The organism is Streptomyces sp. NPDC002784 (assembly GCF_053592135.1).
In genome coordinates this window covers 39,822-248,984 of record NZ_JBSFVD010000001.1, presented here as the reverse complement: position 1 = coordinate 248,984, position 209,163 = coordinate 39,822, and the positions used below count along the sequence as shown (strand labels likewise).

General features: G+C 71.3%; 189 protein-coding genes, 3 tRNA genes, 4 pseudogenes and 1 riboswitch. Of the genes and pseudogenes, 113 read left to right on the top strand and 83 right to left on the bottom strand.

Going from position 1 to position 209,163, the window contains the following annotated elements; translation table 11 throughout:
* The first annotated feature begins 2 nt into the window (after positions 1-2).
* The 4 genes from ACWD1Z_RS01145 (at position 3) to moeZ (ending at position 4,375) form a co-directional block, all read left to right on the top strand.
* Positions 3-1,307 (top strand): hypothetical protein, encoded by a 1,305-nt coding sequence (locus ACWD1Z_RS01145; protein ID WP_451114479.1) that lies wholly within the window; start codon positions 3-5, stop codon positions 1,305-1,307.
* Between the two features lie 129 nt (positions 1,308-1,436).
* A complete protein-coding gene (locus ACWD1Z_RS01140; RefSeq protein ID WP_451114477.1) occupies positions 1,437-2,396 on the top strand; it encodes an NAD-dependent epimerase/dehydratase family protein in 960 nt (319 codons plus the stop codon).
* Positions 2,384-3,133: a spherulation-specific family 4 protein gene (locus tag ACWD1Z_RS01135; protein ID WP_451114476.1), complete on the top strand. Its 750-nt coding sequence runs from the start codon at positions 2,384-2,386 to the stop codon at positions 3,131-3,133. Before ACWD1Z_RS01140 ends, ACWD1Z_RS01135 begins: the two co-directional genes overlap by 13 nt.
* Before the next feature lie 63 nt (positions 3,134-3,196).
* Positions 3,197-4,375 carry an adenylyltransferase/sulfurtransferase MoeZ gene (gene moeZ / locus ACWD1Z_RS01130; protein ID WP_451114474.1) on the top strand — a complete coding sequence of 393 codons (1,179 nt, stop codon included), beginning with the start codon at positions 3,197-3,199 and terminating at the stop codon, positions 4,373-4,375.
* Positions 4,376-4,437: 62 nt separating this feature from the next.
* On the opposite strand, the gene ACWD1Z_RS01125 is transcribed toward moeZ, so the two are convergent.
* The 3 genes from ACWD1Z_RS01125 to ACWD1Z_RS01115 all read right to left on the bottom strand — a co-directional run bounded on the left by ACWD1Z_RS01125 (position 4,438) and on the right by ACWD1Z_RS01115 (position 10,474).
* Positions 4,438-5,988, bottom strand: a complete 1,551-nt coding sequence (locus ACWD1Z_RS01125; protein ID WP_451114472.1) for an alpha/beta hydrolase — start codon at positions 5,986-5,988, stop codon at positions 4,438-4,440.
* 137 nt (positions 5,989-6,125) lie between these two features.
* Complete coding sequence (locus ACWD1Z_RS01120) at positions 6,126-7,670, bottom strand: alpha/beta fold hydrolase (RefSeq protein ID WP_451114470.1); 1,545 nt, start codon at positions 7,668-7,670, stop codon at positions 6,126-6,128.
* Between the two features lie 74 nt (positions 7,671-7,744).
* Positions 7,745-10,474: a lysylphosphatidylglycerol synthase transmembrane domain-containing protein gene (locus ACWD1Z_RS01115; protein WP_451114468.1), complete on the bottom strand. Its 2,730-nt coding sequence runs from the start codon at positions 10,472-10,474 to the stop codon at positions 7,745-7,747.
* Positions 10,475-10,660: 186 nt separating this feature from the next.
* Here ACWD1Z_RS01115 and ACWD1Z_RS01110 point away from each other — a divergent pair, with 186 nt between their 5' ends.
* The 5 genes from ACWD1Z_RS01110 to nudC all read left to right on the top strand — a co-directional run bounded on the left by ACWD1Z_RS01110 (position 10,661) and on the right by nudC (position 20,735).
* Positions 10,661-11,047: an MGMT family protein gene (locus ACWD1Z_RS01110; RefSeq protein WP_451114466.1), complete on the top strand. Its 387-nt coding sequence runs from the start codon at positions 10,661-10,663 to the stop codon at positions 11,045-11,047.
* 257 nt (positions 11,048-11,304) lie between these two features.
* Positions 11,305-14,634: an ATP-dependent helicase gene (locus ACWD1Z_RS01105; RefSeq protein WP_451114465.1), complete on the top strand. Its 3,330-nt coding sequence runs from the start codon at positions 11,305-11,307 to the stop codon at positions 14,632-14,634.
* 91 nt (positions 14,635-14,725) lie between these two features.
* Positions 14,726-18,211, top strand: a complete 3,486-nt coding sequence (locus ACWD1Z_RS01100) for a UvrD-helicase domain-containing protein (protein ID WP_451114463.1) — start codon at positions 14,726-14,728, stop codon at positions 18,209-18,211.
* Positions 18,212-18,221: 10 nt separating this feature from the next.
* Entirely contained in the window at positions 18,222-19,634 is a 1,413-nt protein-coding gene (locus ACWD1Z_RS01095) for a dipeptidase (protein WP_451114461.1), read from the top strand.
* A 156-nt stretch (positions 19,635-19,790) separates the two neighbouring features.
* On the top strand, positions 19,791-20,735 hold the full coding sequence (gene nudC / locus ACWD1Z_RS01090; RefSeq protein ID WP_389415049.1) for an NAD(+) diphosphatase: 945 nt from the start codon (positions 19,791-19,793) through the stop codon (positions 20,733-20,735).
* A gap of 64 nt (positions 20,736-20,799) precedes the next feature.
* Here nudC and ACWD1Z_RS01085 read toward each other — a convergent pair whose 3' ends face one another.
* Entirely contained in the window at positions 20,800-21,042 is a 243-nt protein-coding gene (locus tag ACWD1Z_RS01085; protein WP_351979992.1) for a mycoredoxin, read from the bottom strand.
* A 185-nt stretch (positions 21,043-21,227) separates the two neighbouring features.
* On the opposite strand from ACWD1Z_RS01085, the gene ACWD1Z_RS01080 reads away from it, so the two are divergent.
* The 5 genes from ACWD1Z_RS01080 (at position 21,228) to ACWD1Z_RS01060 (ending at position 25,124) form a co-directional block, all read left to right on the top strand.
* Entirely contained in the window at positions 21,228-23,423 is a 2,196-nt protein-coding gene (locus ACWD1Z_RS01080; RefSeq protein WP_451114459.1) for an ATP-dependent DNA helicase UvrD2, read from the top strand.
* A gap of 164 nt (positions 23,424-23,587) precedes the next feature.
* A complete protein-coding gene (locus tag ACWD1Z_RS01075) occupies positions 23,588-23,917 on the top strand; it encodes a hypothetical protein (protein ID WP_451114457.1) in 330 nt (109 codons plus the stop codon).
* Positions 23,918-24,090: 173 nt separating this feature from the next.
* Positions 24,091-24,459, top strand: a complete 369-nt coding sequence (locus tag ACWD1Z_RS01070; RefSeq protein ID WP_389415046.1) for a WhiB family transcriptional regulator — start codon at positions 24,091-24,093, stop codon at positions 24,457-24,459.
* A complete protein-coding gene (locus ACWD1Z_RS01065; protein ID WP_451114455.1) occupies positions 24,456-24,779 on the top strand; it encodes a hypothetical protein in 324 nt (107 codons plus the stop codon). The genes ACWD1Z_RS01070 and ACWD1Z_RS01065 overlap by 4 nt, the downstream gene beginning before the upstream one ends.
* A 135-nt stretch (positions 24,780-24,914) precedes the next feature.
* Positions 24,915-25,124 (top strand): hypothetical protein, encoded by a 210-nt coding sequence (locus tag ACWD1Z_RS01060; protein WP_451114453.1) that lies wholly within the window; start codon positions 24,915-24,917, stop codon positions 25,122-25,124.
* Positions 25,125-25,128: 4 nt separating this feature from the next.
* On the opposite strand, the gene ACWD1Z_RS01055 is transcribed toward ACWD1Z_RS01060, so the two are convergent.
* Both ACWD1Z_RS01055 and ACWD1Z_RS01050 read right to left on the bottom strand, forming a co-directional pair.
* A complete protein-coding gene (locus ACWD1Z_RS01055; RefSeq protein ID WP_451114451.1) occupies positions 25,129-26,496 on the bottom strand; it encodes an ABC1 kinase family protein in 1,368 nt (455 codons plus the stop codon).
* Positions 26,489-27,706, bottom strand: coding sequence for a TOMM precursor leader peptide-binding protein (locus ACWD1Z_RS01050; protein ID WP_451114449.1), 1,218 nt, complete (start codon positions 27,704-27,706; stop codon positions 26,489-26,491). Before ACWD1Z_RS01050 ends, ACWD1Z_RS01055 begins: the two co-directional genes overlap by 8 nt.
* 237 nt (positions 27,707-27,943) lie before the next feature.
* Between ACWD1Z_RS01050 and ACWD1Z_RS01045 the strand changes: the two genes are divergently transcribed.
* The 4 genes from ACWD1Z_RS01045 to ACWD1Z_RS01030 all read left to right on the top strand — a co-directional run bounded on the left by ACWD1Z_RS01045 (position 27,944) and on the right by ACWD1Z_RS01030 (position 31,949).
* Entirely contained in the window at positions 27,944-28,540 is a 597-nt protein-coding gene (locus ACWD1Z_RS01045; RefSeq protein WP_451114448.1) for a M48 metallopeptidase family protein, read from the top strand.
* 131 nt (positions 28,541-28,671) lie between these two features.
* On the top strand, positions 28,672-30,483 hold the full coding sequence (locus ACWD1Z_RS01040; RefSeq protein WP_451114446.1) for a TerD family protein: 1,812 nt from the start codon (positions 28,672-28,674) through the stop codon (positions 30,481-30,483).
* A 13-nt stretch (positions 30,484-30,496) separates the two neighbouring features.
* Positions 30,497-31,177: an AIM24 family protein gene (locus tag ACWD1Z_RS01035; protein ID WP_451114444.1), complete on the top strand. Its 681-nt coding sequence runs from the start codon at positions 30,497-30,499 to the stop codon at positions 31,175-31,177.
* Positions 31,178-31,193: 16 nt separating this feature from the next.
* Positions 31,194-31,949 carry an AIM24 family protein gene (locus tag ACWD1Z_RS01030; RefSeq protein ID WP_451114442.1) on the top strand — a complete coding sequence of 252 codons (756 nt, stop codon included), beginning with the start codon at positions 31,194-31,196 and terminating at the stop codon, positions 31,947-31,949.
* Between the two features lie 44 nt (positions 31,950-31,993).
* Here ACWD1Z_RS01030 and ACWD1Z_RS01025 read toward each other — a convergent pair whose 3' ends face one another.
* Together ACWD1Z_RS01025 and ACWD1Z_RS01020 are read right to left on the bottom strand one after the other, a co-directional pair.
* Positions 31,994-32,509 (bottom strand): NUDIX hydrolase, encoded by a 516-nt coding sequence (locus tag ACWD1Z_RS01025; RefSeq protein WP_451114441.1) that lies wholly within the window; start codon positions 32,507-32,509, stop codon positions 31,994-31,996.
* Positions 32,506-33,933: a zinc-dependent metalloprotease gene (locus tag ACWD1Z_RS01020; RefSeq protein WP_451114439.1), complete on the bottom strand. Its 1,428-nt coding sequence runs from the start codon at positions 33,931-33,933 to the stop codon at positions 32,506-32,508. Before ACWD1Z_RS01020 ends, ACWD1Z_RS01025 begins: the two co-directional genes overlap by 4 nt.
* A gap of 193 nt (positions 33,934-34,126) precedes the next feature.
* On the opposite strand from ACWD1Z_RS01020, the gene ACWD1Z_RS01015 reads away from it, so the two are divergent.
* From ACWD1Z_RS01015 to ACWD1Z_RS01005, 3 genes are all read left to right on the top strand, one after another.
* Positions 34,127-35,239, top strand: a complete 1,113-nt coding sequence (locus ACWD1Z_RS01015) for an SDR family oxidoreductase (RefSeq protein WP_451114437.1) — start codon at positions 34,127-34,129, stop codon at positions 35,237-35,239.
* A 132-nt stretch (positions 35,240-35,371) separates the two neighbouring features.
* Positions 35,372-35,833, top strand: a complete 462-nt coding sequence (locus tag ACWD1Z_RS01010) for a molybdenum cofactor biosynthesis protein MoaE (RefSeq protein WP_451114435.1) — start codon at positions 35,372-35,374, stop codon at positions 35,831-35,833.
* 315 nt (positions 35,834-36,148) lie between these two features.
* Positions 36,149-37,243, top strand: a complete 1,095-nt coding sequence (locus ACWD1Z_RS01005) for a YlbL family protein (protein ID WP_451114433.1) — start codon at positions 36,149-36,151, stop codon at positions 37,241-37,243.
* A 12-nt stretch (positions 37,244-37,255) separates the two neighbouring features.
* On the opposite strand, the gene ACWD1Z_RS01000 is transcribed toward ACWD1Z_RS01005, so the two are convergent.
* Positions 37,256-37,798, bottom strand: coding sequence for a PPA1309 family protein (locus tag ACWD1Z_RS01000; RefSeq protein WP_451114431.1), 543 nt, complete (start codon positions 37,796-37,798; stop codon positions 37,256-37,258).
* A 143-nt stretch (positions 37,799-37,941) separates the two neighbouring features.
* Here ACWD1Z_RS01000 and ACWD1Z_RS00995 point away from each other — a divergent pair, with 143 nt between their 5' ends.
* The 4 genes from ACWD1Z_RS00995 (at position 37,942) to ACWD1Z_RS00980 (ending at position 43,199) form a co-directional block, all read left to right on the top strand.
* Positions 37,942-40,893, top strand: coding sequence for a UPF0182 family membrane protein (locus tag ACWD1Z_RS00995; protein WP_451114429.1), 2,952 nt, complete (start codon positions 37,942-37,944; stop codon positions 40,891-40,893).
* A gap of 41 nt (positions 40,894-40,934) precedes the next feature.
* Positions 40,935-41,008: transfer RNA gene (locus ACWD1Z_RS00990), tRNA-Met, on the top strand.
* 207 nt (positions 41,009-41,215) lie between these two features.
* On the top strand, positions 41,216-43,039 hold the full coding sequence (locus tag ACWD1Z_RS00985) for a sel1 repeat family protein (RefSeq protein WP_451114428.1): 1,824 nt from the start codon (positions 41,216-41,218) through the stop codon (positions 43,037-43,039).
* 86 nt (positions 43,040-43,125) lie between these two features.
* Positions 43,126-43,199, top strand: a tRNA-Met gene (locus ACWD1Z_RS00980).
* Positions 43,200-43,327: 128 nt separating this feature from the next.
* Here ACWD1Z_RS00980 and ACWD1Z_RS00975 read toward each other — a convergent pair.
* On the bottom strand, positions 43,328-43,747 hold the full coding sequence (locus ACWD1Z_RS00975) for a Fur family transcriptional regulator (protein WP_451114426.1): 420 nt from the start codon (positions 43,745-43,747) through the stop codon (positions 43,328-43,330).
* Positions 43,748-43,891: 144 nt separating this feature from the next.
* Between ACWD1Z_RS00975 and ACWD1Z_RS00970 the strand changes: the two genes are divergently transcribed.
* The gene (locus tag ACWD1Z_RS00970) at positions 43,892-45,346 is read left to right on the top strand and encodes a catalase (protein WP_451114425.1); all 1,455 of its coding nucleotides are present in this window, start codon (positions 43,892-43,894) and stop codon (positions 45,344-45,346) included.
* Between the two features lie 79 nt (positions 45,347-45,425).
* Here the strand turns inward: ACWD1Z_RS00970 and ACWD1Z_RS00965 are convergent, their stop codons facing one another.
* Positions 45,426-45,818, bottom strand: coding sequence for a CBS domain-containing protein (locus ACWD1Z_RS00965; RefSeq protein WP_451114423.1), 393 nt, complete (start codon positions 45,816-45,818; stop codon positions 45,426-45,428).
* 125 nt (positions 45,819-45,943) lie between these two features.
* Positions 45,944-46,744: a histidinol-phosphatase gene (gene hisN / locus ACWD1Z_RS00960; RefSeq protein ID WP_451114422.1), complete on the bottom strand. Its 801-nt coding sequence runs from the start codon at positions 46,742-46,744 to the stop codon at positions 45,944-45,946.
* Positions 46,745-46,899: 155 nt separating this feature from the next.
* Here hisN and ACWD1Z_RS00955 point away from each other — a divergent pair, with 155 nt between their 5' ends.
* Positions 46,900-47,508 carry a TetR/AcrR family transcriptional regulator gene (locus ACWD1Z_RS00955; protein WP_451114421.1) on the top strand — a complete coding sequence of 203 codons (609 nt, stop codon included), beginning with the start codon at positions 46,900-46,902 and terminating at the stop codon, positions 47,506-47,508.
* Positions 47,509-47,518: 10 nt separating this feature from the next.
* Here ACWD1Z_RS00955 and ACWD1Z_RS00950 read toward each other — a convergent pair whose 3' ends face one another.
* The 4 genes from ACWD1Z_RS00950 to ACWD1Z_RS00935 all read right to left on the bottom strand — a co-directional run bounded on the left by ACWD1Z_RS00950 (position 47,519) and on the right by ACWD1Z_RS00935 (position 51,132).
* A complete protein-coding gene (locus ACWD1Z_RS00950) occupies positions 47,519-47,842 on the bottom strand; it encodes a DMT family transporter (protein ID WP_250075801.1) in 324 nt (107 codons plus the stop codon).
* Between the two features lie 122 nt (positions 47,843-47,964).
* The gene (rsgA, locus tag ACWD1Z_RS00945) at positions 47,965-48,975 is read right to left on the bottom strand and encodes a ribosome small subunit-dependent GTPase A (protein WP_451114419.1); all 1,011 of its coding nucleotides are present in this window, start codon (positions 48,973-48,975) and stop codon (positions 47,965-47,967) included.
* 16 nt (positions 48,976-48,991) lie between these two features.
* Entirely contained in the window at positions 48,992-50,308 is a 1,317-nt protein-coding gene (gene aroA, locus ACWD1Z_RS00940) for a 3-phosphoshikimate 1-carboxyvinyltransferase (protein WP_451114417.1), read from the bottom strand.
* A 110-nt stretch (positions 50,309-50,418) separates the two neighbouring features.
* Positions 50,419-51,132 carry a M50 family metallopeptidase gene (locus tag ACWD1Z_RS00935; RefSeq protein WP_451114415.1) on the bottom strand — a complete coding sequence of 238 codons (714 nt, stop codon included), beginning with the start codon at positions 51,130-51,132 and terminating at the stop codon, positions 50,419-50,421.
* Positions 51,133-51,182: 50 nt separating this feature from the next.
* Between ACWD1Z_RS00935 and ACWD1Z_RS00930 the strand changes: the two genes are divergently transcribed.
* The 10 genes from ACWD1Z_RS00930 to ACWD1Z_RS00885 all read left to right on the top strand — a co-directional run bounded on the left by ACWD1Z_RS00930 (position 51,183) and on the right by ACWD1Z_RS00885 (position 61,102).
* Positions 51,183-51,998, top strand: a complete 816-nt coding sequence (locus ACWD1Z_RS00930) for an SOS response-associated peptidase (protein WP_451114414.1) — start codon at positions 51,183-51,185, stop codon at positions 51,996-51,998.
* 1 nt (position 51,999) lies between these two features.
* Positions 52,000-52,629 carry an alpha/beta hydrolase family protein gene (locus ACWD1Z_RS00925; protein ID WP_451114412.1) on the top strand — a complete coding sequence of 210 codons (630 nt, stop codon included), beginning with the start codon at positions 52,000-52,002 and terminating at the stop codon, positions 52,627-52,629.
* Positions 52,630-52,886: 257 nt separating this feature from the next.
* Positions 52,887-53,582, top strand: a complete 696-nt coding sequence (locus tag ACWD1Z_RS00920) for a sigma-70 family RNA polymerase sigma factor (RefSeq protein WP_451114410.1) — start codon at positions 52,887-52,889, stop codon at positions 53,580-53,582.
* Positions 53,579-53,881, top strand: coding sequence for a mycothiol system anti-sigma-R factor (gene rsrA, locus ACWD1Z_RS00915; protein ID WP_451114408.1), 303 nt, complete (start codon positions 53,579-53,581; stop codon positions 53,879-53,881). The genes ACWD1Z_RS00920 and rsrA overlap by 4 nt, the downstream gene beginning before the upstream one ends.
* Before the next feature lie 124 nt (positions 53,882-54,005).
* Positions 54,006-55,298: an HD-GYP domain-containing protein gene (locus tag ACWD1Z_RS00910; RefSeq protein ID WP_451114407.1), complete on the top strand. Its 1,293-nt coding sequence runs from the start codon at positions 54,006-54,008 to the stop codon at positions 55,296-55,298.
* Positions 55,214-56,542, top strand: a complete 1,329-nt coding sequence (locus ACWD1Z_RS00905) for an HD-GYP domain-containing protein (protein WP_451114405.1) — start codon at positions 55,214-55,216, stop codon at positions 56,540-56,542. The genes ACWD1Z_RS00910 and ACWD1Z_RS00905 overlap by 85 nt, the downstream gene beginning before the upstream one ends.
* Before the next feature lie 118 nt (positions 56,543-56,660).
* Positions 56,661-57,641, top strand: coding sequence for a tetratricopeptide repeat protein (locus ACWD1Z_RS00900; protein WP_451114403.1), 981 nt, complete (start codon positions 56,661-56,663; stop codon positions 57,639-57,641).
* 61 nt (positions 57,642-57,702) lie between these two features.
* A complete protein-coding gene (gene def / locus ACWD1Z_RS00895) occupies positions 57,703-58,353 on the top strand; it encodes a peptide deformylase (protein ID WP_451114401.1) in 651 nt (216 codons plus the stop codon).
* A gap of 290 nt (positions 58,354-58,643) precedes the next feature.
* On the top strand, positions 58,644-59,729 hold the full coding sequence (gene cyc1 / locus ACWD1Z_RS00890) for an epi-isozizaene synthase (protein ID WP_451114399.1): 1,086 nt from the start codon (positions 58,644-58,646) through the stop codon (positions 59,727-59,729).
* Complete coding sequence (locus ACWD1Z_RS00885; RefSeq protein WP_451114397.1) at positions 59,726-61,102, top strand: bifunctional albaflavenone monooxygenase/terpene synthase; 1,377 nt, start codon at positions 59,726-59,728, stop codon at positions 61,100-61,102. Before cyc1 ends, ACWD1Z_RS00885 begins: the two co-directional genes overlap by 4 nt.
* Positions 61,103-61,106: 4 nt before the next feature.
* On the opposite strand, the gene ACWD1Z_RS00880 is transcribed toward ACWD1Z_RS00885, so the two are convergent.
* From ACWD1Z_RS00880 to ACWD1Z_RS00840, 9 genes are all read right to left on the bottom strand, one after another.
* Positions 61,107-62,072, bottom strand: a complete 966-nt coding sequence (locus ACWD1Z_RS00880; RefSeq protein WP_451114395.1) for a GlxA family transcriptional regulator — start codon at positions 62,070-62,072, stop codon at positions 61,107-61,109.
* A gap of 226 nt (positions 62,073-62,298) precedes the next feature.
* Positions 62,299-63,312 carry a ribonucleotide-diphosphate reductase subunit beta gene (locus ACWD1Z_RS00875; protein WP_451114394.1) on the bottom strand — a complete coding sequence of 338 codons (1,014 nt, stop codon included), beginning with the start codon at positions 63,310-63,312 and terminating at the stop codon, positions 62,299-62,301.
* Positions 63,312-65,669, bottom strand: a complete 2,358-nt coding sequence (locus tag ACWD1Z_RS00870; protein WP_451114393.1) for a ribonucleoside-diphosphate reductase subunit alpha — start codon at positions 65,667-65,669, stop codon at positions 63,312-63,314. Before ACWD1Z_RS00870 ends, ACWD1Z_RS00875 begins: the two co-directional genes overlap by 1 nt.
* A gap of 122 nt (positions 65,670-65,791) precedes the next feature.
* Positions 65,792-65,916: riboswitch (cobalamin riboswitch) on the bottom strand.
* Between the two features lie 52 nt (positions 65,917-65,968).
* A complete protein-coding gene (locus ACWD1Z_RS00865; RefSeq protein WP_451114391.1) occupies positions 65,969-66,475 on the bottom strand; it encodes a GNAT family N-acetyltransferase in 507 nt (168 codons plus the stop codon).
* A gap of 71 nt (positions 66,476-66,546) precedes the next feature.
* Complete coding sequence (gene mctP, locus ACWD1Z_RS00860) at positions 66,547-68,142, bottom strand: monocarboxylate uptake permease MctP (RefSeq protein ID WP_451114389.1); 1,596 nt, start codon at positions 68,140-68,142, stop codon at positions 66,547-66,549.
* The gene (locus ACWD1Z_RS00855) at positions 68,139-68,393 is read right to left on the bottom strand and encodes a DUF3311 domain-containing protein (RefSeq protein WP_451114387.1); all 255 of its coding nucleotides are present in this window, start codon (positions 68,391-68,393) and stop codon (positions 68,139-68,141) included. The genes mctP and ACWD1Z_RS00855 overlap by 4 nt, the downstream gene beginning before the upstream one ends.
* A gap of 109 nt (positions 68,394-68,502) precedes the next feature.
* Positions 68,503-68,700 carry a YbdD/YjiX family protein gene (locus ACWD1Z_RS00850; protein ID WP_451114385.1) on the bottom strand — a complete coding sequence of 66 codons (198 nt, stop codon included), beginning with the start codon at positions 68,698-68,700 and terminating at the stop codon, positions 68,503-68,505.
* Positions 68,675-70,810: a carbon starvation CstA family protein gene (locus ACWD1Z_RS00845; protein ID WP_451114383.1), complete on the bottom strand. Its 2,136-nt coding sequence runs from the start codon at positions 70,808-70,810 to the stop codon at positions 68,675-68,677. The genes ACWD1Z_RS00850 and ACWD1Z_RS00845 overlap by 26 nt, the downstream gene beginning before the upstream one ends.
* A gap of 231 nt (positions 70,811-71,041) precedes the next feature.
* Positions 71,042-71,806, bottom strand: coding sequence for a GntR family transcriptional regulator (locus tag ACWD1Z_RS00840; RefSeq protein ID WP_451114381.1), 765 nt, complete (start codon positions 71,804-71,806; stop codon positions 71,042-71,044).
* 308 nt (positions 71,807-72,114) lie between these two features.
* Here ACWD1Z_RS00840 and ACWD1Z_RS00835 point away from each other — a divergent pair, with 308 nt between their 5' ends.
* From ACWD1Z_RS00835 to ACWD1Z_RS00820, 4 genes are all read left to right on the top strand, one after another.
* Complete coding sequence (locus ACWD1Z_RS00835) at positions 72,115-73,392, top strand: extracellular solute-binding protein (RefSeq protein WP_451114379.1); 1,278 nt, start codon at positions 72,115-72,117, stop codon at positions 73,390-73,392.
* Between the two features lie 76 nt (positions 73,393-73,468).
* A complete protein-coding gene (locus ACWD1Z_RS00830; protein WP_451114377.1) occupies positions 73,469-74,461 on the top strand; it encodes a carbohydrate ABC transporter permease in 993 nt (330 codons plus the stop codon).
* Positions 74,458-75,288, top strand: coding sequence for a carbohydrate ABC transporter permease (locus ACWD1Z_RS00825; protein WP_451114375.1), 831 nt, complete (start codon positions 74,458-74,460; stop codon positions 75,286-75,288). Before ACWD1Z_RS00830 ends, ACWD1Z_RS00825 begins: the two co-directional genes overlap by 4 nt.
* A gap of 9 nt (positions 75,289-75,297) precedes the next feature.
* The gene (locus ACWD1Z_RS00820) at positions 75,298-76,773 is read left to right on the top strand and encodes a glycoside hydrolase family 3 protein (protein WP_451114373.1); all 1,476 of its coding nucleotides are present in this window, start codon (positions 75,298-75,300) and stop codon (positions 76,771-76,773) included.
* Between the two features lie 202 nt (positions 76,774-76,975).
* Here ACWD1Z_RS00820 and nagB read toward each other — a convergent pair whose 3' ends face one another.
* Positions 76,976-77,761, bottom strand: coding sequence for a glucosamine-6-phosphate deaminase (gene nagB / locus ACWD1Z_RS00815; protein WP_451114371.1), 786 nt, complete (start codon positions 77,759-77,761; stop codon positions 76,976-76,978).
* Positions 77,762-77,912: 151 nt separating this feature from the next.
* Between nagB and ACWD1Z_RS00810 the strand changes: the two genes are divergently transcribed.
* Positions 77,913-78,986 carry an SIS domain-containing protein gene (locus ACWD1Z_RS00810; protein WP_451114369.1) on the top strand — a complete coding sequence of 358 codons (1,074 nt, stop codon included), beginning with the start codon at positions 77,913-77,915 and terminating at the stop codon, positions 78,984-78,986.
* Positions 78,987-79,082: 96 nt separating this feature from the next.
* Here the strand turns inward: ACWD1Z_RS00810 and ACWD1Z_RS00805 are convergent.
* Positions 79,083-79,836 (bottom strand): annotated as a pseudogene (locus ACWD1Z_RS00805) (SDR family oxidoreductase).
* Positions 79,837-79,932: 96 nt separating this feature from the next.
* Between ACWD1Z_RS00805 and ACWD1Z_RS00800 the strand changes: the two are divergent.
* Entirely contained in the window at positions 79,933-80,562 is a 630-nt protein-coding gene (locus tag ACWD1Z_RS00800; RefSeq protein WP_451114367.1) for a TetR/AcrR family transcriptional regulator, read from the top strand.
* A 409-nt stretch (positions 80,563-80,971) separates the two neighbouring features.
* Positions 80,972-82,438, top strand: coding sequence for a sensor histidine kinase (locus ACWD1Z_RS00795; protein ID WP_451115422.1), 1,467 nt, complete (start codon positions 80,972-80,974; stop codon positions 82,436-82,438).
* A 140-nt stretch (positions 82,439-82,578) separates the two neighbouring features.
* Here the strand turns inward: ACWD1Z_RS00795 and ACWD1Z_RS00790 are convergent, their stop codons facing one another.
* Positions 82,579-82,836, bottom strand: a complete 258-nt coding sequence (locus tag ACWD1Z_RS00790) for a WhiB family transcriptional regulator (RefSeq protein WP_003992873.1) — start codon at positions 82,834-82,836, stop codon at positions 82,579-82,581.
* Positions 82,837-83,155: 319 nt separating this feature from the next.
* A complete protein-coding gene (locus tag ACWD1Z_RS00785) occupies positions 83,156-84,124 on the bottom strand; it encodes a diacylglycerol/lipid kinase family protein (RefSeq protein WP_451114365.1) in 969 nt (322 codons plus the stop codon).
* 146 nt (positions 84,125-84,270) lie between these two features.
* On the opposite strand from ACWD1Z_RS00785, the gene ACWD1Z_RS00780 reads away from it, so the two are divergent.
* Positions 84,271-84,711, top strand: a complete 441-nt coding sequence (locus ACWD1Z_RS00780; protein ID WP_451114363.1) for a hypothetical protein — start codon at positions 84,271-84,273, stop codon at positions 84,709-84,711.
* Positions 84,712-84,713: 2 nt separating this feature from the next.
* Here ACWD1Z_RS00780 and ACWD1Z_RS00775 read toward each other — a convergent pair whose 3' ends face one another.
* The 3 genes from ACWD1Z_RS00775 to ACWD1Z_RS00765 form a co-directional block, all read right to left on the bottom strand.
* Positions 84,714-85,799: an RNA polymerase sigma factor SigF gene (locus ACWD1Z_RS00775; RefSeq protein ID WP_451114361.1), complete on the bottom strand. Its 1,086-nt coding sequence runs from the start codon at positions 85,797-85,799 to the stop codon at positions 84,714-84,716.
* 17 nt (positions 85,800-85,816) lie between these two features.
* Complete coding sequence (locus ACWD1Z_RS00770; RefSeq protein ID WP_004925829.1) at positions 85,817-86,230, bottom strand: ATP-binding protein; 414 nt, start codon at positions 86,228-86,230, stop codon at positions 85,817-85,819.
* Positions 86,231-86,488: 258 nt separating this feature from the next.
* On the bottom strand, positions 86,489-86,749 hold the full coding sequence (locus ACWD1Z_RS00765; protein ID WP_451114359.1) for a UBP-type zinc finger domain-containing protein: 261 nt from the start codon (positions 86,747-86,749) through the stop codon (positions 86,489-86,491).
* An 86-nt stretch (positions 86,750-86,835) separates the two neighbouring features.
* Between ACWD1Z_RS00765 and ACWD1Z_RS00760 the strand changes: the two genes are divergently transcribed.
* Positions 86,836-88,431, top strand: coding sequence for a Na+/H+ antiporter (locus ACWD1Z_RS00760; RefSeq protein WP_451114357.1), 1,596 nt, complete (start codon positions 86,836-86,838; stop codon positions 88,429-88,431).
* Between the two features lie 6 nt (positions 88,432-88,437).
* Here the strand turns inward: ACWD1Z_RS00760 and ACWD1Z_RS00755 are convergent, their stop codons facing one another.
* Positions 88,438-89,331 carry a 1-aminocyclopropane-1-carboxylate deaminase/D-cysteine desulfhydrase gene (locus tag ACWD1Z_RS00755; protein ID WP_451114355.1) on the bottom strand — a complete coding sequence of 298 codons (894 nt, stop codon included), beginning with the start codon at positions 89,329-89,331 and terminating at the stop codon, positions 88,438-88,440.
* A gap of 239 nt (positions 89,332-89,570) precedes the next feature.
* Here ACWD1Z_RS00755 and ACWD1Z_RS00750 point away from each other — a divergent pair, with 239 nt between their 5' ends.
* The 3 genes from ACWD1Z_RS00750 (at position 89,571) to ACWD1Z_RS00740 (ending at position 93,515) form a co-directional block, all read left to right on the top strand.
* Positions 89,571-90,977 (top strand): family 2B encapsulin nanocompartment shell protein, encoded by a 1,407-nt coding sequence (locus ACWD1Z_RS00750; protein WP_451114353.1) that lies wholly within the window; start codon positions 89,571-89,573, stop codon positions 90,975-90,977.
* Between the two features lie 117 nt (positions 90,978-91,094).
* The gene (locus ACWD1Z_RS00745; protein ID WP_451114351.1) at positions 91,095-92,240 is read left to right on the top strand and encodes a family 2 encapsulin nanocompartment cargo protein polyprenyl transferase; all 1,146 of its coding nucleotides are present in this window, start codon (positions 91,095-91,097) and stop codon (positions 92,238-92,240) included.
* Between the two features lie 684 nt (positions 92,241-92,924).
* Positions 92,925-93,515, top strand: coding sequence for a GNAT family N-acetyltransferase (locus ACWD1Z_RS00740; protein WP_451114349.1), 591 nt, complete (start codon positions 92,925-92,927; stop codon positions 93,513-93,515).
* 6 nt (positions 93,516-93,521) lie between these two features.
* On the opposite strand, the gene ACWD1Z_RS00735 is transcribed toward ACWD1Z_RS00740, so the two are convergent.
* Positions 93,522-94,136, bottom strand: a complete 615-nt coding sequence (locus ACWD1Z_RS00735; protein ID WP_451114347.1) for a TetR/AcrR family transcriptional regulator — start codon at positions 94,134-94,136, stop codon at positions 93,522-93,524.
* Between the two features lie 113 nt (positions 94,137-94,249).
* Here ACWD1Z_RS00735 and ACWD1Z_RS00730 point away from each other — a divergent pair, with 113 nt between their 5' ends.
* The 4 genes from ACWD1Z_RS00730 to ACWD1Z_RS00715 all read left to right on the top strand — a co-directional run bounded on the left by ACWD1Z_RS00730 (position 94,250) and on the right by ACWD1Z_RS00715 (position 96,056).
* Positions 94,250-94,837, top strand: coding sequence for a dihydrofolate reductase family protein (locus ACWD1Z_RS00730; RefSeq protein ID WP_451114345.1), 588 nt, complete (start codon positions 94,250-94,252; stop codon positions 94,835-94,837).
* Between the two features lie 18 nt (positions 94,838-94,855).
* Complete coding sequence (locus tag ACWD1Z_RS00725; RefSeq protein WP_451114343.1) at positions 94,856-95,059, top strand: hypothetical protein; 204 nt, start codon at positions 94,856-94,858, stop codon at positions 95,057-95,059.
* A gap of 96 nt (positions 95,060-95,155) precedes the next feature.
* On the top strand, positions 95,156-95,569 hold the full coding sequence (locus tag ACWD1Z_RS00720; RefSeq protein ID WP_451114341.1) for a YciI family protein: 414 nt from the start codon (positions 95,156-95,158) through the stop codon (positions 95,567-95,569).
* A 163-nt stretch (positions 95,570-95,732) separates the two neighbouring features.
* Entirely contained in the window at positions 95,733-96,056 is a 324-nt protein-coding gene (locus ACWD1Z_RS00715; RefSeq protein WP_451114339.1) for a DUF952 domain-containing protein, read from the top strand.
* Here ACWD1Z_RS00715 and ACWD1Z_RS00710 read toward each other — a convergent pair.
* The 4 genes from ACWD1Z_RS00710 to sodN form a co-directional block, all read right to left on the bottom strand.
* Positions 96,053-96,787, bottom strand: a complete 735-nt coding sequence (locus ACWD1Z_RS00710) for a VOC family protein (protein ID WP_451114338.1) — start codon at positions 96,785-96,787, stop codon at positions 96,053-96,055. The two genes, ACWD1Z_RS00715 and ACWD1Z_RS00710, sit on opposite strands and share 4 nt — an antisense overlap.
* A gap of 15 nt (positions 96,788-96,802) precedes the next feature.
* Positions 96,803-97,216, bottom strand: coding sequence for a VOC family protein (locus ACWD1Z_RS00705; protein ID WP_451114336.1), 414 nt, complete (start codon positions 97,214-97,216; stop codon positions 96,803-96,805).
* A gap of 17 nt (positions 97,217-97,233) precedes the next feature.
* A complete protein-coding gene (locus tag ACWD1Z_RS00700; protein ID WP_389414983.1) occupies positions 97,234-97,626 on the bottom strand; it encodes a helix-turn-helix transcriptional regulator in 393 nt (130 codons plus the stop codon).
* A 127-nt stretch (positions 97,627-97,753) separates the two neighbouring features.
* A complete protein-coding gene (gene sodN, locus ACWD1Z_RS00695; RefSeq protein ID WP_020123534.1) occupies positions 97,754-98,149 on the bottom strand; it encodes a superoxide dismutase, Ni in 396 nt (131 codons plus the stop codon).
* A gap of 145 nt (positions 98,150-98,294) precedes the next feature.
* On the opposite strand from sodN, the gene sodX reads away from it, so the two are divergent.
* Positions 98,295-98,729 (top strand): nickel-type superoxide dismutase maturation protease, encoded by a 435-nt coding sequence (gene sodX, locus ACWD1Z_RS00690; RefSeq protein WP_451115420.1) that lies wholly within the window; start codon positions 98,295-98,297, stop codon positions 98,727-98,729.
* Here the strand turns inward: sodX and ACWD1Z_RS00685 are convergent.
* Positions 98,633-99,262, bottom strand: coding sequence for a CGNR zinc finger domain-containing protein (locus ACWD1Z_RS00685; protein ID WP_451114333.1), 630 nt, complete (start codon positions 99,260-99,262; stop codon positions 98,633-98,635). The genes sodX and ACWD1Z_RS00685 overlap by 97 nt on opposite strands.
* A gap of 100 nt (positions 99,263-99,362) precedes the next feature.
* On the opposite strand from ACWD1Z_RS00685, the gene ACWD1Z_RS00680 reads away from it, so the two are divergent.
* Complete coding sequence (locus ACWD1Z_RS00680; protein ID WP_451114331.1) at positions 99,363-100,121, top strand: class I SAM-dependent methyltransferase; 759 nt, start codon at positions 99,363-99,365, stop codon at positions 100,119-100,121.
* Positions 100,122-100,447: 326 nt separating this feature from the next.
* On the opposite strand, the gene ACWD1Z_RS00675 is transcribed toward ACWD1Z_RS00680, so the two are convergent.
* Genes ACWD1Z_RS00675 through ACWD1Z_RS00665 form a run of 3 tightly spaced genes read right to left on the bottom strand, consistent with a single transcriptional unit; the run spans position 100,448 to position 103,187 of the window.
* The gene (locus ACWD1Z_RS00675; protein ID WP_451114329.1) at positions 100,448-101,251 is read right to left on the bottom strand and encodes an amino acid ABC transporter ATP-binding protein; all 804 of its coding nucleotides are present in this window, start codon (positions 101,249-101,251) and stop codon (positions 100,448-100,450) included.
* A complete protein-coding gene (locus ACWD1Z_RS00670) occupies positions 101,248-102,189 on the bottom strand; it encodes an amino acid ABC transporter permease (RefSeq protein ID WP_451114327.1) in 942 nt (313 codons plus the stop codon). The genes ACWD1Z_RS00675 and ACWD1Z_RS00670 overlap by 4 nt, the downstream gene beginning before the upstream one ends.
* Positions 102,190-102,227: 38 nt before the next feature.
* On the bottom strand, positions 102,228-103,187 hold the full coding sequence (locus ACWD1Z_RS00665; protein WP_451114325.1) for an ABC transporter substrate-binding protein: 960 nt from the start codon (positions 103,185-103,187) through the stop codon (positions 102,228-102,230).
* Between the two features lie 607 nt (positions 103,188-103,794).
* Here ACWD1Z_RS00665 and ACWD1Z_RS00660 point away from each other — a divergent pair.
* The 4 genes from ACWD1Z_RS00660 (at position 103,795) to ACWD1Z_RS00645 (ending at position 107,078) form a co-directional block, all read left to right on the top strand.
* Positions 103,795-105,018: an NAD(P)-dependent malic enzyme gene (locus ACWD1Z_RS00660; protein WP_451114323.1), complete on the top strand. Its 1,224-nt coding sequence runs from the start codon at positions 103,795-103,797 to the stop codon at positions 105,016-105,018.
* 206 nt (positions 105,019-105,224) lie between these two features.
* Complete coding sequence (locus ACWD1Z_RS00655; RefSeq protein WP_389414976.1) at positions 105,225-106,190, top strand: zinc-binding dehydrogenase; 966 nt, start codon at positions 105,225-105,227, stop codon at positions 106,188-106,190.
* 115 nt (positions 106,191-106,305) lie between these two features.
* Entirely contained in the window at positions 106,306-106,515 is a 210-nt protein-coding gene (locus tag ACWD1Z_RS00650) for a helix-turn-helix domain-containing protein (RefSeq protein WP_451114321.1), read from the top strand.
* Positions 106,515-107,078, top strand: coding sequence for a Clp protease N-terminal domain-containing protein (locus tag ACWD1Z_RS00645; protein WP_451114319.1), 564 nt, complete (start codon positions 106,515-106,517; stop codon positions 107,076-107,078). The genes ACWD1Z_RS00650 and ACWD1Z_RS00645 overlap by 1 nt, the downstream gene beginning before the upstream one ends.
* 42 nt (positions 107,079-107,120) lie before the next feature.
* Here ACWD1Z_RS00645 and ACWD1Z_RS00640 read toward each other — a convergent pair whose 3' ends face one another.
* Entirely contained in the window at positions 107,121-108,164 is a 1,044-nt protein-coding gene (locus ACWD1Z_RS00640; protein ID WP_451114317.1) for a helix-turn-helix transcriptional regulator, read from the bottom strand.
* A gap of 1 nt (position 108,165) precedes the next feature.
* Complete coding sequence (locus ACWD1Z_RS00635) at positions 108,166-109,134, bottom strand: DUF4097 family beta strand repeat-containing protein (protein ID WP_451114315.1); 969 nt, start codon at positions 109,132-109,134, stop codon at positions 108,166-108,168.
* A 148-nt stretch (positions 109,135-109,282) separates the two neighbouring features.
* Between ACWD1Z_RS00635 and ACWD1Z_RS00630 the strand changes: the two genes are divergently transcribed.
* Positions 109,283-110,131 carry a hypothetical protein gene (locus ACWD1Z_RS00630; protein ID WP_451114314.1) on the top strand — a complete coding sequence of 283 codons (849 nt, stop codon included), beginning with the start codon at positions 109,283-109,285 and terminating at the stop codon, positions 110,129-110,131.
* A 105-nt stretch (positions 110,132-110,236) separates the two neighbouring features.
* Positions 110,237-110,362, top strand: coding sequence for a hypothetical protein (locus ACWD1Z_RS00625; protein WP_451114312.1), 126 nt, complete (start codon positions 110,237-110,239; stop codon positions 110,360-110,362).
* A 149-nt stretch (positions 110,363-110,511) separates the two neighbouring features.
* Here ACWD1Z_RS00625 and ACWD1Z_RS00620 read toward each other — a convergent pair whose 3' ends face one another.
* The 5 genes from ACWD1Z_RS00620 to ACWD1Z_RS00600 all read right to left on the bottom strand — a co-directional run bounded on the left by ACWD1Z_RS00620 (position 110,512) and on the right by ACWD1Z_RS00600 (position 117,508).
* Entirely contained in the window at positions 110,512-110,691 is a 180-nt protein-coding gene (locus tag ACWD1Z_RS00620) for a DUF6104 family protein (protein ID WP_451114311.1), read from the bottom strand.
* Positions 110,692-110,758: 67 nt separating this feature from the next.
* Positions 110,759-114,574, bottom strand: coding sequence for a multifunctional oxoglutarate decarboxylase/oxoglutarate dehydrogenase thiamine pyrophosphate-binding subunit/dihydrolipoyllysine-residue succinyltransferase subunit (locus ACWD1Z_RS00615; RefSeq protein ID WP_451114309.1), 3,816 nt, complete (start codon positions 114,572-114,574; stop codon positions 110,759-110,761).
* Positions 114,575-114,855: 281 nt separating this feature from the next.
* Complete coding sequence (locus ACWD1Z_RS00610; RefSeq protein ID WP_451114307.1) at positions 114,856-115,962, bottom strand: sensor histidine kinase; 1,107 nt, start codon at positions 115,960-115,962, stop codon at positions 114,856-114,858.
* Positions 115,959-116,696, bottom strand: coding sequence for a response regulator transcription factor (locus tag ACWD1Z_RS00605; RefSeq protein WP_389414970.1), 738 nt, complete (start codon positions 116,694-116,696; stop codon positions 115,959-115,961). The genes ACWD1Z_RS00610 and ACWD1Z_RS00605 overlap by 4 nt, the downstream gene beginning before the upstream one ends.
* Before the next feature lie 134 nt (positions 116,697-116,830).
* A complete protein-coding gene (locus ACWD1Z_RS00600; RefSeq protein ID WP_451114305.1) occupies positions 116,831-117,508 on the bottom strand; it encodes a spermine/spermidine synthase domain-containing protein in 678 nt (225 codons plus the stop codon).
* Between the two features lie 128 nt (positions 117,509-117,636).
* On the opposite strand from ACWD1Z_RS00600, the gene lon reads away from it, so the two are divergent.
* Positions 117,637-120,051 (top strand): endopeptidase La, encoded by a 2,415-nt coding sequence (gene lon / locus ACWD1Z_RS00595; protein ID WP_451114304.1) that lies wholly within the window; start codon positions 117,637-117,639, stop codon positions 120,049-120,051.
* Positions 120,052-120,141: 90 nt separating this feature from the next.
* On the opposite strand, the gene ACWD1Z_RS00590 is transcribed toward lon, so the two are convergent.
* Positions 120,142-120,999, bottom strand: a complete 858-nt coding sequence (locus ACWD1Z_RS00590; RefSeq protein ID WP_451114302.1) for a lysozyme — start codon at positions 120,997-120,999, stop codon at positions 120,142-120,144.
* A 277-nt stretch (positions 121,000-121,276) separates the two neighbouring features.
* Between ACWD1Z_RS00590 and ACWD1Z_RS00585 the strand changes: the two genes are divergently transcribed.
* Entirely contained in the window at positions 121,277-121,789 is a 513-nt protein-coding gene (locus ACWD1Z_RS00585; RefSeq protein ID WP_451114300.1) for a MarR family winged helix-turn-helix transcriptional regulator, read from the top strand.
* 967 nt (positions 121,790-122,756) lie between these two features.
* On the opposite strand, the gene ACWD1Z_RS00580 is transcribed toward ACWD1Z_RS00585, so the two are convergent.
* Positions 122,757-123,542: a hypothetical protein gene (locus ACWD1Z_RS00580; protein ID WP_451114298.1), complete on the bottom strand. Its 786-nt coding sequence runs from the start codon at positions 123,540-123,542 to the stop codon at positions 122,757-122,759.
* Between the two features lie 370 nt (positions 123,543-123,912).
* On the opposite strand from ACWD1Z_RS00580, the gene ACWD1Z_RS00575 reads away from it, so the two are divergent.
* From ACWD1Z_RS00575 to ACWD1Z_RS00555, 5 genes are read left to right on the top strand one after another with little or no spacing between them, the layout of a single operon-like run.
* The gene (locus ACWD1Z_RS00575) at positions 123,913-126,645 is read left to right on the top strand and encodes a sensor histidine kinase (RefSeq protein ID WP_451114296.1); all 2,733 of its coding nucleotides are present in this window, start codon (positions 123,913-123,915) and stop codon (positions 126,643-126,645) included.
* Positions 126,642-127,139, top strand: coding sequence for a roadblock/LC7 domain-containing protein (locus ACWD1Z_RS00570; RefSeq protein ID WP_451114294.1), 498 nt, complete (start codon positions 126,642-126,644; stop codon positions 127,137-127,139). Before ACWD1Z_RS00575 ends, ACWD1Z_RS00570 begins: the two co-directional genes overlap by 4 nt.
* Positions 127,136-127,558 (top strand): DUF742 domain-containing protein, encoded by a 423-nt coding sequence (locus tag ACWD1Z_RS00565; protein ID WP_250075918.1) that lies wholly within the window; start codon positions 127,136-127,138, stop codon positions 127,556-127,558. Before ACWD1Z_RS00570 ends, ACWD1Z_RS00565 begins: the two co-directional genes overlap by 4 nt.
* The gene (locus tag ACWD1Z_RS00560; protein ID WP_389414963.1) at positions 127,539-128,150 is read left to right on the top strand and encodes a GTP-binding protein; all 612 of its coding nucleotides are present in this window, start codon (positions 127,539-127,541) and stop codon (positions 128,148-128,150) included. The genes ACWD1Z_RS00565 and ACWD1Z_RS00560 overlap by 20 nt, the downstream gene beginning before the upstream one ends.
* Before the next feature lie 14 nt (positions 128,151-128,164).
* A complete protein-coding gene (locus ACWD1Z_RS00555; RefSeq protein WP_451114291.1) occupies positions 128,165-129,412 on the top strand; it encodes a styrene monooxygenase/indole monooxygenase family protein in 1,248 nt (415 codons plus the stop codon).
* Between the two features lies 1 nt (position 129,413).
* Here the strand turns inward: ACWD1Z_RS00555 and ACWD1Z_RS00550 are convergent, their stop codons facing one another.
* The 10 genes and pseudogenes from ACWD1Z_RS00550 to ACWD1Z_RS00505 all read right to left on the bottom strand — a co-directional run bounded on the left by ACWD1Z_RS00550 (position 129,414) and on the right by ACWD1Z_RS00505 (position 138,551).
* Positions 129,414-130,442: an NlpC/P60 family protein gene (locus ACWD1Z_RS00550; protein WP_451114289.1), complete on the bottom strand. Its 1,029-nt coding sequence runs from the start codon at positions 130,440-130,442 to the stop codon at positions 129,414-129,416.
* A 103-nt stretch (positions 130,443-130,545) separates the two neighbouring features.
* Entirely contained in the window at positions 130,546-130,848 is a 303-nt protein-coding gene (locus tag ACWD1Z_RS00545; protein ID WP_451114287.1) for a hypothetical protein, read from the bottom strand.
* 10 nt (positions 130,849-130,858) lie between these two features.
* Positions 130,859-131,512: a TetR/AcrR family transcriptional regulator gene (locus ACWD1Z_RS00540; RefSeq protein ID WP_451114285.1), complete on the bottom strand. Its 654-nt coding sequence runs from the start codon at positions 131,510-131,512 to the stop codon at positions 130,859-130,861.
* 155 nt (positions 131,513-131,667) lie between these two features.
* The gene (locus ACWD1Z_RS00535; RefSeq protein WP_451114283.1) at positions 131,668-132,606 is read right to left on the bottom strand and encodes an AurF N-oxygenase family protein; all 939 of its coding nucleotides are present in this window, start codon (positions 132,604-132,606) and stop codon (positions 131,668-131,670) included.
* Positions 132,607-132,709: 103 nt separating this feature from the next.
* Positions 132,710-133,233, bottom strand: a pseudogene (locus ACWD1Z_RS00530) (DUF3291 domain-containing protein).
* A 54-nt stretch (positions 133,234-133,287) separates the two neighbouring features.
* Positions 133,288-134,745 carry a penicillin-binding transpeptidase domain-containing protein gene (locus ACWD1Z_RS00525; RefSeq protein ID WP_451114282.1) on the bottom strand — a complete coding sequence of 486 codons (1,458 nt, stop codon included), beginning with the start codon at positions 134,743-134,745 and terminating at the stop codon, positions 133,288-133,290.
* Positions 134,742-136,103 (bottom strand): FtsW/RodA/SpoVE family cell cycle protein, encoded by a 1,362-nt coding sequence (locus ACWD1Z_RS00520; RefSeq protein WP_451114280.1) that lies wholly within the window; start codon positions 136,101-136,103, stop codon positions 134,742-134,744. The genes ACWD1Z_RS00525 and ACWD1Z_RS00520 overlap by 4 nt, the downstream gene beginning before the upstream one ends.
* Before the next feature lie 43 nt (positions 136,104-136,146).
* Complete coding sequence (locus ACWD1Z_RS00515) at positions 136,147-136,500, bottom strand: SH3 domain-containing protein (protein ID WP_451114278.1); 354 nt, start codon at positions 136,498-136,500, stop codon at positions 136,147-136,149.
* 108 nt (positions 136,501-136,608) lie between these two features.
* The gene (locus ACWD1Z_RS00510) at positions 136,609-137,856 is read right to left on the bottom strand and encodes an ATP-binding protein (RefSeq protein ID WP_451114276.1); all 1,248 of its coding nucleotides are present in this window, start codon (positions 137,854-137,856) and stop codon (positions 136,609-136,611) included.
* Positions 137,853-138,551 carry a hypothetical protein gene (locus tag ACWD1Z_RS00505; RefSeq protein WP_451114274.1) on the bottom strand — a complete coding sequence of 233 codons (699 nt, stop codon included), beginning with the start codon at positions 138,549-138,551 and terminating at the stop codon, positions 137,853-137,855. The genes ACWD1Z_RS00510 and ACWD1Z_RS00505 overlap by 4 nt, the downstream gene beginning before the upstream one ends.
* 279 nt (positions 138,552-138,830) lie before the next feature.
* On the opposite strand from ACWD1Z_RS00505, the gene ACWD1Z_RS00500 reads away from it, so the two are divergent.
* Positions 138,831-139,634 carry a nuclease-related domain-containing protein gene (locus ACWD1Z_RS00500; RefSeq protein ID WP_451114272.1) on the top strand — a complete coding sequence of 268 codons (804 nt, stop codon included), beginning with the start codon at positions 138,831-138,833 and terminating at the stop codon, positions 139,632-139,634.
* Positions 139,635-139,659: 25 nt separating this feature from the next.
* On the opposite strand, the gene ACWD1Z_RS00495 is transcribed toward ACWD1Z_RS00500, so the two are convergent.
* Positions 139,660-140,934: a vanadium-dependent haloperoxidase gene (locus ACWD1Z_RS00495; RefSeq protein ID WP_451114270.1), complete on the bottom strand. Its 1,275-nt coding sequence runs from the start codon at positions 140,932-140,934 to the stop codon at positions 139,660-139,662.
* A 56-nt stretch (positions 140,935-140,990) separates the two neighbouring features.
* Positions 140,991-141,878 carry a non-homologous end-joining DNA ligase gene (gene ligD / locus ACWD1Z_RS00490; RefSeq protein WP_451114269.1) on the bottom strand — a complete coding sequence of 296 codons (888 nt, stop codon included), beginning with the start codon at positions 141,876-141,878 and terminating at the stop codon, positions 140,991-140,993.
* A gap of 83 nt (positions 141,879-141,961) precedes the next feature.
* Here ligD and ku point away from each other — a divergent pair, with 83 nt between their 5' ends.
* Entirely contained in the window at positions 141,962-143,044 is a 1,083-nt protein-coding gene (gene ku, locus ACWD1Z_RS00485; protein ID WP_451114267.1) for a non-homologous end joining protein Ku, read from the top strand.
* 358 nt (positions 143,045-143,402) lie between these two features.
* Here the strand turns inward: ku and ACWD1Z_RS00480 are convergent, their stop codons facing one another.
* A complete protein-coding gene (locus ACWD1Z_RS00480; RefSeq protein ID WP_451114265.1) occupies positions 143,403-145,193 on the bottom strand; it encodes a beta-ketoacyl-[acyl-carrier-protein] synthase family protein in 1,791 nt (596 codons plus the stop codon).
* A gap of 123 nt (positions 145,194-145,316) precedes the next feature.
* Here ACWD1Z_RS00480 and ACWD1Z_RS00475 point away from each other — a divergent pair, with 123 nt between their 5' ends.
* On the top strand, positions 145,317-146,207 hold the full coding sequence (locus ACWD1Z_RS00475; RefSeq protein WP_451114263.1) for an arginase family protein: 891 nt from the start codon (positions 145,317-145,319) through the stop codon (positions 146,205-146,207).
* A 64-nt stretch (positions 146,208-146,271) separates the two neighbouring features.
* On the opposite strand, the gene ACWD1Z_RS00470 is transcribed toward ACWD1Z_RS00475, so the two are convergent.
* Positions 146,272-146,343, bottom strand: a tRNA-Arg gene (locus ACWD1Z_RS00470).
* 97 nt (positions 146,344-146,440) lie between these two features.
* Here ACWD1Z_RS00470 and ACWD1Z_RS00465 point away from each other — a divergent pair.
* From ACWD1Z_RS00465 to ACWD1Z_RS00335, 27 genes and pseudogenes are all read left to right on the top strand, one after another.
* Positions 146,441-146,941, top strand: a complete 501-nt coding sequence (locus ACWD1Z_RS00465; RefSeq protein ID WP_451114261.1) for a response regulator — start codon at positions 146,441-146,443, stop codon at positions 146,939-146,941.
* A gap of 157 nt (positions 146,942-147,098) precedes the next feature.
* Positions 147,099-147,905: pseudogene (gene nrtL, locus ACWD1Z_RS00460) on the top strand (ArgS-related anticodon-binding protein NrtL); the annotation flags it as partial.
* 594 nt (positions 147,906-148,499) lie between these two features.
* Positions 148,500-148,751: pseudogene (locus tag ACWD1Z_RS00455) on the top strand (DALR anticodon-binding domain-containing protein); the annotation flags it as partial.
* Between the two features lie 16 nt (positions 148,752-148,767).
* On the top strand, positions 148,768-150,159 hold the full coding sequence (gene lysA / locus ACWD1Z_RS00450; protein ID WP_451114259.1) for a diaminopimelate decarboxylase: 1,392 nt from the start codon (positions 148,768-148,770) through the stop codon (positions 150,157-150,159).
* 159 nt (positions 150,160-150,318) lie between these two features.
* Positions 150,319-151,611 carry a homoserine dehydrogenase gene (locus ACWD1Z_RS00445; protein ID WP_451114257.1) on the top strand — a complete coding sequence of 431 codons (1,293 nt, stop codon included), beginning with the start codon at positions 150,319-150,321 and terminating at the stop codon, positions 151,609-151,611.
* 6 nt (positions 151,612-151,617) lie between these two features.
* Complete coding sequence (gene thrC, locus ACWD1Z_RS00440) at positions 151,618-152,676, top strand: threonine synthase (RefSeq protein ID WP_451114255.1); 1,059 nt, start codon at positions 151,618-151,620, stop codon at positions 152,674-152,676.
* A 224-nt stretch (positions 152,677-152,900) separates the two neighbouring features.
* Positions 152,901-153,830 carry a homoserine kinase gene (thrB, locus tag ACWD1Z_RS00435; protein WP_451114253.1) on the top strand — a complete coding sequence of 310 codons (930 nt, stop codon included), beginning with the start codon at positions 152,901-152,903 and terminating at the stop codon, positions 153,828-153,830.
* Positions 153,831-154,220: 390 nt separating this feature from the next.
* On the top strand, positions 154,221-156,242 hold the full coding sequence (rho, locus tag ACWD1Z_RS00430) for a transcription termination factor Rho (RefSeq protein WP_451114251.1): 2,022 nt from the start codon (positions 154,221-154,223) through the stop codon (positions 156,240-156,242).
* Between the two features lie 129 nt (positions 156,243-156,371).
* Entirely contained in the window at positions 156,372-158,135 is a 1,764-nt protein-coding gene (locus tag ACWD1Z_RS00425; protein ID WP_451115418.1) for a trypsin-like serine protease, read from the top strand.
* A gap of 207 nt (positions 158,136-158,342) precedes the next feature.
* On the top strand, positions 158,343-159,482 hold the full coding sequence (locus ACWD1Z_RS00420) for an LCP family protein (protein ID WP_451114249.1): 1,140 nt from the start codon (positions 158,343-158,345) through the stop codon (positions 159,480-159,482).
* 170 nt (positions 159,483-159,652) lie between these two features.
* Complete coding sequence (gene rpmE / locus ACWD1Z_RS00415; protein ID WP_016438250.1) at positions 159,653-159,874, top strand: 50S ribosomal protein L31; 222 nt, start codon at positions 159,653-159,655, stop codon at positions 159,872-159,874.
* Between the two features lie 103 nt (positions 159,875-159,977).
* Positions 159,978-161,054 (top strand): peptide chain release factor 1, encoded by a 1,077-nt coding sequence (gene prfA / locus ACWD1Z_RS00410; RefSeq protein ID WP_451114247.1) that lies wholly within the window; start codon positions 159,978-159,980, stop codon positions 161,052-161,054.
* Between the two features lie 31 nt (positions 161,055-161,085).
* Positions 161,086-161,931 (top strand): peptide chain release factor N(5)-glutamine methyltransferase, encoded by an 846-nt coding sequence (gene prmC / locus ACWD1Z_RS00405; protein WP_328873844.1) that lies wholly within the window; start codon positions 161,086-161,088, stop codon positions 161,929-161,931.
* Between the two features lie 49 nt (positions 161,932-161,980).
* Entirely contained in the window at positions 161,981-162,628 is a 648-nt protein-coding gene (locus ACWD1Z_RS00400; protein ID WP_383312239.1) for an L-threonylcarbamoyladenylate synthase, read from the top strand.
* Positions 162,625-163,293, top strand: coding sequence for an arsenate reductase/protein-tyrosine-phosphatase family protein (locus ACWD1Z_RS00395; RefSeq protein WP_351980094.1), 669 nt, complete (start codon positions 162,625-162,627; stop codon positions 163,291-163,293). Before ACWD1Z_RS00400 ends, ACWD1Z_RS00395 begins: the two co-directional genes overlap by 4 nt.
* A 66-nt stretch (positions 163,294-163,359) precedes the next feature.
* Positions 163,360-164,598 (top strand): serine hydroxymethyltransferase, encoded by a 1,239-nt coding sequence (locus ACWD1Z_RS00390; protein ID WP_451114244.1) that lies wholly within the window; start codon positions 163,360-163,362, stop codon positions 164,596-164,598.
* 129 nt (positions 164,599-164,727) lie between these two features.
* Positions 164,728-166,071, top strand: a complete 1,344-nt coding sequence (locus ACWD1Z_RS00385; protein ID WP_451114242.1) for an MraY family glycosyltransferase — start codon at positions 164,728-164,730, stop codon at positions 166,069-166,071.
* 296 nt (positions 166,072-166,367) lie between these two features.
* On the top strand, positions 166,368-166,805 hold the full coding sequence (locus tag ACWD1Z_RS00380) for a hypothetical protein (protein WP_451114241.1): 438 nt from the start codon (positions 166,368-166,370) through the stop codon (positions 166,803-166,805).
* A 273-nt stretch (positions 166,806-167,078) separates the two neighbouring features.
* Positions 167,079-167,849, top strand: coding sequence for a F0F1 ATP synthase subunit A (gene atpB, locus ACWD1Z_RS00375; RefSeq protein ID WP_383312311.1), 771 nt, complete (start codon positions 167,079-167,081; stop codon positions 167,847-167,849).
* Between the two features lie 81 nt (positions 167,850-167,930).
* Entirely contained in the window at positions 167,931-168,167 is a 237-nt protein-coding gene (locus tag ACWD1Z_RS00370; RefSeq protein WP_247463749.1) for an ATP synthase subunit c family protein, read from the top strand.
* A 39-nt stretch (positions 168,168-168,206) separates the two neighbouring features.
* A complete protein-coding gene (locus tag ACWD1Z_RS00365; RefSeq protein ID WP_389414933.1) occupies positions 168,207-168,755 on the top strand; it encodes a F0F1 ATP synthase subunit B in 549 nt (182 codons plus the stop codon).
* On the top strand, positions 168,752-169,567 hold the full coding sequence (locus ACWD1Z_RS00360; RefSeq protein WP_451114239.1) for a F0F1 ATP synthase subunit delta: 816 nt from the start codon (positions 168,752-168,754) through the stop codon (positions 169,565-169,567). Before ACWD1Z_RS00365 ends, ACWD1Z_RS00360 begins: the two co-directional genes overlap by 4 nt.
* A 124-nt stretch (positions 169,568-169,691) precedes the next feature.
* The gene (gene atpA, locus ACWD1Z_RS00355; protein WP_389414931.1) at positions 169,692-171,281 is read left to right on the top strand and encodes a F0F1 ATP synthase subunit alpha; all 1,590 of its coding nucleotides are present in this window, start codon (positions 169,692-169,694) and stop codon (positions 171,279-171,281) included.
* 21 nt (positions 171,282-171,302) lie between these two features.
* Entirely contained in the window at positions 171,303-172,220 is a 918-nt protein-coding gene (locus ACWD1Z_RS00350; RefSeq protein WP_250076005.1) for a F0F1 ATP synthase subunit gamma, read from the top strand.
* A complete protein-coding gene (atpD, locus tag ACWD1Z_RS00345; RefSeq protein ID WP_389414930.1) occupies positions 172,221-173,657 on the top strand; it encodes a F0F1 ATP synthase subunit beta in 1,437 nt (478 codons plus the stop codon).
* A gap of 112 nt (positions 173,658-173,769) precedes the next feature.
* Positions 173,770-174,144: a F0F1 ATP synthase subunit epsilon gene (locus ACWD1Z_RS00340; RefSeq protein ID WP_451114236.1), complete on the top strand. Its 375-nt coding sequence runs from the start codon at positions 173,770-173,772 to the stop codon at positions 174,142-174,144.
* Between the two features lie 146 nt (positions 174,145-174,290).
* Positions 174,291-174,737, top strand: coding sequence for a DUF2550 domain-containing protein (locus ACWD1Z_RS00335; protein ID WP_383312254.1), 447 nt, complete (start codon positions 174,291-174,293; stop codon positions 174,735-174,737).
* Positions 174,738-174,762: 25 nt separating this feature from the next.
* Here the strand turns inward: ACWD1Z_RS00335 and ACWD1Z_RS00330 are convergent, their stop codons facing one another.
* The 3 genes from ACWD1Z_RS00330 to ACWD1Z_RS00320 all read right to left on the bottom strand — a co-directional run bounded on the left by ACWD1Z_RS00330 (position 174,763) and on the right by ACWD1Z_RS00320 (position 178,550).
* Positions 174,763-176,592 (bottom strand): glycosyl hydrolase family 18 protein, encoded by a 1,830-nt coding sequence (locus tag ACWD1Z_RS00330; RefSeq protein ID WP_451114234.1) that lies wholly within the window; start codon positions 176,590-176,592, stop codon positions 174,763-174,765.
* A 126-nt stretch (positions 176,593-176,718) separates the two neighbouring features.
* Entirely contained in the window at positions 176,719-177,360 is a 642-nt protein-coding gene (locus tag ACWD1Z_RS00325) for a response regulator (protein ID WP_451114232.1), read from the bottom strand.
* Entirely contained in the window at positions 177,357-178,550 is a 1,194-nt protein-coding gene (locus ACWD1Z_RS00320; RefSeq protein ID WP_451114230.1) for a sensor histidine kinase, read from the bottom strand. The genes ACWD1Z_RS00325 and ACWD1Z_RS00320 overlap by 4 nt, the downstream gene beginning before the upstream one ends.
* A 160-nt stretch (positions 178,551-178,710) precedes the next feature.
* Here ACWD1Z_RS00320 and ACWD1Z_RS00315 point away from each other — a divergent pair, with 160 nt between their 5' ends.
* Positions 178,711-179,328, top strand: coding sequence for a hypothetical protein (locus tag ACWD1Z_RS00315; RefSeq protein ID WP_451114228.1), 618 nt, complete (start codon positions 178,711-178,713; stop codon positions 179,326-179,328).
* Here the strand turns inward: ACWD1Z_RS00315 and ACWD1Z_RS00310 are convergent.
* Positions 179,245-179,832 carry a cob(I)yrinic acid a,c-diamide adenosyltransferase gene (locus tag ACWD1Z_RS00310; RefSeq protein WP_451114226.1) on the bottom strand — a complete coding sequence of 196 codons (588 nt, stop codon included), beginning with the start codon at positions 179,830-179,832 and terminating at the stop codon, positions 179,245-179,247. The two genes, ACWD1Z_RS00315 and ACWD1Z_RS00310, sit on opposite strands and share 84 nt — an antisense overlap.
* A 176-nt stretch (positions 179,833-180,008) precedes the next feature.
* On the opposite strand from ACWD1Z_RS00310, the gene ACWD1Z_RS00305 reads away from it, so the two are divergent.
* From ACWD1Z_RS00305 to ACWD1Z_RS00295, 3 genes are all read left to right on the top strand, one after another.
* A complete protein-coding gene (locus ACWD1Z_RS00305; RefSeq protein WP_451114224.1) occupies positions 180,009-180,857 on the top strand; it encodes a 3-hydroxyacyl-CoA dehydrogenase family protein in 849 nt (282 codons plus the stop codon).
* A gap of 149 nt (positions 180,858-181,006) precedes the next feature.
* Positions 181,007-181,330: an STAS domain-containing protein gene (locus ACWD1Z_RS00300; RefSeq protein ID WP_389414922.1), complete on the top strand. Its 324-nt coding sequence runs from the start codon at positions 181,007-181,009 to the stop codon at positions 181,328-181,330.
* A 253-nt stretch (positions 181,331-181,583) separates the two neighbouring features.
* Entirely contained in the window at positions 181,584-184,121 is a 2,538-nt protein-coding gene (locus ACWD1Z_RS00295; protein WP_451114222.1) for an ATP-binding protein, read from the top strand.
* 90 nt (positions 184,122-184,211) lie between these two features.
* On the opposite strand, the gene nucS is transcribed toward ACWD1Z_RS00295, so the two are convergent.
* Complete coding sequence (gene nucS, locus ACWD1Z_RS00290; protein ID WP_451114221.1) at positions 184,212-184,883, bottom strand: endonuclease NucS; 672 nt, start codon at positions 184,881-184,883, stop codon at positions 184,212-184,214.
* Between the two features lie 243 nt (positions 184,884-185,126).
* Here nucS and ACWD1Z_RS00285 point away from each other — a divergent pair, with 243 nt between their 5' ends.
* Positions 185,127-185,519, top strand: a complete 393-nt coding sequence (locus tag ACWD1Z_RS00285; protein ID WP_451114219.1) for an SCO5389 family protein — start codon at positions 185,127-185,129, stop codon at positions 185,517-185,519.
* Positions 185,520-185,601: 82 nt separating this feature from the next.
* Here the strand turns inward: ACWD1Z_RS00285 and ACWD1Z_RS00280 are convergent, their stop codons facing one another.
* A complete protein-coding gene (locus ACWD1Z_RS00280; RefSeq protein WP_451114217.1) occupies positions 185,602-186,630 on the bottom strand; it encodes an LLM class flavin-dependent oxidoreductase in 1,029 nt (342 codons plus the stop codon).
* A gap of 222 nt (positions 186,631-186,852) precedes the next feature.
* On the opposite strand from ACWD1Z_RS00280, the gene ACWD1Z_RS00275 reads away from it, so the two are divergent.
* Positions 186,853-187,194, top strand: coding sequence for an ATP/GTP-binding protein (locus tag ACWD1Z_RS00275; protein WP_451114216.1), 342 nt, complete (start codon positions 186,853-186,855; stop codon positions 187,192-187,194).
* A gap of 20 nt (positions 187,195-187,214) precedes the next feature.
* Here ACWD1Z_RS00275 and ACWD1Z_RS00270 read toward each other — a convergent pair whose 3' ends face one another.
* The 7 genes from ACWD1Z_RS00270 to mce all read right to left on the bottom strand — a co-directional run bounded on the left by ACWD1Z_RS00270 (position 187,215) and on the right by mce (position 196,929).
* Entirely contained in the window at positions 187,215-188,087 is an 873-nt protein-coding gene (locus tag ACWD1Z_RS00270) for an ABC transporter permease (protein WP_451114214.1), read from the bottom strand.
* Positions 188,084-189,289, bottom strand: a complete 1,206-nt coding sequence (locus tag ACWD1Z_RS00265) for an ABC transporter ATP-binding protein (protein WP_451114212.1) — start codon at positions 189,287-189,289, stop codon at positions 188,084-188,086. The genes ACWD1Z_RS00270 and ACWD1Z_RS00265 overlap by 4 nt, the downstream gene beginning before the upstream one ends.
* Before the next feature lie 135 nt (positions 189,290-189,424).
* Positions 189,425-190,195 (bottom strand): ABC transporter permease, encoded by a 771-nt coding sequence (locus ACWD1Z_RS00260; protein ID WP_451114210.1) that lies wholly within the window; start codon positions 190,193-190,195, stop codon positions 189,425-189,427.
* A gap of 3 nt (positions 190,196-190,198) precedes the next feature.
* A complete protein-coding gene (locus tag ACWD1Z_RS00255; protein WP_451114208.1) occupies positions 190,199-191,158 on the bottom strand; it encodes an ABC transporter ATP-binding protein in 960 nt (319 codons plus the stop codon).
* Between the two features lie 85 nt (positions 191,159-191,243).
* On the bottom strand, positions 191,244-192,179 hold the full coding sequence (locus tag ACWD1Z_RS00250; RefSeq protein ID WP_389414913.1) for a coiled-coil domain-containing protein: 936 nt from the start codon (positions 192,177-192,179) through the stop codon (positions 191,244-191,246).
* A gap of 183 nt (positions 192,180-192,362) precedes the next feature.
* A complete protein-coding gene (gene scy, locus ACWD1Z_RS00245; protein WP_451114205.1) occupies positions 192,363-196,277 on the bottom strand; it encodes a polarized growth protein Scy in 3,915 nt (1,304 codons plus the stop codon).
* Between the two features lie 211 nt (positions 196,278-196,488).
* The gene (gene mce / locus ACWD1Z_RS00240) at positions 196,489-196,929 is read right to left on the bottom strand and encodes a methylmalonyl-CoA epimerase (RefSeq protein ID WP_451114203.1); all 441 of its coding nucleotides are present in this window, start codon (positions 196,927-196,929) and stop codon (positions 196,489-196,491) included.
* 147 nt (positions 196,930-197,076) lie between these two features.
* Between mce and ACWD1Z_RS00235 the strand changes: the two genes are divergently transcribed.
* Positions 197,077-198,270, top strand: coding sequence for an acetyl-CoA C-acetyltransferase (locus ACWD1Z_RS00235; RefSeq protein WP_451114201.1), 1,194 nt, complete (start codon positions 197,077-197,079; stop codon positions 198,268-198,270).
* A 29-nt stretch (positions 198,271-198,299) separates the two neighbouring features.
* The gene (gene meaB / locus ACWD1Z_RS00230; RefSeq protein WP_451114199.1) at positions 198,300-199,256 is read left to right on the top strand and encodes a methylmalonyl Co-A mutase-associated GTPase MeaB; all 957 of its coding nucleotides are present in this window, start codon (positions 198,300-198,302) and stop codon (positions 199,254-199,256) included.
* A gap of 53 nt (positions 199,257-199,309) precedes the next feature.
* Here the strand turns inward: meaB and ACWD1Z_RS00225 are convergent, their stop codons facing one another.
* The gene (locus ACWD1Z_RS00225) at positions 199,310-199,972 is read right to left on the bottom strand and encodes a PepSY domain-containing protein (protein ID WP_451114197.1); all 663 of its coding nucleotides are present in this window, start codon (positions 199,970-199,972) and stop codon (positions 199,310-199,312) included.
* Positions 199,973-200,102: 130 nt separating this feature from the next.
* On the opposite strand from ACWD1Z_RS00225, the gene ACWD1Z_RS00220 reads away from it, so the two are divergent.
* Both ACWD1Z_RS00220 and ACWD1Z_RS00215 read left to right on the top strand, forming a co-directional pair.
* The gene (locus tag ACWD1Z_RS00220) at positions 200,103-200,768 is read left to right on the top strand and encodes a response regulator transcription factor (protein ID WP_389414908.1); all 666 of its coding nucleotides are present in this window, start codon (positions 200,103-200,105) and stop codon (positions 200,766-200,768) included.
* On the top strand, positions 200,765-202,216 hold the full coding sequence (locus ACWD1Z_RS00215; protein WP_451114195.1) for a sensor histidine kinase: 1,452 nt from the start codon (positions 200,765-200,767) through the stop codon (positions 202,214-202,216). Before ACWD1Z_RS00220 ends, ACWD1Z_RS00215 begins: the two co-directional genes overlap by 4 nt.
* Here the strand turns inward: ACWD1Z_RS00215 and ACWD1Z_RS00210 are convergent.
* The 4 genes from ACWD1Z_RS00210 to ACWD1Z_RS00195 all read right to left on the bottom strand — a co-directional run bounded on the left by ACWD1Z_RS00210 (position 202,170) and on the right by ACWD1Z_RS00195 (position 204,817).
* Positions 202,170-202,646, bottom strand: a complete 477-nt coding sequence (locus ACWD1Z_RS00210) for a MarR family winged helix-turn-helix transcriptional regulator (protein WP_389414906.1) — start codon at positions 202,644-202,646, stop codon at positions 202,170-202,172. The two genes, ACWD1Z_RS00215 and ACWD1Z_RS00210, sit on opposite strands and share 47 nt — an antisense overlap.
* Positions 202,647-202,741: 95 nt before the next feature.
* Positions 202,742-203,536, bottom strand: a complete 795-nt coding sequence (locus ACWD1Z_RS00205) for an AIM24 family protein (RefSeq protein WP_451114193.1) — start codon at positions 203,534-203,536, stop codon at positions 202,742-202,744.
* On the bottom strand, positions 203,533-204,183 hold the full coding sequence (locus ACWD1Z_RS00200; protein ID WP_451114191.1) for an AIM24 family protein: 651 nt from the start codon (positions 204,181-204,183) through the stop codon (positions 203,533-203,535). Before ACWD1Z_RS00200 ends, ACWD1Z_RS00205 begins: the two co-directional genes overlap by 4 nt.
* A gap of 1 nt (position 204,184) precedes the next feature.
* A complete protein-coding gene (locus ACWD1Z_RS00195; RefSeq protein WP_451115416.1) occupies positions 204,185-204,817 on the bottom strand; it encodes an AIM24 family protein in 633 nt (210 codons plus the stop codon).
* A gap of 216 nt (positions 204,818-205,033) precedes the next feature.
* On the opposite strand from ACWD1Z_RS00195, the gene ACWD1Z_RS00190 reads away from it, so the two are divergent.
* From ACWD1Z_RS00190 to ACWD1Z_RS00170, 5 genes are all read left to right on the top strand, one after another.
* Positions 205,034-205,381, top strand: a complete 348-nt coding sequence (locus ACWD1Z_RS00190; protein WP_451114189.1) for a DUF3817 domain-containing protein — start codon at positions 205,034-205,036, stop codon at positions 205,379-205,381.
* Positions 205,378-205,677 carry an MTH1187 family thiamine-binding protein gene (locus ACWD1Z_RS00185; RefSeq protein ID WP_389414902.1) on the top strand — a complete coding sequence of 100 codons (300 nt, stop codon included), beginning with the start codon at positions 205,378-205,380 and terminating at the stop codon, positions 205,675-205,677. The genes ACWD1Z_RS00190 and ACWD1Z_RS00185 overlap by 4 nt, the downstream gene beginning before the upstream one ends.
* A 146-nt stretch (positions 205,678-205,823) precedes the next feature.
* Positions 205,824-206,585 (top strand): hypothetical protein, encoded by a 762-nt coding sequence (locus ACWD1Z_RS00180; protein WP_451114187.1) that lies wholly within the window; start codon positions 205,824-205,826, stop codon positions 206,583-206,585.
* Positions 206,582-207,262 (top strand): DUF4166 domain-containing protein, encoded by a 681-nt coding sequence (locus ACWD1Z_RS00175; RefSeq protein WP_451114185.1) that lies wholly within the window; start codon positions 206,582-206,584, stop codon positions 207,260-207,262. The genes ACWD1Z_RS00180 and ACWD1Z_RS00175 overlap by 4 nt, the downstream gene beginning before the upstream one ends.
* A complete protein-coding gene (locus tag ACWD1Z_RS00170) occupies positions 207,259-207,906 on the top strand; it encodes a TetR/AcrR family transcriptional regulator (RefSeq protein ID WP_451114183.1) in 648 nt (215 codons plus the stop codon). Before ACWD1Z_RS00175 ends, ACWD1Z_RS00170 begins: the two co-directional genes overlap by 4 nt.
* Positions 207,907-209,163 lie beyond the last annotated feature (1,257 nt).

Below are 209,163 nucleotides of genomic sequence, written 5' to 3'. Positions count from 1 at the left end.
ATGTGCCGGGAACCGGCGTGGCGGGGGCCGGTGTGCCGGGAAGCGGCGTACCGGCAGCAGCCGATGTGCTGGGAAGCGGCGTACCGGGGACCGATGAGCTCGAAACCCGCGTACCGGCTGCCGCTGTGCTGGAAGCCGGTGTGCTGGAAACCGATGCCTTGGAAACCGGAGTGCCGGGAGTCGGGGAGCCCGGCTCGGCGCCCGTGTCGGAGCGCCGCCCCCGTCGCACCGGCGTCGATCCCGTCAAGGCGCTGATGCACCGGCATCGCGAGCTGTGCGAACGGGCCGTGGACCCGCTGGAGATCGCCGCGGGCCTGGAGGCGCACGGCGTCACCGACCGCACCGCGGCACGCTTCCGCCACCGTGACGTCTTCTCCCTGGCCGAGGAGATGTACGCGCGCATGCCCCACGACGGGGACGCGCCGGAGCGCTCCACGGCCCCGAGCACCAACCGGGTCCGGGCCGACTGGGTCGTCCTCGCGCTGCTCCCCGGGGCGTTGTGCGCGGCGGCGGTGACCGCCCTGCGGCTCACCGAGGGTCAGGCACGCCTGATCGTCGCCGTGGTGGGCGTCCTGGTCGGGGCCGTGGTGCTGCGCCTCGCCGTGTCCCGCGGCCCGCTGCGGGTCACCGACCGCGTCCAGCGCCCCACCGCGGCCTGGTTCTGCTGGCTGACCGGCTACGCGGCCCTCGGCGACGGACTGCTCGGCGCGGCCCTCGCCGACGGCCCCGCGACCCTGCCCACCGGCACCCCGGACGGCGCGTGGCCGCTGGCCGTCACCGGTGTCCTCGCCCTCACGCTCTCCTTCGCCCCCGCGACCTGGTGCGCCCACCTCTTCACCGTCCGCGCCCGCCGCAGACTCGCGGCCAGCCGGGGCCTGGAGGAGTACGCCACCTCCGTACAGCCCCTGCTCCTCGGCACGTTCGCCCTGTACCTGGCCTCCCTCACCGCCCTCGCGGCCCTGACCGGCGCCGCCCTGGACGAGCCCGCTGCCCACCCCCAGGTCCTCACCCTGGGCGCCCTCCTGCTGCTCGGCCGGCTCCTCGCCGCCCACGGCTTCACCCATGCCCCCGCGGTGGTCCTCGGCGCCGCCGCGACCGCCGAGGCGCTGGCCCTCGCCTCGGTGTTCCTCGCCCGCCTCCCCGGCTGCGGCTTCCTGGCCACCCCCGTGGAGTCTCTGGCCACGGCCTGGGGACCGGGCGCCGTCCCCGCGCTCGTCTGCGGCGCGGGCGCCCTGACCCTGCTCATCCACTCCTCCCGCACCCTGACCCGGGCCTCGGCCCACGCCACGCCGGACGCGCCGTGCTGACGCGCCGGCCGCGAGCGAGCGGGCGTCCCCCCACGCGCGACGGCCGCCCAAGGCACCGGACCATCCCTCCGAAGGAGAACCGCACATGATCACCTCCCGACCCGAACCCTCGGCCACGGGAGCCGCGCGATGAGAGTCCTGCTGATCGGAGCCAACGGCTACCTCGGCTGGTTCGTCGCCGACCGCCTGCTCGCCGACCCCGCCGTCCAGCTCACCGCCCTCGGCCGCGGCGACGACGCCGACGTCCGCTTCGACCTCGCGTCCGGCAGCCCCGGTGCCCTCACCCGCTTCCTCGACGCGGTCCACCCGGGCGTCGTCATCAACTGCGCCGGCGCCACCCGGGGCGGCGCCCGCGAACTCACCCGCCACAACACCGTCGCCGTCGCCACCGTCTGCGAGGCCCTGCGCCGCAGCGGCTGCGGCGCCCGTCTGGTGCAGATCGGCTGCGGTGCCGAGTACGGCCCCAGCCAGCCCGGCTCCTCCACCGCCGAGGACGCCGTCCCGCGCCCCGGCGGCCCGTACGGCGTGAGCAAACTCGCCGCCACCGAACTCGTCCTCGGCTCCGGCCTGGACGCCGTGGTGCTGCGCGTCTTCTCACCGGCCGGCCCCGGCACCCCCGCCGGATCGCCGCTCGGGCGGCTCGCGGAGGCCATGCGCCGCGCGATGCAGTCCGGCGACGGTGAGCTGAAGCTCGGCGGGCTCGGCGCCCAGCGCGACTTCGTCGACGTACGCGATGTCGCCCGCGCCGTGCACGCCGCCTCCCTCTCCGCCGCCCAGGGCGTCATCAACATCGGCTCCGGCCGCGCGGTCCGCCTGCGCGACGCCGCCGCGGTCCTCGCCCGCGTGGCCGGATACGGCGGCGCCCTCCACGAACTCGACGGCCCCCCGGGCCCGCTGCGGGCGACCATCGGACACCCCCGCTCCGAATCGGACCACGCGGCCCCCGTCGCGTACCCGTACCCGGACGGCTGCGGCAGCTGGCAGCAGGCCGATGTGCGCACCGCACGCGACCGGCTCGGCTGGCGGCCCCGGATCAACCTCGAAGAGTCCCTCGCCGACATCTGGATGGAGGCGGCATGCCGCATCTGACCAGCACCGCATCCGGCACCGCCCACACCGACCTGCGCGCCGGGCTCGGTGTCCCCGGTCTCGCCCACCCCCTCGTCGCTCCGGCCGAGTGGGCCGAACTGGTCCGGCCCGGCACCCCCGTCCACTGGGCCGCGCTCGACGTGGCCGACGGTCCCGGCAGCCGCCCCGACCCGCACTGCCTCGCCGCGGCGGCACGGCTGCGCAACGCCGGTGTCCGGCTCCTCGGGCGCCTGGACAGCACCTACGGCGCCCGCTCCTTCGGGGAGGTGATCTCCGAGGCCCACCGCTATCTCGACTGGTACCAGGTCGACGGCTTCCTGCTGGACCGCTGTCCCACGGAGCGGACGGCGCTCCCGGAGATCCGGCGCACGGCCACCACCCTGCGGGCGCTGCGCGACGACGCCCATATCGTCCTCGGCCACGGCACCCACCCGTATCCCGGTTACGCCGAGCACGCCGACCAGCTGGTCACCTTCTCCGGCCCCTGGAGCGACTACCGCTGGTCGCAGGTGGCGGAGTGGACCGCCGACTACCCCGCCGACCGCTTCTGCCACTTCGTCCACGGAGTGCCCCACGGCCACCTGGAGGAGGCGCTGCGCATCGCCCGCTGGCAGGGCGCCGCCACCCTCTGGTTCACCGACCGCACCGACGGCGGCGGAAACACCGACCCCTGGGCCACCCTGCCCGGCTACTGGGACGACATCGTCTCGCGGATCGGAACAGGTGTCTCGGAATGAAAAAGGCCATGGCACTGTTACGGAGAGAACAACCGTAGTGATGAACCGACCAACGGAGCCCCCGTGTCGCTGCCACCCCTGGTCGAGCCAGCTCCTGAGCTCACCGTAGACGAGGTCCGCAGGTACTCCCGCCACCTGATCATCCCCGACGTGGGCATGGACGGGCAGAAGCGGCTGAAGAACGCCAAGGTGCTCTGTGTGGGCGCCGGCGGCCTGGGCTCGCCGGCGCTGATGTACCTGGCCGCCGCGGGCGTCGGCACCCTCGGCATCGTGGAGTTCGACGAGGTCGACGAGTCGAACCTGCAGCGCCAGATCATCCACAGCCAGGCGGACATCGGCCGCTCCAAGGCCGCGTCCGCGCGCGATTCCGTGCTGGGCATCAACCCGTACGTGAACGTGGTCCTTCACGAGGAGCGGCTCGAGGCCGACAACGTGATGGACATCTTCAGCCAGTACGACCTCATCGTCGACGGCACCGACAACTTCGCCACCCGCTACCTGGTGAACGACGCCTGCGTGCTGCTGAACAAGCCGTACGTGTGGGGCTCGATCTACCGGTTCGACGGCCAGGCCTCGGTGTTCTGGTCCGAGCACGGCCCCTGCTACCGCTGCCTCTACCCGGAGCCCCCGCCGCCGGGCATGGTCCCCTCCTGCGCCGAGGGCGGCGTGCTGGGCGTGCTGTGCGCGTCCATCGGCTCCATCCAGGTCACCGAGGCCATCAAGGTCCTCACCGGCACCGGTGAGCCGCTGGTCGGCCGACTGATGATCTACGACGCCCTGGAGATGCAGTACCGCCAGGTGAAGGTCCGCAAGGACCCGGACTGCGCGGTCTGCGGCGAGAACCCGACCGTCACCGAGCTGATCGACTACGAGGCCTTCTGCGGCGTCGTCTCCGAGGAGGCCCAGGAAGCGGCCGCCGGCTCGACGATCACTCCCAAGCAGCTCAAGGAGTGGATCGACGACGGCGAGAACATCGAGATCATCGACGTCCGTGAGATCAACGAGTACGAGATCGTCTCCATCCCGGGCGCCAAGCTGATCCCGAAGAACGAGTTCCTGATGGGCACCGCCCTCGAGGGCCTCCCGCAGGACAAGAAGATCGTCCTGCACTGCAAGACGGGTGTCCGCAGTGCGGAAGTCCTCGCGGTCCTGAAGTCCGCGGGCTTCTCCGACGCGGTCCACGTCGGCGGCGGCGTGATCGGCTGGGTCAACCAGATCGAACCGGAGAAGCCGGTCTACTGACCTTCCTTCTCCGTCACGGCGGGGGCTCCGGACGCCCAGGGTGTCCGGGGCCCCCGCCGTCGTCATGAGCAGACCTTGCCGTCCTTCGGGACGGTGCCCGACAGCAGGTAGCCGTCCACCGTGGAGTCGACGCAGTCGCTGCCGCTGCCGTAGGCACCGTGGCCCTCGCCCTTCCAGGTGAGCACCACGCCGACACCCTCGCCGAGTTCGTCCGCCATCTTCCGGGCGCCCTCGTACGGGGTCGCCGGGTCGCCGGTGTTGCCGATCACCAGGACCGGCTCCGCACCCGGCGCACTCACCTCCGGGTCGTCGTGCTGGCCGGGCACCGGCCACTCGTGGCACCAGCCGGCCGTGTCCCAGCCCAGGAACGTCCCGAAGACGGGCGAGATCTTCTCGAACTCGGGCAGCAGCTTCTTCGTCTGCGCGACGGTCGGCCGCTGCTTGGCGTCCAAGCACGATATGACCCGCTGCGAGTGGGTCGTCGTGCCGTAGCTCCCCGACGCGTCACGCTCGTTGTAGCTGTCGGCGAGCGTCAGCAGCTCCGAGCCGTCGCCCGCCTCCGCCGCCTCCAGCGCGCTGGTCAGCGTCGGCCAGTTGGACTCGCTGTACAGCGGCAGCACGATGCCGGTGACGGCCAGCGTCTGGGTCAGCTTCCGCTTCGACGACGTCGGCAGCGGGTCCGCGTCGATCCGCTCCAGCAGATCCGCGATCTTCCGCGAGCCCTCCTCGGGGTCCTGCCCGGTGGACTTCAGGTAGTTGTTCAGCGCCCGCTGGAAGCCCCGGGCCTGGTTCTTGGCGTGGTCCACGGTGTCGGCGCTCGGGTCGACCACGGCGTCGAGGACCAGCCGCCCCACGTTCTCCGGGAACAAGTGGGCGTAGACACCGCCGAGTTCGGTGCCGTAGGAGATGCCGAAGTAGTGCAGCTTGGCGTCGCCGAGGACCTGGCGCATCAGGTCCATGTCGCGGGCGGTGTCGGTGGTCGACACATGGGCCATCAGCTTCCCGGCCGACTTGGCGCAGCCCTTGCCGAAGTCGGCGGCGTCCTTCAGGTACGCCCTCTCCTCGGCCGCGGTGTCCGGGGTGGCGTCCAGCGCCTCGGCGGCCTGGATCTCCTTGTCACCGCGGCAGCGCACCCCCTCGCTGGCGGCGACCCCGCGCGGGTCGAAGCTGACCAGGTCGTAGCGCTTGTGCAGCGTGGACACGGTCGAGCTGTAGTACGGCATCATCGAGATGCCGGAGCCACCGGGCCCGCCGAAGTTGAACAGCAGCGAGCCGATGCGGTCGTCCCCGGTCGCCTTGGAGCGGATCAGGTCGACCCCGATCGTCTGGCCCTCCGGCTCGGCCCAGTCCAGCGGCACCTCGAGCGTCGCGCACTGCCAGTCGCCGCCCGGCGCCGCCGAGTCCTCGGTGGCCTCGCACTCCTCCCAGTCCAGCTTCTGGGAGGTCAGGGAGGCCGGAAGCGGCGCCGCGGAGCCGGAGGAAGGAGCCGACGGTGTCGTGCTGCCGGTCTCCTCGCCCTTGCTGTCACTGTCCCCGTCGCTCCCCGAGCTGCAGCCCGTGACCAGGAGCGCGGTGGCGGCGGTCAGCGCCGCCCACCGTACGAAACGCACCATGTGCACTACCCCCCTCGCAGGCCGTCCGCACCGTGCGGCGGATGGCGGTCAAGCCATAGTAGGCGGAGTGCCCCGGACCCGCTCCAGCCTGTGGATAACCTTCTGACCTGCATGTTTGTGCAGTCCGTGGAGTGGCTTCAGGAGCAGACGGTCCCGGTCGCGGGCACCTTTCCGTCCAGCAGGTAGCCGTCCACCGCGCTCTGCACACACTTGTTCTTGGAGTCGTAGGCGCCGTGCCCCTGGCCCTTGTACGTCAGCTCGACACCCACGCCCGGGCCGAGCGCCTGCACCATCTTCCGTGCCCCCTCGTACGGCGTGGCCGGGTCGCCGGTGTTGCCCACCACGAGGATCGGCGCCGACCCCGGTGCGCTCACGTCGGGGTGGTCGGCGGCGCCGGCCACGGCCCAGTCGGTGCAGGAGACCATGCCCCAGGCCAGGAAGTCGCCGAACAGTTCCGAGGCGGCCCGGAACTCGGGCAGCTTCGACCGCACGTACGCGGCGGTGTAACGCGGCTTGTCGTCGGCGCAGTTGATGGACACGTTGGCCGCGGTGATGTTGCTGTACTCGCTGTTCTCGCTGCGGCCGTTCATCGAGTCGGACAGCAGCATCAGGATCCGGCCGTCACCGTCGTACGCCTGTTGCAGTCCCTCGGTGAGGTACTCCCAGAAGTCCTGTGAGTACAGCGCCTGCGCGATGCCGTTGGTCGCGGCGGTCTGGGTCAGGTCGCGCGGGAAGATGCCCGGCAGCGGCTTTGCGTCGAGGTCCGCCAGCAGCTTGGCGATACGGTCCTTCACGTCCTGTGCGCTGTCCCCGATCGGGCAGTCCTCGACCTTCGAGGTGCAGTCCTCGGCGAAGTTGTCGAGCGCCAGCTGGAACCCCTTGGCCTGGCCCAGCGAGCCCTGCTCGGGGTTCTGCGTCGGGTCGACGACCGCGTCGAAGACGGCCCGGCCGACGCGCTTGGGGAACAGGTGCGCGTACACGCCGCCGAGTTCGGTGCCGTAGGAGATGCCGAAGTAGTGCAGCTTGGCGTCGCCGAGGACCTGGCGCATCAGGTCCAGGTCGCGGGCGGCGTCGGTGGTGCGCACCCGCGGCAGCATCTTCTCGGAGTTCTTCTCGCAGGCCGCGTTGAACTCCTTGGTGTTGTCCAGCAGCTCGGCGCGCTCCGCGGCGTCGTCGGGGGTGCCGTCCTGCTGGAAGTAGGCGTCGAGCTGCTGGTCGTCCTGGCACCGCACGGGGGCGCTGCGGCCGACCCCGCGCGGGTCGAAGCTGACCAGGTCGTACCGGGTGCGCAGTTTCGCGTAGTCCTGGCCGAAGGCGGGCAGGGTGGTGACGCCCGAGCCGCCGGGCCCGCCGAAGTTGAACAGCAGCGAGCCGATGCGCTTGCTCTCGTCGCCGCTGGCCTCCGCGCGGATCAGCGCGAGACCGATCGTGTCGCCCGTGGGCTCGTCCCAGTCCAGGGGGGCCTTCATGGTGGCGCACTGCCACTCGTCGCCGTTGGGCAGCGGAGAGGGGGCGGAGCCGCCGCCTTCCGCCCGGGAGGGGGCCGGGCAGTCCTTCCAGCTCAGCTTCTGGGCCGTCAGATCCTCGTCCTCGGAGTCGTCCCCGCATCCCGCCAGCAGCGAGGAGAGCAGCACGGCGGAGGCGGTCAGGACGGCGGCCCGCAGGCGGGAGGGGTTCGGCATGATCCCATCCTGCGGTCGCGCACGACGGGACGCTCGGGGCACGGTCCGTACGAGGTACGGGGGCAGGGGCCGTGCTAGAGCGCGCCCTTGCGGGTGAGGTGGTTGAAGGCGAGCCAGCCCGGCAGGACGGGCAGCCACAGGGTGAGCAGCCGGAACAGCAGGACCGAGGGGGCGGCGACCTCGCTGGGCAGGCCGACGGCGATCAGACCGACCGTCAGGGTCGCCTCGACCGCTCCCACACCGCCCGGCGTCGGGGCGGCGGAGCCGAGCGCGTTGCCCGCCAGGAAGACCACGGCGACACTGGCGATGCTGATGGACGTCTGCTCGTTGCCGAACGCGCGGATCGACGCGTCCAGGCACATCACGAAGCACGCCGTCAGCAGCAGCATCCCGCCGATGCCCGTGATCAGCTTCTGGGGCCGCTGGAGCACATCGAGCATGCGCGGCACCACGCCCGCGAAAAGCGACCGCACGCGCGTGACGATGAATTTCCGCAGGAACGGCACCGAGGTCACCACGAGCACCAGCACCGCGACCGTCAGCAGCCCCGCGATGACCGTCCGGGACGGCGACAGCGACGGTGTCTTCTCCGTACCGGTCAGATAGCCGAAGGACAGCAGCATCAGGATGTGGCAGCCGAGCCCGAACAACTGCGACGCGCCCACACTCGCCACCGCCAGCCCCGGCCGCACGCCCGCGCGTTGCAGGAACCGGGTGTTGAGGGCGACCCCGCCGACCGCGGCGGGGGCGACGATCTTCACGAAGGACCCGGCGACCTGCGCCCCCACCGTGCGCATGAACGGCACCCGCTCCGGCACGAACCCGAGCAGCGCCATCGCCGCCGCGAAGTAGCTGGCCGCGGAGAACAGCACGGCCGCGGCGACCCAGCCCCACTCGGCGTTGGCGACGAGCGGACCGAACTCGATGTGGGTGAGCTGCGTCAGCAGGAAGTACGCGCCGATGGCACCGGCGATGAAGCTGATCAGGGTGCGTGGCCGGACCCGCTCCAGCCGGGCCGGTTCGACCGGGGCCTGCGGCCTGATCCGCAGTACCTCGTGTCGGATCTGGGTGAGCAGGTCCTCTTCGCGCGCTTCCTCGATGGCCTCGTCGATGGCCCGCTTCTCGGCCCGCTCCTGGGCGCGTACGGCCTTCTTGGCGGCCTTCTCCAGGACGACGGGCCCGGTCTCCTCGGTGGCGGCCTCCACGCGCGTGTGCTTGGCCTGCCGGGATGCCTCCAGGACCGCCTCGCGCTCGCGCTCCGCGCGCTCCCGGGCGAGCCTGCGCAGCGTCGCGCGTGTGGAGCGCGTCAGCGCGATGGGCTGGAGCATCGGCAGACAGTCGGCCACGGCGTCGGGGCCGAGGACGCCGACCGCCGAGGCGACGGCGCGTTCGGCGCCCACCCGGAGGCCGAGCGTGGTCACGAGCTGGGCGATGTCCATGCGGAGCAGCAGCTCGCCGGCCGCGATCTCACCGCCGCGCAGATCGGTGAGGATGACCGTGCCGGAACGATCCACCAGAATCGCGTCACCCGCGAGCCGGCGGTGCGCGATGCGCCGGGACTGCAGCGCCTGTACCTGGTGCCAGGTGTTGCGCAGCAGTTCGTCGGTGATCTCCTCGTCGGCGAGGGAGTCCAGGGTGCGTCCGCCGCTGTGCTCGTAGACCAGCATCACCGCGTCGGGGCCGAGCTCGGAGGTCGCGATCAGCTTGGGCGCGTTCGCCCCGGCCGCGATGGCCGCGTAGGCGAGCAGCGCCTCCTGCTCCAGCGCCTGGCGCAGCGACTGCAGGCTGCGGCGGGTGGCGAAGCCGCGCAGCGTCAGATTGCGCCACACGCGGTAGAAGAAGCCCTGTGCCTGCTGTTCACGGTCGACGACCGTGACGTCCAGCGGGGGGCCGTCCTCCAGGGTGACGAAGTAGCGCCGGCCGCGGTCGCCGCTGTCGCTGTGGTCCGCGGTCTCGTCCCGGGCCGCGCTCACGGGATGGAAGCCGACGGTCCGCAGGCCCGCCATCAGCGTCCGGCCGGTGGGACGGACGTTGGGCGAGCCGACCGCGTACAGCGTGCCGTAGGCCACGCTCCAGCCGATCAGCACCGTGAGGATGATCGAGAACGGGGTGGTGTACCCGGTGACGAGCATCGAGAAGGCGTCCAGCAGCAGCACGATCCACAGCACCGCGCGCCACCGCGGCCGGCGGGACATGCCGACCGCGGTCATGTACGCGATGACCGGGGCCAGATAGCCGTGCACCGGGTCGGTGAGGGCGTTGAGGTCGCCGGGGGAGGGCTGGGTGAGCGCCTCCTGGATCGAGTCGGGGGCGGCCTGGGCGACCCAGAGGTCGGTGGCGAGCGTCACACCGTGCGCGAGGACGGCGGCGAGCACGCCGTCGGCGATCCGCAGCCCGTCGCGCTTGATCAGCCGTTCGATCGCGAAGGCCACCGGCACCAGCAGGATCGCGATGCTGGAGGCCAGTCCCGCGATCTTGATGAGCAGGTCGGGCGCCTGTCCGGTGCCCTTGCTGATGTCCTGTTCGAGGCCCGAGGTGGTGCCGTGCGCGAACGCGGCGATGGCGATCAGCACCGCCACCGCGAGGACACCCACCAGCAGCCGCATGAGGTCGGAGGGGCGGTGCACGCGCGCGGGGAGCAGCGGTTCGTCGCCCTCCACCTCGTCGGCGCGCACCTCGTCGTGCTCGGCGGGCCCGTCGGCGTCGTTCGTGGCGGCGCCCTTCCTGTCGTCGGCGGTGTCCGGGCGCGACGAAGCCTCAGAGGTGCTCTCCGCATCCTCAGGGTGCGCACCCTGCTGCTTCATCGTCTCTTCTTGATCTCGTATCAACGGTCACCGCCCGCACGATGGTGGCATGCCCCACCGACACATGGGGGCGTCAGGGTGCAAATGCGGGGGCGCACAGTCTGCCGGAAGCGCCACCGCGGGGCGAGGGCCACGCACCGTCGCGGGCCCGTCACATTGTCGGTGGGGTGGGGCAGGATGGGGCGGATGAGCGAGGAGAGCCTTCCGGAGGACGCCCGCCCGAAGTACGCGGACACGCTGCCCGAGTACGCCGAGCGGGTCCTCGAGGTGGCCGAACTGATCCCGCCGGGGCGCGTCATGACGTACGGGGACGTCGCCGAGTGGCTCCAGGAGGGCGGCCCGAGACAGGTCGGCCGGGTGATGGCCCTGTACGGCGGAGCCGTTCCGTGGTGGCGTGTCGTCCGCGCGGACGGTGTCCTGCTCCCCGGGCACGAACTGCGGGCGCTCGGCCACTACCGGGCCGAGAGCACGCCGCTGAAGGAGGCCGGCCGGACCACCGAGGGACACCTGCCGCGCCTCGACATGAGACGGGCGCGATGGGACGGCGGCGAACGCGCGGATGGTCACACCTGACAGCTTCCGCCATCGGACGGGCCCTCGTGTGACCCGTGATCCGTACGGGGGACCAAGGGCACGTCCGTGGCATGACGTACGTTCGTGAGTCGAGGGGCGCGGGTGACGCGAGCGCCCCGAGGGATGAATCGGAAGCCCTGCTTCCGCCGGATCCCTCGGCGTAGCGTCGGCTGCACACGTCCCCCTCATCCCGCCGTCACCGCCCTCCACGCGCGATGGCCAGCCCACCAGCACACCCACCAGGACCGGCGAACCACGTGAGCTCCTCTTTCTCCACCAGGCGACTGCCGCACCCCCAGGCGCGGCAGGGGAGTCGTGGCGCTTACCGACTGATCCGTACCCCGCCGGCCAGGACGGACCCCCCTCGTCTGGACGCCGCACAGCGCTCCGTGGTTGACCACGGCACCGGCCCGCTGCTCGTCCTCGCAGGTCCGGGCACCGGAAAGACCACCACGCTGGTCGAGTCCGTGGCCGAGCGGATCACCCGGGGCGTGGATCCCGCGCGGATGCTGGTGCTGACGTTCAGCCGCAAGGCGGCCGTGGAACTGCGGGACCGTATGGCGCTGCGCACCGGTGCCGCGCGAGCGCCCCGGGCGACCACCTTCCACTCGTTCTGCTACGCCCTGGTCCGCGCCCACCAGGACAGCGAACTGTTCGTGGAGCCGCTGCGGCTGCTGTCCGGTCCCGAGCAGGACGTGGCCGTGCGCGAGCTGCTCGCGGGCCAGCCGGACCTGGAGCGGCTCGGGCTCGCCCATGTGCGCTGGCCGGACGAACTGCGCGCCTGCCTGACCACCCGAGGCTTCGCCGACGAGGTCCGGGCGGTCCTCGCCCGCAGCCGCGAACTGGGCCTCGGCCCCGACGCGCTGGACGCTTTCGCCCGCCGTATCGGCCGCCCCGACTGGCGGGCCGCGGCCGCCTTCCTCGCCGAGTACCTCGACGTTCTCGACCTCCAGGGCGTCCTCGACTACGCCGAACTCGTCCACCGCGCGGTGCTCCTCGCCAAGCGTCCCGAGATCGGCCGGCAGCTCGCCGAGCAGTACGACGCGGTGTTCGTCGACGAGTACCAGGACACCGACCCGGCCCAGGTACGGCTGTTGCACGCGCTCGCCGGCGGCGGTCGCACCCTGGTCGCCTTCGGCGACCCCGACCAGTCGATCTACGCGTTCCGGGGCGCCGATGTGAACGGCATCCTGGAGTTCCCGCACGCCTTCCCGCGCGCGGACGGCCGTCCGGCGCCGGTCGCGGTGCTGCGCACCTCCCGGCGCTCCGGTGCGGGGCTGCTGACCGCGACCCGGCTGCTGACCCAGCGGATGCCGCTGACCCGGCTGCCCGCCGAGAAGGTCCGCGCCCACCGCGACCTCGCGCCGGTCCGCGACGGGGGCCGCGTCGAGGTGTACACGTACCCCACGCCCGGCACGGAACTGGACAACATCGCCGACATCCTGCGCAGGGCACATCTGGAGGACGGCGTTCCGTGGCGCGAGATGGCCGTCCTGGTGCGCGCCGGCTCCCGCACCATCCCGACGGTCCGCCGTGCCCTCACCTCCGCCGGCGTCCCCCTGGACATCGACGGCGACGACCTCGCCCTGCGCCACGAACCGGCGGTGGCGCCCTTGTTGACGGCACTGCGGGCGGTGGCGGAGGCGGAGGCGGGGAACCGGGGGAGCGGGCAGGAGGCGGACGGGGGTTCCACCGAGGAGGACCCGGCCCCTTGCTGGCTCGGCACCGAGACCGCCCTCACCCTCCTCGCCTCCCCCCTCGCCGGTATGGACGCGGCCGATCTGCGCCGTCTCGGCCGGGCCCTGCGGGACGAGGAACGCGCGGCCGGAGTGGCGCTGCCGCCGCCCTCGGACGAACTCCTCGCCCGCGCGCTGGCCGAACCGGAGCGGCTGGTCGCGCACGACCCCGCGTACGCGCGCGGTGCGCAGCGGCTCGGCGCGCTGCTGCGCAAGGCCCGGGAGCGCCTCGCGGGCGGCGGTACGGCCGAGGAGGCGCTGTGGGACCTGTGGGAGGGCACCCCGTGGCCCGGGCGCCTGGAACGGGCCGCCCGGCGCGGGGGAGCCGCCGGCCGCAACGCCGACCGCGACCTGGACGCCGTATGCGCGCTGTTCGCGACCGCGGCCCGCTCCGAGGAGCGCACCGGCGGCCGCGGCGCCCTGAACTTCCTGGAGGAGATCGAGGCCGAGGACATCGCCGCCGACACCCTCACCCGGCGCGCCCTGCGCCCCGACGCCGTACGCCTGATGACCGCCCACCGGTCCAAGGGCCTGGAATGGCGGCTGGTCGTCGTCGCGGGCGTCCAGGAGGGCCTGTGGCCCGACCTGCGCCGCCGTGGCTCCCTGCTGGAGGCCGACCGGATCGGGCGCGACGGACTAGCCGAACCGCTCACCCCCGGAGCGCTGCTCGCCGAGGAGCGCCGGCTGTTCTACGTGGCCGCCACACGCGCGCGTGAGCGCCTTGTCGTCACCGCGGTGAAGGCCCCCGCGGACGACGGCGACCAGCCCTCCCGCTTCCTGACCGAACTCGGCGTCGAACCCAAGGACGTCACCGGACGCCCACGGCGCCCCCTGTCGGTCGCGGCGCTGGTGGCCGAGCTGCGCGCCACGACCGTCGACCCACGGGTGTCCGACCCCCTCAGGGAGGCCGCCGCCCGCCGCCTGGCCCGGCTCGCCGCGCTCACCGACGAGGACGGCCGCCCGCTGGTGCCCTCCGCGCACCCCTACCGCTGGTGGGGCATGTTCGAGCCCACCGAGAGCAAGGTGCCGCTGCGCGACCGCGACCAGCCCCTGGTGCTCTCCGGCAGCGCCCTCGACCAGCTCGCCAACACCTGCTCCCTCCAGTGGTTCCTGGGCCGCGAGGTGAAGGCCGACGCGCCCGCCACCGTCGCCCAGGGCTTCGGCAACGTCGTGCACGTCCTCGCCGACGAGGTCGCCTCCGGGCACACCCCGGCCGATCTCGCCGTGCTCATGGAGCGCCTGGACTCCGTGTGGAACGCCCTCGCCTTCGACGCCCCGTGGAAGTCGGCGCAGGAGAAGGAGAACGCGCGCGTGGCGCTCGAACGCTTCCTGCAGTGGCATGTCACGGACCGCACCGGCCGTACCCCCGTCACCAGCGAGCACGACTTCGACGTCACCCTCGAAGCGGGCGAGTACGCGGTCCGCATCCGCGGCCAGATGGACCGCGTCGAGGCCGACGGTGAAGGCCGCGCCTATGTCGTCGACTTCAAGACCGGCAAGCAGGCGCCGAGCTCGGCCGAGGTGGCCCGGCACCCGCAGCTCGCCGTCTACCAGCTCGCCGTCCGCGAGGGCGCCGTGGACGAGGCCTTCGACGGGGCGCGCCCGGAGGCGGGCGGTGCCGAGCTCGTCCATCTGCGGCAGGGCGCGGCGAAGCGGGACGGCGGCGAGACCCTGCCCAAGGTGCAGGCCCAGGAGCCGCTGGAGGGGGAGTGGGTCGGCGAGCTGCTGGCCACCGCCGCCGGCAAGGTCCTGGACGAACGGTTCACGCCGACCGCGGGCCAGCACTGCACGCACTGTGCGTTCCGCGCCTCGTGCAGCGCGCGCCCCGAGGGGCGGCACGTGGTCGAGTGACGGACGGCACCCCACGTGCTGACCTGCGCTTCGCCGCTCACGGCAGCCGATTCGGCCTCGACTGTCAGTGGCCGCCGCTAGCCTCTCTGAGGTGCCACCACGTATCACCGACCCCGAGCAGCTCAAAGAGCTCCTCGGTATCCCCTTCACCCCGGAGCAGACGGCCTGCATCACCGCGCCGCCCGCCCCGCAGGTGATCGTGGCCGGAGCCGGGTCGGGCAAGACCACGGTGATGGCCGCGCGCGTGGTGTGGCTGGTCGGCACCGGTCAGGTGGCCCCCGAGCAGGTGCTCGGCCTGACGTTCACCAACAAGGCCGCCGGTGAACTCGCCGAGCGCGTCCGCAAGGCCCTGATCAGGGCGGGCGTCACCGACCCCGACGTCATCGACCCGGACAACCCGCCGGGCGAGCCGGTGATCTCGACGTACCACGCCTTCGCGGGCCGTCTGCTCACCGACCACGGCCTGCGCATCGGGCTCGAACCGACCTCCCGCCTGCTCGCCGACGCCACCCGCTACCAGCTCGCCGCGCGGGTACTGCGCGAGGCCCCGGGCCCCTACCCGGCGCTGACCCGCTCCTTCGCCGACCTCGTGAGCGACCTCCTCGCGCTCGACGCCGAACTCGCCGAGCACCTGGTACGCCCCGAGGCGCTGCGCGCCCACGACGCCGAGCTGCTGCTCACCCTGCACGGCGTCAAGCTCACCAACGCCGATCTGCGCAAGGTCCCCGAGACGGCCGCCGCGCGCCGCGAACTGGCCGACCTGGTGGTCCGTTACCGGGCCGCCAAGCGCGAACGCGACCTGCTCGACTTCGGCGACCAGATCGCCCTGTCGGCACAGCTGGCCCGGATCCCCGAGGTGGGCCGCGTGCTGCGCGACGAGTTCCGCGTGGTCCTCCTCGACGAGTACCAGGACACCTCGGTCGCCCAGCGGATCCTGCTGGCCGGCCTGTTCGGCGGCGGCACCGGCCACCCGGTCACCGCCGTGGGCGACCCCTGCCAGGCGATCTACGGGTGGCGCGGTGCCTCCGTGGCCAACCTGGACGACTTCCCCGAGCACTTCGCGCACGCCGACGGCCGCCCCGCCACCCGCCAGGCCCTCAGCGAGAACCGTCGCAGCGGAGGCCGCCTCCTGGACCTCGCCAACGGCCTCGCCGGACCCCTGCGCGCCATGCACGCGGGCGTGGAGACCCTCCGCCCGGCCCCGGGCGCCGAACGCGACGGCACGGTGCGGTGCGCGCTGCTGCGCACCCACGCCGAGGAGATCGACTGGATCGCCGACTCCGTCGCCCACCTGGTGAACACCGGCAAGGCGCCCGGCGAGATCGCCGTCCTGTGCCGTACGGCCACCGACTTCGCCGAGATCCAGGGCGCGCTGGTGGCCCGGGACGTCCCCGTCGAGGTGGTCGGCCTGTCCGGGCTGCTGCATCTGCCCGAGATCGCCGACCTGGTCGCCGTCTGCGAGGTGCTGCAGGACCCCGGCGCCAACGCCTCCCTGGTCCGGGTGCTGACCGGCCCGCGCTGGCGCATCGGCCCCCGCGACCTCGCCCTCCTCGGCCGCCGGGCGCGCCGATTGGTGTCCCACGCGCGCGTGGACGGCGACGACGACCCGGACCGCCGGCTCGCCGAGGCCGTCGAGGGGGTCGATCCCGCCGAGGTGATATCGCTCGCGGACGCCTTGGACACGTTCGTGGAGACGCCCTTCGACCGTGCCGGGGACGACGACGGGCTGCCCTTCTCGCCGGACGCGCGCGTGCGGTTCGCGCGACTGGCCACCGAACTGCGCGACCTGCGCCGGTCGCTGGCGGACCCGCTGATGGACGTCCTGCACCGCGTCCTCGCCGTCACCGGCCTGGAGGTCGAGCTGTCGGCCTCCCCGCACGCCCTGGCCGCCCGCCGCCGGGAGACCCTGTCGAACTTCCTGGACATCGCCGCCTCCTTCGCGGCGGGCGACGGCGAGGCCGGCCTGCTGGCCTTCCTCGGCTTCCTGCGCACCGCCGCCCAGTACGAGAAGGGCCTCGACAACGCCCTCCCGGGCGGCGAGAACACCGTCAAGGTGCTCACCGCGCACAAGTCCAAGGGCCTCGAATGGGACGTCGTCGCCGTCCCCGGCCTGGTCACCGGCACCTTCCCGAGCACCCAGGGGCGCGAGAAGTGGACCTCTCAGGGCAAGGTGCTGCCGCACGCCCTGCGCGGGGACGCCGACACCCTGCCCGACGTCGAGTCCTGGGACTCACGCGGCCTGAAGGCCTTCCACGAGGCCATGAAGGAGCACCAGCACACCGAGGAACTCCGCCTCGGCTACGTCACCTTCACCCGCCCCCGCTCCCTGCTCCTCGGCTCCGGCCACTGGTGGGGCCCCAGCCAGAAGAAGCCCCGCGGACCCTCCGCCTTCCTCCAGGACCTCCACGACCACTGCGCGGCCGGTTACGGCGAGATCGAGGTGTGGGCGGACGAACCCGCCGAGGACGAGGAGAACCCGGCGCTGCACACGGCCGACGCCGACCAGGTGTGGCCGCTGCCCCTGGACGAAGCGGCGCTGGCCCGGCGCAGGGCGGCCGCCGAGACGGTCCTCGCGCACCTCGCCTCCCACGAGGACGACCACCCCGGCACCGCGCACGACCCGGACTGGCCCCCGCCGCCGGACGACGAGGACCCCTACGGCCACCCCGCCGAGGATCCGTACGACCTCGCGGACAAAGACCCGTTCGCGGCCGACCTGGCCGACCCCGCCGACCCCGCCGACTGGGACTCCTGGACCGCGGACCGCCCCACCGTCCCCCGCCAGGCGCCACCCCCCGAGCCGGAGCCGACCCACACCCGCCTGGCCCCGGAGCCGACCTCCCGCCTCACCCCGGAGGAGGCCCGCACCGTCGCCTCCTGGGACCGCGACCTGGACGCCCTCGCCGGAGAGCTCCTGCGCGCGCGGGAGGCCGTCACCGACGTACCCCTGCCGGCCTCCCTGACCGCCTCCCAGGTGCTGCGGCTGGCCGCCGACCCGGACGGCCTCGCCCAGGAGCTGGCCCGCCCCATGCCCCGCCCGCCGCAGCCCGCGGCACGCCGCGGCACCCGCTTCCACGCGTGGGTCGAGGCCCGCTTCGAAGAGCTGACCCTGCCCATGCTGGAGCCGGAGGAGCTGCCCGGCGCCGAGGCGGAGATCGCCGACGAGCGTGACCTGGAGGCGCTCAAGGAGGCATTCGAGCGCACCGAGTACGCCCACCGCACCCCGTACCGGGTCGAGGCCCCCTTCCAGCTCGCCCTCGCCGGCCGCGTCGTGCGCGGACGGATCGACGCCGTGTACAAGGAGGGCGACGGCGAGCGGGCGACGTACGAGATCGTCGACTGGAAGACCAACCGCGGCCGCGACGCCGACCCGCTCCAGCTGGCCGTGTACCGGGTGGCCTGGGCGGAGCAGCAGGGGGTGCCCCTGGAGTCGGTCAGCGCCGCGTTCCTGTACGTGCGCGGCGGCGAGATCGTCCGTCCCGGGGGTCTGCCGGACCGGGCCGCGCTGGAGCGGTTGCTGACCGAGGACCCGTCGTGTGACGAACCGCCCAGCAAGGATGTCGGTGCGGGCCGATAGGCTCGTGACCATGAGCCATCCCGTTGACAGCGTCGTCAGCGCCGTCCGTACGCACATCGAGCAGCACCGCGCCGCCTTCCTCGACGACCTCGCCGCATGGCTGCGCATCCCCTCCGTGTCGGCCCAGCCCGACCACGCGCCCGATGTGCGGCGCAGCGCCGACTGGCTCGCCGCCAAGCTCACCGGGACCGGCTTCCCGACCGTGGAGATCTGGCGGACGCCCGGCGCCCCCGCCGTCTTCGCCGAGTGGCCTTCCGCGGACCCAGGCGCCCCCACGGTCCTCGTCTACGGCCATCACGACGTGCAGCCCGCCGCCCGTGAGGACGGCTGGGACAGCGACCCCTTCGAGCCCGTCGTCCGGGGAAATCGCCTCTACGCGCGCGGGGCGGCCGACGACAAGGGCCAGGTGTTCTTCCACACACTCGGCGTCCGCGCCCACCTCGCGGTGACGGGCCGCACCACCCCGGCCGTCAACCTGAAGCTGCTGATCGAGGGTGAGGAGGAGTCCGGTTCGCCGCACTTCCGGGCCCTCGTCGAGGAGCACGCGGACCGGCTCGCCGCCGACGCCGTGATCGTCTCCGACACCGGCATGTGGTCCGAGGACACCCCCACCGTCTGCACCGGCATGCGGGGCCTCACCGAGTGCGAGATCCGGCTCCACGGCCCCGATCAGGACATCCACTCCGGTTCGTTCGGCGGCGCCGTGCCCAACCCGGCCACCGCCGCCGCCCGCCTGGTCGCCGCCCTGCACGACGAGCACGGGCGCGTGGCGGTCCCCGGCTTCTACGACGGCGTCGTGGAGCTCACCGACCGGGAGCGGGCGCTCTTCGCCGAGCTGCCCTTCGACGAGCAGCGATGGCTGCGCACCGCCAAGTCCCACGCCACCCAGGGCGAGGCCGGCTACTCCACCCTGGAGCGCATCTGGGCCCGCCCCACCGCCGAGGTCAACGGCATCGGCGGCGGCTACCAGGGCCCCGGCAGCAAGACGATCATCCCGTCCGACGCCATGCTGAAGCTGTCCTTCCGCATGGTCGCCGGCCAGGAGCCCGAGCACATCGAGAAGGCCGTCCGCGCCTGGGCCGCCGAGCAGGTGCCCGCCGGGATCCGCTGCGAGGTCGCCTTCGGCTCGGCCACGCGCCCGTGCCTGACGCCGCTGGACCACCCCGCCCTGCAGTCCGTGGCCCGTGCCATGGGCCGCGCCTTCGGCAAGCCCGTCCGCTACACCCGCGAGGGCGGCTCGGGACCGGCCGCCGACCTCCAGGAAGTCCTCGGCGCCCCCGTGCTCTTCCTGGGCATCTCGGTCCCCTCCGACGGCTGGCACGCCCCGAACGAGAAGGTCGAGCTGGACCTGCTGCTCAAGGGCGTCGAGACCACCGCGTACCTGTGGGGCGACCTGGCGGAGACCTGGCGCCATGCGCCCTGAGCACCCGGCACCGTCCGGCCCGCCACCGCGCGCGGGGCACACTGAGAAAGCCGCCACGTACCGCACCGGCCTGCCGGACCCGGTCCCCTCCCGTCCTACGTCCCGCTGAACCGCCCGCCGAAATCAACCGTTCCACCGGGGGAGTTGGAAGCACCCGTGACCACCTGGACCGACCACACCGCCGACCGCCCCATCTCGCTCACCGCATCGAGCGGCATCGACCGCGCCGCCCACCACCGCCTCGACGAGGCATGGCTGGCGGCGGCATGGAGCCACCCCACGACCCGATGCTTCGTGGTCTCCGGCGGCCAGGTCCTGATCGACGAGACGGCCGACGGCCGTACCGAACTCGTCATGACCCCCTCCTTCGAGGCCCCCCTCACCGAGGCGCACCGCTACTTCCTCGGCATCGACGAGGACGGCGTCAGCTACTTCGCGCTGCAGAAGGACGCCCTGCCCGGCCGCATCGACCAGTCCGCGCGCCCGGCCGGACTGCGCGAGGCGGGCCTGCTGCTGTCCGCGCGCGACATCGGCCTGATGGTGCACGCGGTCGGCCTGGAGAACTGGCAGCGCACCCACCGCTTCTGCTCCCGCTGCGGCGAGCGCACCGTGATCGCCGCCGCCGGTCACATCCGCCGCTGCCAGGCGTGCGGCGCCGAGCACTACCCGCGCACCGACCCGGCCGTGATCATGGCCGTCACCGACGAGGACGACCGCATCCTGCTGGGCCGCCAGGTCCACTGGCCCGAGGGCCGCTTCTCCACGCTGGCCGGTTTCGTCGAGCCCGGCGAGTCCATCGAGCAGACGGTGCGCCGCGAGGTCTTCGAAGAGGCCGGCATCACCATCGGCCAGGTCGAGTACGTCGCCAGCCAGCCGTGGCCCTTCCCGTCCAGCCTGATGCTGGGCTTCATGGCCCGCGCCACCTCCACCGAGATCGACGTCGACGGTGACGAGATCCACGAGGCCCGCTGGTTCTCCCGCGACGAACTGGGCGCCGCCTTCGAGTCCGGCGAGGTGCTGCCGCCCTACGGCATCTCGATCGCGGCCCGCCTCATCGAGCTCTGGTACGGCAAGCCGCTGCCGACGCGGAGTTTCGTCTGACACAGCGAAGAGGCGGTTGCCAGGACCTGGGGTCCTGGCAACCGCCTCTTCGGACAGCGAGCCGTCAGACGCCGACCTTCTGCTTCACCTGCGCCAGCGACGGGTTGGTGAGGGTCGAGCCGTCAGGGAAGAGCACGGTCGGAACCGTCTGGTTTCCGCCATTGGCCTTCTCGACGAACGCCGCGGAGGCCGGGTCCTGCTCGATGTTGATCTCGGTGTACGCGATGCCCTCGCGGTCCAGCTGCTTCTTCAGCCGCTGGCAGTAGCCGCACCAGGTGGTGCTGTACATCGTCACAGTGCCCTGCATGTCTCGCGCGCTCCTTCGATGGCTCGGGGACCAGGTCGTCCGAAGAGGGAACGCTCGCGCCCGGTCCGCCATTCCCGGCGGGGGCCGTGCCCGGCGACGTGACGCCTGCCGCATTAGTACGACTGCGAGGCCCCGCCTGTGGACAACCGGCTCACCCGTCACCGGCGACCTGGCAGCATGGCTGTGTGACAGCAGCAACGCACTCCCCGCTCTTCCCGCAGGTACCGGACTCGGCCGACGCGGTGCTCGAGGGACTCGACCCCGAGCAGCGCGAAGTGGCCACCGCCCTGCACGGACCGGTGTGCGTGCTGGCCGGGGCCGGGACGGGCAAGACCCGGGCGATCACCCACCGCATCGCCTACGGAGTGCGCGCCGGGATCCTCCAGCCGTCCAGCGTGCTGGCCGTCACCTTCACCAACCGGGCCGCCGGAGAGATGCGCGGGCGGCTCCGCCAGCTCGGCGCGGGGGGTGTCCAGGCCCGGACGTTCCACTCCGCGGCCCTGCGTCAGCTCCAGTACTTCTGGCCGAAAGCGATCGGCGGCTCCATGCCCCGGCTCGTCGACCGCAAGATCCAGCTCGTCGCGGACGCGGCCGCCGCCTGCCGCATCCGCCTGGACCGGGGCGAGCTGCGGGACACCACCGGCGAGATCGAATGGTCCAAGGTCACGCAGACCGTCCCCGCCGACTACGCGCTCGCCGCCGCCAAGGCCGGCCGGGAGACCCCCCGCGACCCGGCCGAGATCGCCCAGCTCTACTCCGCCTACGAGGACCTCAAGCGCGAACGGGGCGTCATCGACTTCGAGGACGTGCTGCTGCTGACCGTGGCGATCCTCCAGGACCGGCACGACATCGCCGAGCAGGTCCGCTCCCAGTACCAGCACTTCGTCGTCGACGAGTACCAGGACGTCAGCCCCCTCCAGCAGCGGCTGCTGGACCTGTGGCTCGGCGACCGCGACAACCTGTGCGTGGTCGGCGACGCCAGCCAGACGATCTACTCGTTCACGGGAGCAACCCCCGACCATCTGCTCGACTTCCGCATCCGCCACCCCGGCGCCACCGTCGTCAAGCTGGTCCGCGACTACCGCTCCACCCCCCAGGTCGTCCACCTCGCCAACGGCCTGCTCGCCCAGGCCCGGGGCCGCGCCGCCGACCACCGTCTGGAGCTGATCTCCCAGCGCGATCCGGGCCCCGAGCCCGGCTACGCCGAGTACACCGACGAGCCCGCCGAGGCCGAGGGCGCCGCGCGCCGCATCCGCGAGCTCCTCGACTCCGGAGTCCCGGCCAGCGAGATCGCCGTCCTGTTCCGTACGAACTCCCAGTCCGAGACCTACGAACAGGCCCTCGCCGACGCCGGGATCCCCTACCAGCTGCGCGGAGCGGAGCGCTTCTTCGACCGCCCCGAGGTGCGCAAGGCCGGCATCGCGCTGCGCGGAGCGGCCCGCTTCGGCGGCAACGACTCCCTCCTCGACAACGCCGTGGACCTGCCCTCCCAGGTGCGCGCGGTGCTCTCGGGCGAGGGCTGGACCAGCGAGCCGCCCGCCGGATCGGGCGCGGTCAGAGAGCGCTGGGAGTCCCTGGCCGCCCTGGTCAACCTCGCCCAGGACTTCGCCGCCGCCAGACCCGGCGCCACCCTCGGTGACCTCGTCGCCGAACTCGACGAACGGGCGAGCGCCCAGCACGCCCCCACCGTCCAGGGCGTCACCCTCGCCTCCCTGCACTCGGCCAAGGGCCTGGAGTGGGACGTCGTCTTCCTGGTCGGTGTGGCCGAGGGCATGATGCCGATCACCTACGCAAAGACCGACGAGCAGATCGAGGAGGAGCGCCGTCTTCTCTATGTCGGCGTCACCCGAGCCCGGGAACACCTCCATGTCTCCTGGTCCCTCGCCCGCTCACCCGGCGGCCGCGCCAACCGCCGGCCCAGCCGCTTCCTCGACGGGCTGCGCCCCGGCTCCACCGCCACCGTCGGCCGCGCCGGTGCTGCCCGCTCGGGGGGAGTCGAGCGCGGCTTCACCAGCAGACCGGATGCCGCCCCGCGCCGCACCCAGCGCACCGTCGCCCGCTGCCGGGTCTGCGGACGCACCCTCACCGACGCCGGCGAGATGAAACTGATGCGCTGCGAGGACTGTCCCTCCGACATGGACGAGGGGCTGTACGAGCGGCTGCGGGAATGGCGCGCGGACCAGGCGCAGCGCAGCGGTCAGCCCGCCTTCTGCGTCTTCACCGACAAGACACTGATGGCGATCGCCGAGGCGAGCCCCGACGAGGAGGGCGACCTCGCCCGGATCCCCGGCGTCGGCGTGCGCAAGCTCAACCGCTACGGTGCCGATGTCCTGGCCATCTGCGTAGGTCGGCAGCCCGGGGAAGAAGAAGACGGGCACTGATGCGAACTCGTCGGAAAAATAGTTTGCGCATGCCCCAGCAATCCCCATAGGTTCTTAGGCACGGGAACGGAGGCCTTCCTGGAGGCCCTAATTCCGTGTTGTACTTGCATACCCGTCGGACTGGTTCACCCCAGTCCCTCAGACGCCGAGAGGAGGCGAGTCCAGTGGTCAGCATCAACACCAGCTCCATCATCAGCACCGTGAAAATGACCGATCCCTCGGTCATCGCCTCCCTGTGCATGCTCGGCGCCTCGAACGACGGCACCGCTCTGTCCGGCATCCGTGCCGTGCGTCCGGCCGCCTCCCTGTCCCTCGTGGGTCTTCCTGTCCGCGAGCGCAATGAGCGACCGACCAAGGCACTGGAAGCGGCAGTAGTGGCACAGGCGCATGCCTATGCCTTTACGGCGACCGGTGCCGGATTCCGGAAGCAGACGACGCAGCACCACCAGATGTGGGCCTTCCGTGGGCCAGAACCCTGGAGTGATCCAGCCTGATTCATTCAGGCCGGCGCCTTCAGGGCCGCGGAACCCCATCCGGGATCCGCGGCCCTTCTGTTTGTCCCCGAACGGGGACGACGGAGCGAAGGGGCCTCGGGACAAGAAAAGAACCCGGTACCACCGCCACCCGGTCCCACCCGACCGGAACGAACAGACGAGGAAGACGACCCGTGCAACTCGAAGCGCACGCCCCGTCCGTACCGCCTTCCGAAACGCTCCCCCCGCCCGGTCTCACGGAGGACTCCACCTTGACCCCGCTCACCGCGCTCACCGCGCTCGACGACGCCATCGAGAACCTCGGCGTACCCGTCCCCTGCCGCTCCTACGACCCGGAGGTCTTCTTCGCCGAGTCACCCGCGGACGTGGAGTACGCCAAGTCCCTGTGCCGCACCTGCCCGCTGATGGAGGCCTGCCTCGCCGGCGCCAAGGAGCGGCGTGAGCCCTGGGGTGTCTGGGGTGGCGAGCTGTTCGTCCAGGGTGTCGTCGTCGCCCGGAAGCGGCCGCGTGGCCGCCCGCGCAAGAACCCGGTTACGGCATGAACACCGCAGGAACGATCGACCGCCCCCTCACGCACGACCCCAAGAAGCAGGCCCCGATGAAGCCGTCCCTCAACGAGCACGCAGGCGCCACGCCTGAAGACTTCACCACCACCGGCGCGTTCGACTCGCGCCAGAACAGGACCCGCGAAATGCAACTCATCCCAGAAGCCCTGGCCCGTGCGCATATGCACGAGCGCCTGCACGAGGCGGAGCGGGAACGCCGGGCGCTGCGCCTGGTGACCGCGCGCCGTATGCAGCGCCGCGCCGAGCGTGCCTCGATGCGCGCCCGCCGCGCGATCGCCATGGCGGTCATGCAGTAATCGACCCGACTGAAGCCAGTCGCCTCCCGGCCCGGGAGGAAGCAACTCCCTACGGGGGCCGGTCCGTCCGAACGGACCGGCCCCCGCGGTGCGTGATACCCGCGGGGGCGCCGACGGCGGCGATATCGTCGCGGGGTGACGAGTCTTCCCGGAGGCGGTGACGACGCCGACTCCCGCCCGGAGCCGCATCCCCTGATGTGCGCCGGGTGCGGCGTCACGGCCGAGGGCCCGCAGGCCACCTGGACCTTCTCCGTGGAGAACGGCGAGCGCCACTACTTCTGCGACGCCTGTTCCCGGCAGAACCTCAGAGCGATCGAGGGACGGCTGGACTCGTCCTGGTGGTAGCGGCTCAGGCCCCCGTGGCCGACTCCTCGGGGGTCTCCTCCTCCGGGACGAATCCGGGCAGCCACTCCTCCAGCTCCTCCCGCAGCCGGACGGTGGCCCCCAGCTGGCACAGCACGCCGATCGTGCTCAGCGTCACCCGGTGTATCAGCAGGTAGGCGGGGGGCAGATTGAGCTGCTTGCCCAGCTGGTAGGCGGGGGAGCGGGGGTCGGCGACCCGGGCGGCCTGGCCGCGCATCCAGCCCCGGCTGAAGGCGAACGCGTCGACCTCGGCCGGTTCGATGATCGGCAGGAGGTAGTCCAGGACGGCGTCCGGGTCCAGCTCTATGGACTCCTTGACGAAGCCCTCCCGGCGCAGCAGTTCGTAGACGCCCTCCGCATCGCTGTCCAGGGTCATCCGCAGCGACTCCCCGATCGGCGTGGGCAGACCGCCGGGGAGGCGGTCGACCGTGCCGAAGTCCAGCACGCCGAGGCGCCATTCCTGCTCGCCGTCCGGGTCACCGGGCAGGAGCCGGAAGTTGCCGGGGTGCGGGTCGGCGTGCAGCAGGCCGGTACGGGCCGGGCCGGAGAAGAGGAAGCGGGCCAGCAGCTGGCCGGCGCGGTCGCGCTGCTCCTCGGTGCCGTCCGCGATGATCTCCGACAGCGGTATGCCGTCGATCCACTCGGTGACCAGGACCTGGTCGCACTGGTGGACCACGTCGGGCACCACCACGTCCGGGTCGTCCGCGAACTCCTCCGCGTGAGCCCGCTGCGCCTGGGCCTCCAGGCCGTAGTCCAGCTCCTCGGAGACCCGGTCCTTCAGTTCCGTGATCAGCGGCTTGATGTCCATGCCGGGGACCAGGGGGCCCAGCAGACGGGCGAACCGGCTCAGCTGGGTGAGGTCGGAGAGCAGGGCCTCACCGGCGCCCGGGTACTGCACCTTGACCGCCACCGCACGGCCGTCCTGCCACACCGCCCGGTGCACCTGGCCGATGGAGGCCGCCGCGGAAGGCTTGTCGTCGAACTCGACGAACAGCTCGCGCCAGTCCTCCCCGAGCCGCTCGGCGAGCACCGCGTGCACCGTGCGGGTCGGCATCGGCGGCGCCGCCTCCTGGAGCTTCGTCAGCGCCGCGCGGTAGGGCCCCGCGACCTCCTCGGGCAGCGCCGACTCGAACACGGACAGGGCCTGCCCGAACTTCATCGCGCCGCCCTTGAGCTCGCCGAGCACCTTGAACATCTGCTCGGCGGTGCGCTGCTGCAGCTCTTTGCCGACGAGTTCCGCGGACTCGCCCACGATTCGCTTGCCCAGTCCCCAGGTCGCCCGCCCGGCGAAGCCGAGCGGGAGCGCGGCGAGCTTGGCGGTGCGGGTGACCGCCTTGCGGGGAAGATCAGACATGCGCCCTCCAGGTCCCAGCCGGCCGTGCGTCTGCCTGACGGCGTGACATTCTCGACGGCCGTTGCACCGCCATTGTCTCGTGCGCCTCCCCCTCCTTGGAGGTGTGTCCTTCCTTACCTTTCTCCGCGGCCCCGCACGGACATGCGGGATGGGCCCATACCGGGCGTGCGTGCCAGGTCAGACCGGGCAGCGACACCTCCCAGCGGGCGCCCGCGCTGGACGGGGTCCCGCCGTCGAGGAAGGCCAGGGCGTGGGCCGCCGCCAGTCCGGCCACCATGGCCGCCAGCGCCAGGTCGCAGGCCGGCACCGGGCGCGGCCTGCCCGCGCCCGAACGCCACTGGGCGACCAGCCGGGGCCAGACCGGGTCCCGGTCGGTGCGGTCCTCGTGCAGACAGCCCGCACAGCCGGTCTCGCCCGGCAGGACGAGCGGACCGACGACACCGGTTCCCTCGACCACTCCGGCGTAGAGATGAGGAGTGCCGGAAGCGATCAGCGGCTCGGCGGTGGACGGGAGGGGCGCGTGCACCCCGACCTCGTCCCGCGGGGCGAGGATCACCAGGGAGTGGCCCGGGTCGGCGTTACCGGGCCGCGACCGCGGGCCGCGGCGGGGCGGGCGGTCCGGGGCAGCCCGGCGTACGGCCCGGCGGGCGGCCTCCTCCCTGCGCTCACCGATCGCCTCGGCGGGCAGTCCGCCCGGCGCCACGTCCCACGGCTCGACCCGGCCGCCGTCGCGCACGTCGACCTCGCCGACGCCCGCGCCGGACAACAGGGAGGCCAGCACCGCCCCCACCCGCCCGGCACCGCGCACCTGGACACGCAGGGAGCCGCGGGCGGCCAGCCGGTGCATGGCCTCGCCCGGCTCGGACGTGGTCAGGGAGAGCGAGGCCAGGTCGGGGCGGAGCCGGTCCATGGCCTCCTTCTTCCCGCGCAGCTCGGCACCGCCGGGGCCGCCCCCGCGCGCGTCGTCGAGCAGCCCGGCCCGCGTCAGCCGGGTCACCAGCCCGTCGACATGGCCGTCGGGCAGGCGCATCCGCCGCCCCTCGGCGCGCAGCAGTTCCAGCCCCCGGGTGCCGTTGAGCAGGTCGAGGAAGCTGCCCGTCGCCGTGTCCATCGGGCCGAGCGTCATCGCGTGCGCGGGCGTCATCCCGAACTGCACGGTGTTGAGGTCACGCCAGCCGCGCCTGAGCGCCGGCTTCACCATCGGATGCATGACAGGCCCCCGTAAGTCATGGTTCGTCCCCGTGTGCCTCAGACGGCCGTCGCGTACTCCTGGGAGTCGGTCGCGGTCGCCCCGGCAAGAGCCAGCATGCCCCCAGCCGCGATCCGGCGCCGAAAGTTGTCCACAGGCCCCGGAAATCTTCGTACAAATCAAACGCATGGTGGGGTCTCGGCGCGGAACCGTACCGGAGTCGGGACTTCCCCCGTGTGCAGCGGGTAACGTCGGGGCGTGTCCGTCGACCCACTGCACCGCGCCGGAACGCCACAGCGCCGCACGCCGAGCCCGCCGCCGAACGGTTCGGGGGCGAGCGCGATCGAGGTGCGCAGAAGTGCCCGCCGGCGCCGGACGGTCTCCGCGTACCGCGAGGGTGATCGCACCGTGGTGCTGATCCCCGCGCGGATGTCCGAGGCGGAGGAGCAGCGCTGGGTGAGCGTCATGCTCGACAAGCTGGCCGCCCAGGAGAGCAAGCGGGTGCTCGGCGACACCGAGCTCGCGGAGCGCGCGGAACGGCTCTCCGCCCAGTACTTCGACGGCCGGGCCCGGGCGAACTCGGTCCGCTGGGTCACCAACCAGAACACCCGCTGGGGCTCGTGCACCCCGGCCGAGGGCAGCATCCGGCTGTCGCACCGCCTCCAGGGCATGCCCGAGTACGTCGTCGACTACGTCCTGCTGCACGAGCTCGCCCATCTGCTGGTGCCCGGCCACGGGCCCCGGTTCTGGCGGCTGCTGGAGGCGTATCCGCGGACCGAGCGGGCCCGGGGTTACCTCGAAGGAGTGGTCGCCGCCGATCGGTTGCCGCACCTGCCCGGCACACGCGGAGAGTGACCGCCCGCCGACCTTCCGGCCCCGCGGGGCGCCGGTTCTGTACCGGCTCTGTACCGACATCGTCCGGTGTCCGAGTTTGCCGTTAGCCTGACGCGACGCACTCGTATCGGGATGGGGGACGGTCGTTACGCATGGCCAGGGAATTCCAACGCGGCCACAAGGCCAGGATCAGTGACCTCACCGCGGGCACGGATCTGTACGTAGGCGTGCAGATCTCCGGTCCCGGTCTGACCTTCGACATCAGCTGTTTCGGCCTCGACGCCGATGAACGGCTCTCGGACGACCGTTACTTCGTCTTCTTCAACCAGCCGAAGACCCCCGAGGAGTCCGTTCAGCTCCTGGGCGCCCAGGCCGGTGACACGGAGTCCTTCCGGGTCACGCTGGACCGGATCCCGCCGCAGATCCACAAGCTGTCGTTCACCGCGACGCTCGACGGCGCCGGGCAGATGTCGCAGATCAGCCCCGGATACATCCGCATCGTGGCCGGCGGCGAGGAAGTCGCCCGGTACGCGTTCAACGGCTCCGAGTTCAGCACCGAGCGGGCCGTCATGCTGGGCGACTTCTATCTGAAGGACGTCTGGCGGTTCGCCGCGGTCGGACAGGGCTTCGACGGCGGTCTCGACGCGCTGCTGAGGAACTTCGGCGGCGAGGTGATGGAGGAAGAGGCTCCCGCCCCGGCCCCGCAGCAGCCGCAGTCCGGCGCGACCCCCGGTTTCGCGCCCCCGGCCCAGGCCACCGCGCCTCCCGCCTTCGGCGCCCCGGCCCCCGCGGCCGCGCCCGCCCCGCCCCCCGCGCCCGCCCCGGCCCCGCAGCCCGCCCACCAGGGCTTCGCGCCTCCGCCGGGAGCCACGCCTCCGCCGCCGGCACCGGCACCGGCCCCCGCGCCGTCAGTGCACGCCCAGCCGACGATCATCGCGCCCATGACACCGCCCGGCGGCACCCAGGTACCCCCGCCGGCCCCCGCACCCGCGCCGTACGGCCAGCCGCCGCAGCCGCACGGCCAGCCGCCGAGCGCACCGCTGCCCCCGGGCTACGGCCAGCCCCAAGCGCCGCACGCCCCGCAGGGCTACGGCCAGCCTCAAGCACCGCACGCCCCGCAGGGCTACGGCCAGCCTCAAGCGCCGCACGCCCCGCAGGGCTACGGCCAGCCCCAGGCACCGCACGCCCCGCAGGGTCACGGCCAGCCGACCCCGCCCCCCGGCTACGGCCAGCAGCCCGCGTACGGACAGGTCCCGGGCCAGGCCGCCGCCCCCTACGGCGCCCCCCAGGGTGCTCCCCAGGCGCCCGGTGTGGCCGGTGCGCTGGAGCAGTTCCGGGAGACGCCCACCGGGCAGCGCTGGACGCAGCAGAACAAGAAGATGATCCGCGTCGACCTCGGTATCGGCGGTCAGCCGGTGCTGGCCCGGCAGGGCAGCATGGTGCTCTACCAGGGCAAGGTCGACTTCAGCTACAAGGGCGCCGGTTTCGCGGGCCGGATCGCGGGCAACGCCACCGGCCAGGAGATGCAGCTGATGCGCTGCACCGGCCAGGGCCAGGTCTTCCTCGCCGAGAACTCCACGATGCTGCACCCCATCGAGCTCCAGGGCGACGGGGTGTGCGTCTCCGCCGAGAACGTCCTCGCCTTCGACGAGGGCCTCCAGTACGAGGTCCGCCGCATCGAGGGACACGGCATTCCCGGCGGCGCGCTGTTCACGATGCAGTTCACCGGCACCGGCACGATCGTCGTCAAGACGCACGGCACGCCCGTCGTCCTGCCGGTCACGCCCACGACGTTCGCCGACTGCAACGCCGTGGTCGCCTGGTCGGCCGCCGCCCAGGTGGTGGTCTCCAGCCAGGTGCGGATGCGCCGCAACGCCTACCCCGGCGACACCGGAGAGAGCGTCAATCTCCAGTTCCGGGCCGCTCCCGGCAGCTTCATCGTCGTCCAGCCGTACGAGATCTGAGGGAGAGCCCGTCATGAACCAGCCGCTCGCGGGCTACGCTCCCGCGCCCGTGACCGCCCGCATGGAGAACCACGGCAACCACATGGTGAAGGTCGCCATGCAGACCGGGAACGACCTCCTCGCGCGCGTGGGGTCGATGGTCGCCTACGAGGGGTTCGTCCAGTACGAGCCCAACCCGCCGGCCGTGCGCCAGATCGCCAAGGACTGGATGACCGGCGAGGGCGCGCCCCTGATGAAGTGCTCCGGCGACGGACTGCTCTACCTCGCCGACTACGGCGCGAACGTCGTCGTGATCAACCTCAACGGCGACGGCATCTCCGTCAACGCCACCAACCTGCTGGCCTTCGACGCCCACCTCACGTGGGGTGTCGAGCGGGTGAAGGGCCTGGCGAAGTTCGCCGGACAGGGCCTGTGGAACACCAAGATCTCCGGGCAGGGCTGGGTCGCGCTGACCTCCCGGGGCAAGCCGATCGTCGTCGACTGCGGCGGTGGCGAGAACGAGACGTACGTCGACCCGGACGCGCTCGTCGCCTGGTCCCCGAACCTGAAGGTGAAGGGCAAGCGCAGCTTCAAGGCGCAGTCGCTGATCGGCCGGGGCAGCGGCGAGGCGTACCAGATGGCCTTCTCCGGCCAGGGCATCGTCGTCGTCCAGCCCAGCGAGGACAGCACCGACCGTCTCCGGGTCCGGGGCTGAGGGGGAGCACCACACCATGCAGAGTCCGCTTTTCGCCCACAACGACCAGCAGACCCAGGAGCGCTGGAGCCTGCAGAACAAGCAGATGCTCCGGCTCGCCCTGGAGGGTCATGACGACATCCTCGCCCGCAAGGGCACCATGGTCGCCTACCAGGGCCTGATCGAGTTCGACGCCGAGTACCAGAGCAACGACCAGGGACGCTCGCGGGCCCACACCGGTGAGGGCCTGGACCTGATGCGCTGCCACGGGCAGGGCACGGTCTACCTCGCCAACCTCAAGCAGCACATCCACCTGATGGACGTCGACCAGGACGGGCTGACCGTCGACAGCAGCTATGTGCTGGCGATGGACTCCTCGCTGCACCACGAGGTCATCGCCGTGGACAGCCTCTACGGCATCTCCGGCTCCGGGAAGTACCAGCTCAACATCACCGGCCGCGGCAAGGTCGCCCTGATGACCTCGGGCATGCCGCTGATGATGCAGGTCACGCCGGACAAGTACGTCAACTGCGACGCCGACGCGATCGTCGCCTGGTCCACCAGCCTGCGCGTCCAGATGCAGGCCCAGACGCACTCCTCCGGGGTGTGGCGGCGCCGCGGCAACACCGGCGAGGGCTGGGAGCTGAGCTTCATGGGCAGCGGCTACGCGCTCGTGCAGCCCAGCGAGCTGCTGCCGCCGCAGAACGCCCAGCTCGGTTCGGGCGTCGCCGCCCAGTACGGCATGGGCCAGCAGGGCGCCCGCGGCCAGAACCAGGGCAACGTCTGGAGCTGAGCCGGGTCAAGGGGTGACCGCGAGGGCGGTCACCCCTTACGGCTTCACAGGCCGGCGCGGGTCGCTTCGAGCAGCCGTACGACGGAGTCGTCCGCTACGTCCGCCACCTCGTCGTAGGCGAACCAGCGCAGGTCGAGCGACTCGTCGCTGATCGCCTCCACGGCTCCGCTCGGGGCTATGGCGGCGTACTGCACGTCCAGGTGCCACGCGCAGGGCGTCCAGTGCCGGTCCAGGCGGACCGGGGTGCTCCGCAGCAGGCGCAGCGAGGGGATGCCCGACTCCTCCGTGGCCTCCCTCAGGGCGGCGCCCGCGAGGGTGTCGTCGGCCCGCTCGCAGTGACCGCCCATCTGCAGCCACATGCGCAGCTTTCTGTGGAGCGTGAGCAGGACGCGCTCGCGCTCGGGGTCGATCACCAGGGCGCTCGCCGTGATGTGCCCGTCCTTGCAGTCCTTCCACATTCCGTCGGAATGACGGTCCAGATGGTCCAGGTAGACCTGGCGCAGATCCTGCTGGTCCGCGTAGGTCTTCAGTACCTGGACCGCGTCGCCGTGCAGAGTCACTTCGAGTCGTCGTCCTTCTCCGGCTTACCGGCGGAGCCGTCCGCCGCCTCGCCGAGCATCTTGTCCAGCTCGGAGAAGTCCAGCTGCTCGCGGTGGACGAAGCCGTCCGGGTCGTCCAGGTCGGTCGCCGTCGGCAGCATGTCCGGGTGGGACCACAGGGCGTCCCGGCCGTCCACCCCGCGCGCGTCCGTCAGCGACGCCCACAGACGCGAGGCGTCGCGCAGCCGGCGCGGACGCAGCTCCAGACCGATCAGCGTGGCGAACGTCTGCTCGGCCGGGCCGCCCGAGGCGCGGCGGCGGCGCAGGGTCTCGCGCAGCGCGTCCGCGGAGGACAGACGCGGCTTCGCGGCCGCGTGCACCACCGCGTCCACCCAGCCCTCGACCAGTGCCAGAGCCGTCTCCAGACGGGCCAGGGCGGCCTTCTGCTCGGGCGTGTCCTCCGGCTGGAACATGCCCTGCTGGAGCGCGTCCTGAAGCTGCTCGGGGTTCTGCGGGTCGAACTGGCCGACCACGTCCTCCAGCTTGGCGGTGTCGACCTTGATCCCGCGCGCGTAGCCGTCGACGGCGCCGAACAGGTGCGAGCGCAGCCACGGCACATGGGTGAACAGGCGCTGGTGGGCGGCCTCGCGCAGGGCGAGATACAGCCGCACCTCGTCCTTCGGCACGCCCAGGTCCTTGCCGAAGGCGTCGATGTTGACCGGCAGCAGCGCGGCCTTGCCGGCCGGGCCGAGCGGCAGGCCGATGTCGGTGGAGCCGACGACCTCGCCCGCGAGCACGCCGACGGCCTGCCCGATCTGCGTGCCGAACATGGCGCCGCCCATGGACCGCATCATGCCGATCAGCGGGCCCGCCATGGCCTGCATCTCCTCCGGCAGGACATCGCCCATGGCGGTCCCGACGCGCTCGGCGACCGGGTCCACGAGCTCCTTCCAGGCCGGCAGCGTCGCCTCGACCCACTCCGCGCGGGACCACGCCACCGCGGAGCCCGCACCCGAGGGCAGCGACGTCGCGTCGTCGAGCCACAGGTCGGCGAGGCGGACGGCCTCCTGGACGGCGGTGCGGTCGGCGGGGCCGACGCTCGTGTCCTTGGTGCCGTCCGACGTGCCCTGGGAGACCGTCTGGCGGGCGATCTGCTTGGCCATGTCCCAGTTCACCGGACCGCCCTCGTACGAGAGCATCTGGCCGAGCTGCTGGAACGCGGCGCCCAGGTCGGTGGGGTTCAGCGAGCCGAACATGGCGGCGAACGGGTTGTCGGCACCTGGACCGCCCGGGCCGCCGAAGCCCCCGCCACCGGGCAGGCCGCCGAAACCGAACGGGTTGGCAGGTCCCTGACCACCACCGCTCTCCTGGTCCTTCTTCTTGCCCTCGTCGCCGTCGTCCGGCTCCTCCGGCGGAAGGCCGAATCCGAATGGGGTGTCACTCACGGGATTCCTCGGCTGGTAAGGCCGCCGGTTCTGCTCCGACGGCACGACTGCCCGATAACACCACCCAGCGTAGACACCACGGGCGGATAGGGCCTCGGTGCTTCGCCGACTCTCGGCCTGCGGCAGGATGGATGCCACCTGGTACGTACGCGTCACTCGCGTCCGTACTGAAGACAACCGCTGGAGACGCCCGGTGAGTTCCCCTGATCCGCAGGTTCGCGCAGCGCGAAACCAGTCAACCAGTCCCGCGGCGCGCGGGCCCGTCGTGGCGGTCACCGGTGCCGCGTCCGGCGTAGGAGCGCTGCTCACCGAGCGGCTGGCCGCGTCCGAGGAGATCAAGCAGGTCATCGCCATCGACGAGCGGCGCGGCGAGTGCGCGGACGCGCTGTGGCACATCCTGGACGTGCGGGACCCGGCCATCGCGGAGAAGCTGCGCGGCGCCGACGTGGTCGTCCATCTCGCGCTCGATCTCGACCTGGAGACCGACGGAGCCGCCCGGACGGCGTACAACGTCCGGGGGACACAGACCGTGCTGACCGCCGCCGCGGCCGCCGGGGTGCACCGGGTCGTCCTGTGCACCTCCGCGATGGTCTACGGCGCCCTTCCCGACAACGAGCTGCCGCTGTCCGAGGACGCGGAGCTGCGGGCGACCGCGGAGGCGACCGGCGTCGGGGATCTGCTGGAGGTCGAGCGGCTCGCCCGGCGGGCGCCCCGGGCGCATCCGGGGCTGAACGTGACCGTGGTGCGGCCCGCCGTCCTCGTCGGCGGCACGGACACCGCGCTGACCAGGTACTTCGAGTCGCCGCGGCTGCTGGTGGTGGCCGGGTCGCGGCCGGCCTGGCAGTTCTGCCATGTCGAGGACCTGTGCAGCGCTCTGGAGTACGCCGTCCTGGAGAAGGTCGACGGAGAGCTCGCCGTCGGGTGCGACGGATGGCTGGAGCAGGAGGAGGTCGAGGAGCTCAGCGGGATCCGGCGGATGGAGCTGCCGTCCGCGGTCGCGCTCGGAGCGGCGGCCCGCCTGCACCGGATCGGACTGACGCCCTCGCCGGCCGGGGACCTCGCGTACACCATGTATCCCTGGGTGGTGAGCGGGAGCCGGCTGCACGCCGCTGGCTGGCGGCCCCAGTGGACCAACGAGGAGGTGCTGGCCGAGCTGCTGGAGGAGGTCGCCGGGCGGCACACGGTGGCCGGACGGCGGCTCGGCCGCAAGGACGCGACGGCGGCGGGGGCGGCGGGTGCGACGGTGGCCCTGCTGGGCGCGGCGGCGGTGGTGCGGCGGGCACGGAAGGCCCGGCGGCGGATCTGACGGGGCGCCCGCTGCCGTCGGGCGGGGCCCGCGTCGGCAGCCGCCGTCTGTAGGAGGCTCCAAAGACGCACGCGTGTGTGCCGGGTGATTTCGGTATTCCGCGGGTTCCTCCGGGTGGGGCACGATGGGGGCATGGCACCCATGAACGACCACCCCGGCGAGCTGACCGGGCAGGACCCCATCAAGTTGATCGCCGTCCGGGAGACCGCGCTCTCGCTCGACGAGGTCTTCCGGGCCGTCGGGGACGACGCCGCCGGGGGCACCGCCCTGTTCGTGGGGACCGTGCGCAACCACGACGGGGGTGCCGACGTCGATGAGCTGGGGTACTCCTGTCATCCCAGTGCCGACAGCGAGATGCGGCGGATCGCCGAGAAGGTGGTCGGTGCGTACCCGGTGCGGGCGCTCGCCGCGGTGCACCGGATCGGGGATCTCCAGGTCGGGGATCTGGCCGTGGTCGTCGCCGTCTCCTGTCCCCATCGCGGGGAGGCCTTCGAGGCCTGCCGGAAGCTGATCGACGATCTCAAGCACGAAGTGCCCATCTGGAAGCACCAGAAGTTCTCCGACGGCACCGAGGAGTGGGTCGGCGCCTGTTGAGCCGTGCCCCGCCCGCCTCTCCGGTTGCGTAACCGCACCCCTGCCCCGAGCGTTGTCAGTGCGGATGGTTAATCTGCTGATCAGTCAGTTGCGGTCGCTCACTGGGGTTGGGAGGACGGCATGGCGGCGCTCGCCTGGTTGCTGATTCCGCTTGTCGCTGCGATCGGCGCCGGTCTGTGGGGCAGTTGGGCCCACCGGACGCGAAAGGCCCGGAGCGACGGTCCTGAGCTGGACGGATATGCCCGGTTCCGCGCGGCCATGGAGAAGACTCGGCCCTGACGGGACGCCGACAGGGGTGTCACGTACTGTCGAGGCATGCCACGCCGCACCGCGACGATGCTCGCCTCCACCCTGATGCTGATCGCGCTTCTGTGCGCGGGAGTGTTCATCCCCGTGCCGTACTCGGAGATGTCCCCGGGGCCGACGGTGAACACCCTCGGGGACCACGGCGGCGAGCCGGTGCTGCAGATCTCGGGACGCAAGACGTACGCCACCAGCGGGCACCTGAACATGACCACGGTCCGGGTCACCAGCGCCGACTACCGGATGAACCTCGTCGAGGCGGTCTACGGCTGGCTCGCGCACGACAACAAGGTCGTGCCGCACGAGACCCTCTACCCCGACGGCAAGACGGAGGAGGAGTCCACCCAGGAGAACGCCGAGGAGTTCAGCCAGTCCCAGGAGAGCGCGAAGGTCGCCGCGCTGGAGGCGCTGGACATCCCCGTGCAGTCCTGGGTGATCGTCTCCACGGTCGTCAAGGACTCCCCGGCCGAGGGCAAGCTGCACGCCGGTGATGTGATCAAGGCCGTCGACGGCACCGCCGTGCGCGAGCCGGCCGACGTCGCCGAACTGGTGACCAGGCACCAGCCCGGCGAGGACGTCGACTTCACGATCGTGCCCGCCAAGGAACAGGCCGCGGCCGAGAAGGAGCAGCGGGCGACGGCCAGGACGGAGAAGGTCACGATCACCACCACGACCGCCGACGACGGCGGCGAGAAGCGCGCCATCGTCGGGATCTCCGCCGGGACGGACCACACCTTCCCGTTCAGCATCGACATCAAGCTCGCCGACGTGGGCGGGCCGAGCGCGGGTCTGATGTTCGCGCTCGGCATCTACGACAAGCTCACCCCGGGCAGCCTCACCGGCGGCTCCTTCGTGGCCGGCACCGGCACCATCGACGACGACGGCAAGGTCGGCCCCATCGGCGGCATCGAGATGAAGACCGTCGGCGCCCGCGACAAGGGCGCCCGGTACTTCCTCACCCCGGCCGCCAACTGCGCGGCCGCCGCCCAGGACACCCCCGACGGGCTCACCCTGGTCAAGATCGGCACCATGGACGACGCGCTCGGCGCCCTGAAGGACATCCGCGCCGGCGACACCGCCGACCTGCCGACGTGCGGCGCGAGCTAGGACGCCGGGACCTCAGTCCTCGAACGTCGCCGTCAGCGCCTCCGCCAGACCCGGCACCAGGTCCTTGCCCGTCAGGACCTCCGTCGGGGTGTCCTTCTCGCGCAGCCGCAGGGCCGACTCGCGGGTGCCGTCGCGCAGCACGGCGACCGTCATCCGGACCTCCTGCCGCTCGGGGTGGTCCGCCACCCACTTGGTCAGCGCGGCCCCGCTCAGGTCCTGCGGCACCTGGGCCTCCGCGGACGGCGGCAGCATCAGCCGCTCCACGGTGAGCGCGCAGCCGGTCACCGCGTCGGGCCAGGCGATGGTGCCGAGGAATTCGTCGAGCGGCTTGCCGGTGGGCACCTCGTCCTGCTCGATGGGGGTCAGGCCGGAGGTCTCCTGCTCGTCCTCCAGGCCGAGCTGGCGGGCGAGGCCGGGTTCCTGGGCCCGCAGCCGTGCGGTGTCTACGAGGGCGAACAGGCGGGCGGGCTGGTCCCAGCCGAGGCCGGAGGCGTACTCGTCGATCTCGAGTACGGCCCGGGTGAGCGGGCTCGCCGCCATGGGAGTGTTGGACATGGTCACAATCCTGCCTCGTTCCCACCCGGAATCGGGAACCGAGTAAAGCGTGAGTAAGTTGCATAGGTGTGGGCCTACGATCACGAGGCCCCCCGGAGGGCTCCACGAGACGTGGGCCTGACGGATCAACAGCGAACTTCGAGGTGCGCACCTTGGCTTTCCAGATGCCGGACCGCGGCGGAGGCCCGACGGGGCCACGGATCAGAGTGGGCCGCCCGTCCCGGCGTGTCCGGACCCTGCTCATGACGCTGGGCGTCCTTGCCGTACTCGGCATGGCGTTCACCATGTTCGCGGGCTTCTGGACGGACTGGCTCTGGTACCGGTCGGTGAACTATTCGTCCGTCTTCACGACCACCCTGTGGACGAAGATCGGTCTGTTCTTCGTCTTCGGCCTGCTGATGGCCCTCTCGGTGGGCCTGAACATCTGGCTGGCGCACCGGCTGCGCCCGCCGCTGAGCGCCATGTCGATGGAGCAGCAGAGCCTCGACCGCTACCGCATGGGCATCGCGCCGTACAAGAAGTGGCTGCTGCTCGCGATCACCGCGCTGGTCGGACTGATCGCCGGCGCCTCCGCCTCCGGGCAGTGGCGGACCTGGCTGATGTGGGTCAACGGCGTCTCGTTCGGCCAGAAGGACCCCCAGTTCGATCTGGACGTCTCCTTCTACGCCTTCGACCTGCCCTGGTACCGGTTCCTGCTCGGCTTCGGCTTCGCCGCCGCGATCCTGTCCCTGATCGCCGCCGCGCTCACCCACTACCTGTACGGCGGGCTGCGCATCACCAGCCCCGGCGCGCGGGCCACCGCGGCGGCCACCGGGCATCTGTCGGTGCTGCTCGGCATCTTCGTCGCGCTGAAGGCGGTCGCCTACTGGCTCGACCGGTACGGCCTGGCCGTGAAGTCCAGCGACTTCAAGGCGACCGACAACTGGACCGGTCTGCGGTATGTCGACGCCAACGCCTATCTGCCGGCCAAGACGATCCTGTTCTGCATCGCGGTCATCTGCGCCCTGCTGTTCTTCGCCACCCTGTGGCGGCGCACCTGGCAGCTGCCCGTCATCGGCTTCGGCCTGATGGTGCTCTCGGCGATCCTCATCGGCGGCCTGTACCCGGCGATCGTCCAGAAGTTCCAGGTCCAGCCGAACGAGCAGGCCAAGGAAGCGCCGTACGTGGAGAAGAACCTCCAGGCGACGCGTGAGGCGTACGGCATCGACGACGCCAAGGTCACCGAGTACTCGGGGCAGAGCGGCACCGACGACAAGGCCCAGCTGCGGGACGACGTCGACAAGGCCGCGAGCATCCGCATCATGGACCCGAACATCGTCTCGCCGACGTTCCAGCAGCTCCAGCAGATCCGGAACTACTACGGCTTCCCGACCAACCTGGACGTCGACCGGTACAGCAAGGACGGCAAGGACCAGGACACGGTCATCGGTCTGCGTGAGCTGAACCTCAGCGGCATTCCGAAGAACAACTGGATCAACGACCACTTCCGCTACACCCACGGTTACGGCGCGGTCGCCGCGGAGGGGACCAGCGCCGACTCCCAGGGCCGCCCGGTCTTCACCGAGTCCGACCTGCCCTCCAAGGGCGATCTCGGCAAGTACCAGCAGCGGATCTACTACGGCGAGAAGACCTCGACGTACTCGATCGTCGGCGGTCCCCAGAAGGAGATCGACTACTCCGACGACACCGGTGAGAAGACCTACAGCTACGAGGGCAACAGCGGGGTCAACCTCTCCAGCCCGGTCAACCGCGCCGCGTACGCGGTGGCGTTCAGCGAGCCGCAGATCCTGTACTCCGGGGCGATCGGCGAGGGTTCGCGGATCCTGTACAACCGCACGCCCAAGGAGCGCGTCGAGGCGGTCGCGCCGTGGCTGACCATCGACGGCGACGCCTACCCGGCGGTCGTGGACGGCAAGATCCAGTGGATCGTCGACGCCTACACGACCACCAACGGCTATCCGTACGCGTCCCGTACGACCCTCGGTGACACGACGGCCGACTCGCTGACCGCGACGAACGACTCCCGCGCGGTGGTGGCTCAGCAGAACCAGGTCAACTACATCCGCAACTCGGTGAAGGCGACCGTCGACGCGTACAGCGGCGAGGTCAAGCTCTACCAGTGGGACACCCAGGACCCGGTCCTGAAGACCTGGATGAAGGCCTTCCCGGACACGGTGGAGTCCAAGAGCGACATCTCTCCCGCCCTGATGGCCCATCTGCGGTATCCGCAGGACCTGTTCAAGGTCCAGCGCGAGCTGCTCAGCCGCTACCACGTGGACGACGCGACGACGTTCCTCAGCGGCAGCGAGGTGTGGCAGGTGCCGGACGACCCGACCAACAAGTCGGGCAACGCGGTGCCGCCGTACTACCTGAGCATGAAGATGCCGGACCAGAAGTCCCAGGCGTTCTCGCTGACGACGACGTTCACCCCGAACGGCCGTGACAACCTCAGCGCGTTCATGGCGGTCGACGCGGAAGCGGGCACCAGCGACTACGGCAAGATCAGAATCCTGAAACTGCCGACGAACACCACCGTCAACGGGCCCAAACAGGTCCAGAGCCAGTTCAACTCCGAACAGGACATCGCCGAGACGATCAGCCTCCTCAGCAGAGGCGACTCGAACGTCGAGTACGGCAACCTGCTCGCGGTGCCACTGGACGGCGGACTCCTCTACGTCGAACCCGTCTACGTCCGCGGCGGCGGGCTCAAGTACCCCCTCCTGCGCAAGGTGTTGGTGACCTACGGAGGCAGTACGGCCTTCGAGGACACCCTCGAAGAGGCGCTCAACAAGATCTTCGGATCGGAGGGTACGAGTCCGGAGCCGACGGAGCCACCGGAGGACGACGGTGACCCCAGCAAGCCGACGCCACCGCCGACGAGCGAGGACCCGACGGTCCAAGAGGCGCTGAACGACGCCCAGAAGGCCTTCGAGGACGGCCAGCAGGCGCTGAAGGACGGCGACTGGGAGGCGTACGGCCGGGCGCAGGAAGCACTGGAGGAAGCGCTGCGGCGGGCCGAGGAGGCCCAGGCCGGCGAGTCCGGTGACGGCGGGGACGACAGTCCCAGCCCCAGCCCCAGCCCGGACAGCAGCTGATCAAGCCCACCCCGCGCCGTGATACTGTTGCAGAACAACGGCGCGGGGTGGAGCAGCTCGGTAGCTCGCTGGGCTCATAACCCAGAGGTCGCAGGTTCAAATCCTGTCCCCGCTACTGATGGCGAAGGCCCGGATCCTGACAAGGATCCGGGCCTTCGTGATGTGCGAACGCATGTGCCGAGCGGTGGGGACGGCCGTGCCGCGGTGGGGAGTTGGCCCATCTGTGTTTGACTTGTCTCTCTGTGGGCATGTCGACAAAACGCTGAAGTGACCTCACTGGCTGCGGTATACGAGGTGTACCCAGGTTGCAGGTGGTGCGACGATGGACGTTATGGGGGACAAGGCAACTCTGTTGGAGACAGGGCGTTTTGTGCAGTCTTCCGACCGGGACGAAGCCGGTGAGGCCGCCGAGGAACTGCGACTGCGGCTCGCGGCGGAGACCGGCGACGCCGAGGCGATGAGCGTCCTCGGCGCCATGCTGCTGCGCCGCGGCGATCTCGACGCGGCCGAGCCCCAGTTGCGTGCCGCCACCGCCGCGGGGGACCGCGCCGCCGCCAACAATCTGGGCGTCCTCCTTCATCAGCGCGGGTACGCCGAGGAGGCCGCGGGGTGGTGGCGGGTGGCCGCCGTCGCCGGATCGGCCGCGGCCGCGCACGCGCTGGGCCGCCATCACCGTGAGCGCGGGGACGAGCCGGCCGCCGAGTACTGGCTGCGGCAGTCCGCCGAGCAGGGGCACGCGCTGGGCGCGTACGCGCTCGCCGATCTGCTGGAGCACCGCGGTGACACCGACGCCGAGCGATGGATGCGGGCGGCGGCCGAGCGGGGGCACCGGGAGGCCGCGTACCGCCTGGCGCGAGCGCTGGACCGGCGGGGCACGGGGGAGAGCGACGGTGACAACGGTGTCGGGGTGGACCCCGGCACCGCGGGCGAGGCGTCCGCCGCGGCGGACGCCGAGCAGTGGTACCGCCAGGCCGCCGCGCGCGGACACCGGCGGGCCGCGCTGCATCTCGGCGCGATCCTGGAGCGGCGCGGCGAGCTGCGGGAGGCCGGGCGCTGGTACCTGACGTCCGCCAAGGACGGCGAGGCACGGGCGGCGTGTGCGCTCGGGTTCCTGCTGCGGGACGCGGGGGACACCGAGAGCGCCGCCGTGTGGTGGCTGCGGGCCGCTCAGGAGGGCGACGGGAACGCCGCGAACGCGCTCGGCGCGCTGCATGCCGAGCGGGGCGAGACCCAGACCGCCGAGCGGTGGTACCGGGCCGCGATGGACGCCGGTGATGTGAACGGCGCGTACAACCTCGGGCTGCTCTGCGCCGAGCAGGGGCGGACCGTGCAGGCCGAGCAGTGGTACCGGCGCGCGGCGTACGCCGGGCACCGGGAGGCAGCCAACGCGCTCGCGATCCTGCTGCTCCAGGGCGGGGACACCGCCGGCGCCGAGCCGTGGTTCTCCAAGGCCGCGGAGGCGGGCAGCGTGGACGCCGCCTTCAACCTGGGGATCCTCTTCGCCGGGCGGGGAGAGGACGGCGTCGCGCTGCGGTGGTACGAGCGGGCCGCCGCCGCCGGTCATACGGAGGCGGCGCTCCAGGCCGGTATCGCCCGGCTGCGGGACGGGGACGAGGGCGGGGCCGAGCGGCATCTCCGGTGCGCCGCGGGCGGCGGCAGCGCGGAGGCCGCGTACCGGCTGGCCACCGTGCTGGACGCCCGGCGCCCGCCGGCGCCCGCGCATGAGCTCGGGGAGTCCGTGCACGAGAAGAGCGAGTGCGAGGAGTGGTACGAGCGGGCCGCCGGGCAGGGGCACCGGCGCGCGCAGGTGCGGGTGGGAATGCTGGCCGCCGCGCGGGGCGATGTCGTGGAGGCGGCCCGGTGGTACCGGGAGGCCGCGGAGGCCGGTTCCCGGAACGGGGCCTTCAACCTCGGGCTGCTGCTTGCCCGGGAGGGGAGTGAGCCGGAGGCCGCCGTGTGGTGGACCCGGGCCGCGGACGCCGGGCACGGTCGGGCGGCGTTGCGGCTCGCCCTGGTCTACGCGCGTCGCGGCGAGCTGGCGGAGGGGCAGCGGTGGGCCGACCGGGCGGTGGCCCTGGGGCCCCGGGAGGTCGCGCAGCGGGCGGCCCGGTTGCGGGACGCCCTGCGGGAGGAACTGTCGGCGTAGCGCGGCTCCGGAGATCTTCCGGGGCCGCGCCCGCGTAAAGCGATTTGCTTCTGTCCGCGTCCTTGACGTAACGTTGCATTCACCGACGCGGGGTGGAGCAGCTCGGTAGCTCGCTGGGCTCATAACCCAGAGGTCGCAGGTTCAAATCCTGTCCCCGCTACTGAAGACCAAGGGCCGGAACCCATCAGGGTTCCGGCCCTTGGTGTTGCCCGGCTGGCGCAGTCCGGCAGCAGCCGAAAAAACCCCGGCACCGTTCGCACGATGCCGGGGCTCCTCGCGGGCGTCTGGTTACGCGACCGCCGCGCAGTTCGGGCAGAGGCCGCGGTACGTCACCTCGACGTCGGAGACCGTGAAGCCGTAGCGCTCCGAGGAGGGCAGGTCGGCGAGCGGGTTGCCGGTCGGGTGGACGTCGCGGATCGCGCCGCACTGGGCGCAGACCAGGTGGTGGTGCGGACGGTGCGCGTTCGGGTCGTACCGCTTGGCGCGCTTGTCCGTGGCGACCTCGATCACCTCACCGAGCGTGACCAGCTCGCCCAGGGTGTTGTAGACGGTCGCGCGAGAGATCTCGGGCAGCTTGGCGACAGCCCTGGCGTGGACCTCGTCGGCCGTCAGATGGACGTGTTCGCCGTCGAGGACCTCGGCCACGACGCGCCGCTGCGCGGTCATCCGCCATCCACGTCCGCGCAGCCGTTCCAGAAGGTCGCTCATGGCCATCAGCCTAACAGCAAGAGGACCAGATCCCGAATAGGTGTGACTTTGGAACCTTATTTGACTTAGACATTGTCTAGGCTAGGATCGGTAACGGCTTTGGCCAAGGGACAGGTAGGGCAAGGAATGGCGCAGGAGGCAGACGTGACGCAGGGACCGCTCACTACGGAGGCCGGAGCACCGGTGGCCGACAACCAGAACAGCGAGACCGCGGGCGTCGGGGGCCCGGTGCTCGTGCAGGACCAGCTCCTCCTGGAGAAGCTGGCCCACTTCAACCGTGAGCGCATCCCGGAGCGTGTGGTCCACGCCCGCGGCGCCGGTGCCTACGGCACCTTCACGGTGACCGCCGACGTCACGCGGTACACGCGGGCCAAGTTCCTCTCCGAGGTGGGCAAGCAGACCGAGACGTTCCTGCGGTTCTCGACCGTGGCCGGCAACCTCGGTGCGGCGGACGCGGTGCGCGACCCGCGTGGCTGGGCGCTGAAGTTCTACACCGAGGAGGGCAACTACGACCTCGTCGGCAACAACACCCCGGTGTTCTTCATCCGGGACGCCATCAAGTTCCCGGACTTCATCCACACCCAGAAGCGCGACCCGTACACGGGTTCCACCGAGGCGGACAACGTCTGGGACTTCTGGAGCCTGAGCCCGGAGTCCACCCACCAGGTGACCTGGCTCTTCGGCGACCGCGGCATCCCCGCCTCGTACCGTCACATGGACGGCTTCGGCTCGCACACCTACCAGTGGAACAACGAGGCCGGCGAGGTCTTCTGGGTCAAGTACCACTTCAAGACCGACCAGGGCATCAAGAACCTCACCCAGGCCGAGGCCAACAGGCTCGCCGGCGAGGACCCCGACTCCCACCAGCGCGATCTGCGCGAGGCCATCGAGCGCGGCGACTACCCGAGCTGGACCGTGCAGGTGCAGATCATGCCGGCGGCCGAGGCGGCGACGTACCGCTTCAACCCGTTCGACCTCACCAAGGTGTGGCCGCACGCGGACTACCCGCCGATCGAGATCGGCAAGCTGGAGCTCAACCGCAACCCGGAGAACATCTTCGCCGAGGTCGAGCAGTCGATCTTCAGCCCCGCCCACTTCGTGCCCGGCATCGGCCCGTCCCCGGACAAGATGCTCCAGGGCCGCCTCTTCGCCTACGGCGACGCCCACCGCTACCGCGTCGGCATCAACGCCGACCACCTGCCGGTGAACCGCCCGCACGCCACCGAGGCGCGCACCCACTCCCGCGACGGCCTCCTGTACGACGGCCGCCACGGCGGTGCGAAGAACTACGAGCCGAACAGCTTCGGCGGCCCGGCGCAGACCGGCCGTCCGCTGTGGCAGCCCTACGACGGCTTCAGCGGGGGCACGGGCAACCACCCCACGCCCCTGCACGCCGAGGACAACGACTTCGTGCAGGCCGGCAACCTCTACCGGCTGATGTCCGACGACGAGAAGGAGCGCCTGATCGAGAACCTGGCGGGCTTCATCTCGAAGGTCTCGCGCGAGGACATCGTCGAGCGGGCGATCGGCAACTTCCGCAACGCGGACGAGGACTTCGGCAAGCGGCTGGAGGCCGCGGTCCAGGCCCTGCGCGGCTGATACACCCACCAGCACTGGATCGCTTGTCGAAGCGGGCCGGACCTCCTGAGCAAGGGGGTCCGGCCCGTTCGCGTGTCCGTCAGGCCGGCACCTGCTGCCGCAGCGGCGCCCAGCAGCGGATGATGTCGCGGACCGAGACGATCCCGACGGGTTCGTCGTGCTCCAGGACGATCAGATGGCGGAAGCCGCCGTGCGCCATCGCCTGGGCCGCTCCCTCCAGGGTCCAGGACGGCGCCGCGAAGACGACGTCGGTGGTGGTGTGGGCGTGAGCGTGTTCCGTGTCCGGGTCCTGGCCCAGGCCGACGGAGTTGAGGACGTCGCGTTCGGTGAGAATGCCGATGCCGCCGGCGTCGGGGTCGTGGACGACGGCCGCGCCCACCCGGCGGGCGGACATCAGCGCGGCGGCCTGGCGAAGGGTGTGGGTGGGGCCGATGGTGAGGACCACGGTGCTCATGGCGTCGCGGACGAGCATGGATGCAGCCACCTCCTGTGGGGTCCCCGCTCTGAGTTCACCTTGTTCACCGTTTCACAAATTCACAAGGGCGGGGCTTTCAGAGTGGCAGGCAAAGAGGGGGTCAACAAGAGGGCGCGTGAGGCTCAGCAGCGCTCGTTCAGGTACCCCAGGAGCTCGTCGTGGAGCAGGCCGTTGGAGGCGGCGGCGTTGCCGCTGTGCGGGCCCGGGCGGCCGTCGAGGCCGGTGAAGGTGCCGCCGGCCTCCGTGACGACGATGGCGTTGGCGGCCATGTCCCACAGGGAGAGCTCGGGCTCGGCGCACATGTCCACGGAGCCCTCGGCGACCATCATGTACGGCCAGAAGTCGCCGTACGCGCGCGTGCGCCAGACCTCGCGGGTGAGGTCCAGGAAGCCGTTCAGCCTGCCCTGTTCCTCCCAGCCGCTCAGCGAGGAGTACGCGAAGGAGGCGTCGCTCATCCGGGAGACGCGGGAGACCTGGAGGCGGCTCGCGGCGGAGAGGCTGCGGCCGGAGAAGGCGCCGTGGCCCTTCGCGGCCCACCAGCGGCGGCCGAGGGCGGGAGCGGAGACGACGCCGACGACGGGCTGGAAACCGCCCTCGCCCGCTTCCATCAGGGAGATGAGGGTGGCCCAGACGGGGACGCCCCGGACGTAGTTCTTGGTGCCGTCGATCGGGTCGACGACCCAGCGGCGGGGTCCGGTGCCCTCGATGCCGTACTCCTCGCCGAGGATCGCGTCACGGGGGCGGGCGCGCTGGAGCTGGCCGCGGATCAGTTCTTCCGCCGCCTTGTCCGCCTCGCTGACCGGGGTCATGTCCGGCTTGGTCTCGACCTTGAGGTCGAGTGCCTTGAAGCGGTCCATGGTGGCGGCGTCGGCGGCGTCCGCGAGGACGTGGGCGAGGCGGAGGTCGTCGTGGTAGTCGGGCATGTGGTGAACGGTATCCGCCGGTCGTCGCACGGGGCCACCGGGGGCGGAGGGCGGTCACGCGACCCTCACCTCCCGGCACACCGCTCCGCACCCCTTGACAGTGCCGCCGGGCGCGTCAAACCTGGGGCGCAGAGCCGGGGCCCTGGGAGGCGACGATGCCTGCAGCGCGGGAATCTCTGCTGGATGCCGCTTATACGGCGCTCGCGCGCCGGTCGTGGTCGGCGGTGCGGATGGTGGACGTGGCCGCCGCGGCCGGAGTGTCGCGGCAGACCCTCTACAACGAGTTCGGGAGCAAGGAGGGACTCGCCCGGGCCCTCGTGCGGCGGGAGGCCGACTCCTATCTCGCCGGTGTGGAGCGGGCCTTGAACACCCCGTCCGACCCGCGCGACCGGCTGACCGCCACCGCGGAGTGGACCGCCTCCGCCGCCCGCGACAACGCCCTCGTCCGGGCCATGCTCACCGGCTGCTGGGACGAGCGCCTGCCCTCGCCGGCCCTCTCGGCCGTGCCGTCCTCCTCCGCCGTACCGGCCCAGCGCCGCGCCGATGGCCCGCTGCCCTCGCCCGGCGACTTCGTCGGCATCGTCCGCGACCGTGCCGTGGCCGCCCTGTCCGCACCCGGCACGGGCACGCCGGACGGCGGCGAACTCGCGCGCTCCTGCGAACTCGTCGTCCGGATCGCGCTGTCGTGCGTCGCGGCCCCGCCGGGGGAGGGCGGGGTGGCCGACCTCGTACGAGGCGCCCTGCCCCGGCAGTTGCCGGTCTGAGGCGTCTCGTCTAGTGCGCCGAGCCCGACAGCTGCAGGCCGATGACGCCCACGATCACCAGGCTGATCGAGACGATCTTCAGCGTCGAGACGATGTCACCGAGGAAGATCATTCCGTAGATCGCGGTGCCGGCCGCGCCGATTCCGGTCCACACCGCGTACGCCGGGCCGACGTCGAGTTTCTTCAGGGACAGGGTCAGCAGGCCGAAGCTGCCGAGCGCGAAGACGCAGAACGCGATCGTCGGCCACAGTCTCGTGAAGCCGTGGGAGAGTTTCAGACAGACGGCGAACCCGGTTTCGAGCAGTCCCGCCACAACGACCAGCAGCCACGCCATGTGCTGTCCTCCCGTATCCCCGCATACTGTGACCGCTTCGTCAGGCTCTGGTCAGGGTCGCTCTTCCGGCTCGGTGCGATTATGCCCTTACCGGACTCGGGTGCGGACAAACAACGCGGAGGTCAGTCGCCTTCCGTGCGCTCCCTCGTCGCCAGCAGCCGGCGCAGCGAGTACAGCCGCGCCGGGTCCGCGTGACCCTCGGCCACCCAGGCGTCGAGAGCGCAGTCCGGCTCGTCATGACTGCACGCGCGCGGGCAGCCCTCGGTTCCCGCCACCAGGTCCGGGAAGGCGTTGATGACCCGGGACGGATCGATGTGGGCGAGCCCGAAGGACCGCACGCCCGGGGTGTCGACCACCCAGCCGTCGCCCCCCGCCAGCGGAAGCGCCAGCGCCGACGTGGTCGTATGCCGGCCACGGCCCGTCACCGCGTTCACATGACCGGTCAGCCGCCGCCGCTCCTCCGGGACCAGCGCGTTCACCAGGGTCGTCTTGCCCACCCCCGAGTGCCCCACGAACGCCGTGATCCTGCCGTCCAGTTCGGCCCGGACCCGGTCCGCCGCGTCGCCGTTCTCCAGCTCCTCGCGGCTGGTGACGACGTACGGGATGTCCAGGTGGCCGTAGAGCTCCAGCAGTGTGTCGGGCTGGGCCAGGTCCGACTTGGTCAGGACCAGCAGGGGGGTCAGGCCGCCGTCGAAGGCGGCCACCAGGCAGCGGTCGATCAGGCGCGGGCGGGGCTCGGGGTCGGCGAGGGCGGTGACGATGGCCAGTTGGTCGGCGTTGGCGACGACCACGCGCTCGAAGGGGTCGTCGTCGTCCGCCGTGCGGCGCAGCAGCGAGGTGCGCGGCGCGATGCGGACGATGCGCGCCAGGGTGTCCTTCTGGCCGGAGAGGTCGCCGACGATGGCCACCCGGTCGCCGACGACGGCGGCCTTGCGGCCGAGCTCGCGGGCCTTCATCGCCATGACGATCCGGTCGTCGACCAGGCAGGTCAGCCGGCCCCGGTCCACGGTGAGGACCATGCCCTCGACCGCTTCCTCGTGCTTGGGACGGATGTTCGTACGCGGCCGGTTGCCCTTGCGGTTCGGGCGGCTGCGGATGTCGTCCTCGTCGGTGTGCTTGCCGTAACGGCGCATGATCCCGGTCCGCCCGTCAGTTCCCGAGCATCCCGGTCCACAGTTCGGGGAAGTCCGGCAGGGTCTTGGCCGTCGTCGCCACGTTCTCGATCTGCACGCCCTCGACCGCGAGGCCGATGATCGCGCCGGCGGTCGCCATGCGGTGGTCCTCGTACGTGTGGAAGATGCCGCCGTGCAGCCTGCGCGGCCGGATGTGCAGACCGTCGGCGGTCTCGGTGACGTCCCCGCCGAGTTCGTTGATCTCCTTGGTGAGCGCGGCCAGCCGGTCCGTCTCGTGCAGCCGCAGATGCGCGACCCCGCGCAGCGTCGAGGGGGAGTCCGCGAGGGCGGCGACCGCCGCGATGCCCGGCGTCAGCTCGCCGACGTCGCTCAGGTCCACGTCGATGCCGTGCACGGCGCCCGAGCCGTTGAACTCCAGGCCGTACTCGGTCAGTTCGCAGGAACCGCCCATTTCGGTGAAGATCTCGCGCAGCCGGTCACCGGGCTGGGTGGTGCGGGACGGCCAGGCGGGGATCAGCACCTTGCCGCCGGTGATCAGGGCGGCCGCCAGGAACGGCTGGGCGTTGGACAGGTCCGGCTCGACGGTCAGGTCACGGCCGAGCAGCGCGCCCGGCGTGACCCGCCAGACGTTCGGCTCACCGCCCGACTCGGGGGTGTCCACCTGGGCGCCGACCGCGCGCAGCATGTCCACCGTCATCCGGATGTGCGGCACGGAGGGCAGCGTGGAGCCGGTGTGCCGGACCTCCACGCCCTGGTTGAAGCGGGGGCCGGACAGCAGCAGCGCCGACACGAACTGCGACGAGGACGAGGCGTCGATCTCCACCGGCCCGCCGTCCAGGGCGCCGCCGCCGTGCACGGTCAGCGGCAGCGCGCCGCGGCCGTCGTCGTCGATCCGGGCACCGAGGGCGCGCAGGGCGTCGATCACACCGTGCAGGGGGCGCTCGTACGACCTCGGGTCGCCGTCGAAACGGATGGTGCCGTCGGCCAGGGCGGCGACCGGGGGCAGGAAGCGCATCACGGTGCCGGCGTTGCCGACATCGACGGTGGCGGGGCCGCGCAGCCCCGCCGGGAGGATCCGCCAGGCCTCGCCGGAGCCGTCCGGGCCGACGCCCTCCTCGATCTGGATGCCCATGGCGCGCAGCGCGCCGGCCATCAGGAGGGTGTCGCGGGAACGGAGGGGGCGGCGGACCCAGCCGGGTTCGCTGGCCAGGGCCGCGAGCACGAGGGCTCGGTTCGTGACCGACTTGGACCCGGGCACGTGGACGGTCGCGTCGACGGCCCCGCGCGCGTGGGGGGCGGGCCAGAGGGCGGTTTGTGCGTCGTTCGGGGCCATGGACCCACTCTATAAGGACGCGGTTGTCCGGGTGCTGCGCCGTTGTGGCTGGTCGAGCCCGCGCGGCGGAGGCGTATGCGGAACCGGTCCCGCCCCCTCACCTGGGCTGGTCACGCCTCCAGCAGCCAGCGACCGCCCCCTATCAGCGAACACAGCGACACCGCGTGGAAGAGGAACAGCCACAGGCCCGCCGGTACGTGCGTCAGCCTCGACAACTGGTCCGCGTCCGAGTCCCCCGCCCCGCCCCGCGCCCGCTTCGCCTGTAGCTCGAAAGCGGGACGCACCCCGCCGATGAGCAGGAACCACACCACCGCGTAGGCGAACGCCGCCTGCACCTGGGGTCCCGCCAGCCACGAGACCACCACGAAGGTGCCGCCCGTCAGGACGACCGTCAGGGCGCCGTACGCGTTGCGGATCATGATCAGCATCGCCAGCAGCAGGGCCGTGGCCAGCCACAGCAGCAGGGTGATGCGGCCCGCGCCCAGCAGGGCCGCACCGCCCAGGCCGAGCAAGGGGGGAGCCGTGTACCCCGCCGCCGCCGTGAGGATCATGCCGAGGCCGTGCGGCTTGCCTCTGCTGACCGTGAGGCCGCTGGTGTCGGAGTGCAGCCGTATCCCGGTGAGCTGGCGGCCGGTGAGCAGCGCCACCAGGCCGTGCCCGCCTTCGTGGGCGATGGTGATCGCGTTGCGGGCGAGGCGCCACAGGCCCTGCGGCACGACCACGGCCACGGCGGCTGCCAGGGTCGCGATCACGACCCACAGGTCCGGTTCGCTCTGGGTGCCGACCAGTTCGTCCCAGAGAGAGGTCGCTGTGCTGCTGTCCATGTGTCCGGGGTGCTCCCTGTGTTCCTGCGGAGTCTGGCAGTGTGGCACGTATGTGCGGACGGTATGCATCGAGTCGTAGGCCCGAGGATCTCGCAGGAATCTTTGAGATCGAGAAGTGGGAGCCCGAGGAGACCCTGGAGCCGGACTACAACGTCGCTCCCACCAAAGAGGTCTACGCGGTCCTCGACCGCCCCGTGAAGGACGCCGGTGACCCGCGGCCGGTCCGGCAGCTGCGCAAGCTCAAGTGGGGGCTCGTCCCGTCCTGGGCCAAGACACCCGAGGGCGCCGCCCGGATGATCAACGCGCGGGCCGAGACGGTCCACGAGAAGCCGTCCTACCGCCGGGCCTTCGCCACCCGCCGCTGCATCCTGCCCGCCGACGGCTACTACGAGTGGGTCACCGGCAAGCAGGAGCGGGACCTGGAGGTCGAGGGCAGGAAGAAGCGGCCGCGCAAGCAGCCGTACTTCGTGCTCCCCGCCGACGGGTCGGTGTTCGCGATGGCCGGTCTCTACGAGTTCTGGCGCGACAAGACCCTCCCCGACGACCATCCCGGGGCCTGGTGGGTCACCTGTTCCGTGATCACCACCGAGGCGGAGACGACCCCGCTCGCCGTGGCCCCCGCCGAGGGCCCGCACGCGCTGGCCGAGATCCACCCCAGGATGCCGCTGATGCTCACCCCGGACCGCTGGGACGCCTGGCTCGACCCGGCCCGCACCGACGTCGACGACCTGCGCGAGCTGCTCGCCCCGCCGCCCGCCGGGCTGATGCGCGCCTACCCGGTGACCACCGCCGTCAGCAGCGTCCGCAACAACGGCCCCGAGCTGCTGAAGGAGCTGGAGGGCCCCGAGGAGGGCACACTCTTCTGATGTGACGACCGAGATCATCAGCACCGACGCGGGGGACGCCCGTATCACCTGGCACCCTGCGAAGAAGGCACGGCTCGTGCTCGCCGTCAGCCATGGCGCGGGCGGCGGCATCGAGGCACGCGACCTGAAGGCGCTCGCCGAGGTCCTGCCCGCGCACGGCGTGACCGTCGCCCGGGTGGAGCAGCCCTGGCGGGTGGCCGGCAAGAAGGTCGCCCCCGCCCCGAAGACCCTCGACACCGGCTGGCGGGGCGTCTGGCCCGCGCTGACCGCGCCCGGCCTGCCGGTGATCTCCGGCGGCCGCAGCGCCGGCGCCCGCGTCGCCTGCCGTACCGCCACCGAGCTAGGCGCCCACGCCGTCCTCGCCCTCGGCTTCCCGCTGCACCCGCCGGGCAGGCCCGAGAAGTCCCGCGCCGCGGAACTGCTCGGCGCCGGGGTGCCCACCCTGGTCGTCCAGGGCGGCAACGACCCCTTCGGCAGGCCCGAGGAGTTCCCCGACGGCTCCTACGAACTGGTCGAGGTGCCGTACGGCGACCACGGCTTCGCCGTGCCGAAGCGGGCGGGCATCACCCAGGAGCAGGCCGTCGAGGCCGTCACCGGCGCCGTGGTGCGGTGGACCCGGTCACGTGGGTGAAGCTTCGGGAATGTCGGGCTCCGGACCACTGTTGAGGCGGACATGAGTGCTGGCGACCAGCACCGACGTTCGTAGGAGAGGAAGTCCGCCGCATGGGTTCGACCTTCTGCCCGGCCCGCAGCAGTCGCAGCGATCTGGACTGGACCGTGCTGCACGCGGGCAAGACCGCTCCTATTCGAGGGGCGGCGGCAACGGGTAGTCGTCTATCCTCCGATTCTGGTGGCACCGGACTCGGTGCTGCCCGGAATCTTGAGGAGGTGGGTCCGGTCACCGGTACCGACGCAGGGACCGACAACGGCCAGGCGGAGCTGCCCGAGGGCCAGGGCGCGAGCACGGACACGCCCGCGGAGACCAGCGCCGAGCGCACCGCGCGCTTCGAGCGGGACGCGCTCGAATTCCTCGACCAGATGTACTCGGCCGCCCTGCGCATGACGCGCAACCCGGCCGACGCCGAGGACCTGGTGCAGGAGACCTACGCCAAGGCGTACGCGTCCTTCCACCAGTTCCGCGAAGGCACGAACCTCAAGGCCTGGCTGTACCGGATCCTCACCAACACCTTCATCAACTCCTACCGCAAGAAGCAGCGTGAACCCCAGCGCTCCGCGGCCGAGGAGATCGAGGACTGGCAGCTGGCGCGTGCCGAGTCGCACATGTCGACGGGTCTGCGCTCCGCGGAGTCGCAGGCGCTCGACCACCTGCCCGACTCGGACGTGAAGGAAGCACTCCAGGCGATCCCCGAGGAATTCCGCATCGCCGTCTATCTCGCGGATGTCGAGGGCTTTGCGTACAAGGAGATCGCGGACATCATGGGGACACCCATCGGTACGGTGATGTCCCGGCTGCACCGGGGCCGCCGTCAACTGCGCGGCATGCTGGAGGACTACGCCCGTGAGCGCGGGCTGGTCCCGGCGGGCGCCGGAGAGTCGAACGAAGCGAAAGGCTCGGGCTCATGAGCTGCGGAGAGCCGCACGAGACGGACTGCAGTGAAGTCCTGGACCACCTGTACGAGTTCCTCGACAGTGAGATGCCGGACATCGACCGCGACAAGTTCAAGCAGCACTTCATGGAGTGCTCGCCGTGCCTGGAGAAGTACGGGCTCGAAGAGGCCGTGAAGAAGCTCGTGAAGCGCTGCTGCGGTCACGACGACGTGCCGACCGACCTCAGGGCCAAGGTCCTGGGGCGGCTGGACCTGATCCGCTCAGGTCAGGCCGTGCCCGAGCACGATGTCACCGTGACCCCGCAGGACTCCTGACCTCCTGCCCCGGAACAGACGGTCGTCACTCGAACGTGCTAATCGGCGGGTGATACGCCCGCACTCTCCCCCCTGGCCGTCCTAGGCTCCGGAGCCCGGACAGGCATGGTCAGGGGAGGGGCACATGGAGGGGATTCCCGCGCGGGCGCGTGTGTACGTGGCCTGCGTCGCCCTCGGCGCCCTGCTCTGTCTGCTGCCGCTGCCGGCTCTCCGTACGCCCTGGTGGGCCGTCGCCCTCCTGGCCGCGCTGTACGCCGGCTGCGAGCAGATCGCCCGCCGGCGCTTCGCCGGCACCTGCTACCCGGTCCTGCTCGCCGGTGCCTTCCTGCTGCCCGCGCCCGCCGCCGCCCTGGTGGCGGTACCCGGTGCCCTGCTCTCCCAGGGCGCGGTGCTGCGCCGGGTGTGGCGGGCCGCCCAGCTGGCGCTCGCCGTCTGGGCCGCCGGCCGGGTGCACTGGGCGCTGGACGGGCGGGACGCGGTCGTCGCCCCCGACTTCCCGTACGCCCTGGCGCCCGCCGGGGCCGCGGTCCTGGCCTTCTGCCTGGTGCTCGCCCTGCTCGACGGGGGCATCCGCGCGCTGGCCGAGCGGGTGCCGGTGCGCCGGGCCTGGCGCGGGCTGTTCCTGCGCTCCCTCGCACCCGTCGCCGTGCACGGCCTCGCCGGGCTGATGATGGCCGTCCTGTGGCGCAGCCCCTACGGGCCGGTCGCCGCGCTGCTCGTGCTGCTGCCGATGTGCGTGTCCTGGTGGGTGTTCGCGCAGTACCACCGGGAGCGGGCCGCCCATCAGGCCACCATCCGGGCGCTGGTGCAGGCCGTCGACATCAAGGACGGCTACACCCGCGGACACAGCGAGCGCGTCGGGCAGGCCTCGATGATGATCGCCCGCGAGCTGGGCATGGACGCGGAGCGCGTGGAGGTGCTGCGGTTCGCCGGGATCCTGCACGACGTGGGCAAGCTCGGGGTGCCCACCCGGCTGCTGCGCAAGGACGGGCCCCTCACCCCCGAGGAACGGCGGATCATCGAGCTGCATCCGGAGTACGGCCACGAGATGGTGCGGGGCATCTCCTTCCTCGGCGAGGCGCGGGCCGCCGTACTCCACCACCATGAGCGGCTCGACGGGAGCGGCTACCCGTACGGGCTGGTGGGCGGGCAGATTCCCGAGCCCGCGCGGGTCGTGGCCGTCGCCGACGCCTTCGACGCGATGACGTCCACCCGGTCCTACCGGCGGGCCCGGCCCGTCCCCGCGGCCCTGGCGGAGCTGCAGCGGTGCGCGGGGTCGCAGTTCGATCCGGCGATGGTGTCGGCCCTGGTGCGGGTGATCGAGCGGTCCGGATGGCATCCGGAGGTCACCGCGGGCGAGGGGCGGGTGCCGGCGCAGGGCGCGCCGGTCGCCGGCCGGCCGGAAGCGCACCGGTGAACGCGTCCCGGCCCGGGTGGATCCGCGTCCTCATCCATGGCTCGGCCGCCCTGCTGGCCGCCGTCGCCCTCGCCGGCACCCTCTGGAACGGTCTGGAGGAACGTCCCGCCGCCCTCGCCTTCGGGCTGCTCATCACGGTGGGCGAGGTCGCCCGGTGGACCGGCGCCCAGGTCCGCGAGGCCGCCCCGCTCGGCGCCGCGGGCGCCCTGTCCTACGCCCTGCTCGGCGAGGAGGCGGGGCAGCCCACGCACCACGGCGTGCTCCAGGTCGTCACCGTCGTCGTCCTCGCCGCCCTCCTCGGCAGCGCCCCGCACATCGCCCGCGGCCGCAGCGCGGAGCCCGACCAGCTGGCGCGGCGGGTGCTCACCGTGGGCTTCGCCGCGGTCTGCTTCCAGCCCCTGTACAACCGGGGCGTCTTCGACGAGTGGAGCGGCGCCGCCTACGCGCTGCTGCTGCTCGCGCTGCTGGCCCTCACCGCCCTGTGCGACGCCGTGCTCGTCGCCGCGCTCGCGCACTCCAGGACCGGATGGCCGTTCGGCCCGCTGCTCAGGGACGAGCTGCGGGCGCTCATCGGCATCGGCTCGGCCGTCTGCGCGACCGGCGCGGTGATGGCGCTCGCGGTGGCCGTCGTCGGGCTGTGGGCGCTGCCCGTGTTCTGTCTGCCGCTGCTGCTCACCCAGCTCTCCTTCCGCCGCTACGCCGCCGTCCGCGCCACCTACCGGCAGACCATCGCCTCCCTCGCCCGGGCCACCGAGGTCGCCGGCTGCACCCCGCCCGGTCACGCCCGCCGGGTCGCCGCGCTCAGCGTCGCCGTCGGCCGGGACCTCGGCCTGGCCGGGGCCGACCTCACCGTGCTGGAGTACGCGGCGCTGATGCACGACATCGGACAGCTCAGCCTGGTCGACCCGGTCCCGGGCGGCGCCACCGCCGGCCTGCCCGCCGCCGAACAGCGCAGGATCGCCCTGCTCGGCGGTGCCGTCGTCCGCCAGACCGGTGTCGACGGCTCGGTCGCCGTGGTCGTCGAGCGGCAGGCCGACCCCTACCCCGAGCAGCCGGTGGCCGCGCGGATCGTACGGGCGGTGAACGCCTACGAGGAGAAGGCCCAGGGCGCCGGGCCGGGCGGGCCGCTGACGGCGCTGGAGGAGCTGAGACTGGGCACCGCGGGCGACTACGCGCCCGAGGTCGTGGAGGCGCTGGCCAGAGTGCTGTCAAGAGACTGTCTGACCCTGGGTCCGGTGGGGTAACCCATGGGTAATGAGCGCCCCTCCAGCGGTACGTGGTTGGATGCGAAAGGGAGAGGGTCTCCGAGAGGTTGTCCGGGGGCACAGCCGGCCCACTCCACGGAACTGGCAGGCGGGAATCGTGAGGATCTTCGGCAAGGGACGTCACCGGCCCTCCGCCTCCTGGCGGCAGGCCACCGACCGCGCGTTCACGCTGATCGGCGACGGTCGGTACGAGGACGCGGGCGCGCTTCTGACACGAGCCGCCGATCTGGAGCCCTGGCTGTCCGAGTCCTGGTTCAATCTCGCCCTGCTGCACAAGTTCCGGCACGACTGGGAACAGGCGCGGGCGGCGGGCCTGAGGGCCGTGGCACTGCTCGACCGGGAGACCGGGGCGCCCGACTGGTGGAACGTCGGCATCGCCGCCACCGCGCTCCAGGACTGGCCGCTGGCCCGGCGGGCCTGGCAGGCCTACGGGCTGCGGGTGCCGGGCGGCGCCACCGACTCCGGTGAGCCCCTCGGCATGGACCTCGGCAGCGCGGCCGTACGGCTGTCCCCGGAGGGGGAGGCCGAGGTGGTGTGGGGGCGGCGACTGGATCCGGCGCGGATCGAGGTGCTGTCGATCCCGCTGCCGTCGTCCGGGCGGCGCTGGGGCGAGGTCGTCCTGCACGACGGCGTCCCGCACGGCGAGCGGACCACCACCGCGGGGCACGCCTACCCCGTCTTCGACGAGATCGAGCTGTGGGCGCCCTCGCCGGTGCCGACCTGGGTGGTGCTGCTGGAGGCGGCGACCGAGGAGGACCGGGACGCGCTGGAGCAGCTCGCGGCGGACGCCGGGTTCGCGGCGGAGGACTGGTCGTCCTCGGTACGGCTGCTGTGCCGGACCTGCTCCGAGTCCCGGATGCCCTCCGACGAGGGCGACGGGGAGCACCTGGATCCGCACGACCACAGCGAGCCGGGGCACCCGGGGCCGCTCGGGCACCGGACGGACGGGCAGTTGTGGGTGCCGGAGCGCGAGTGCGGGGTGGCCGCGCCGGCTTCCCTGGTGCGGGGGCTGCTGGACGGCTGGGTCGCGGACAGCCCGGATGCGCGGGACTGGCGGGATCTGGAAGAGGTCTGCTGACACATCGCCGTACCCTGTATCCGCACCGAATCCCAGTTTTCCAGGAAGGCGTACGTCGGTCATGGCGCAGCAGGACACCGATCAGCAGCACGCGGGCGTGCTCCCCGTGGACGACGAGGGTTTCGTCATCGACACCGAGGAGACCGAGGAGCGCGAGAGCGCCTGGCGCGAGCGGGGTGTCTCGCGGCCGATCACCGTGGTGGGCAACCCGGTGCTCCACAAGGAGTGCCAGGACGTCACCGACTTCGGCCCGGAGCTGGAGCAGCTGATCGCGGACATGTTCGCCTCGCAGCGCACCGCGGAGGGCGTGGGCCTGGCCGCCAACCAGATCGGCGTGGACCGCAAGGTCTTCGTCTACGACTGCCAGGACGACCAGGGGGCGCGGCACGTCGGCGTCGTCTGCAACCCCAGGCTGGTGGATCTGCCCGCGGACGAGCGCCGGCTCGACGACAGCAACGAGGGCTGCCTGTCCGTGCCGACCGCGTACGCGCCGCTCGCCCGTCCCGACTACGCCGAGGTGACCGGGCAGGACGAGAAGGGCAACCCGATCAAGGTGCGCGGCACCGGCTACTTCGCGCGCTGCCTCCAGCACGAGACCGACCATCTCTACGGCTACCTCTACATCGACCGGCTCTCCAAGCGTGAACGCAAGGACGCGCTGCGGCAGATGGCCGAGAACGAGCCCCGCTACCCGGTCGTCGCCAACGACTGACGTCCCGCGAGGCTTCCCCCGTCACAAACGCACGGCGCCTGGGCAGGAACCCCTTCCTGACCAGGCGCCGTTCGTCTGTGCGTCGCACATTCGATCCCATCCGTGCAGCTACTGATCCATAATCAGTCACACAAGGGGAGATTCTCGGCACTGTGGGGTAGTGAATGGAGCAAATCCGTTCCCAGATCGGTCAGTTGTGGTGCTGAATGGGAAGTGCGGGGATACGCAACGGCGCACGCCCGGCACGGCGGGAGGGGTGTGCGCAACTCGCGGCTGAGAGGGGTTTGTTCGTGCCTGCTTTCTCACACAGCACCACATCTGCGCCGACGGCGGTCGCGGTCCCACCATCGCTGTCCCTTCCGGTGATCGAGTCGGCGTTTCCGAGGCAACTGCACCCGTATTGGCCGCGGCTTCAGGAGAACACGCGCACCTGGCTGCTGGAAAAACGCCTCATGCCGGCGGACAAGGTGGCGGAATATGCCGACGGTCTTTGCTACACCGACCTCATGGCGGGGTACTACATCGGCGCCCCCGAGGACGTCCTCCAGGCCATTGCGGACTACAGCGCGTGGTTCTTCGTCTGGGACGACCGGCACGACCGCGACATCGTGCACCGCCGCCCGTCCGCCTGGCGGCGGCTGAGGTTCCGGTTGCACACGGCCCTCGACTCCCCCCAGGACCACCTGCACCACGAGGACCCGCTGGTGGCCGGGTTCGCGGACAGCATGGTGCGGCTGTACTCCTTCCTGCCGCCGACGTGGAACGCCCGGTTCGCCCGGCACTTCCACACGGTGATCGAGGCCTACGACCGGGAATTCCACAACCGCACGCACGGGATCATCCCCACGGTCGAGGACTACCTCGCCCTGCGCCGCCTCACCTTCGCGCACTGGATCTGGACCGATCTGCTGGAGCCGAGCGCCGGATGTGAACTCCCGGATGCGGTACGGAAACACCCCGCATTTCGGCGGGCGGCGCTGCTGAGCCAGGAATTCGCCGCCTGGTACAACGACCTCTGTTCACTGCCCAAGGAAATAGCGGGCGATGAGGTGCACAATCTCGGAATCAGTCTCATCAAGCATCACGGACTGACTCTGGAAGAAGCGGTGGTGGAACTCCGGCGGCGCATAGAGGAATGCATATCCGAATTCCTGGTCGCCGAGCGGGCCGCCCTGCGCCTCGCCGACGATCTCGACGACGGCACCCTGCAGGGAAAGGAAATGAGTGCCGCGGTGAGGGCCTGCGTCTGCAATATGCGCAACTGGTTCAGCACCGTCTACTGGTTCCACCACGAGTCCGGCCGGTACATGGTCGACAGCTGGGACGACCGGTCCACGCCCCCGTACGTCAACAACGAAGCGGCAGGTGAGAAATGACCGTCGAGTCTGCTAAGCCCGAAGCGCAGATATATGCGGAATCGGAACTCCGAGAACCGCCTGTCGCCGGCGGCGGTGTCCCGCTTCTCGGACACGGCTGGAAACTGGTGCGCGACCCGCTCGCGTTCATGGCGGCGCTGCGCGCGCACGGGGATGTCGTCCGGCTGCGGCTGGGCCCCAAGACGGTGTACGCGGTCACCGCTCCGCACCTCACCGGCGCCCTGGCCCTCAGCCCCGACTTCAAGATCGACGGGCCGCTGTGGGAGTCCCTCGAGGGCCTGCTCGGCAAGGAGGGCGTGGCCACCGCCAACGGCCCCCGGCACCGGCGCCAGCGGCGCACCATCCAGCCCGCGTTCCGGCTCGACGCGATCCCCGCGTACGGGCCGATCATGGAGGAGGAGGCGCATGCGCTGACCGTGCGCTGGCGGCCCGGCGAGACGATCGACTGCACCTCGGAGTCCTTCCGGGTGGCCGTCCGGATCGCCGCCCGCTGTCTGCTGCGCGGCGACTTCATGGACGAGCGGGCCGAGCGGCTGTGCATTGCGCTCGCCACCGTCTTCCGCGGTATGTACCGCCGGATGGTGATACCGGCCGGGCCGCTCTACCGGCTGCCTCTCCCGCCGAACCGCAAATTCAACCGGGCGTTGGCCGATTTGCATCTCCTGGTCGACGAGATCGTGGCCGAGCGGCGGGCATCTGGTCAAAAGCCGGACGATTTGCTGACGGCCTTGCTGGAGGCGAAGGACGACAATGGCGAACCGATCGGGGAACAGGAGATCCACGACCAGGTCGTCGCGATACTCACCCCCGGCAGCGAAACCGTCGCGTCCACGGTCATGTGGCTGCTGCAGGTGCTCGCGGAACATCCTGAGCAAGCCGACCGGGTGGCCGCGGAGGTCGAATCCGTCACCGGCGGCCGACCCGTCGCATTCGCGGATGTCCGGGCGCTGCGGCACACCAACAATGTCGTCGTCGAGGCGATGCGTTTGCGTCCGGCCGTCTGGATATTGACGCGCCGGGCGGTGACCGACACCCAGCTCGGCGGGTATCGCATTCCGGCGGGGGCGGACATCATCTACAGCCCGTATGCGATCCAGCGCGACCCGGAGTCGTACCGGGACAACCTTCGCTTCGACCCCGACCGCTGGCTTCCGGAACGCGCGAAGGAGGTCCCGAAATACGCCATGAGCCCGTTCAGCGTGGGCAACCGCAAGTGCCCGAGCGACCACTTCTCCATGGCGCAGCTGACGCTGATCACGGCGGCGGTGGCCTCGAAGTACTACTTCGAGCAGGTGCCCGGATCCCAGGACGGCACCCGGGTGGGCATCACGCTCCGGCCGCACAACCTGCTGCTCAAGCCGGTGCCCAGGTGACGGCTCAGGCCGCCTCGGGGCCCCGGAAGGTGCGCCGGTAGGCGTTCGGGGTGGTCCCGAGGGTACGGACGAACTGGTGGCGCAGCGCCGCCGCGGTGCCGAACCCGGCCCGGCTCGCGACGGCGTCCACCGTCTCGTCCGTGGTCTCCAGCAACCGCTGCGCCAGCAGGACGCGTTGCCGCAGGATCCAGCGGTAGGGCGTGGTGCCCGTCTCCTGCTGGAAGCGGCGGGCGAAGGTGCGCGGCGACACGTGCGCGAGGTCGGCGAGCTGCTCGACGGTGACCTCCTCGTCGAGATGCCGCTCCATCCAGGTCAGGACATCGCCGACCGTGTCGCACTGGGAGCGGGGCAGCGGGCGGTCGATGTACTGCGCCTGCCCGCCGTCCCGGTGCGGCGGCACCACCATGCGCCGGGCGATGGCGTTGGCGACCTCCACGCCCTCCTCCTTGCGCACCAGGTGCAGACAGGCGTCGATGCCGGCGGCCGTGCCCGCAGAGGTGATCACCGGGTCCTCGTCCACGTACAGCACGTCCGGCTCGATCACCGCGCGCGGGAAGCGCCGGGCCAGCTCGTCGGCCTGCCGCCAGTGCACCGCGCAGCGCCTGTCGTCCAGCAGCCCGGCCGCGCCGAGCACGAAGACGCCGGAGCAGACGCTGAGCACCCGGGCGCCCCGGTCCACGGCCCGTACCAGGGCGTCGAGCAGCGCGGGCGGATACTCCCGGCCGAGGTAGCCGCTGCCGGCCGGCACGGCGATCAGATCGGCCTCCTCCAGGCGGTCGAGGCCGTACGGGGTGGAGACCGTGAACCCGGGGATGTGCGTGCTCAGCGCCGGGCCCTCGGCCGAGACGACCGCGAAGTCGTACACCGGCAGCCCCTCGTCGCTGCGGTCGAGACCGAAGATCTCGCAGACCACCCCGAGTTCGAAGGGATGCACGCCGTCGAGCAGGGCCACCGCCACGTTTCTCAGCATGTGGTCAGTGTCGCACGGAGGTGGCAGTAATTCGATGGTGTACGGCAGTCCTGCCACTGTCAGGAGTGTCGGCCCGGTACGACGATTACCTCATGGACGCATTCCTCGGAACTCTGACCGTGACCGTTCTCCTCCTTCTGCTCGCCGCCCCGGCGCTCGTGGGCCTGCGCCACGAGCGCCGGACCGACCGCCAGCTCCGGCAGGCCGGTGCTCAGCAGGCCGGTGCTCAGAAGTCCTCGTCCAGGTCGACCGTGCCCTCCACCGCGACCTGGTACGCCGAAGGACGCCGCTCGAAGAAGTTGGTGAGCTCCTGAACCCCCTGCAACTCCATGAAGGAGAAGGGGTTCTCCGAGCCGTACACCGGGGTGAAGCCGAGGCGGGTCAGCCGCTGGTCGGCGACGCACTCCAGGTACTGCCGCATCGAGTCGGTGTTCATGCCCGGGAGGCCGTCACCGCACAGGTCGCGCGCGAACTGCAGCTCGGCCTCGACGGCCTCCCGCAGCATGTCGGTGACCTGCTGCCGGAGCTGGTCGTCGAAGAGCTCCGGCTCCTCCTTGCGGACGGTGTCGACGACGTCGAAGGCGAAGCTCATGTGCATCGACTCGTCGCGGAACACCCAGTTGGTGCCGGTGGCCAGGCCGTGCAGCAGGCCCCGGCTGCGGAACCAGTAGACGTACGCGAAGGCGCCGTAGAAGAACAGGCCCTCGATGCAAGCGGCGAAGCAGATCAGGTTGAGCAGGAAGCGGCGGCGGTCGGCCTGGGTCTCCAGGCGGTCCAGCTTCTCCACCTCGTTGATCCACTTGAAGCAGAACCCGGCCTTCTCGCGGATGGAGGGGATGCTCTCCACCGCGTCGAAGGCCGCCGCCCGGTCCTCCGGGTCGGGGAGGTAGGTGTCCAGCAGCGTCAAGTAGAACTGGACGTGCACGGCCTCCTCGAAGAGCTGGCGGCTCAGGTACAGCCGCGCCTCGGGGGAGTTGATGTGCTTGTACAGCGTCAGCACCAGGTTGTTCGCCACGATCGAGTCGCCCGTCGCGAAGAAGGCGACCAGCCGGCCGATCAGGTGCTGCTCGGAGGGCGTGAGCCTGGCGAGGTCGGTGACGTCCGAGTGGAGGTCGACCTCCTCCACGGTCCAGGTGTTCTTGATGGCGTCCCGGTAGCGCTCGTAGAAGTCGGGGTAGCGCATGGGGCGCAGGGTCAGCTCGAAGCCTGGGTCGAGGAGATTCTGGTTACGGGTGGTCATTACTGGCAGGCCTCGCAGGACTCGGGGTTCTCAAGGGAGCAGGCGACGGCCTCTTCGGAGGTCGCCTGCGGGACGGGGACGGTGGCCTGGGCCGCGCGGGCGATGCGGGTCGCCGGGCGCGAGCGCAGGTAGTACGTCGTCTTCAGCCCGGACTTCCAGGCGTACGCGTACATCGAGGAGAGCTTGCCGATGGTCGGCGTCTCCAGGAAGAGGTTCAGGGACTGGGACTGGTCCAGGAACGGGGTCCGGGCCGCGGCCATGTCGATCAGCCCGCGCTGCGGGATCTCCCACGCCGTGCGGTACAGCCGCCGCACCTCCTCCGGGATCCACCCGAAGTCCTGCACCGAGCCGTTCGCCTCGCGCAGCGCCTCGCGGGTGCGGGCGTCCCAGACGCCCAGTGCCTTCAGCTCCTGCACCAGGTAGGAGTTGACCTGGAGGAACTCACCGGACAGCGTCTCGCGCTTGAACAGGTTGGACACCTGCGGCTCGATGCACTCGTAGACGCCGGCGATGGACGCGATGGTGGCGGTGGGCGCGATGGCGAGGAGGAGGGAGTTGCGCATCCCGACCTCGGCGATCCGGCCGCGCAGCGCCGACCACCGCTCGGGCCAGGTGAGTTCGGTGTCGTAGTGGTCGGGGTGCAGGACGCCCCGCGCGGTACGGGTCTTCTCCCAGGCCGGCAGCGGGCCGTTGCGCTCGGCGAGGTCGGCGGAGGCCTCGTAGGCGGCGAGCATCACGCGCTCGGCGATCCGGGTGGAGAGCGCCTTGGCCTCCGGCGAGTCGAAGGGCAGCCGCAGCTTGAAGAAGACGTCCTGCAGGCCCATCGCGCCCAGGCCCACGGGGCGCCACTTGGCGTTGGAGCGGCCCGCCTGCTCGGTCGGGTAGAAGTTGATGTCGACGACCCGGTCGAGGAAGGTGACGGCCGTGCGGACCGTCTCGTCCAGGCGCTCCCAGTCGATGCCGCCCCGGTCGACGAAGGCACCGAGGTTGACCGACCCCAGGTTGCAGACCGCGGTCTCCCCGTCGTCCGTGACCTCCAGGATCTCGGTGCAGAGGTTGGAGGAGTGGACCACATGGCCCGGCAGGGCGGTCTGGTTGGCGGTGCGGTTGGCGGCGTCCTTGAAGGTCATCCAGCCGTTGCCGGTCTGCGCGAGGGTGCGCATCATGCGGCCGTACAGGTCACGGGCGGGGATGGTCCGGCGGGCGAGCCCGCTCGCCTCCGCCTCGCGGTACGCCGCGTCGAACTCCTCGCCCCACAGGTCGACCAGCTCGGGCACGTCGGCGGGGGAGAACAGGCTCCACGGCTCATCGGCGTTCACCCGGCGCATGAACTCGTCCGGCACCCAGTGCGCGAGGTTGAGGTTGTGCGTACGGCGGGCGTCCTCACCGGTGTTGTCGCGCAGCTCCAGGAACTCCTCGATGTCGGAGTGCCAGGTCTCCAGGTAGACCGCGGCGGCTCCCTTGCGGCGGCCGCCCTGGTTCACGGCGGCGACGGAGGCGTCCAGGGTCTTCAGGAACGGGACGATGCCGTTGGAGTGCCCGTTGGTGCCGCGGATCAGCGAACCCCGGGCGCGGATGCGGGAGTACGACAGCCCGATGCCGCCGGCGTGCTTGGAGAGCCGGGCGACCTGGTGGTAGCGGTCGTAGATGGAGTCCAGCTCGTCCTTGGGGGAGTCGAGGAGGTAGCAGGACGACATCTGGGGGTGCCGGGTGCCGGAGTTGAAGAGCGTGGGGGAGGAGGGGAGGTAGTCGAGACGGCTCATGAGCCGGTAGAGCGCGGCGACTTCGTCCAGCGCGCGGACGGTGTCGTCCTCGGCGAGGCCGGCGGCGACGCGGAGCAGGAAGTGCTGGGGGGTCTCGACGACCTTGCGGGTGAGGGGGTGCCGCAGGAGGTACCGGCTGTGCAGGGTGCGCAGTCCGAAGTAGCCGAAGCGGTCGTCGGCGCCCGGGTCGACCAGCGCGTCCAGGCGCTCGGCGTGGATCCGTACGAACTCCGCGGTCCGGTCGGCGATGAGTCCCTCCCGGTGGCCGACCGCGACCGACCCGGTGAAGGACGTGACGCCCTGGGAGGCGGCCTCCTCGCGGATGCCGAGGGTGAGCAGCCGGGCGGCCAGCCGGGAGTAGGCGGGGTCCTCGGAGATGAGCCCGGCCGCCGCCTCGGTGGCCAGCTCACGCAACTCCGCCTCGTCCGCGCGGGCGGACCGGCCGCGCAGCGCGGCGGCTGCGACCCGGCCGGGGTCGGCGTCGGGGAGGTCGGAGGTCAGCTCGGTCAGGGTCCGCAGCAGCGCGGTTCCGGGACCGTCGGTCTCCACCTGGGCGGCTGAAGCTGAAGCCGGGTCGGCTGGCGCGATGGTCACTGGGGGCTCTCCCTCGCTCGGCACGGGGCCTTGCGGAGGGCAGGCGGCAGCTCACGAGCGCACGGGGCGTCGCGTCCACCGGCCCATTCCTCGAGGCCCGGACGTCTGGCACCCGGACCGGACGGCCGGGTGCGCTGTCGGCAGGTCCTCGGACTGACGATCGGGCACAGATGTGCCCAAGTACACCGTTGCGGGACAGTTCCGGATTCGCACCGGATTCCCCTGCGGCGACAGCGAGCACGAGCATACATCTTGTGCCGCCCCGCGATGTCACCCCCAGATGTTGTGTCGCGTCGGCTTCAGAGCGTCAACTCATAGGTGAGGAGAGTGAAGTCGCCGTGCTCCGGGATCGGGTTCCAGTCGCGCTCCGGGGCGCGCCGGAAGCCGAGGCGCTCGTAGATGCGGTGGGCGGTGTGCATCAGGGACTGGGTGGACAGGACGATGCCCGTGCACCCCGTCGTCGTGCGCGCCCGGTCGACGCAGGCGCGCACGAGGGCCTCTCCCACGCCCCGGCCGCGGGCCGCGTGCGCCACCGCCAGCATGCGGATCTCCGCCTCCCCGGGGCGGGCGAGATCGGCCATGGGGCCGCCGGTCGGGACGAAGGTGACGCCGCCGAGGAGCCGGCCGCTCTCCACGGCCACCAGGACCTCGGCGGCTGCCGCCCGCTTGGCGACGTCGCGGAGTTCGCCGAGGTACCAGTCGTCCTCGCCGAAGGTGAGGAGGCCGTCCTGGAGGTAGGCGCGGGCGGTGATCTCGCCCAGTTCGTCGTGTTCGGCGGGTTCCACCGGCCGGATCTGGAAGTCCATGCGGTCGAGTGTGGACGACGACGGGCCGCCGATGTCCTGCATCGGCGGCCCGCTGCGGGTGGGGTTCCCGGTCAGGGAATCGGCTTCAGTTCCTTCTGCACGCCCGGGTCGCCCGCGTCCGCCGTGTAGTCCTCGGGGCTCGTCTCGTCGACGCCCTCGGGGGCCTTCGCCGCCCTCAGGACGAAGGTCAGGACCACGGTGACGACCAGGTTCAGCACGAACGCCGTCAGGCCGATGTAGCCGATCTCCCCGATGCCGGGGATCTCCTTCGACGAGCCGCCGAAGTGCTTCTGGGTCGGCGAGGCGACACCGTACGCCGCCACCGTGCCGTAGAGCATGCCGACCGCCCAGCCGCCGAGCAGCGCCCAGCGGTGGAACCAGCGGGTGAACAGGCCGCCGACCAGGGCCGGGAAGGTCTGCAGGATCCAGATGCCGCCCAGCAGCTGGAAGTTGATGGCGACCGTCTTGTCCATCGTCAGGACGAAGGCCAGCGCGCCCACCTTCACCAGCAGGGACACGATCTTGGAGACCTTGGTCTCCTGCTGCGGGGTGGCGTCCGGCTTGATGAAGTCCTTGTAGATGTTGCGGGTGAAGAGGTTCGCCGCCGCGATGGACATGATGGCCGCCGGTACGAGGGCGCCGATGCCGATCGCCGCGAAGGCCACGCCCGCGAACCAGTCCGGGAACATGTTCTCGAACAGCTGCGGGATCGCCAGCTGGCCGTTGTCCACCTTCACCCCGGCCGCGATCGCCATGAAGCCGAGCAGCGCGAGCAGACCGAGCATCAGCGAGTACAGCGGCAGGATCGTGGTGTTGCGGCGGATCACCTCACGGCTCCCGGAGGAGAGGGTCGCGGTGATCGAGTGCGGGTACATGAACAGCGCCAGCGCCGAGCCCAGCGCCAGGGTGGCGTACGTCCACTGGCCGGCCTCCGGCGGGACGAGACCGCCCACCCCGGTGGTCGTGAACTTCTCGCCCGCGTCGGCGAAGATGTCGTCGAACCCGCCCAGCTTGATCGGGATGTAGATGATCGCCACCGCGATCACCAGGTAGATCAGGGTGTCCTTGACGAAGGCGATCAGCGCCGGGGCGCGCAGCCCCGAGGAGTAGGTGTACGCGGCCAGCACACCGAACGCGATCAGCAGCGGCAGGTCCTTGATGAACCAGTTGGTGTCCTCCCCGCCGCCGACGCCCATCACGTCCAGCACCGCCTGGATGCCGACGAGTTGCAGCGCGATGTACGGCATGGTGGCGAGGATGCCGGTCAGGGCCACCGCCAGCGACAGGCCCTTGGAGCCGAAGCGGCCGCGCACGAAGTCCGACGTCGTCACGTACCCGTGCTTGTGGGAGACCGACCACAGGCGGGGCAGGAACGTGAAGATCAGCGGGTAGACGAGGATCGTGTACGGCACCGCGAAGAAGCCCGCCGCGCCGGCCGCGTAGATCGCCGCCGGGACCGCCACGAAGGTGTACGCCGTGTACAGGTCGCCGCCGAGCAGGAACCAGGTGACCCAGGTGCCGAACGACCGTCCGCCCAGGCCCCATTCGTCGAGGCTGTGCTCGTTCTCGGCCTTGCGCCAGCGCGCGGCGAGGAAGCCCATGACCGTGACGGCCAGGAAGAAGAAGATGAAGACGGCGAGTGCGACGCCGTTCACGCCGTCGTTCACTTGCCGCCTCCACGACGTGCGCGCTGGTCACGCTGCCACAGCTTGTACGCGACCATCGTCAGCGCGGTCGACAGGACCACCCAGGCCATCTGGTACCAGTAGAAGAACGGGATGCCTATGAAGGCCGGGTCGGCCTTCGCGTACGACCCGACCCACAGCATCGCCACGAAGGGCGCGAACAGGCAGAGGCCGATGACGACGCGCACAGGCGTCACCACCGGCTCTCCGCTCGCCTCTGGGGCTTGTGACATCTGACGGCTCCGTCCCCTCGCTGATCACCTGTGAAACGCGCAGGCAATCTAGGTCACGGTGTCGCAGAAACGGAACCCCTCGTCCGCATATCGGTCCGGCCAACCGGCCTCAGCAGCACCGGAAACCCTGGCGCGGGTCCGACTCCTGCCGGTCCGTCCGCATCCGCTCGAAGGAGCGCCGGGTCGGCACGGGCGCCAGGGGGTGGTCCCTGCGCACGTGCGCCACATAGCGGTCGTAGGCCGATTCGCCGGTCAGCTCGCGGACGTACCAGCGCACGGCCCTAAGAACCCGCCGCAGTGACCGCATCGCGCTGCTCCTCCTTCTCCTCGCGGGTCGGGAACAGCCCGGCCGGGGCGACGATCTTCGACTCGACGTACGGTGCCTCGCTGAGCGTGGACAGCGCGGGGCGGCGGACGTGCCGGACGCAGACACGCGCCGCGTCCACGACGACGATGACGACGAGCAGGGCGAGGACCGCCGAAAGGACGCCGTCCACGGTGGAGTTGGTGACGACGGTGTGCATGTCGTCCATGGTCTTGGCGGGCGGCAGGATCCTGCCGTCGTCGATGGCGTCCTGGAAGACCTGGCGCTGCTTGAAGAAGCCGACCTTGGGGTCGCTGGAGAACACCTTCTGATAGCTGGCGGTCAGCGTGACCGTGGCGTCCCAGGCGAGCGGAACGCCGGTGATCCACGCCCACTTGAGGCGGCCGGACTTCACCAGCAGGGTGGTGCAGACGGCCAGCGCGACGGCGGCCAGCAGCTGGTTGGAGATGCCGAAGATCGGGAACAACTGGTTGATGCCGCCGAGGGGTTCATGGACGCCCACCCACAGGAAGTACCCCCACAGGCCGCACACGATCGCGCTGCAGATGACCAGGCCGGGCTTCCAGCTGACGTCCTTGAAGGGGCGGTAGACGTTGCCCAGGGTGTCCTGCAGCATGAACCGGCCCACGCGCGTGCCGGCGTCCAGCGCGGTCAGGATGAACAGCGCCTCGAACATGATCGCGAAGTGATACCAGAAGGCCCGCAGACTGTCCCCGGTGATCTGGGAGAAGATGTCCGAGATGCCGACGGCGAGCGTGGGGGCGCCGCCGGTGCGGGAGAGCAGGCTCGCCTCCTCGACGTTCTTCGCGGCCTGGGCGAGGTCCTCGGGGGAGATCTGGTAGCCCCAACTCCCCACCACCTGCGAGGCGTTCTGCACCGAGTCACCGATGACACCGGCCGGCGCGTTCATCGCGAAGTACAGGCCCGGGTCGACGACCGAGGCGGCGACCAGCGCCATCACGGCGACCGACGACTCCATCAGCATGGAGCCGTAGCCGATCATCCGGACCTGCGTCTCCTTCTGGATCATCTTCGGCGTCGTACCGGAGGAGATCAGGGAGTGGAAGCCGGAGAGGGCTCCGCAGGCGATGGTGATGAAGACGAACGGGAACAGGGAGCCCGCGAACACCGGGCCGTCGCCGCGTGAGGCGAAGTCGGTCACCGCGTCCATCTTCAGCGTCGGCAGCGCGACGACGACACCGAGGGCGAGCAGGAAGATCGTGCCGATCTTCATGAAGGTGGAGAGGTAGTCGCGGGGCGCGAGCAGCATCCACACCGGCAGGATCGAGGCGATGAAGCCGTACGCCACCAGCCAGATCACCAGCGTGGAGGGCGCGAGCGTGAACGCGTCGGCCCACGAGGACTCGGCCACCCAGCGGCCCGCGACCAGCGCGAGCAGCAGCAGTCCCACGCCGATGAGGGAGACCTCGCTGACCCGGCCGGGGCGCAGGACTCGCAGGTAGACGCCCATCAGCAGGGCGATCGGGACGGTCATCGCGATGGAGAAGGTGCCCCAGGGCGACTCGGCCAGGGCGTTGACGATGACCAGGGCCAGCACCCCGAGCAGGATGATCATGATGGCGAAGGCGGCGAGCAGCGCCGCCGCGCCGCCGAACGGGCCGATCTCCTCGCGGGCCATCTGGCCGAGCGAACGGCCGTCGCGGCGGGTGGAGAAGAACAGCACCACCATGTCCTGGACCGCGCCTGCGAAGATGACGCCCGCGATGATCCAGATGGTGCCCGGCAGATAGCCCATCTGCGCCGCGAGCACCGGCCCGACGAGCGGTCCGGCGCCGGCGATCGCGGCGAAGTGGTGGCCGAGCAGCACGCGCCGGTCGGTGGGGTGGAAGTCGATGCCGTTGTCGAGCCGTTCCGCCGGGGTGGCCCGGGTCCGGTCGACCTTCAGGACCTTGTACGCGATGAACTTGGCGTAGAAGCGGTAGGCGATGGCGTACGAGCCGAGGGCCGCGGCGACCATCCAGGCGGCGGAGACGTCCTCCCCGCGGGCCAGCGCGAGTACCGCCCAGCCGGTGGCGCCGACCAGTCCGACGAGGGTCCAGATGACGATGGTTCGAGTGTTCGCGGTGCGCACCGGGTCGTCCTCCCGTCCATGCGATGACGGGGAGGACCGTAGTGCCGGAAGGGAAGGGGCGCTACACCGCGAGCACTACTCCTGCGGCCGCTGCAACATCGCGTTGGCCCTACTCCTGCGGCCGCTTCAGCCTCGCCACGCTGTGTTGTCCCGGGGGCAACCCCCGGACCCCCGGCCGACGCCGCTGCCGCCCGGGCTCACTCCTGCGGCCGCTTCAGCCTCGCGACGGCCCTACTCCTGCGGCCGCTTCAGCCTCGCCACGAACTTGTAGCGGTCGCCCCGGTACACCGACCGCACCCACTCCACCGGCCGGCCGTCCCGGGCCAGGGAGTGGCGGGAGAGCATCAGCATCGGCAGGCCCACGTCCGTGCCGAGCAGGCCCGCCTCGCGGGGGGTGGCCAGCGAGGTCTCGATGGTCTCCTCGGCCTCGGCGAGATGGACGTCGTAGACCTCGGCCAACGCGGTGTAGAGGGATGTGTACTTCACCAGGCTGCGCCGGAGCGCCGGGAAGCGCTTGGCGCTCAGGTGGGTCGTCTCGATCGCCATCGGCTCGCCGTTGGCCATGCGCAGGCGCTCGATGCGCAGCACGCGCCCGCCCGCGGTGATGTCGAGCAGCCCGGCGAGGCGGTCGTCGGCGGTGATGTAGCCGATGTCCAGCAGCTGCGAGGTCGGTTCGAGGCCCTGGGCACGCATGTCCTCGGTGTACGAGGTGAGTTGGAGCGCCTGGGAGACCTTCGGCTTGGCGACGAAGGTGCCCTTGCCCTGGATCCGCTCCAGGCGGCCCTCGACGACCAGTTCCTGGAGGGCCTGACGCACCGTCGTGCGGGAGGTGTCGAACTCCGCGGCCAGCGTCCGCTCGGGCGGGACGGGAGTGCCCGGCGCCTGTGTCTCCGTCATGTCCAGCAGATGCTTCTTCAAGCGGTAGTACTTGGGCACGCGCGCGGTACGGACGGTCGCCCCACCCTCGTTCTCCGCACTGCTGACGTCGGTGCTCATGCTCTGCCTTCCCGGCTCCGGATGCGGGTCACCTCGTGATCCCCTCTGTATACCCTCACCACCACTTTTGGTCTAGTCCATAGAGCCAAGTGGTCTAGCGGACGAGAGTACTCCGGTGCCGGTGTTTTCGCTGGCTTCTTACTTAAAGGTTCCTGCATATGTAGGTCACATAACGGCTGGTCAGAGCGGGTTCCGGCCCCCTTGACAGGATTTTTGGTCTGGTCCAAGCTCCGGGTACTGGTCTACACCATTGGTCCAGGTCCCGGCCCATGGGCGGGGGGTTCATGGGCATCCCTGAGGAGGGTGGCGTGAAGCGCAAGCTGATATCCGCGATCGGTGTCGCGGCAATGATGGTCTCCATCGCGGCGTGCGGGGGCGACGACGGCGACGAGGGCGGCAAGGCCGGCGCGGACGGGTACGCGGGCCAGACCCTCACCGTCTGGGTGATGGACGGTTCTTCCCCCGACCAGTGGCAGAAGGACGTCGCCGCCGCCTTCGAGAAGAAGACCAAGGCGAAGGTCAAGTTCGAGATCCAGCAGTGGAACGGCATCCAGCAGAAGCTCACCACCGCCCTGTCGGAGGAGAACCCGCCGGACGTCTTCGAGATCGGCAACACCCAGACCCCGGCCTACGCCAAGACCGGCGGCCTCGCCGACCTGGCCGACCTGAAGGCCGAGATCGGCGCCGAGTGGACCGAGTCGCTGAACAACTCCTCGGTCTTCGAGGGCAAGCAGTACGCGGCGCCCTGGTACTTCGCCAACCGTGTCGTCCTCTACAACAAGAGCGTCTGGGCCGACGCGGGCATCAAGGACACCCCCAAGACCCGGGACGAGTTCTACGAGGACCTGAAGACGATCGGCGAGAAGACCGACGCCGAGCCGATCTACCTGCCCGGCCAGAACTGGTACCACTTCGTCGGCCTCACCATCGGTGAGGGCGCCGAACTGGTGAAGAAGGACGGCGACAAGTACGTCTCCAACCTCGACGACCCCAAGGTCGCCGCCGCCATGGAGACGTACAAGAAGTTCCAGTCCCTCTCCGAGGCCCCCAAGGACAAGGACGAGGCCACCCCGCAGCAGGGCGAGGTCTTCGGCAAGGGCAACGTCGGCGCCTTCATCGGCATGGGCTGGGAAGCCGGCATCGCCATCGAGGCCAACCCGAAGATCGAGAAGGAGATCGGCTACTTCACCATCCCCGGTCCCACGGCCGACAAGCCCGAGGGCGTCTTCCTCGGCGGCTCCAACCTCGCCGTCGCCGCGGGCAGCAAGAAGCAGGAGCTGGCCAAGGAGTTCCTGCGGATCGCGCTGTCCGACAAGCACGAGGGCCAGCTCGCCAAGCTCAACGGCGTCATCCCCAACAAGGAGTCGCTGCAGAGCAACCTGGAGGGCAACGTCGTCGCCGAGGCCGCCGCGCCGGCCGCCGCGGGCGGTGGCACCACGCCGCTGATCGCCGAATGGGCCGCCGTCGAGAACGCGCCCAACCCGATCAAGACCTACATGACCGCCGTGCTGAACGGAAAGTCCCCGGCCGAGGCGGCAGCCCAGGTCGAGGAGGAGTTCAACAAGCGTCTGTCGCAGCAGCAGTAGACGCGCCGGGCCGGGGGCCGCTCGCAGCGGCCCCCTTCCCGCGTTCAGGCAGGTCTAGGAGGAAGAGAACGCGAGCATGACCGTGCAGACCGAACGGCCGCCCTCCGGCCCGGCGGACGTCCACAAGGACTCCTCGGGCTCCGGCGGGCCCACCCCGAGAGCCGCCTCCCGCATCGGCGCGCTGGCTCCGTACCTCCTGCTGCTGCCCGCCTGCGCGGCCTCCGTGCTGCTGCTCGGCTGGCCGCTGCTGAAGGACGCGCTGCTGTCGTTCCAGAACCTCAACATGGCGCAGCTGATCCAGCACGTCACCGAGTGGAACGGCGTCGACAACTACACCGAGGTCCTCGGCAGCGAGGACTTCTGGCGCGTCACCGTGCGCTCGATCCTGTTCACGGCGGTCAACGTCGTCCTGACCATGGTCCTCGGCGCGCTCGTCGGCCTGCTGCTCGCCCGCCTCGGCCGGCGGATGCGGTTCACCCTGCTGGTCGGCCTGGTGCTGGCCTGGGCGATGCCCGTGGTCGCCGCCACCACCGTCTACCAGTGGCTCTTCGCCCAGCGCTTCGGCGTGGTCAACTGGGTGCTGGACAAGCTCGGCTGGCACTCGATGGCCGACTACAGCTGGACCAGCCACCAGATGTCGACGTTCTTCGTCGTCACCCTGCTGATCGTTTGGATGTCGATCCCGTTCGTGGCGATCAACCTCTACGCGGCCACCACCACCATCCCCGTCGAGCTCTACGAGGCCGCCGCGCTCGACGGCGCCGGCCCCTGGAAGAGCTTCGCCACGGTCACCTTCCCGTTCCTGCGGCCCTTCCTCTACGCCACCACGTTCCTGGAGGTCATCTGGATCTTCAAGGCGTTCGTGCAGGTGTACACGTTCAACCAGGGCGGCCCCGACCGCCTCACCGAGATCCTGCCGGTCTACGCCTACATCGAGGGCGTCGGCAACCAGCACTACGGCATGGGCGCCGCCATCGCCCTGCTGACCATCCTGATCCTGCTCGGCCTCACCGCCTACTACCTGCGGATCGTGCTCAAGCAAGAGAAGGAAGAGGAGGCCGGGCTGTGAAGCGCTCGCTCTTCGGCCGTATCTGGCCCAACGCCACGGCCGTCGTCCTGTTCATCGGGTTCGTCTTCCCCGTGTACTGGATGTTCGCCACGGCCTTCAAGCCGACCGGCGACATCATCTCGGAGAACCCCGTCTGGTTCCCGACCGACATCACCTTCGAGCACTTCACGACCGCCACCGGCGTCGACAACTTCTGGAACCTGGTCCGGAACTCCCTGACGGTGACGGTCCTCGCGGTCGTCTTCTCCCTGGTCATCGCGCTCGCCGGCGCCTTCGCCCTGGCGCGGATGAAGTTCAAGGGGCGGCGCGGCTTCATCATCGGCTTCATGCTGGCCCAGATGGCGCCCTGGGAGGTCATGATCATCGCGATGTACATGATCGTCCGGGACGCGGACATGCTCAACAGCCTCGTCCCGCTGACGGCCTTCTACACGATGATGATCCTCCCCTTCACCATCCTCACCCTGCGCGGATTCGTCGCCGCGGTCCCGGCCGAGCTGGAGGAGGCGGCGATGGTCGACGGCTGCACCCGGGCGCAGGCCTTCCGGCGCGTCATCCTGCCGCTGCTCGCCCCCGGACTGATGGCCACCTCGCTGTTCGGCTTCATCACCGCCTGGAACGAGTTCGCCCTCGTCCTGGTCCTCAACAAGGAGGCCGAGGCACAGACCCTCCCGCTGTGGCTGACCAGCTTCCGCACGGTCTTCGGCGACGACTGGGGCGCCACCATGGCCGCCTCCTCGCTCTTCGCCGTCCCGATCCTCATCCTCTTCGTCTTCCTCCAGCGCCGGGCGGTCAGCGGTCTGACCGACGGTGCCGTGAAGGGATAACGCCCACCGATGACGACATTCGCCAGCGACACCCTGACACGGGACGCGCTGACCGTCCTGCAGCCCGGCTTCCCCGGCACCGACGCCCCCGACTGGCTGCTGCGCCGCCTCGGTGAGGGCCTCGCCTCCGTCGGCCTGTTCGGCCGCAACATCGCCACGCCCGAGCAAGTGGCCGCGCTGACGGCCCAGTTGCGCGCCGAGCGCGAGGACGTCCTCGTCGCCATCGACGAGGAGGGCGGTGACGTCACCCGCCTCGAAGTGCGCACCGGCTCCTCCTTCCCCGGCAACCACGCCCTCGGCGCCGTCGACGACACCGTCCTCACCCGGCAGGTCGCCCAGGAACTCGGCCGCCGCCTCGCGGCCTGCGGCGTCAACTTCAACTGGGCGCCCTCCGCCGACGTCAACTCCAACCCGGCCAACCCGGTCATCGGCGTCCGCTCCTTCGGCGCCGACACCGACCTGGCCGCCCGGCACACCGCCGCCTATGTCACCGGCCTCCAGGCCGCGGGCGTGGCGGCCTGCACCAAGCACTTCCCGGGCCACGGCGACACCGCGATCGACTCCCACGAGGCCCTGCCCCGTATCGAGGTCGGACGCGATGTGCTGGCCAAGCGTGACCTGACGCCGTTCCGCGCGGCCATCGCCGCGGGCTCCCGTGCGATCATGACGGCGCACATCCTGGTCCCGGCCCTCGACCCGACGCGCCCGGCCACCCTCTCCCGCCCCGTCCTGCGCGACCTGCTGCGCGGTGAACTCGGCTACGACGGCCTCATCGTCACCGACGGCATGGAGATGCAGGCCATCGCCGCCACCTACGGCATCGAACGCGGCAGCGTCCTCGCCCTGGCGGCCGGCGCCGACGCGATCTGCGTGGGCGGCGGGCTGAACGACGAGAACACCGTCCGCCGCCTGCGGGACGCCCTGATCACGGCCGTCCGCACCGGCGAACTCCCCGAGGAGCGCCTCGCGGACGCTGCGGAACGCGTCCGTGCCCTGGCCCGCTGGACCCGGTCCGCGACCGTCTCCGAGGAGCGGGTCCCGTCCGACATCGGCCTGCTGGCGGCCCGCCGCGCGGTACGGGTGACGCGGACGGACGCCCACACGCCGCTGACCGGGCCTCCCTATGCGGTCGCGCTCAGCCCGGTGGCGAACATCGCGGTGGGCGACGAGACCCCGTGGGGCGTCGCGGCGGAACTCACCGGACTGCTCCCCGGCACCGAGACCGCCACCCACACCGACGAGTCGGCGGCCCGGGCGACCCTGGACGCGGCGGGCACCCGCCGGATCGTCGCCGTGGTCCGCGACGAGCACCGCCACGAGTGGATGGCCAAGACCCTGGACACCCTCCTGAGCGAACGCCCCGACACGATCGTGGTCGAGATGGGCGTGCCCCAGTCCCCGCCCCGAGGCGCCCTGCACATCGCCACCCACGGCGCGGCCCGGGTCTGCGGCCGAGCGGCGGCGGAGATCATCGCGGGCCGGTAAAGGGGCCGGCAGGGGTTACGACGACGAAGGCGCCGGTTCCCGGATGGGGGAAACCGGCGCCTTCGTGCCGTGCGTGGCCCGGCGCAGGCTGAGCCGCGCACGCGGGAGCCAGGAGGCCCCGGTGGGCGATGAATCACTGCCTGGCCCAGATCGGCATCGGGCACCCGAGCACCGCACCCGGGCCCTCGACATCGGCGAGCGCCTAGATGCCCTGCCAGTCGGGCTTGTTGGCGTAGGTGTGGCGGAAGTAGTCCGACAGCTTCAGCTTGGACGCGGCCGCCTCGTCGACGACGACCGTCGCATGCGGATGCAACTGCAACGCCGAGGCCGGACACACCGCCGCCACCGGCCCCTCCACGGTCGCCGCGACGGCATCGGCCTTGCCCTCACCGGTCGCCAGCAGCACCAGATGCCGCGCCTCCAGGATCGTCCCGATGCCCTGGGTGATCACGTGGTGCGGCACCTGCGCGATGTCCCCGTCGAAGAACCGCGCGTTGTCCACCCGGGTCTGCTCGGTCAGCGTCTTGATCCGGGTCCGTGAGGCGAGCGACGAACACGGCTCGTTGAAGCCGATGTGCCCGTCCGTCCCGATCCCCAGCAACTGGAGGTCCACGCCCCCGGCCGCCGTCAGCGCCCCGTCGTACGCCTCGCACGCCGCCTGGACGTCGTCCGCGGTCCCGTCCGGCCCCATGAAGGCCGACATCCCGATCCCGAGCGGCTCCAGCACCTCGCGCCGCAGGACCGAGCGGTACGACTCCGGATGCTCGGCCGGCAGCCCCACGTACTCGTCGAGCTGAGCAATCCGCGCCCGCGAGGCGTCCACGGCACCGGAGCGCACCTTCGCCGCCAGTGCCTCGTAGACGGGCAGCGGCGTCGAGCCGGTGGCCACGCCGAGCAGGGCGTCGGGCTTGCGCCGCAGGAGCTGAGCCATGGCCTCGGCGATGAGCTCGCCACCCGCCTTGGCATCCGGAACGATGACAACTTCCACGCTGGGCCTGCCGATCTGGAGAGGGGACTCAACCGGTACCCGAGAGGGCTATGTGGTTTAGACCAATCTAACAGGCGAGGTCACCCGCGGGGGAGTGCAATGGGGGTGGCTCCAGCAGACGTGGTTCCGCTCCCGGCCCGAGAGGACGCCCATGACCAGCCCCGCGACACCGCACCCCCTGAGCGAACTCCCCGGCCGGATCATGGCCCGTGAGATGGCCGAGCAGCCCGCGGTCCTGCGCCGGCTGCTGGAGGCGGGCGCCCCCGGCATCCGGCAGGTCGCCCAGGACATCGCCGCCCGCAAGCCCCGCTTCGTGCTGCTCACCGCCCGCGGCACCTCCGACCACGCCGCGCTCTACGCCAAGTACTCCCTGGAGATCCGCCTCGGCCTGCCCTGCGGCCTGACCTCCATGTCGACCTTCACCGCCTACGGCGCCCGTCCCGATCTCACCGACGTCCTGGTCGTCACGGTCAGCCAGTCCGGCGGCTCCCCGGACCTGGTGGCCTCCACCCGGGCCGCCCGCGCGGCCGGCGCCCTCACCCTCGCCGTGACCAACAACCCCGACTCCCCGCTGGCCGGGGTGTCCGAGTACCACATCGACATCATGGCCGGACCCGAGAAGGCCCTGCCCGCGACCAAGACCTACACGGCCTCCCTTCTCGCCCTCCATCTCTTCGTCGAAGGACTGCGCGGCGGCGACGGTGCCGCCGCCAAGCCGCTCCCGGACCTCGCGGAGCAACTGCTCGCCCGCCGGGACGAGGTCCGCGCCCTCGCCGCCCGCTACCGCTTCGCGGAGCGCATGGTGATCACGTCCCGCGGCTACGGCTACCCCACGGCCAAGGAAGCCGCCCTCAAACTGATGGAGACCAGCTACATCCCCGCCCTCGCCTACTCCGGCGCCGACCTGCTGCACGGCCCGCTCGCCATGGTCGACAACGTCTCCCCGGTCATCGCGGTCGTCACCGACGGCAAGGGCGGCGAGGCCCTGCAACCCGTGCTCGACCGCCTCCGCGGCCGGGGCGCCGACCTGGTCGTCATCGGCCCGGCGGCCCAGGTCGAACGCGCCTCAGCGGGCTTCGTCCTGCCCACCGAGGGCGTCCCCGAGGAGCTCCAGCCGGTGCTGGAGATCATCCCGCTCCAACTCCTGGCCCACGAGGTCACCATCGCCCGCGGCCAGGACCCGGACGCCCCGCGGGCCCTGGCGAAGGTGACGGAGACGCGCTGAGGGCGCGAGGAGACGGGGCCACGGGGACATGGGGGCGCGAGGATCAGGACACAGGGAACCGGGGCGCAGGCGCAGGGACAGCCCCTGGTCCGGCGGCTACTGCAAGCTCAGCAGCGAACCCCCCGTCGCGTCGATGTGCTGCCCCGTCACCCAGCGGGAGTCCGGTGACGCCAGGAACGCCACCACGTCGGCGACCTCGGCCGCCGTGCCCACCCGCCGGAAGACCGAGACCGCCTCCGCGTGGGCCCGTACGCCGGGGTCGGCCAGGACCGCGCTGGTGAGATCGGTGTCGATGAAGCCGGGCGCGACGGAGTTGGCGGTGATGCCGCGCGGCGCCAGCTCGACCGCGAGGGAGCGGGTCAGAGCGGTGACCGCGCCCTTGGCCATGTGGGTGGCGGCGATGCCGGGTATGCCGGCGTCCGTGGCCGCCGTGACATTGATGATCCGGCCGTGGTCGCGCAGCCGGCCGAGGCCCTGCCGGACGATGAAGAACGGCGCCTGGGCGTTGAGGGCGTGGGCCCGCTCGTAGAGCTCCTCGTCCGTGTCGCCGATGGTCGCGAAGAGCGCCGCTCCCGCGTTGTTGACCAGGATGTCCACCTCGTCCGCGTGCCGGTCGAAGGCCGCCCAGAGAGTCCCCGCGTCCCCCGGCACCCCCAGCTCGGCGCGGATCGCGAACGCGCTGCCGCCGGCCGCCTCGATCCCGGCGACGGTGTCCTTCGCCGCCGCTTCATCGCTGCCGTAGTGCACGGCGACCCGTGCGCCGTCTCGCGCCAGCCGCTCGGCCCACCGCCCGCCCGATCCCCCTGCTCGCCCCCGTGACCAGCGCGGTCCTGCCTGTGAGCACACCCATGCCACACCCCATGTCCCACCGTCGCAATTACCTAGCGGTCGCTACAGAAAAGACTGTACGGCAGTGCGGGGTCATTTCTCTAGTGCCCGCTATAAAATGCACTCCATGGTGAGCACCAAGGGTTCAGAGCCGACCGCGGCCCGCCGTGGCCGCCCCCGCTCCTTCGACCGGGAGACCGCGCTGGAGAAGGCGATCATGGCCTTCTGGGAGCACGGGTACGAGGCGACCTCCGTCTCCGACCTCACCCGGGTCATGGGAATCGGCGCCCCCAGCCTGTACGCGGCCTTCGGGGACAAGCGGGCGCTGTTCGACGAGGTCGTGGTGGAGTACGGCAAGCGGTACGCGGCCTTCGGGGAGCGCGCCCTGGCCGAGGAGCCCACCGCCCGGGCCGCCGTGGACCGCATCCTGCGCGAGGCCGCCGAGCGGTACACCACCCCGGGTCTCCCTCAAGGCTGCCTCTACATCCACGCGGCCACCAACTGCGCGAGCCCCGAGGTGGAGCAGACCCTCCGGGACCGGCGCAACGCCACCATCGCCGCCGTGGAGAGCCGCATCCGTGCCGACGTCGCCGCAGGTGAACTCCCCGCCGACACCGATGCCGGCACCCTCGCCCGGCACACCGGCGCGATGATCCAGGGCATGTCCCAGCAGGCGCGCGACGGCGCGAGCCGGGCGGAGTTGGCGGCGCTCGCGGAAATTGCCCTGTCCATCTGGCCCCGCACATGAACCCGCAAGGGTTAGGCTGCGTGATGCATGCTGGGACGTCCGACCATCTGGCGTGACCGCATCGAACGGCACAACAACAAACAGCCTCAGACGCATGGACACGCCGAGTGGTCTAGTCCACAATGGCGGTAAGAGTCCATGTGATACGAGGACGCGCACTTCCGTCTTCCCCGCACAGGAAGACGGACCGAGGAACCGGTGCTCTCTGCCCTGACTGCTCCGGATCCTCATCCTTCGGCCGACCGGGACCGCACACCCCACGGCCGATATTGCTCCGGGCTGCGGTGCCGGGAGGGTTGAGGGTCCCTCTCAGGCGCCGCGGCCCGCGGGTGTCTTCGGGCCCGGTCGGCGGCGGCCGCCCATTTCGGAGCCGTACAAACCGCCAGGTACGCTCGCACCCGTGCCCTCCATGAACGAGCTGGTCCACCAGCACACCGCCCTCGACGAGTCCGATCTCGAGTGGCTCCATCTGCTGGTCTCGGAGTGGCAGCTGCTCTCCGACCTCTCCTTCGCCGACCTCGTCCTGTGGGTCCCCACCAGCGACGGCACCCGCTATGTCTCCGTCGCCCAGATGCGCCCCAACACCGGCCCCACCTCCTACCAGGACGACATGGTCGGCCACCTCGTCCCGCGTGGCCGCCGCCCCATGCTGGACGCCGCCCTCGACGAGGGCCGCATCGTGCGCGAGGGCGACCCCGAGTGGCGCGAGGAGGTCCCGGTCCGGGTCGAGTCGATTCCGGTACGGCGCGAGGGGCGCGTCCTCGGTGTCATCGCCCGCAACACCAACCTGCTGACCGTGCGCACCCCGAGCCGGCTCGAACTGACGTATCTGCAAAGCGCCTCGGACCTCGCGCAGATGATCGCGGCCGGTTCCTTCCCCTTCGCGAACCAGCAGGTCGACATGGACGCCTCGCCCCGCGTCGGCGACGGCCTGATCCGGCTCGACGCGGACGGCATCGTCCAGTACGCCTCCCCGAACGCGCTCTCCGCCTACCACCGCCTCGGCCTCGCCGCCGATCTGGTCGGCCACCACCTGGGCAAGACCACCGCCGAACTCGCCCCGACCCACGGGCCGGTGGACGAGGCGCTCGCCAAGGTCGCCAGCGGCTGGGCGCCCCGGGAGTTCGAGATCGAGTCGGAGGACGGGGTCATCCAGTTCCGGGCGATCCCGCTCAAGCCCAAGGGCACCCGCATCGGTTCCCTCGTCCTGCTCCGCGACGTCACCGAACTGCGCCGCCGCGAACGCGAGTTGATCACCAAGGACGCCACCATCCGGGAGATCCACCACCGGGTGAAGAACAACCTCCAGACGGTGGCGGCCCTGCTCCGCCTCCAGGCCCGGCGCATCGAGTCCGACCGCGGCCGGGAAGCGCTCGAGGAGGCGGTGCGACGGGTCGGCTCGATTGCGATCGTGCACGAGACGCTCTCCCAGAACCTGGACGAGCGCGTGGAGTTCGACGAGATCGCCGACCGGGTCCTCGCGATGGTCGCCGAGATCTCCCCCGGCAAGGTCACCGGCCGGCGCACCGGCCGCTTCGGCATCCTGGACGCCGAGATCGCCACCCCGCTGTCGATGGTCCTGACCGAGGTTCTCCAGAACGCCCTGGAGCACGGCTTCCGTCAGGGCGAGACCGGCACCGTCGAGGTGTCCGCGGTCCGCGGCGGCACGACCAAGGAGGTCCGGCTGCTGGTCACCGTCCAGGACGACGGCGTGGGACTGCCCGAGGGCTTCGACCCGCACACCGCCGGCAACCTCGGCCTCCAGATCGTACGAACCCTGGTGGAGGGGGAGTTGGGCGGAACGTTCGACATGGTCCCGGCGCCGGAGCGGGGGACCCAGGTGATCCTGGACATTCCGGTACGGCCGCACAAATAGCAAAGAGCCCCGGACCGGTTCGGTCCGAGGCCAGTGCTCGTGCTATGCGCATCGGGGGTACTGCGCGCTGCGGCTCGGGGGCGGGAGATGCGTACTCGCTGCACGCGCCGCCAAGCTGAGGCCGTTGTGGGGCGGGAGTATCAGGCGGAGGCCTGACGGGCCCGGTTGCGGGCGGCACGGCGCTTCATCGCGCGACGCTCGTCCTCGCTGAGACCACCCCAGACGCCGGAGTCCTGACCGGACTCGAGCGCCCACTGCAGGCACTGCTCGATAACCGGGCAGCGACGGCAGACGGCCTTGGCTTCCTCGATCTGCAGCAGCGCAGGACCGGTGTTGCCGATGGGGAAGAAGAGCTCGGGGTCTTCCTCGCGGCAAACGGCGTTGTGACGCCAGTCCATGGCTGCTACCTCTCCTTGGTATTACATGCAGGTGCTTGTGAATGTGAACGCTTTCACGAATCCCTCAACAAGTGAAGGGCCGAACGTCAGGTTTCCCTGCCGTGGTCCTTTGATGTGGAGAGGGGTTCCGGTGATCTGTGGATGCCGGTGTTGCGGGCTGTCCCGATCGCCACGTAGAGACTCGCAAACCTCAGCGGCGGATACAACCCCTTCTGGAAAGTTTTTTTTGATTCCTCGGTGTCGACTAGGTCACAGCCGTACTTCCATGGGGTGGACCCTGGCCTAAACGTTCGAGTGAAAGGACTTTCGCCTCTTCTGCTCACACAATCACACGCAGTGCACGGCGTACGCCTGTGAACGTCACGCTCGTCCGCAGCCCCAGGTGGTCGCCGTCCATCTGAAGGGGCAGCGGGACCTTCGAATGCAAGGTGAACTGGTCCAGGTCGTGCAGGGAGGCGGCGTGCTTTCCCTGGGGTCCCCGCTCGGGGGACGAAGTAAGCAACTGGGTCGCATACCGGGCAACCGCGACCGTGGACATCCGGCTGAGACCGAGTACGTCCAGCCCCGTATCGAACGACGCCTTAGGCGCCGCGTACACCGGGCGATTGCCCAGATACGTCCACGGAGCGGTGTTGCAGACTATGGAAAGCACCAAATCGGTCACCGGGTCGGCGCCGGGCCGCTCCAGCGTGATCGTGCCGTGCCGCCGGTTGGGCTCCTGGAGGAACTGGCGCACCACCTGGCGAAGGTAGAGAGCGTGAGTGGACCGCTTGCCCCGCTCGCGCTGCTGTTCGACCCGGCCGACCACACCCGCGTCGAAGCCCAGTCCCGCGCAGAAGGTGAACCAGCGCGCCGGCACCCCTTCGTCCTCGGTGCCCGGCGTCCCCGCGGCGATCCCCATGCCGACCGTCTGCTCACTGCCCTCGCGCAACGCGTCCAGCAGCGCGCCGGTCGCCTCCACGGCGTCGTTGGGCAGGCCCAGCGCACGGGCGAAGACATTGGTGGAGCCGCCCGGGACCACCGCCAGACGCGGCAGGCGCTCGGGGTCGGGGCCCGCGTGCAGCAGGCCGTTGACGACCTCGTTGACCGTGCCGTCGCCGCCGAGGGCCACCACCAGGTCGACGTCCTGGCTCTCCGCCGCCTGCCGGCCCAGGTCGCGCGCGTGGCCGCGGTACTCGGTGGTGACCGCTTCCAGCTTCATCTCGCTGGCCAATGCATGGATCAGCACGTCGCGCGTACGTGCGCTTGTGGTGGTTGCCGCCGGATTGACCACGAGAAGTGCACGCATGGATTGCAGAGTACCTACTGGGGGGTACCGGGCCCACACCGAATAGTGATCCAGTAGGAGAATCGGTGCGTGAACCTCGCCACGGGGGCGCATTCCGCGCCCCGGGCGCCCGAGGGGGCGGGCGCCGCGACGGCTACCCTTCAGGGGTGAGTGCTGAGCAGAACCCCGCCCCGGAAACCGGACCCCTCCCGCGGCGGCTGATCTACGCCGCGGCCCTCGCCGCGCTGGAGGGGCTCGCCCTGGTGGTCGGCGGGGTCTGGATCCTCGTCATGGGTCTCACGGGCGACGCGGGCGACCGTCAGCAGGCGGTGACCGGGGGAGTGACGCTGATCGTGCTCGCGCTGCTGCCGCTGCTGGCCGCCCGCGGGCTGCTGGCCCGGCGCGGCTGGGCGCGCGGCCCCGCCGTGATCACGCAGATCATGGCGCTGCCGGTGGCGTACAACCTGCTCCAGGCCGACAGCATCGCCATCCCGGCCGGGATCGCCCTCGCGGTGGTGGCCGTCACCGCGCTGGTCCTGCTGGTGAACGCCGAGACCACCCGGGCCCTCGGGATCCGAGGACCCGGCAGCGTGCAGGACCAGAAGTAGGGTCACTCCTCCACGAGGAGCTTCTCCCGCAGCTGCGCCAGTGTGCGCGCCAGCAGGCGCGACACATGCATCTGCGAGATGCCGACCTCCTGCGCGATCTGCGACTGGGTCATGTTGCCGAAGAACCGCAGCAGCAGGATGCGCTTCTCGCGCGGCGGCAGATCCTCCAGCAGCGGCTTGAGGGACTCGCGGTACTCCACGCCCTCCAGCGCCTCGTCCTCGGCGCCCAGGGTGTCCGCCACGGCCGGCGACTCGTCGTCGGTGTCGGGGACGTCCAGGGACAGCGTGGAGTACGCGTTCGCGGACTCCAGGCCCTCCAGCACCTCCTCCTCCGAGATGCCCAGCTTCTCGGCCAGCTCATGGACCGTGGGGGAGCGGCCGTGCAGCTGGGAGAGCTCCGCCGTCGCCGTGGTCAGCGACAGCCGCAGCTCCTGGAGCCGGCGCGGGACGCGCACCGCCCAGCCCTTGTCGCGGAAGTGCCGCTTGATCTCGCCGACGACCGTCGGGGTCGCGTACGTGGAGAACTCCACTCCGCGCTCCGGGTCGAAGCGGTCGACCGACTTGATCAGGCCGATGGTGGCGACCTGGGTGAGGTCGTCCAGCGGCTCGCCGCGGTTGCGGAAGCGGCGGGCGAGGTGCTCGACGAGCGGCAGATGCATCCGGACCAGCTGGTTGCGCAGCTCCGCGTACTCCGGGCTGCCGTCGTTCATCTTGCGCAGCTCGATGAACAGGGCGCGCGCTCCGCTGCGGTCCTGCGGCTCACGGTGCTGTACCTCGTGCCGCGTGGCCGGCGCGCCCTGATCGTCGTCTCGCTCGTGCTCGCTCATCGTCCCGCCCGTCGCCCTCTGTCGAGCTCTCGTCTCAGCCCGGCCGGGGGTGCCCCCGATCCGCCTCTCTCGAGGCGAGCCCTGCACGGCGGTGTCCGGGAAACCCGCCCGCGCGGAGGACGCGCTGTCCTCCGGATGCGGCCTGGCCTGCTCGGGAATGCCGTCAACGCCGTCCGCCAAGTGTGGGGAACCGCCCGGAGCGACTGCGTCGTCGGCGTTCTCGGCCGGCAGCTCCCGTGTGCCGCGCTCTTCGTCCCGCACCGGCCCGTCCCCGTCCCTCACGCCGGCCCGGGTCCCGCGCCGCGCTGTTTGTAGAGGCTGATCGACACGGTCTTGTCCTCGTCCACGGCGGAGGAGACCTTGCCCGCGAGGGCGGACAGCACGGTCCACGCGAAGGTGTCCCGTGACGGTGCGTGACCATCGGTGGTCGGTGCCGAGACGGTGACCTCCAGCGAGTCGTCGACGAGCCGGAAGACACAGCTGAGCACCGAGCCCGGCACGGCCTGCTGGAGCAGGATCGCGCACGCCTCGTCCACCGCGATGCGCAGGTCCTCGATCTCGTCGAGGGTGAAGTCCAAACGCGCCGCGAGACCGGCAGTAGCCGTACGCAGCACCGACAGGTAGGCACCCGCAGCCGGCAGCCGGACTTCCACGAAGTCCTGGGTCGCGGGCTCGCCTGCGATCTGGGACACCCTCACCTCCAAGGTGGTACAAGCTTTACGGGGCCGAGGGTCGCCCCCCGGGGTAACGCGATGTGTGGTTCAGCGGTGACGCTATCGCGCTCCGAACTTTCTGTCCCCGGGACCCCAACCCCCCGCTGTCACTCATAGTAAACCTACGGATACGCTCCGTGGCTAGGGGTCCGGCGGGCCCAAATGGGAAGAGCGCGCGCCGGGTTGACGTACCCAGACGTCAGACGGTCGAACCGTCCCGATCCGAAGTCGTGCGCGTCACACCAGGACGTGGTCCACGAAGCACCACCGCCACTCCTCCCCCGGCTCGAACGTCCGCATGATCGGATGTCCGGAATCCTTGTGGTGCCCGGTCGCGTGCCGTCCCGGTGAGGAGTCGCAGCAGCCGACGTGACCGCAGGTGAGGCACAGCCGCAGCTGTACCGGGTGGGTGCCGTCCGCCAGGCACTCGGGACACGTCTCGCTCAGCGGGCCGGGTTCCGGGTGCGGCAGCACGTCGGCATGCGTGCACTGTTTCATGATTGCCAGATTACGACGGGCGCGCGGAAGGCCGCGCGGAGAACCGAGGGCGGGCGAACCGCGATGTGTGAGGGCGGGCGAGGTTCATGGACGTGATGCCGCTGCTGTTGTTGGTGGCGGGCAGCGCCGCGGTCGCGGCGGCGGCCCGGCGCACCCCGATTCCGGCGCCGCTGCTGCTGGTGGCGGTGGGCCTCGCGGTGTCGTATCTGCCCGGCGTGCCGGACTACACGCTCGACCCGCACATCGTGCTGCCGCTCCTCCTGCCGCCGCTGCTGCACACGGCCGCCACGGACAGCTCCTATCTGGATCTGCGGGCCCAACTGCGGCCCGTGGCGCTGCTGTCGGTCGGGTACGTGCTCTTCGCCACCTTCGCGGTCGGCTGGGCGGCGTACCTGATCGTGCCCGGTCTGCCGCTCACGGCGGCCCTGGTGCTGGGCGCGGTGGTGGCGCCGCCCGACGCGGTCGCGGCGACGGCCGTCGCCCGCCGGGTGGGGCTGCCGTCGAGGATCACCACGATCCTCCAGGGCGAGTCCTTGGTGAACGACGCGACCGCGATCACCGCCTACCGGGTGGCGCTCGCCGCCGCGGTCGGCGAGGGCGCCACCTGGGCCGGCGGCATCGGCGAGTTCCTGCTCGCGGCGTTCGGCGGGATCGGCGTCGGCCTGGTGCTCATGGTGCCGATCCACTGGCTGCGCACCCATGTGAAGGAAGCGCTGTTCCAGAACACGCTGTCGCTGCTGATCCCGTTCATCGCCTACGCCGTGGCCGAGCAGGTGCACGCCTCCGGGGTGCTCGCCGTGGTGGTCGTCGCGCTGTGGCTGGGACACCGCGCGTGGGAGGTCGATTTCGCCACCCGCCTCCAGGAGGAGGCCGTGTGGAAGATGGTCGCCTTCGTCCTGGAGTCGGCGGTCTTCGCGCTGATCGGACTCCAACTGCCGGTCGTCCTCAAGGGACTCGGGGAGTACGAGGGAGGACGCGCCGCCTGGTACGCGATCGCCGTCTTCCTCGTGGTCGTCGTCTCGCGGTTCGTGTGGGTGTACCCGGCGACCTTCCTGCCGCGCATGATGTCGGCGCGGATCCGGGAGCGGGAGGAGAACCCGACCTGGAAGGGGCCCTTCGTCATCGCCTGGGCGGGGATGCGCGGCGTGGTCTCGCTCGCCATCGCCTTCTCCATCCCGCTGACGGTGCACGGCGGCGAGGACTTCCCCGAGCGCAATCTGATCCTGTTCCTGACCTTCACCACGGTCATCGGCACCCTGGTCGTCCAGGGCGTCACGCTGCCCCCGCTGGTCCGCCTGTTGAAACTGCCCGGCCGCGACGTGCGGGCCGAGACCCTCGCCGAGGCCAACGCCCAGGCGCAGGCATCCCGGGCCGCCGAGAGACGCCTCGACGAGCTCCTGTCCGACGAGCGCAACGCCCTCCCGCCCCCGCTCGCGGACCGGCTCCGCACCGTCCTGGAGCGCCGCCGCAACGCCGTCTGGGAACGCCTCGGCCAGGTCAACACGGTCACCGGCGAGACGGTCGACGACACCTACCGGCGCCTGTCCCGGGAAATGATCAGCGCCGAGCGGGCGGTCTTCGTGAAGCTCCGGGACGGCCGCTACATCGACGACGAAATGCTCCGCACGCTGCTGCGCAGGCTGGACCTGGAGGAGGCGGCGGCGTTCCGGGAGGCGGCGTGAGGGCGCCTACGGGAACGGGCGGCCGGTGATCACCGCCGCGATCGTCGTCCCGCGCGGGAAGGCGCCTTCCCCGGCGAGGGTGACCAGTGCGTACAGCAGCTTCGCCACGTACAGGCGTTCCACGGGGACGCCGTGACGCTGCTCGAAGTCCGCGGCGAAAGCGTCCAGTTCGGCCGTGGTACGGGCGTAGCCGCCGAAGTGGAAGCGGTCGTCGAGGGTCCAGCTGCCGCGGGGGCCGCCGAAGGCGCGGTGCTGCAGGGCGCGTATGTCGTCGTCGAGGAAGCCGCCCTTCAGGACGGGGATGCCGAGGGCCCGCTGGCCGGGGGCGAGGCCGGCGGCCAGCCCGGCGAGGGTGCCGCCGGTGCCGCAGGCGAGGGCGACGAGGTCGGCGTGGCCGCGCAGTTCCTGGCCGAGGGACTCGCAGCCGTGCACGGCGAGGGCGTTGCTGCCGCCTTCCGGGACGACGTACGCGTCCTCGGCGTGCGCCGTGCGGAGGATCGCCGCCAGGGTGTCCGCTTCCGCTTTCCGGCGGTACGTGGATCTGTCGACGAAGTGCAGGCGCATGCCGTCCGCCGCGCAGCGGGCCAGGGAGGGGTTCAGGGCGCGCTCGGACAGTTCCTGGCCCCGGACCACGCCGATCGTGCCAAGACCCAGCAGACGGCCAGCGGTGGCCGTCGCCCGCAGGTGGTTGGAGTACGCGCCGCCGAAGGTGAGAACGGTCCGGCCGGCCGCCGCGGTGAGGTTGGGGGTGAGTTTCCGCCACTTGTTGCCGACGAGGTCCGGGTGGATCAGATCGTCCCGCTTGAGGAGGAGGCGGGTGCCGGAGCGGGCGAAGCGGTCGTCGACGATCTCCTGGAGCGGCGAGGGAAGCCGGGGGCGGAGGGCGTCGGGACTGGTCACCGGACCATTCTCGCCCCGCGTCGGCGGCACCCCGGCCGCAGCCGCGGCAACCGGCTGGTTTCGGACAGCAAACGGAAGCGGGCCGCTGGACGGGAACCGCTCACGTGCCCCGTCGCCCCGTGATCCATTCCCGCTCGTTCGTGTAATAGCACCGGCACGCTCCGTGAGGAAGGCTTGGCCCTGCGATTCGATGCCCGGCGCACAACGGCGCCGGTGCATGACCGGGAGGGCAATTCCTTATGTCGGTAGGCGAAGAGATCCGCACTGATGAGGGCAGGCCGCAGCAGAGCCTCGGCACCAGCGCCGCGCGGAACCTGGCCACCACGACCAAGTCCGCACCGCAGATGCAGGAGATCAGCTCCCGCTGGCTGCTGCGCATGCTGCCGTGGGTGAACGTCCAGGGCGGTACGTACCGAGTCAACCGCCGCCTGACCTACGCCGTGGGGGACGGCAGGGTCACCTTTGTGAAGACCGGCGACCGGGTCGAGGTCATCCCCGGGGAGTTGTGCGAACTGCCCGCGCTGCGCGACTACGAGGACCAAGAGGTGCTCACCGAGCTCGCCCGGCGCTGCGAGCAGCGGGAGCTGGCCGCGGGCGAGGTGCTCGTCTCCTTCGGCAGCCCCGCCGACGAGGTGTACCTGCTGGCGCACGGGCGGGTGGAGAAGGTCGGCACCGGTCCCTACGGCGAGGACGAGTCCCTCGGCATGCTGGCCGACGGCGCCTACCTCGGCGACCAGGCGGTGCTCGCCCCGGACGCCATCTGGGAGTACACGGTCCGCACGGTCACCGCGTGCACCGTGCTCGTCCTGTCCCGCGAGGATGTCGAGCAGGTCACCGAGCGCTCCGACTCCCTGCGCGAGCATCTCGACCGGCAGCGCTCGATCCCGGCCCAGCGCACCAACCGGCACGGCGAGAAGGAGATCGACCTCGCGTCCGGTCACAGCGGCGAGCCGGACATCCCGCACACCTTCGTCGACTACGAGGCCAAGCCCCGCGAGTACGAACTGAGCATCGCCCAGACCGTCCTGCGCATCCACTCCCGGGTGGCCGACCTCTACAACCAGCCGATGAACCAGACCGAGCAGCAGCTCCGGCTGACCGTCGAGGCGCTCAAGGAGCGTCAGGAGCACGAGCTCATCAACAACCGCGAGTTCGGGCTGCTCAACAACTGCGAGTACGACCAGCGGATCCAGCCGCACGACGGCGTGCCCGGGCCCGACGACATGGACGAGCTGCTCAGCAGGCGCCGCGGCACCAAGCTGTTCCTCGCCCACCCGCGCGCGATCGCCGCGTTCGGCCGCGAGCTCAACAAGCGCGGACTGGTGACCGAGAGCATCGAGATGGCCGGCAACCGGCTGCCCACCTGGCGCGGGGTACCGATCTTCCCGTGCAACAAGATCCCGGTCAGCGACGCCCGCACGACCTCGATCATCGCCATGCGTACCGGTGAGGCCGAGCAGGGGGTCATCGGGCTCCAGCAGGCCGGTATCCCGGACGAGATCGAGCCGAGCCTGTCGGTGCGGTTCATGGGCATCAACGAACAGGCGATCATCAAGTACCTGGTGACCGCCTACTACTCGGCCGCGGTCCTCGTACCGGACGCGCTCGGTGTGCTGGAGAACGTCGAGATCGGGCGCTGGCAGTGAGCCTCCCGCCGGCAACCGGTGTCCCCGCCCTCCGGGGCGGGTACACCCTCGGAGTACGCGCCCGGCCGCGGGACCAGTGCCAGCGTCGGCCGACTCGGGTGAGCGGTGGGTGAGTTCATGACCGATACGCAGCAACACCCCGCCGGAGGGCGGCTACCGACCGAGACGCGGGAAAGGCGGAGGCCCATCGGGACCCAGACACACGCCGGGCCGGACGCGCTCGACGGACAGGAGGCGATGGCCATCCTGGAGCGCGCACGGGGGTCTGTCGACCCCGAACTGCGCGCCGCCATCGACTCATTGCCGAAGGCCATGCGCCGGGTCGCGCTCTACCACTTCGGCTGGGAGCACGCGGACGGCACACCCGCCGCGGGCAACGCGGGCAAGGCGATCCGTCCCGCGCTCGTCCTCACCGCGGCGGAGGCGCTCGGTGGACCGGCCGCCCGCAAGGCCGCCGTGCGGGCCGCCGCGGCGGTGGAGCTGATCCACAACTTCACGTTGCTGCACGACGACGTGATGGACCGGGACTCCACCCGACGGCACCGGCCGACCGCCTGGACGGTGTTCGGGGACGCCGACGCGATCCTCGCCGGGGACGCCCTCCAGGCCCTCGCCCTCGGACTCCTCGCCGAGGACCCGCATCCGGCGTCCACCGGGGCCGCCGCCCGGCTCGCCGCCTGTGTGGTCGAGCTGTGCGAGGGGCAGCACGCGGACACGGCCCTGGAGAAGCGGGCCTGCGCCGAGATCGGCCTCGACGAGGCGCTCGCGATGGCCGAGGCCAAGACGGGAGCCCTGCTGGGCTGCGCCTGTGCCCTCGGCGCGCTGTATGCCGGGGCGCCGCGGGAGGACGTGGAGGCGATGGACGCGTTCGGCCGTGAGGCCGGGCTCGCGTTCCAGCTCATCGACGACGTCATCGGCATATGGGGCGACCCCCGGCGCACCGGCAAGCCGGCCGGGGCGGATCTGGCCGCCCGCAAGAAGTCGCTGCCGGTCGTGGCCGCGCTCACCTCCGGCACCCCGGCGGCGCGGGAGCTCGCGGAACTGTATGAAGTGCCGTACGGCAAGGGCGGTCTGGCTGGGGAGGAGGAGACCGCCCGCACCGCGCTGGCCGTGGAACGGGCGGGCGGCCGTGACTGGGCGCAGGTCCAGGCGGCCGACCGGATGGCCCGCGCGATGCAGGAGCTGGCCCGCGCGGTGCCCGAACCGGAGGCGGCGGGCGGCCTGCTGGCGCTGGCCGAGTTCGTCACCCGGCGCAGCACCTGAAGACCCCGGACCGGCGGTCGCGCGGCTCCTGACCCCGCACGACCGCCGGCCCGGCCGGGTCCCGCGCATCCCCACGGTGCGCGGGGCCTGTTCATGCACCGGCGGAGCCCGGACGTAGGGGGAGCGGTATTTCGCCGGGTCGTGCGCGCGCGTCCGAGGCCCGCCCCGGCCGCCGGGGTCACCCGCGCATCCCCACGGTGCTCGTTCACCGGGCGAGCCCGGGCGCCGGGGGAGAGTGGTATCCCGTTGGGTCGTGCGCGCGCGTCCGAAGCCCGCCCCGGCCGCCGGGGTCACCCGCGCATCCCCATGGCGCGCGGGGCCTGTTCATGCACCGGCCGAGCCCGGACGTACGGGGAGCGGAATCCCGTCGGGTCGTGCGGGCTCCTACGACCGTCGCGCCGGGGGCCGTGCATCCTCTCCGCGCGGAGTTCACCGGGGCCGCCAGGGTGCCGGGGAGCCGTAGCCCGGCGGGTCGGGCGGCCGTGCAGCCCCCGTCCCGGCCACCCGGAACCCGAGCAACCCCCCGGCGTGCGGCGCCTGTTCGCTCGCCAGGCTCTCCCCGGCACCGATGACCGCGCAGTGCTGAAGTCGAATTCCGTCAATCTTTGGCCATGACCGTCCCGCGTGGCCCAACCGCCATACGATCAAGGCCGATCACGGCTGATCGAGATGAAGGGGCGGGACATGGGCGTGGTGATCCGGGCGGCGAGTGAGGCGGACCGGGACCTGGTGGTGCGGCTGCTGGACGAGGCGTTCCAGGACGACCCGGTCAGCGGCTGGGTGTTTCCCGGCGCCGAGTACCGCCGGGCGACCCATCACCGCCTGATGGCGGCCTTCACCGACATCGTGCTCGCCGAGGGGCGGATCGACCTGACCGAGGACGGCTCGGCCTGCGCCCTGTGGCTGCCGACGCCCGCCGGGGAGCACGACCCCGACGACGACGGGCCCGTACAGCTGCGGAACGCCGTGGACCCGGAGAACGAGCGCGTCGAGCTGATCGGCCGCCTGACCGCCGACGTCCACCCCACCGACCGCGGCCACGAGTACCTGTGGATGATCGGCGTGGCCCCCGGCCGGCAGGGCGAGGGCCTCGGCTCCGCCCTGATCGGCGCCGTACTCGACCGCTGCGACAGGGACGGCGTCCCCGCCTACCTGGAGGCGAGCAGCGCCCGCAGCCGCACGTTGTACGAACGCCTCGGCTTCGAGCTCCTCGGCACCCCCCTCACCCTGCCCGACGGCCCCCAGATGTTCCCCATGTGGCGCGAGCCGCGCTGAGCCCGCCTACGCCCCCGGCCCCGGTCCCGCCCCCGGCCCCGGCACCACCGTCTCCACGATCCGCTCGATCAGCCCTTCCGGAACCCCCACCCCCGGCAGCACGCCCTCCAGCACCCCCGGCAGCGTCAGATGCTCCAGGATCAGCCCGAGCATGGCGAGATAGAGCACCGTGACGGTCTCGTCGCCGCCGGGGAGCCCGGCGGCGCGGTGGAACTCCATGCCCTCCGTGAGGTCCCCGCGCACCGACTCCGTGTAGGAGGCCCGCAGTTCGGGGCGCCGGGTCGCCTCCAGGCGCATCTCCAGCAGCGCCAGATAGCCGGTGCGGTCGCGGACGGCCCGGCCCATCAGGTCGTGCATGAACGCCGTCACCAGTGACCGGTCCTTCGGCCGTTCGAGCAGTTCGGCGATCACCTCGGGGTCGGGGGCCAGCCGTACATGCAGCCGGGCGTCGATCTGCCGCAGCAGGTCGTCGCGCCCGGTGAAGTAGTTGGAGGCCGTGCCCACCGGCACCCCCGCCTCGGCGTCCACCGCGCGGAACGTCAGCCCGCGCGCCCCTTCCCGCGCGAGCACGGCCACCCCGGCGTCCACCAGCGCCGCCCGCCGTTCCGGATTCCTGGCCAATGCGGAATCTCCTCTCCCACTTAAATCCCGTCCCGGAAAAGACTTGCAACCACTACAAGCGAAGTACTACAACTGCAGTTGTTCAAACGACACCCTACGGAAAGAGCCCCGGCTTGCGAAAGCTCACGTACTTCATCGCCTGCTCCATCGACGGGTTCATCGGCGACCCGAAGGGCGACGCCTCCTCGATGTTCGCGTTCCTGGACGAGGAGTTCCTCGGCTACCTCGCCTCGACCTGGCCGGAGACGGTCGCGGTGCAGGGCCGCGAACACCTCGGCCTCCAGGACGCCGAGAACCTCCGCTTCGACACGGTGATCCAGGGCCGCGCCAGCTACCAGCTCGCCCTCGACCTCGGCATCACCAGCCCATACGGCCATCTGCGCGAATACGTCGCCTCGCGCTCCCTCGGCGCCTCCCCGGACCCGAACGTCACCGTGATCGACGGCGACCTGGTCGCCCGCGTCCGGGAACTCAAGGCCGAGGACAGCGAGCTGGACATCTGGCTGTGCGGCGGCTCCCGGATCGCGGGCGAACTGCTCGACGAGATCGACGAACTCGTGATCAAGACGTACCCGCAGGTCTACGGCGCGGGCCTGCCCATGTTCGGCGGCACCGGGTTCGCCGTCAGCGACTTCTCGCTGGAAGGCGTCCGCACGTTCGGTAACGGAGTGCTCGTCCGCACCTACGCACGGAAGCGCTGACCGGCCTACCCTTGGGACATGGACAGCAGCGACAAACATGCCTGTCCCGTCTGTGGACAGTCCGTCGAAACGGTCGTCCGGCGCCACAAGACGCTGGGCGCATGGGTACCGCGCTGGGTGGCCGGCCCCTGCCGTAACCCCACGTGCGAGGCACGCCACGAGCACCCCGAAGATCCCGAGCGCCGGGAGGAGCCCGGGGAACCCGCCTCGAGCACTTCCTGAGAATGTCGGCCCGCACCATGTCGAGAACCCGGCCCCGGCTCCGACGTCCCCTGTGAGAGCCGCCCCGACAGGCGGCGCGAGACAAAGGAGCGAGTCATGAAGTACCTGGTCATGGTGCAGGGAAGCCAGGCGGACTACGAGGCGATGAAGGGCGGCGCGTCGGAGACCTCGCCGGCCTGGAGCGAGCAGGACATGCAGGCGATGTACGCCTTCATGAGCGCGCTCAACGACGATCTGGCCGAGTCCGGCGAGCTGGTCGACGCCCAGGGTCTGGTCGAGCCCGCCCGCACCCGGCACGTCGGTCTCGGCGCGGACGGCAAGCCCGTCATCACCGACGGCCCCTACGGCGAGACCAAGGAACTGCCGGCCGGCTACTGGGTCCTGGAGTGCGCGAGCCTGGAGCGGGTCACCGAGATCGCCGCCCGTGTCCTGGAGTGCCCGCAGCCGGCGGGCGCCCCGGTGTACCCGGTGGTGATCCGGCCCATCGACGAGGGCACCGGAGACGTCTGAACCGCATGAGCGACACCGTCGAGGACCTGCTGCGCCACCACGCGCCGGGGACCACGCCGCCGCCCGGGCCGCCTACGAGTCGGCGGCGGCGCAGGCCATGGGCCTGCCCGAGCAGCGCTGTCTGCGGGGGCGGGCGGCGCGGCTGGCGCCGTAACGTGACCGCATGAGCGAACCCATCCTGCACCTCACCCAGCGGTCCCTGTGGGACGAGGCCCGGGCGACGGGCACGTACGAGATCTCGACGCGCGGGAAGACCCTCCAGGACGAGGGGTTCATCCACTGCTCCACGCGCGCCCAACTCCCGCGCATCGCCGAGGCGCTGTTCGCGGACCTCACCGATCTGGTGGTCCTGGTGGTGGACCCCGACCGCCTCGGCGCGCCCGTGCGGTACGAGGCGGCCGAGCCCGGCGGCGAGGAGTTCCCGCACGTCTACGGGCCGCTGCCGGTGGCCGCGGTGGTCGGGGTGGAGCCCTGGGTGCGGCGTTAGGCGGGCAGGCCGCCGGTGTGCGGGTCCCGGCCCGTCAGGCAGTACGTGCCGCCCGCCGGGTCGCGCATGACGCGCCAGTGGGTGCCGCGGTGCACGAGTCGTGCGCCGAGCCGTTCATGGGCGGCCCGGCTCGCCTCGATGTCCGCGCAGGCGAGGTCGAGATGGGCCGAGGCGGGGCGTTCCTCGCCGAGGCGTTGCAGCAGGATGCGGACCGGCAGACCCGCCGGGGGCCTGACCACGTGGAACTCCGGAAGCGAACCCGGCGCCGACGTCCACTCGGGCAACAGGGCGCTCCAGAAGGCGACTTCGGCGTCGTAGAGGGAGGGCGGGGTGTCCAGGCAGACCTGGTCGAGGCGCGTTTCCCGGACCACCGGCGGCCGGGTCGCCTCCCCGTGCCAGGGCACCGCGCAGAACAACTGCCCCGCCGGGGACCGCAGTACGGCCCACTCGCCGTGGTCGGCGACGAGTTCCGCCCCGGTGCGCAGCGCCGTCCGCACGAAGCCCGGCACCTCCTCGACGGCGAAGTCCAGGTGCGCGCCGCCGGGCCCGTCCACGACCCCCTGCACCTTGACGCAGGCGTCCCCCGACCCGGGCAGCAGGGTCACGAACTCGCCCTGATCGCCCCGGAGTTCCGACAGCCGTGTGCCGGTGACGGCGGTCCAGAAGTCACAGGCGGCGCCGAAGCCGGCGGCGGGCCGGTCGACGAAGGCATACGTCCAGCGGATGGTCATGGACGCGATCGTAGGTCAGCCGTTCGGCTGCATGAACCGCAGCATGTTCCCGGCCGGGTCCCGGAACGCGCAGTCGCGCACCCCGTACGGCTGGTCCATCGGCTCCTGGATGACATCGCCGCCGGCTTCCCGCACCCGGGCGAACAGGGCGTCGCAGTCGTCGGTGGTGAAGTTGACCCCGTGCAGCACGCCCTTGGCGAGCAGACTGGCCATCGCCTCCCGGTCGGCGGGGGAGATGTCGGGGTCGGCGCCGGGCGGCTCCAGCACGATGTCCACGTCGGGCTGCGCCGGCGATCCGACGGTCACCCAGCGCATCCCCTCGAAGCCGACGTCGTTGCGGACCTCCATGCCCAGGACGTCCCGGTAGAAGGCGATCGCCTTGTCATGGTCGTCCACGGCCAGGAAACAGTTCTTGAGTCTGATCTCCATGACAGCAGGCTAGGCCGCTACGAGCGTTTCGGCCGGGTGAAGCGGCGGGCCACGCAGGCCGGGATCACGGCGCCGTCCTCGTGCGAGCGGGCCCGGTAGGCGCTCGGGGTCTCGCCGACCAGCTCGGTGAAGCGCGCGCTGAAGGAGCCGAGGGAGGTGCAGCCGACCGCCATGCAGACCTCCGTGACGCTCAGGTCCCCGCGGCGCAGCAGCGCCTTGGCACGCTCGATCCGGCGGGTCATGAGATAGCCGTACGGCGTCTCGCCGTAGGCGGCGCGGAAGCTGCGCTGGAAGTGGCCCGGGGACATCAGCGCGGTCCGGGCCAGCTCGGTGATGTCGAGGGGCTCGGTGTACTCGCGGTCCATGCGGTCGCGGGCCCGCCGCAGCCGGACCAGATCCTCGGTGTGCACCCCGCCAGCATGGCACGGACGGCCGGAGGGGCCCGGCCGCGTGCTGCGGCCGGGCCCCTCCGGGGATGCCCGTCGACCTGCGATGGTGCACCGACCGCCGGTCCGGGCGATCCGAAAAGGTCCTGGATCAGGCCTTCTTGGTCTCCCAGAAGATCTTGTCGATCTGGGCGATGTAGTCCAGCGCCTTCTGGCCGGTGGCCGGGTCGGTGGACGCCTTCGCGGCCGACAGGGCCTTGAGCGCGTCGTTGACCAGCTGGTGCAGCTCCGGGTACTTCTCGAAGTGCGGGGGCTTGAAGTAGTCGCTCCACAGGACCGACACGTGGTGCTTGGCGAGCTCGGCGCGCTGCTCCTTGATGACGGTCGCACGGGCCTGGAAGTGCGGGTCGTCGTTGGCGGCCATCTTCTCCTGCACGGCCTTGACCGACTCCGCCTCGATGCGGGCCTGGGCCGGGTCGTACACACCGCAGGGCAGGTCGCAGTGCGCGCTGACCTTCACCTTGGGGGCAAACAGGCGGGAAAGCATGGAGCGTTCCTTCCTCGTGATCGTCTTCTCAGGTGGGACATTACTCCCTGCGGGACGGGTTTTCGCGAGTGCCCCCATGGGCTTAGGACAAAAGTCCAGGGTCAGACTGAGACTGGTGGAGGATAGGACCGGGGAGGTGCCGGTGATGCCGGAACTGTCGCAGGAGACCGAGCGCGGGCGGTCGTTGCTGCCCTTCGGGCCGGCCGAGGTGACCGGGCCGTCGATGGTGCCCACGCTGCACCACGGGGACCGGCTGCTGGTGCAGTACGGGGCCCGGATCCGGCCCGGTGACGTGGTCGTGCTCCGTCATCCCTTCCAGCAGGACCTGCTGGTCGTCAAGCGGGCCGCGGAGCGCCGCGAGGGCGGCTGGTGGGTGCTCGGGGACAACGCCTACGCGGGCGGGGACAGCACCGACTACGGCACGGTCCCGGCGGAGCTGGTGCTGGGCAAGGTGCGGGCCCGGTTCCGGCCGCGCGGGACCGGTCAGCGCTCGCCGTTCGCGCTGGTGCGGTGGGCGCTGTCCGCGGTGCGGCCCGTGCTGTCCGACCGGTCGGCCTCCAGGCGCTTGCGGGCCCGGTAGGCGGCCACGTTCGCGCGGGTGGCGCAGCGGTCGGAGCAGTAGCGCCGGGAGCGGTTGGTCGAGGTGTCGAGGTAGGCGTTGCGGCACGGCGCCGCCTCGCACAGGCCGAGCCGGTCCACGCCGTACTCCGTCAGATGGAAGGCCAGGCCCATCGCCGCGATGGCCGCGTAGCCCGCGGTGGCGTTCGACGGGTGGTCGGCGAGGTGCATGTGCCACAGCGGGCGGCCGTCGTCGTCCCGGAAGTCGTGTCCGGAGATCTGCGGGCTGACCGGGAACTCCAGCAGCAGTGAGTTCAGCAGGTCCACGGCGAGCGTCTCGTCGCCGCCGTCGGCCGCCTCGAACACCGAACGCAGCCGGCCCCGGACCGAGCGGAACCGGGTGACGTCGGCGTCCGTGGCGCGGCGGGCCGCCGACTGGTTCCCGCCGAACAGATCGCGGACGGCCTCGACGGACGTCAGCGAGTCCTTGCCCCGGGCCGGGTCCTCGCTGTTGACGAGGCGCACGGCGTAGTCCGAGTAATAGGCCAGTTCCACTTGTAGTCCTTACGGAGGCGTTCTATGGTCGGGGTGCGGTCGGGGTAACAGACGATCGTGCTTCCAGGGTATTACGCATACGTCCGAGGAGGGGGCTCCCATGACGACCGGTACCGGAACCGACTGGCACGCCTGGCAGGAGAGCTGGGACCGGCAGCAGGAGTGGTACATGCCCGACCGGGAGGAGCGCTTCCGGATCATGCTCGACATGGTGGAGGCGCTCGTCGGGCCCGAACCCCGGGTGCTCGACCTGGCCTGCGGCACCGGCTCCATCACGGCCCGGCTGCTCGCCCGGCTCCCCGGCGCCACCAGCACCGGCGTCGACCTGGACCCGGCGCTGCTCGCCATCGCGGAGGGCACCTTCGCGGGCGACGAGCGGGTCGCCTTCGTCACCGCCGACCTCAAGGACCCCGACTGGCCGGCGAAGCTGCCGTACGACTCCTACGACGCCGTGCTGACCGCCACGGCCCTGCACTGGCTGCACAGCGAACCCCTCGCGGCCCTCTACGGCCAGGTCGCGGGCCTGGTCCGCGACGGCGGTGTCTTCATGAACGCGGACCACATGATCGACGACACCACGCCCCGGATCAACGCCGCCGAGCGGGCGCAGCGGCACGCGCGCATGGAACGGGCCAAGGCCGACGGCGCCCTGGACTGGGCCGAGTGGTGGCAGGTCGCGGCCAAGGACCCCGTCCTCGCCGAGCCCACGGCCCGCCGCTTCGAGATCTACGGCGAGCACGCCGACGGCGACACCCCGTCCGCGCAGTGGCACGCGCGCGTACTGCGCGAGCAGGGCTTCGCCGAGGCCCGGCCGGTGTGGTGCTCACCGTCGGACGCCCTGGTACTGGCGCTGAAGTAGCGGTTTTCGGATGACGGGGCGGTACGAGAAATTCGTGCCGCCCCTTCCGCGTTCCCGGCGGTCCCCCACCGCACTGGAAAGGGTGCGGCGGTCCGCACCCGACGGCTCGCGGCTGACCGACGGGAGTCTGCTGCGCCTGCGGGACTTCGCCGGTTGCCTCGGCGAGGGCTCGCCCGGGCCGCGCTGCCGGAGTCGTATCCGCTGAGCCGCGAGCGGCTGCGCGAGCTGGTGCCGAAAGCCGGAGCTGCGCCCGTAGCGGTCTCCGCGCGAAGGGGCGGTACGGGAGTCCCGTACCGCCCCTTCGTTCTGCCGGGGTTCTGCCAGGGTCAGAGGACCTTGGACAGGAACGCCTTCGTCCGCTCGTGCTGCGGGTCCGTCAGGACCTCGCGCGGGTCGCCGGACTCGACGACCACGCCGTCGTCCATGAAGACGAGGTTGTCGCCCACCTCGCGGGCGAAGCCCATCTCGTGGGTGACGACGACCATCGTCATGCCGGACTCGGCGAGGTCGCGCATGACGTCGAGGACGTCACCGACCAGCTCCGGGTCGAGGGCCGAGGTCGGCTCGTCGAACAGCATCAGCTTCGGGTCCATCGCCAGCGCCCGGGCGATCGCCACCCGCTGCTGCTGGCCGCCGGAGAGCTGCGAGGGGTAGTTGCCGGCCTTGTCGCCGAGGCCGACCTTCTCCAGCAGCTCCCGCGCCCGCTCCCGGGCCTGGCTCTTGCTGACGCCCTTGACCTGGATGGGCGCCTCCATGATGTTCTCCGCGGCCGTCATGTGCGGGAACAGGTTGAAGCGCTGGAACACCATGCCGATGTCCCGCCGCTGCTGCGCGACCTCGCTGTCCTTGAGCTCGTACAGCTTGTCGCCCTTCTGGTGGTAGCCGACCAGCTGGCCGTCGACGTACAGCCGGCCGGCGTTGATCTTCTCCAGGTGGTTGATGCACCGCAGGAATGTCGACTTGCCGGAGCCGGAGGGGCCGATGAGGCAGAACACCTCGCCGGTCCGCACCTCCAGGTCGATGCCCTTGAGGACCTCGATGTGGCCGAAGGACTTGTGGACGCCCTCGGCCCTGACCATCGCCTGGCCGGCCTCCGAGTCCTGGGAGGGCTGCTTCGTCACGTCCGTCATACCGTGACTCCCTTCGGGCGGCGAGCGGGCAGGACGGCCGCCTTGAAGCGCTGCATGGGCGTCGGCGGCAGGGTGCGGGACGAGCCGCGTGCGTAGTGCCGCTCGATGTAGTACTGGCCGACGCTCAGGATCGAGGTCATGATCAGGTACCAGGCGGCGGCGAGGAAGTACATCTCCACGGTGGAGCCCGCGTTCTGGCCGATGTCCTGGGCCTGCTTGAACAGGTCCGCATACTGCACCGCCGCCACCAGCGACGTGGTCTTCAGCATGTTGATGACTTCGTTGCCCGTGGGCGGCACGATGACGCGCATCGCCTGCGGGATGACGATCCGGCGCAGCGTCTTGGTGTGGCTCATGCCGAGCGCCTGCGACGCCTCGCTCTGGCCCTCGTCGACCGAGAGCAGGCCGGCGCGGCAGATCTCCGCCATGTACGCGGCCTCGTTGAGGCCGAGCCCGAGCAGCGCCGTCAGCAGCGGCGTCATGAAGGACGACCAGTAGTCCTTGTAGATCGGGCCGAGGTTGATGTACTCGAAGACCAGGCCGAGGTTGAACCAGACGAACAGCTGGACCAGGACCGGGGTACCCCGGAAGAACCAGATGTAGAGCCAGGCGATCGACGAGGTCACCGGGTTCTTCGACAGGCGCATGACGGCGAGCAGGATGCCGCCGGCGATGCCGATCACCATGGAGAGCACGGTGAGCAGGAGGGTCTTCCAGACGCCGTCCATGATGCGGTCGTCGAAGAAGTACTCGGGGATCGCGTCCCAGTTGATGTTGCCTTGCGCGAAGGCGTAGACGATCACGCCGAAGATGGCGAGAGCGAGGGCCGCGGACACGTAGCGCCCCGGGTGCCGGACCGGGATGGCCTTGATGGCCTCCGGCCCGGCTGCGGGCGTCGGGTCGGCGGGACCGTCCGTCTTGTTGACGTCAACAGTCACGGGTGGAGCCTTTCAGAACGAGCGGTGCCGAGACGGGATCAGGAACCGCCATTGATCTTGGCCTCGGTGATCGCGCCGTCCTCGACGCCCCACTTCTTGATGATCTTCTCGTACTCGCCGTTGTCGATGATCGCCTGCACGGCGGCCTGGAGCGCGTCACGCAGCTCGGTGTCCTCCTTGGACACGGCGATGCCGTACGGACCCGCCTCGACCTGGTCGCCGACGATCTCGAAGTACTTGCCCCCGCCCGCGTTCTTCACCGAGTAGGCGGCGATCGGGAAGTCGGCGGAGACGACGTCGGCGCCCTTGGACCGCATCCGGGTCTCGGCCTCCGGGTTGGTGGCGAAGTCCTCGACCTTGAGTGCCTTCTTGCCGTCGTCCTTGCACTTCTTCGCCTGCTCCTTGGCGAGGTCGTGCGAGAAGGTGTTGCGCTGCACGGCCATGGTCTTGCCGCACAGGTCGTCCCAGGTCTTGATGCCCTGGGTGTCGCCCTTGTTGGTGTAGAGGGAGACACCGGCGGTGAAGTAGTCGACGAAGTCGACGCCCTCGCCGACCTTCTTGCCCGTGTCCGAGTCGACGCCCTCCTGGCGGTCCTTCGTGTCGGTCATGGCCGACATGGCGATGTCGTACCGGTTGGAGGCGAGACCACCGATGAGGGTGTCGAACGTGGCGTTCTGGAACTCGAACTTCACACCGAGCTGCTTGCCCATCGCCGCGGCGATGTCGGGGTCGATCCCGACCGTCTTGCCGGAATCGTCCTTGAACTCCACCGGCGCATACGCGATGTCGGAGCCGACCTTGATGACACCCTTGCCGGCGATGGATGCCGGAAGCTTGTCGGCCAGGGGCGCCGAGGTCTTCGTCTCGGTCTCGCTGCTGTCGTCCTTCGTCTGGTCACCGCAGCCGGTGAGCATCAGGGCGCCTGCGACCGCGATCGAGCCGACCGCTGCCAGCCGGGAGCGCGTGGCGGTCGTACGACGGGTGGTGCGTGCGGTCATGGTGGGTTCCTCCGGCGGATGGGTGGAGTTGCCGATGGGTCGACGAGAGCACACGTCTTCGAGTGTCGCGACCTCGTGTGATTACGGCATCTTGCCATTCGGACTGAGCCATTCAGGGGGCCAGCTATGTCAAAATCGGATAACGGGTTACCCCCGAACCGCACCAGGTCGGTACATCCCGACCGCATCTTCTGCGGGAATCCCTCCTTCCGGCCGGAAGATCTTCGGTGCATCTCATGATGCGGATGGCCGGGCGGCCTCGCCACCGTTGCGCTTGAGCGCCAGTCGGGCCCTCGTCAAGGGCCTTGGGCTACTTGTCGGTACGCCGCCGCATGATTCATGTCACCGGAATGCGGTGATCGATGATCGTTCTTCGTTCCGCCATGTGAGCTTGCACGTATGGGACTCGTCCTCGACGCCGTCCGTCCGGTAAGAAGGTGCTTTACACCCCTCATCCGGGGCTCCAGGGCGCGTGTGCGGCGCGCCCGTCGCGTATGTGCCCTCAAGTGACCGTACGTATCGGTAACTGGGCTGTGCGCGGTGCCCGCCCACCCCTCACCTGGGAGTGGCCACCCTCAAACCATGAATACTTAAGGGGTCAGACAAAGTGGCAGCGGAGATCGTCAATCCTCGCAGCGACAGCGATACGGGTCAGGACGGAGGGGCGGAGCCCCTCGATTCCTTCGACCCCGCGTTCGCGCTGCACCGCGGCGGCAAGATGGCTGTGCAAGCCACCGTGCCGGTCCGCGACAAGGACGACCTGTCCCTCGCGTACACACCCGGCGTGGCGAAAGTGTGCAGCGCCATCGCCGAGCAGCCGGATCTCGTCCACGACTACACGTGGAAGTCGTCGGTCGTCGCCGTCGTGACGGACGGTACGGCCGTGCTCGGGCTCGGCGACATCGGTCCTGAGGCCTCCCTTCCGGTGATGGAGGGCAAGGCGATCCTGTTCAAGCAGTTCGGCGGCGTGGACGCGGTGCCGATCGCGCTGGACTGCACCGGCGTCGACGAGATCGTCGAGACCGTGGTGCGCCTCGCGCCCTCCTTCGGGGGCGTCAACCTCGAGGACATCTCGGCGCCGCGGTGCTTCGAGATCGAGCGCAAGCTCCAGGAGCGCCTCGACATCCCGATCTTCCACGACGACCAGCACGGTACGGCGGTCGTGACGCTGGCGGCGCTGCGGAACGCGGCGCGGCTGAGCCGGCGGGAGATCGGGCAGCTGCGGGCGGTCATCTCGGGCGCCGGCGCGGCCGGGGTCGCCATCGCCAAGATGCTGGTCGAGGCCGGCATCGGTGATGTCGCGCTCGCCGACCGCAAGGGCATCATCTCGGCGGATCGTGCGGATCTGACCGACGTGAAGCGCGAGGTCGCCACCTTCACGAACAAGGCGGGGCTGACCGGTTCCCTGGAGGACGCCCTCGCCGGTGCCGACGTCTTCATCGGCGTCTCCGGCGGTACGGTCGCGGAGGCCGCGGTCGCCTCCATGGCGCCGGGTGCCTTCGTGTTCGCGATGGCCAACCCGAACCCCGAGGTGCACCCCGACGTCGCGCACAAGTACGCGGCGGTCGTGGCGACGGGCCGTTCGGACTTCCCGAACCAGATCAACAACGTCCTGGCGTTCCCCGGCATCTTCGCGGGCGCCCTTCAGGTCCGGGCCTCCCGGATCACCGAGGGCATGAAGATCGCTGCGGCGGAGGCGCTGGCCTCGGTGGTCGGGGACGACCTGGCCGCGGACTACGTGATCCCGTCGCCGTTCGACGAGCGGGTCGCCCCGGCGGTCACGGCGGCGGTTGCTGCCGCGGCCCGTGCGGAGGGCGTGGCTCGGCGGTGAGCTGAGTCGTGGGTGAGCTGAGTCGTAGGTGAGATGACCCTGGCCGGGCTGTTGTCCGGCCGGGGTCATTTTTTACCTTGGCGGTGGGCCGGGCGGGTGGTTCCGGCCCGCGCACCCGGATTAGCGGTGGCCACTGCTGGCAAGAGGGCATGTGTCACAGCCGCCCCCGGTTCCCGAGCCGGACCTGCGGGCCTATCGTCAAGGTCATGTTCGCCGTCTATGCCGCCCGAATCGACCGCGACCAGCCGCTCACCGGCCTTGAGTTGGGGGAGCGTCCCGCCCCCGAGGCCCGTCCCGGCTGGAGCGTCGTCCATGTCAAGGCCGCCTCCCTCAACCACCACGACCTCTGGTCCCTGCGCGGCGTGGGCCTCGCAGAGGACAAGCTGCCGATGATCCTCGGCTGCGACGCCGCCGGCGTCGACGAGGACGGCAACGAGGTCGTCCTGCACTCCGTCATCGGCCAGAGCGGCCATGGCGTGGGCCCCAAGGAGCCGCGCTCCATCCTCACCGAGCGCTACCAGGGCACCTTCGCCGACCAGGTCGCCGTGCCGACCTGGAACATCCTCCCCAAGCCGAAGGAGCTCTCCTTCGCGGAGGCCGCCTGTCTGCCCACGGCCTGGCTGACGGCGTACCGGATGCTCTTCACCAACGCGGGCGTACGCCCCGGCGACTCCGTCCTCGTCCAGGGCGCGGGCGGCGGTGTCGCCACGGCGGCGATCGTCCTCGGCAAAGCCGCGGGGCTGCGGGTCTTCGCGACCAGCCGGGACGAGGCCAAGCGCAAGCGGGCGCTGGAGCTCGGCGCGGTGGAGGCCGTGGAGTCGGGGGCGCGGCTGCCGGAGCGGGTCGACGCCGTCATCGAGACCGTGGGCGCCGCGACCTGGTCGCACTCGGTCAAGTCGCTGAAGCCCGGTGGCACGCTGGTCATCTCCGGTGCCACCAGCGGTGACCGGCCCTCGCACGCCGAGCTGACCCGGATCTTCTTCCTGGAGCTGAAGGTCGTCGGCTCCACGATGGGCACCAAGGACGAGCTGGAGGACCTCCTCTCCTTCTGCGCCGCCACCGGTGTGCGGCCCGTCATCGACGAGGTGCTGCCGATGGACCGGGCCCGGGAGGGCTTCGAACGGCTGGCGTCGGGGGAGCAGTTCGGCAAGATCGTGCTCACCAACTCCTGAGCGTCCACCGGCATTTCGGTCAGGCGGGTCCGGGCGGTTGCCGGGCCCGCCTTTCCCGTGCGCGAGATGTCAACCGAGGTTGACAATGCGGGGAGTGTCAACCTAGATTGACGGCATGAGTGAGGCAACGGATCTCGCCGAGCGCGCGGGCGACCGCGACCCGAGGGTCGGTCTGCGTGCCGTCGCCGCGCTGCGCCGGCTGCTGGAGCAGCTGGAGGCGGTGCAGGTGCGCAATGCGCGCAATCAGGGGTGGTCATGGCAGGAGATCGCCGCGCAGCTCGGTGTCAGCAGGCAGGCCGTGCACAAGAAGTACGGGAGGCATTGATGTTCGAGCGGTTCACCAAGGACGCCCGGGCGGTCGTGACGGGGGCGGTCGAGCACGCGGAAGGGGCGGGGGCCGGGACGGTGGATGCCGGGCATCTGCTGCTCGCCCTGCTGGACCGGCAGGGCACCCGCGCCTCCTTCGCGCTGGCCGCGCTGGGGCTCGCGGAGCGCAGAGAGTCGGTACGGGAGGCGCTGGGCGAGGCCCGACGGCGGGCCGGGCTGTCCCAGGCGGAGACCGACGCCCTCGCGGGACTCGGCATCGACGTCGCGGAGATCGTCGCCCGGGTCGAGGAGGTGCACGGCGTCGGCGCGATGTCCGGCAACCGCAAGGGCAAGGGCTGGTGGTCCGGACGCATTCCCTTCGGCAGGGAGGCCAAGGACAGGCTGGTGTGCTCCCTGCGCATCGCGATGGCCCACCGCGACCGGCACATCGGCGACGAGCACATCCTCCTCGCTCTGACGGCCCGCCCCGGTGTCTCCGCCGAGGTCCTGGCCGACCACGGCGTGACCAACGCGTCCCTGACCCGGGTCCTCTACGGGGCGGGCGAGGCCCAGGCCGGGTGACCTCGGCGCTCGCTCGCCCGCCTCAAGAGGCGCCGTGCCGCCTCAGCTCTGCGGCGTCCGCAGGACCACCCCTATGTGCGCCGCCGCCGTCGACAGATGGCGACGGGCGTCGCGGAGCTGGTCCGGGGTGACGCCATGGTCCCGGGCGGCGTCCCGGATGTCGTCGCGGAAGCGGTCCAGGAGGCGGTCCAGATCGCGGGCCGGGTCGCCGGTCGGGGCCTCATGGGCCCAGGCCGGTTCGTAGGCGGCGGGGAAGTCCTCGGGGGTGTCGGTGTACTCGGGGGCGGGCCCGGACTCCGTACCGCCGCGGCCGAAGCCGAAGCCCCGGCCGAACTCCTTGCCGTAGTCCTTCCCGAACTCGCCGAACTCCTTGGCCAGTTCGGTCAGGCCCTCGCGCACCCCGGCCGGCCAGTCGCCCCGCGCGAAGTGGTCCTGCACATGGTCCTGGACACGCTTGGCGATGCGCTGCACCTCCTCCTGGGCCTGGACCCGGGCCCGGTCCTGGGCCTCCTTGGCCTGGCGCCGGGCGCGCTGGGCCTCGTCGCGGGCGCGCCGGCTCTCGTCCTTGGCGCGCCGGGCCTGTTCCTTCCACTCCTGCTTGGCGCGGCGCATCTCCTCCTTGGCGGCGCGCCAGGCCTCATTGTCGGTGAAATCCGCGAAGTCACCGAAGGTGGCGTCCGTCTTGGCGCCGTTGCCCTGGCGGGCCTCGGACGCCGCCGCCCGCATCTCGCGCCGCAGATCACCGGCGGCGCCGCGCACATCGGCCCGGATCTCGGCGGCGAGCTCCGCGACCGACTCCCGGATCTCCAGCTCCAGATCGGCCAGTTCACCACTGCGGTCGGCCAGCTCGGCCCGCCCCGCGTCCGTGATGGCGTACACCTTGCGGCCGCCCTCGGTGGTGTGGGTGACCAGGCCCTCGCTCTCCAGCTTCGCCAGCCGGGGGTAAACGGTGCCCGCCGAGGGGGCGTACAGGCCCTGGAAGCGCTCCTCCAGGAGGCGGATCACCTCGTAGCCGTGGCGCGGGGCCTCGTCCAGCAGCTTCAGCAGATACAGGCGCAGACGGCCGTGGGCGAAGACGGGAGGCATGTCAGAGCACCTTCTTGTCGGTCGTGCCGTCGGCCGGGTCGCCCGGTTCGGCGTCGGTGGGGGCGGTGGTCTCCCGGCCGGAACCGGAATTCTCCCCCGAGGCGGCCGGGGCGCTGTCCGCCTGGGCCTCCTCCTCCCATGCCTCCGCCTCCCAGGGCTCCTCCTCGCGGGGTGGCCTGCGCAGCAGGGCGATGGAACCGGAGACCGTGGTCGCCCGCAGCTTGCCGGTGCCCGCGCCCAGCCGACCGGTGATCTTGTGGGCGCCCCACTGGCCGTGTACCCGGAGCCCCTCGAAGGCGTTGGAGATGGTGCCGCTCGCGGTGTTGGCCTCGACGTCGGCATCGGCCGGCTGCGGAAGCCGGATGGCGATCTCGCCGGAGACGCTGGTCAGCCGTACGTCCGTGGGGCCCTCCGGGTCGAGGTCGACGATCATCGAGCCGCTGACCGAGTCCGCCCGCACGGAGGATCCCGAGGCCTCCACGACCGTCAGATCCCCCGAGACGGAGTTGAAGCGCAGATCCCCAGTGACGGCCTGGGCCTCCAGATTCCCGGAGACCGTGTCGGCGCGCACCGGGCCGGAGAGCCCGACCAGGGTCGTGTCGCCGGTGACGCCCTTCACCACCGCGGGGCCGCGCACCCCGGAGATCACCGCGCCCGCGCCGACCACGCCCACCTCGATCCGGGTGTCGGCGGGCACCGCCAGCGAGACCACGGCGCTGCGCCGCCAGCCCTTGCGGTCGAGCCACTTCAGGAAGCCCTTCCAGGGCAGGTCTTCGTAGGCGACGGTGAGGGTGCCGTCCTCCTGGGTGACCAGCAGGGGAGGGCCCTCGATCTCGGAGATCTCCAGGCGGGCGGCACCTTCGTCCGTGCCCACCACGTTCACCGTGCCGTTGACGATCCGTACGTGAAGATCCCGCACGGGCTCGTCGAAGGTGAGCTTGCTCGGCTCCGCGACGGACCACTCGGACATGGTGACGACCTCCCCGACGGCGACGCGCCATATCGCGTCTCTTGTCATTCACGATATATCGCGCCCAAGGAAAGTCAAGACACTCTTTTGGGGACGATCGCGGCCCGGAAATATGACCAACCACCAGAAATCGCCCTAGCGTGTGACCATGTCGCCGGATTCTCCCCGCACCGGTCCCGCTTCCGGGGCGCCCGCTCCCGGAGCCCTGCTGCTCTGCCGGGCGGTCCCGGACGCCGTGGCCCTCCCCGCCCAGCTGCTGGGCACCCGCATGCTGGTCCGCCCGGCGGGCGGGGAGTGGAGCGTGCTGGTGCCCGAGGGCAGGCCCTGGGCGGACGGCGACGAGCCCGTCGACCGCGTGCTGACCGGCTGGGCCACCGCCCTCGCCGTCGCCGCCCCCTGGCCCGTGCTCGCGCTGTGGTGGGACGAGGACCGCGCCGGGTACACCCTCGCGTCCGGCTTCCGCCGCCCCGTCGGATACGTCTGGCTCACCAACGGCACCCCGGTCGGCGAGGACGAGGCCATGCGCACCTTCGCCGCCCGCCTCGGCCTCGACCCCGTCCTCGACATGGAGTCCCTGGACCGGCTCACCCGGCCGGACCCCGACGCCGACGCCCGAGCCCGGCTGCTCGGCCTGCTCGCGGTCCTCACCCGGGCGGGCGTCTCCCTCCCCGCCGGTCTCACCCCCGGCGAACCGGCCGACCGCCTGCACGCGACGGCCTGCGCCCAGCCGCCCGCCCGCCCCGGCCGGCGGCCCGGCCCGCACCGCACCCTCCGCGCGGAACTCGACGCGATCGACGTCGGCCGCCTGGCCCCCTGGCTCCCCTGGTCGGGCACCCCCAAGGCCCGCGCACTCGCCGCCGCCCAGCTCGCCGCCGGCCTCCCGCTCACCGTCCTCGGACTGCGGCGGCGCAGCGGCGGCTGGACCATGGCGGGGGCGCTGCTGCTGGCGCACGGCGCGCTGGGACTGGCGTACGACGTGACCCGGCCGCGCGACTGACGGCGTGATCCGGCGCGCGACTGACGGCGTGACCCGGCCGCGCGACTGACGACGTGACCCGGCCGCGCGATCGGCGACGGGGCGGCCCGCGCTACTGACAACGGGGTGCCCTCGGGGCATCCCGCTTCTCACCGCCGTAGCGCGGACGGCGGCTGGACCGTGGCGGGGGCGCTGCTGCTGGCGCACGGCGCGCTGGGACTGGCGTACGACGTGACCCGACCGCGCGACTGACGGCGTGATCCGGCGCGCGACTGACGGCGTGCCCTGGCCGCGCGATTGACGGTGTGACCCTGGCGCGCGACCGGCGACGGGGCGGCCCGCGTTACTGACAACGGGGTGTCCTCGGGGCACCCCGCTTCTCACCGCCGTGGCGCGGACGGCTACTCGTCGTCCTCGTCGTCCAGCCGGGCAAGCCAGGTGGCGAGCCGCTCCACCGGTACCTCGAAGTCCGGGTTCAGATCGACGAACGTGCGCAGCTGCTCGGCGAGCCACTCGAAGGAGACCTCCTCCTGGCCCCGCCGCTTCTCCAGTTCTTCGATGCCTCGGTCGGTGAAGTACATGCCCACCAGGATAAACGGCAGGGCCGCACCCCCAACGGGGTGCGGCCCTGCCGGGTACGCAGCGGGCTTACGCCTCGAACACCTCGCGCACCAGCTGCTCCTGCTCGGCCTGGTGGCGCTTGGCCGAACCCACCGCCGGCGACGAGCCGTGCGGGCGGGAGATGCGGCGCAGCCGCTCGCCGTGCGGGACCTCCGCGCCGACCGCCAGGTCCAGGTGGTCGATGAGGTTCAGGGCGATGAACGGCCACGCGCCCTGGTTCGCCGGCTCCTCCTGGGCCCACAGGTACTTCTCGGCGTTCGGGTACTTGGCGATCTCGGCCTGGAGCTCGGTGCCCGGCAGCGGGTACAGGCGCTCGATGCGGATGATCGCCGTGTCCGTGACGCCGCGCTTCTGCCGCTCGGCCTCCAGGTCGTAGTAGACCTTGCCGGCGCAGAAGACGACCTTCTTCACCGCGGCCGGGTCGACCGAGGCGTCCCCGATCACCGGGCGGAACTGGCCCGTGGTGAACTCCTCCGCCTTCGACGCCGCGGCCTTCAGACGCAGCATCGACTTCGGGGTGAAGACGATCAGCGGCTTGTGGTGCGGGTTGTGCACCTGCCAGCGCAGGAGGTGGAAGTAGTTCGACGGGGACGTCGGCATCGCGACCGTCATGTTGTCCTGGGCGCACATCTGGAGGAAGCGCTCGGGGCGGGCCGAGGAGTGGTCCGGGCCCTGGCCCTCGTAGCCGTGCGGCAGCAGCAGGGTGACGCCGGAGGTCTGGCCCCACTTCTGCTCGGCCGACGAGATGAACTCGTCCACGACCGTCTGCGCGCCGTTGACGAAGTCGCCGAACTGCGCCTCCCACATCACCAGCGACTCGGGGCGGGCCAGCGAGTAGCCGTACTCGAAGCCCATCGCCGCGTACTCGGAGAGCAGGGAGTTGTAGACGTTCAGGCGCGCCTGGTCCTCGGAGAGGTACATCAGCGGCGTGAACTCGTCGCCCGTCTCACGGTCGATGATCACCGCGTGCCGCTGGCCGAAGGTGCCGCGCTGGGAGTCCTGGCCGGCGAGGCGGACCGGGACACCCTCCAGGAGCAGCGAGCCGATCGCGAGCGTCTCGCCCATGCCCCAGTCGATCGTGCCGTCCTCGACCATCGACGCCCGGCGCTGCAGCTGCGGCAGCAGCCGCGGGTGGACGGTGATGTTGTCGGGGATGTTGACCTGGGACTCGGCGATCCGCTTGACGACCTCGGCGGTGACCGCGGTGTTCACCGCGACCGGGAACTCGGCCTGCGGGTCCGACGGCTCGGCCGCGGACGGCTGCGAGGTGGCCTCACGGACCTCCGTGAAGACCTTCTCCAGCTGGCCCTGGTAGTCCTGGAGCGCCTGCTCGGCCTCTTCCAGGGTGATGTCGCCGCGACCGATCAGGGACTCGGTGTACAGCTTGCGCACCGAGCGCTTCTTGTCGATCAGGTCGTACATCAGCGGCTGGGTGAAGGCCGGGTTGTCCGACTCGTTGTGACCGCGGCGGCGGTAGCAGATGAGGTCGATCACCACGTCCTTGTTGAACGCCTGGCGGAACTCGAAGGCCAGCCGGGCAACGCGGACGACCGCCTCGGGGTCGTCGCCGTTCACGTGGAAGATCGGCGCCTCGATCATGCGGGCCACGTCGGTGGCGTACATCGAGGAGCGCGACGACTCGGGAGCCGCGGTGAAGCCGACCTGGTTGTTGATGACGATGTGGACCGTGCCGCCGGTGCGGTAGCCGCGCAGCTGCGACATGTTCAGGGTCTCGGCCACCACGCCCTGGCCCGCGAAGGCCGCGTCGCCGTGCAGCGCCACCGGCAGGACGGTGAAGTCCGTGCCGCCCTTGTTGATGATGTCCTGCTTGGCGCGGGCGACGCCCTCCAGGACCGGGTCGACGGCTTCGAGGTGCGAGGGGTTCGCGACCAGCGACACCTTGATCTGCTCGCCGTCCAGGCCCGTGAAGGTGCCCTCGGCACCCAGGTGGTACTTCACGTCGCCGGAGCCGTGCATCGACTTCGGGTCGAGGTTGCCCTCGAACTCGCGGAAGATCTGGGCGTACGACTTGCCGACGATGTTCGCCAGGACGTTCAGCCGGCCGCGGTGGGCCATGCCGATGACGACCTCGTCCAGCCGCGATTCGGCCGCGCTGTCGATGACCGCGTCCAGCAGCGGGATGACCGACTCGCCGCCCTCCAGGGAGAAGCGCTTCTGGCCGACGTACTTCGTCTGCAGGAAGGTCTCGAAGGCCTCCGCGGCGTTCAGCCGGCGCAGGATGCGCAGCTGCTCCTCGCGCTCCGGCTTGGTGTGCGCCCGCTCGATGCGGTCCTGGATCCACTTGCGCTGCTTGGGGTCCTGGATGTGCATGAACTCGACGCCGGTGGTGCGGCAGTACGAGTCGCGCAGCACGCCGAGGATGTCACGCAGCTTCATCAGGGACTTGCCCGCGAACCCGCCGACCGCGAACTCACGCTCCAGGTCCCACAGGGTCAGGCCGTGCTCGGTGATGTCCAGGTCGGGGTGCTTGCGCTGGCGGTACTCCAGCGGGTCGGTGTCGGCCATGACGTGGCCGCGGACCCGGTAGGAGTGGATCAGCTCGAACACCCGGGCGGCCTTGGTGACGTCGTCGTCGTGGCTGGCGTCGATGTCCTTGAGCCAGCGGACCGGCTCGTACGGGATCCGCAGCGCCTCGAAGATGTCGTCGTAGAAGCCGTTCTCGCCGAGGAGGAGGTTCGCGACCTGGCGCAGGAACTCGCCGGAGGCGGCGCCCTGGATGACCCGGTGGTCGTAGGTCGACGTGAGCGTCATGACCTTCGAGATGCCGAGCTTGTTCAGGGTGTCCTGGGAGGTGCCCTGGAACTCCGCCGGGTAGTCCATGGAGCCGACGCCCATGATGACCGACTGGCCGGGCATCAGACGCGGGACCGAGTGGACGGTGCCGAGGCCGCCGGGGTTGGTCAGGGAGACCGTGACGCCGGAGAAGTCGTCCATCGTCAGCTTGCCGTCGCGGGCGCGGCGGACGATGTCCTCGTAGGCCTGCCAGAACTCGAAGAAGTTCAGCGTCTCGGCCTTCTTGATCGCCGCGACGACCAGCTGGCGGTCGCCGTTGGGCTTGACCAGGTCGATGGCGAGGCCGAGGTTGACGTGCGCCGGCTTGATCAGCGTCGGCTTGCCGTCCTTCTCGCCGAACGCGTAGTTCATCGCCGGCATGGCCTTGATGGCCTGCACCATCGCGTAGCCGATCAGGTGCGTGAAGGAGATCTTCCCGCCCCGGGCGCGCTTGAGGTGGTTGTTGATGACGATGCGGTTGTCGAAGAGCAGCTTCACCGGGACCGCGCGCACGGACGTGGCCGTGGGCAGCTCCAGCGAGGCGTTCATGTTCTTCGCGACCGCGGCGGCCGGGCCGCGCAGCGGCACCAGCTCGGGGCCCTCCGGGGCCGCGGCGGCCGGAGCGGCCTTCGCGGCTGCCGGCTTGGCGGCGGCGGGCTTGGCCGGAGCCGGAGCCGGAGCTTGGGCCTGAGCCGGAGCCTGGGCGGGCGCGGCGGGCGCCGGCGCGGCGGCGGCCGGCTGCGGGGCCGCTGGAGCCGGAGCCGCGGGAGCGGCCGGAGCCGGGGCCGCGGGGGCGGCTGGAGCGGATGCGGCGGGCGCGGCGGTCTCCGCCGCCGCGTTGCCCGCCGGAGCCGGGGCGGCAGGCGACCCCGGCTTGTAGTCGGCGAAGAAGTCCCACCAGGCGCGGTCTACCGAATTCGGGTCCTGGAGGTACTGCTGATAGATCTCGTCGACGAGCCACTCATTGGGACCGAACGCGGCAGCGGGGTTCTTGCCCGCTTGGTCGGTGTCGGTCGAGATGCTCGAGTTACTGGGGGACTGTGGCGACACGGCGGCAACCGCCCTCTTCCGCTTCACAAGGTGATGGACAGCGGGAATAAAGGCTACGCCTCCCTGACGGGGAAGGTCAGTCCGGGCCCGTTCATCGTCGCGTAAGTCACATCGGAGAGCGTGTTTCGCGCGTGGAAATGGCGGGAAACAAGCGTGGTTCCGCTTGCTCGGGGATGCGTCGATACCGGCCTGACGCGCCGACGGCGCGGGCCTCTGCCTGATCACACGTGTCCGGCTGCCCGAACGCCCGTGGATCTTGTGGCTACGGTTCGAACCCTACGTCAACTCGACGCGGATGGCAGTCCCGGAAGAGTGACAAGAATCCGGCAACCGCGCTCGGATTCGGCCACTCCGATCCGGCCGCCGTGCAGATCCACCGCCCAGCGGGCGATGGCCAGGCCCAGACCCGTACCGCCGTCGCTGCCCGGACCGTGCGGCGCGGAGACCGCGCCGCGGTTGAACCGCTCGAACACCCGGTGCCACTCCGACTTCGGGATGCCGGGGCCCTCGTCCAGCACCTCCAGCTCCAGCGACTCGGGCCAGTGGCCGCGCCGGGCCTTCACCGTCACGCGCCCGTGCGCGGGGCTGTGCTTGACCGCGTTGTCGATGAGATTCGCCACCACCTGGTGGATGCGCTCGGGGTCCGCGTGCGCGGTCAGCTCCGGCGGCGAGACGTCCAGGTGCAGATGGACGTCCGTACGGGTGTGGCCGCCCGAGCCCGAGGCGATGCCCGCGCGCGTGGAGGCGACCATGTTGGCCTCCTTCAGCACCCCGGACAGATAGGGCCACACCTCGAAGCGGCGCTTCTTCAGCGGTACGACGCCGTTGTCGAGGCGGGACAGGTCCATCAGCGTCTCGACCAGGCGGCCCAGGCGCTCCGTCTGCTTCAGCGCGGTGCGCATGGTCTCGGGGTCGGCCTCGGTGACCCCGTCGACGATGTTCTCCAGCACCGCGCGCAGGCCGGCGATGGGGGTGCGCAGCTCGTGCGAGACGTTCGCGACCAGCTCTTTGCGCTGCTGGTCCTGGGCCTCCAGCTCGTCGGCCATGACGTTGATCGTCTCGGCCAGGTCGCCCAGCTCGTCCCGGCGGTTCTCGCGCACCCGGCGGGAGTAGTCGCCGTGCGAGATCGAGCGGGCCACCGTGTTCATCTCGTCCAGCGGCGCGGTGAGCGAGTGCGCCACGAACTGGGTGATGAGCAGGGTGGCGATCATCGAGAAGACGGTGATGAAGCGCAGCTCCGTCTTGGTCTGCACCGCGATCATCGACAGACCGGTGGTGATCAGTACCGAGATGACGACCAGCGCGCCCAGCTTGGTCTTGATCGAGAACGGACGTACGCCGCCCCAGGGCTCCCTGGGGCCTTTTCGCGCGGCCGGCCCGTCGCTCATGGCGTCGGGGTCTCCAGGGCGTAGCCCACGCCGTGCACGGTACGGATGCGCTCGGCGCCGATCTTCCGGCGCAGCGCCTTGATGTGGCTGTCGACGGTCCGGGTGCCGGAGGCGTCCGCCCAGTCCCACACCTCCGCGAGCAGCTGCTCACGGGAGAGCACCGCGCGCGGGGTGTTCGCCAGGCACACCAGGAGGTCGAACTCGGTGGGCGTCAGGTGGACGTCCTCGCTGCGCACCCGCACCCGGCGCTGCGCGTGGTCGATCTCCAGCTCGCCGAGGCGCAGGATGCCGCTGCGCGGGGTGGAGGCGGCGATCGCGGCCCGCTCCACGCGACGCAGGAGCACATGGACGCGGGCGGCCAGCTCGCGCATCGAGAACGGCTTGGTCATGTAGTCGTCGGCGCCGACGCCGAGCCCGACCAGCATGTCGGTCTCGTCGTCGCGCGCGGTCAGCATCAGCACCGGGACCGGGCGCTGCGCCTGGACGCGGCGGCAGACCTCCAGGCCGTCGAAGCCCGGCAGCATGATGTCGAGGATCAGCAGGTCGGGCTGCCAGGCCTCCGCCGTGTCGACGGCCGAGGGCCCGTCACCCGCGGTCTGCACGAGGAATCCCTCGGCGCGCAGGCGGGCCGCGATGGCGTCCACGATGGTCGGATCGTCCTCTACCACCAGCACCCGGCGCTGTGCGCCGGGTGTCGCCGTCGTGCCGTTGTGGGAGGTGTGTGTCTGCTCCATCGCCCGCCCCTGAAGTTGCTTTCCGGAATCCGTGGGGTGATCCGTTTGTCTGGCACATGCCTGCGCATGCTTGCGATTGACGCTTGAATGATCCGCGCCAGGGCAGCAGCGTACGGGGAGTCGCCGCAGCTCGGCTATCCAGGTCCGACGGCGAGGTGCACGACGTCGGGAACGCCCCGGGCAACGGGGATCTCTTCGGTACGCACCTGATTGAACCCGGCATTCCGCAAGGTTTCTTCGAATTCCGGAGAGGGCTGCGCGGACCAGACGGCCAGCACCCCGCCGGGGCTCAAAACCCTTGCGCAGCTTGCCAGTCCGGCCACCGAGTACAGACCCTGGTTGCCCTCCGTGACCGTCCAGCCGGGGCCGTTGTCGATGTCGAGACACAGCGCGTCGAACGTGTCGGATGTCTCATTGACGTAGGCGAGGAGATCCGTTTCGAGGATCTCGGTCCGCGGGTCCGCGAAGGCCCGTTCGGTGAGGTCGGCGAGGGGTCCGGCGCGGTGCCAGTCGATGACGGCGGGCTCGCGTTCGACGACCGTGATCCGCCCCCAGCGGGGATCGGCGGCGGCGTGTGCGAGCGAGAACCCCACGCCCAGACCTCCGATCAGCACCCTCGGCTGGGGCCTGCCGTCGAGGGCGTCCCGGGCCGCGTCCACGAGCAGCCGCTCGGAGCGGCCGTCGGAGGTGTCCATGAGGAAACAGCCGTTGGCGATGATCTGCAGCAGGTCACCGTGCCGCCGCAACACGACCTCGCCGTGCGGGCCTTCGCGACGGTCCAGGACTTGAGGGATGTCGTACGAAGCGGGCATCCCCTCATCTTGGCAGCTCCGGCCCCGTCGGGGCGGTGATCGCTCACAGCGAACGGCGGTGGGGGAACATTCAAGCTTTCCCGAGCATTGAGTCGGCATAGCTCAACTTGACTGCCGAAGGGGAGATCATGGCATCGACGTCCACACCGCTCACCCTGCCTGTGCTGCCGCTCGATGACGAGGTCGTGCTGCCCGGAATGGTGGTCCCGCTGGATCTGAACGACGCCGATGTACGCGCCGCCGTGGAGGCGGCCCAAGCGGCCGCCGGATCCCAGCCGGGCAAGCCACGGGTGCTGCTGGTTCCGCGCATCGACGGCACGTACGCGAGCACCGGCGTGCTCGGCACGGTGGAGCAGGTGGGCCGGCTCGCCGACGGTGACCCGGGCGCCCTGATCCGCGGCCGCGGCCGCGTGCGGATCGGCGCCGGGACCACCGGTCCCGGCGCCGCCCTGTGGGTCGAGGGCACCCACGTCGACGACAGCGCCCCCGACCCGCTGCCGGGGCAGGTCACCGAATTGGTGAAGGAGTACAAGGCGCTCGCCACCGCCTGGCTGCGCAAGCGCGGCGCCTGGCAGGTCGTGGACCGGGTCCAGGCCATCGACGACGTGTCCGCGCTCGCCGACAACTCCGGGTACTCGCCGTTCCTCACCACCGAACAGAAGGTGGCGCTGCTGGAGACCGCCGACCCGGTCGCCCGCCTCAAGCTCGCCACCCAGCAACTGCGCGACCACCTCGCCGAGCAGGACGTCGCCGAGACCATCGCCAAGGACGTCCAGGAAGGCGTCGACAAGCAGCAGCGCGAGTTCCTGCTGCGCCGCCAGCTGGAGGCCGTGCGCAAGGAGCTGCGCGAGCTGAACGGCGAGGCGGAGGGCGAGGAGTCCGACGACTACCGCGCCCGTGTCGAGGCCGCCGACCTGCCGGAGAAGGTCCGCGAGGCGGCCCTGAAGGAGGTCGACAAGCTGGAGCGGTCCAGCGACCAGTCACCCGAGGGCTCCTGGATCCGGACCTGGCTCGACACGGTCCTCGAACTGCCCTGGAACGAACGGACCGAGGACGCCTACGACATCCAGGGCGCGAAGTCCGTCCTGGACGCCGAGCACGCGGGCCTGGAGGACGTGAAGGAGCGGATCACCGAGTACCTCGCGGTGCGCAAGCGCCGCAACGACCGGGGGCTCGGTGTCGTCGGAGGCCGGCGCGGCGGTGCCGTACTGGCTCTCGTCGGCCCGCCCGGCGTCGGCAAGACCTCGCTCGGGGAGTCGGTCGCCCACGCCATGGGGCGCAAGTTCGTGCGCGTGGCCCTCGGCGGTGTCCGGGACGAGGCGGAGATCCGCGGTCACCGGCGTACGTACGTCGGCGCGCTGCCCGGCCGGATCGTGCGGGCGATCAAGGAGGCCGGGTCGATGAACCCGGTGGTCCTGCTCGACGAGATCGACAAGGTGGGCTCCGACTTCCGCGGCGACCCGGCGGCGGCGCTGCTGGAGGTCCTGGACCCGGCGCAGAACCACACCTTCCGCGACCACTACCTGGAGGTCGAACTCGACCTCAGCGACGTGGTGTTCCTCGCCACGGCCAACGTCCTGGAGGCCATCCCGGAGGCCCTGCTCGACCGGATGGAGCTGGTCCGCCTCGACGGCTACACCGAGGACGAGAAGGTCGTCATCGCCCGCGACCACCTGCTTCCGCGCCAGCTGGAGCGGGCCGGTCTGGACCGGGACGAGGTGACCCTGGACGAGAGCGCCCTGCGCAGGCTCGCCGGTGAGTACACGCGCGAGGCCGGCGTGCGCAACCTGGAGCGCTCGATCGCGAGGCTGCTGCGCAAGGTCGCGGCCCAGCACGAACTGGGCGAGCGGGAGCTGCCGTTCACCGTGACGGACGGCGATCTGCGCGGGCTGATCGGGCGCCCGCACCACGTGCCCGAGTCGGCCCAGGACCCGGCGGAACGCCGTACGGCGGTCCCCGGTGTGGCGACCGGCCTCGCGGTGACCGGCGCCGGCGGTGACGTGCTGTTCGTGGAGGCGTCCCTGGCCGACCCGGAGACGGGCGCGGCGGGGCTGACGCTGACCGGGCAGCTCGGTGACGTGATGAAGGAGAGCGCGCAGATCGCCCTGTCCTTCCTCCGCTCGCACGGCGCCGAGCTCGAACTGCCGGTGGCCGACCTGAAGGACCGGGGTGTGCACATCCACTTCCCGGCGGGCGCGGTCCCGAAGGACGGGCCGAGCGCGGGCATCACGATGACGACGGCGCTCGCCTCGCTGCTGTCGGGCCGGCTGGTCCGTACGGACGTGGCGATGACGGGGGAGGTGTCCCTGACCGGGCGGGTCCTGCCGATCGGCGGGGTGAAGCAGAAGCTGCTGGCCGCGCACCGGGCGGGCGTCACCACGGTGATCATCCCCAAGCGCAACGAGCCGGACCTGGACGACGTGCCCGCCGAGGTCCTCGACAAGCTCGACGTGCACGCCGTGACGGACGTACGGCAGGTGCTCGACCTGGCCCTGTCCCCGGCCACGGCCGGAGCGCGGGCGGAGGTTCCGGCGGCGGCGTGACGGACGCTGCCGGACGAAGGCGAGGGCCCGGCTCCCGAGAGGGAGGCCCGGGCCTTCGTCGTGCGCTCAGCCGTGGGCTCAGCCGTGCGCTCAGCCGTGGGCGAGGGCCTGGACCCGGTCCAGGGCCCCGTTGAACCTGTCGTGGTCGCCGACCGTCGGGCCGGTCGAGGTGTACTGCCACATGGTGTGGTGGCTCCAGCCGGCCGGCAGCGTCCCCACCGTCGACGCGTACCGCGCGATCCACAGCGGGTTGCCGGCGAAGCCGGCGTAGTTGCCCGTGCACTGGGTCCACCAACTCGTCGCCGTGTAGATGACGGCGTCCCGGCCCGTGCGCGCCTTGTACTGGTTCAGGAAGTCGCGGATCCAGGTGACCATGGCGCTCGGGGTCTTGCCGTAGCAGGCCGCGCCGTACGGGTTCCACTCGATGTCGAGGGCGCCGGGGAGGGTCCGGCCGTCGCGGGACCAGCCGCCGCCGTGGTCCACGAAGTAGTCGGCCTGGGTTGCGCCGGACGTGGTGTCCGGGGTGGCGAAGTGGTAGGCGCCGCGGATCATGCCCACGGTGTGGGAGCCGTTGTACTGCTGGGCGTAGTAGGGGTTCGTGTAGTACGTGCCTTCCGTGGCCTTCACGTAGGCCCACTTCACGCCGCTGCTCCACAGGGTCGACCAGGCCACGTCGCCCTGGTGGGAGGAGACGTCGACGCCCTCCGTCTGGCTGGCGCGGGTGTCCCCGGGCAGGCCGTGGACGCCGTCGTGGGCCGGGACGCCGATGCCCATGTGGGCGGAGCCCCGGGCGGGGGTGTCGGGGCCGGCCGGGGAGCCGGGCTCGGCGGAGGTGGGGGCGGCGGAGGTGGGGGCGGCGGAGGTGGGGGCGGCGCATGTCAGGGACAGCGCCGTGAGCAGGAGCGCCGTGAGGCTGAGGCGGATCAGTCCGGGTCTGTGCACACGCACAGCCTGCCTCCGAAGGCTCGGTGGTGCGCGGTGGGAGAGCCGTGAGGCGGCGGCATGCGAGGCCTCGGCGTTGGCCTGTTGTTGGTCCGCCGTCGGACGATGCCGGCGTGGGCATGCCGGTCGGATGTCCGGGAACGACGCCACGGGCGGGGACCGGCGGGTGGAAGAGGGGCTGGGGGCTGCCGTTGGTCTACGCCTGGGAAATACTGACGGAGCTGCGGCGATGACGGCATGTGACGGAAACTTTCAGAACTGGGAAACCGAGGCAGGGGCTGACGTGCGCGAAGACGGAAACGGCGACGGACGTCGAGTCGGATCCGGGGTGTCCGCGGGGATGCCAGGGCGTGGCGTGGACCAGCCCGAGTTCCTGTCCCTGGAGCGGGAGTTGACCGTACTGCTGCGGCGGGCGCGGGCCAGTCAGGGCGAGATGGCCCGCGAGGTCCATCCGGACCTGGAGTCGGCGGCGTACGGGCTGCTGATCCGCCTCGGCGAGTGCGGGCAGCAGCGGGCGACGGAACTCGCCGCGTACATCGGCGTCGGCAAGGCCACCATGTCCCGCCAGTTGCGTGCCCTGGAGGACCTCGGCCTGGTCGCCCGCGAGCCCGACCCCGCGGACGGGCGGGCCTGGCTGGTCCACCTCACGGAGGAGGGCCGCGGCCGGGTGAGCAAGGTACGCAACGCCCGCCGAGCCCGCTACGCCCGTCGCCTCTCCGGCTGGGACCCCAAAGAGGTCGCGGAACTGGCCCGCCTGCTGAACCAGCTGAACGAGGAAATGGAGGGCCAGGGCTGACCCCCCGGCACGCCGGCGCACCGCGTCGATGCCCGGGCTCTGAGGTCGGGCCCGCCTGGGTGGCCGGTCAGGCGGCTTCCGGCGCGGAGGCAGGCGGGGGCGCTGGTGTCCGGGTTCGTCTCGGTGGCCGGTCAGGCGGCTTTCGGCGCGGAGGCAGGCGGGGGCGCTGGGGTCCGGTTCGTCTCGGCGGCCGACCAGGCCGCTTCCGACGCGGAGCCAGGCCCGCCCGCGGCGTCGCTTCGAGGTCCGCTCCTGGGCCCGACCACGCCCTCGGGGTCAAGCCCCAGGCCCCGGCCCGCCGCCGGTACCAAGGCTCCCCCCGGCGCCGGATCCGCCTCGCTGCCGCTATCGAGGCCCGCCCCTGGCCCGGATCTGCCCCGCCTCGGGCGTCCTGTTGAGGGTTTGCTGCCCGGAGGGGGCTGGCCCGCTGCCGGTGTCGGGGCTTGCCTCCCGGTGTCGGTTCTGACTGGCCTGCGGCGTCCTGTTGAGGGTTTGCTCCCTGGAGGGGGCCCGGCCTGCTGCCGGTGTCGGGGCTTGCCCCCGGCGTCGGATTCGCCTCGCTGCGGGTGTCGGGGCTTGCCCCTTGGCGTCGGGTCCGTCTCGCCTGCGGCGTCCTGTTGAGGGTCTGCTGACCCGGAGGGGGCCTGGCCCGCTGCCGGTGTCCGGGCTCGCACCCGGCGTCGGATTCGCCTCGCTGCCGGTGTCGGGGCTTGCCCCCTGGCGTCGGTTCTGCCTCGCCTCCGGAGTCCTGTCGAGGGCCTGCTGCCCGGAGGGGGCCCGGCCCGCCGCCGGTGTCCGGGCTCGCCCCCGGCGTCGGATCCGCCCCGCCTCCAGCGTCCTGTCGAGGGCCTGCTCCCCGCAAGGGACCCGGCCCGCCGCCGGCGTCGGGGCCCCGCCAGGCGCGTCGGGCGGGGTCCGTACCGGGGCCCCTCCGTGACGCGTCCGGCGAGGGCACGCGCGGGGGCGGTCAGAGTTCGACGTAGACCACCGTCGCGTCGTCGTGGGTCTTGCTCCGCCGGAGGAAGGCCCGGTCCTCGTCGGCGAGTTCCAGTGCGCGGACCTGGTCGATGAGGGACTGGGCGCCTTCCTTGCGGACGACGTCGAACAGGTCGGGCCAGTCTCCGGCGCCGAAGGTCTCCACCCAGCGGGTCGCCCCGTCCGTGAGGGCGGCCAGGGCGCGTACCTCGATGCGGGGCAGGGTTCCGGTCACCGCCCTGGCGGCCACCGAGGGATCCGCCGCGGCGGTGAAGAAGCCGCCCTCCTTGTTCCGCAGGCCGGCGTCGACCATCTCGTCCGTGGCCAGGGCGGACCGGGGCAGCAGGGACAGGCGGTCGTCGAGGTAGGGCGTCAGGGCGCCGTCCGGCGACTCCACCAGCAGGGCCGAGTCCGACAGGATCAGGTACTCCACGGTCTCCGGTGACCAGCGGGCCACGACGACCGTTGCCTGGGGTGTGCGCGGGTGAGAAAGGTCACATGTTCCCCGGTGCGCCTCGGCGGTACGCGCGAGGGCGAGCGACAGGGCGTCGGCGAGAGGAACATCCGGGAGTGAAACGGTCAGTTCGGTCAGGGCCCCGCCGAGCCGCGCGGTGAACCAGGGAACGGAATGCAGACAGCCCGTAGCACCCCTCGGCGGAGTCACCCCGTCGAGGACCACCACCGCGCCGCCCTGTCCGGAGGCGGGCAGTCCGACGCTTGCGAAGTCCTCGTTGGGGCGGGCGGCATCACCGGGCTCCGACACAAGTTCAGTACGCATCCAGCCAGTCTGCACGAGCCCTTCACAAGGTTCGCCAAAGGCTGGCAACGATCGCGCAATTGGCGCCCGCACGCAGGTCAAGCGCCAGATTTGGGAGGGAATGATTCACTCCGCGCAGACGTGGCGGCGAATCCTGCCATCGCCCGCCGCGGACGTCCAACCGGCCCGCCGGGAACGGCCGTCGCAAGCGTCACCGGAACTTGCCCGCCAACTCCCCTCCGGGGTTCACTCCTTCGGGTGGCGGGTCAGATGATGCGGGACCCCCGCCCACCGGCACTGGGAGGGTCGGGAAGCGTACCGGGCGTATGCGCCAGTTGACGGAGCGTCACCCGGGCCCATGAGTACCACGAGTTCAGGAATGCGAGCACCGGTGCAGAAGACGCGGCCTCGTCGCTCAGGCAAGCAGAAGGTCCCCGCAGGGGGCCCGGAGCACACGCCCGGCAGCACGGCAGGGACCGGCGCCACCTCGGCAGGCAAAGGCCGGCCCACCCATGTACGCAACCGGCTCTTCGTCGCCGTGGCCGTGGTCGCCGCCGCCATCGCGGCGGCCGGTGCCCCCTCGATCGTCACCGCCTCCGCCCAGGTGCACGACACCCAGGAGCTGGTGACCCTCTCCGAGCGCACCGAGGACGCCCTGGCCCTCGCCCACTCGCTCGCCGACGAACGCGACGAGGTCACCTCCTACGTCGCCGCCGGGCGCCCCAAGTCCAAGGCGCCCTCCGAGCAGCGCAGCGCCCGGGTCGACCGCCTCGCCGAGGAGCTGCGCGCGAACCCCGACACCCCCGCCTCCCTGCGGGCGGACCTGGACGACATCGCGGCCCTGCGCAGAGCGGCGCTCACCGGCAAGAGCACCGCTCTGGACACGCACAAGGCGTACTCCGCCTCCCTCGCCGAACTCCACCGGCTAGCCGAGCAGCTGGCCGAGGACATGCCGCCCCGCGCGGGCTCCGGCGCCCACGCCCTCGTCGAGCTCGACACCGCCGTACAGCAGGCCGCCTCCACCCGCGGACTGCTGCTCGCGGCCCTCAGCGTCCCGCGCGGCACCCAGACCGTCATCGACCCCGTCACGGGCCTGCCGAGCACGGTCAGCTCCTCCTCCGACGCCGACACCAAGCAGCGCGACGCGCTCACCGCCGCCGCCCAGGAGGCCCGGCTGCGCTCCGACGCGGCCCTCGCCGACTTCCGCGAGACCGCGCCGAAGGCATCGGTGACGTCCTACGATTCCACGGTCACCGGACCGGAGGCCGAGGCCGCCGAGAAGTACCTCGCCGCCCTGACCGACCAGCCGACCCTGACCGACGCCGAACTCGCCACCGGCGTGAAGAAGCTGGACGCCGCGCTCTCCGCCCGCGTCGAGATGATGCGCGGCGCCGAGTCCGCCCTGCACGACCGCCGCACCAAGGACCTCGCCCTCCTGCGCGACGACGACGTCACCGAGCTGGAGATCCGCATCGCGGTCCTCGGCGTCCTGGTGCTGCTCGCGATCGGCGTCGCCACCGGCATGGCCCGCGGCCTCACCCGCCCGCTGGCCGTGGTGCGCCTGGGCTCGGCCCGGCTCGCGGGCGCCGCGGACCCGACGGCGGAGGAGCCGGTCCGGTTCACCGGCCGCAAGGACGAGTTCGCCCAGGTCGTCGACTCCGTCAACACCCTGCACGCGCAGGCGGTCGCCCTCCACGAGCGCATCGCCACCCTGGAGTCCGACCGCAAGCACCTGGTCGGCCAGCGCCAGAAGATGGCCGACGCCCGCGAGGACCTCCGCGCCGAACTGGCCGCGTCCTCCGCCCAGTTGGTGCGGCTGCGCACCAGCATCGGCTCGACCTTCGTGAACCTCGCCCTGCGCTCCCTGGGGCTGGTGGAACGCCAACTGGCGGTCATCGAGGGCCTGGAGGAGCGCGAGCAGGACCCGGACCGCCTGGCCACCCTCTTCAAGCTCGACCACTTCGCCACCGTGATGCGCCGCCACAGCGAGAACCTCCTGGTCCTCGCCGGCACGGAACACGTCCAGCACAGCGCGGGCCCGGTCCCGCTGGTGGACGTGGTCCGCGCGGCGGTCAGCGAGATCGAGCGCTACGAACGCGTCCGTATCGCCGCGCTCCCGCCGCACGCCCATCTCGCGGGCTTCGCGGCGGACGACCTCTCGCACCTGCTCGCCGAACTGATGGAGAACGCCACCGCGTTCTCCCCGCCCGACATGCCCGTCGAGGTGTCCGGCTGGCTGCTGGAGAACGGCGAGGTGATGCTCTCCGTCCAGGACGAGGGCATCGGCATGACGGACGACCGCATGACCCGCCTCAACAGCCGCCTGGCCGACTTCGACCCCGAGGCCTCCTACGACCAGGAGGGCGAGGAGGGCCTGGGCCTCGGCCTCTACGTGGTGGCCCGGCTGGCCCACCGCCACGGGGTCCGGGTCCAGCTCCGGGAGCAGAAGCAGGGCGGAGTGGCGGCGGTCGTCGTCCTCCCGAACGCGCTGCTGGCCCAGGCGCCCCCCACGGCGGTCCCGGCCCCGTCCGGCGCCCCGGCCCCCGGCACCACCCAGACCTTCTCCCTGCCCGGCGCCGACGCCGAGGCCAACTCCAACGTCCTGCACGGCCGCGCCGGCCAGGGTGACCGCCTGGTGGAGCTGGCCGAGCGGGCCGTACGCAGGGCGGAGGAGGCCCCGGCACAGACCCCGCCGAGGACTCCGGCACAACTCCCGCCGGAGACCCCGGCGGAGACCACGATGGAGCTGCTGGCACCCGTACCGCCGGAGCCCGTACGGCCGGACCCCGCACCGGACGCACCGGCCCCTGCCACCGGCGAGGACCCCCCAGGGGAAGCCGAGACGGAACACGGCCGTGCCGACGACGACGAGGACCAGCTCACCGCGAAGGGGCTGCCCAAGCGCACCCCGAAGATCACCGCGCCCGCGGAACCGCCCCGCCGGCCCAGCGCCTCCGTCGACGCGGACGCCCTGCGCAGGAGGCTGGGCGGGTTCCGCCAGGGGGCGGTGGCCGGTTATCGCGACGTAGAAGCAGAAATCGCGGAAGAGACGGGCCGTGGGGGAGCACCCGTCAGCGAATCCGAAGAAGCCACGGGGGGCACTGTCGAGGAGGCAAGCAGTTGACCGCGCCCAGTACCTTCGGACTGAGCAGTGAGGCCCGAAACCTGCACTGGCTGCTGACGAACCTGGTCGAGGAGGTGCCGGGCATCCAGTCGGTCGCCGTGGTCTCCTCGGACGGCCTGCTCCTGCTGTCCTCGGACCCGGACCGCAACGAGCAGGCCAAGGCGAAGCGCACCCGCACCGGCCCCAGGGGCTCCGCGGCCGACCTCGCCACCATCGTCTCCGGCATCGGCAGCCTCACCATCGGCGCCGCCCGGCTCATGGAGTTCGGCGGGGTGAAGCACACGATGGTCGCCATGGACGAGGGCAGCCTGTTCGTGATGTCGATCAGCGACGGCTCGCTGCTCGGCGTGCACGGCTCCGCGGAGTGCGACATGAGTGTGGTCGCGTACCACATGGCCCTGTTCGTCGGCCGCGCCGGCCACGTCCTGACGCCCGAACTCCGCAGCGAGCTACGAAAATCCCTGGAAGCCGAGTCGACCGGGAGTCCCCGATGAGCAGCAGCGCGCCGAAGAAGCTCCCCGTCCGCGGCGGCGACCGCAAGCCCGCCCGCGTACGCCCCTACTCGCTCACCGGCGGGCGCACCCGCTTCGGACACGTCCTCCTCGTGGAGACGTTCGTCGCGAGCACCGCGGCGCTCGAAGCCGCGCCGGAGCGCCGGGAGCTGACGAATGGTTCCCTCAACACCCGGGTGATGCCGGAGATGCGGGCCATCGTCGAACTGTGCCGCCGTATGCGCACGGTGGCCGAGATCGCCGCGCTGCTCAAGATGCCGCTCGGCGTGGTCCGCGTGCTCCTGAGCGATCTCGCGGACCAGGGAAAGATCCGTGTGTACGGCACCGGAACCGGTCACGGCACCGGCCGTCCGGACCGCGCTCTGCTCGAAAGGGTGCTGAGTGGACTCCGTCGTCTTTGAAGACACCGATGAGGACCTGAAGTCCTGGCAGACGGACCGCACCCGCGCCCCCGTCGCCACGAAGATCGTCGTGGCGGGCGGGTTCGGCGTCGGCAAGACCACCCTGGTCACCGCGGTCTCGGAGATCACGCCGCTGCAGACCGAGGCGCTGATGACCGAGGCGAGCGAGGAGACCGACGACCTCACCGCCACGCCGGAGAAGCTGACCACCACCGTGGCCATGGACTTCGGCCGTCTCACGCTCGACGACGACCTGGTGCTCTACCTGTTCGGCACACCGGGCCAGCAGCGGTTCTGGTTCATGTGGGACGACCTGGTGCGTGGCGCGATCGGCGCGGTCGTGATGGCCGACACCCGTCGGCTGAAGGACTGTTTCCCGGCGCTGGACTACTTCGAGAGCTGCGGGCTGCCGTACGTCGTCGCGGTCAACCACTTCGACGGCAGCGAGCGGTTCGAGCCGGAGGACGTGCGGGAGGCGCTGACGATCCCCGCGCACATACCTGTCATGATCATGGATGCGCGGCGCCGGATCTCGGTGATCGAGACCCTCCTGGCCCTGGTGGGCCACGCGCTGGACGAAACCCCCGAGTAGGAGAACTGCCCCGCATGCGGAAGATACTCGTCGTCGGAGCCGGCCAGTCCGGTCTCCAGCTCGCCCTCGGACTGCAGTCGAACGGGTACGAGGTCACTCTCATGTCCAACCGGACCGCGGACGAGATCCGCACCGGCCGGGTCATGTCGACGCAGTGCATGTTCCACACGGCCCTCCAGCACGAGCGCGACCTCCAGCTGAACTTCTGGGAGTCCCAGGCACCGAAGATCGAGGGACTCGGCGTCTCGGTGGCGGCACCGGGCTCCTGGGCCGAGGGCCCCGCGGCCCGCGCCATCGACTGGGTGGGCCGGCTCGACGGGTTCGCCCAGTCCGTCGACCAGCGGGTGAAGATGGCCGGCTGGATGGAGACCTTCGCCCAGCGCGGCGGCCAGCTGGTCATCCACGGCGCGGCCGTCGGCGACCTCGACTACTTCTCCCGTACGTACGACCTGGTGCTGGTGTCGGCCGGCAAGGGCGAGCTGGTCTCCATGTTCGCCCGCGACCCGGAGCGCTCCCCGTACAGCGAGCCGCAGCGCGCCCTCGCGGTGGCCTACGTGCACGGTCTCGGCCCGCGCCCGGAGCACCCGGAGTTCGACGCGGTCCGCTGCAACCTCGTGCCCGGCGTCGGCGAGCTGTTCATCATGCCGACGTTCACCACCTCCGGCCGCGCCGACATCCTGTTCTGGGAGGGCATCCCCGGCGGCCCGCTGGACGTCTTCCAGGGCGTCAAGGACCCGGCGGAACACCTCTCCCTGACCCTGGAGCTCATGGAGAAGTACACGCCGTGGGAGTACGCGCGGGCGACGAAGGCCGAACTGACCGACGCCGGCGGCACGCTGGCCGGCCGCTACGCGCCCACCGTCCGCAACCCGGTCGGCCGGCTGCCCGGCGGCGGCCTGGTCCTCGGCGTGGCCGACGTGGTCGTGGCCAACGACCCGATCACCGGACAGGGTTCCAACTCCGCGTCCAAGTGCGCGGCGGCGTACCTGGCGTCCATCCTCGAACACGGTGACAAGCCGTTCGACGAGGAGTGGATGCAGGCCACCTTCGACCGCTACTGGGCGACCGCGCAGCACGTCACCAAGTGGACCAACGCGATGCTGGCCCCGCCGCCGGAGCACATCCTGAACCTGATCGGCGCGGCCGGTCAGCTCCAGCCCGCGGCGGACCGTTTCGCCAACGCGTTCAACGACCCGGCCGACTTCGAGAACTTCTTCTACGAGCCGGAGAAGACCGAGGCGTACCTGGCGTCCCTGGCCTGATTCAGCCGGGACGCACCGCACCGAGGACCGGGTGGGCAGCCATCGGGGAGACCTTGATCTTCTCGCCCGTCCTCGGCGCCTCGATCACCTTGCCCTTGCCCAGGTACAGGGCGACGTGGGTGGCGTCGCGGTGGTAGATCACCAGGTCGCCGGGGCGCAGCTCCTTCAGCGGCACCCTCGGCAGCCGCGCCCACTGTTCCTGGCTGGTGCGCGGGATGGCGGTGCCGGCATGGCTCCAGGCCCGGGACGTGAGCCCGGAGCAGTCGAACGTCCGCGGCCCCTCCGCGCCCCACTGGTACGGCTTCCCCAGCTGCCGCAGGGCATAGCGCACCGCCCGGTCGCCCGCCCCCGACGCCTTCCGCTCGCTGCTGAGCGCCCCGGACGTCACCAGGGTCCGCTGCGCCTTGCTGATGCCCTTCCGCTCCAGCGCGGCGACCTCCGAGAGCTGTTCGGGAGTGAGGGAGACGAGCAGCTCCTCGACGTCCTCCAGCCGCCCCTCGACCGCGTCCCGGTCCCTCTTGTGCCGCTCGGTGAGAGCGAGCTGACGGTCGAGTGCCGTGCGTGCCTTGCGCGCCAGCGCGTCGGCCTTGCGCTCGCTCCCGGTCAGCCGCCCCACCGTCTCGGCCCGCTCCCGCGCCAACTGCCCGATCACATGCCCCTGGTCGAGCGCGTGCTGCGGATCCCGGGCGAGCAGCAGCCGTACGTAGGAGGAGATCTCGCTGCTGTCCTGGTACTGCTGCCGGGCCAGCCGCCCCGCCGCGCCCCGGCTGTCGTGCAGGGAGAGCCGGGCCCGGGCGAGTTCCCGGTCCAGGCGCCTGACCTCGGCGCGCTGCTTCCTGAGCTTCTCCTCGGTGGCGTTGTAGGTCTCGGTGGCCCGCTCGGCGTCCCGGTACAGCCGCTGAAGGTCCGTCAGCAGCCGGGAGACGGACCGCTCGCCGGGCTCGGGGACGGCCGTGGCGGGCACCGGTGCGAGGACGGCACCGGCCACCGTCGCCGCCGTGCACACCAGAAGCGGAAGCCTTCCTGACACGTCATCACCTCCGGTGCGGGGCAGCCCTTCTGCCCCGCACCGCGAGCATCAGGCGGACGCTCGTGGGGCGCGCGCCGAATGTGCGCGGTTCGGCGCAACCGGGTCACCCGTGCGCGTCGTCCGGCTTGCCGCCCGGCGTGGCGTCTGGCTTCGACCAGGGCCACTTCAACCGGCTCTCCGGGCGCCCCTCGGGGTCGTACGCGTACTTCCAGCGCCGGGTGAGCCCGACGGGCCGGCCCTCGACGCGGGGCACGCGCCGGTAGACCAGCACGGTGGGCGGGCCGCCGGCGGCGTCCGGGACGGGGATGCGGTGCGTCTTGGGCGGGTGCCCGGTGATCCCCAGCAGCACGGGCAGCACGCGGCCGTCCAGGGGCCCGCCCTCGAAGGGGGTGTCTTCGCTTCTCACGGCACCAGTGTCAGCCATCCTCGGCGAGCGCCCGGACCAGCTCGGCCGTCTGCGGGTCGCGGGCGGCGGTCACGGAGAGCACGGCGACGAACTGGTCGACGAGCCAGTCGCGCATCTCGTCGAGGGGGATCTGCTTGTCCTCGTCGAGCCACAGCAGCGAGGCCGCCTCGACGGCGGTGATCCACACCTTGACGGTCGTCCGGAGCCGGACCCCGGGCGCGGTGACCTGAAGATGGCTGAGGATGTGCTGCGCGGCGGCCCGGCGCACGCCGTCCACGATGGCGGTGGTCCGGGAGGTCTCGACGACGCTGCCGCCCTGGAGCAGCGCGCTGAACCCGGCGTCGTGCTGGTCGACGAAGGCCAGATACCGGTCGAGCGCCCGTCCGAGCCGGGACAGCAAAGGCCCCTCACGGGGCTCGTCGAAGCACTGCTCCAGCTCCTCGGCGGCGGACCGCAGGGCGGCCTCGTACAGCTGCTGCTTGCCGCCGGGGAAGTACCGGTACACCAGCGGCCGCGACACCCCGGCGGCCTCCGCCACGTCGTCGAGCGAGACCTCTTCGGGCGCCTGGTGGGCGAAGAGCGACAGAGCGGCGGCGAGCAACTGACTGCGCCGCTCCTCGACGCTGAGACGTCGATACGCGGGAGTGGGTGCCGAGGGCCTCATGACGTGCAGCGTAACCGCTGGGGCAGCGCCGGGCGGCGGGCAGCGGCGCAGCGCGGCCACCCCGCCCGGCTGCGGCTGGGCGGGCAGCGGCGGGGTGCGGCTGCCCCCGGCTGAGCCGGTAGCCGCCGAGCGCTGCCGCCCCCGCCCGTCCCTGACTAGGCCAGCAGCCCCGACGACTTCCACAGCCGGCGCCCCACGCCGCGCAGCACTCCGATGTCGTCCAGGAAGTCCGTCAGCCGCTTCGAGCCGGTCTGCATGACCTCGCGCCGGTGCCCGCTCGCCCGCACCTGCGCCATGGCCTCCCGCTTGTCCAGGCCCACGTTCGTGTAGACCTCGGGGTTCACGAACGCCACCGAGAACACCCGGGCGAACTCCCCGGAGGTGACCCGCGTGAACTCCTGCGACCACTTCGGCGCCGTCAGCATCTGGCGCCGCAGCTCCTCACGGGCGTACCGGACATGGCGGGCCTCCTCGACCACATGGATCCGCGTGACGCCCCGGATCAGCGGCTGCACCCGCTCGTCCGGGAAGGTCAGCCGCTGCATCCAGTCCAGGACCTCCTCGCCGAGCAGCGTCGCCGTGAAGGAGCCCGGAGTCGTGGAGATCGTCTTGAACAGGCGGCCCAGGTTCTGGTGCATCCGGCTCACCGGGTACCAGGGCGTCTCCCCGCGCGATATGAGCCGCGCGAACATCTTCGAGTGCCGGCACTCGTCCTCGATCTCGGTGAGCGCGTACCGCACGTGCGCGCTCGTCGCGGCCTTGTCGTAGATGTGCCGCACCAGCAGCTGCATCAGGATCAGCTCGAACCAGATGCCGAGCGAGGCCAGCGCCGCCGACTCGTGCTGCGAGAGCAGGATCCGCTGCTCCTCGCTCATCCGCTTCCACATCGGGGTGTCGTACAGCGACACCAGCTCCGGCGGCCAGAACCACTTGCCCTCCTCGAAGGGCGCGTCCCAGTCCAGCTCCTTGTCGGGGTCGAAGGAGTGTTTCGCGGAGGAGTCGAGCAGCCGTTCGGCCACTTGCTCCCGGTCCTTGAGCAGGCCCAGCGCGTCGCGCAGGCCCTCGAGCGCGTCGGCTTCGGTGAGGGTCGTCATCGTTCTCCCAATCAGTTACCCGGGGTCACATCCTCCGTAGTCTTATGAGACTGCCTGTCAGTAAGCTCGTCAATCCCTTGCGCGGCACTTGTTGACCCCGCGTCTACCGAAGGGGCGTCAGCGCCACCGGTGCGGCGCTCTGCGCCGGGAACGAGGTGCGGAAGGTGAAGGCGTACGGCGTCGGGCCGTTCGTCCGCAGGTGCAGCAGGCGGGACTCCGCCTCCGTGACCGTGGGACGGTGGCCGGCCGGCACCCACCACAGGGTCACCATCGCCTCCTCGACCTTCTCGAACCTCCCCCACCGCCTTAAGGGCGTGGGGGGACCCCCACCCGGCGGCGGGCCAGCATCTCGCGGTGACGGCCCTGGTGCATGTACGCCGTCAGGGCCTCGGCGTCCCGCCACACCGACATGTTGATGATCAGCCACTCGTCCCCGAGGACGGCGATCTCCGTCGCGTCCCCGGACTCGCCCTGGAGGCGCCAGACGAATCCGTCCGCCGTGTCGGCGTCGGCGTTCACCGGGTCCAGCGCGTCGACGAAGTCCTTCAACTGCGGTGATTCCAGAGGGAACTTGAGGCGGGCGATGTTCACCTCGGCGAGTTGGTGCGCGGCCGTCGACTCAGTCATGGGCGTCATGGACCGAACGTTAGGTCGGGCGTCCGGCCCGCGGTACCCCCCGTCTCACCCAGCGAGCACCGCCGCCATTACCGCCCGCGCGATCGGCGCCGCGTCCCCGCCCCCGCTGATCTCCCCGCGGTCCGCGTCCGCGTCCTCCACCACCACCGCGACCGCCACCCGCGGCTCCATGTCCCGCGCCCCCTGCGCCCACGACACGAACCAGGCGTACGGCGTACCGGCGTTGCCGATCCCGTGCTGCGCGGTGCCGGTCTTGCCGCCGACGGTCGCCCCCGGGATCGCCGCGTTCGCGCCCGTGCCCTTGCGCACCACGTCCGTCATCAGCTCCCGCAGCCGCTGCGCGGTCGCCGGATGCATCGCCTGCCGCACCGGACGGGCCCCGGCGGTCGTCAGCGTCGTCCCGCCCGCCCTCGTCGTCCGCTCCACCAGGTACGGCTCCCGCACCTGCCCGCCGTTCGCGACCGCCGCCGCGACCATCGCCATCTGCAGGGGCGTCGCCCGGGTGTTGTACTGACCGATCGCCGACAGCGCGAGCTGCGCCCGGTCCACCGAGGTGTCGAAGGTGCTCGGCGCCACCGCGTACGGGATCCGCACCCCCGTGTCGTTGAAGCCGAAGGCCCCCGCGGTGGCCGCCAGATCGGCCACCCCCACCCGCACCCCCAGCCGCGCGAACACCGTGTTGCACGACCACACGAAGGCAGCCCGCAAGGAGGCGTTCCTGCACCCCTTCGCCTCGTTCGTCAGCCTCGTCGTGGTCCCGGGCAGGGTGTAGGGGTCGGGGGAGTCGGTCCGCTTGCCGACCTCGGTGACCACCCCCGCGTCGAGCGCCGCCGCCGCGGTCACCACCTTGAAGGTCGACCCCGGCGGATACGTCTGCCGTACCGCCCGGTTGAGCATCGGCTTGTCCGGGTCCTCGTTCAGCCCGATCCAGGACCGGGCCACGGCCGGACCGTTGCCCGACAGCGCCTCCGGGTTGTAGGAGGGCGCCGACACCAGCGCCAGGATCCGGCCCGTCGACGGCTCGATCGCCGCCACCGCGCCCTTGCGCCCGGCGAGCCCGTCGTAGGCGGCCCGCTGCGCCGCCGCGCGGAGCGTGGTCACCACGTCCCCGCCCGGATTCCGGGCCCGCGTCAGGTCGTTCAGCAGCGGGAACGGCGACAGCATCGGGTCCGCCCCGGACAGCACCCCGTCCTCGGCGTGCTCCAGGAACGACGTGCCGTACACCTGCGAGGCGAAGCCGGTCACCGGCGCGTACAGGGGGCCGTCCCGGTAGGTGCGTTCGTAGCGGAGCTGTTCGCCGGTGTCCTTGGAGCCGGTGACCGGGCGGCCCTCGACCAGGATGTCGCCGCGCGGCTGGTCGTACCGGGCGATGGTCGCCCGCCGGTTGGCGGAGTTGCCCTCGTAGGCGCCGGCCCCGAAGACCTGGATGCGGGCGGCGTTGACCAGGAGCGCGGCCAGCAGCAGGGCGCAGAAGACGGCCGCCAGCCGGATGTGCCGGGTCACCCCGCCCCCTCCTCGTCGTACCGCCGCCGCGCCGAGTCGCTCATCCGGACCAGCAGCGCCACGATCGCCCAGTTGGTGACCACCGACGAGCCGCCCTGCGCCAGGAACGGCATCGCCATGCCGGTCAGCGGGATCAGTCCGCCCACTCCGCCCGCGATCACGAACACCTGCAGGGCCACGATGGAGGCCAGGCCCACCGCGAGCAGCCGCCCGAAGGGGTCGCGCAGCGCGAGCCCGGCCCGGTAACCGCGCTCCACCAGCAGGCCGTAGAGCAGGAAGATCGCGGACAGCCCGGCCAGGCCCAGCTCCTCGCCCGCCGTGGCCAGGATGAAGTCGGACTTGACGGCGAAGCCGATCAGCACGGAGTGGCCGAGCCCGAGGCCGGTGCCGGTGATGCCGCCCGCCGCGAAGGCGAACAGCGACTGGGAGAGCTGGTTGGGGCCCTGGCCCGCCTCGATCGAGGCGAACGGGTGCAGCCAGTCCTCGACCCTGCTGTGCACGTGCGGCTCCAGCCACCCCACGGCCACCGCGCCCAGCGACGCCAGCAGCAGCCCCACGGCGATCCACCCGGTGCGCCCGGTGGCGACGTACAGCAGGACCACGAACAGGCCGAAGAACAACAGCGAGGTGCCGAGGTCCCGTTCCAGGACCAGGACGCCGACGCTCAGCAGCCAGACGGCCACGATCGGCCCGAGCACCCGCCCGGTGGGCAGCTGCACCCGCCACACCCGGCGGCCGGCGTACGCGAGCGCCCCCCGGTTCGCGGCCAGGTACGCGGCGAAGAACACCGCCAGCAGCACCTTCGCGAACTCGCCCGGCTGGATGGAGAATCCGGCGATCCGGACCCAGATGCGGGCGCCGTTCACGGCGGGGAACAGGATCGGCAGGATCAGCAGCCCGAGAGCGGCGGCCACGCAGACGTACGCGTAGCGCTGCAGCACCCGGTGGTCCCGCAGCAGCACCACGGTCACGATGAAGAAGGCCACCCCCAGCGTGGACCACACCAGTTGGGCGGGCGCCGCCCGGTCGCCCGGGGTCTCCAGGTCGAGCCGGTAGATCAGCACCAGGCCGAGCCCGTTGAGCAGCACGGCGATCGGCAGCAGCAGCGGGTCCGCGTACGGCGCCCGGAACCGCACCGCCAAGTGGGCGACGAGCGCCAGCACGCCGAGCCCGGCGCCGTAGCCGACGGCGCCGGGCGGGACGGTGCCGTGGCGGGCGAGGCCGACAGCGCAGTAGCCGTACACGGAGAGCAGGACGGCGACGACGATGAGGGAGAGTTCGATGCCACGGCGCCGGGGGAGGGGGACGGCGGGAGCGGGTGCGTCCGCTCGCGCCACGGTGATTCCGGCCTTGCTCATGTCCGGAACTTACCCAAATAGGGCGCCTTGTGTGCCTTGTCGCTCAGCACCAGCGTGGCGCGGGCCCGATGTTGTCGATGTACCGGGCGGATCCCCAGGCCCAGGTGCCGTCGGGGAGGAGGTACCACAGCGGGTTGCCCTGGACGTTCTGGCCGACCGTCTTGCAGTAGATCTTCACGATCTGCCCGCGGTACGCGGTCCGGATGACCTGGCTCCCCCGGTTGGGCGCGCTGCGCAGCAGCAGGGTGTCGGCGGTCACGACCCCCTTGTACAGCCGGGGGTGCTGGTTCTGGTGGTGCCCGCCCCAGTCGTCCCCGGCGACGGCGGGCGTGACGGTGGCCGCGGCGGCGAGCGCGCCGGCGGCGGCGGTTATGGCGAGGCGGGAGCGGAGCGACATGGGGGTACCTCCTGGAGAGGGGGCAAATCCTGACTAACCGCCACGCTAGGGTCGTGATACGCCGGTCGCCTCTCCACATGGGCCATCCGGAGCGCCCCGACAGTGCGCTCAACCCCCGCCGGCCGGCAGGGAGAGAGTCGCCAAGGCCCCGCCCTCCTCCGCATTCGCGAAAGTGAGCCGCGCCCCGAGAACCTCCGCCTGCCCCAACGCGATGGTCAGCCCCAGCCCATGCCCCCTCGCGCCGCCTTCCGTCCGGAACCGCTGCGGCCCGTGCTCCAGCAAGTACGCCGGGAACCCGTCCCCGTGGTCCCGCACGGTCACCTGGGCCCCGTCCACGGTCAGGGACACCGGCCCCCGCCCGTGCCGGTGCGCGTTGGCCACCAGGTTCCCCAGCACCCGCTCCAGCCGCCGCCGGTCCGTCTCCACCGTCACATCCCGCAGGACGACCACCTCCGTACGGCTTCCCGACGCCCGCACCACCCGCTCGGCCAGCGCCCCCAGCCGCTCGGTGTCCACATCGAGCCGCTCCCGCCCGGTGTCCAGGCGGGAGATCTCCAGCAGGTCCTCGGTGAGCGTCCGCAGCGCCGCCACCCGGTCCCGCACCAACTCCGTGGGCCGCCCCGGGGGCAGCAGCTCGGCCGCCGCGTGCAGCCCCGTGAGCGGCGTCCGCAGCTCATGCGCGACATCCGCGGTGAACCGCTGCTCGGCCTGCAACTTCCCCTGCAGCGACCCCGCCATGGAATCCAGCGCCGCGGCGACCGCGGCCACCTCGTCCTGCGGACGCGAGGGATCCTTCGTCCGGGGATCGTCCACGCGCGCGTCCAGATCGCCGCCGCTGATCCGCCGGGCCACCTGGGCGGTGGTGTGCAGCCGCCGGGTCACCCGGGTCACCGCGAGCGCGCCCACCAGCAGCGTCGCCCCGATCGCCAGCGCCGAGGACCACAGGATCGCCCGGTCCAGACCCTCGATCGTGCGGGCCTGCTGCGAGTAGTCGACCTGGACGGCCAGCGCCTGCCCGCCGTCGGCCGGCCCCGCCGCCCACATGGTCGGCCGGCCCTCGTGGTCCGCGACCATCGTGCCCCGGTCCCCGCCGACCGCCAGCTCCCGCAGCGCCCCGGGCAGCCCCGGCGGATCGACGCCCGCGCCCGGCATCAGCCGGTCCCCGGCCTCGAACGCCGTCGTCGCGTCGGTCAGCCGGGACAGTGCCTCGGCGCGGGCCCGGCCGACGGTCTGGTTGGTCACCGAGACATGCACCAGCACCCCGAGCAGCGCGGTCAGCGCGCAGCACATCACCGTGATGAACACGGCGGCCTTGGTGGCGAGCGTCCCGGCCCAGCGGGGCAGCGAGAGCCTCATCGGCCGCTCGCGGACGCGGCCGCCGAGGGCTTGCGCTCGCCCGTGCGCAGCATCTCGTCCTGGGTCAGCAGCATCGCGTTGGCCTGCGCGTCCCAGGTCCACTGGAGGCGGTACTCGTACCCCGCGACCTCCGAGGGCGCGCGGACGAGCACGGACCGCCCGGCCAGTTCGACCGCGCTCACGGCGTCGTCGTAGGACATGACCCGGACCAGCCGGTGCTTCTGGACGGTGTAGACGCGGATGGCGGTCAGCCGGTCGGGCAGCAGCCGGAAGCCGAGCGTCAGGTCCTCCCGTCCGTCGCCGCTGAGGTCGCGGTAGTACGGGGTGAGGACGGGGCAGCGAGCGTCCCCGCCGGTGCCGCAGTCGGCCATCCGGCGGGCCGTCTCGCGGTACGGCGCCTCGGCGCCCGCGTAGGCGTCGGGGTGCGCGGCGATCTCGGCGCGGACCACCGCGACCGGGTCCACCCGGCGGATGTCGTCACCGGGCACCTCGACGCCCTTGACGACCTCGGTGGTCACCTCGCCGATCTCGTACGCGGGGCTGGAGGCGGGCGTCAGCTCCGGCCAGAGCCGGGCCGGGCTGACCGCGGTCGGGGTGGCGCCCGCGCCCTGCAGTCCGCCGGCGTCCCCGCAGCCCGCGGCGGTCGTCAGCAGCACGGCGACGGCGGCGGTCGTACGGACACGGCTGCGGGGCACGGTGCTCCTGTGATGCAGAGGTGAGCGATGGCCCCGTACACCTTATGCGCAGGTAAGCCGCTTTTGCCCGCCGGGGGAGGTCGGAACGGATGCTCAGGGCCCAGGGGTGAGCGCCGGGACCGTATCAGCCGGATCGCCCCCTCGGCGGAGTGCCCCCGCCCTCCCGCGGGTACGCAAACGGCGCCTCCCCCGACGTCCCCACCCAACTCCGCTCAAAGGCAACCGTCTTCTTGCCTCGGAGCACCCCGCCTGTTCCCATGGTCAAAGGGGTGATGGTGCATGAGCGCACTGCGGGTCGTGCCGTCCTGGCGCCACGGTCAGGAACGGCTCTACGTCTGCCGCACCGACGGCAGGAACATCGCGTGGTACGACCGTGAGACCGCCAGGGTCAACCTGCTCAGCGAAGAGCGCCGGGATGACGTCCTGGAAGTCCTCGGCCCGTTCCTCACCGGCCCGGTGACCGTGGGACCGCCGCCGGTCCCGACCCCGGCCGAGCTGGCCCGTCTCACCCTCCACCCGGACGACGACCTGGCGCCCAACCGCCCCGGCGAGGCGCTGCTGATCGCCCTGGACCGCGACCCGGTCCCGCCCCGCCGCCTGCGCACCGACCCCCGGCGCCGCGCGCTCACCGCCGAACAGACGGTGGGAGAGGCCCTGGACCGGCTGGACGGCGCCGGCTGGCACACCCTGCACTCGGTCCCGCTGCCCGGCGGAGCGCGGATCCACCACCTGGCGATCGGCCCGGCGGGACTGTTCGCGATCCACACCCTGTACGCCCGCAAGCAGCGGATCAGGGTCGCGGACCCGCTGCTCCAGATCGGCCGCCGCGAGCCGGGGCCCCTCCTGCGCCGCGTCCGGGACGACGCCGGCCGCGCCTCGTACGCGCTGACCGCCGAGGTCCACCCGGTCCTCGCCCTGGCCGGCCCGGCGGACGTCACGGTCACCGGCCCGCTGCGCGAGGTCCGCATCCTCCAGGACGCGAACCTCGGCGAGCTGGCCCGCCAGGGCGGGGTCCTCAAACCGGCGGACGTGGAGGCGCTGCACGCGATGGCCCGGGACCGGAACACATGGGCCCGGGTCTGACCCCCGACCCCTGGAGCGCCGGGACCTAGCGGACCGGCCTGAAGTGGTGCGCGAGCGCGAACCGGCCGATCTGCCGTCCGATCCGGTTGCCGACCTCGTCCGCCGTGCGGAAGTGAATGCCCTCCCACACCCGCGCGTCGATCACGTCCCGGTTGAAGTCGGCCGAGTCCCGGTAGGTCCGCGTCGTGCCCGTCACCGACGAGTGCACCCGCAGATCGATGTCTCCACCGGTCAGCCGGTCCAGTACGGCTATCACGGCCCCGTCGGTGGCGCAGTGCCCCCCGATGTAGTCGGGGTACGGCGGCGTGTTGGCCAGCGGCAGCCAGGCCGGATCGGCCTCGGTGTCCGGGTTCCCGTCCGTGTCCGCGAGCCGGACCGCGGTGACCGGTCGCCACAGCGCGTAGGTCAGCTTGGAGTTCCAGGTGGTGATCGTGGCGTCCGCGGAGGCGGTGTTCACCGCCGCGAACAGCCGGGCCGCCTCCACGATGTCCAGACCGCGCCGCGTGACGCGCTCCCGGTACGCGGACTGCAACTGCTGCGGCAGCGAATCCGTGAAGAACAGGGCCGTCTCCGTCTGCTCGGCCGTCCGCTCGGTGCTGTTCTTCGCCCCCATCGCCTTCACCTCGGCGAAGTCCCGGGCGTACCGCTGCGAGGTCAGCTCGGGCGGCGGGCCGGGCATGAACCGGTCCGGCGAGTCCAGCAGCATCGGCCGCAGCCGCGCCATCCACGGGTTCACGAAGGGCCGGTTCCCGGGCGGCGCGGGCCGCCAGACACCGGGCGCCGGGGGCCGGTCGTACGTCACCGTCGCGTCCCGTCCGTCCCCCCGGCGCAGCTCGACGAGGTGCTCGGCGGCCCGCTCCCCGAAGGCGGCCCCCTCGTCCGCGGCCCTGCCGTCGGGGATCTTCGCCAGCGAGGCGGCGTAGGCCGCGTCGATCCGCGCCCGGGAGTCCGGGAAGTACGTCAGCAGCACCCGGCGGGCGGCAGCGGCGGCGGCTGCCTCGGACGAGGCGTGCCGGGGTCCCCGTACGTCCCACTTGTACGGCGTGTAGCGGCCCTCGATGCCGACGACCGCGTTGTACACGGCCGCCGAGACGAAGCCGTACCAGATGAACGGCTCCGCCGTGGGCTTGCGGGCGTCCACGCTGACCACCTCCTCGGCGGTCCGGTTCCAGTCGGTGATCACCTCGGAGTCCGGGGTGCGCGGGCCGGCCTCGGGGGCGGGGGAGAGGGGGGAGGCGGGGAGAGCGGCGCCGAGGGTGAGGGCGGAGAGGCCGACGATGAGGGCGCGTCGGAGATACATGCGGCTCCTTTGGTGGGGGGGTGGGAAAGGGGTGCTGTGATGTGGAAGGGGTGCGGTCAGTCCTGCGGCAGGGTGCCCGCCCGGTCCTGGTCGAGGAGCGGGGCCATCAGGTCGCCGTAGTCCTGGACGCGGGGAGCGAGATCCGGCGCGGTGAAGGAGAGCTGCGCCGGGGTCCGGCACTCCTCGACCTCCGCCCAGGTGACCGGCGCGGACACCCAGGGCTCGGGGCGGGCGCGCAGGGTGTAGGGCGTGGCCGTGGTCTTGCGGGCGGCGTTCTGGCTCCAGTCGACGAAGACCTTGCCGGGGCGCAGGCTGCGGGTCATCCGGTGCAGGACCAGCCGGGGCATGGCCCTCTCGGCCTCCACCGCGAGCGCCTTGGCGTACTCCGACACCTGGTCGGAGGAGGAACCCCGGACCGCGGCCAGCAGATGCAGCCCCTTCGACCCGGAGGTCTTCGCGTACGCCGCGATCCCGGCCTCCGCCAGCCGTTCGCGCAGCCACAGGGCGACCTCGCAGCACTCCACGATCGTCGCGGGGGTGCCGGGATCCAGGTCGAGGACCAGCCGGTCGGCGGCGCCGGGCGCCCCGGCGACCCACTGGTGGGTGTGGAACTCGGTGACCAGGTTCGCCGCCCACATCAGACTCGGCAGGTCCTGGACGAGCACCATCCGGGCCGGCCCCTCCGACCGAGGGACCTCGGCGGTGGTGACCCACTCGGGTGTACCCGGCGGCACGTTCTTGGTGAAGAAGACCTGTCCGTCCGGCCCGTCCGGGTAGCGCAGGAAGGAGACCGGCCGGTCACGCAGATGGGGCAGCAGGACGTCGGCGGTGGTGGCGTAGTAGTGCAGCACCTCGCCCTTGGTGAAGCCGGTCGCCGGGTACAGCACCTTCTCCAGGTTGCTGAGCGCGAGCCGTCGCCCCTCCACCTCTGTGATCGGCGTCATACGATGAGACTCCCATGAAAATGGGATGAAGGGACTTAAACCGCCCCATACCGCGCCCCATGCCCAACGAAAGGGTGCTGCACGTGAGATCCATCTGGAACGGCGCCATCTCGTTCGGTCTGGTCAGCATCCCGATCAAGGTGGTGAACGCGACCGAGAGCCATGCGATCTCCTTCCGCCAGATCCATACGGAGGACGGCGGGCGCATCCGGTACCGGAAGTTCTGCGAACTGGAGGACCGGGAGGTCACCCAGTCGGAGATCGGCAAGGGTTACGAGGACGCGGACGGCTCGATCGTGCCGATCACCGACGAGGATCTGGCGCAGCTCCCCCTCCCGACGGCGAAGACGATCGAGATCGTGGCCTTCGTCCCGGAGGACCGCATCGACCCCCTCCAGATGGACGCGGCGTACTACCTCGCGGCCAGCGGCGCCCCGGCGGCGAAGCCGTACACGCTGCTCCGCGAGGCGCTGAAGCGCAGCAACAAGGTCGCCATCGCCAAGTTCGCCCTCCGCGGCCGGGAACGCCTGGGCATGCTCCGGGTGGTGGGCGACGCCATCGCGATGCACGGCCTGCTGTGGCCGGACGAGGTCCGCGCCCCCGAGGGCGTGGCGCCGGACGTCGACGTCACGGTCCGCGACAAGGAACTGGACCTGGCGGACGCCCTGATGGACACCCTGGGCGAGGTCGACCTGGAGGACCTGCACGACGAGTACCGCGAGGCGGTGGAGGAGGTCATCGCGGCCAAGGCGGCCGGCGAGGCCCCCCGGGAGGCCCCGGAACCGGCGACGGGCGGCAAGGTCCTGGACCTGATGGCGGCCCTGGAGAAGAGCGTCCGCGCGGCGAAGGAGTCGCGGGGCGAGGAGCCGGCGGAGGTCACGCACCTCCCGCAGCGCGAGACGTCCCGCTCCGCCCCGAAGCAGGCGACGGGCAAGAAGTCGACGTCCGAGGCGAAGAAGACGGCGGCCAAGAAGACGGCCTCGCCCTCGGCGAAGAAGTCGACGTCCACGGCGAAGAAGAGCGCGTCGTCGGCGAGGAGCACGGCGTCGTCGGCGAAGGGTACGGCTGCGAAGAAGACGGCCTCGGCGGGCAAGGGCACGGCGAAGAAGACGGCGGCGAAGAAGACGGCGGCGAAGAAGACGACGGCACGCAAACGATCGGCATGACCGGGAAGAGGGCACCGCCTCTTCCGGGCCCGCGTCCTTACCCCGCCCTTCCGGAACCTGGCCCGCTGTCTTTGCCTCGCCCCCGGGACCTGGCCCGCTGTCTTTGCCTCGCCCCCGGGACCTGGCCCGCTGTCTTTGCCTCGCCCCCGGGGCCTGGCCCGCTGTCTTTGCCCCGCCCCCGCGAACCGGCCCCCTGCACTTGCCCCGCCCCCGGGACCTGGCCCGCTGTCTTTGCCCCGCCCCCGCGAACCGGCCCCCTGCACTTGCCCCGCCCCCGGGACCCGGCCCGCTGTCTTTGCCCCGCCCCCGCGAACCGGCCCCCTGCATCTGCCCCGCCCCGCAACCCGGTCCGCTGCCCTTACCCCGCCCCCGCAACCCTTGCCCCGCTCTCCCTGCCCCACCTCCGCAACGCCAGCACCGCGTTGTGCCCCCCGAACCCGAACGAGTTGCTGAGCACCAGATCCCCCCGCTCCGGCAGCGCCCGCGGCGCGCCCCGCACCACGTCCAGCCTGATCGCCTCGTCGGCCTCCCCGCTCCCCACGGTCGGCGGCACCACCCCGTGATGCAGCGTCAGCACCGCGGCGACGGCCTCCACCCCACCCGCGGCGCCTTGCAGATGCCCCAGATGCCCCTTGAGCGCGGTGACCGGCACGGCGCGCTCCCCGAACACCGCCCGCAGGGCTCCCGCCTCCGCGAGATCGCCCTCGACGGTGGCCGTGGCATGGGCGTTGATGTGTACGACGTCCACCACATGCCCCCCGGCGTCCCGCACCGCCCGCCGCAGCGCCAGCGCGACCCCGCTCCCGGACGGATCGGGCGCGGCCATGTGATGCGCGTCGGCGGACAGTCCCCACCCGGCCGCCTCGCAGTAGATCCGGGCACCCCGGGCGACGGCATGCTCCTCGGCCTCCAGGACGAGCACCCCCGCCCCCTCCCCGTTGACGAACCCGTCACGCCCCTTCCCGAACGGCCGGGAGGGCGACCCCGCGTCCACACCCCCGGACGCCAACGCCCGCATGGACGCGAAGGACGCCATGATCGCCGGCGTCACCACGGCTTCGGCCCCGCCCGCGAGGGCGACGTCGACCCGGCCGTACCGTATGCGGTCGATCGCCTCCCCGATGGCCTCCGTGCCGGAGGCGCACGCGCTGGTCACGGTCCGCGCCTCGCCCGTGATGTGCAGGTCGAGCGAGACCTGCGAGGCGGCCTGCGACGGCACCGTCATCGGCGTGGTGAGCGGTGGGACCGCTCGCGGCCCCTTCTCCCGCAGCCTGCGGTCCCCGCCGACGAGCACGGACGCGTCCCCGAGGATCGCCCCGAGGCTCACCCCCACCCGCTCCGGATCGATCCCGCTCTCCCGGGTCCCGCCCGCGGCGAACCCGGCATCCGCCCAGGCCTCCCGCGCGGCCAGTACGGCGAACTGCGCGGCCCGGTTCATCCGCCGAGCCGCAGCCCGCGGCAACAGTCCGGCGGGGTCGACGGGCACCACACCCGCCACCCGCACGGGCAACTCCGCGAACTCCTCCCCGGCCAACTCCCGTATCCCGTGCCGCCCGTCGAGCAGCCCGCGCCACAACTCCCCGACCCCGACGCCGAGTGGCGACAGGGCTCCGAGCCCGGTGACGACCACCCGCCGGGGCCGGGGCACGACAGCGGCCTCGGCCGCCGGTCGCGCCTCATGCCGTACGACGAACCCGTCCCGGTCCGCGTCGCGGGCCCACCGCCGCACGTCGTCGTCCGACACCGGTTCGCCGGCGTCCGCGTCGAGGTCCCGGTGCCACCCACCCCACCGCCGCACGTACGTCACCTCGGCGGCGAGCGGATCGACGGCCCGCAGCGAGGTCACCCGGTCCCCGTCCCGGAAGCCGACCCCGTCCAGCGCCACGGACGACACCAGCGGCACGTGCCGTACGTCCACCCGCCGACAGGCCACCGTCACCTCCCGCCCCCGGGCGAGCAGTTCACTTCGGTCCACCCCGCCGAGCGGCGGCCGCAGCGTCACCCGGACCGACTCCGGCGACTCGGGCAGGGTGTGCATCACGACGAACCACCGCTGCCGTACGACGTCTTCGCCCGACAGGGCGACCAGATCACCGGGAACGACCTCGGTGACGCTGACGGAGTGCGGCTGTATGGGAACTTGGTCCATATCTGTACGAGCTTCCCGCAGCCGTGCGCTCCGTAACCGGGGCAGGGGAAAGCGCACCGCACAACTAGTCATACGCGCCGCCCAGTTGAGCCCACCGAGCCACACCCTGAAGGAGACCCCTCAGTGCCCTCAGTGCCCAGCCTGGCGATCATCGAGGCGCCGTCGGTACTCGGGCTGCGCCCGGGCGGCGTGGCGCACCTGCCGACGGCGCTCCTGAGGGCGGGACTGGTGGAGGGCTTCGACGTGGCCCGCTCGGTCCGGCTGGAGCCGCCGCCCTTCGACCCGAGGCGGGACCCGGAGACGGGCGTCCTCAACGCCACCGCCATCGCGCGGTACTCCACCGAACTGGCCGACGCCGTGGAAGCCGCCCTCGACCAGGACCTCTTCCCGGTCGTCCTCGGCGGGGACTGCACGATCCTGCTGGGCAACCTGCTGGCGCTGCGCCGCCGTGGCCGCCACGGCCTGCTGTTCCTGGACGGCCACACCGACTTCTACCAGCCGTCCGCGGAACCGAACGGCGAGGCGGCCTCGATGGAACTGGCCCTGGCGACCGGCCGGGGCCCCGCAGTCCTCACGGATCTCGAAGGCCGCGGCCCCCTGCTCCGGGACGAGGACGTGGTCGCCTTCGCCTACCGGGACGAGCCCGAGTCAACGGAGGCGGGGATGCAGCCGCTGCCCCCAGCCCTGCACGCGATGCCCCTGAACGAGGTCCGCTCGAGGGGCATCGAAGGGGCCACGACCAAGGCCCTGGCGCACCTTTCCACCCCGTTCTGGACCCACCTGGACGCCGACGTCCTGCACGACACCGTCATGCCGGCCGTCGACTACCGCACCCCCGACGGCCTGACCTGGCCGGAACTGAACCACGTCCTGGCCAAGGCCCTCACCGACCCCCGCTGCCGGGGCCTGGACATCACGATCCTCAACCCCCAGCTGGACCCGACCGGCACGATCACCACCCGCTTCACGGCCTGCCTGCACGAGGCCCTGTCCAGCCGAGCAACCCACCCCTGACCACACAAGAAGACCCCGCCCTCAGCGTCTCCACTGATGCGGGGTCTCAGGCACCTTCTCAAGGTGCCCCCGGCAGGATTCGAACCTGCGCACACGGCTCCGGAGGCCGTTGCTCTATCCCCTGAGCTACGGGGGCGTGTCGGGCGCCTTGCTTGGCGGCGACGGGTAGAACCCTACCAGCTCACCGGGGGTGTTCATGAACCGGTTTCCGGGGGTCGGGTAGCTCGCTCGGGGTGGAAGTGGGCAAAACCCGGACGCGGTGGCCGGTCCGGACCTACTCTCGAGTTGTGTCAGGCGCGCCGGGCCGGGTGCTTGTTGTGGACGACAACAAGGTCATCCGGCAACTGATCAGGGTCAATCTCGAGCTGGAGGGCCTCGAGGTCGTGACCGCGGCCGATGGTGCCGAGTGTCTGGATGTGGTGCATCAGGTGCGTCCGGACGTCGTCACCCTCGACGTCGTCATGCCCCGGCTGGACGGGCTCCGCACCGCCGCGCAGCTCCGCGCCGATCCCCGTACCAGAGATCTGCCCCTCGCCATCATCAGCGCCTGCACCCAGTACGAGGTCGACAGCGGCCTCGATGTCGGCGTCGACGCGTTCCTCGCCAAGCCCTTCGAACCCACCGAACTCGTCACCCTCGTACGCCGGCTGATCGAGCGGAAGCGCAGCGGTGGGGGTGTCCTGGGGGCCGGGGCGCGTGCCAGTGCCGGGGACTGCGGGCGGAGTGGCGGCTGAGGCCGTCGCCTCGGCGGGCGTGTTCGGCCGGCGGGAGTCGGTCGGTCCGATCGTGAGCGGTCCACCCGCCCGGCGCGTCCCATCCGACCGTCCACATCCCGGACCATCGCCCAAACCCGCTCGCTTACCCACCCCCCTCCTCCCCTACGCTTGTCCCGTGACCCCCGTCGAGCTCTCCCGTACCGTGCTGCGCGCGGTGCGTCGTGCTGTCGACGAGGGGGAGCTGCGCGTGGCCGTGCCGGAACGGGCCGTGGTGACCGTGCCCGGGCCCGGCGGGTGCGGGGACTACGCCACCAACATCGCGCTTCAGCTCGCCCGCCCGGCCGGGCAGACGCCGCAGCGCGTCGCCGAGATCCTGCGCCCGCATCTCGTCGGGGCGGACGGCGTCGACGACGTCGTCGTCACCGGACCCGGGTTCATCAACTTCCGCCTGCGGGGCGCGGCCCCCGTCGCTCTCGTCGAGGACATCCTGCGGCGCGGATCGCGGTACGGCTTCGCCGACGGGCCCAGTGGGCAGGTCGTGCGGCTCCACTGCCCCCACGAGGTGCGTGCCGTCGTCGTCATGGACGCCGTCGCGCGGATCCTGCGGTCGCAGGGCGCCCTCGTCCGTACCAGCTGCGAGGCCCGCCCCGAGCAGGCGTGGCAGGACGTGCTCGGGGTCGACGTCGACGCGTACGGCCGACCCGCCGCCCCCGCGCCACTCGACGTCACCGTCCGTCCGGTCCCCGCCCCCGGCGACCCCGTCCCCCTCGGCGCCGACGCCGCCCGCTGGGCCCTGCTGTACCCCGCCGCGCACGACCGGCCCCGCATCACCGACGAACACCTCGTCCAGCGCGAGTCCAACCCCCTCTTCCGCGTCCGCTACGCATACGCCCGCATCCGCGCGACCACCCGCAACGCCGCGGACCTAGGCTTCACAGCGCAACCGGGACCTACGCCCACCCCGACGGCGGCCTCCACCGCGCGCACTGCGACCCTCAGCGTCTCCGCAGAACCGGGCCCCACGCCCACCCCGCCGGCGGCCCCCGCGCCCGCCGCGGCCCTCGGCGTCTCCGCAGACCCGGGCCCCACCCCCTCCTCGACGGCAGCCCCCGCTCCGACCCCGCACGCCGCCGACCTCGGCGTCTCCACGAAGGCAGGGCCCGCCCGCACCCCTCACCCCGCAGGCCCCGCCCGCACCCCAGAAGCAGCGCCCACCCAGGCCCTCGGCCTCACCCCGGCCCCGCACGCGGCCCCCGCTCCCGCCTCGCACGCCGCCGACCTGGGCATCACCGAGGAACCGGGCCCCACCCGCACTTCGACGGCGGCCCCCGCTCCGACCCCGCACGCCGCCGACCTCGGCGTCTCCACGGAGGCAGGGCCCGCCCGCACCCCTCACCCCGCAGGCCCCGCCCTCGCCCCAGAAGCAGCGCCCACCCAGGCCCTCAGCCTCGCCCCGGCCCCCGCGCCCGCCCAAGCCCTCGCCGCGGCCCCCACCCCGCAGCCCACCCCCGTCACCGCACCCCCCGAAACCACGGCCCTCACCACCCCCGTCACCGCACCCCCCGAAACCACCCCCCTCATCACCGCCCTCGCCGGCCACCCCCGCATCCTCGCCGCCGCCGCCACCCACCACGCCCCCGATCGTCTCGCCCGGCACCTCGTCACCGTCGCCGATGCCGTTCTCGTCCTTCTGCCCGCCGTGCTGCCGCGCGGTGCGGAGAAACCCTCGGTCGCCCACCGTTCCCGGCTCGCTCTTGCCGAAGCCGCCGGGGCGGTGCTGGCCGGCGGCCTGTCCCTGCTCGGCATCGACGCACCCGAACACCTCTGAGGAAGCCACAAGAGTCATGAGCCGTTCCGCACACCCCGCCGGGCCCCGCCACGCCGATGTCCTGCCCGAGGGCCACTACTCCGCCCCGCCGGCCGATCTGAACGCCCTCGACCCCAAGGTGTGGGCCCAGACCGTCACCCGCGACCAGGACGGCGTCCTCACCGTCGGCGGAATCGATGTGCAGACCCTCGCCGAAGAACACGGCACCCCCGCCTACGTCGTCGACGAGACCGACTTCCGCGCCCGCGCCCGCGCCTGGCGCACCGCGTTCGGCACCGACGCCGACGTCTTCTACGCCGGCAAGGCATTCCTCTCCCGCGCCATCGTCCGGTGGCTGCACGAGGAGGGGCTCAACCTGGACGTGTGCTCCGGGGGCGAACTCGCCACCGCCCTCTCCGCCGGGATGCCCGCCGACCGCATCGCCTTCCACGGCAACAACAAGTCGGTCGCGGAGATCACCCGGGCCATCGAGAGCGGCGTGGGACGGATCGTCCTCGACTCCTTCCAGGAGATCGTCCGCGTCGCCCACATCGCGCAGGGGCTCGGCAAGCGGCAGCGCGTGCAGATCCGTATCACCGTCGGCGTCGAGGCCCACACGCACGAGTTCATCGCCACCGCCCACGAGGACCAGAAGTTCGGTGTCCCGCTGGCCGGGGGACAGGCCGCGGAGGCGGTCCGGCGCGCCCTGCAGCTGGACGGGCTCGAACTGATCGGGATCCACTCCCACATCGGCTCGCAGATCTTCGACATGTCCGGGTTCGAGGTCGCCGCGCACCGGGTCGTGGGGCTGCTCAAGGACATCCGGGACGAGCACGGCGTCGAGCTGCCCGAGATCGACCTCGGGGGCGGGCTCGGCATCGCCTACACCAGCGACGACGACCCCCGCGAGCCGCACGAGATCGCCAAGGCGCTCACCGAGATCGTCACCCGCGAGTGCGAGTCCGCCAAGCTGCGCACGCCGCGCATCTCCGTCGAGCCGGGGCGGGCCATCGTCGGGCCCACCGCCTTCACCCTGTACGAGGTGGGCACCATCAAGCCCCTCGACGGGCTGCGCACCTACGTCTCCGTCGACGGCGGCATGTCCGACAACATCCGCACCGCGCTCTACGACGCCGAGTACAGCGTCTCGCTGGTCTCCCGTACGTCCGACGCGGCGCCGATGCTCGCCCGGGTCGTCGGCAAGCACTGCGAGAGTGGGGACATCGTCGTGCGGGACGCGTTCCTGCCCGCCGATCTGGCACCCGGTGACCTGATCGCCGTACCGGCGACCGGCGCCTACTGCCGGTCCATGGCCAGCAACTACAACCACGTGCTGCGGCCGCCCGTCGTGGCCGTGCGGGACGGCGAGTCCCGGGTGATCGTCCGCCGGGAGACGGAGGAGGATCTCCTGCGTCTGGATGTCGGCTGATCGCCAGTCCGATCGCCTGAAGCAGCGGGGCGGAAGATCTTCCGGTCTTCGCCCGTCAGAAAAATGAAATAGTCGTCTCACGATCCGGACCAGGGATAGAAACTCCGGTCCGGTGAGTGAGACTGGTTCAACCGTAGAAGGTAAAGGAAACGAGGTCGGATGATGCGTACGCGTCCGCTGAAGGTGGCGCTGCTGGGCTGTGGAGTGGTCGGCTCAGAGGTGGCGCGCATCATGACGACGCACGCCGACGACCTCGCCGCCCGGATCGGCGCCCCCGTGGAGCTCGCCGGAGTCGCCGTGCGACGCCCCGACAAGGTCCGTGAGGGCATCCCGCGCGAGCTCATCACCACCGACGCCACCGCGCTCGTCAAACGCGGCGACATCGACGTCGTCGTGGAGGTCATCGGCGGCATCGAGCCCGCCCGCTCCCTCATCACCACCGCCTTCGAGCACGGCGCCTCGGTCGTCTCCGCCAACAAGGCCCTCCTCGCCCAGGACGGCGCCGACCTGCACGCCGCGGCCGAGTCCCACGGCAAGGACCTCTACTACGAGGCCGCCGTCGCCGGCGCCATCCCGCTGATCCGGCCGCTGCGCGAGTCGCTGGCCGGTGACAAGGTCAACCGCGTCCTCGGCATCGTCAACGGCACGACGAACTTCATCCTCGACAAGATGGACTCGACCGGCGCCGGCTACCAGGAGGCCCTCGACGAGGCCACCGCCCTCGGGTACGCGGAAGCCGACCCCACCGCCGACGTCGAGGCCTTCGACGCCGCCGCCAAGGCGGCCATCCTCGCCGGAATCGCCTTCCACACGCGCGTGCGTCTCGACGACGTCTACCGCGAGGGCATGACCGAGGTGACCGCGGCCGACTTCGCCTCCGCCAGGGGGATGGGCTGCACCATCAAGCTGCTCGCCATCTGCGAGCGGGCCGGGGACGGCCGGTCCGTCACCGCGCGCGTGCATCCCGCGATGATTCCGCTGACCCACCCGCTCGCCTCGGTGCGCGGCGCGTACAACGCCGTCTTCGTCGAGTCCGACGCCTCCGGCCAGCTCATGTTCTACGGCCCCGGCGCGGGCGGCGCCCCGACCGCCTCCGCCGTGCTCGGCGACCTCGTCGCCGTCTGCCGCAACCGGCTCAGCGGCACCACCGGACCCGGCGAGTCCGCCTACGCCGACCTGACCGTCTCGGGCATGGGCGAGGTCGTCACGCGGTACCACATCAGCCTTGACGTCGCCGACAAACCAGGCGTTCTCGCCCAGGTGGCGACCGTCTTCGCCGAGCACGGTGTCTCCATCGACACGGTTCGGCAGCAGGGTAAGGACGGTGAGGCGTCGCTCGTCGTCGTGACCCACCGTGCGTCCGACGCGGCCCTCGGCGGCACCGTCGAGGCGCTGCGCAAGCTCGACACCGTGCGTGGTGTCGCCAGCATCATGCGGGTTGAAGGAGAGTAACCAGCAATGACCCACCAGTGGCGCGGAATCATCGAGGAGTACCGGGACCGGCTGCCCGTCTCCGCCACCACGCCGGTCGTGACGCTCCGTGAGGGCGGCACGCCGCTCGTGCCCGCGCAGGTGCTCTCCGAGCGCACGGGCTGCGAGGTCCACCTCAAGGTGGAGGGCGCGAACCCGACGGGGTCCTTCAAGGACCGCGGCATGACCATGGCCATCACGCGGGCCAAGGAGGAGGGCGCCAAGGCGGTCATCTGCGCCTCCACCGGCAACACGTCGGCCTCCGCGGCCGCCTACGCGGTGCGCGCGGGTATGGTTTCGGCCGTTCTCGTGCCGCAGGGCAAGATCGCGCTCGGCAAGATGGGCCAGGCGCTGGTGCACGGCGCGAAGATCCTCCAGGTCGACGGGAACTTCGACGACTGCCTCACGCTGGCCCGCGCGCTCAGCGACAACTACCCCGTGGCGCTGGTCAATTCGGTCAACCCGGTACGTATCGAGGGCCAGAAGACGGCTGCCTTCGAGATCGTCGACATGCTCGGCGACGCCCCCGACATCCACGTCCTGCCGGTCGGCAACGCGGGCAACATCACCGCGTACTGGAAGGGTTACACCGAGTACGCCGCCGACGGTGTCTCGAAGCGGACCCCGCGCATGTGGGGTTTCCAGGCGTCCGGTTCCGCGCCCATCGTGCGCGGCGAGGTCGTCAAGGACCCGTCGACGATCGCCACCGCGATCCGCATCGGCAACCCCGCCTCCTGGCAGCTCGCGCTCGCGGCCCGGGACGAGTCCGGTGGCTTCATCGACGAGGTGACGGACCGTGAGATCCTGCGCGCCTACCGGCTGTTGGCCGCCCAGGAGGGCGTCTTCGTGGAGCCGGCGTCCGCCGCGTCCGTCGCCGGTCTGCTCAAGGCCGCCGAGCAGGGCAAGGTCGACCCGGGCCAGCGGATCGTGTGCACCGTCACCGGCAACGGCCTGAAGGACCCCGACTGGGCGGTCGCGGGCGCCCCGCAGCCCGTCACCGTCCCGGTCGACGCGGCCACGGCGGCCGAGCGGCTGGGTCTGGCCTGATCAGCGCGGCACGGGGGTGCACAGGGGGCTTACGACACGCATCGTGCGCCTCCTGTGCGCCCTATGTCGCCACTGAACCTTCCTTCGATAGGCTGTACCGAACCCGCCCGCCGCATATGCCCGAGCATCCGGCGGGGCGCCGCGCCGTCTCCACGGCCCGAGGGTCATCCCGTACGTATCGAATGTCTTCGACAATCACGCAGCTCAAGGAGAGTCATCGAGCGATGGCCGGTCCAGCCTTCCGCGCCGCCGCCGTCCGGGTGCGCGTTCCCGCCACCAGCGCCAACCTCGGTCCGGGCTTCGACGCCCTCGGCCTGTCGCTGGGGCTGTACGACGACGTGGTCGTCCGGGTGGCCGACTCCGGGCTGCACATCGACATCGCGGGCGAGGGCAGCGAAACGCTCCCGCGCGACGAGAAGCACCTGCTCGTACGGTCCCTGCGCACCGCCTTCGACCTGCTCGGCGGACAGCCGCGCGGCCTGGAGATCGTGTGCGCCAACCGCATCCCGCACGGCCGCGGCCTCGGCTCCTCCTCCGCCGCCATCTGCGCCGGCATCGTCGCCGCGCGCGCCGTGACCATAGGCGGTGAGTCCCGGCTCGACGACGCGGCCCTGCTGGAGCTCGCCACCGAGATCGAGGGCCACCCCGACAATGTCGCGGCCTGTCTGCTCGGCGGTTTCACGCTCTCCTGGATGGAGTCCGGCGCCGCCCGGGCGATCAGGATGGAACCCGCCGATTCCATCGTTCCGGTGGTTTTCGTACCCGGGAAGCCGGTCCTCACCGAGACCGCGCGGGGCCTTCTCCCGCGCACCGTGCCCCATGTCGACGCCGCCGCCAACGCGGGCCGTGCCGCCCTGCTCGTCGAGGCCCTCACCCGGCGCCCCGAACTGCTGCTGCCCGCCACCGAGGACCGTCTGCACCAGGAGTACCGCGCCCCGGCCATGCCGGAGAGCGCCGCACTGGTGGAGCGGCTGCGGGCCGACGGAGTCCCGGCGGTCATCTCGGGAGCGGGACCGACCGTGCTCGCGCTGGCCGACGGCGACAGCGCCGACAAGGTGGCTCATCTGGCGGGCGAAGGATGGGCCGCGAACCGGCTCGACCTCGACGCCCGGGGAGCGAGCGTGCTGCCGCTCGCGCCCTCCGGTGACTTGTGAAAGCGCACGGTTGCCGGATTTCGAGAGGGGGAATGTTTGTTGGATCCGGTAGTGTTAATCTCAAGTCTGCACCCGACCCCACCATGGCGAGGTGCTTTGTGTCCCCGTCCGGGACAGACATTCTTCCGGGAGCCTCCCAAGCCGCACTGTGTTCCGTACGACGTACGCGGGCGCTGAGCGACTCGCCGGGCACGCTCCGGAACCGGTGCGACCAAGCCACGTGACACGGACACTCAGTGCCACGGCTCTGGGAAGCGCCATCACCGATATTTCTTCCGCCGCTTTGGGCGGACCACCGCCCCGGCCGGTCCACGAAATGGACCACAGCCGGACAGCACAACCGGTCGCCGAGCCAGACAGGCCGACGTCCGCTCCAGGGAAGGACCCTTCGTGAGCGACACCACCGATCTGATGGGCGCACGTGTCGAGGAGACCGCTGCCGCGCCCGCCACGGACGCCTCCGCGCCTGCCACCGGTGCCGGCTCCCGGCGGCGCCGCGGTACCGGCCTCGAGGGCATGGTGCTGGCCGAGCTGCAGCAGGTCGCATCCGGCCTCGGCATCAGGGGCACCGCGCGTATGCGCAAGAGCCAGCTGATCGAGGTCATCAAGGAAGCGCAGGCGGGAGGAGGTGCCGCGGCCCCCAAGGCCGACGCCACCGAGACCAAGCCCAAGCGCCGGGCCACTTCCAAGGCCCGTACCGGCGACGACGCGCCCGCCAAGAAGGCGGCGAAGGCCGAGGCGCCCGCCGAGCAGGCCGTAGCGCAGCAGCAGATCGAGATCCTCGGCCAGCCGGCCTCCGACGACGCTCCCGCGGAGCGCCGTCGCCGCCGTGCCACCGCCGAGGCCGGCGCCCCCGTGGCCGCCGCGCCCGAGACGGTCGCCGCCGAGGCCAAGAGCGAGCCGAAGGCCGAGACCCCGGCGCAGCCGCAGGGCGACGCCGGTGACGGCGGCGAGGGCCGCCGCCGCGACCGCCGTGAGCGCGGCCGGGACCGCGACCGCGGCGACCGTGGTGGTGACCGCGGCGACCGCGGTGGTGACCGCGGTGACCGTCGCAAGGGTGACGACCAGCAGGGCGGCCAGCGCGGCCAGCAGCAGGGTCAGCAGCAGCAGGGCGGCGGCCGTCAGGACCGTGACCGTGACCGCCAGCAGCAGCAGGACGACGACGACTTCGAGGGCGGCCGTCGTGGCCGTCGCGGGCGTTACCGCGACCGCCGTGGCCGTCGTGGCCGCGACGAGATGGGCAGCGCCCAGGAGCCGCAGATCAACGAGGACGACGTCCTGATCCCCGTCGCGGGCATCCTCGACATCCTCGACAACTACGCCTTCATCCGCACGTCGGGCTACCTCCCGGGCCCCAACGACGTGTACGTCTCCCTCGCCCAGGTCCGCAAGAACGGCCTGCGCAAGGGTGACCACGTCACCGGTGCCGTGCGCCAGCCGAAGGAAGGCGAGCGCCGCGAGAAGTTCAACGCGCTGGTCCGCCTCGACTCCGTCAACGGCATGGCGCCCGAACACGGCCGTGGCCGCCCGGAGTTCAACAAGCTCACCCCGCTGTACCCGCAGGACCGGCTCCGTCTGGAGACCGACCCGGGCATCCTCACCACCCGCATCATCGACCTCGTCGCGCCGATCGGTAAGGGCCAGCGCGGTCTGATCGTGGCCCCGCCGAAGACCGGCAAGACCATGATCATGCAGGCGATCGCCAACGCGATCACGCACAACAACCCCGAGTGCCACCTGATGGTCGTCCTCGTCGACGAGCGTCCGGAAGAGGTCACCGACATGCAGCGGTCGGTGAAGGGCGAGGTCATCTCCTCGACCTTCGACCGCCCGGCCGAGGACCACACCACGGTCGCCGAGCTGGCCATCGAGCGTGCCAAGCGTCTGGTGGAGCTGGGCCACGACGTCGTCGTGCTGCTCGACTCGATCACGCGTCTGGGCCGTGCGTACAACCTCGCCGCCCCCGCCTCCGGCCGCATCCTGTCCGGTGGTGTCGACTCCACCGCGCTGTACCCGCCGAAGCGCTTCTTCGGTGCGGCGCGCAACATCGAGGACGGTGGCTCGCTCACCATCCTGGCGACGGCTCTCGTCGACACCGGGTCCCGCATGGACGAGGTGATCTTCGAGGAGTTCAAGGGCACGGGCAATGCCGAGCTGAAGCTCGACCGCAAGCTCGCGGACAAGCGGATCTTCCCGGCGGTGGACGTCGACGCGTCCGGTACCCGTAAGGAAGAGATCCTGCTCGCCCCCGACGAGCTGGCCATCGTCTGGAAGCTGCGCCGGGTGCTGCACGCGCTCGACCAGCAGCAGGCGGTGGAGCTGCTGCTCGACAAGATGAAGCAGACGAAGTCGAACGCCGAGTTCCTGATGCAGATCCAGAAGACGACGCCGACGCCCGGCAACGGTGACTAGTCGCCGCTGAGTCGTAGCGAAGAGGGCCGCCCTTGGTTCAAGGGCGGCCCTCTTCGCTGTTGTCCCCCCGGGGTACGATCGCGCTCTTCGAACTTGTGATCCCTAGGGGGGACATTCGTGGGTACACCCATGTCCGGGGGCGGGCGGCACAGACGCCGGCTGCGGATCGCCCTGCCCGTCGCGGCCGCCGGTGTCGCCGCGGCCGTCGCCGGCGCGCTGCTGACCTCGTCCGCGGGGGCCGCCTCCGCGCAGCCGAACCCGCCGGCCATGCCGAGCGCCGGCTCTGCCTCGCCCGCCGAGCTGGAGCAGCGCGTCCTGGGCGCCGCCGCCCACGAGGACACCGCCGGCGTCTCGTCGGCCAAGTCGTCGTACAGCGGCTCCGGCACGGTCGACGCGAAGATCATCGGTGGCACCACGACCACCATCACGAACGCGCCGTGGATGGCCCAGCTCTGGTACCAGGACGAGACGAACGGCGTCTACTTCTTCTGCGGCGGCACGGTCGTCTCGCCGACGAAGATCCTCACCGCCGCGCACTGCGTCCAGGGCTACAACTGGAAGGCGTACGGAGCCGTCGTCACCGGCGCCACCCAGCTCCCCGACGACGACCTGAACGGCGGCACCGCCACCGCCGTCCACCGCCAGTGGAACCACCCCTCCTACAGCTCGCGGACGATCGACAACGACATCGCGGTGCTCACCCTGGCCCAGCCGGTCAAGGCCACCCCGATCCGGATGGCGACGTCCACCGAGACCGCCGCCTACGCGGCCGGCACCAGCGCCAAGGTCTACGGCTGGGGCCGCACCACCTCCACCGACCAGAACGTCTCCCAGACGCTGAAGACGGCCACCCTGCCGATCCAGTCCGACGCCACCTGCGCCGCCTACTACGGCGCCGACTTCGTCAAGGGCCACATGGTCTGCGCGGGCAAGCCCGCCAGCGGCAGCGACAGCGGCACCACTACCGCCTGCAACGGCGACTCCGGCGGCCCGCTGATCGTCAACAACCGCATCGTGGGCGTCGTCTCCTGGGGCGTGCAGGACTGTGTCGCCAAGGGCGCCTACAGCGTCTTCGCCAAGGTGAGGACCTACGTCGGCGCGACCTACCCGCGCGTGGACGACACCAACCTGAGCGGGGACCACAGGGCCGACCTGTGGGTGCGCAACGCCTCCACCAAGACCGGCTACGAGAAGGACTCCCAGGGCACCTCCTTCGGCGCCCGTGAGTCCTGGGGCAACTGGGGCGCCTACAACGTCGTCCTCCAGAACGACCTGAACCGGGACGGCTACCAGGACCTCCTGGTCCGCCGGGGCTCCGACGGCGACGTCTTCTGGAAGCACTGGGTGCCCGTGAGCGGCTCCTGGGCCACCACGAAGGTCGCCGACAACTGGAAGACCCGCACCCGCATCGTCACCCCCGGCGATGTCACCGGCGACTACCTGCCCGACCTGCTGTCCGTGGACTCCGCCGGGAAGCTGTGGCTCTACCCGGGCAAGGGCAACGGCACCTTCGCCGGCCGCGTCCAGGTCGGCAGCGGCACCGGCTGGAGCCAGTACGACGTCCTGGTCGGCCACGGTGACTTCTCGGGCGACGGCCGGACCGACCTGATCGCGCGCACCCGCAGCAACGGCGCCGTGTACGTGTACAAGGGCACCGGATCGGCCTCGGCGCCGTTCTCGTCCCGGGTGAAGGTGCGTACCTGGAGCACCTCGACGTACAACAAGGTCGCCACCGTCGGCGACGTCACCGGCGACGGCCGGGCCGATCTGCTGGCCCGCACCCCCGGCGGCACGCTCTACCTGTACAAGGGCACCGGCAAGGCCACCAGCGAGATCTTCGCCACAAGGATCTCCGTGGGCACCGATTTCAAGCAGTACGACATCTTCGCCTGAAACCGCAGGTGACAGGCGTCCGCCCGGATCGCCGCGGTACGCACTGTGGCCACCTTTTCACAGGGTGGCCACGGTGCGTCGTGCAACCCTTTCCCGAGTTTCGCCGTCTGACCTGGCGGAGCGACGATGGTGCGGTACGGGTCTTCTGCAGACCACGCCTGACCCTGAAAGCAGGGGGTAACCGACCGGACGAGAACCGAGGAGCACATGTCCGCCGAGAGCACGCCGGAGTCCGGCATAGCGGGTGACACCGCCGCGGACGGCCCGGGCCCCCGCGCCAGGGGCCACCGCCGCAAGCCCCGCGAGAAGCGCCCCAGGAGCCTGATGATCATGGCCTGGACCGCCGCGGGCATCGTCGTCCTGGGCGGCACCGGAGCCGGCTTCCTGTACTTCAAGCTCAACGGCAACATCAACAGCGTCGACATCGACCAGGTCCTCGGCACCGACCGCCCGGAGAAGGCCGACAACGGCTCCGAGAACATCCTGGTGCTCGGCTCCGACACCCGCTCCGGCAGCAACCAGGACCTGGGCGGCGGCGCCGACGACGGCAGCGCCCGCTCCGACACCGCGATGATCGTGCACGTGTACAAGGGCCACCAGAAGGCCAGCGTGGTCTCCATCCCGCGGGACACCCTCATCGACCGCCCCGAGTGCACCGACGCCGACGGCGGCACCCACGACGCCGCGAGCGGCGTGATGTTCAACTCGGCGTACACCACCGGCGGCGCGGCCTGCGCGGTCAAGACCGTCGAGTCGATCACCGACCTGCGCATGGACCACTACCTGGAGGTCGACTTCAGCGGCTTCCAGAAGCTGGTCGACGACCTCGGCGGCGTGGACATCACCACCACCGAGGACATCAAGGACCCCGACAGCCATCTGGACCTGAAGGCCGGCACCCACACGCTCACCGGCGAGCAGGCGCTCGGCCTGGTGCGCACCCGGCACGGCGTCGGCGACGGCTCGGACCTCGGCCGGATCCAGCTCCAGCAGGCCTTCATCAAGGCGCTGATCAACCAGGTCAGGGAGGTCGGCGTCTTCACCAACCCGAAGAAGCTGTACGACCTGGCCGACACCGCGACCAGGACCATCACCACCGACTCCGACCTGGGCTCGGTCAACAACCTCATGTCCTTCGCCAACGGCCTCAAGGGCATCAGCGCCTCGGACATGACGATGGTCACCATGCCCGTCCAGTACGACACGGCCGACGCCAACCGCGTCCTGGTGGACGAGAAGAAGGCGAAGCTGGTCTGGAAGGCCCTGAAGAAGGACCAGGCGATTCCCGAGGCGGCCACGGAAGGTACGGCCACCGGCCAGGCCAAGGACGTCGTGAGCGCCGGCTAGGGGCGCGGGGAACCGCGCGACCAGCCCCCACGGACCCGCGGGGAATACACAGCAGCCACCCCTCGTTTTGGGGGATGGCCCCAGTCCTGGCAGACTGGTACGTCGGCTCCGGTTCACGCCTCCGCATCCCGCGGCTGCGACCCGGCGCCCTCCCGAAACTAGGAGACACCTTGAAGCGCGACATCCACCCCGAGTACGTCGAGACGCAGGTCAGCTGCACCTGTGGCGCGTCGTTCACCACCCGTAGCACGATCTCCAGCGGCACCGTCCGTGCCGAGGTCTGCTCCGAGTGCCACCCGTTCTACACGGGCAAGCAGAAGATCCTCGACACCGGTGGCCGTGTGGCCCGCTTCGAGGCCCGCTTCGGCAAGGCTGCCGGCTCCAAGAAGTAGCGAGCCCCATTTCGCCGGTCCGCGGCCGCGCCCTCCACAGGCGTGCCGGGACCGGCGTTTTTGGTCGTCCGCCCTTCACCCACGTACGTACAGGAGCCCAGAGATGTTCGAGGCCGTCGAGGAACTCGTCGTCGAGCACGCCGACCTGGAGAAGAAGCTCTCCGACCCGTCGGTCCACTCCGACCAGGCCAACGCGCGCAAGCTGAACAAGCGCTACGCCGAGCTCACCCCGATCGTCGCCACGTACCGCTCCTGGAAGCAGACCGGCGACGACATGGAGACCGCGCGCGAACTGGCCGCCGACGACCCGGAGTTCGCCGCCGAGGTCAAGGAGCTGGACAAGCAGCGCGAGGAGCTGACGGAGAAGCTGCGGCTGCTGCTGGTCCCGCGCGACCCGAGTGACGACAAGGACGTCATCCTGGAGATCAAGGCGGGCGCCGGCGGTGACGAGTCCGCGCTCTTCGCGGGCGATCTGCTGCGCATGTACCTGCGCTACGCCGAGCGCGTCGGCTGGAAGACCGAGATCATCGACGCCACCGAGTCCGAGCTGGGCGGCTACAAGGACGTCCAGGTCGCCGTGAAGACCAAGGGCGGCCAGGGCGCCACCGAGCCCGGCCAGGGCGTGTGGGCGCGGCTGAAGTACGAGGGCGGCGTGCACCGCGTGCAGCGCGTCCCGGCGACCGAGTCCCAGGGCCGTATCCACACCTCCGCGGCCGGTGTGCTGGTCACGCCCGAGGCGGAGGAGGTCGACGTCGAGATCAACCCCAACGACCTGCGGATCGACGTGTACCGCTCCTCCGGCCCCGGCGGGCAGTCCGTCAACACCACGGACTCCGCCGTGCGCATCACGCACCTCCCCACCGGAGTGGTCGCATCCTGCCAGAACGAGAAGAGCCAGCTGCAGAACAAGGAGCAGGCACTGCGTATCCTGCGCTCCAGGCTGCTCGCCGCGGCGCAGGAGGAGGCGGAGAAGGAAGCCGCCGACGCCCGCCGCAGCCAGGTCCGCACCGTCGACCGCTCCGAGAAGATCCGTACGTACAACTTCCCGGAGAATCGCCTCTCGGACCACCGCGTCGGCTTCAAGGCGTACAACCTGGACCAGGTCCTGGACGGCGACCTCGACGCGGTGATCCAGGCCTGCGTCGACGCGGACTCGGCCGCCAAGCTCGCAGCCGCGTAAGGCACGGAGACCTGAGGACCGGAGGACGAGCGTGAACCTGCTGCTCGCGGAGGTGGCACAGGCCACCCAGCGGCTCGCCGACGCCGGCGTGCCCTCGCCGCGCAACGACGCGGAGGAGCTCGCCGCGTTCGTGCACGGCGTGAAGCGCGGCGAGCTGCACTCGGTGCGGGACGCCGACTTCGACGCCCGGTACTGGGAGGTCATCGCCCGCCGTGAGCAGCGCGAGCCGCTCCAGCACATCACCGGCCGCGCCTTCTTCCGCTACCTGGAACTCCAGGTCGGCCCCGGCGTCTTCGTGCCCCGCCCCGAGACCGAGTCGGTCGTCGGCTGGGCCATAGACGCCGTACGCGCCATGGACGTCGTGGAACCGCTGATCGTCGACCTGTGCACGGGCTCGGGCGCCATCGCGCTCGCCCTCGCCCAGGAGGTCCCGCGCTCCCGGGTGCACGCCGTGGAGCTGTCCGAGGACGCCCTGCGGTGGACCCGCAAGAACATGGAGGGGTCCCGCGTCGACCTGCGTCAGGGCAACGCCCTCGACGCCTTCCCCGACCTGGACGGCCAGGTCGACCTGGTCATCTCCAATCCGCCGTACATCCCCCTCACCGAGTGGGAGTACGTGGCGCCCGAGGCACGCGACTACGATCCCGAACTCGCCCTGTTCTCCGGGGAGGACGGCCTCGAACTCATCCGCGGCCTGGAGCGCACCGCGCACCGGCTGCTGCGCCCCGGGGGCGTCGTCGTCATCGAGCACGCCGACACCCAGGGCGGCCAGGTGCCGTGGATCTTCACCGAGGAGCGGGGCTGGGCCGACGCGGCCGATCACCCGGACCTCAACAACCGGCCGCGCTTCGCCACCGCCCGCAAGGCGCTGCCGTGAGCACCCCCATGACCCATCAGCAGTACGTGTACGAGGAGGCCCGCTAGACATGGCACGGCGATACGACACCAATGACGCGACCGACCGCACGACCGGTCTGCGTGAGGCCGCGTCCGCCGTCCGCCGTGGCGAGCTCGTGGTCCTCCCGACCGACACGGTGTACGGCATCGGCGCCGACGCGTTCTCCAAGGAGGCCGTGGGCGATCTGCTGGACGCCAAGGGCCGGGGCCGCAACATGCCCACCCCCGTCCTCATCGGCTCCCCGAACACCCTGCACGGCCTGGTCACCGACTTCTCCGAGCTGGCCTGGGAGCTGGTCGACGCGTTCTGGCCGGGCGCGCTCACGCTGGTCGCCAGGCACCAGCCGTCCCTCCAGTGGGACCTGGGCGACACCCGCGGCACCGTCGCCGTGCGGATGCCGCTGCACCCGGTGGCGATCGAGCTGCTGACGGACGTCGGCCCGATGGCGGTCTCCTCGGCGAACCTGACCGGGCACCCGGCGCCGGAGGACTGCGACGCGGCCCAGGGCATGCTCGGCGACTCCGTCTCCGTGTACCTCGACGGCGGGCCCACGCCCGGCAACATCCCGTCGTCGATCGTCGACGTCACCCGTGAGGTGCCGCTGCTGCTGCGCGAGGGCGCCCTCTCGCCGGACGAGCTGCGCAAGGTCGTACCCGACCTCGAGGTGGCGAATTGACAGCCCCTGACGCGGGGCGTGGCATAGGCAACGGGGAAGAGACCACCACCTTCGGCCTCCCGAGGGACAGCTTCCGTATCCTCCACGTCAGCACCGGCAACGTGTGCCGCTCGCCGATCACCGAGCGGCTGACCCGTCATGCCCTCGCGGACCGGCTCGGCGACCCGTCGTGGGGCGGGCTGATCGTGGAGAGCGCGGGCACCTGGGGCCATGAGGGCGCGCCCATGGAGGCCAACGCGGAGACCGTCCTCGCCGACTTCGGCGCCGACCCCTCCGGCTTCGTCGGACGGGAGCTCCTCGACGACCATGTGATCCGCGCGGACCTGGTGCTGACCGCGACCCGCGACCACCGGGCGCAGGTCGTCTCGATGGGCCACTCGGCGGGGCTGCGCACCTTCACCCTGAAGGAGTTCACCCGCCTGGTGCGGGCCATCGACCCGGCGACCCTGCCCCCGCTGGAGGACGGCGTCGTCGCCCGCGCCCGCGCCCTGGTCCGCGCCGCGGCCGCGCTGCGCGGATGGCTGCTGGCCCCGACGGCGGAGGCCGACGAGGTCTTCGACCCCTACGGCGCCCCCCTGCCGTTCTTCCGCTCCATCGGGGACGAGATACACGAGGCCCTGGACCCGGTGGTCACCGCGCTGACCGGAGTGCCCGCGCGGACGTGAGCGAGCGGGCGGCGAACACCGGGCCTACATTGGTGCTACGTCACCGTCGACGCCCCGGAGCCCACCATGTCGGTCACCCCTGTCCTAGAGGCCGATGTCCTGCGTCGGCAGGATCCCGAGCTGGCGGAGATCCTGCTCGGTGAACGGGAGCGGCAGGCGACCACCCTGCAGCTGATCGCCGCCGAGAACTTCACCTCGCCGGCCGTGCTGGCCGCGCTCGGCTCCCCCCTCGCCAACAAGTACGCCGAGGGCTACCCCGGCGCCCGGCACCACGGCGGCTGCGAGATCATCGACGTCGCCGAGCGGATCGCCGTGGACCGCGCCAAGGCGCTGTTCGGCGCCGAGCACGCCAACGTGCAGTCCCACTCCGGCTCTTCGGCCGTCCTCGCCGCCTACGCCGCCCTGCTGCGCCCCGGCGACACCGTCCTCGCCCTCGGCCTGCCCTACGGCGGCCATCTCACCCACGGTTCGCCCGCCAACTTCTCCGGCCGCTGGTTCGACTTCGTCCCCTACGGCGTCGACGCCGAGACCGGGCTCCTCGACCACGACCAGGTGCGCGCCCTCGCGCGCGGCCACCGGCCCAAGGCGATCGTGTGCGGCTCCATCGCCTACCCCCGGCACATCGACTACGCCTTCTTCCGCGAGGTCGCCGACGAGGTCGGCGCCTATCTCATCGCCGACGCCGCCCACCCCATCGGACTCGTCGCCGGGGGAGCGGCGCCCAGCCCGGTGCCGTACGCCGACATCGTGTGCGCCGTCACCCACAAGGTGCTGCGCGGACCGCGCGGCGGGATGATCCTGTGCGGCGCGGAGCTCGCCGAGCGGGTCGACCGGGCCGTGTTCCCCTTCACCCAGGGCGGCGCGCAGATGCACACCATCGCCGCCAAGGCCGTCGCGTTCGGCGAGGCGGCAACACCGGCCTTCACCGCGTACGCCCATCAGGTGGTCGCCAACGCGCGAGCGCTCGCGGCCGGTCTCGCCGCCGAGGGCCTCGTCGTCACCACCGGCGGCACCGACACCCACCTGATCACCGCCGACCCCGCCCCGCTCGGCGCCGACGGCCGCACCGCCCGCGGTCTGCTCGCCGCGGCCGGGATCGTCCTGGACTGCTGCGCCCTGCCGCACGGCGACTCCCGCGGCCTGCGCCTGGGCACGGCTGCGGTGACCACCCAGGGCATGGGGGAGAAGGAGATGGCCCGGATCGCCGCCCTGCTGGCGGGGGTGGTGCGCGGGGAGTCGGACGTCGTGCGCACGCGGGCCGAAGTGCGGGAGCTGGCCGGGGGATTTCCGCCGTATCCGGGCTGAGCCGGGGTAGACGCACTCGTGTGCACAGGCTCACGTGCAACCATCGTCGCTACCCGGAAGTCCCCAACCATATGCGCGCCTCGCTAGGGTGTGGGGCTGAGATGGCCAGCGAGACCTGTGGGGAAGCCCGTGCGTGAATACCTGCTGACGCTCTGCATCACGGCCGCGGTGACGTACCTGCTCACAGGGCCGGTGCGGAAGTTCGCGATCGTGGCCGGGGCGATGCCGGAGATCCGGGCACGTGACGTGCACCGGGAACCCACTCCGCGGCTCGGCGGTATCGCCATGTTCTTCGGACTGTGCGCGGGCCTGCTGGTCGCCGACCACCTGGCGAACCTCAGCACCGTCTTCGACAACTCCAACGAACCGCGCGCGCTGCTCTCGGGCGCCGCGCTGATCTGGCTGATCGGCGTCCTGGACGACAAGTTCGAGATCGACGCCCTGATCAAGCTGGGCGGCCAGATGATCGCCGCCGGCGTCATGGTCATGCAGGGTCTGACCATCCTGTGGCTGCCCATCCCGGGCGTCGGCTCGGTCGCGCTGACCCAGTGGCAGGGCACCCTGCTCACGGTCGCGCTGGTCGTCATCACCATCAACGCCGTGAACTTCGTCGACGGCCTCGACGGCCTCGCGGCCGGCATGGTGTGCATCGCGTCGGCGGCGTTCTTCCTCTACGCCTACCGGGTCTGGGTGTCGTACGGCATCGAGGCCGCCGCCCCGGCCACCCTGTTCTCGGCGATCCTCATGGGCATGTGCCTGGGCTTCCTGCCGCACAACATGCACCCGGCGCGGATCTTCATGGGCGACTCCGGGTCGATGCTGATCGGCCTGGTGCTCGCCGCGGGCGCGATCTCCATCACCGGACAGGTCGACCCGGACGCGCTGAAGCTGTTCGCCGGCTCCGAGAAGGCGGCCGTGCACCAGACGGTGCCGGTCTACATCCCGCTGCTGCTGCCGCTGACCATCATCGCGATCCCGGCCGCCGACCTGGTGCTGGCGATCGTGCGGCGCACCTGGCGGGGCCAGTCCCCGTTCGCGGCGGACCGGGGGCATCTGCACCACCGGCTGCTGGAGATCGGCCACTCCCACAGCCGGGCCGTCCTCATCATGTACTTCTGGTCGGCGCTGATCGCGTTCGGCGCCCTGGCCTACTCGGTGAACTCGGCGTCCATGTGGATCGTGCTCGGCATCGTGATCCTCAGCGCCATCGGCCTCGCCCTGCTCCTGCTGCCGCGCTTCACGCCGCGCACCCCGAGGTGGGCCCAGGCCTTCGTGCCGCCGCGGTACCGGCGCCCCGCGGCCGTATCGGAACCGGCGGCGGGCACCCGGCAGGCGCCGGGTGGCGAGGACGACCCGGCGGAGGCGGAGTCGCGCACTCCGGTGGCGGCCGGGGCGGCACAAGTCAACGGCGCGACCGCTCTCGGCGCCCGTTCGCGCTTCCTGGACCGGCGTAAGGCCGGCTCGTCGCGCTGACGGCAAGGTAAGAATCTGACTAGAGCATTGCCAAACCGTGGGGGAACGAAGTCCCCCAATACCAGACAAAGGGGCGGGGTTCCTGCACATACGCGCGCTGTCACTCTCATGTGTGACACCGAGCACACCTGGCAGGTAAAGACCTCATCAAATAGTTTGTGATACGGTTCACGAGAACCCCGGATAGAGCCGAAGGGCCGCAGTGCGACGGCCCATCGGAGTGAGGTTCTCTCTCAGCCCGGGACTACGCTCGTCCATGACGACACCCCTCCCCCTGTGAAAGCGGAGTTGCCGCCATGCCGTCCAATGACGCCCGGAATCTTCTGCAGATCGCTGTGCCCACAGCGGCTGTCGGCGCGATTGTCGTCGCCGTCAGCGCTGCGGTCGCCGGCGGCAAGGGCGCGCTGGGTGCGGCGATCGGCACACTGCTGGCCATCCTCTTCATGGGAATCGGTCTGTACGTTCTCCAGTGGACGGCAAAAACGCTCCCGCAGCTGTTCCAGGCCATGGGGCTGATGCTCTACGTCGCCCAGCTCCTGCTGCTCCTGATCTTCGTCGCCCTCTTCAAGGACACCTCTCTCTTCAACGCGAAGGCGTTCGCGATCTCGCTCGTCGTCGCAACCGTCGTGTGGATGGCCGCGCAGGCACGCGCGCACATGAAGGCCAAGATCTTCTACATCGACCCGGACTCCGCGAAGAGTGAGAAGACCGAGAAGACGGGGCCGTCGACGTGAGGGGTAGGGGCGGGATAAAGGCCTGGGGGAACTCCTGCTATCGTCCGGTGCCAACTGCGGCATCGCGGGCGCGGGCATCTGAGCTGACGCCTGCTCGATCGCGAGGCTTGATGCCCCAGAGCCGCCCTCACATCCGTAACACCAGTCCGGTGCCGACCCGCGGCTGCGCGCCGCGCCGACACAACGAGGTTGCCGTACCCATGCGTCACGCCGAAGGAGCCCGCGGTGAGTGCTGACCAGACCCAGCTCGCCTTTGACTGGAGCTGTCGGATCATGTCCGACAACGGGTGTGGTTTTCCGGCTCCGGGCCTGCACTCGTTCCTCTTCAAGCCGATCGCCACGGTAGGCGGGTTCGAGTTCAACAAGGTGATGCTGCTCGCGCTCATCACCACCCTCCTTGTCGTCAGCTTCTTCTGGGCTGCGTTCGGCAAGGCCAAGGTCGTCCCGGGCAAGCTGCAGATGGTCGGCGAGGCCGGTTACGACTTCGTGCGCCGCGGCATCGTGTACGAGACCCTCGGCAAGAAGGAGGGCGAGAAGTACGTCCCCCTGATGGTCTCGCTGTTCTTCTTCATCTGGATCATGAACATCTGGTCCGTGATCCCGCTGGCGCAGTTCCCGGTGTCGTCGATCATCGCGTACCCGATCGTGCTGGCGGCGATCGTCTACATCACGTGGGTCGGCCTGACCTTCAAGAAGCACGGCTTCGTCGGCTTCTTCAAGAACGTCACCGGCTACGACAAGTCGCTCGGCCCCGTGCTGCCGCTGGTCATGATCATCGAATTCTTCTCGAACCTGCTGGTGCGGCCCTTCACCCACGCGGTCCGGCTCTTCGCCAACATGTTCGCCGGCCACCTGATGCTGGTGATGTTCACCGTCGCCTCCTGGTACCTGCTCAACAGCTGGATGATCCCGGCGGCCGGTGTCTCCTTCGTCATGACCATGGTCATGATCCTCTTCGAGCTCTTCGTGCAGGCGGTTCAGGCGTACGTCTTCGTACTCCTCGCCTGCTCGTACATCCAGGGCGCTCTCGCCGAGCACCACTGAGCCCCTGAACCCGCCCGCACAAAACCCCCAGTTGTCCGGTGGCCAACCTCCACCGGTCCGCAAAGAGAAGGAAGTTACAGCATGTCCGCTGTGCAGCTTGCCGCTGAGGTCTCCGGTTCCCTCGGTTCCATCGGCTACGGTCTCGCCGCCATCGGCCCCGGCGTCGGCGTCGGCATCATCTTCGGTAACGGCACGCAGGCTCTCGCCCGCCAGCCCGAGGCTGCCGGTCTGATCCGCGCCAACCAGATCCTCGGTTTCGCCTTCTGTGAGGCTCTCGCCCTCATCGGCATCGTCATGCCGTTCGTGTTCGGTGTCTAAGTCTTAGCCACCTGACACATATCGACGAAAGGCACTGATGTGATCGCCAACCTGGTACAGCTGGCGGCCGAGGAAGAGCAGAACCCGCTCATCCCGCCCGGCCCCGAGCTGCTCGTCGGCACCATCGCCTTCGCCATCGTGTTCTTCTTCTTCTGGAAGAAGCTGCTTCCGAACATCAACAAGGTTCTGGAGGAGCGCCGCGCGGCGATCGAAGGCGGTATCGAAGAGGCCGAGGCCATGAAGGTCGAGGCCCAGAGCGTCCTTGAGCAGTACAAGGCACAGCTCGCCGAGGCCCGGCACGAGGCCGCGCGTCTGCGCCAGGAGGCGCAGGAGCAGGGCGCCGCGCTCATCGCCGAGATGCGTGCGGAAGGCCAGCGGCAGCGCGAGGAGATCGTCGCCGCGGGTCACTCCCAGATCGACGCCGACCGCAAGGCCGCCGCTTCCGCGCTGCGCCAGGACGTCGGCAAGCTCGCCACCGACCTGGCCGGCAAGCTCGTCGGCGAGTCCCTCGAGGACCACGCCCGCCAGAGCCGTGTCATCGACCGCTTCCTCGACGAGCTCGAGGAGAAGGCCGAGGCCACGCGATGAACGGAGCGAGCCGCGAGGCCCTGGCAGCCGCACGTGAGCGTCTCGACGCGCTGACGGACAACACGTCCGTGGACGCGGCGCAGCTCGCCGGCGAGCTGGCGGCCGTCACCGCGCTGCTCGACCGCGAGGTGTCGCTGCGTCGGGTCCTGACCGACCCGGCGCAGGCCGGTGAGGCCAAGGCCGAGCTGGCCCGGCGCCTGCTCGGCGGCCAGGTCAGCGGCGAGACCGCCGACCTGCTGGCCGGTCTGGTGCGCTCCCGCTGGTCGCAGTCCCGCGACCTGGTGGACGCGCTGGAGCAGCTGGCGGACACCGCCGACCTCACCGCCGCGCAGCGGACGGGCACCCTCGACAACGTCGAGGACGAGCTCTTCCGGTTCGGCCGGATCGTCTCCTCGAGCACCGAGCTGCGTGCCGCGCTGACCAACCGTGCGGCCTCCGGTTCGGCCAAGAGCGAGCTGCTGCGCAGCCTGCTCGGCGGACGGGCCGATGCGACCACCGAGCGTCTGGTGACGCGTCTTGTGACCGCGCCGCGTGGACGTAGCCTGGAGTCGGGCCTCGAGTCCCTGTCCAAGCTCGCCGCCGAGCGCCGGGACCGCATGGTCGCCGTCGTCACCTCGGCGGTACCGCTGAGCGACGGCCAGAAGCAGCGCCTCGGCGCCGCGCTGGCGAAGCTCTACGGCCGCCGGATGCACCTCAACCTCGACGTGGACCCGGCGGTCCTCGGCGGGATCCGGGTGCAGGTCGGTGACGAGGTCATCAACGGCTCCCTCGCCGACCGTATCGAGGACGCCGGCCGCCGACTGGCGAGCTAGCAGCAACTTCATAGCAGTACGTACTTACGACGGCCCTGGTTGGGCCGTACAGAAGAATCCTGGGGGTCGCCCCCAGACCCCCAAAGTGAAACTTCGGGCCCAACAAGGAGAGCAGGGAACCCAGATGGCGGAGCTCACGATCCGGCCGGAGGAGATCCGGGACGCACTGGAGACCTTCGTCCAGTCGTACAAGCCGGACGCGGCCTCGCGCGAGGAGGTCGGTACGGTCACCCTTGCCGGCGACGGCATCGCGAAGGTCGAGGGTCTGCCCTCGGCCATGGCCAACGAACTGCTGAAGTTCGAGGACGGCACCCTCGGCCTCGCGCTCAACCTGGAAGAGCGCGAGATCGGCGCCATCGTCCTCGGTGAGTTCAGCGGTATCGAGGAGGGACAGCCGGTCTCCCGTACCGGTGAGGTCCTCTCCGTGGCCGTCGGCGAGGGCTACCTCGGCCGTGTCGTCGACCCCCTCGGCAACCCGATCGACGGCCTCGGCGAGATCGAGACCAGCGGCCGACGCGCCCTCGAGCTGCAGGCTCCGGGCGTCATGGCCCGTAAGTCGGTGCACGAGCCGATGGAGACCGGCTACAAGGCCGTCGACGCGATGACCCCGATCGGCCGCGGTCAGCGTCAGCTGATCATCGGTGACCGCCAGACCGGCAAGACCGCCCTGGCCGTCGACACGATCATCAACCAGCGCGACAACTGGCGCTCGGGCGACCCGAAGAAGCAGGTCCGCTGCATCTACGTCGCCATCGGCCAGAAGGGCTCGACGATCGCGTCGGTCCGCCGCGCGCTGGAGGAGAACGGCGCGCTGGAGTACACGACCATCGTCGCCGCCCCGGCGTCCGACCCGGCCGGCTTCAAGTACCTGGCGCCGTACACCGGCTCGGCCATCGGTCAGCAGTGGATGTACGAGGGCAAGCACGTCCTCATCATCTTCGACGACCTGTCGAAGCAGGCGGACGCCTACCGTGCCGTGTCGCTGCTGCTGCGCCGTCCGCCGGGCCGTGAGGCCTACCCGGGTGACGTCTTCTACCTGCACTCCCGTCTGCTGGAGCGCTGCGCGAAGCTCTCCGACGAGATGGGCGCCGGCTCGATGACCGGTCTGCCGATCGTCGAGACCAAGGCCAACGACGTCTCGGCGTTCATCCCGACCAACGTCATCTCCATCACCGACGGCCAGTGCTTCCTGGAGTCGGACCTGTTCAACGCCGGTCAGCGCCCCGCGCTGAACGTCGGTATCTCCGTCTCCCGAGTCGGTGGTTCCGCGCAGCACAAGGCGATGAAGCAGGTCTCCGGCCGACTGCGCGTGGACCTCGCCCAGTTCCGTGAGCTGGAGGCGTTCGCCGCCTTCGGTTCCGACCTGGACGCCGCGTCGAAGGCGCAGCTGGAGCGCGGTCAGCGCATGGTCGAGCTGCTGAAGCAGGCTCAGTACCAGCCGATGTCCACCGAGGACCAGGTCGTCTCCGTGTGGGCGGGTACCACCGGCAAGATGGACGACGTGCCGGTCAACGACGTCCGCCGCTTCGAGAAGGAGCTGCTGGAGTACCTGCACCGCAAGGAGCAGGGCCTCATGACCTCCATCAGGGAGGGCGGCAAGCTCTCGGACGACACCCTCACCGCTGTTGCCGACGCGATCGCCGACTTCAAGAAGCAGTTCGAGACCTCGGACGGCAGGCTTCTCGGCGAGGACGCTCCGGCCGCCGCCAAGTGACGTAAGGAAGGGACCTGACTCATGGGAGCCCAGCTCCGGGTCTACAAGCGTCGCATCCGATCCGTCACCGCGACCAAGAAGATCACGAAGGCGATGGAGATGATCGCCGCCTCGCGCGTCGTCAAGGCGCAGCGCAAGGTGGCGGCCTCCACGCCGTACGCGAAGGAACTGACCCGCGCGGTCACGGCGGTCGGTACCGGCTCGAACACCAAGCACCCGCTGACCACCCAGGCCGAGACGGTCACGCGGTCGGCGGTGCTGCTCCTGACGAGCGACCGTGGTCTCGCCGGTGCCTTCAACTCCAACGCCATCAAGGCGGCGGAGCTGCTGACCGAGCGCCTGGAGCGCGAGGGCAAGCAGGTCGACACGTACATCGTCGGCCGGCGTGGCCTGGCGCACTACAACTTCCGTGAGCGCAAGGTCTCGGAGTCGTGGACCGGGTTCACGGACGAGCCGACGTACGCGGACGCCAAGAAGGTCGCGGCGCCGCTCATCGAGGCCATCCAGCAGGACACGGCCGAGGGCGGGGTGGACGAACTCCACATCGTCTTCACCGAGTTCGTCTCGATGATGACGCAGACGGCGCTCGACGACCGTCTGCTGCCGCTCAGCCTCGAAGAGGTCGCGCAGGAGGCCGCGCCGAAGGGCGAGATCCTCCCGCTGTACGACTTCGAGCCGTCGGCGGAGGACGTCCTCGACGCCCTGCTGCCGCGCTACGTGGAGAGCCGCGTCTACAACGCGCTTCTCCAGTCGGCCGCCTCCAAGCACGCCGCCACGCGGCGCGCGATGAAGTCGGCCACGGACAACGCCGGAGAGCTCATCGAGACGCTCTCCCGGCTTGCGAACGCGGCCCGCCAGGCCGAAATCACCCAGGAAATCAGCGAGATCGTCGGTGGCTCCGCAGCCCTGGCCGACGCGAGCGCGGGGAGTGACAGGTAAATGACGACGACAGTTGAGACGGCCGCTGCCACGGGCCGCGTCGCCCGGGTCATCGGCCCGGTCGTCGACGTGGAGTTCCCCGTCGACGCGATGCCCGAGATTTACAACGCCCTTCACGTCGAGGTGGCCGACCCGGCCAACGCCGGCGAGCGGAAGACGCTGACCCTGGAGGTCGCCCAGCACCTGGGTGACGGCCTGGTGCGCACCATCTCCATGCAGCCCACCGACGGTCTGGTCCGCCAGGCCGCCGTCACCGACACCGGCACGGGCATCACCGTCCCGGTCGGCGACTTCACCAAGGGCAAGGTGTTCAACACCCTCGGTGAGGTGCTGAACGTCGACGAGTCCTACGACGGTGAGCGCTGGACCATCCACCGCAAGGCGCCGAACTTCGACGAGCTCGAGTCGAAGACCGAGATGTTCGAGACCGGCGTCAAGGTCATCGACCTTCTCACCCCGTACGTCAAGGGTGGAAAGATCGGTCTGTTCGGTGGTGCCGGCGTCGGCAAGACGGTGCTCATCCAGGAGATGATCTACCGCGTCGCCAACAACCACGACGGTGTGTCGGTGTTCGCCGGTGTCGGTGAGCGCACCCGTGAGGGCAACGACCTGATCGAGGAGATGTCGGAGTCCGGCGTCATCGACAAGACCGCGCTGGTCTTCGGTCAGATGGACGAGCCCCCGGGCACCCGTCTGCGCGTGGCCCTGGCCGGTCTGACCATGGCGGAGTACTTCCGCGATGTGCAGAAGCAGGACGTGCTGTTCTTCATCGACAACATCTTCCGCTTCACCCAGGCCGGTTCCGAGGTGTCGACCCTGCTCGGCCGGATGCCCTCCGCGGTGGGTTACCAGCCGAACCTGGCCGACGAGATGGGTCTCCTCCAGGAGCGCATCACCTCGACCCGTGGTCACTCGATCACCTCGATGCAGGCGATCTACGTCCCCGCGGACGACCTGACCGACCCGGCCCCGGCCACCACCTTCGCCCACCTCGACGCGACGACGGTTCTGTCCCGTCCGATCTCCGAGAAGGGCATCTACCCGGCCGTGGACCCGCTGGACTCCACGTCCCGCATCCTGGACCCGCGCTACATCGCGCAGGAGCACTACGACGCCGCCATGCGCGTCAAGACGATCCTGCAGAAGTACAAGGACCTCCAGGACATCATCGCGATCCTCGGTATCGACGAGCTCGGCGAGGAGGACAAGCTCGTCGTCCACCGTGCCCGTCGCGTGGAGCGCTTCCTGTCCCAGAACACCCACGTCGCCAAGCAGTTCACCGGCGTCGACGGGTCGGACGTCCCGCTGGACGAGTCGATCGCGGCCTTCAACGCGATCTGCGACGGCGAGTACGACCACTTCCCGGAGCAGGCGTTCTTCATGTGCGGTGGTCTCGAGGACCTGAAGAAGAACGCGAAGGAGCTGGGCGTCTCCTGAGCCTCGCGCTCTTGCGGAGGGGGCGGGGCACGTCCCGCCCCCTCCGTCACGCCCACTAGACTTGTAACCAACACCCGGCACAACCGCCGGGTGGTGACCCGAGGAGCCACCCTTGGCTGCTGAGCTGCACGTCGCGCTGGTCGCCGCCGACCGTGAGGTCTGGTCGGGCCAGGCCACCCTGGTTGTCGCGCGCACCACGTCCGGCGACATCGGCGTCATGCCCGGTCACCAGCCGCTGCTCGGTGTGCTGGAGTCGGGCCCGGTGACCATCCGTACGAGTGAAGGTGGAACGGTCGTCGCCGCGGTGCACGGCGGTTTCATCTCGTTCGCGGACGACAAGCTGTCGCTGCTGGCCGAGATCGCCGAGCTGTCGGACGAGATCGATGTCCAGCGCGCGGAGCGGGAGCTGGAGCAGGCGAAGGCGGAGGGCGACGCCCTCGCCGAGCACCGCGCCGATGTCCGCCTGCGCACCGCGGCGGCGCGCTGACCGCAGCGCCCGCCCGTAGTGACGTCACTCAGCCGCGGCTGGGACCGGAGCGATCCGGTGCCGGCCGCGGCTGAGGCAGATATGGATGTTTTTTCCGTTCCGTTACCTGATGTGAAGGTACCTAGGAGACGAGGAGGTCGGTGTCGATGGTCCTCGCTCTGACTGTGTGCGGAATCGTCGTGGCCCTCGTGGCGCTGGGACTGTTCGTCTTCGGGCTGCGCCGCAGGCTCATCCAGCGCTCCGGCGGCACCTTCGACTGCTCGTTGCGCTGGGACACCCCGGAGAAGACCGACACCAGCGGCAAGGGCTGGTCCTACGGCGTCGCCCGCTACAACGGCGACCGCATCGAGTGGTACCGCGTCTTCTCCTACGCCCCCCGCCCGCGCCGCATCCTGGAGCGCGTCGCGATCGAGGTCGCCGGGCGCCGGCTGCCCGAGGGCGAGGAGGAGCTGGCGCTGCTCTCCGACGCCGTCATCCTGACCTGTCTGCACCGGGGCACGCGGCTGGAGCTCGCGATGAGCGAAGACGCGCTGACCGGTTTCCTCGCGTGGCTGGAAGCAGCCCCGCCCGGTCAGCGCGTCAATGTCGCCTAGGTGATCTCTGTCTTTACTTGATGTCTTACTTGAGTCCGGTGTTGATCGCGCTCACCAGCTCACCGTTGCCGGTGTCGCCGGAGAACTCCCAGAAGAAGGCGCCGCCCAGGCCCTGGCTCTTCGCCCAGGCCATCTTGGTGCCGATGGTGGCCGGGGTGTCGTAGGACCACCAGTTGGTGCCGCAGTGGGCGTACGCGGTGCCGCCGACCGTGCCCGTGGCCGGGCAGGAGTTCTTGAGCACCTTGTAGTCCTCGATGCCCGCCTCGTAGGTGCCGGGTGCCGCGCCGGTCGCCGTGCCGCCGGGGGCGGACTGGGTGACGCCGGTCCAGCCGCGGCCGTAGAAGCCGATGCCGAGCAGCAGCTTGGCCGCGGGGACGCCCTTGGCCTTGAGCTTGGCGATCGCGTCGGCGGAGGTGAAGCCCGCCTTCGGGATGCCGCTGTACGAGGTGAGCGGGGAGTGCGGGGCGGTGGGGCCGGTCTTGTCCCAGGCGCCGAAGTAGTCGTACGTCATCACGTTGTACCAGTCGAGGTACTGCGCGGCGCCGCCGTAGTCGGCCGCGTCGATCTTGCCGCCGCTGGAGGCGTCGGCGGTGATCGCCGCGGTGATCAGGTAGTTGGAGCCGAACTCGGCACGCAGGGCCTGGGAGAGGTTCTTGAAGGCCGCCGGGCCCGACGTGTCACAGGTCAGACCGCAGGCGTTCGGGTACTCCCAGTCGATGTCGATGCCGTCGAAGACATCGGCCCAGCGCGGGTCCTCCACCACGGCCTTGCAGGACTTGGCGAACGCGGCGGCGTTCTGCGCGGCCTGGCCGAAGCCGCCGGAGTAGGTCCAGCCGCCGAAGGAGTACAGCACCTTGATGTGCGGGTACTTGGCCTTCAGCTGACGCAGCTGGTTGAAGTTGCCGCGCAGCGGCTGGTCCCAGGTGTCGGCGACGCCGCTGACGGACTGGTCGGCGGTGTACGCCTTGTCGGTGGCGGCGTAGGCGTCGTCCAGGACGCACTTGCCTTCCTTGACGTTGCCGAAGGCGTAGTTGATGTGCGTGATCTTGGCCGCCGAGCCCGACGTCACCAGGTTCTTGACGTGGTAGTTGCGGCCGTAGACGCCCCACTCGGTGAAGTAGCCGAGGTTGATCTTGGAGCCGGGCTGCGGGCCGGGGTCGGTGCCGCCGCCGGTGGTGCGGACCGCGAGGGCGCCGCTGACCGGGCCGGTCTGGTCGGCGGTGTCCCGGGCCTGCACGGTGTAGGAGTAGTCGGTGCCGGCGGTCAGGCCGGTGTCCGTGTACGTGGTGCCGGTGACCGTGGCGACCTTGGTGCCGCCGCGCAGGACATCGTAGTTCTTGACGCCCTTGTCGTCGGTGGCCGCGCTCCAGGCGAGCTTCACCGAGGTGTCGGTGATGCCGGAGGCGGTCGGGGTGCCCGGGGCGGAGGGGGCCGCGTCGCCGGGGACCGTCGGGCCGCCGTCACAACTGCCGCCGTTGAGCTTGCAGTTGGACGGGGAGCCGGAACCGGAGCCGTTGAAGCCGAAGGAGACGGAGGCGCCGGGGGCGAGGGTGCCGTTCCAGGACTTGTTCTTGGCGGTCCAGTGGTTGCCGGCGGAGGTGACGTCGGCGTCCCAGGCGGAGCCGGCCGTGGTGCCGGAGGGGAAGTCCCACTCGACGGTCCAGGAGGTGATGGTCGTGGTGCCGGTGTTCTTCACCGTCCACTTGCCCTCGAAGCCGGTGCCCCAGTCCTGGGGCTTGGAGTAGGTGGCGGTGGCCTCGGTGGCCGCCTGCGCCGGGCTGGCGAGTCCGACCAGGCCGGCGAAGGGGAGCAACAGCGTCGCGAACCCTGCCGCAACTCTGTGTCTGAAGCGCATGCTGCGCCTCCCTGTCTGGGTAAGAGGGGTGATGGGCGCGCTGAGCCTTCACGCCCACGGTGCCGCGAGAATAGAAAGGTCTGGACCACAGGTCAATAGGTCCAGACCAGTTCGGGACAGACGCCCCTACATCCCCAACTCCTGCGCCAGCACCGCGGCTTGCACCCGGCTGCGCAGCTCCAGCTTCCCCAGCAGGCGGCTGACGTGCGTCTTCACCGTCGCCTCCGCCATGTCCAGCCGGTGCGCGATGTCCGCGTTGGACAGCCCCTCGCCGAGACACGACAGCACCTCGCGCTCCCGCCGGGTCAGCGCGTCGAGCACCGCCGGATCGGTGCTCGACTGCCGTACCGGCCTGGCGGCGAACTCCGCGATCAGCCGCCGGGTGACGGCCGGGGCGACGATCCCCTCGCCCCGCGCGACCGTCCGCACCGCCTCCAGCAGATCCCGGGCTTCGGTGTTCTTCAGCAGGAACCCGGACGCCCCGGCCCGCAGCGCCCCGAACACATACTCGTCGAGGTCGAAGGTGGTCAGCACGAGCACGTCCGCGAGCCCCTCCTCGACGACCTTCCGGGTGGCCGACACCCCGTCCAGACGCGGCATCTGCACGTCCATCAGCACCAGGTCGGGGCGGAGCTCCCGGGCCAGCGTCACCGCCTGCTCGCCGTCCGCCGCCTCACCGACCACCTCGATGTCGGACGCGCTGCGCAGAATCAGGACGAGCCCGGCACGGACGGCGGACTGGTCCTCGGCGACGAGGACGCGGATCATTCGGGGTCTCCTTGTGCGTGGTCGGTCACGGGCAGCGCGGCGTGCACGGCCCAGATCCTGCCGTCGGGGGAGTCGTCGGGGGCCGCCTCGAAGCTCCCCCCGAGCAGCGCGGCCCGCTCCCGCATCCCGACCAGACCGGCGCCGGAACCGGGGGCGCGCGGGCCGTCGCGGTCGCCGTAGGGGCTGGTCACCCGGATGTCGAGGACGCCGTCGCGCTGGGCGAGCGTCACCGTGACCGGGCCGGGGGAGGCGTGCTTGAGGGCGTTGGTGAGGGACTCCTGGACGATGCGGTAGGCGGCGAGTTCGACGGGGGCGGGCAGTTTGCCGTGCGCGGTGCCGAGGGTGACGTCGAGGCCGTTGGTGCGGGCGCCCTCCACGAGCGCGGTCAGTCCGTCCAGCGTCGGGGCCGCCGCCGGTTCCAGGTCGCCGCTGCTGTCGCGCAGGATGCCGATGAGCCGGCGCATCTCGGCGAGTCCCTCGACGCTGTTCTCCCGGATGACCGCCAGGGCGTCCTGGGAGGTCTTCGGGTCGTCCAGGGAGAGTGCGGCGGTGGAGTGGATGGCGATGGCGGACAGGTGGTTGGCGACCATGTCGTGCAGCTCGCGGGCCATCCGGGCGCGTTCGGCGGTGACCGCCTGGACGCGGTCCATCTCGGCGAGCAGCGCGGTCTGTTCGGCGTGCAGCCGGGCGGCCTCGGCGGCGTCGCGGTGGTTGCGCACGATCCAGCCGGTGCCGGCGGGCGTGAACGCCACCAGCCCGATGACCACCCCGACCAGCAACGCCTCCGGCTCCTGCCAGACGGCCAGCGGCACCACCGTGCCGGCCACCGTCAGCAGACCCGTGATCCAGGGCACCCGGCGGGCGGTGCCGGGCGGGCCGTACAGGACGGCCGCGTAGATGAGGTCCGTGAACATCACGACCGTCACCAGGTTCCCCTGGGTGACGACGTCCGCGGTCAGCGCGGCCGTGCCGACGATCAGGCCCGTACGGGGGCGGACGCGGCGCAGCAGCTCGCAGGCGGCCATGACGGCCAGCGGCACCAGGACGGGCCAGCGCCCCTCCCACAGCACGATCGGGTCCTTCGCCGTGCGGGTGCCGAGCCCGACGCCCCAGATGAGGAGTCCGCCGAGCAGCCCGGCGACGGCGATGCGCACGTCGTCCGGGTGCGGTCGGGGGAGCGGTACGGCCATGCACCCATCCAACACGGCCCGCCGCCCCGTCGCCCCGTCGCCTGATCCCCGGGAAGGGTCCCGCGCTGCATCTTTCGATGTACCGGCGGTTCGTCACCGCCGACGACGAAAGCGGCGCCCCGGGCCGGGAGCCTGGAAGGGTGACCGAGAGGAGCGTGCCGTGATCGTCGGATTGATCATCGCCTGTGAGGTCGGCTTCTGGGTGCTGCTGGCGCTGGGCCTGGCCGTCCGCTATCTGCTGAAGTGGCGCCGGACCAGCGTGGTGCTGCTGCTGTGCGAGCCGGTGCTGGAACTGGTGCTGTTCGTCGCCACGGCGATCGACCTGAAGAACGGCGCCGAACCGAGCTGGGAGCACGGCCTCGCCGCGCTCTACATCGGCTACACCGTCGCCTTCGGCCACTACACGATCCGCTGGCTCGACGGCCACGCCGCCCACCGCCTGGCCGGCGCCCCCCGCCCGCCGAAGCCCCCGCGCTACGGCCGCGCCCGCGCCGTCCACGAGGCCAGGCTGTGGCTGCGCGCGGTGTTCGGGGGAGCGGTCGCCCTCGCCCTGCTCCAGCTCGCCGTCTGGTACGTCGGCGAGGACGGCGACATCAGCTCCCTGCGGTCCTTCCAGTGGGTGGCGATCCGCACGGTCGGCATCTACGGCCTGATCGCCCTCTCCTACACGGTCTTCCCCCGCAAGGAGCCCGCGTCAGCGCTCCCCGCCCGGAACCCAGAGCACGTCACCGACGCCGATGTTGGCCGTCCGCGCCAGAATGAAGAGCAGGTCCGATAGCCGGTTGAGGTAGGTCGCGGTGAGCGGGTTCATACCGCCATCTTTTCCTTGGGCTCCGTGGACCTCCATCGCGGCCCACGTGGAGCGCTCGGCCCGGCGTACGACCGTGCAGGCCTGGTGGAGCAGGGCCGCGCCCGGGGTGCCGCCGGGGAGGATGAAGGACCGCAGCTTCTCCAGCCGCTCGTTGAAGCGGTCGCAGTCGGCCTCCAGCTTGTCGATGTAGAACTGCTCCACCCGCAGCGGCGGGAACTCCGGGTTCTCCACCACCGGCGTCGACAGGTCCGCGCCCACGTCGAACAGGTCGTTCTGCACCCGGGTGAGGACCTTGACGACCTCCTCGTCCAGACCGCCCAGCGCGATCGCCGTCCCGATGACCGCGTTCGCCTCATTGGCATCGGCGTACGCCGAGATCCGCAGGTCCGTCTTGGCGACCCTGCTCATGTCGCCGAGAGCGGTGCTGCCCTGGTCGCCGGTCCTGGTGTAGATACGCGTCAGATTGACCATGCGGCCAGCGTAGCCGCGGGGGCCAACTACGCCGTACGGGGCCCGCAATGAGCCGGGCCGGTGTGATGTCCGTCAGATGAGACGTGACTCGCGTTACTAACCGGTCACACACCGCCTCACTCCCGCTAGGGTCCGGCCGAGAGGCACTTAAACAGCGTGTAATGGGGAGTCGCACAGTGGCACGGAAGCTTGCCGTCATCGGCGCCGGCTTGATGGGTTCCGGAATCGCCCAGGTCTCCGCGCAGGCGGGCTGGGACGTCGTGCTGCGCGACGTCACCGACGAGGCCCTCGAGCGGGGCACCGACGGCATCAAGGCCTCCTACGACAAGTTCGTGAGCAAGGGCCGGATGGAGGCGCACGACGCCGACGCCGCCCTCGGCCGGATCACCACCACCACCGACCTGGACGCCGCCGCGGACGCCGACATCGTCGTCGAGGCCGTCTTCGAGAAGCTCGAGGTCAAGCACGAGATCTTCCGGACGCTCGACAAGATCGTGCGCGAGGACGCCGTGCTCGCCTCCAACACCTCCGCCATCCCGATCACCAAGATCGCGGCCGTGACGGAGCGCCCCGAGCGCGTGGTGGGCACCCACTTCTTCTCGCCGGTCCCGATGATGCAGCTGTGCGAGCTGGTGCGCGGCTACAAGACCAGCGACGAAACCCTCGCCACCGCGCGGGAGTTCGCCGAGTCCGTCGGCAAGACCTGCATCGTGGTGAACCGGGACGTGGCGGGCTTCGTCACCACCCGGCTCATCTCGGCCCTCGTCGTCGAGGCCGCCAAGCTCTACGAGTCGGGCGTCGCGACCGCCGAGGACATCGACCTCGCCTGCAAGCTGGGCTTCGGCCACGCCATGGGCCCGCTCGCCACGGCGGACCTCACCGGCGTCGACATCCTGCTGCACGCCACCGGCAACATCTACACCGAGTCCCAGGACGAGAAGTTCGCTCCGCCGGAGCTGATGCGCCGGATGGTTGACGCCGGTGACATCGGACGCAAGAGCGGGCAGGGCTTCTACAAGCACTGAAACCGCACACGCCCCAGGAGTGTCACTCCCCGGGGTGAATTCGGTATCGGTTCGCTTACAGACGGCAACCTCTGACCCCTTCGGGCCGTCAGAGGTTGCATCACCGGACACACATCGCGGAGCACGAGACGCACGCTTAGGGGAGCGCTATGCACATCAGGGGCGACCACGCCGAGCTGGTCGTCGGGGGCCGCCTCGACGTCCGCAGCGCGGCGGACGCCCGTACGGTCCTGCACGACGCCGTCGACGACGGAGTCGGCGATCTGGTGCTGGACCTGTCCGAGCTGGACTCCTGGGACGCCACCGGTCTGGGAGTGATCATGGGAGCGCACCGGCGCGCCGGACGCTGCGGCAGACGCCTGGTGCTGCGCGGGGTGCCGCCGCAGATGCAACGCCTGCTGGTGGCCACCCGGCTGCACCGGATCCTGGCCATCGAGGGCGGTATCGGGGTGGAGTCACTGCCGCGCGTGTGACGACCGGCACGGGTGGGGAGCAGCGGTCGGACGTTCCGGTCGCGAAGCGCATCACGTGCGCAATCCTCATGAAGCTGTGACGTCTCGGACCGCGCGGTACCCCGGCCTGTCGTAGATACTGTGCTTCGGTTTAGGGTTCGGTCGCCCGCTGCGTGACAACCCTTCGAGCGGGCCCGGACCAGAAGCGACAGCGCGGTGTGCAGCAAGGCCGGGAGGGGCTTCGGCACACGACGCTTTTGGGGGCTTGAAACCTATGGACCCGAACAGCCGGGGACCCGAGGAGTACGGCCACGACGACGACGCCAACGCGCCGCGTCAACGCCCGCCCAGGGACCCCCTCACACCCGACTTCGGCCAGCACGCGCCCGCACTGGCCCGCACCGTCCAGCTCGTCTCGGGCGACTTCCTGGTCACCGTCAACCCGGTCGACGGCAGCGAGATCGAGGCCTGCCCGCCCGGCGAGCGGCCCACCCGGCCCGCGAAGCTCACCGCGGCCGACCGCGCCGAGGCCGACCGCGCGGTCAGGCCCCCGGTGCCGCCCGGACCGTCCCGGCCGGAACTTCCCCTGCTGGCCCGCCAGGACGAGCGCGAACGGCTCGTACGACTGCTCGCGCGCGGTCGTTCCGTCCGGCTGACCGGCCCCGCCGGATCGGGCCGCACCAGCCTGCTCGACGTCGTCGCCGAGGACTGCGCGGACCTCGCCCCCGACGGCGTGGTGCGCCTGAACGGCTTCCACCGCACGGCGAGCGACCTGCTGTACGACCTGCTCCACGCCGTCTACGACGCGCCCCTGCACCGCCCGGACCGGGACGAACTGCTCGCCTGCGTCGGGGAGATCGGCGCGGTCGTCGTCCTCGACGACATCGAGATCGGCGGCGCCGCCCTCGACGAGCTGCTCGACGCCACGCCCGAGTGCGCGTTCCTGATCGCGGCCACGCCCGACGTCCCGGCACCGTCCGCCGACTCCGCAGTCGAAGAGGTCTTCCTCGGCGGTCTGGAGCGCGCCGCGGGGCTGGACCTGCTGGAGCGGGTCGCCGGCCGTGCGCTGACCGAGGACGAGACCAACTGGGCGGGCGACCTCTGGTTCGAGTCCGAGGGCCTGCCCCTGCGGTTCGTCCAGGCCGGCGCCCTGCTGCGCCAGCGCGACCAGCAGCGGGCCGGCGCCGGCGCCGTCGACGAGTACGGCGTCTTCGAGGACGCGCTGCCCGTCGACGCGCCCTTCGACCCGTCCCTCGGCGCCGAGGACGGCGTCGGGATACCCCTGCCTGCGCTCGGTGAGGCCGCCGCGCCCGCCCCGCTGCTCGCCTCCCGGCTCAGCGCCTCCGCCCGCGCCACGCTGCGCATCGCCGTCGCGCTCGGCGGGGAGGTGCCGGATCAGGCCCATCTGCCCGCCCTGGTCGACGACACCCACGCGGACGCCGCCCTCGGCGAGCTGGCCGCCTGCGGTCTGGTCTCGCCGGTCGGCGCCCGCTACCGCCTCGCGGCGGGCGTACGCACCCAGCTCGCCGCCGCCGGATACGCCGACGACGTCGAGGCCGGGGCCCTGGCCGCCGCCCAGCACTACGCCTGGTGGGCCGGGCACCCCTCGGTCACCCCGGAGCGGGTGTGCGCCGAGGCGGACGCCCTGCTCGCCGCGCTGAGCGTGCTGGTGCCGGCCACCACCGCGCCCCTCGACGAGGGGACGCAGAGCCCGGCCGTCCTGCTCGCCCGTACCGCCGCTCCCGCGTTCGCCGCCGGACTGCACTGGAGCGCCTGGGAACGGGCGCTCAGGTCCGGCGCCGAGGCGGCGCGGCTCGCCGGGGACGTGAGTGAACAAGCCTATTTCCACCACGAGTTGGGCATCCTCGCGCTCTGCGGCGGACAGTACGACCGGGCCCGTGCCGAGCTGGAGGCCTCCATCGGCCTGCGGGGCGCCCTCGCCGACAAGCGGGGCACCGTCGCGGGCCGCCGCGCCCTGGCCCTGGTCGCCGACCGCACCGGCGACACCCCGGGCGTCGGCATCGTGGCGGCGGTGGCCGGCGCGACGGCGGGCGAGGAGGTGTCGGGCGCGCGCTACGAGGAGTCGCAGTCGCCGCCCCGCGGCATCCCGGCGGCCTTCCCGTCGCTTCAGCCGCCCACCGACGACCCGGCACTCGTCCTCCACCGCACCTCGGGTCCGGCGGCCTTGCGCAAGGCCGGGGGCGGTCTGAAGGGCCTCGCCAAGCGGAACCTCGTGGCGGCGGGCGCCGGTGCGCTGCTGGTGGCCGTTCTGGGCACCGTGGTGACCCTCGGCGCCACCTCCGACGGCGACACCGGCACCCCCTCCGACCAGGTGGGCGTCAACCCGTCGGCCAGCCAGGGCGCCGGTGACGGCAGCCTCGGCGCGGACAAGGCGGACGACGGCGAGGGCTCCGGCGACACGGGCGCGGCGACGAGCCGCCCGACGGCCCCGGGTCCCGACGGCACGTACGGCACCTCCGACGACCCGGCGCCCACGGCGACGGCGGAGCCGTCGGACGACCCGAGCGGCACGGACGGTCCGGGCGGGGGCCCGACCAAGACCCCGACGAAGCCGCCGAGTTCGACGACGAAGCCGCCGACGACGAAGCCGTCGACGTCGCCCACACCGACCCCGAGCGAGACCGAGACGTCTCCGACTCCCACCCCGACCCCCACGCCGACCGAGACCGAGCCGTCCACGACACCTTCCACCTCCGACTCGGCCAGTGGCCCCGCCACATCGAGCGCCCCGGCGGAGGCGAGCAGTTCGGCCAGTGCGCCCGAGAGCAGCACCTCGGCCACCGTGATCTGAGGCCGCGCACGGCACAGGAAGGCCGGGTCCGCCGCACGGACCCGGCCTTCGTCGTCGTAGAACCGCCGCGGAACCCTCGTGGCACCCGGCTCAGAACAGCCGCAGCTTGTCGTCCTCGATGCCGCGCAGCGCGTTGTAGTCGAGGACCGCGCAGCCGATGCCCCGGTCCGTCGCGAGGACCCGGGCCTGGGGCTTGATCTCCTGGGCCGCGAAGATGCCCTTCACCGGGGCCAGGTGGGGATCGCGGTTGAGCAGTTCCAGGTAGCGCGTCAGCTGTTCCACGCCGTCGATCTCGCCCCGGCGCTTGATCTCCACCGCGACGGTCTGACCCTCCGCGTCCCGGCACAGGATGTCCACCGGCCCGATGGCCGTCATGTACTCGCGCCGGATCAGCGTGTAGCCCTCGCCCAGGGTTTCGATGCGGTCGGCGAGGAGCTCCTGAAGGTGTGCTTCCACGCCGTCCTTGATCAGGCCGGGATCGACGCCGAGTTCGTGCGAGGAGTCGTGGAGGATCTCCTCCATCGTGATGATGAGCTTCTCGCCCGCCTTGTTGGTGACGGTCCACACGCCGTCCTCGTCACCCGCGCCCTCCTTCAACGAGCACGGCGGGGACATCCAGTTCAAGGGCTTGTAGGCCCGGTCGTCCGCGTGGATGGACACACTGCCGTCCGCCTTCACCAGGATCAGACGGGGTGCGGACGGCAGGTGGGCGGTGAGCCGGCCCGCGTAGTCGACGGAGCATCGGGCAATGACGAGACGCATGGTCGGCAACGCTACTCGACGGTCGTAGGTGCACGCGATTCGCCCTGGAAGACCCCTGTTCGGTTATGGCCGATTGTGTGCCCACGGGGAGTTGCCCATATACGCATTCTTCTGGTGCCGTCACGGTCTGTTGCCTACGGTAGTAAACGGGAGGTCGCGGACTGTGCACGCAGCGTGTTCGAGACGTGAACTCCCGTCCCTGTCCGGCAACCCCTGTTGTTCGGGGGTGCGAGAGGAGAACTCATGTCGCTCGACGTCTCACCGGCCCTACTGGAACAGGCCGAGCGAGGCGAGGTCGACGAAGCCGCCTTCGTCGACTGCGTCCGGACCTCCCTGCCCTACGCATGGGAGATGATCAGCTCCCTGGTGGCCCAGCTGAAGGTCGACGGTGGAGAGTTCGCCGACAACCAGACGCCCCCGCCGGACGAGCAGGCGCGTGGCCAGCTGCTGCGTGCGCTTGCGAGTGACGCGATACGCGGCGCGCTGCAGCGGCACTTCGGTGTGCGGCTGGCCTTCCAGAACTGCCACCGGGTGGCGGTGTTCCCGGCCGACTCCTCGGTCGACGAGACGCTGGCCCGCTTCACCTCGGTGCGCAACCAGCTGTTGAACCAGTCTCCGGAGTTCCGGGACTGCTGAGCCCGAGAGCCGTTTGCTTGCCGCTCCGTACGCGGGAGGTGCATTCAGTACGGGCGGCAAGCCTCCGGTCGGACAGGCCCGTTCAGCCGAGGTGCGGGAGCACCTCGGCACCCAGCCGCCGTACGTTCTCCTCCGTGGCGGCGAGGTCGCCGGAGCCCTCGACGAGCAGGGCGAAGCGGGAGATGCCGGTCCGCTCGCTGGTCGCGGCCAGCCGGTCGGCGCACAGCCGGGGAGTGCCCACCGGGTGCAGCCCGCAGAGGAGTTCGGTGTACGCCAGCGGGTCCCGCATCGCCCGATGGCGGCCGTCCACCGTGACATGGGCCTCCAGCCCCTGCTTCAGCCAGCCCGGCATCGCCTTCAGCAGCGCCTCCGCCGCGTCGCTGCGCCGGTCGGCGATCTGGCAGACGCCGGCCGAGACATGGGACGCGGCCCGGATCTCCTCCGGCGTCCGCCCGGCCGCGCGCGCGTGCTCCCGCCACAGGGCGACCATCTCGGCCTTCTCCTCGTCGCCCACATGCATGCCGAGCAGCATCGGCAGCCCGCGCTCGGCCGCGAGCCGCACGCTCCGCGGTGATGTGCAGGCGAGCACGACCTCGGGGCCGGGCTCGCCCGACAGGGACTCCGAGGGACGCGGGACGACCGGGACCTCGCGGAAGGAGTAGCGGTCCCCGGCCGCCGCGACCGACGGTTCGCGCAGCCAGCGCACCAGCAGATCGAGTGATTCCGGAAACCCCGACTCGTAGGCCTCCAGACCCGAGCCGAAGACCTCAAGATCGACCCAGGGCCCGCCGCGCCCGACGCCCAGGGAGAAGCGCCCGCCGCTCGTCAGATGCAGCAGCGCGGCCTGCTCGCCCAGGGTCACCGGGTGGGTCGTGGGCAGCACGCTCACGGCGGTGCCGACGCGGATCCGGCGGGTCCGGCCGAGCAGTAACGCCGCCAGGGTGATCGCGGACGGACAGGTGCCGTAGGGCACGAAGTGGTGCTCGGCCAGCCACACCGAGTCGAGCCCCGCCTCCTCCGCGGCCTCGGCCGATCGGACGGCGCGGTGCAGCGCCTCCCCCTGGCCCTGACCCGGGAACTGGGCCGCCAACACGAAACTTCCAACGCGCATTGCTCTTCCTGCTTCCTTGGCTCCGACGCGGAGCTCCCCCACTCGGCATAACCGTCTGACACGTGCCGAGGACACGGCTCGACGGAGGGATTTGCGGATTGTCTGCAGAATGACCCGCCGCGGCAGGGGACTTGTGGGGATTGGAGGCCTACGCGTACCCCGGTGCGCGCCGCGTAGGCTGGACATGGCCCCTGCTCCCTGTATAGCCCCGTGAGGTGTCCTGTGTCCCCGCGTCGCAACCGTCCCAAGGCCGGCGGTGCCTTCGCCCCGTCCGGCCGGAGCGCCGAGGACGAGCGCCCGGGGCGCTACGGCGGCTGGCAGGCCGCGGAGGAGTGGCAGGGCGAGGAGTGGAACGTACGGCATGTGGCGGGGTCCAGCGCGCAGGGCAAGGCGTACCGCTGTCCCGGCTGCGACCAGCTGATCCCGGACGGCGTCCCGCACGTCGTGGCCTGGCCCGCGCATGTCGGCATCGACGACCGCAGACACTGGCACAAGTCCTGCTGGAACGCGAAGGACCGCCGCACCACGCGAGTGCAGCGGTCCCGTAACGCGCCGAGGTTCTAGCCGGGGCCAGGCCCCGTGGGCTAGACGTCCCGCCTCTCCAGCAGGGCGTAGGCGCCGGCGAAGGCCGCCGCGGTCACACCGAGCATGATCCACAGGGGGTCCCAGCCGGACGGGCCGGTCTCGGTGAGGGACTGCGAGTAGAAGACGCTGAGCTGGTTAGGGATCGAGTACTCGAACAGCGCCTCGCGCAGGTCCTCCAGGGACTGCGAGAACATGAACAGCGCGATCACCAGCGGGGCCAGCACCAGGCCGATCATGATGGTGATGGCGCCCGCGGAGTGCCGGATGACCGAGCCGACGACCAGCGAGAGCAGGCCGATCAGCGCGATGTAGAACGAGACGCCGACCGTGCCCTTCAGCCACTCCGAGCTCGACGGCTCCCGGGCGTCGGTGAGCATGGCCACGTCCGCCATGGCGACGATCAGCACCGAGACCAGGGTGACGGTGAACGCCACCACGAAGAACACGATCGCCTTCGCCGCCAGCACCCGCCCGCGGGCCGGGCACGCGGTCATCGTGGTGCGGACCATGCCCGTGCCGTACTCCGAGGCCGTGGTCAGCACGCCCAGCGTGATGACGCACATGATGCCGAGCAGCAGCCCGAAGAAGCCGAACGACAGCGGGTTCTCGCCCGCCAGCTCGCCCTGGCCGGCGTTGGCGGAGACCAGGGCGGCGGTGGCCAGACCGATGCCGATGACGAGGACGACGAACACGCCGAGCGTCCACATCGTGGAGCGCACCGACCGGATCTTCGTCCACTCCGAGGCGAGGGCGTTGCCCAGGTGGGTGCGCTTCACCGGGATCGGCGAGGTGTAACCGGGGGACGAAGCGCCGGGCGCCGCCTGCCAGTTCGGTGCGGCGGTCTGCGGCATCGGGGGCTGCGGGGTGCTCATCGGGCGTCCTCGGGCTTGGTCGTGTCGGCAGCGGGAGCTGGGGCGGGGGCGGGCTGCGCATAGGGGTTCGGGGTCGCGGCGGGCGCGGCCGGGGCGCCGTAGGGGCCCTGGGGCGGCCCTGCGGGCGCCGCGGGCTGTCCGGGCTGCCCCTGGGGCATCGCGAACGGCTGACCGCCCTGCTGGGGCGGCGGCGGTGCGTACCAGCCCGGCTGGCCCTGCCCCGGAACCGGCATCGGCGGCTGCGCGCCCGGCGGCACCTGCTGCTGCAGCCCGGCCTTCTGGTCGATGGTGGAGCGGTAGTCGACGGCGCCCTGCGTCATCCGCATGTACGCCTCCTCCAGCGAGGCCTGGTGCGGCGACAGCTCCCACAGCCGTACGTCCGACTCGTGCGCGATGTCGCTGATGCGCGGCAGCGGCAGCCCCGTCACGCGCAGCGCGCCGTCCTGCTCGGACAGCACGTGCCCGCCCGCCTCGGCCAGCGCCGTGGACAGCTTCTCGCGCAGCTGCGGCTCGCTGTCGGGCGTCCGCACCCGGGCGAAGCCGGCGGAGTTCGCCGCGATGAAGTCCCGCACGCTCATGTCGGCGAGCAGCTGGCCGCGCCCGATCACGATCAGGTGGTCGGCGGTCAGCGCCATCTCGCTCATCAGGTGCGAGGAGACGAAGACCGTACGGCCCTCCGCGGCGAGCGACTTCATCAGGTTGCGCACCCAGAGGATGCCCTCGGGGTCGAGGCCGTTGACCGGCTCGTCGAACAGCAGCACCTGGGGGTCGCCGAGCAGCGCCGCGGCGATGCCGAGCCGCTGCCCCATGCCGAGCGAGAAGCCCTTGGAGCGCCGCTTCGCCACGTCCTGCAGGCCCACCACGCCGAGCACCTCGTCCACCCGGCGGGCCGGGATGCCGGACAGCTGGGCCAGGCTCAGCAGATGGTTGCGGGCGGTGCGTCCGCCGTGCACGGCCTTGGCGTCGAGCAGCGCGCCGACCTGTCGCGGGGCGTTGGGCAGCTTGCGGTACGGGTAGCCGCCGATCGTCACCTGCCCCGAGCTGGGGTTGTCCAGGCCGAGGATCATCCGCATCGTCGTCGACTTGCCGGAGCCGTTGGGCCCCAGGAAGCCGGTGACGGACCCGGGCCGCACCTGGAAGGAAAGGTTGTACACAGCGGTCTTGTCGCCGTAGCGCTTGGTCAGGCCGACTGCTTCGATCATGCTCCGCACCCATCGAAAGGTTCAGGACAGCGGGGCACACGCCCCCGTAAGGGTTAGGAGGATATCGGGGCGCTGACGGTTCCCTTCAAGAGCGGGCAAAATCGGAGGGCTCCAGGCGCCCCTCCTCCTGCGGCTCTAGGCGTCTCTCTTCTTCAGCAGGAAGTACCCGCCCGCCAGGGCCGCGATCACCCACAGCACCATGATGCCGAGGCCGCCCCAGGGCCCGTACGGCGTGTCGTCGTCGACCGGGGTGACCACCTGCATGATCTTGCTGCCGGCCTGGTCGGGGAGGTAGCGGCCGATCTTCTTGGTGGCCGGGACATTGCCGAGGATGTTGGAGACCAGGAAGAAGAACGGCATCAGGATGCCCAGCGACAGCATCGGCGACCGCAGCATCGCGGCGACGCCCATCGAGAACATCGCGATCAGCGTCATGTAGAGACCGCCGCCGATGACCGCCCGCAGCACTCCGTCGTCGCCGATGGACGCCTTGTGCTCGCCGAGCATCGCCTGGCCCAGGAAGAAGGTGACGAAGCTGGTGACGAGGCCGACCAGCAGCGCCAGCGCCGTCGCCACCGTGATCTTGCTGAACAGGAAGGAGCCGCGCTGCGGCACCGCGGCCAGCGAGGTGCGGATCATGCCGGTGCTGTACTCGTTCGACACCACCAGCACCCCGAACACGATCATCGCGAGCTGGCCGAGGCTCATGCCCGCGAAGCTGATGAAGGTCGGGTCGAAGGAGAGCCGGTCCTCGCGGTCCATCTTGTCGAACTCGTTCTTCGACAGCAGCGAGATCAGCATGCCCAGCGCGATCGTGACCACCACGGCGAGGGACAGCGTCCACACCGTCGACGCCACCGACCGGATCTTGGTCCACTCGGAACGGATGACCTGACTCGTCGCCATCGCTCAGCTCTCCTGTCGCCGGCCGGCGCCCCACGCCTGCCGCTGCTCGGCGGGTGGGTCCGAGTGCGCGTGGTACTCCACGGACTCCGCGGTCAGCTGCATGAACGCCTCCTCCAGCGACGCCTGCTGAGGGCTCAGTTCGTGCAGCACGAGCTGGTGCTGCGCCGCCAGCTCACCGATCCGCTCCGAGTGCCCGCCGTCCACCTCCAGCGCCCCGCTCCCGGTCTGCACGACCGTCATCCCGGCCCGCCGCAGCACATCGAGCAGCCGCTCGCGGTGCGGGGTGCGGATACGGACGTAGGAGCGCGAGTTCTGCGCGATGAAGTCGGCCATGGAGGTGTCGGCGAGCAGCCGGCCCTGGCCGATGACCACGAGATGGTCGGCGGTCAGGGCCATCTCGCTCATCAGATGCGAGGACACGAACACCGTCCGGCCCTGCGCGGCCAGCGACTTCATCAGATTGCGGATCCAGTGGATGCCCTCGGGGTCCAGGCCGTTGACCGGCTCGTCGAACATCAGGATCCGCGGATCGCCGAGCAGCGCCCCCGCGATGCCGAGGCGCTGGCCCATGCCGAGCGAGAACCCCTTGGCCTTCTTCCGCGCGACCGGCGTCAGACCGACGGTGTCGAGCACCTCGGTCACCCGCTTCTTCGGGATGCCGTTGCTCTGCGCGAGACAGAGCAGATGGTGGTAGGCGCTGCGGCCGCCGTGCATGGCCTTCGCGTCCAGCAGGGCGCCGATGTACGTCAGCGGGTCCTTGAGCTGGTCGTAGTGCTTGCCGTCGATCCGCACGTCCCCCGCGGTCGGCCGGTCCAGGCCCAGCATCATGCGCATGGTGGTGGACTTGCCGGCGCCGTTGGGGCCGAGGAACCCGGTCACGATGCCGGGTCTGACGGTGAAGGTGAGGTTGTTGACCGCCACCTTCTCGCCGTACCGCTTGGTCAGCCCCTCGAGCTCGATCATGCGGCAACGCTAAAACGGGACAAAGCCCTCTGCCACCTCAGTGGCAGAGGGCTTCGCAGGTGTTCAGCAGCTGTACGCCGGAGCGTTACCGGGACTGCTGCGCGGGAACCCCGCGGGAGATCGGCTCGTCCTCGGCCGGCGTGCCCGCGGCGGCCACCGCGGCACCGGTGAGGGTCGCCAGCATCTCGCGCACGTTCGTCAGCTGGGCGTTGATCGAGTCGCGGCGGTTGGTGAGCGCCGCGAGCTCGCGCTCGGATTCCGAACGGATGCGGTCGGCCTTGGCGTTGGCGTCCGCCACGATGTCCTCGGCCTGGCGCTGCGCGGTCTCCACGGTCTGCCGGGCGCGGCGCTCGGCGTCCGTGCGCAGCTTCTCGGCCTCCAGGCGGAGCTGCTCCGCGCGGTGCTCGATCTCCGCGAGGCGCTTCTCGGCCTTCTGCTGACGGGAGGCCAGGTCGCGCTCGGACTGCTCGCGGCGCTTGGCCAGGTTCGTCTCGAAGTCCGCCGCGGCCTGCGCCGCCTTGGCCCGCGTCTCCTCGAAGAGGGCGTCGGCCTCCTCACGCTTGGACTGCGCGTCCTTCTGCGCCTCGGAGCGCAGCTGGGAGGCGTCGCTCTTGGCCTTCTCGACGATCCGGACGCCCTCGTCCTCCGCCTTGGCCTTGCGCTCCACCGCGAACGATTCTGCGTCGTTGCGGACCTGCTGGGCCGCCGACTCGGCGAGCTCGCGGTGCTGCTCGGCGGCGCGACGGGCCTCCTCGCGCAGGTCCTTGGCCTCTTCCTCGGCGAGGCGGAGGATCTTCTCGACACGCGCGCCCAGACCGGCGTACGACGGCTCGGCGTCGGTTACCTGGGCCTGGGCGTTCTGCGTCTCGAGGTGGAGCTCCTCGATGCGCTTTTCCAGAGCGGTGATGCGGGCGAGAGCGCTGTCACGGTCGGAGACGAGCTTGGAGATCCGTTCGTCCACCTGAGCGCGGTCGTACCCACGCCGCACAAGCTCGAAGCCGTAGGGGGAAGTGTCGCTCATGGGGTTCCTGTCGAATGAGACCGGTGAGGTGATAGGTGGAATCCTAGGGGCCGAAGCGGTGTGTCATCGAGCGGATACGTGTTTGATCTGGAGAATGACACCCCTTTTGAGTGGCTAACCGGCGGACCGCTTGCCAAAAAGTTGGGCAAAGGCCCCAGAAGACACCGGAACCGGTTCGCCCGGCTAGCTCTCCGGCGCCTTGCCACCCGATCGAGGGGCGCCGACCGTGGCGCCCGCCTTGACACCGGCGTCCTTGCCGGCCGCCGGGGCCTCAAAGGACTCCAACGCCTCCAACACGTCCTGGACACGGGAGATCTCGGCGTTGATGTCCTCGCGCCGGCGCACGAGCACCTCCAGCTCGCGCTTGCCCTCCTCGACCGTCCGCTTCGCCTCGCGGATCGCCTCGGCCCGCAGCTCCTCGGCCTCCTTGATCAGCGAGGACTTCTTCTGCTCGGCCTCCTTGAGCAGCCCCTCGGCCTTCTTCACCGCGGCGATACGGACCTTGCCCGCCTCGGAGTTGGCCTCCGAGACCAGCTCCTTCGCCTTGGCCTGGGCCTTCGCCAGCTGCTCCTCGGCGGCCTTGATGAGCGCGTCGCAGCGGTCGCCGGTCGACTTCATCGTCTCCGCGGCCTCGCGGCGGGCCCGCTCGTGCAGCTCCTCGATCTCGCTGGTGATGCGGTCGCGCAGCTCCTCCGCGCGCTCCCTTATCGCGGTGGCGTCCCGGCGGGCACCGACCAGCAGCTCGTCGGCGTCCGTACGGGCCTTCTCCACCAGGGAGTTGCCCTCCACCGTCGCCTGCGAGACCAGCCGGTCGGCCTCCTTGCGGGCGGCGCCCACCATGGTGTCGGCCTGCGACTCGGCGTCCGCGGTGGTCTTCAGCGCCTGCTTCTGCGACTCGGCCAGCAGCTTGTCGGCCTCCGCCGCGGTCTCCGTGATGAGCGTGTCGACCTGCTCCGCGGCCTCCGAACGCCGCTTGTTGGCGTCCTTGCGGGCCTCGTCCAGGGTCCGCTCGGCCTCCTCGCGCGCGGCCGCGGTGACCCGCTCGGCCTCCGCCAGCGCCTCCGCCTTCAGCCGCTCCGACTCGCCGCGCATCCGCTCGGCGTGCTGCTGCGCGGAGCCGACCGTCTCGGCGGCCTCGGCACGCAGCCGCTCCGCGTCGCCGGTGGCCTCCGCCAGCAGCTGCTCGGCCGCCGCGACCGACTCGGCCCGGACCCGCTCGGCCTCGGCGACGGTCTCGGACCGCAGCCGCTCGGCCTCGGCGACCGTCTCCGTGCGCAGCCGGTCGGTGTCCGTGAGGGTTTCCGTGGTGAGCCGCTCCGCCTCCGCGCGCGCCTCGGTGATGAGGGTGTCGGCCTGCGTCGCCGCGTCCGACCGGATGCGGTTGGCGTCCTCGCGGGCGTCCGCCCGGGTCCGCGCGGCGGCCTGGTCGGCCTCGGCGATGGCGTCCGAGGCCTCGGTGCGCGCCCGCTGGGCGTGCTCCGACGCGTCCGAGCGCAGCCGCTCGGCCTCCGCGATGGCCTCCGAGACCGTGCGCTCGGCCAGCGCCTTGGCGGCCTCCGTCTCCTCCGTCGCCTCGCGCCGGATCCGGCCCGCGTCCTGCGAGGCCCGCTCCCGCTCGGCGTAGGCGTCGCCGCGGACCCGGTCCGCCTCTTCCTCGGCCTCGCGCCGGGTACGGTCCGCCGCGTGCTCGGCCGCGCTGCGCAGCCCCTGGATCTCCTCCTGGGCCTGCTCGTGCAGCCCGGCGACGGAGTCCCGCACCTGCTGGGCGTGGAGCTCGGCGGCCGACACCATCTCGGTGGCCCGCCGGTCCGCCTCCTCGACCAGCCGCACCGCCTCGGTCTGCGCCTCCTCCACGCGCTTGCGCGCCGAGGCCAGCAGCTCCTCGCTCTGCTCGCGGGCCCGCAGGCGCTCCTGGTCCGCCTCCTGCCGTGCGGAGCCGAGGGTCTCCTCGGCCTCGCGGCGGCGCCGGGCGGCCTCCTCCTGGGCGGCGGCCAGCGTCTCCGACGCCTCGGCCGAAATCCGCTCGGCGGCGGCCTGCGCCTCCGCCCGCACCCGGTCGGCGCTGTCCTGGGCCTCCGACTTCAGCCGCTCCGCCTCCGCGGCGGCCTCCGAGCGCAGCCGTACGGCGAGGGCCTCGCCCTCCGCGCGGGAGGCGGACGCGTCCGAGGCGGCCTCGGTGCGCAGGCGGTCGGCCTCCGCCTCGGCCTGCTGCTGGAGCGTACGGATCCGCTCGGCGGCCTCCGAGCGCAGCCGCTCGGTCTCCTCGGCGGCCTCGCGGCGGATCCGCGTGGCCTCCTCACGGGCCTCGGTCAGCGCCTGCTCGGCGGCGGTCACCCGCTGCTCGGCCTCCGTCTGAAGCCGGGTCAGCTCGGCGGCGGCCTCCGTCCGGCGGGCCTCCATGGCCCGCTCGGTCTCCTCGCGCAGCTCGCGCGCGGCCCGCTCGGCCTCCTCCCGGATGCCCTCGGCCTGCTCGACGACCTCGGCGCGGTGCCGCTCGGCCTCCTGCCGGGTGCGCTCCAGCGTCTCCTCGGCCTGCCGGCGCAGCGCGGTGGCGCGCTCGATGGCCTCGGTGCGGACCTTCTCGCTGTCCGCCGTGGCGCTCTGGCGGAGCTCGTCCGCGTCCGCCTTGGCCTTCGCCAGCAGCTCCTCGGCGGTCCTGGCCGCCTCCTCGATCTGCTGGACGGCCTCCCGGCGGGCCTCCGCGCGGATCTTTTCGCCCTCGGCGACCGCGTCGGCGCGCAGCTGCTCGGCCTCCCCGCGCAGCCGGCGGGCCTCCTCCTGGAGCTCGACCGTCTTGGCGCGGTACTCCTTGGTGTCGTCCTTCGCCGCGCCCTTGAGCTGCTCGGCGATGTCGTGCGCCTCGGCCCGCAGCCGGTCCGCCTCGGCCTCCGCCTCCCGGCGGATCCGCTCGGCCTCCTCGGCGGCGGCCTTGGTGGTGCTGCGCGCGTCCTCCTGCGCCTTGTTGAGGACGTCCTCGGCGGTCTTGGCCGCCTTCGACAGCTGGGTGGCGCTCTCCTCGGCGGTGAGCGTACGGGCCTTCTCGGCGGCCTCCGCCAGGACCTTCTCGGCCTCGGCGCGGGCGTCGGCGACGATCTGCTCGGCCTCCGCCTTGGTGGCCTCGGCCTCCTTGGTGGCCTCGCTGACCAGCCGGGCGACCTGCTCCTTGGCCGTACGGGTGCGCTGCTCGTTGGCCGACTCGGCGCTGCTGAGGGTCTTGCCCGCGGCCTCCTTGGCCTCGGTGAGGACCTTCTCCGCCTCGGCCTGCGCCTTGCGCAGCGCCTCCTCGGCCGCCGCCATGCGCTGCTCGGCGGCCCGGCTCAGCTCGGCGGCCTCGCGGCGGGCGGTGTCCGACTCGCTGACGGTGGAGCTGCGCAGCTGCTCGGCGTGGTCGGTGGCCTCCTGGGCCTGGGTCGAGGCGGCGTTCAGCAGCCGCTCGGCGTCGGCGCGGGCCCGCCGCAGCAACTGCTCGGCCTCCGCGCGGGCGGCCTCCGCCTCGCTCTGGAGGCGCTGGCGGGCCTCGGCGGTGAGCCGCTCGGCCTCCGCGCGGGCGGCGGCCATGGCCTGCTCGGCCTCCGCGCGGGACTCGTCGAGGAGCCGGCGGGCCTGGGACTCGCTGCGGGCGCGCAGCTGCTCGGCCCAGGCCACGTTCTCGTTGACGTGCGACTCGACGGTCTGGCGGCGCTCGGCGAGCTCCTGGTCGAGCTGCTGGCGGCGGGTGACCGCCTCCTGGTGCAGCTCCGCCTGGAGCCGCGCGGCCTGCTCGGCGTGCTCCTGGAGGATCCGCTGCGTCTGCGCGCGTGCCTGGCTCAACTCGCGCTCGGCGTCCTGCCGGAGCTGGTCGGCCTGGATCTGCGCATTGCGCAGGAGTTGCTCGGCCTGGTAGCCGATGTCACCGCCGCCGAAGTCGGGCCGGGACATGATGGTGCGCCGCGCCTCGTGCAACTTGGCGCGCAGCACCTCGACCTGGTAGCCGAGGTCCTCGGCGTGCTGGATCGCCTTTTCCCGCTCGGTCTTCAGCCGCTCCATCTCGGCCTCGAACCGAGAGAGGTGGTCGACGTCAGCCGCCGGCTCTCGCTCCTGGCGTTCGTAGCCCCGCACTGCGCGGTCCCATCCGTCCCCTGGTCGCAAGTCACTCCATACGAGCACCGTCCATCCGCCGAACGGGGCCCCCGGGGAATGGTGTCAGATCAACGACGGAGCATGGGCTGCTGCCCCGACGCTCGTCCCCCGAAACCCGGACCCCGGCCCGCGGTCGAACGCCCGAAGAGCGACGACCGACCCCAACCCTACCGGCCCCTATGTACGAGGGTCAGTGCTCAGGTGACTCAACGGGCGCCGAAGTGACCAGTTCTGTCAGGACGCCATGGCAATCCTTGGGATGCAGGAAGGTGATCCGTGACCCCATGGAGCCGCGTCGCGGCTCCTCGTAGAGCACGCGTACGCCCTTGTCCTTGATGTCCGCGGCGTCCGCGTCGACGTCCGCCGTGCCGAAGGCGATGTGGTGCACGCCCTCGCCGTTCCTGGCGAGCCACTTCGCGACGGTGGAGTCCTCGCGGGTGGGTTCCAGCAGCTGGAGGTACGAGGCGCCGCCGTCGGACGTATCGTTGATCTTGAGCATGGCCTCGCGCACGCCCTGCTCCTCGTTGATCTCGGAGTGGAACACCTCGAAGCCGTAGGTGGCCCGGTAGAACTCGACGGTCTTGTCGAGGTCGAAGCAGGCGATCCCGATGTGGTCGATTCGCGTCAGCATGCTGTTAGTGCAGCGCTCCGGAGGTGGTTACGCAACGTGCCAGCGATCACACCGACAGCCCGGTGACGGCACGGAGTGCCATCAGTACATTCGAAGTAAACCCTCGTTCACTCCTCGGCTGTGCAGGCTGGAAGGGGATCGCACGATATGTCTTCTGCAACTTCCGTGATCGTCGCGGGCGCTCGGACGCCCATGGGGCGACTGCTCGGCTCACTCAAGTCCTTCTCGGGAGCCGATCTCGGTGGCTTCGCGATCAAGGCCGCCCTCGACCGTGCGGGGATCGGCGGCGACCAGGTGCAGTACGTGATCATGGGCCAGGTGCTCCAGGCCGGGGCGGGGCAGATCCCGGCGCGCCAGGCCGCGGTCAAGGCCGGCATCCCGATGAGCGTCCCGGCGCTCACCATCAACAAGGTCTGTCTCTCCGGCCTCGACGCCATCGCCCTCGCCGACCAGCTGATCCGCGCCGGCGAGTTCGACGTGATCGTCGCGGGCGGCCAGGAGTCCATGACCAACGCCCCCCACCTGCTGCCGAAGTCCCGGGAGGGCTTCAAGTACGGCGCGATCGAGATGCTCGACGCGATGGCCTACGACGGCCTGACCGACCCCTGGGAGAACATCCCCATGGGCCAGTCGACGGAGAAGCACAACACGCGTCTCGGCATCGCCCGCGAGGCGCAGGACGAGATCGCCGCGCTGTCCCACCAGCGGGCCGCCGCCGCGCAGAAGAACGGCATCTTCGAGGCGGAGATCACGCCGGTGGAGATCCCGCAGCGCAAGGGCGAGCCGGTCGTCTTCAGCAAGGACGAGGGCATCCGCGCCGAGACCACGGCGGAGTCCCTGGGCAAGCTGCGTCCGGCGTTCGCGAAGGACGGCACGATCACCGCCGGTTCGGCCTCGCAGATCTCCGACGGCGCCGCCGCGGTCGTCGTGATGAGCAAGGCCAAGGCGCAGGAGCTGGGCCTGCAGTGGATCGCCGAGATCGGCGCCCACGGCAATGTGGCGGGTCCGGACAGCAGCCTGCAGTCGCAGCCGTCGAACGCCATCCTGCACGCCCTGAAGAAGGAGGGCCTGGAGGTCTCCGACCTCGATCTGATCGAGATCAACGAGGCGTTCGCGGCGGTCGCGGTCCAGTCAATGAAGGACCTCGGGGTGTCCACGGAAAAGGTGAACGTCAACGGTGGCGCGATCGCCCTCGGCCACCCCATCGGCATGTCCGGCGCCCGTCTCGTGCTGCACCTGGCGCTGGAGCTCAAGCGCCGGGGCGGTGGCGTGGGCGCGGCGGCGCTGTGCGGCGGCGGCGGTCAGGGCGACGCGCTGATCGTGCGGGTACCGAAGGCCTGACCGACTTTCTCTGAGTGAACGGAGCTGTGATGCAGGACGTCTCCACGCTGGTGGCCCAGGCCAGGGAGGGCAGGCCGCGGGCCGTGGCTCGCCTGATCTCCCTGGTGGAGGGGGCGTCCCCGCAGCTCAGGGAGGTCATGGCGGCGCTGGCCCCGCTGACCGGCGGGGCGTATGTGGTGGGCCTGACGGGTTCGCCGGGGGTCGGCAAGTCGACGTCGACGTCCGCGCTGGTGACGGCGTACCGCAAGCAGGGCAAGCGGGTCGGCGTGCTCGCGGTGGACCCCTCCTCGCCGTTCTCCGGCGGGGCGCTGCTCGGCGACCGGGTGCGGATGTCGGAGCACGCCTCGGACCCTGGCGTCTACATCCGCTCGATGGCGACCCGGGGCCACCTGGGCGGCCTCGCCTGGGCGGCCCCGCAGGCGATCCGGGTCCTGGACGCGGCGGGCTGCGACGTGATCCTGGTGGAGACGGTCGGGGTGGGCCAGTCCGAGGTGGAGATCGCCTCGCAGGCGGACACCTCGGTGGTGCTGCTGGCGCCGGGCATGGGCGACGGCATCCAGGCCGCGAAGGCGGGCATCCTGGAGATCGGTGACGTGTACGTCGTCAACAAGGCCGACCGGGACGGCGCGGACGCCACCGCCCGCGAGCTGAACCACATGCTGGGCCTGGGCGAGTCCCGGGGGCCGGGAGACTGGCGGCCGCCGATCGTGAAGACGGTGGCGGCGCGCAGCGAGGGCGTCGACGAGGTCGTCGAGGCCCTGGAGAAGCACCGCGCCTGGATGGAGGAGCGGGGCGTCCTGGCGGAACGGCGCCGGTCCCGCGCCTCCCGCGAGGTGGAGACCATCGCGGTCACGGCCCTGCGCGAACGCATCGGCGACCTGCACGGCGACCGCCGCCTGAGCGCTCTCGCGGAGCGCATCGTGGCGGGGGAACTGGACCCCTACCGGGCGGCGGACGAACTCGTGGCGGGGCTGACGGAGGGCTGAGGCGGCGGCGCCGAGCGGGCGGGGGACAGGGGTGCCGTAGGTGCGGACCGCCGTCAGTCGTCGTCCGCCTGGCGGTCGTCCCGGTCGTCCCGCGCGTCCTTGTCGTCCTGCTTCCGGTCGTCGTCGTCGGTGCCGTCGCGGTCCTGGGTGAGCTCGGCCGTCCTCGGGTCGACCTTCCACTCGCCCTTCGTGGTCTCCACGGTCCACACCGCGGGTCCGTCGTCGTCCAGGTCGACCTCGGTCACGGTACCCCGCGCCGCGGCGGCCCGGGCGGCTTCGCGGGCGTCCACGCTCGTGCCCTTCAGGGCGGCGAGGTCGTCACGGCCGTCGCCGTCGTCGTCGTCCCGGTCGGCGCCGAGGACCTTTCCGGAGCCGGCGGCGATCCTGACCGTGTACTCGGTGCCGTCCGACGTCACGACATCCACGTCCCAGGCGTCCTCGCCGTCGTCCTCCAGGTCGACGGCGACGGCCGTGCCCTGGGTGTGCTTCAGCGCGGCCGTCACGGCGTCGGCCGCGGTCACTGCGGCGGTGCGGGCCTCGGCGGTGTCGTCGTCCCGGGTGCCGTCCTGGCTGTCGTCCCGGTCGTCGGCGACCCGGGTGTTCGAGTCCCGCTGGGCGGGTGCGCTGTCGTCGTCCCCGGACGCGTAGGCCGCGAAGGTGCCGCCCGTGACGAGTGCCGCGGCGGCGACGGTGGCGATGACGAGGTTGCGCTTCATCCTGGTTCCTCCCGAGTCGATGAGTTTCACGTCGTTTCGATGTGACGAGAACCAATCTGGCGAACCGACGCTGAGGGGAACCTGAAGGACCCTGAAGAACTCTTCAGCTTCCCTTTGCCAAGCTGTGCCCATGCGCCTGTTGATCGTGGAGGACGAGAAGCGGCTCGCCCTGTCGCTCGCCAAGGGCCTGACGGCCGAGGGCTACGCCGTGGACGTCGTCCACGACGGCCGCGAAGGGCTGTACCGCGCCTCGGAGGGGTCGTACGACCTGGTGATCCTCGACATCATGCTGCCCGGCATGAACGGCTACCGCGTCTGCGCCGCCCTGCGCGCCGCCGGACACGAGGTGCCGATCCTGATGCTCACCGCCAAGGACGGCGAGTACGACGAGGCCGAGGGGCTGGACACCGGCGCCGACGACTACCTCACCAAGCCCTTCTCCTACGTCGTCCTCGTCGCCCGGATCAAGGCGCTGCTTCGCCGCCGCAACACCGGGACCGGCTCCCCGGTGCTCACCCTCGGCGAGCTCCGCGTCGACACCGGCGCCCACCAGGTCTTCCGCGACGGCACCGAGATCCCGCTCACCGCCAAGGAGTTCGCGGTGCTGGAGCAGCTCGCCCTGCACGCGGGCCAGGTGATCTCCAAGACGCACATCCTCGACCACGTCTGGGACTTCGCCTACGACGGGGACCCCAACATCGTCGAGGTGTACGTCAGCAATCTGCGCCGCAAACTCGGCGCCGGCCTCATCCGCACCGTCCGCGGCGCCGGGTACCGACTGGAGTCCGGCCGATGAGGCGCCTGTTCGGTTCCGTCCGCGCGCGAGCGACCCTCGCCGCCACCCTCGTCGTGGCCGTGGCCCTGGTCGCCGCCGGGGCCGTCGTCCTGCTCACCCTGCGCAGCAACCTCACCGGGCAGGCCGACTCGGAGGCCGACGACGCCGCCCGCTCGGTCGCCACCCAGATCGCGCGGAACGTCCCGTACGCCGACCTCGACCTGGACGAGGACCACCCCGTGCAGGTGGTGGACGAGGACCGGCGGGTGCTCGCGGTGAGCGAGGGCCTGGAGACGATCAGCGGCACCGGTGTCACCGGAGTGACGCCCGCCACGGGCAGCACCGAGAGCCCCGACGACGACGATGACGATGACGACGACCTCCAGGTCGGTGAGCTGGGGGACATCTCCTGGCACGGTCAGGGCTGGGCCACCGTCGACGGCGAGCGCACCGAGTACCGCTTCGCCCGGATCGAGGTCACCGACCCGCGCGACCGGACCGTCCTCGTCCACGCCGGCGCCTCCCTGGAGGCCGAGCGGGACGCCGTACGCACCGCCTCGACCGTCATGCTGATCGGGCTGCCCGCCCTGCTCGCCGTGGTCGGCTCGGTGACCTGGCTGGTCACCCGGCGCGCCCTGCGCCCGGTGGAGGACATCCGGCGGGAGATGGCGGAGATCACCGCCTCCGAGGACCTGTCCCGGCGGGTGCCCGAGCCGGGCACGCACGACGAGGTCGCCCGGCTGGCCCGGACCACCAACGAGACACTCAGTGCCCTGGAGACCTCCGTGGAACGCCAGCGCCGCTTCGTCGCCGACGCCTCCCACGAACTGCGCAGCCCCATCGCCTCGCTGCGCACCCAGCTCGAAGTGGCCGCCGCCCACCCGGAGTTCCTGGATCTGGACGGGGCGGTCGAGGACACCGTACGGCTGCAGCAGCTGGCCGCCGACCTGCTGCTGCTCGCCCGTCTCGATGCGGGGGAGCGGCCCGCCGACGCGCGGGTGGATCTGGCCGCGCTGGCCGGGGAGGAGGCCGAGGGGCGGGCCGGGGTGACCGTGGTGGCGCACGGGCCGGTGGAAGTGACCGGATCCCGGGGGCAGTTGGGGCGAGTGCTCGCCAATCTGCTGAACAACGCGGGCCGGCACGCCCGTTCCGCGGTCACCGTGACGGTCCGGCGGGAGGGGGAGCGGGCCGTGCTCCAGGTCGCCGACGACGGGGACGGGGTGGCCGAGGCCGACCGGGAGCGGATCTTCGAGCGGTTCGTCCGTCTCGACGAGGCCCGCAGCCGCGACGACGGCGGCGCCGGGCTCGGACTGGCCATCGCCCGCGATGTCGCCGAGCGGCACGGCGGCACCCTCACCGTCGGCGACGCGCCCGCAGGCGGAGCCCTGTTCGAACTCCGCCTGCCGGTCCACCAGCGGGAGGTCAGGGGCGGCCGCGCTGCCCGCGCAGGTGCTCCGCGATCGGCTTGAGCGCCTTGCTGAGCTCGGTCAGTGCCTCGGGGGAGAGCAGATCGATGAAGTGCCGGCGTACCGAGGCCACATGGTGCGGGGCGACCTTCTTCATCGTCTCCATGCCGTGCTCGGTGAGGACGGCGTAGAGCCCGCGGCGGTCGGACTCGCAGTTCTCGCGCCGCACCAGGTTCGCGTTCTCCATCCGCGTGATCTGGTGGGAGAGGCGGCTCTTGGACTGCAGGGTGGCGGACGCGAGGTCGCTCATCCGCATCCGTACGTCCTCGGACTCGGAGAGGTTCACCAGGATCTCGTAGTCGTTCATTGTCAGGCCGAACGGCTGGAGGTCCCTCTCGAGCTGGTACGTCAACAGCCTGTTGACCTCCAGGTGGGTGCGCCAGGCGCACTGCTCCGCATCGGTCAGCCAGCGCGTGGCCGTCTCGGTCTCCATGAATGAAGTCTACCTAAAATGTTGAAAAGCGAACTAGTGAGGGCGGTGTGACTGTGCGCACGCGTTCGAGTTCGTCACACTCCGCAGACTACCGCTCACAGCCCGAAGCGACGCTGGAGGTCTCCCAGCTGTCCGGGAAGGCGCGGTGTGCCGGCTTGCGGTGAGCCACCTGCGGAACCACCACTTCCGGGCACCCCCGCCTGATGCGGAACGGCTCCCGTCGCCTGCTCGGCCATGAGTGCCTCGGAGGACTGCAGGAGCACCGTGCCGGCGCCCACGAACTCGAACTGGTGCTCCTCTCCGGAGGCCCCTCCGAGGCCCGTCATCGCACGTAGACCGCCCATCAGGCCGGTCATGTAGCCGTAGTCGTAGTGATGGCAGGGGGAGGGGCAGTCGGCCCAGCCGACGAGCGCCTGGGGGTCCACCCGGATCGGGGGTTCCATGAACACCACCGGACCGTTAGATGCGGCCACGAACGTGCCGGTTCCGATGAGTGTCAGAAAACCCGGCACGATCGACTGCTTCAGCGAAAGACTTGGCTGAAAAGCGAGCAGGTTGCCTGAGCGAATGGTCAAGTTGCCGTCTGTGAGATCGTACGAATTCACATCGAAGGCCCGGTCGGCGAGGAGCATCTTGCCCGAGCCCTCGGCCACCACCCAGTCGCTCGCGTGCAGAGGCGAATGGAAGGACGAACGCACCAGGCGGTCCAGCCGGCCGTGCCCGATGCCGTTGAAGTCGATCGAGCCGTAGTAGGCGATCATCTTCCCCTTCTGCAGGAACCACTGGGTTCCCTTGAGCTCGACGCAGAAGGTGTAGGGGTTGACCTTGTCGTCGGACGGCAGGGTCATCGGGTCGTGGACGACCGGACCCGCGCCCGGATGGGTGCTCACAGCTTCTCCTCCGAGGCCTGGACGTACACCGCACCGCTGCCGCTGAGCTCCAGCTGGAAGGCCTCGCCGGAGCCCCGGCCCACCATGTCCCGCCAGCCGAGCGCGGTCGACAGCTTGTTGCGCACGTCGCCGTGGTGGGCGACGTAGGCCTGCGGGTCGACGTGGACCGGGCGCTGGGGGGTGATGGGGATCTCCAGGACACCGCCGTGCGCCATGACGGCGACCGAGCCGTGTCCCTTCAGGGTCGTGGTGAACAGTCCCTGGCCGGTGACCTGGCCGCGGACCATGCCCATCACGCCGCCCTGCGCGCCCAGGAACATCGTGCCCTGCTGCAGGGTGCCCTCGAAGGCCAGCAGCCGGTCCGCCTCGACGTACAGGGTGTCGCCGGTGAGGCCGATCACCTGGACGTGGTGGCCGCCGTGCCCGAACAGGACGGTGCCGCTGCCCTCGACGGTCATCAGCGGCGTGGCCTCACCGGCCACCCGGCGTCCGACCATCGACATCAGCCCGCCCTGGCCGCCGGTGGAGTTGGGGGTGAAGGACACCTCGCCCCGGTAGGCGAGCATCGCGCCCCGCTGGCTGAACAGCCGCTGCCCGGGCGTCACGGTCGCCTCGACCACCTTGGAGTTGATCTCACGCAGGGCCATGTCAGACGTCCCCCGCGATCGTGTTCCGCTCGCTCGGCTGTACGTAGACCAGGCCGTCGCCCTCGAAGCGGATCTGGAAGGCCTCGCCGCCGCCCTCGCCCATCAGCGTGCGGAAGGTCACGCCCGACTGGAAGGACTGCCGGAGGTTGCCCTGATGGGCGATGTACGCCCCCGGGTCGACGGTCAGCGGGTACTGCGCGCTCACCCGCAGCACGACCGCCGGGCCGTCCGAGGTGATCGCCGCCTGTCCGTGCCCCTCCACGGTCGTGGTGAACAGGCCGTTGCCCTGTGAGGCCCCGCGCGCTCCCGTGAAGGTCGTGCCGGTCCGCAGTCCGCTGTCGGTCGCGAGCAGATTGCTCGACTCCACGTACAGCGTGTCCCCCTGGAGGCCGACGAGGTTGATCTCGGACGCCCGGTCCGCGAACCAGCAGGTCCCGTGCCCCTTCACCTCCATCACCGTCATCTGCTCGCCGGTGATGCGCCGGGTCACCATGCCCCGGATGCCCTCACCGCCGCCGCTCATCTTCTTGAACGCCATCTGTCCGTCGTACGCGACCATCGAGCCGTTCTTCGCCTTCACGGCGTCCCCGGTCATCTCGACGGCGAGCACCTTGCTGCCCTGAAGTCGGAACATCGCCACGCAGCGAAGGTAGCCGCGGGGGGCTGCCGCCGAACAGAGCCCGGAGGGGGAGATGAACCCTGAATGTGCCCTTAGGGGCGGTGTGCGGGGCGGTGTGCGGATGGTGCCGCGGGCCCCCGGCTCGGAGCACCCCCGCCCGTTTGCCACAATGGACGAACGTTTGTGCATGCGTTCACAAACCCCCGCCGTTTCTCCCATCGAAGGTGACCCGTGGACATCAAGACCGCCACCGCCCTCCGCCGCCTCCGCCTCGTCTCCGCGCCCGAGGCGGTCTCCTTCCTCCTGCTGCTGGTCTGCTCGGTGCTGAAGCGGACCACGGAATTCAACGCGGTGCCCGTGATGGGCGCGATCCACGGCTTCCTGTTCATCCTGTACGTGATCTTCTGGGCCGACGCCTGGAACCGCGCGAAGTGGCCCTTCGGGACCGCCGCCGTCTACTTCGTCCTCTCCGTCCTGCCCGCCGGCGGCTTCTTCGCCGAGCGCAAGCTCAAGCGGGAGGCCGAGGACGCGGTCATCGCCTCCCGCGCCCGCCAGGAGGGCGCGGTGAAGACCTCGTGATCGTCGCCTTCTCCGTGACACCGCTCGGTGTCGGCGAGGACGTGGGGGAGTACGTCGCCGATGCCGTCCGCGTGGTCCGCGAGTCCGGCCTGCCCCACCGCACCGACGCGATGTTCACCTCGATCGAGGGTGCCGACTGGGACGAGGTCATGGACGTCGTGAAGCGGGCGGTCGCCGCCGTCGAGGCACGCGCCCCGCGGGTGTCCCTGGTCCTCAAGGCGGACATCCGCCCCGCGGTGACCGACGGTCTGACCTCCAAGGTGGAGACGGTCGAGCGGTACCTCGCCGCCGAGTAGCAGACCCGCACCACCGTGAACCCCGGCCCCGCGCGGGCCGGGGTTTTTCCGTGCCTCCTGTTTGAGCAGTCGCTCAAAATCGGGTACCTTCCCGATCAGTGAGTTTGAGCAGTCGCTCAAACAATGGCCTGACCTGGGGGAATCACATGGGTCACACCGGTCTGTACATAGAGGCGCGGATCCGCGCCGACCTCGACGACCTGTGGTCGCGTACGCAGGAGCCGTCCCAGCACCAGCGCTGGGACCTCCGCTTCACCGAGATCGAGCACCTTCCGCGCGCGGAGGGCGAACCGCGGCGCTTCCGCTACGCCACGCGCGTGCTGCCCTTCCTCACCGTCGCGGGCACCGGCGTCTCGGCCGGCGAGAAGGAACGCCCCGACGGCACCCGCACCTCCGCCCTGCGCTTCTCCTCCGCCCACCCGCTCTCCCTGCTCGCCGAGGGCAGCGGCTACTGGCGCTACGTCCCCGACGGCGACGGCGTCCGCTTCCTCACCGGCTACGACTACCGCCCCCGCTGGGGCGCCCTCGGCGTGCTCGCCGACCGCCTGCTCTTCCGCCCGCTCATGGGCTGGGCGACGGCCTGGTCCTTCGACCGGCTGCGGCTGTGGCTGGAGCGCGGCGTCACCCCCGAGCGGGCCCGCCGGAACTGGCTGACGGAACTGCTGGTCCGGGCCCTGCTGCTGGCCGCCACCGCCACGGGCCTGGTCACCGAGTCCGTACTCCCCGCCTTCGGGCCGCTGGCCGCGGCGATGGCGTTCCTCTGGCCGCTCCTCCTGGCGGTCGTGTGCTGCCTGACGCTGGTCGCGCCTCCGCTGCCCGGCACCCCGGCCGCCCGCCGCTGTCTGCGCCGGGCGCCGGCGCGGGCGCGGGCACCCCGACTTCTGCGCACCCTGGAGGACCCGCGATGACCTCGATCTTCCGCACGGCCATGGGCGCCGCCTTCGACCGGCTGCACCCGCAGCTCCAGCGCCGCTTCTCCGTGGGCCTGACCAGCGGGGAGGCGTGCACCGGCCGGGGTGTCATGGACCGTGTCTGGCACGGCGGTTCCTTCGTGAAGCCGTTCCTGGCCCTCGGCGCCACCCGCAACATCCTGGTCCCCCGAGCGGGGCGCCAAGTGCCGTTCGTGATCGAGAACATGCCGTACACCGACGGCTTCGGGCGTGAGACGGTGACCTTCGTGCGCACCTTCGACCTGCCCGGCCGCCCCCGCCGCTTCGACGCCCAGATGGTGCTCGGCCCCCGGGGTGACCGGGTCCTCGACTACCTCGGCACCCACCAGCACCTCGCCACCGACCTGTACTTCTCGGCCGAGCCCGACGGATCGCTCCTCATCCGCTCCGGCCAACACCGGTTCCGTGAGGGCATGGTGGACGTCCGGGTGCCCGAACTGATCGGCGCCACGGCCGAGGTGCGCGAGTCCTACGACGACGCCACGGGCCGCTTCCGGATCCGGGTCCGGGTGGAGAACCGGTACTTCGGGCCGCTCTTCGGCTACGAGGGTTCCTTCCGCGCCACGTACACCGACATCCGGGACCGCGGCGTACGACCCGGTCTGCGCCCGGTGCGCGAGGAGGCGCGCGCGTGAGCCCGGAGACCGCCAAGTCCCTGGAGACGAAGACCAAGCTCCTCGAAGGGGCGCTGCGGACCCTGACCGAGCAGGGCATCGCCAAGACGTCGGCGCGTACGGTCGCGGCGGCCGCCGGGGTCAACCAGGCGCTGGTCTTCTACCACTTCGGCTCCCTGAACGACCTGCTCGCGGCGGCCTGCCGGTACGGGGCGGAACAGCGGGTCGCCCGCTACCGCGACCGCTTCGCCGCGATCGGCTCGCTCTCCGAACTCCTCACCTTCGGCCGTGAGATGCACGAGGAGGAGCGGGCCTTCGGTCATGTCTCCCTGCTCGGCCAGCTGCTGGCCGGCGCCCAGACCCACGAGAGCCTCGGGCCCGCCACGGCCGCCGGACTCGACCTGTGGATCACCGAGATCGAGCAGGTCCTCACCCGGGTCCTGGCGCACACCCCGTTCGGCGAGTTCGTCGACCCGCCCGGTCTCGCGCGGGCGGTGGCGGCGTCGTTCGTCGGCATCGAGCTGTACGAGGGCGCGGACGCGGAAGGGGCGGGCGCGGCGCTGGACGCGCTGGAGCAACTCGGGCGCCTGGTCGCCGCGTTGGACGACCTGGGGCCGGTGGCCCAGCGAGCGGTGCGACACCGCCTGCGGCGGACGCAGCGCTGAGGGGTTCGGGGTGGGGGGTGGTCGAAGGGGTGCGCGGTCCGGTACCGAATCCAGCGCTGAGCCCTTCCGGCGCAGCGGCGGTGGGGCGGGGTCGAGGGGTGCCGGCCGAGCGCGCGGTACCGCTGTGGGGCGGGCAGCGTTGAGTTGTTCCGGCAGAGCGTGGGCGGGTGTGGTCGAGGGGTGCTTGCCCGGCGTGTGGTCCGGTACCGCCTGCGGCGCGCGCAGCGCTGAGTCGTTGGGGAGCAGCGTCGGTGGAGCGGGGGCGAAGGGGTGTTCCTCCGGGGCGTCCGGCCGGGTTCGGGCGGAGGGCCGTGCTGGGGGCGGTCGTGGGGCGCACGGCAGGGCGTGTCAGCCGCTCATCACCGACGCGGCTGCAGCGCACGGTCCCGACGGGCGGCGGGCGGTCTCGCTGCGCCAGGCGGGGGTGAGGGTGTCGCGGCGCCATCCTCGGCGGCGCCCGCGAAGCTGCTGTCGGGCTGCGCCGCTTACCTGCCCGTCCACGGCGTCGCCGTACACGCCGGGCACCCGCTGGACCGGCTCGGCGGCCTGCTTTGCCACGCCCGCCCGGAGAAGGCGGCCTTTCACCGGGGTCGGGGTCGTCCCGGCCGTCACCCCGGCTGCCGCCCGGCTCCCGGCCGACGCCCCGCCCCATCCTGCCGCCCGGCCTGCACCACCCCTGTGCTTCGCCGCCCGCGCTGACGCGTCGTCCGGCGCAAGGGCCTCGGCATTCTCGTCCCCTCGGCGACCACGCCTTGGCCTCCCGGCCGGTCTTGGCGCCCGGTCCGCGCTGATGCGCCGTCCGGCGCAAGGGCATGGGCGCCCTCGTCCGCTCGGCCACCACACCTTGGACCCCGGCCGGCGCCCCGCCTCATCCTGGCGCCCGGTCCGCCCCGCCCCCGCGCCTCGCCTGCCCGCGCTGACGCGTCGTCCGGCGCAAGGCCCTCGCCCCGCGGCGACCACACCTTGGCCCCCGCCTGCCTTCCGGCCGGCGCCCCGCCTCATCCTGGCGCCCGGTCCGCCCCGCCCCTGCGCTTCGCCTGCCTGCGCTGACGCGTCGTCCGGCGCAAGGCCCTCGCCCCGCGGCGACCACACCTTGGCCCCCGCCCGTCTCCGGTCAACGTCCCGCCTCATCCTGGCGCCCGGTCCGCCCCGCCCCTGCGCCTCGCCTGCCTGCGCTGACGCGTCGTCCGGCGCAAGGCCCTCGCCCCGCGGCGACCACACCTTGGCCCCCGCCCGTCTCCGGTCAACGTCCCGCCT

Coding starts and splice junctions, on each gene's coding strand:
- ACWD1Z_RS00790 (WP_003992873.1), bottom strand. CDS start 82,836: ATGGACTGGCGTCACAACGCCGTTTGCCGCGAGGAAGACCCCGAGCTC.
- ACWD1Z_RS00885 (WP_451114397.1), top strand. CDS start 59,726: ATGACCGTCGAGTCTGCTAAGCCCGAAGCGCAGATATATGCGGAATCG.
- ACWD1Z_RS00215 (WP_451114195.1), top strand. CDS start 200,765: ATGAGGCGCCTGTTCGGTTCCGTCCGCGCGCGAGCGACCCTCGCCGCC.
- ACWD1Z_RS00555 (WP_451114291.1), top strand. CDS start 128,165: ATGCGGAAGATACTCGTCGTCGGAGCCGGCCAGTCCGGTCTCCAGCTC.
- ACWD1Z_RS00180 (WP_451114187.1), top strand. CDS start 205,824: ATGGGTCACACCGGTCTGTACATAGAGGCGCGGATCCGCGCCGACCTC.
- ACWD1Z_RS00480 (WP_451114265.1), bottom strand. CDS start 145,193: ATGGACCAAGTTCCCATACAGCCGCACTCCGTCAGCGTCACCGAGGTC.
- lysA (WP_451114259.1), top strand. CDS start 148,768: ATGAGCCGTTCCGCACACCCCGCCGGGCCCCGCCACGCCGATGTCCTG.
- ACWD1Z_RS00280 (WP_451114217.1), bottom strand. CDS start 186,630: ATGCGCGTTGGAAGTTTCGTGTTGGCGGCCCAGTTCCCGGGTCAGGGC.
- ACWD1Z_RS00600 (WP_451114305.1), bottom strand. CDS start 117,508: ATGCCCGCTTCGTACGACATCCCTCAAGTCCTGGACCGTCGCGAAGGC.
- ACWD1Z_RS00265 (WP_451114212.1), bottom strand. CDS start 189,289: ATGATCGAAGCAGTCGGCCTGACCAAGCGCTACGGCGACAAGACCGCT.
- ACWD1Z_RS00715 (WP_451114339.1), top strand. CDS start 95,733: ATGAGCGAACCCATCCTGCACCTCACCCAGCGGTCCCTGTGGGACGAG.
- ACWD1Z_RS01120 (WP_451114470.1), bottom strand. CDS start 7,670: ATGCCGAACCCCTCCCGCCTGCGGGCCGCCGTCCTGACCGCCTCCGCC.
- aroA (WP_451114417.1), bottom strand. CDS start 50,308: ATGGCCCCGAACGACGCACAAACCGCCCTCTGGCCCGCCCCCCACGCG.
- ACWD1Z_RS00750 (WP_451114353.1), top strand. CDS start 89,571: ATGTCGGTAGGCGAAGAGATCCGCACTGATGAGGGCAGGCCGCAGCAG.
- ACWD1Z_RS00955 (WP_451114421.1), top strand. CDS start 46,900: ATGCCTGCAGCGCGGGAATCTCTGCTGGATGCCGCTTATACGGCGCTC.
- ligD (WP_451114269.1), bottom strand. CDS start 141,878: ATGACGCCGATCACAGAGGTGGAGGGGCGACGGCTCGCGCTCAGCAAC.
- ACWD1Z_RS00830 (WP_451114377.1), top strand. CDS start 73,469: ATGACCGTGCAGACCGAACGGCCGCCCTCCGGCCCGGCGGACGTCCAC.
- ACWD1Z_RS00975 (WP_451114426.1), bottom strand. CDS start 43,747: ATGAGCGACCTTCTGGAACGGCTGCGCGGACGTGGATGGCGGATGACC.
- ACWD1Z_RS00765 (WP_451114359.1), bottom strand. CDS start 86,749: ATGAAACAGTGCACGCATGCCGACGTGCTGCCGCACCCGGAACCCGGC.
- ACWD1Z_RS00255 (WP_451114208.1), bottom strand. CDS start 191,158: ATGATCGAGCTCGAGGGGCTGACCAAGCGGTACGGCGAGAAGGTGGCG.
- ACWD1Z_RS00370 (WP_247463749.1), top strand. CDS start 167,931: ATGTCCGCTGTGCAGCTTGCCGCTGAGGTCTCCGGTTCCCTCGGTTCC.
- ACWD1Z_RS00400 (WP_383312239.1), top strand. CDS start 161,981: ATGGCACGGCGATACGACACCAATGACGCGACCGACCGCACGACCGGT.
- ACWD1Z_RS00630 (WP_451114314.1), top strand. CDS start 109,283: ATGTCGCCGGATTCTCCCCGCACCGGTCCCGCTTCCGGGGCGCCCGCT.
- ACWD1Z_RS00380 (WP_451114241.1), top strand. CDS start 166,368: ATGCCGTCCAATGACGCCCGGAATCTTCTGCAGATCGCTGTGCCCACA.
- ACWD1Z_RS01135 (WP_451114476.1), top strand. CDS start 2,384: ATGCCGCATCTGACCAGCACCGCATCCGGCACCGCCCACACCGACCTG.
- ACWD1Z_RS00195 (WP_451115416.1), bottom strand. CDS start 204,817: ATGTTCCGACTTCAGGGCAGCAAGGTGCTCGCCGTCGAGATGACCGGG.
- ACWD1Z_RS00310 (WP_451114226.1), bottom strand. CDS start 179,832: ATGGTCAATCTGACGCGTATCTACACCAGGACCGGCGACCAGGGCAGC.
- ACWD1Z_RS00500 (WP_451114272.1), top strand. CDS start 138,831: ATGAGCGCACTGCGGGTCGTGCCGTCCTGGCGCCACGGTCAGGAACGG.
- ACWD1Z_RS01040 (WP_451114446.1), top strand. CDS start 28,672: ATGGCCAGGGAATTCCAACGCGGCCACAAGGCCAGGATCAGTGACCTC.
- nucS (WP_451114221.1), bottom strand. CDS start 184,883: ATGCGTCTCGTCATTGCCCGATGCTCCGTCGACTACGCGGGCCGGCTC.
- prfA (WP_451114247.1), top strand. CDS start 159,978: ATGTTCGAGGCCGTCGAGGAACTCGTCGTCGAGCACGCCGACCTGGAG.
- ACWD1Z_RS01125 (WP_451114472.1), bottom strand. CDS start 5,988: ATGGTGCGTTTCGTACGGTGGGCGGCGCTGACCGCCGCCACCGCGCTC.
- ACWD1Z_RS00875 (WP_451114394.1), bottom strand. CDS start 63,312: ATGACCACCCGTAACCAGAATCTCCTCGACCCAGGCTTCGAGCTGACC.
- ACWD1Z_RS00200 (WP_451114191.1), bottom strand. CDS start 204,183: ATGGCCCTGCGTGAGATCAACTCCAAGGTGGTCGAGGCGACCGTGACG.
- meaB (WP_451114199.1), top strand. CDS start 198,300: ATGCAGGACGTCTCCACGCTGGTGGCCCAGGCCAGGGAGGGCAGGCCG.
- ACWD1Z_RS00705 (WP_451114336.1), bottom strand. CDS start 97,216: ATGGAGATCAGACTCAAGAACTGTTTCCTGGCCGTGGACGACCATGAC.
- ACWD1Z_RS00565 (WP_250075918.1), top strand. CDS start 127,136: ATGAGCAGCAGCGCGCCGAAGAAGCTCCCCGTCCGCGGCGGCGACCGC.
- sodN (WP_020123534.1), bottom strand. CDS start 98,149: ATGCTTTCCCGCCTGTTTGCCCCCAAGGTGAAGGTCAGCGCGCACTGC.
- ACWD1Z_RS00795 (WP_451115422.1), top strand. CDS start 80,972: ATGAACGAGCTGGTCCACCAGCACACCGCCCTCGACGAGTCCGATCTC.
- ACWD1Z_RS01000 (WP_451114431.1), bottom strand. CDS start 37,798: ATGTCCAACACTCCCATGGCGGCGAGCCCGCTCACCCGGGCCGTACTC.
- sodX (WP_451115420.1), top strand. CDS start 98,295: ATGCCGGAACTGTCGCAGGAGACCGAGCGCGGGCGGTCGTTGCTGCCC.
- ACWD1Z_RS00710 (WP_451114338.1), bottom strand. CDS start 96,787: ATGACCATCCGCTGGACGTATGCCTTCGTCGACCGGCCCGCCGCCGGC.
- ACWD1Z_RS00335 (WP_383312254.1), top strand. CDS start 174,291: ATGGTCCTCGCTCTGACTGTGTGCGGAATCGTCGTGGCCCTCGTGGCG.
- thrC (WP_451114255.1), top strand. CDS start 151,618: ATGACCCACCAGTGGCGCGGAATCATCGAGGAGTACCGGGACCGGCTG.
- ACWD1Z_RS00675 (WP_451114329.1), bottom strand. CDS start 101,251: ATGACGGACGTGACGAAGCAGCCCTCCCAGGACTCGGAGGCCGGCCAG.
- ACWD1Z_RS00935 (WP_451114415.1), bottom strand. CDS start 51,132: ATGGACAGCAGCACAGCGACCTCTCTCTGGGACGAACTGGTCGGCACC.
- ACWD1Z_RS00420 (WP_451114249.1), top strand. CDS start 158,343: ATGTCCGCCGAGAGCACGCCGGAGTCCGGCATAGCGGGTGACACCGCC.
- ACWD1Z_RS01140 (WP_451114477.1), top strand. CDS start 1,437: ATGAGAGTCCTGCTGATCGGAGCCAACGGCTACCTCGGCTGGTTCGTC.
- ACWD1Z_RS00175 (WP_451114185.1), top strand. CDS start 206,582: ATGACCTCGATCTTCCGCACGGCCATGGGCGCCGCCTTCGACCGGCTG.
- ACWD1Z_RS01035 (WP_451114444.1), top strand. CDS start 30,497: ATGAACCAGCCGCTCGCGGGCTACGCTCCCGCGCCCGTGACCGCCCGC.
- hisN (WP_451114422.1), bottom strand. CDS start 46,744: ATGCCCGACTACCACGACGACCTCCGCCTCGCCCACGTCCTCGCGGAC.
- ACWD1Z_RS00580 (WP_451114298.1), bottom strand. CDS start 123,542: ATGCGTACTGAACTTGTGTCGGAGCCCGGTGATGCCGCCCGCCCCAAC.
- ACWD1Z_RS00320 (WP_451114230.1), bottom strand. CDS start 178,550: ATGGCCGTACCGCTCCCCCGACCGCACCCGGACGACGTGCGCATCGCC.
- ACWD1Z_RS00330 (WP_451114234.1), bottom strand. CDS start 176,592: ATGCGCTTCAGACACAGAGTTGCGGCAGGGTTCGCGACGCTGTTGCTC.
- ACWD1Z_RS00785 (WP_451114365.1), bottom strand. CDS start 84,124: ATGCGTGCACTTCTCGTGGTCAATCCGGCGGCAACCACCACAAGCGCA.
- ACWD1Z_RS00510 (WP_451114276.1), bottom strand. CDS start 137,856: ATGAGGCTCTCGCTGCCCCGCTGGGCCGGGACGCTCGCCACCAAGGCC.
- ACWD1Z_RS00210 (WP_389414906.1), bottom strand. CDS start 202,646: ATGGAGACCGAGACGGCCACGCGCTGGCTGACCGATGCGGAGCAGTGC.
- ACWD1Z_RS00235 (WP_451114201.1), top strand. CDS start 197,077: ATGTCTTCTGCAACTTCCGTGATCGTCGCGGGCGCTCGGACGCCCATG.
- def (WP_451114401.1), top strand. CDS start 57,703: ATGGCGCAGCAGGACACCGATCAGCAGCACGCGGGCGTGCTCCCCGTG.
- ACWD1Z_RS01065 (WP_451114455.1), top strand. CDS start 24,456: ATGAACACCGCAGGAACGATCGACCGCCCCCTCACGCACGACCCCAAG.
- ACWD1Z_RS00950 (WP_250075801.1), bottom strand. CDS start 47,842: ATGGCGTGGCTGCTGGTCGTTGTGGCGGGACTGCTCGAAACCGGGTTC.
- thrB (WP_451114253.1), top strand. CDS start 152,901: ATGGCCGGTCCAGCCTTCCGCGCCGCCGCCGTCCGGGTGCGCGTTCCC.
- ACWD1Z_RS00620 (WP_451114311.1), bottom strand. CDS start 110,691: ATGTACTTCACCGACCGAGGCATCGAAGAACTGGAGAAGCGGCGGGGC.
- atpD (WP_389414930.1), top strand. CDS start 172,221: ATGACGACGACAGTTGAGACGGCCGCTGCCACGGGCCGCGTCGCCCGG.
- atpB (WP_383312311.1), top strand. CDS start 167,079: ATGTCCGACAACGGGTGTGGTTTTCCGGCTCCGGGCCTGCACTCGTTC.
- ACWD1Z_RS00850 (WP_451114385.1), bottom strand. CDS start 68,700: ATGCGGTCACTGCGGCGGGTTCTTAGGGCCGTGCGCTGGTACGTCCGC.
- ACWD1Z_RS00445 (WP_451114257.1), top strand. CDS start 150,319: ATGATGCGTACGCGTCCGCTGAAGGTGGCGCTGCTGGGCTGTGGAGTG.
- ACWD1Z_RS01055 (WP_451114451.1), bottom strand. CDS start 26,496: ATGTCTGATCTTCCCCGCAAGGCGGTCACCCGCACCGCCAAGCTCGCC.
- ACWD1Z_RS01115 (WP_451114468.1), bottom strand. CDS start 10,474: ATGAAGCAGCAGGGTGCGCACCCTGAGGATGCGGAGAGCACCTCTGAG.
- ACWD1Z_RS01010 (WP_451114435.1), top strand. CDS start 35,372: ATGGCACCCATGAACGACCACCCCGGCGAGCTGACCGGGCAGGACCCC.
- ACWD1Z_RS00855 (WP_451114387.1), bottom strand. CDS start 68,393: ATGTCACAAGCCCCAGAGGCGAGCGGAGAGCCGGTGGTGACGCCTGTG.
- ACWD1Z_RS00225 (WP_451114197.1), bottom strand. CDS start 199,972: ATGAAGCGCAACCTCGTCATCGCCACCGTCGCCGCCGCGGCACTCGTC.
- ACWD1Z_RS00270 (WP_451114214.1), bottom strand. CDS start 188,087: ATGAGCACCCCGCAGCCCCCGATGCCGCAGACCGCCGCACCGAACTGG.
- ACWD1Z_RS00650 (WP_451114321.1), top strand. CDS start 106,306: ATGAGTGAGGCAACGGATCTCGCCGAGCGCGCGGGCGACCGCGACCCG.
- ACWD1Z_RS00535 (WP_451114283.1), bottom strand. CDS start 132,606: ATGACGACCCTCACCGAAGCCGACGCGCTCGAGGGCCTGCGCGACGCG.
- ACWD1Z_RS00820 (WP_451114373.1), top strand. CDS start 75,298: ATGACGACATTCGCCAGCGACACCCTGACACGGGACGCGCTGACCGTC.
- ACWD1Z_RS00285 (WP_451114219.1), top strand. CDS start 185,127: ATGTCGCTCGACGTCTCACCGGCCCTACTGGAACAGGCCGAGCGAGGC.
- mce (WP_451114203.1), bottom strand. CDS start 196,929: ATGCTGACGCGAATCGACCACATCGGGATCGCCTGCTTCGACCTCGAC.
- ACWD1Z_RS00655 (WP_389414976.1), top strand. CDS start 105,225: ATGTTCGCCGTCTATGCCGCCCGAATCGACCGCGACCAGCCGCTCACC.
- ACWD1Z_RS00605 (WP_389414970.1), bottom strand. CDS start 116,696: ATGGAGCAGACACACACCTCCCACAACGGCACGACGGCGACACCCGGC.
- ACWD1Z_RS00260 (WP_451114210.1), bottom strand. CDS start 190,195: ATGGCGACGAGTCAGGTCATCCGTTCCGAGTGGACCAAGATCCGGTCG.
- ACWD1Z_RS00800 (WP_451114367.1), top strand. CDS start 79,933: ATGCACTCCATGGTGAGCACCAAGGGTTCAGAGCCGACCGCGGCCCGC.
- ACWD1Z_RS00325 (WP_451114232.1), bottom strand. CDS start 177,360: ATGATCCGCGTCCTCGTCGCCGAGGACCAGTCCGCCGTCCGTGCCGGG.
- ACWD1Z_RS00760 (WP_451114357.1), top strand. CDS start 86,836: ATGGACGTGATGCCGCTGCTGTTGTTGGTGGCGGGCAGCGCCGCGGTC.
- ACWD1Z_RS00905 (WP_451114405.1), top strand. CDS start 55,214: ATGGCATCCGGAGGTCACCGCGGGCGAGGGGCGGGTGCCGGCGCAGGG.
- ACWD1Z_RS00930 (WP_451114414.1), top strand. CDS start 51,183: ATGTGCGGACGGTATGCATCGAGTCGTAGGCCCGAGGATCTCGCAGGA.
- ACWD1Z_RS01030 (WP_451114442.1), top strand. CDS start 31,194: ATGCAGAGTCCGCTTTTCGCCCACAACGACCAGCAGACCCAGGAGCGC.
- ACWD1Z_RS00515 (WP_451114278.1), bottom strand. CDS start 136,500: ATGTCGCTCCGCTCCCGCCTCGCCATAACCGCCGCCGCCGGCGCGCTC.
- ACWD1Z_RS00985 (WP_451114428.1), top strand. CDS start 41,216: ATGGACGTTATGGGGGACAAGGCAACTCTGTTGGAGACAGGGCGTTTT.
- ACWD1Z_RS01085 (WP_351979992.1), bottom strand. CDS start 21,042: ATGCAGGGCACTGTGACGATGTACAGCACCACCTGGTGCGGCTACTGC.
- ACWD1Z_RS00220 (WP_389414908.1), top strand. CDS start 200,103: ATGCGCCTGTTGATCGTGGAGGACGAGAAGCGGCTCGCCCTGTCGCTC.
- lon (WP_451114304.1), top strand. CDS start 117,637: ATGGCATCGACGTCCACACCGCTCACCCTGCCTGTGCTGCCGCTCGAT.
- ACWD1Z_RS00250 (WP_389414913.1), bottom strand. CDS start 192,179: ATGAGCGACACTTCCCCCTACGGCTTCGAGCTTGTGCGGCGTGGGTAC.
- ACWD1Z_RS00645 (WP_451114319.1), top strand. CDS start 106,515: ATGTTCGAGCGGTTCACCAAGGACGCCCGGGCGGTCGTGACGGGGGCG.
- ACWD1Z_RS00810 (WP_451114369.1), top strand. CDS start 77,913: ATGACCAGCCCCGCGACACCGCACCCCCTGAGCGAACTCCCCGGCCGG.
- ACWD1Z_RS00725 (WP_451114343.1), top strand. CDS start 94,856: ATGGACAGCAGCGACAAACATGCCTGTCCCGTCTGTGGACAGTCCGTC.
- rsgA (WP_451114419.1), bottom strand. CDS start 48,975: ATGCGCCGTTACGGCAAGCACACCGACGAGGACGACATCCGCAGCCGC.
- ACWD1Z_RS00640 (WP_451114317.1), bottom strand. CDS start 108,164: ATGCCTCCCGTCTTCGCCCACGGCCGTCTGCGCCTGTATCTGCTGAAG.
- ACWD1Z_RS00965 (WP_451114423.1), bottom strand. CDS start 45,818: ATGCTCGTCCGCGACGCCATGAGCACCGTGGTCCTCACCATCGGCCCC.
- ACWD1Z_RS00495 (WP_451114270.1), bottom strand. CDS start 140,934: ATGTATCTCCGACGCGCCCTCATCGTCGGCCTCTCCGCCCTCACCCTC.
- ACWD1Z_RS00910 (WP_451114407.1), top strand. CDS start 54,006: ATGGAGGGGATTCCCGCGCGGGCGCGTGTGTACGTGGCCTGCGTCGCC.
- ACWD1Z_RS00865 (WP_451114391.1), bottom strand. CDS start 66,475: ATGGACTTCCAGATCCGGCCGGTGGAACCCGCCGAACACGACGAACTG.
- ACWD1Z_RS01095 (WP_451114461.1), top strand. CDS start 18,222: ATGAGCCATCCCGTTGACAGCGTCGTCAGCGCCGTCCGTACGCACATC.
- ACWD1Z_RS00295 (WP_451114222.1), top strand. CDS start 181,584: ATGGACCCGAACAGCCGGGGACCCGAGGAGTACGGCCACGACGACGAC.
- ACWD1Z_RS00390 (WP_451114244.1), top strand. CDS start 163,360: ATGTCGGTCACCCCTGTCCTAGAGGCCGATGTCCTGCGTCGGCAGGAT.
- atpA (WP_389414931.1), top strand. CDS start 169,692: ATGGCGGAGCTCACGATCCGGCCGGAGGAGATCCGGGACGCACTGGAG.
- ACWD1Z_RS01050 (WP_451114449.1), bottom strand. CDS start 27,706: ATGCATCCGATGGTGAAGCCGGCGCTCAGGCGCGGCTGGCGTGACCTC.
- ACWD1Z_RS01110 (WP_451114466.1), top strand. CDS start 10,661: ATGAGCGAGGAGAGCCTTCCGGAGGACGCCCGCCCGAAGTACGCGGAC.
- ACWD1Z_RS00740 (WP_451114349.1), top strand. CDS start 92,925: ATGGGCGTGGTGATCCGGGCGGCGAGTGAGGCGGACCGGGACCTGGTG.
- ACWD1Z_RS00720 (WP_451114341.1), top strand. CDS start 95,156: ATGAAGTACCTGGTCATGGTGCAGGGAAGCCAGGCGGACTACGAGGCG.
- ACWD1Z_RS00840 (WP_451114381.1), bottom strand. CDS start 71,806: ATGAGCACCGACGTCAGCAGTGCGGAGAACGAGGGTGGGGCGACCGTC.
- ACWD1Z_RS00360 (WP_451114239.1), top strand. CDS start 168,752: ATGAACGGAGCGAGCCGCGAGGCCCTGGCAGCCGCACGTGAGCGTCTC.
- ACWD1Z_RS00350 (WP_250076005.1), top strand. CDS start 171,303: ATGGGAGCCCAGCTCCGGGTCTACAAGCGTCGCATCCGATCCGTCACC.
- ACWD1Z_RS00520 (WP_451114280.1), bottom strand. CDS start 136,103: ATGAGCAAGGCCGGAATCACCGTGGCGCGAGCGGACGCACCCGCTCCC.
- ACWD1Z_RS00610 (WP_451114307.1), bottom strand. CDS start 115,962: ATGAGCGACGGGCCGGCCGCGCGAAAAGGCCCCAGGGAGCCCTGGGGC.
- ACWD1Z_RS00540 (WP_451114285.1), bottom strand. CDS start 131,512: ATGAGGCCCTCGGCACCCACTCCCGCGTATCGACGTCTCAGCGTCGAG.
- ACWD1Z_RS01005 (WP_451114433.1), top strand. CDS start 36,149: ATGCCACGCCGCACCGCGACGATGCTCGCCTCCACCCTGATGCTGATC.
- ACWD1Z_RS00635 (WP_451114315.1), bottom strand. CDS start 109,134: ATGTCCGAGTGGTCCGTCGCGGAGCCGAGCAAGCTCACCTTCGACGAG.
- ACWD1Z_RS00300 (WP_389414922.1), top strand. CDS start 181,007: ATGCACATCAGGGGCGACCACGCCGAGCTGGTCGTCGGGGGCCGCCTC.
- ACWD1Z_RS00665 (WP_451114325.1), bottom strand. CDS start 103,187: ATGACCGCACGCACCACCCGTCGTACGACCGCCACGCGCTCCCGGCTG.
- ACWD1Z_RS00880 (WP_451114395.1), bottom strand. CDS start 62,072: ATGCTGAGAAACGTGGCGGTGGCCCTGCTCGACGGCGTGCATCCCTTC.
- ACWD1Z_RS00425 (WP_451115418.1), top strand. CDS start 156,372: ATGTCCGGGGGCGGGCGGCACAGACGCCGGCTGCGGATCGCCCTGCCC.
- ACWD1Z_RS00680 (WP_451114331.1), top strand. CDS start 99,363: ATGACGACCGGTACCGGAACCGACTGGCACGCCTGGCAGGAGAGCTGG.
- ACWD1Z_RS00745 (WP_451114351.1), top strand. CDS start 91,095: ATGACCGATACGCAGCAACACCCCGCCGGAGGGCGGCTACCGACCGAG.
- rsrA (WP_451114408.1), top strand. CDS start 53,579: ATGAGCTGCGGAGAGCCGCACGAGACGGACTGCAGTGAAGTCCTGGAC.